The 230686-nt window shown below is 41.3% G+C and carries 196 protein-coding genes, 1 other RNA gene, 5 pseudogenes and 1 riboswitch (1 of these 203 cut by a window edge); of the genes and pseudogenes, 119 read left to right on the top strand and 83 right to left on the bottom strand.

Annotated features, from left to right (window positions below; all coding sequences use genetic code 11):
- The 5 genes in view from E0H77_RS08660 to E0H77_RS08640 are tightly spaced (at most 22 nt apart) and all read left to right on the top strand, a layout consistent with a single transcriptional unit that may run on beyond the window.
- Positions 1-716 carry the 3' portion of an ABC transporter ATP-binding protein gene (locus tag E0H77_RS08660; RefSeq protein WP_131314864.1) on the top strand. The gene continues 103 nt to the left of window position 1, outside the view, so 716 of the gene's 819 nt are visible here — the last part of the coding sequence; the start codon falls outside the window, past its left edge; its stop codon occupies positions 714-716.
- Positions 713-1489 (top strand): lipid asymmetry maintenance ABC transporter permease subunit MlaE, encoded by a 777-nt coding sequence (gene mlaE / locus E0H77_RS08655; RefSeq protein ID WP_131314863.1) that lies wholly within the window; start codon positions 713-715, stop codon positions 1487-1489. The genes E0H77_RS08660 and mlaE overlap by 4 nt, the downstream gene beginning before the upstream one ends.
- The gene (mlaD, locus tag E0H77_RS08650; protein ID WP_131376998.1) at positions 1489-2169 is read left to right on the top strand and encodes an outer membrane lipid asymmetry maintenance protein MlaD; all 681 of its coding nucleotides are present in this window, start codon (positions 1489-1491) and stop codon (positions 2167-2169) included. The genes mlaE and mlaD overlap by 1 nt, the downstream gene beginning before the upstream one ends.
- A 22-nt stretch (positions 2170-2191) precedes the next feature.
- A complete protein-coding gene (locus tag E0H77_RS08645; RefSeq protein ID WP_131376995.1) occupies positions 2192-2821 on the top strand; it encodes an MlaC/ttg2D family ABC transporter substrate-binding protein in 630 nt (209 codons plus the stop codon).
- Between the two features lie 12 nt (positions 2822-2833).
- Complete coding sequence (locus tag E0H77_RS08640) at positions 2834-3124, top strand: STAS domain-containing protein (protein WP_131314860.1); 291 nt, start codon at positions 2834-2836, stop codon at positions 3122-3124.
- Positions 3125-3164: 40 nt separating this feature from the next.
- Here the strand turns inward: E0H77_RS08640 and E0H77_RS08635 are convergent, their stop codons facing one another.
- On the bottom strand, positions 3165-4178 hold the full coding sequence (locus tag E0H77_RS08635; RefSeq protein WP_131376992.1) for a CorA family divalent cation transporter: 1014 nt from the start codon (positions 4176-4178) through the stop codon (positions 3165-3167).
- Positions 4179-4332: 154 nt separating this feature from the next.
- Between E0H77_RS08635 and E0H77_RS08630 the strand changes: the two genes are divergently transcribed.
- On the top strand, positions 4333-4914 hold the full coding sequence (locus E0H77_RS08630) for an LOG family protein (protein ID WP_131376989.1): 582 nt from the start codon (positions 4333-4335) through the stop codon (positions 4912-4914).
- A gap of 103 nt (positions 4915-5017) precedes the next feature.
- On the opposite strand, the gene E0H77_RS08625 is transcribed toward E0H77_RS08630, so the two are convergent.
- Entirely contained in the window at positions 5018-5641 is a 624-nt protein-coding gene (locus tag E0H77_RS08625) for a ComF family protein (protein WP_131376986.1), read from the bottom strand.
- Positions 5628-7673 (bottom strand): ATP-dependent DNA helicase RecG, encoded by a 2046-nt coding sequence (gene recG / locus E0H77_RS08620; RefSeq protein ID WP_131376983.1) that lies wholly within the window; start codon positions 7671-7673, stop codon positions 5628-5630. The genes E0H77_RS08625 and recG overlap by 14 nt, the downstream gene beginning before the upstream one ends.
- A 23-nt stretch (positions 7674-7696) precedes the next feature.
- On the opposite strand from recG, the gene E0H77_RS08615 reads away from it, so the two are divergent.
- Positions 7697-8512: an NAD-dependent epimerase/dehydratase family protein gene (locus tag E0H77_RS08615; RefSeq protein ID WP_131376979.1), complete on the top strand. Its 816-nt coding sequence runs from the start codon at positions 7697-7699 to the stop codon at positions 8510-8512.
- Positions 8513-8906: 394 nt separating this feature from the next.
- Here the strand turns inward: E0H77_RS08615 and plsB are convergent, their stop codons facing one another.
- Positions 8907-11483, bottom strand: a complete 2577-nt coding sequence (gene plsB, locus E0H77_RS08610; protein WP_131376977.1) for a glycerol-3-phosphate 1-O-acyltransferase PlsB — start codon at positions 11481-11483, stop codon at positions 8907-8909.
- Between the two features lie 304 nt (positions 11484-11787).
- Here plsB and E0H77_RS08605 point away from each other — a divergent pair, with 304 nt between their 5' ends.
- From E0H77_RS08605 to E0H77_RS08595, 3 genes are all read left to right on the top strand, one after another.
- Positions 11788-12663 (top strand): acyl-CoA thioesterase, encoded by an 876-nt coding sequence (locus E0H77_RS08605; protein ID WP_131376974.1) that lies wholly within the window; start codon positions 11788-11790, stop codon positions 12661-12663.
- A 132-nt stretch (positions 12664-12795) separates the two neighbouring features.
- Positions 12796-14037 carry a dicarboxylate/amino acid:cation symporter gene (locus tag E0H77_RS08600; protein WP_131376972.1) on the top strand — a complete coding sequence of 414 codons (1242 nt, stop codon included), beginning with the start codon at positions 12796-12798 and terminating at the stop codon, positions 14035-14037.
- A 347-nt stretch (positions 14038-14384) separates the two neighbouring features.
- A complete protein-coding gene (locus tag E0H77_RS08595; RefSeq protein WP_131376970.1) occupies positions 14385-14807 on the top strand; it encodes an NUDIX hydrolase in 423 nt (140 codons plus the stop codon).
- A 12-nt stretch (positions 14808-14819) separates the two neighbouring features.
- Here the strand turns inward: E0H77_RS08595 and add are convergent, their stop codons facing one another.
- Positions 14820-15842 carry an adenosine deaminase gene (add, locus tag E0H77_RS08590; protein WP_131376967.1) on the bottom strand — a complete coding sequence of 341 codons (1023 nt, stop codon included), beginning with the start codon at positions 15840-15842 and terminating at the stop codon, positions 14820-14822.
- Positions 15843-15943: 101 nt separating this feature from the next.
- Entirely contained in the window at positions 15944-17275 is a 1332-nt protein-coding gene (gene aptA / locus E0H77_RS08585; RefSeq protein ID WP_131376964.1) for an omega-aminotransferase AptA, read from the bottom strand.
- A 102-nt stretch (positions 17276-17377) separates the two neighbouring features.
- Here aptA and E0H77_RS08580 point away from each other — a divergent pair, with 102 nt between their 5' ends.
- Complete coding sequence (locus tag E0H77_RS08580) at positions 17378-18289, top strand: LysR family transcriptional regulator (RefSeq protein WP_131376960.1); 912 nt, start codon at positions 17378-17380, stop codon at positions 18287-18289.
- Between the two features lie 251 nt (positions 18290-18540).
- Here E0H77_RS08580 and E0H77_RS08575 read toward each other — a convergent pair whose 3' ends face one another.
- From E0H77_RS08575 to E0H77_RS08545, 8 genes are all read right to left on the bottom strand, one after another.
- Positions 18541-19335, bottom strand: a complete 795-nt coding sequence (locus E0H77_RS08575) for a substrate-binding domain-containing protein (RefSeq protein ID WP_131376957.1) — start codon at positions 19333-19335, stop codon at positions 18541-18543.
- Positions 19336-19419: 84 nt separating this feature from the next.
- A complete protein-coding gene (gene tcuC, locus E0H77_RS08570) occupies positions 19420-20730 on the bottom strand; it encodes an MFS transporter (RefSeq protein ID WP_131376954.1) in 1311 nt (436 codons plus the stop codon).
- 259 nt (positions 20731-20989) lie between these two features.
- The gene (locus E0H77_RS08565; protein ID WP_131376951.1) at positions 20990-21919 is read right to left on the bottom strand and encodes a LysR family transcriptional regulator; all 930 of its coding nucleotides are present in this window, start codon (positions 21917-21919) and stop codon (positions 20990-20992) included.
- A gap of 458 nt (positions 21920-22377) precedes the next feature.
- The gene (locus E0H77_RS08560; protein WP_131376948.1) at positions 22378-24591 is read right to left on the bottom strand and encodes an SLC26A/SulP transporter family protein; all 2214 of its coding nucleotides are present in this window, start codon (positions 24589-24591) and stop codon (positions 22378-22380) included.
- Positions 24592-24992: 401 nt separating this feature from the next.
- On the bottom strand, positions 24993-26276 hold the full coding sequence (locus E0H77_RS08555; protein ID WP_131376946.1) for a ribonucleotide-diphosphate reductase subunit beta: 1284 nt from the start codon (positions 26274-26276) through the stop codon (positions 24993-24995).
- A 309-nt stretch (positions 26277-26585) separates the two neighbouring features.
- On the bottom strand, positions 26586-26822 hold the full coding sequence (locus E0H77_RS08550; protein WP_131376943.1) for a DUF2188 domain-containing protein: 237 nt from the start codon (positions 26820-26822) through the stop codon (positions 26586-26588).
- 228 nt (positions 26823-27050) lie between these two features.
- The gene (locus E0H77_RS13850) at positions 27051-27182 is read right to left on the bottom strand and encodes a preprotein translocase subunit YajC (RefSeq protein ID WP_213073558.1); all 132 of its coding nucleotides are present in this window, start codon (positions 27180-27182) and stop codon (positions 27051-27053) included.
- 63 nt (positions 27183-27245) lie between these two features.
- A complete protein-coding gene (locus tag E0H77_RS08545; protein ID WP_131376940.1) occupies positions 27246-30077 on the bottom strand; it encodes a ribonucleoside-diphosphate reductase subunit alpha in 2832 nt (943 codons plus the stop codon).
- Between the two features lie 555 nt (positions 30078-30632).
- Between E0H77_RS08545 and bfmR the strand changes: the two genes are divergently transcribed.
- The 11 genes from bfmR to E0H77_RS08490 all read left to right on the top strand — a co-directional run bounded on the left by bfmR (position 30633) and on the right by E0H77_RS08490 (position 42407).
- A complete protein-coding gene (gene bfmR / locus E0H77_RS08540; protein WP_034426050.1) occupies positions 30633-31349 on the top strand; it encodes a response regulator transcription factor BfmR in 717 nt (238 codons plus the stop codon).
- 98 nt (positions 31350-31447) lie between these two features.
- Complete coding sequence (gene bfmS, locus E0H77_RS08535; RefSeq protein ID WP_131376937.1) at positions 31448-33073, top strand: sensor histidine kinase BfmS; 1626 nt, start codon at positions 31448-31450, stop codon at positions 33071-33073.
- 192 nt (positions 33074-33265) lie between these two features.
- Positions 33266-35314, top strand: a complete 2049-nt coding sequence (locus E0H77_RS08530; protein ID WP_131376934.1) for a UvrD-helicase domain-containing protein — start codon at positions 33266-33268, stop codon at positions 35312-35314.
- Positions 35315-35338: 24 nt separating this feature from the next.
- The gene (gene dut / locus E0H77_RS08525) at positions 35339-35791 is read left to right on the top strand and encodes a dUTP diphosphatase (RefSeq protein ID WP_131376931.1); all 453 of its coding nucleotides are present in this window, start codon (positions 35339-35341) and stop codon (positions 35789-35791) included.
- Between the two features lie 166 nt (positions 35792-35957).
- A complete protein-coding gene (locus E0H77_RS08520; RefSeq protein WP_131376928.1) occupies positions 35958-37385 on the top strand; it encodes a phosphomannomutase/phosphoglucomutase in 1428 nt (475 codons plus the stop codon).
- A 10-nt stretch (positions 37386-37395) separates the two neighbouring features.
- The gene (gene argB, locus E0H77_RS08515; RefSeq protein WP_131376925.1) at positions 37396-38310 is read left to right on the top strand and encodes an acetylglutamate kinase; all 915 of its coding nucleotides are present in this window, start codon (positions 37396-37398) and stop codon (positions 38308-38310) included.
- A gap of 90 nt (positions 38311-38400) precedes the next feature.
- Positions 38401-38802 carry a hypothetical protein gene (locus E0H77_RS08510; protein ID WP_131376922.1) on the top strand — a complete coding sequence of 134 codons (402 nt, stop codon included), beginning with the start codon at positions 38401-38403 and terminating at the stop codon, positions 38800-38802.
- Positions 38803-38973: 171 nt separating this feature from the next.
- Positions 38974-39822: a class II glutamine amidotransferase gene (locus E0H77_RS08505; RefSeq protein ID WP_131376919.1), complete on the top strand. Its 849-nt coding sequence runs from the start codon at positions 38974-38976 to the stop codon at positions 39820-39822.
- A 582-nt stretch (positions 39823-40404) separates the two neighbouring features.
- Positions 40405-40860 carry a bacteriohemerythrin gene (locus E0H77_RS08500; protein WP_131314834.1) on the top strand — a complete coding sequence of 152 codons (456 nt, stop codon included), beginning with the start codon at positions 40405-40407 and terminating at the stop codon, positions 40858-40860.
- A gap of 150 nt (positions 40861-41010) precedes the next feature.
- Positions 41011-42093: a hypothetical protein gene (locus E0H77_RS08495; protein ID WP_171478328.1), complete on the top strand. Its 1083-nt coding sequence runs from the start codon at positions 41011-41013 to the stop codon at positions 42091-42093.
- Entirely contained in the window at positions 42093-42407 is a 315-nt protein-coding gene (locus tag E0H77_RS08490; protein WP_131376911.1) for an RnfH family protein, read from the top strand. Before E0H77_RS08495 ends, E0H77_RS08490 begins: the two co-directional genes overlap by 1 nt.
- Before the next feature lie 67 nt (positions 42408-42474).
- On the opposite strand, the gene E0H77_RS08485 is transcribed toward E0H77_RS08490, so the two are convergent.
- Complete coding sequence (locus E0H77_RS08485) at positions 42475-42864, bottom strand: outer membrane protein assembly factor BamE (RefSeq protein WP_131314831.1); 390 nt, start codon at positions 42862-42864, stop codon at positions 42475-42477.
- 111 nt (positions 42865-42975) lie between these two features.
- On the opposite strand from E0H77_RS08485, the gene fur reads away from it, so the two are divergent.
- Positions 42976-43413 carry a ferric iron uptake transcriptional regulator gene (fur, locus tag E0H77_RS08480; protein WP_131314830.1) on the top strand — a complete coding sequence of 146 codons (438 nt, stop codon included), beginning with the start codon at positions 42976-42978 and terminating at the stop codon, positions 43411-43413.
- A gap of 62 nt (positions 43414-43475) precedes the next feature.
- On the opposite strand, the gene E0H77_RS08475 is transcribed toward fur, so the two are convergent.
- Together E0H77_RS08475 and E0H77_RS08470 are read right to left on the bottom strand one after the other, a co-directional pair.
- Positions 43476-44597 carry a PilT/PilU family type 4a pilus ATPase gene (locus E0H77_RS08475; RefSeq protein WP_131314894.1) on the bottom strand — a complete coding sequence of 374 codons (1122 nt, stop codon included), beginning with the start codon at positions 44595-44597 and terminating at the stop codon, positions 43476-43478.
- A gap of 26 nt (positions 44598-44623) precedes the next feature.
- Complete coding sequence (locus E0H77_RS08470; protein ID WP_131314829.1) at positions 44624-45661, bottom strand: type IV pilus twitching motility protein PilT; 1038 nt, start codon at positions 45659-45661, stop codon at positions 44624-44626.
- Between the two features lie 109 nt (positions 45662-45770).
- Here E0H77_RS08470 and E0H77_RS08465 point away from each other — a divergent pair, with 109 nt between their 5' ends.
- Positions 45771-46457, top strand: coding sequence for a YggS family pyridoxal phosphate-dependent enzyme (locus E0H77_RS08465; protein WP_131376908.1), 687 nt, complete (start codon positions 45771-45773; stop codon positions 46455-46457).
- Positions 46458-46751: 294 nt separating this feature from the next.
- Here E0H77_RS08465 and E0H77_RS08460 read toward each other — a convergent pair whose 3' ends face one another.
- Positions 46752-50348: an AAA family ATPase gene (locus E0H77_RS08460; RefSeq protein WP_131376905.1), complete on the bottom strand. Its 3597-nt coding sequence runs from the start codon at positions 50346-50348 to the stop codon at positions 46752-46754.
- A gap of 9 nt (positions 50349-50357) precedes the next feature.
- On the bottom strand, positions 50358-51608 hold the full coding sequence (locus E0H77_RS08455) for an exonuclease SbcCD subunit D (protein ID WP_131376902.1): 1251 nt from the start codon (positions 51606-51608) through the stop codon (positions 50358-50360).
- A 555-nt stretch (positions 51609-52163) separates the two neighbouring features.
- Between E0H77_RS08455 and E0H77_RS08450 the strand changes: the two genes are divergently transcribed.
- Complete coding sequence (locus E0H77_RS08450) at positions 52164-53066, top strand: TIGR01777 family oxidoreductase (RefSeq protein ID WP_131376899.1); 903 nt, start codon at positions 52164-52166, stop codon at positions 53064-53066.
- Here the strand turns inward: E0H77_RS08450 and thiO are convergent, their stop codons facing one another.
- Positions 53067-54182 (bottom strand): glycine oxidase ThiO, encoded by a 1116-nt coding sequence (gene thiO / locus E0H77_RS08445; protein WP_131376896.1) that lies wholly within the window; start codon positions 54180-54182, stop codon positions 53067-53069. It lies immediately after the preceding gene.
- A 29-nt stretch (positions 54183-54211) separates the two neighbouring features.
- Positions 54212-55225 carry a porphobilinogen synthase gene (gene hemB / locus E0H77_RS08440; protein ID WP_004903190.1) on the bottom strand — a complete coding sequence of 338 codons (1014 nt, stop codon included), beginning with the start codon at positions 55223-55225 and terminating at the stop codon, positions 54212-54214.
- Positions 55226-55322: 97 nt separating this feature from the next.
- Here hemB and E0H77_RS08435 point away from each other — a divergent pair, with 97 nt between their 5' ends.
- The 3 genes from E0H77_RS08435 to E0H77_RS08425 all read left to right on the top strand — a co-directional run bounded on the left by E0H77_RS08435 (position 55323) and on the right by E0H77_RS08425 (position 58805).
- Complete coding sequence (locus E0H77_RS08435) at positions 55323-55820, top strand: thioesterase family protein (RefSeq protein WP_131376893.1); 498 nt, start codon at positions 55323-55325, stop codon at positions 55818-55820.
- A 300-nt stretch (positions 55821-56120) separates the two neighbouring features.
- Entirely contained in the window at positions 56121-57272 is a 1152-nt protein-coding gene (locus E0H77_RS08430; RefSeq protein WP_131376890.1) for an HlyD family efflux transporter periplasmic adaptor subunit, read from the top strand.
- A gap of 6 nt (positions 57273-57278) precedes the next feature.
- Positions 57279-58805 (top strand): DHA2 family efflux MFS transporter permease subunit, encoded by a 1527-nt coding sequence (locus tag E0H77_RS08425; protein ID WP_131376887.1) that lies wholly within the window; start codon positions 57279-57281, stop codon positions 58803-58805.
- A 544-nt stretch (positions 58806-59349) separates the two neighbouring features.
- Here the strand turns inward: E0H77_RS08425 and glpK are convergent.
- Positions 59350-60837: a glycerol kinase GlpK gene (gene glpK, locus E0H77_RS08420; RefSeq protein ID WP_131376883.1), complete on the bottom strand. Its 1488-nt coding sequence runs from the start codon at positions 60835-60837 to the stop codon at positions 59350-59352.
- 134 nt (positions 60838-60971) lie between these two features.
- Here glpK and E0H77_RS08415 point away from each other — a divergent pair, with 134 nt between their 5' ends.
- The 3 genes and pseudogenes from E0H77_RS08415 to E0H77_RS08400 all read left to right on the top strand — a co-directional run bounded on the left by E0H77_RS08415 (position 60972) and on the right by E0H77_RS08400 (position 63808).
- Complete coding sequence (locus tag E0H77_RS08415) at positions 60972-61841, top strand: D-hexose-6-phosphate mutarotase (protein ID WP_131376880.1); 870 nt, start codon at positions 60972-60974, stop codon at positions 61839-61841.
- Between the two features lie 398 nt (positions 61842-62239).
- Positions 62240-62445 (top strand): annotated as a pseudogene (locus E0H77_RS08410) (EamA family transporter); the annotation flags it as partial.
- 751 nt (positions 62446-63196) lie between these two features.
- On the top strand, positions 63197-63808 hold the full coding sequence (locus tag E0H77_RS08400) for a DUF805 domain-containing protein (RefSeq protein WP_131376874.1): 612 nt from the start codon (positions 63197-63199) through the stop codon (positions 63806-63808).
- Positions 63809-64108: 300 nt separating this feature from the next.
- Here the strand turns inward: E0H77_RS08400 and E0H77_RS08395 are convergent, their stop codons facing one another.
- From E0H77_RS08395 to ssrA, 4 genes are all read right to left on the bottom strand, one after another.
- Positions 64109-65455 carry a hypothetical protein gene (locus tag E0H77_RS08395; RefSeq protein WP_131376872.1) on the bottom strand — a complete coding sequence of 449 codons (1347 nt, stop codon included), beginning with the start codon at positions 65453-65455 and terminating at the stop codon, positions 64109-64111.
- Between the two features lie 341 nt (positions 65456-65796).
- A complete protein-coding gene (locus E0H77_RS08385; protein WP_131376868.1) occupies positions 65797-66729 on the bottom strand; it encodes a phage/plasmid replication protein, II/X family in 933 nt (310 codons plus the stop codon).
- 458 nt (positions 66730-67187) lie between these two features.
- The gene (locus tag E0H77_RS08380; protein ID WP_131376866.1) at positions 67188-68438 is read right to left on the bottom strand and encodes a tyrosine-type recombinase/integrase; all 1251 of its coding nucleotides are present in this window, start codon (positions 68436-68438) and stop codon (positions 67188-67190) included.
- 180 nt (positions 68439-68618) lie between these two features.
- Positions 68619-68977, bottom strand: a transfer-messenger RNA (tmRNA) gene (gene ssrA / locus E0H77_RS08375).
- A 315-nt stretch (positions 68978-69292) separates the two neighbouring features.
- Between ssrA and E0H77_RS08370 the strand changes: the two genes are divergently transcribed.
- Genes E0H77_RS08370 through E0H77_RS08360 form a run of 3 tightly spaced genes read left to right on the top strand, consistent with a single transcriptional unit; the run spans position 69293 to position 71165 of the window.
- Positions 69293-70093: a TonB family protein gene (locus E0H77_RS08370; protein ID WP_131376864.1), complete on the top strand. Its 801-nt coding sequence runs from the start codon at positions 69293-69295 to the stop codon at positions 70091-70093.
- 35 nt (positions 70094-70128) lie between these two features.
- Positions 70129-70761 (top strand): MotA/TolQ/ExbB proton channel family protein, encoded by a 633-nt coding sequence (locus E0H77_RS08365; RefSeq protein ID WP_131376862.1) that lies wholly within the window; start codon positions 70129-70131, stop codon positions 70759-70761.
- Positions 70761-71165: an ExbD/TolR family protein gene (locus tag E0H77_RS08360; RefSeq protein WP_045794682.1), complete on the top strand. Its 405-nt coding sequence runs from the start codon at positions 70761-70763 to the stop codon at positions 71163-71165. The genes E0H77_RS08365 and E0H77_RS08360 overlap by 1 nt, the downstream gene beginning before the upstream one ends.
- A gap of 41 nt (positions 71166-71206) precedes the next feature.
- Here the strand turns inward: E0H77_RS08360 and msrA are convergent, their stop codons facing one another.
- Positions 71207-71728 (bottom strand): peptide-methionine (S)-S-oxide reductase MsrA, encoded by a 522-nt coding sequence (msrA, locus tag E0H77_RS08355; protein WP_131376859.1) that lies wholly within the window; start codon positions 71726-71728, stop codon positions 71207-71209.
- 28 nt (positions 71729-71756) lie between these two features.
- On the bottom strand, positions 71757-72212 hold the full coding sequence (locus tag E0H77_RS08350; RefSeq protein ID WP_131376857.1) for an META domain-containing protein: 456 nt from the start codon (positions 72210-72212) through the stop codon (positions 71757-71759).
- Between the two features lie 244 nt (positions 72213-72456).
- Between E0H77_RS08350 and E0H77_RS08345 the strand changes: the two genes are divergently transcribed.
- Positions 72457-73212, top strand: coding sequence for an outer membrane protein (locus tag E0H77_RS08345; RefSeq protein WP_131376854.1), 756 nt, complete (start codon positions 72457-72459; stop codon positions 73210-73212).
- A gap of 62 nt (positions 73213-73274) precedes the next feature.
- Here E0H77_RS08345 and E0H77_RS08340 read toward each other — a convergent pair whose 3' ends face one another.
- From E0H77_RS08340 to lgt, 5 genes are all read right to left on the bottom strand, one after another.
- On the bottom strand, positions 73275-73787 hold the full coding sequence (locus tag E0H77_RS08340) for a dihydrofolate reductase (protein WP_131376851.1): 513 nt from the start codon (positions 73785-73787) through the stop codon (positions 73275-73277).
- Positions 73784-74626, bottom strand: a complete 843-nt coding sequence (gene thyA, locus E0H77_RS08335) for a thymidylate synthase (RefSeq protein ID WP_131376848.1) — start codon at positions 74624-74626, stop codon at positions 73784-73786. Before thyA ends, E0H77_RS08340 begins: the two co-directional genes overlap by 4 nt.
- Positions 74627-74800: 174 nt before the next feature.
- Positions 74801-75148: a hypothetical protein gene (locus tag E0H77_RS08330; RefSeq protein ID WP_131376845.1), complete on the bottom strand. Its 348-nt coding sequence runs from the start codon at positions 75146-75148 to the stop codon at positions 74801-74803.
- Between the two features lie 2 nt (positions 75149-75150).
- On the bottom strand, positions 75151-75528 hold the full coding sequence (locus tag E0H77_RS08325) for a hypothetical protein (RefSeq protein ID WP_131376842.1): 378 nt from the start codon (positions 75526-75528) through the stop codon (positions 75151-75153).
- Between the two features lie 88 nt (positions 75529-75616).
- Positions 75617-76429 carry a prolipoprotein diacylglyceryl transferase gene (gene lgt, locus E0H77_RS08320; RefSeq protein WP_131376839.1) on the bottom strand — a complete coding sequence of 271 codons (813 nt, stop codon included), beginning with the start codon at positions 76427-76429 and terminating at the stop codon, positions 75617-75619.
- Positions 76430-76525: 96 nt separating this feature from the next.
- On the opposite strand from lgt, the gene E0H77_RS08315 reads away from it, so the two are divergent.
- The 3 genes from E0H77_RS08315 to E0H77_RS08305 all read left to right on the top strand — a co-directional run bounded on the left by E0H77_RS08315 (position 76526) and on the right by E0H77_RS08305 (position 79440).
- On the top strand, positions 76526-77308 hold the full coding sequence (locus tag E0H77_RS08315) for an NRDE family protein (protein ID WP_131376836.1): 783 nt from the start codon (positions 76526-76528) through the stop codon (positions 77306-77308).
- A 349-nt stretch (positions 77309-77657) separates the two neighbouring features.
- Positions 77658-78419 carry a DMT family transporter gene (locus E0H77_RS08310; protein ID WP_323052938.1) on the top strand — a complete coding sequence of 254 codons (762 nt, stop codon included), beginning with the start codon at positions 77658-77660 and terminating at the stop codon, positions 78417-78419.
- A 139-nt stretch (positions 78420-78558) separates the two neighbouring features.
- Positions 78559-79440, top strand: a complete 882-nt coding sequence (locus tag E0H77_RS08305; RefSeq protein ID WP_131376833.1) for an AEC family transporter — start codon at positions 78559-78561, stop codon at positions 79438-79440.
- Positions 79441-79472: 32 nt separating this feature from the next.
- Here E0H77_RS08305 and rdgB read toward each other — a convergent pair whose 3' ends face one another.
- The 8 genes from rdgB to E0H77_RS08265 all read right to left on the bottom strand — a co-directional run bounded on the left by rdgB (position 79473) and on the right by E0H77_RS08265 (position 88379).
- Positions 79473-80102, bottom strand: a complete 630-nt coding sequence (gene rdgB / locus E0H77_RS08300; RefSeq protein WP_131376830.1) for an RdgB/HAM1 family non-canonical purine NTP pyrophosphatase — start codon at positions 80100-80102, stop codon at positions 79473-79475.
- Between the two features lie 159 nt (positions 80103-80261).
- Positions 80262-80849 (bottom strand): tetratricopeptide repeat protein, encoded by a 588-nt coding sequence (locus tag E0H77_RS08295; RefSeq protein WP_131376827.1) that lies wholly within the window; start codon positions 80847-80849, stop codon positions 80262-80264.
- On the bottom strand, positions 80846-81439 hold the full coding sequence (gene metW / locus E0H77_RS08290; RefSeq protein ID WP_045794671.1) for a methionine biosynthesis protein MetW: 594 nt from the start codon (positions 81437-81439) through the stop codon (positions 80846-80848). Before metW ends, E0H77_RS08295 begins: the two co-directional genes overlap by 4 nt.
- Positions 81439-82599 carry a homoserine O-succinyltransferase MetX gene (metX, locus tag E0H77_RS08285; protein WP_131376824.1) on the bottom strand — a complete coding sequence of 387 codons (1161 nt, stop codon included), beginning with the start codon at positions 82597-82599 and terminating at the stop codon, positions 81439-81441. The genes metW and metX overlap by 1 nt, the downstream gene beginning before the upstream one ends.
- Before the next feature lie 85 nt (positions 82600-82684).
- A complete protein-coding gene (gene leuA, locus E0H77_RS08280) occupies positions 82685-84382 on the bottom strand; it encodes a 2-isopropylmalate synthase (protein WP_131315100.1) in 1698 nt (565 codons plus the stop codon).
- A gap of 372 nt (positions 84383-84754) precedes the next feature.
- On the bottom strand, positions 84755-85438 hold the full coding sequence (locus E0H77_RS08275) for a Fe2+-dependent dioxygenase (RefSeq protein ID WP_131315101.1): 684 nt from the start codon (positions 85436-85438) through the stop codon (positions 84755-84757).
- 80 nt (positions 85439-85518) lie between these two features.
- The gene (locus tag E0H77_RS08270; RefSeq protein ID WP_131376821.1) at positions 85519-87738 is read right to left on the bottom strand and encodes a TonB-dependent receptor; all 2220 of its coding nucleotides are present in this window, start codon (positions 87736-87738) and stop codon (positions 85519-85521) included.
- 446 nt (positions 87739-88184) lie between these two features.
- On the bottom strand, positions 88185-88379 hold the full coding sequence (locus tag E0H77_RS08265) for a hypothetical protein (protein WP_131315103.1): 195 nt from the start codon (positions 88377-88379) through the stop codon (positions 88185-88187).
- Between the two features lie 319 nt (positions 88380-88698).
- On the opposite strand from E0H77_RS08265, the gene tig reads away from it, so the two are divergent.
- The 3 genes from tig (at position 88699) to clpX (ending at position 92168) form a co-directional block, all read left to right on the top strand.
- Positions 88699-90033, top strand: a complete 1335-nt coding sequence (gene tig / locus E0H77_RS08260) for a trigger factor (RefSeq protein WP_131315104.1) — start codon at positions 88699-88701, stop codon at positions 90031-90033.
- Between the two features lie 194 nt (positions 90034-90227).
- Positions 90228-90833: an ATP-dependent Clp endopeptidase proteolytic subunit ClpP gene (gene clpP / locus E0H77_RS08255; RefSeq protein ID WP_004753838.1), complete on the top strand. Its 606-nt coding sequence runs from the start codon at positions 90228-90230 to the stop codon at positions 90831-90833.
- Between the two features lie 27 nt (positions 90834-90860).
- Positions 90861-92168, top strand: a complete 1308-nt coding sequence (gene clpX, locus E0H77_RS08250) for an ATP-dependent protease ATP-binding subunit ClpX (protein ID WP_131376817.1) — start codon at positions 90861-90863, stop codon at positions 92166-92168.
- 48 nt (positions 92169-92216) lie between these two features.
- On the opposite strand, the gene E0H77_RS08245 is transcribed toward clpX, so the two are convergent.
- From E0H77_RS08245 to E0H77_RS08235, 3 genes are all read right to left on the bottom strand, one after another.
- Positions 92217-92771 carry a DUF2059 domain-containing protein gene (locus E0H77_RS08245; RefSeq protein ID WP_131376816.1) on the bottom strand — a complete coding sequence of 185 codons (555 nt, stop codon included), beginning with the start codon at positions 92769-92771 and terminating at the stop codon, positions 92217-92219.
- Between the two features lie 153 nt (positions 92772-92924).
- Positions 92925-93341: a DUF2059 domain-containing protein gene (locus E0H77_RS08240; protein ID WP_131376813.1), complete on the bottom strand. Its 417-nt coding sequence runs from the start codon at positions 93339-93341 to the stop codon at positions 92925-92927.
- A 127-nt stretch (positions 93342-93468) separates the two neighbouring features.
- Entirely contained in the window at positions 93469-94995 is a 1527-nt protein-coding gene (locus E0H77_RS08235; RefSeq protein ID WP_131376810.1) for a fumarate hydratase, read from the bottom strand.
- 156 nt (positions 94996-95151) lie between these two features.
- Here E0H77_RS08235 and E0H77_RS08230 point away from each other — a divergent pair, with 156 nt between their 5' ends.
- Positions 95152-95766, top strand: coding sequence for a class I SAM-dependent methyltransferase (locus tag E0H77_RS08230; protein ID WP_131376807.1), 615 nt, complete (start codon positions 95152-95154; stop codon positions 95764-95766).
- 49 nt (positions 95767-95815) lie between these two features.
- Here E0H77_RS08230 and pta read toward each other — a convergent pair whose 3' ends face one another.
- The 4 genes from pta to nagZ all read right to left on the bottom strand — a co-directional run bounded on the left by pta (position 95816) and on the right by nagZ (position 101903).
- A complete protein-coding gene (gene pta, locus E0H77_RS08225; RefSeq protein WP_131376804.1) occupies positions 95816-97978 on the bottom strand; it encodes a phosphate acetyltransferase in 2163 nt (720 codons plus the stop codon).
- Positions 97979-98005: 27 nt separating this feature from the next.
- Positions 98006-99208, bottom strand: a complete 1203-nt coding sequence (locus E0H77_RS08220) for an acetate/propionate family kinase (protein WP_131315111.1) — start codon at positions 99206-99208, stop codon at positions 98006-98008.
- A 310-nt stretch (positions 99209-99518) separates the two neighbouring features.
- Entirely contained in the window at positions 99519-100784 is a 1266-nt protein-coding gene (locus tag E0H77_RS08215) for a glutamate-5-semialdehyde dehydrogenase (protein WP_131376801.1), read from the bottom strand.
- Between the two features lie 90 nt (positions 100785-100874).
- On the bottom strand, positions 100875-101903 hold the full coding sequence (nagZ, locus tag E0H77_RS08210; protein WP_131376798.1) for a beta-N-acetylhexosaminidase: 1029 nt from the start codon (positions 101901-101903) through the stop codon (positions 100875-100877).
- A 195-nt stretch (positions 101904-102098) separates the two neighbouring features.
- Here nagZ and E0H77_RS08205 point away from each other — a divergent pair, with 195 nt between their 5' ends.
- Positions 102099-104291, top strand: coding sequence for a carboxy terminal-processing peptidase (locus E0H77_RS08205; protein ID WP_131376796.1), 2193 nt, complete (start codon positions 102099-102101; stop codon positions 104289-104291).
- 629 nt (positions 104292-104920) lie between these two features.
- Entirely contained in the window at positions 104921-106984 is a 2064-nt protein-coding gene (locus tag E0H77_RS08200) for a bifunctional diguanylate cyclase/phosphodiesterase (RefSeq protein WP_131376793.1), read from the top strand.
- Positions 106985-107276: 292 nt separating this feature from the next.
- Here E0H77_RS08200 and E0H77_RS08195 read toward each other — a convergent pair whose 3' ends face one another.
- The 5 genes from E0H77_RS08195 to E0H77_RS08175 all read right to left on the bottom strand — a co-directional run bounded on the left by E0H77_RS08195 (position 107277) and on the right by E0H77_RS08175 (position 110839).
- Positions 107277-108410 (bottom strand): DegT/DnrJ/EryC1/StrS family aminotransferase, encoded by a 1134-nt coding sequence (locus E0H77_RS08195; RefSeq protein ID WP_228258308.1) that lies wholly within the window; start codon positions 108408-108410, stop codon positions 107277-107279.
- Positions 108411-108490: 80 nt separating this feature from the next.
- Positions 108491-108895 (bottom strand): DMT family transporter, encoded by a 405-nt coding sequence (locus E0H77_RS08190; protein ID WP_131376786.1) that lies wholly within the window; start codon positions 108893-108895, stop codon positions 108491-108493.
- Positions 108892-109251, bottom strand: a complete 360-nt coding sequence (locus E0H77_RS08185) for an EamA family transporter (protein ID WP_131376783.1) — start codon at positions 109249-109251, stop codon at positions 108892-108894. The genes E0H77_RS08190 and E0H77_RS08185 overlap by 4 nt, the downstream gene beginning before the upstream one ends.
- Positions 109248-110129, bottom strand: coding sequence for an alpha/beta hydrolase (locus E0H77_RS08180; protein WP_131376780.1), 882 nt, complete (start codon positions 110127-110129; stop codon positions 109248-109250). The genes E0H77_RS08185 and E0H77_RS08180 overlap by 4 nt, the downstream gene beginning before the upstream one ends.
- Positions 110126-110839, bottom strand: a complete 714-nt coding sequence (locus E0H77_RS08175) for an MtnX-like HAD-IB family phosphatase (protein WP_131376777.1) — start codon at positions 110837-110839, stop codon at positions 110126-110128. Before E0H77_RS08175 ends, E0H77_RS08180 begins: the two co-directional genes overlap by 4 nt.
- Before the next feature lie 319 nt (positions 110840-111158).
- On the opposite strand from E0H77_RS08175, the gene E0H77_RS08170 reads away from it, so the two are divergent.
- The 7 genes and pseudogenes from E0H77_RS08170 to E0H77_RS08145 all read left to right on the top strand — a co-directional run bounded on the left by E0H77_RS08170 (position 111159) and on the right by E0H77_RS08145 (position 119815).
- Positions 111159-111917 carry a MipA/OmpV family protein gene (locus tag E0H77_RS08170; protein ID WP_131376773.1) on the top strand — a complete coding sequence of 253 codons (759 nt, stop codon included), beginning with the start codon at positions 111159-111161 and terminating at the stop codon, positions 111915-111917.
- Between the two features lie 142 nt (positions 111918-112059).
- Positions 112060-113439, top strand: a complete 1380-nt coding sequence (locus E0H77_RS08165) for an aspartate aminotransferase family protein (protein ID WP_131314654.1) — start codon at positions 112060-112062, stop codon at positions 113437-113439.
- Positions 113440-113762: 323 nt separating this feature from the next.
- On the top strand, positions 113763-114839 hold the full coding sequence (locus E0H77_RS08160; protein ID WP_131376770.1) for a GNAT family N-acetyltransferase: 1077 nt from the start codon (positions 113763-113765) through the stop codon (positions 114837-114839).
- On the top strand, positions 114836-115735 hold the full coding sequence (locus E0H77_RS08155; protein WP_131376767.1) for a hypothetical protein: 900 nt from the start codon (positions 114836-114838) through the stop codon (positions 115733-115735). The genes E0H77_RS08160 and E0H77_RS08155 overlap by 4 nt, the downstream gene beginning before the upstream one ends.
- A 194-nt stretch (positions 115736-115929) precedes the next feature.
- Positions 115930-117780, top strand: coding sequence for a potassium transporter Kup (locus E0H77_RS08150; RefSeq protein ID WP_131376764.1), 1851 nt, complete (start codon positions 115930-115932; stop codon positions 117778-117780).
- Between the two features lie 547 nt (positions 117781-118327).
- A pseudogene (locus E0H77_RS14050) lies at positions 118328-118396 on the top strand (hypothetical protein); the annotation flags it as partial.
- A 219-nt stretch (positions 118397-118615) separates the two neighbouring features.
- A complete protein-coding gene (locus tag E0H77_RS08145; protein WP_131376761.1) occupies positions 118616-119815 on the top strand; it encodes a tyrosine-type recombinase/integrase in 1200 nt (399 codons plus the stop codon).
- Here E0H77_RS08145 and E0H77_RS08140 read toward each other — a convergent pair.
- Complete coding sequence (locus E0H77_RS08140; protein ID WP_131376758.1) at positions 119808-120029, bottom strand: hypothetical protein; 222 nt, start codon at positions 120027-120029, stop codon at positions 119808-119810. The two genes, E0H77_RS08145 and E0H77_RS08140, sit on opposite strands and share 8 nt — an antisense overlap.
- A gap of 209 nt (positions 120030-120238) precedes the next feature.
- Here E0H77_RS08140 and E0H77_RS08135 point away from each other — a divergent pair, with 209 nt between their 5' ends.
- On the top strand, positions 120239-121135 hold the full coding sequence (locus E0H77_RS08135; RefSeq protein ID WP_131376755.1) for a hypothetical protein: 897 nt from the start codon (positions 120239-120241) through the stop codon (positions 121133-121135).
- A 66-nt stretch (positions 121136-121201) separates the two neighbouring features.
- Here E0H77_RS08135 and E0H77_RS08130 read toward each other — a convergent pair whose 3' ends face one another.
- Positions 121202-122110 carry a hypothetical protein gene (locus E0H77_RS08130; RefSeq protein WP_131377076.1) on the bottom strand — a complete coding sequence of 303 codons (909 nt, stop codon included), beginning with the start codon at positions 122108-122110 and terminating at the stop codon, positions 121202-121204.
- 196 nt (positions 122111-122306) lie between these two features.
- The gene (locus tag E0H77_RS08125) at positions 122307-123353 is read right to left on the bottom strand and encodes a YagK/YfjJ domain-containing protein (RefSeq protein WP_131376752.1); all 1047 of its coding nucleotides are present in this window, start codon (positions 123351-123353) and stop codon (positions 122307-122309) included.
- 412 nt (positions 123354-123765) lie between these two features.
- On the opposite strand from E0H77_RS08125, the gene E0H77_RS08120 reads away from it, so the two are divergent.
- A complete protein-coding gene (locus tag E0H77_RS08120; protein ID WP_131376749.1) occupies positions 123766-124698 on the top strand; it encodes a YagK/YfjJ domain-containing protein in 933 nt (310 codons plus the stop codon).
- Positions 124699-124754: 56 nt separating this feature from the next.
- Here the strand turns inward: E0H77_RS08120 and E0H77_RS08115 are convergent.
- Positions 124755-125180, bottom strand: a pseudogene (locus E0H77_RS08115) (hypothetical protein); the annotation flags it as partial.
- A gap of 333 nt (positions 125181-125513) precedes the next feature.
- Between E0H77_RS08115 and E0H77_RS08110 the strand changes: the two are divergent.
- Complete coding sequence (locus E0H77_RS08110) at positions 125514-126725, top strand: hypothetical protein (protein ID WP_131376746.1); 1212 nt, start codon at positions 125514-125516, stop codon at positions 126723-126725.
- A 111-nt stretch (positions 126726-126836) separates the two neighbouring features.
- Here E0H77_RS08110 and E0H77_RS08105 read toward each other — a convergent pair whose 3' ends face one another.
- Entirely contained in the window at positions 126837-127160 is a 324-nt protein-coding gene (locus tag E0H77_RS08105) for a type IV toxin-antitoxin system AbiEi family antitoxin domain-containing protein (protein ID WP_131376743.1), read from the bottom strand.
- A 203-nt stretch (positions 127161-127363) separates the two neighbouring features.
- Here E0H77_RS08105 and E0H77_RS08100 point away from each other — a divergent pair, with 203 nt between their 5' ends.
- The 10 genes from E0H77_RS08100 (at position 127364) to E0H77_RS08055 (ending at position 139720) form a co-directional block, all read left to right on the top strand.
- Complete coding sequence (locus tag E0H77_RS08100) at positions 127364-127651, top strand: hypothetical protein (RefSeq protein WP_131376740.1); 288 nt, start codon at positions 127364-127366, stop codon at positions 127649-127651.
- Positions 127652-127695: 44 nt separating this feature from the next.
- The gene (locus E0H77_RS08095) at positions 127696-128739 is read left to right on the top strand and encodes a DUF932 domain-containing protein (RefSeq protein ID WP_131376737.1); all 1044 of its coding nucleotides are present in this window, start codon (positions 127696-127698) and stop codon (positions 128737-128739) included.
- 156 nt (positions 128740-128895) lie between these two features.
- The gene (locus E0H77_RS08090; RefSeq protein WP_131376734.1) at positions 128896-129936 is read left to right on the top strand and encodes a YqaJ viral recombinase family nuclease; all 1041 of its coding nucleotides are present in this window, start codon (positions 128896-128898) and stop codon (positions 129934-129936) included.
- 182 nt (positions 129937-130118) lie between these two features.
- Entirely contained in the window at positions 130119-131021 is a 903-nt protein-coding gene (locus E0H77_RS08085) for a recombination directionality factor (RefSeq protein ID WP_005206892.1), read from the top strand.
- Positions 131022-131207: 186 nt separating this feature from the next.
- Positions 131208-132761, top strand: a complete 1554-nt coding sequence (locus tag E0H77_RS08080) for a type I restriction-modification system subunit M (RefSeq protein ID WP_131376731.1) — start codon at positions 131208-131210, stop codon at positions 132759-132761.
- Complete coding sequence (locus E0H77_RS08075; RefSeq protein WP_131376728.1) at positions 132758-134131, top strand: restriction endonuclease subunit S; 1374 nt, start codon at positions 132758-132760, stop codon at positions 134129-134131. Before E0H77_RS08080 ends, E0H77_RS08075 begins: the two co-directional genes overlap by 4 nt.
- 18 nt (positions 134132-134149) lie before the next feature.
- Positions 134150-134710: a nucleotidyltransferase family protein gene (locus E0H77_RS08070; RefSeq protein WP_131376726.1), complete on the top strand. Its 561-nt coding sequence runs from the start codon at positions 134150-134152 to the stop codon at positions 134708-134710.
- Positions 134711-134770: 60 nt separating this feature from the next.
- On the top strand, positions 134771-137869 hold the full coding sequence (locus tag E0H77_RS08065; RefSeq protein ID WP_131376723.1) for an HsdR family type I site-specific deoxyribonuclease: 3099 nt from the start codon (positions 134771-134773) through the stop codon (positions 137867-137869).
- 1 nt (position 137870) lies between these two features.
- Positions 137871-138902, top strand: coding sequence for a Fic family protein (locus tag E0H77_RS08060; RefSeq protein ID WP_131376720.1), 1032 nt, complete (start codon positions 137871-137873; stop codon positions 138900-138902).
- Positions 138903-139102: 200 nt separating this feature from the next.
- Positions 139103-139720, top strand: a complete 618-nt coding sequence (locus E0H77_RS08055) for a Fic/DOC family protein (protein ID WP_131376717.1) — start codon at positions 139103-139105, stop codon at positions 139718-139720.
- Here the strand turns inward: E0H77_RS08055 and E0H77_RS13745 are convergent.
- On the bottom strand, positions 139714-139872 hold the full coding sequence (locus E0H77_RS13745; RefSeq protein WP_165491506.1) for a hypothetical protein: 159 nt from the start codon (positions 139870-139872) through the stop codon (positions 139714-139716). The two genes, E0H77_RS08055 and E0H77_RS13745, sit on opposite strands and share 7 nt — an antisense overlap.
- A gap of 159 nt (positions 139873-140031) precedes the next feature.
- On the bottom strand, positions 140032-140793 hold the full coding sequence (locus E0H77_RS08050) for a hypothetical protein (RefSeq protein WP_131376714.1): 762 nt from the start codon (positions 140791-140793) through the stop codon (positions 140032-140034).
- A gap of 280 nt (positions 140794-141073) precedes the next feature.
- On the opposite strand from E0H77_RS08050, the gene E0H77_RS08045 reads away from it, so the two are divergent.
- From E0H77_RS08045 to E0H77_RS08020, 6 genes are all read left to right on the top strand, one after another.
- On the top strand, positions 141074-142663 hold the full coding sequence (locus E0H77_RS08045; protein WP_131376712.1) for a peptide chain release factor 3: 1590 nt from the start codon (positions 141074-141076) through the stop codon (positions 142661-142663).
- Between the two features lie 70 nt (positions 142664-142733).
- Positions 142734-143546, top strand: coding sequence for a hypothetical protein (locus E0H77_RS08040; RefSeq protein ID WP_131376709.1), 813 nt, complete (start codon positions 142734-142736; stop codon positions 143544-143546).
- A 68-nt stretch (positions 143547-143614) separates the two neighbouring features.
- Positions 143615-144544, top strand: coding sequence for a DUF3298 and DUF4163 domain-containing protein (locus tag E0H77_RS08035; RefSeq protein WP_131376706.1), 930 nt, complete (start codon positions 143615-143617; stop codon positions 144542-144544).
- Between the two features lie 2 nt (positions 144545-144546).
- Positions 144547-145374: a TatD family hydrolase gene (locus tag E0H77_RS08030; RefSeq protein ID WP_228258311.1), complete on the top strand. Its 828-nt coding sequence runs from the start codon at positions 144547-144549 to the stop codon at positions 145372-145374.
- A gap of 89 nt (positions 145375-145463) precedes the next feature.
- Entirely contained in the window at positions 145464-148229 is a 2766-nt protein-coding gene (gene acnA, locus E0H77_RS08025) for an aconitate hydratase AcnA (protein WP_131376700.1), read from the top strand.
- Positions 148230-148428: 199 nt separating this feature from the next.
- Complete coding sequence (locus E0H77_RS08020) at positions 148429-149199, top strand: tRNA threonylcarbamoyladenosine dehydratase (protein WP_131376697.1); 771 nt, start codon at positions 148429-148431, stop codon at positions 149197-149199.
- A 154-nt stretch (positions 149200-149353) separates the two neighbouring features.
- Here E0H77_RS08020 and dusA read toward each other — a convergent pair whose 3' ends face one another.
- Positions 149354-150370: a tRNA dihydrouridine(20/20a) synthase DusA gene (gene dusA / locus E0H77_RS08015; RefSeq protein WP_131376693.1), complete on the bottom strand. Its 1017-nt coding sequence runs from the start codon at positions 150368-150370 to the stop codon at positions 149354-149356.
- A gap of 584 nt (positions 150371-150954) precedes the next feature.
- The gene (locus E0H77_RS08010) at positions 150955-152520 is read right to left on the bottom strand and encodes a mechanosensitive ion channel (protein ID WP_131376690.1); all 1566 of its coding nucleotides are present in this window, start codon (positions 152518-152520) and stop codon (positions 150955-150957) included.
- 703 nt (positions 152521-153223) lie between these two features.
- A riboswitch (glycine riboswitch) is annotated at positions 153224-153312 on the top strand.
- A 373-nt stretch (positions 153313-153685) separates the two neighbouring features.
- Between E0H77_RS08010 and gcvH the strand changes: the two genes are divergently transcribed.
- The 4 genes from gcvH (at position 153686) to E0H77_RS07990 (ending at position 158890) form a co-directional block, all read left to right on the top strand.
- Positions 153686-154060: a glycine cleavage system protein GcvH gene (gcvH, locus tag E0H77_RS08005; protein WP_004753749.1), complete on the top strand. Its 375-nt coding sequence runs from the start codon at positions 153686-153688 to the stop codon at positions 154058-154060.
- Positions 154061-154069: 9 nt separating this feature from the next.
- Positions 154070-156922, top strand: coding sequence for an aminomethyl-transferring glycine dehydrogenase (gcvP, locus tag E0H77_RS08000; protein ID WP_131376687.1), 2853 nt, complete (start codon positions 154070-154072; stop codon positions 156920-156922).
- 2 nt (positions 156923-156924) lie between these two features.
- The gene (gene gcvT / locus E0H77_RS07995) at positions 156925-158043 is read left to right on the top strand and encodes a glycine cleavage system aminomethyltransferase GcvT (protein WP_131376684.1); all 1119 of its coding nucleotides are present in this window, start codon (positions 156925-156927) and stop codon (positions 158041-158043) included.
- Positions 158044-158305: 262 nt separating this feature from the next.
- On the top strand, positions 158306-158890 hold the full coding sequence (locus E0H77_RS07990) for a hypothetical protein (protein ID WP_323052937.1): 585 nt from the start codon (positions 158306-158308) through the stop codon (positions 158888-158890).
- Here E0H77_RS07990 and E0H77_RS07985 read toward each other — a convergent pair.
- Together E0H77_RS07985 and E0H77_RS07980 are read right to left on the bottom strand one after the other, a co-directional pair.
- Positions 158878-160080, bottom strand: a complete 1203-nt coding sequence (locus E0H77_RS07985; RefSeq protein ID WP_131376678.1) for an MFS transporter — start codon at positions 160078-160080, stop codon at positions 158878-158880. The two genes, E0H77_RS07990 and E0H77_RS07985, sit on opposite strands and share 13 nt — an antisense overlap.
- 16 nt (positions 160081-160096) lie before the next feature.
- Entirely contained in the window at positions 160097-160525 is a 429-nt protein-coding gene (locus tag E0H77_RS07980; RefSeq protein WP_131376675.1) for a RidA family protein, read from the bottom strand.
- Between the two features lie 68 nt (positions 160526-160593).
- On the opposite strand from E0H77_RS07980, the gene soxR reads away from it, so the two are divergent.
- Complete coding sequence (gene soxR / locus E0H77_RS07975) at positions 160594-161088, top strand: redox-sensitive transcriptional activator SoxR (RefSeq protein ID WP_131376672.1); 495 nt, start codon at positions 160594-160596, stop codon at positions 161086-161088.
- On the opposite strand, the gene E0H77_RS07970 is transcribed toward soxR, so the two are convergent.
- Positions 161057-161983 (bottom strand): DMT family transporter, encoded by a 927-nt coding sequence (locus E0H77_RS07970; RefSeq protein WP_131376670.1) that lies wholly within the window; start codon positions 161981-161983, stop codon positions 161057-161059. The two genes, soxR and E0H77_RS07970, sit on opposite strands and share 32 nt — an antisense overlap.
- A gap of 231 nt (positions 161984-162214) precedes the next feature.
- Here E0H77_RS07970 and E0H77_RS07965 point away from each other — a divergent pair, with 231 nt between their 5' ends.
- From E0H77_RS07965 to E0H77_RS07925, 9 genes and pseudogenes are all read left to right on the top strand, one after another.
- Positions 162215-163342 (top strand): Re/Si-specific NAD(P)(+) transhydrogenase subunit alpha, encoded by a 1128-nt coding sequence (locus tag E0H77_RS07965; protein ID WP_131376667.1) that lies wholly within the window; start codon positions 162215-162217, stop codon positions 163340-163342.
- Between the two features lie 11 nt (positions 163343-163353).
- Positions 163354-163680, top strand: a complete 327-nt coding sequence (locus tag E0H77_RS07960; RefSeq protein WP_004753732.1) for a proton-translocating transhydrogenase family protein — start codon at positions 163354-163356, stop codon at positions 163678-163680.
- The gene (locus E0H77_RS07955; RefSeq protein ID WP_131376664.1) at positions 163681-165138 is read left to right on the top strand and encodes an NAD(P)(+) transhydrogenase (Re/Si-specific) subunit beta; all 1458 of its coding nucleotides are present in this window, start codon (positions 163681-163683) and stop codon (positions 165136-165138) included.
- Between the two features lie 317 nt (positions 165139-165455).
- Positions 165456-166385, top strand: coding sequence for a LysR family transcriptional regulator (locus E0H77_RS07950; protein ID WP_131376661.1), 930 nt, complete (start codon positions 165456-165458; stop codon positions 166383-166385).
- Positions 166386-166704: 319 nt separating this feature from the next.
- On the top strand, positions 166705-168117 hold the full coding sequence (gene tcuA, locus E0H77_RS07945; RefSeq protein WP_131376658.1) for an FAD-dependent tricarballylate dehydrogenase TcuA: 1413 nt from the start codon (positions 166705-166707) through the stop codon (positions 168115-168117).
- A complete protein-coding gene (gene tcuB, locus E0H77_RS07940; RefSeq protein ID WP_131376655.1) occupies positions 168117-169253 on the top strand; it encodes a tricarballylate utilization 4Fe-4S protein TcuB in 1137 nt (378 codons plus the stop codon). The genes tcuA and tcuB overlap by 1 nt, the downstream gene beginning before the upstream one ends.
- Positions 169254-169342: 89 nt before the next feature.
- Positions 169343-170637, top strand: a pseudogene (tcuC, locus tag E0H77_RS07935) (tricarballylate/proton symporter TcuC).
- 312 nt (positions 170638-170949) lie between these two features.
- A complete protein-coding gene (locus tag E0H77_RS07930) occupies positions 170950-173046 on the top strand; it encodes a TonB-dependent siderophore receptor (protein WP_228258310.1) in 2097 nt (698 codons plus the stop codon).
- 104 nt (positions 173047-173150) lie between these two features.
- Positions 173151-173795, top strand: coding sequence for a hypothetical protein (locus E0H77_RS07925; protein ID WP_228258307.1), 645 nt, complete (start codon positions 173151-173153; stop codon positions 173793-173795).
- A 101-nt stretch (positions 173796-173896) separates the two neighbouring features.
- Here the strand turns inward: E0H77_RS07925 and rsfS are convergent, their stop codons facing one another.
- The 5 genes from rsfS to E0H77_RS07900 form a co-directional block, all read right to left on the bottom strand.
- Positions 173897-174301 (bottom strand): ribosome silencing factor, encoded by a 405-nt coding sequence (rsfS, locus tag E0H77_RS07920; RefSeq protein ID WP_131376649.1) that lies wholly within the window; start codon positions 174299-174301, stop codon positions 173897-173899.
- Between the two features lie 82 nt (positions 174302-174383).
- The gene (locus tag E0H77_RS07915; RefSeq protein ID WP_131376645.1) at positions 174384-175172 is read right to left on the bottom strand and encodes a hydroxypyruvate isomerase family protein; all 789 of its coding nucleotides are present in this window, start codon (positions 175170-175172) and stop codon (positions 174384-174386) included.
- A gap of 3 nt (positions 175173-175175) precedes the next feature.
- Positions 175176-176057 (bottom strand): NAD(P)-dependent oxidoreductase, encoded by an 882-nt coding sequence (locus E0H77_RS07910; protein WP_131376642.1) that lies wholly within the window; start codon positions 176055-176057, stop codon positions 175176-175178.
- A 16-nt stretch (positions 176058-176073) separates the two neighbouring features.
- Positions 176074-176868 (bottom strand): crotonase/enoyl-CoA hydratase family protein, encoded by a 795-nt coding sequence (locus E0H77_RS07905; protein WP_131376639.1) that lies wholly within the window; start codon positions 176866-176868, stop codon positions 176074-176076.
- Between the two features lie 72 nt (positions 176869-176940).
- Complete coding sequence (locus E0H77_RS07900) at positions 176941-179739, bottom strand: GacS-like sensor histidine kinase (protein ID WP_131376636.1); 2799 nt, start codon at positions 179737-179739, stop codon at positions 176941-176943.
- A gap of 150 nt (positions 179740-179889) precedes the next feature.
- Between E0H77_RS07900 and cysM the strand changes: the two genes are divergently transcribed.
- From cysM to yjgA, 13 genes are all read left to right on the top strand, one after another.
- Complete coding sequence (cysM, locus tag E0H77_RS07895; RefSeq protein WP_131376634.1) at positions 179890-180819, top strand: cysteine synthase CysM; 930 nt, start codon at positions 179890-179892, stop codon at positions 180817-180819.
- Positions 180820-180828: 9 nt separating this feature from the next.
- A complete protein-coding gene (locus E0H77_RS07890; protein WP_131376631.1) occupies positions 180829-181647 on the top strand; it encodes a 3'-5' exonuclease in 819 nt (272 codons plus the stop codon).
- Positions 181648-181657: 10 nt separating this feature from the next.
- Positions 181658-183055 carry a 23S rRNA (uracil(1939)-C(5))-methyltransferase RlmD gene (gene rlmD, locus E0H77_RS07885; protein WP_131376629.1) on the top strand — a complete coding sequence of 466 codons (1398 nt, stop codon included), beginning with the start codon at positions 181658-181660 and terminating at the stop codon, positions 183053-183055.
- A gap of 20 nt (positions 183056-183075) precedes the next feature.
- On the top strand, positions 183076-185376 hold the full coding sequence (locus tag E0H77_RS07880; protein ID WP_131376626.1) for a RelA/SpoT family protein: 2301 nt from the start codon (positions 183076-183078) through the stop codon (positions 185374-185376).
- Positions 185377-185459: 83 nt separating this feature from the next.
- Positions 185460-186224, top strand: a complete 765-nt coding sequence (gene mazG / locus E0H77_RS07875; protein ID WP_171478329.1) for a nucleoside triphosphate pyrophosphohydrolase — start codon at positions 185460-185462, stop codon at positions 186222-186224.
- Positions 186225-186232: 8 nt separating this feature from the next.
- Positions 186233-186583: a ComEA family DNA-binding protein gene (locus E0H77_RS07870; RefSeq protein ID WP_131376620.1), complete on the top strand. Its 351-nt coding sequence runs from the start codon at positions 186233-186235 to the stop codon at positions 186581-186583.
- A gap of 136 nt (positions 186584-186719) precedes the next feature.
- Positions 186720-188171: a polynucleotide adenylyltransferase PcnB gene (gene pcnB / locus E0H77_RS07865; RefSeq protein ID WP_131376617.1), complete on the top strand. Its 1452-nt coding sequence runs from the start codon at positions 186720-186722 to the stop codon at positions 188169-188171.
- Positions 188168-188698 (top strand): 2-amino-4-hydroxy-6-hydroxymethyldihydropteridine diphosphokinase, encoded by a 531-nt coding sequence (folK, locus tag E0H77_RS07860; RefSeq protein ID WP_131376613.1) that lies wholly within the window; start codon positions 188168-188170, stop codon positions 188696-188698. The genes pcnB and folK overlap by 4 nt, the downstream gene beginning before the upstream one ends.
- Positions 188695-189504 carry a 3-methyl-2-oxobutanoate hydroxymethyltransferase gene (gene panB / locus E0H77_RS07855; protein WP_131376610.1) on the top strand — a complete coding sequence of 270 codons (810 nt, stop codon included), beginning with the start codon at positions 188695-188697 and terminating at the stop codon, positions 189502-189504. The genes folK and panB overlap by 4 nt, the downstream gene beginning before the upstream one ends.
- Positions 189505-189506: 2 nt before the next feature.
- Positions 189507-190352, top strand: a complete 846-nt coding sequence (panC, locus tag E0H77_RS07850) for a pantoate--beta-alanine ligase (protein ID WP_131376606.1) — start codon at positions 189507-189509, stop codon at positions 190350-190352.
- Positions 190353-190384: 32 nt separating this feature from the next.
- A complete protein-coding gene (rapZ, locus tag E0H77_RS07845) occupies positions 190385-191236 on the top strand; it encodes an RNase adapter RapZ (RefSeq protein WP_131376603.1) in 852 nt (283 codons plus the stop codon).
- Entirely contained in the window at positions 191233-191502 is a 270-nt protein-coding gene (locus E0H77_RS07840; RefSeq protein ID WP_004753685.1) for an HPr family phosphocarrier protein, read from the top strand. Before rapZ ends, E0H77_RS07840 begins: the two co-directional genes overlap by 4 nt.
- 2 nt (positions 191503-191504) lie before the next feature.
- Positions 191505-192059: a ribosome biogenesis factor YjgA gene (yjgA, locus tag E0H77_RS07835; RefSeq protein WP_131314613.1), complete on the top strand. Its 555-nt coding sequence runs from the start codon at positions 191505-191507 to the stop codon at positions 192057-192059.
- A 39-nt stretch (positions 192060-192098) separates the two neighbouring features.
- On the opposite strand, the gene E0H77_RS07830 is transcribed toward yjgA, so the two are convergent.
- A complete protein-coding gene (locus E0H77_RS07830) occupies positions 192099-193742 on the bottom strand; it encodes an acyl-CoA synthetase (RefSeq protein WP_131376600.1) in 1644 nt (547 codons plus the stop codon).
- A 312-nt stretch (positions 193743-194054) separates the two neighbouring features.
- Between E0H77_RS07830 and thrS the strand changes: the two genes are divergently transcribed.
- The 4 genes from thrS (at position 194055) to E0H77_RS07810 (ending at position 197906) form a co-directional block, all read left to right on the top strand.
- A complete protein-coding gene (gene thrS / locus E0H77_RS07825; protein WP_131376597.1) occupies positions 194055-195977 on the top strand; it encodes a threonine--tRNA ligase in 1923 nt (640 codons plus the stop codon).
- A gap of 5 nt (positions 195978-195982) precedes the next feature.
- Positions 195983-196534: a translation initiation factor IF-3 gene (gene infC / locus E0H77_RS07820; RefSeq protein ID WP_081399815.1), complete on the top strand. Its 552-nt coding sequence runs from the start codon at positions 195983-195985 to the stop codon at positions 196532-196534.
- 299 nt (positions 196535-196833) lie between these two features.
- Complete coding sequence (locus E0H77_RS07815) at positions 196834-197451, top strand: glutathione S-transferase N-terminal domain-containing protein (RefSeq protein WP_131376594.1); 618 nt, start codon at positions 196834-196836, stop codon at positions 197449-197451.
- Between the two features lie 26 nt (positions 197452-197477).
- Complete coding sequence (locus tag E0H77_RS07810) at positions 197478-197906, top strand: YqaA family protein (protein ID WP_131376591.1); 429 nt, start codon at positions 197478-197480, stop codon at positions 197904-197906.
- 34 nt (positions 197907-197940) lie between these two features.
- Here the strand turns inward: E0H77_RS07810 and E0H77_RS07805 are convergent, their stop codons facing one another.
- Positions 197941-199194 (bottom strand): MFS transporter, encoded by a 1254-nt coding sequence (locus E0H77_RS07805; protein ID WP_131376588.1) that lies wholly within the window; start codon positions 199192-199194, stop codon positions 197941-197943.
- A 509-nt stretch (positions 199195-199703) separates the two neighbouring features.
- Between E0H77_RS07805 and rpmI the strand changes: the two genes are divergently transcribed.
- Positions 199704-199898, top strand: coding sequence for a 50S ribosomal protein L35 (rpmI, locus tag E0H77_RS07800; protein WP_001096359.1), 195 nt, complete (start codon positions 199704-199706; stop codon positions 199896-199898).
- 12 nt (positions 199899-199910) lie between these two features.
- Positions 199911-200270 carry a 50S ribosomal protein L20 gene (gene rplT, locus E0H77_RS07795; RefSeq protein ID WP_045794202.1) on the top strand — a complete coding sequence of 120 codons (360 nt, stop codon included), beginning with the start codon at positions 199911-199913 and terminating at the stop codon, positions 200268-200270.
- A 367-nt stretch (positions 200271-200637) separates the two neighbouring features.
- Here the strand turns inward: rplT and E0H77_RS07790 are convergent, their stop codons facing one another.
- Positions 200638-201117 carry a hypothetical protein gene (locus tag E0H77_RS07790; protein WP_131376585.1) on the bottom strand — a complete coding sequence of 160 codons (480 nt, stop codon included), beginning with the start codon at positions 201115-201117 and terminating at the stop codon, positions 200638-200640.
- 131 nt (positions 201118-201248) lie between these two features.
- Positions 201249-202301 (bottom strand): hypothetical protein, encoded by a 1053-nt coding sequence (locus E0H77_RS07785; RefSeq protein ID WP_131376582.1) that lies wholly within the window; start codon positions 202299-202301, stop codon positions 201249-201251.
- Between the two features lie 156 nt (positions 202302-202457).
- Between E0H77_RS07785 and pheS the strand changes: the two genes are divergently transcribed.
- The 3 genes from pheS to E0H77_RS07770 all read left to right on the top strand — a co-directional run bounded on the left by pheS (position 202458) and on the right by E0H77_RS07770 (position 206257).
- On the top strand, positions 202458-203438 hold the full coding sequence (gene pheS, locus E0H77_RS07780) for a phenylalanine--tRNA ligase subunit alpha (RefSeq protein ID WP_004903459.1): 981 nt from the start codon (positions 202458-202460) through the stop codon (positions 203436-203438).
- Between the two features lie 141 nt (positions 203439-203579).
- A complete protein-coding gene (pheT, locus tag E0H77_RS07775; RefSeq protein WP_131376579.1) occupies positions 203580-205961 on the top strand; it encodes a phenylalanine--tRNA ligase subunit beta in 2382 nt (793 codons plus the stop codon).
- A complete protein-coding gene (locus E0H77_RS07770) occupies positions 205958-206257 on the top strand; it encodes an integration host factor subunit alpha (RefSeq protein WP_004753656.1) in 300 nt (99 codons plus the stop codon). Before pheT ends, E0H77_RS07770 begins: the two co-directional genes overlap by 4 nt.
- A 45-nt stretch (positions 206258-206302) precedes the next feature.
- Here E0H77_RS07770 and E0H77_RS07765 read toward each other — a convergent pair whose 3' ends face one another.
- Positions 206303-207352 carry an SDR family oxidoreductase gene (locus tag E0H77_RS07765; protein ID WP_131376576.1) on the bottom strand — a complete coding sequence of 350 codons (1050 nt, stop codon included), beginning with the start codon at positions 207350-207352 and terminating at the stop codon, positions 206303-206305.
- Positions 207353-207425: 73 nt separating this feature from the next.
- Between E0H77_RS07765 and E0H77_RS07760 the strand changes: the two genes are divergently transcribed.
- Entirely contained in the window at positions 207426-207803 is a 378-nt protein-coding gene (locus E0H77_RS07760; RefSeq protein ID WP_228258306.1) for a MerR family transcriptional regulator, read from the top strand.
- A gap of 48 nt (positions 207804-207851) precedes the next feature.
- Here E0H77_RS07760 and E0H77_RS07755 read toward each other — a convergent pair whose 3' ends face one another.
- From E0H77_RS07755 to trxA, 3 genes are all read right to left on the bottom strand, one after another.
- Positions 207852-208088 carry a hypothetical protein gene (locus E0H77_RS07755; RefSeq protein ID WP_131376573.1) on the bottom strand — a complete coding sequence of 79 codons (237 nt, stop codon included), beginning with the start codon at positions 208086-208088 and terminating at the stop codon, positions 207852-207854.
- A gap of 406 nt (positions 208089-208494) precedes the next feature.
- Positions 208495-209757: a transcription termination factor Rho gene (rho, locus tag E0H77_RS07750; protein WP_004753649.1), complete on the bottom strand. Its 1263-nt coding sequence runs from the start codon at positions 209755-209757 to the stop codon at positions 208495-208497.
- A gap of 300 nt (positions 209758-210057) precedes the next feature.
- Positions 210058-210381: a thioredoxin gene (gene trxA, locus E0H77_RS07745; protein WP_004903471.1), complete on the bottom strand. Its 324-nt coding sequence runs from the start codon at positions 210379-210381 to the stop codon at positions 210058-210060.
- Positions 210382-210657: 276 nt separating this feature from the next.
- Between trxA and ppx the strand changes: the two genes are divergently transcribed.
- Genes ppx through E0H77_RS07720 form a run of 5 tightly spaced genes read left to right on the top strand, consistent with a single transcriptional unit; the run spans position 210658 to position 215772 of the window.
- A complete protein-coding gene (gene ppx, locus E0H77_RS07740; protein ID WP_131314601.1) occupies positions 210658-212178 on the top strand; it encodes an exopolyphosphatase in 1521 nt (506 codons plus the stop codon).
- Positions 212179-212213: 35 nt separating this feature from the next.
- Positions 212214-213038 carry an acetyl-CoA carboxylase carboxyltransferase subunit alpha gene (locus E0H77_RS07735; RefSeq protein WP_131314600.1) on the top strand — a complete coding sequence of 275 codons (825 nt, stop codon included), beginning with the start codon at positions 212214-212216 and terminating at the stop codon, positions 213036-213038.
- Entirely contained in the window at positions 212975-214327 is a 1353-nt protein-coding gene (gene tilS / locus E0H77_RS07730; protein WP_131376570.1) for a tRNA lysidine(34) synthetase TilS, read from the top strand. The genes E0H77_RS07735 and tilS overlap by 64 nt, the downstream gene beginning before the upstream one ends.
- A 17-nt stretch (positions 214328-214344) precedes the next feature.
- A complete protein-coding gene (gene proC, locus E0H77_RS07725) occupies positions 214345-215181 on the top strand; it encodes a pyrroline-5-carboxylate reductase (protein WP_171478327.1) in 837 nt (278 codons plus the stop codon).
- 24 nt (positions 215182-215205) lie between these two features.
- A complete protein-coding gene (locus E0H77_RS07720) occupies positions 215206-215772 on the top strand; it encodes a YggT family protein (protein WP_131376564.1) in 567 nt (188 codons plus the stop codon).
- Positions 215773-215829: 57 nt separating this feature from the next.
- Here E0H77_RS07720 and E0H77_RS07715 read toward each other — a convergent pair whose 3' ends face one another.
- Positions 215830-217146 carry an MFS transporter gene (locus tag E0H77_RS07715; RefSeq protein ID WP_131376561.1) on the bottom strand — a complete coding sequence of 439 codons (1317 nt, stop codon included), beginning with the start codon at positions 217144-217146 and terminating at the stop codon, positions 215830-215832.
- A 129-nt stretch (positions 217147-217275) separates the two neighbouring features.
- The gene (gene trhA / locus E0H77_RS07710; protein WP_131376558.1) at positions 217276-217914 is read right to left on the bottom strand and encodes a PAQR family membrane homeostasis protein TrhA; all 639 of its coding nucleotides are present in this window, start codon (positions 217912-217914) and stop codon (positions 217276-217278) included.
- A gap of 106 nt (positions 217915-218020) precedes the next feature.
- Here trhA and E0H77_RS07705 point away from each other — a divergent pair, with 106 nt between their 5' ends.
- Complete coding sequence (locus E0H77_RS07705; protein ID WP_131376555.1) at positions 218021-219235, top strand: class I SAM-dependent methyltransferase; 1215 nt, start codon at positions 218021-218023, stop codon at positions 219233-219235.
- Here E0H77_RS07705 and E0H77_RS07700 read toward each other — a convergent pair.
- Positions 219232-220092 carry a patatin-like phospholipase family protein gene (locus E0H77_RS07700; protein ID WP_131376552.1) on the bottom strand — a complete coding sequence of 287 codons (861 nt, stop codon included), beginning with the start codon at positions 220090-220092 and terminating at the stop codon, positions 219232-219234. The two genes, E0H77_RS07705 and E0H77_RS07700, sit on opposite strands and share 4 nt — an antisense overlap.
- A 136-nt stretch (positions 220093-220228) precedes the next feature.
- A complete protein-coding gene (locus E0H77_RS07695) occupies positions 220229-221245 on the bottom strand; it encodes an AraC family transcriptional regulator (RefSeq protein WP_413773083.1) in 1017 nt (338 codons plus the stop codon).
- A 485-nt stretch (positions 221246-221730) separates the two neighbouring features.
- On the opposite strand from E0H77_RS07695, the gene E0H77_RS07690 reads away from it, so the two are divergent.
- From E0H77_RS07690 to E0H77_RS07670, 5 genes are all read left to right on the top strand, one after another.
- Complete coding sequence (locus E0H77_RS07690) at positions 221731-222978, top strand: carbohydrate porin (RefSeq protein ID WP_131376549.1); 1248 nt, start codon at positions 221731-221733, stop codon at positions 222976-222978.
- A 186-nt stretch (positions 222979-223164) separates the two neighbouring features.
- Positions 223165-225573, top strand: coding sequence for a glucose/quinate/shikimate family membrane-bound PQQ-dependent dehydrogenase (locus E0H77_RS07685; RefSeq protein WP_131376546.1), 2409 nt, complete (start codon positions 223165-223167; stop codon positions 225571-225573).
- Positions 225574-225825: 252 nt separating this feature from the next.
- Positions 225826-227214, top strand: a complete 1389-nt coding sequence (locus tag E0H77_RS07680; protein WP_131376543.1) for an NAD-dependent succinate-semialdehyde dehydrogenase — start codon at positions 225826-225828, stop codon at positions 227212-227214.
- A gap of 174 nt (positions 227215-227388) precedes the next feature.
- Complete coding sequence (locus tag E0H77_RS07675) at positions 227389-229032, top strand: nitrite/sulfite reductase (RefSeq protein WP_131376540.1); 1644 nt, start codon at positions 227389-227391, stop codon at positions 229030-229032.
- Complete coding sequence (locus E0H77_RS07670; RefSeq protein WP_131376537.1) at positions 229025-229510, top strand: DUF934 domain-containing protein; 486 nt, start codon at positions 229025-229027, stop codon at positions 229508-229510. Before E0H77_RS07675 ends, E0H77_RS07670 begins: the two co-directional genes overlap by 8 nt.
- 107 nt (positions 229511-229617) lie before the next feature.
- Here the strand turns inward: E0H77_RS07670 and E0H77_RS07665 are convergent, their stop codons facing one another.
- Positions 229618-230136, bottom strand: coding sequence for a GspH/FimT family pseudopilin (locus E0H77_RS07665; protein ID WP_131376534.1), 519 nt, complete (start codon positions 230134-230136; stop codon positions 229618-229620).
- Between the two features lie 311 nt (positions 230137-230447).
- On the opposite strand from E0H77_RS07665, the pseudogene E0H77_RS07660 reads away from it, so the two are divergent.
- Positions 230448-230686, top strand: a pseudogene (locus E0H77_RS07660) (OmpA family protein); the annotation flags it as partial.

The following is a 230686-nucleotide window of genomic DNA, read 5'->3' as shown; positions in this document are numbered from 1 at the left end:
TTCGCCGTGGGCAAATTACTGCCATTATGGGACCTTCAGGTACAGGTAAGACAACTTTATTACGTTTGATTGGTGGGCAGTTGACCCCCGATCAAGGTTGTGTCCTGCTCGATGGCAAAGATTTGTCGGAAATGTCGCGTCATGAGTTGTTTGCTGCACGTGCGCGTATGGGAATGCTATTTCAAAGTGGCGCATTATTTACCGACATGACTGTGTATGAAAATGTTGCTTTTCCACTTCGTGCACATACTAAACTGCCAGAAAATCTGATTGCTGAGCTGGTAGCGCTGAAATTGGAGTCTGTTGGTTTACGCGGTGCGGAACAATTGATGCCTTCTGAGCTATCGGGTGGGATGAACCGCCGTGTCGCATTAGCTCGCGCCATTGCACTTGACCCTGAGCTCATCATGTACGATGAGCCTTTTGCTGGACAAGATCCAATTGTAAAGGGCGTCTTGACCCGTTTAATTCGTTCATTACGTGAAGCATTAGACCTGACAACGATTATTGTCTCGCATGATGTAGATGAAACCATGTCGATTGCAGACTATATCTATATTGTTGCTGAAGGCAAAATTCAGGGAGAGGGTACACCAGATGAGCTACGCCAACATCCTTCTGCATTTGTGCAACAATTTTTAAATGGGCAGGCTGAAGGCCCTGTCGATTTCCAATTTAGCCATCAGGCATATTTAAGCCAAGAGGTAAGTTCATGAATGCTATAGCCTTATTGGGTCGACGCGTGATTGAACGTGTACATGGTATTGGTGTGGCAACATTGATGTTGTTGCAGATTATCTGTTCAATGCCAACCCGACTCGGGGTACGCTTATTTGTTTATCAAATGTACCGTGTTGGGGTGATGTCCTTATTGATTATTTCTGTATCTGGCCTGTTTATCGGTTTGGTATTGGGCCTCCAAGGCTACAATATTCTGGTGAATGTCGGTAGCGAAACCATGCTCGGAACGATGGTAGCGTTGACCTTGCTGCGCGAGCTTGCGCCTGTGGTTGCGGCCTTGTTATTTGCAGGGCGAGCAGGTTCTGCATTGACTGCTGAAATTGGCTTGATGAAAGCTACTGAGCAGTTGTCGAGCATGGAAATGATCGGGGTGGATCCACTCAAACGTATTGTATCACCACGTCTGTGGGCGGGGATTGCCAGTTTACCTATGCTGACCGTGATTTTTGCCGCAATTGGGATTTTTGGCGGCAAAATGGTGGGCGTGGATTTTCTGGGTGTAGATGAAGGCTCTTTCTGGAGTGGCATGCAAAACTCGGTAGAATTTCAACATGATATTGTCAACGGCATCATTAAAAGTGTGGTATTTGCCGTGATCTGTACATGGATTGCTGTGTATCAGGGATATTTTTGTGAGCCAACATCAGAAGGTATTTCCACCGCAACAACTCGTACAGTGGTGTATTCATCTTTGTGTATTTTAGGTTGTGACTTTGTGTTGACTGCGGTCATGTTTGGAGGAGTGTAATGAAGTCCCGTTCAAGTGAGCTGGCCGTAGGTGTACTTGTTATTCTATTCGGCTTGGCATTGTTTTTCTTGGCGATGAAAGTGAGCGGCTTGTCAGGAAGTACCTTAAGTAAAAGTTATGAAATGACAGCAACATTTGACAATGTCAATGGTCTAAAAGAGCGAGCTAAAGTCACGATGAGTGGTGTGACCGTTGGGCGTGTCGAGTACATTGATCTTGACCCTGTAACTCGTCTTGCCAAGGTAACTTTCGAGCTGGATGGTAATAAAACTACTTTTAATCCGACTCAGTTACAGACTGTAGAAAAAAATGCTGTGGAAGAACTGCACTATAGTGATAGCTATCAACAGGCAAATGCTGCAAAACAAAAAGTAATGGAACAGCAACTGTTGAGTAACATGAAGTCCATCACTAACATTGATCAAGATGCTTACATTATGGTAGCAACCAATGGTCTGCTTGGGGAAAAATACCTCAAGATTGTACCAGGTGGTGGTTTGAATTATATCAAACGTGGCGGTGTGATTAGTAATACTCAAGGGACGATGGATCTTGAAGACTTGATTGGCAAGTTCATTACAGGCATGTCTGGCAAGTCATCTTCAGGTACAGCTGCAGAGACGAAAACTGCCTCTGAACCAACCCAAACAGCTGATCCACAGACATCATTTACCCAATAGCAGAATTTAGAGGAGTAAGACGTTGAATACTTTATTTAAACAAACACTTACAGCAAGCATCTTATCTAGCGTGATTGCAGGAACTGCATTTGCAGCGCCTGCTGAAGCACCGCCAGTGTTTGTAAAACGCGTTGCAGATGCTTTGATTAGCCGTTTAAAAGCGGATCATGCCAAATTGCAAAGTAATCCAACGACTGTTAATGCGATTGTGAAACAAAACCTTGACCCATATGTCGATGCACAATCATTCACTCGTATTGTGATGGGAACATATGCCGCACCACAAAACAGTACGGCACAGCAACGTGCAGCGTTTGAACATAATTTACGTCAAAGCCTGGTTCAAAACTATGGTTCGGCTTTAGCAAAATACAGCAACCAAAGTTATAGTCTTCGCCCTTACAAAGCGACAGGTGGTGCATTCCCTGTAGTAACAATTGATTTTGTTAACCAAGGGCAAAAAACCCCTGTATCATTCCAGTTGACTGACAACAATAGCCAATGGAAAATCCGCAATATTAATGTGGCAGGGATCGACTTGGGCTTGCAATTTCGCAACCAGTTTGCAGCAACTGTAAAACGTAATGGTGGCAACATCGATAAAGCGATTGCGACCTTTAAACCAGATGCTGATGCTGCGGTGAAAAAATAAGATAGGTGCATTGTGATTGAACTTAAACATCAGCAATTATGTCTGTCAGGTACGATTAATTTTGAGAATGCAGCGCAAATTTACCAGAAAGGCTTGGCGTTAATTCGTCAGCAGGCACATTTTCCTGTGGTGGTAAATTTGGAAGGATTGCAGCTTGGTAATACGTTAGCGTTGGCGGTGCTGGTACAGTGGTTACGTCAGACGCCAGAACAGAAGGGACTACATTTTCAGGCAGTTCCAGTCAAAATGCTCAAGATTATTGAAGCCTGCCATTTACAGGATGATCTGATTTTGTTGAGTTAAATCATGCGGTATAAAAAAGCATCCATATAGGATGCTTTTTTTATATCCATTTTTTCCAGCGGAAATAAGCAGTTGGAAGAACAAATGATGCAACGATAATGATAGAGACAGCAGTAAAGCTGAAATCTCCATGGGCAAACGGTAGAACAGTCGTATTCATCCCATAGAGACTGGTGACCAGCATCGGTGCTGTGAGTAAACTAGGTAAAATCGAGAAACGACGAATCGTATCGCTTTGTTCTGAGTTAATGAAACCAGATGTGGTATCGAGTAAGAAACGTACTTTTTGGAATAAGAAAGCTGTATGTTCAACCAATGAACGTACATCTTCACTCATCTCCCGAATTTCACCATCATAAATATGGCTACCTAAAGCGCGTGGGCGTGACAAAAAACTGAGAATACGGCGTAAATCGATCAGACACAGCTGAGCTTTTCCGAGCATGTCTTCTTGTTGTGCCAAACGAGTCACCATGTCATCAAGGTCAAGCACTTGTTCACGGTGGTGGTTATTGAGAACTTCGGTTGAATATTTTTCTAGATCTTTATGAATATCTTCCAAGATATCAGCAAGCTCATCAAGCTTGGCTTCGAACAATCCCAGTAAAATCCAGACAGGGTCTTTATAGTCTACATCGTAATCATTGCGGCGCGCGCGGGCACGAAATGCACGAAACGACACCAGTTTCTCACCACGAAGTGTAAGCAGGCGCTGTTTATTTAAGATAAATGCAACGGTTTGTACCGTTGCCAGCATATGATCCTGCTCATCACTTTCATTATCGACCTGATAGTTTTTATTTTTCGTTAAAAAATAAGTACTGATATGTAAAATGCCATCATCATCGCGATAGAATCGAGCTGATGATGAAATATCTTCAAGCGATTTGAGTGTAGGCAGATTCTGTTCATAGGCATCAATAACCCATTGTTGCTCCTCTTGTGAAGGTGCAATCAGATCAATCCATACTAATTCTGGGTGTAAGTCGAATCCACCATTAATGGTCGCATCTTCGAGACTCCCACGCTCTGTTGCGTAAAAAGCTTCAAGCATCGGTGTCTTTCTCCCTTGGATAGGTCGGGGGTAAAACGGTGGGTGTATTTTAGACAAGGAATTGCAGAAAAACACTGATCACTTCGTTATTTTGCTAAAAAAAATCGCTTTAGTTTATTTTTAATGCACGACAGATCAATAATAGGTCAATTTTATGAATTCAATTGCAATTTTCTGTGGCTCTAAAGCAGGTAATGACTCAATTTTTGTACAAACAGCTCAAGATGTTGGGCAAAAAATTGCTCAACAAGGTAAAACATTGGTTTATGGTGGTGGGCGCTCTGGGTTAATGGGTGTGGTGGCCGACAGCGCATTACAGGCGGGTGGGAAAGTTATTGGAGTGATTCCTGAGACACTGGTGAATCGGGAGTTGGCGCATTCCCATTTAACTGAGCTACATGTGGTGAAAAACATGCATGAACGCAAAACCAAAATGTCTGAGCTTGCCGATGGTTTTATTGCCCTGCCAGGAGGTGCGGGTACACTGGAAGAAATTTTTGAACAATGGACATGGGCACAGTTGGGGATTCACTTAAAACCCTGTGCTTTTTTAAATGTGATGGGTTTTTATGATCCATTGCTATCCATGATCCAAGCGACGGTCAGACAAGGGTTTACCCACTCGCGTTTTGCCGATACTTTGTTGGTGTCAGATCAGATAGAAACTTTGCTGACCCAGTTTGAACAGTATCAGCCGCCGCAACCGAAATGGAGCGCCAATGAAATTGTGGCATAGCTGATTGAAACTGTTTTCAGAAAATGACTGGGTAAATCTTGAGATGGTTTTATCCAGTTCATGTGGCGCAAATGCTGGTTATTTTTGAGTTTCCAATCCATCATTAGGCTTTCGGACTTGCCAGACAAACCGCATGAATCTGCTGGCAACCGAGTTGCTGTAATTTTGTATGCAATGCCTGAATTGAGCTACCCGTCGTGATGACATCATCCACAATCAGTACGCGTCGATAACGTACTTTACTGGGGGCTTGTACCACGAACTGCTGTTCAATATTGCTGAGTCGTTCCAGTCGGTTCAAACCTTTTTGATGCTGCTGATCCTGCCGTAGAATGGGTTGCCAGATTGGGACATTGAGTTGCTTGGCTAAATGCTCTGCCAAAAGTAAGGCCTGATTATAACCCCGTTCAATCAACCGCTGCTGTGAAATGGGCATGGGAACAATGGCTTGAACTTTGGGGAATTTAAGCTGACTCAACATATGATTAAATAACGGCAGATAATGCAGTTGTTGCTCGTATTTGAACTGTTGAATCATTCGATCAAGCGGATACTGATAATAGGCAGCCACCTGAATCTGAATTTCTTGGCGACTAATGTTTTGCTTGAGCCACGGCAACTGTAGCCAGCAATCCTGACATACAGATGCTTGGGTCACTCGATCACTTTGGCACAGGCTACAGTTCAATAAAGGTCGCAACAGCCGAGAAAATTTAGACATAAGCATAGCGCGGTGCCTCAGGTAGCCAACGCTTCAGCAATGGCTGTACCAGTTCTGGATGCTTTTGCATAATTTGCTGTGCCACATAATGCGCTTGATTGAGCAAATGATCATCGCGCTCCAGTTTGGCCACCCGAAAGCCTAGATCGCCTGTTTGTTTGGTTCCAAGCATTTCACCAGGCCCGCGCAGCTCCAGATCTTTTTCAGCAATGACAAAACCATCATTACTTTCTCTTAAAATCGACAGACGTTCATGTCCGTTTTTTGACAGTGGGGTTTTATACAGCAACACACAAAAACTGGCTAAAGCGCCACGTCCAACCCGCCCGCGTAACTGATGTAACTGCGATAAACCCAGCCGTTCTGCATTTTCAATAATCATCAGGCTGGCATTGGGGACATCGACCCCGACTTCAATCACTGTCGTGGCAATCAACAATTGCAATTGATTGTTCTTAAACTGTTGCATCACGCGCTGCTTGTCATCGGCTTTCATTTTGCCATGTACCAAGCCAATTTTCAGTTCAGGAAAACGTTGCTGAATTTCCTGATAGGTCGCTTCCGCGGCTTGAGCATCGAGAGTTTCGGACTGCTCGACCAGTGTACAGACCCAGTAGGCTTGTTTGCCTTCAGTACAGTTATTGGCAATACGCTGCAGCACTTCTTCACGGCGGTCGATCGGAATGGCAACCGTTTGAATCGGGGTACGTCCAGGCGGTAGCTCATCAATAATTGACGTGTCTAAATCACCATAAGCGCTCATCGCCAGTGTGCGAGGAATTGGGGTTGCAGTCATCACCAGTTGATGCGGTGTGTATTGTGCATCACCTTTGTTACGCAGTGCCAAACGCTGATCAACCCCGAAACGATGCTGTTCATCAATGATCACCAAACCGAGTTTGGCAAATTTGACATTGTCCTGAAACAGGGCATGCGTTCCGATGGCCAGTTGTGCCGTACCTGTGGCAATTTGTTCTTCGGCTGCTACACGTGCTTTACCTTTCTGTTTACCCGAGAGCCATGCCACGTTTAAACCTAAAGGCTCAAACCAGCGTTTAAAATTAAGATAATGCTGCTCTGCCAAAATCTCAGTCGGTGCCATCAGTGCCACTTGCCAGTCGGCTTCGAGAGCATGACATGCTGCTATGCCTGCAACCAGTGTTTTTCCTGCACCGACATCGCCCTGTACCAAACGTAGCATCGGTTTATTTTGTTTGAGGTCATCGGCGATTTCTTTAGATACCCGTTTTTGCGCATTGGTCATTTTAAAGGGTAGCCCAGCCAAAAGCTGTTTGGCGAGGACTTTACTGCTTGGCAGAGCAGGTGCTTGGATTTGCTGAATATAGGCGCGACGAGTCAACAGACTGAGTTGATGTGCCACCAGTTCTTCAAAAATCAGGCGTTGCTGTGCTGGATGTGAGCCCTGTGCTAGTTGTTGCATGTTGGCACTCAGCGGTGGCTCATGGATATAAAACAACGCATCTTTAAGCGCGTAGCCATTGCAAAACTGGCTGGGAATCAGCTCAGGCAAATCATCACTGTGCTGTTGTAAGGCTTGTTTGACATATTCGCGCAGCTTGGTTTGGGTTAAACCATCGGTACTAGGATAAATCGCAGTCAGTTGGGTTTTGGGTAATGGGGTATGGGCATGAATTGCTTGAATTTCAGGGTGATACAATTCCAAACCGCGCGCACCGACACGGATTTCACCAAACACCCGAACCCGTTGCCCGATCTGTAGGGTCGTGGTCAGGTTTTTATAGATATGATAAAAACGCAAGGTGACTTTGCCAAAATCATCTTGCAGTGCTACCGCCATAGATTTGCGTTTGCCCGCAGGAAAATCAACCGACTGCACGATACCTTCGAGCAAATAGCTACGCCCAACTTGCAGTTGGTTCATGGCAATAATGCTGCTACGATCTTCATAGTCACGTGGTAAGTGAAATAGCAAATCATCAGTGGTGAAAAGATTCAGTTTTTCTAAGAGCGTTGCGGTTGCCTGCCCCACGCCTTGTAATTGATGAATTAAAGCCATGTCCCTCCAGCTTAGGTCATGTCATGCATATTGTATTTATTGGTTATGGTAAAACATCTCAACGCGTTGCAAAACAGCTATTTGCACAAGGACACCAGATTAGCACAATTAGCCGTAGCCCGAAAACCGATCCGTTTGCCCAGCATTATGTTCAAGATGTTCATCGTTTAGATTTATCAACCTTCGCCCCGATTGACTGGGTGTATGTGTTGCTTAGCCCTGAACAGAGCAGTGTGGAGGGTTATCAGCATACCTATGTTGATTCGGTTGCACCAATTGTCGCTGCGCTGCGCTCACATTCTGTCAAAAAAGTGGTGGTGGTGTCTTCCACTCGCGTTTATGGTGAAGATGCAGGGCAGGTGATTGATGATGATAGCCTAATCCAACCGAGTGATGCGCAGGGGAGTTTGCTGCGAGAGATGGAACTACGCTGGCAGCAAGCGTACCCTGAACAAAGTGTCGTGATTCGTCCAAGCGGAATTTATGGAGACAGTGTAGCGAGGATGTGCAAGCTGGCACAGAACACCACGGTATATCCAAATACGCACTGGAGCAACCGTATTCATGCGGATGACTTGGCAGGTTTTTTGACGTACTTGACACAATTACAGCAGCATCAGCCGAGTTATATTGTGAGTAATCATCAGCCTCTGCCGCTGCATGAAGTGCTGGTATGGTTTCAGCAACAATTGGAATTACCTCGTTTAAGTGTGCAATATCCTGAACAGGTTTCGGGTAAGCGCCTGTATGCGACACGTTTGCAGCAAAGCGGTTTTCAGTTACAGCACACTGATTGCTTTCAAGATTATGCGGCGTTGTTGGCACAGCAGCCACGATGAATTAATTGATTTGAAAAGATGTAAAAATGAACTCAAAGATTTGATATTTGGCAGTTACAGCGGTGAAGAATAAATGCTTTAGTTGGTTCTTATAAAATTAAAATGGCATCTTATCGTTTTAAGTCCAATTCTTGGAGCTCATCACTACTTTTGTTTCGGCAAAATGAGAAGCAAAGCTTCGCAAGGAAACCATTTGTCATCCACAAAACTCGTTAACTATAAGCAATAATAAAATAAATCGCAGAAACAACGATTTATTAATCTAGTCCGGCCTCAAACAATTGTGGATGACGTATCCGTGTATCAAATAATGTGATGAATTTAAAATGGAAAGTGCCAGTCAATTAACTGACTGGCACTAATTCAAAGATGCGGTTTTTTAAAGCCTGATAACTTATTTTTTCTTACGTTTTGAACGGCGTTTGGCATTGTGCTCTGCCATCGCTGCCAATGCTTGCTGTAACTCTTCATCACTAAAGGTAGTGATGTGGCGCAGCATTTGACGAGTGGCGTCGTCCAAGACCAAGTTGGCATACTGAGCAACACGACTAAAGTTTTCGTCGTATTCCAAGAAGCCTTGTTCATTGGTTTTAATATAGTTTTGCTGAGTCAACACTTTGAGGAAGCTTTGGAATAATGCCTTATCAAAGAACTCTGGTGAATTGAATTCAAACAGCACGGACAAACGCTGCCCGAGTAAGTGACTCAAATCTTCAACCTGTTTTGCTGAAATATTGCCTGAGCCACGTTGCGTGATGAGCGCCAAAGTCATGTAGTAACGTTCCAGACTTTGTTTGACAGGTGCCATCATCAGCACCAACTGATTATGCGCTTCCGAATTTGGTGTCGGGCTATGCAAGTCGCCTTGAGCATCGGCCGAGATCAGACCCGCTTCAATCATGGCATCGGTATAAGCTTGGATTGGTTGATTTAGCTCCGACACATCCCATTTCATAAACAGTTCAGCTTTTAAGAATGGGTACAGAGTGCAAATCACATTGCCTAAATCTTCACGGCTAATTTTACCGTTGAGTTCCACCAAAGATGCAATCAGTGATGGCAAGACAAAGGCATGTAAAACGTTATTGCGGAAGTACGTCAACAATACTGCTTGGTTGTCTTCTACAGTAATAATGTCGCCAAGTGCATGTTGAACACGTTTGAGCAATTTGAGTTTTAGACCATAACTGATCATCTCTTTGCCTGACAACGAAGTCACTTCACTGCGTGCATCATAAGGCAATAGAGTTGCCAGATGACGATAGGTATCAAGCTGTTTAATAAACAGCTCTTCATCGAGTGTGTGTTTATCATTTGCCAGTAAAATCAGTGACAATAACGAAACAGGATTGATCACCACCGCATTGTTAATTTTTTCCAAGATCGCATGGGCAGAACTGGTGACTGCATCCGACACTACAGCAGGAATTGGATCATCATTCTTTTCAATACGAATCTGGTCAGCATTGTGCGCTTTGAGCAGATCATTTAAAAATACAGGTTCGCCAAAGTTGACGTGTACCTTACCGAAAATGCGCTCGATTTTACGCAAGGTTTTGGCAATCCCAATCAGTGATTCGGCTTCTTTCGGTTTGCCCTGCATTTCGCCAATATAGGTTGAACCTTCCATGAGGCGTTCATAACCAATATACGTCGGAATAAACACAATTGGTTTGTTGCTGGTACTGCGCAAATGACTGTGTACTGTCATCGCAAGCATGCCTGTTTTTGGCGGTAGCAAACGTCCTGTACGCGAACGTCCACCTTCAATGAAGTATTCGAGAGGTGTATTGCGTGACACAATGCTATATAAATATTCTTTAAATACAGTTGTATATAGACCATTTCCGCGGAAAGAACGGCGAATAAAGAACGCACCGCCACCACGTAATAATTGACCGACAAAAGGCAGGTTCAGGTTATCGCCTGCCGCAATGTACGGTACCATCAAGCCACGACGGTGAATAATATAAGACAGCAATAAATAGTCGATGTGGCTGCGGTGACATGGGGTATAAACGACTTCATAGTCTTTTGCCAGTTCACGCACCGTGTTGAAGTTATGCACTTCAACGCCGTCATACAACTGTGTCCACAAGCGGGTCAGTGCCATATCGGCAAAGCGTACGGTTGAATAAGAATAATCCGATACGATTTCATTGACATAGCCGATGGCACGGCGCTCAGCTTCAAACAGGCTGATTTTGCCGCGGATACTTTCACGGCGAATGGCCTCTTGAACATCGGGTGCCTTGACCAAAGACTGCATCACGTTACGGCGATCTGATAAGTCAGGGCCAAGTACGGCTTCACGTTGACGATCAAGATATTGATTCAGTTGATTGATAATATATGTCGCAGGTGACAGGTTCGGGCGTTGCTCTTTGGCAAAGTTGACCAAGTCGCGCAGCGACTGTTCAGGATGGAATTCAATAAAGGACTGACGGCCATGCATCCCGATATTAATCAACTGCTTGAGTGTGCTTGGTGTGGCCCACGTGTCAGTAAACAGCAGTTTAAATAAAGAATCTTCTTTGTCTGGTGAACGTCCCCACAAAATGGTCACAGGCACTAACTGAATGTCCAGTTCAGGCTGTTGCTCAAGCATTTCAATCATGCGTAATAGGCGTGGGGGTAAGGTTGGCGCACTGGCATTGAGCAAATAGTTATGGTCTGGTTGCTGTAAAAAGAACACCGAGCTTTTTTCTGTCGTATTGCCCACTTGTAAGGGTTCTAATGCAGGCGGTAATTTGAGTTTGCGGGTTTCACTATCGACTACCAATGCATTACTGCGTGAGTAATTTTGCAAGACATAGCAAACAATCTTTTGCGGTTGAGCCGCAACTTCGCCATTTTCTGTTGATACAGCAGAAGTCGGTGGAACATCGCCAAGAACATGTGGAGTCACCACAAGATCAAGAATTTTGCTTGATAGTCTACGGTACATTTGACCAAAACTATTCTTGGACATAAAAACTCCTACTTCAACACAAAGGCAAAGTGATAAAAACAAACAGGATAAAGGGTGATGAGATGGAACAAATCGAACCTTTCGCCAATTTTAACCAAAATGTAGGGCTTTGCGCACAAATTACGTTGAAAAAACGTAGTTTCATGTCATTGAAATCAGAAAAATATTGATCTTATGGGTTTTTCTTGTGGTTTGGTTGCATAAAACTCACTAAATTACATCTGCACCTGCGCCATTGCTTGGGATTATGGCAAAATAATCAGTAGATTTTTATGGTCTTAAAAACCACTTAGTTAGGTAATTGATGATGACACTCACCCAAGAATTAATCGATTTGCTCAGTTTGGAAAAGCTTGAAGAAGATATTTATCGTGGGCAGAGCCGTAATTTAGTGGGCAAACGCGTTTTTGGTGGTCAGGTGTTGGGGCAAGCATTGCGTGCAGCATCTTATACTACAGATCGCCCCGCACATTCGTTGCATGCTTACTTTCTGTTTGGTGGAGATGTTGACGCCCCAATTATTTACCAAGTGGATCGTTTACGTGATGGAAAGAGCTTTGTTAGCCGTCAGGTACGTGCGATTCAGCATGGACGTACTATTTTTACCGCTATGGTGTCGTTTGCCACGCCAGAAGAAGGTTTAAACTATCAGCGTCATGCGCCAGATGTACCTGCGCCTGAAACCCTGCAGAATGAAAAGCAGATTAAACAGGATTTACTGGAATTTGTGCCTGAAAATGTGCGTAACAGTTTTATGCGTGACCGTCATGTCGAGCTGCGCCCCGTAGAAGACATTCAAAATCCATTTCGCCCGCAGCCACAGCTTCCACATTATTCACATTATGTGCGTACTCATGAGCAAATTAAGGCAGAACAAGACAGCGTTGCCTTGCACCAATCCATTGTGGCGTTTTATTCCGACTTTACCCTCATGACTACTGCATTACGCCCACACGGCTTAAATTATTTATCGCCGAGTTTGCAGTGCGCCAGTATTGACCATGCGATTTATTTCCATAAACCACTGCGTGCCGATAACTGGATGTTGTATGACATGGAAACGACTGTGAGTGCCAGTTCACGTGGTCTGAACTTTGGGCGTATGTGGCAAAATGGCGAGTTGGTGTGTAGCACGGTACAAGAAGGCTTGATGCGATTACGCGAAATCGAAACACAATAAAATCAAAAGGCTAAGGTGAAATGTTGCTTTAGCCTTTGTCATAAACCTGATTGACATATTCAAAATAGCACTCGATTCCATATCTTTGCCATGCCATAGTATTCAATAGCTTAAAATAAGAACTGAGGCAAGATGAGTTTAAATACCAAGATTTTTATTGCAGCCTTGATTGGCATTGCCTATGGTTTGTTGCTGCGGTTTTATCCAGATACGGCGTTCTTTAATGGCAGCTTATATGTACTGGGTATTGTCAGTGGTATTTTTATTGGATTCCTGAAAATGTTGCTTGTCCCACTGGTATTTTCTTCGATTGTGATCGGGGTTGCCAGTCTGGAGTCTGGGCATCAACTGGGTAAGGTCTGGAAAATTACCTTGCTATGTAGTTTGACGACCATGAGTCTGTCGTTATTTCTCGGCTTGCTAGGCGCACATCTATTTGAAGTAGGCAAGGGGTTAAATGTTACTCTGTTCCAAACTGCGATGCAGCAACATCCACCCACAGCACAAAATTTGGATGCTTCCTCATTTTTGGTGAACTTTGTCCAAAATACCCTGATTAACCCATTTAAAGCCTTTAGTGATGGTAATGTGTTGTCAGTGGTGATTTTTTCCATGCTGATTGGTCTGGCACTGGTGTATGGGGGAGAGCGCTTTACAGGGATTCGCCGTTTAAGTCAGGAATTTTTTGAACTGGTGATGATGCTGGTGGGCTGGCTGATGAAGCTTGCTCCGATTGGTATTTTAGCGTTGCTGGCTAAACTGATTGCCAAAGAAGATTTGTCGGTATTGAGCCGCTTGGCCGAGTTTGCAGCAGTGGTGACAGGTACAACTTTATTTCATGGCATTGTGGTGTTGCCGCTGTTACTCTGGATTTTTGGCAAAATGTCGCCGTGGACATTTTTCAAAGGTGCACGTTTGGCATTGGTCACGGCATTTGCCACCAGTTCCAGTTCAGCGACTATGCCACTGAGCATGAAGTGTGCACAGGAAAATCTGGGTGTACGACCACAGATAGCAGGTTTTGTGATTCCGCTCGGTTCACATCTCAACATGGATGGTACGGCACTTTACGAAGCAGCAGCAGCGCTGTTTGTTGCTAATTTGATCGGACTGGATTTGCATTTGGGACAGCAGATTATTGTCTGTTTAACTGCTATGATTGCCTCTTTGGGGGCACCTGGTATTCCAAGTGCGGGCATGGTTACCATGATTATGGTATTACAGTCTGTCGGTTTACCTGCCGAAGCCATTGCGATTTTACTGCCGATAGACCGTATTTTGGATACCGTTCGTACCGTGGTCAATGTGCAGGGCGATATGATGGTGAGTGTGGTGGTGGATCGTTATACCCGTATTCCACAAGACCCAAGTTAAGCCCAATCAATCCTGAAAAACAATTCAGAAGATTGTCTGATTCAGTCAATCTTCTTTAAAAACTTTATCTGAAATCGGGTTCTTTTTATCACTATGCAGTTCGTGGCATAGCATCGCTCAAGAGCTAAATTGTTCAGTATGATGCAGTAAGTAGAAGAATCTTGAGCGTAATAAAAAAACAGATTTTTGAGTGAAGAGCTGGAATTTATTTTAGCTTTAAAATACTGATTTTATAGAGATATATTGTCATGATTTGGGTAGATATATACAGCAAGCATGAGATCTTCAGCATAAGCGAATCAGATAGACTACACTAAACCGATTTACACTCCCGCATTATCAGAACTATGACTCAATCTCAACGACCTGTGATTACCGTTGCCGCCGCGATTATTTTTAATGCTCAAGGGCAGGCACTACTGGCACGTAAACGTAATACCGAATTTTTTATGCAGGTTGGTGGTAAGCTCGAAGCCAACGAATCGGCACAGCAAGGTTTATTGCGCGAGATTCAGGAAGAAATTAGCGTGGCTGCGCGGATTGTCAAAGATTTAGGCATCGTTGAAACGGTCGCTGCCAATGAAGCCAATCATCGCTTATTGGCGCATTTATTTCATGTCGAGTTGTTGGGTGATGCACAAGCGTCTGCTGAGTTGGCAGAAATTCAATGGGTGAATGTGTTTGCACCGATTGACTTGGCATTAGCCCCATTAACCGAACGCTATGTCCTGCCTTATATTCGACAGCAGTGTGCTGAGTCTCAAAACTAGCGGAGCAAGTGGTTAATTGATTCCTGAAATTGAGTTACGCTGTGTCACTTTCTCTTGAAGCTGCTGTTTTTCCTGAGCGGATAAAAAAGCAATGTTTAAGCCGTTTTGCTGCGCTTGCTGAATTTGTGCTTCGGACAAGCCTGCCTGTGGTGCTGCCTGTAAATATTCATGTTTAATATCAATACCTTCAACCGCAGGGTCATCGCTGTTAATGGTGGCTAAAATGCCATGTTCCAAAAAAATCTTGAGTGGATGCTGACGAATATCGGCAACGGTGCTGGTTTGCAGATTTGAAGTAATGCAGGACTCAATCCCGATCTGATGCTCAGCTAAATAATCCAGTAACTTTGCATCTTCCATAGCTTTTACGCCATGCCCGATACGGGTTGCACCGAGGGTTTGAATGGCTTGCCAAATACTGCTTGCGCCTGCGGCTTCGCCTGCATGGATGCTGATGTGCCAACCTGCATCGCGGGCTTGCTTGAAATGATCAATAAACAGTTCCCCTGGAAAGCCCAGTTCATCGCCTGCCAAATCCAGTGCGGTAATCTGGTCACGATGCGTCAGTAAGGCATCCAGTTCTTGTTGGCAACGTGCCTGTCCAAAAGTACGGCTCATAATGCCGATCAGTTTGGCAGGAATGTCAAAGTCACGGCTGCCTTGCTGAACGCCATCAATTACGGCTTCGACTACGCCCGCCAGTGGAAGTTGATGGCTCATCGCCATATAAAAGGGTGAAAAACGCAGTTCGACATAGTCCAAACCTTGCTGCGCTGCATCTTGCATATTTTCCCATGCGACACGGCGGCAGGCTTCCAAATCACCCAAGACTTTTACGCCCCAGTCCAGTTTGCTTAAGAAACTCAGCAGGTCGGGCTGATTGTCCATGACCTGAACATGGGGCAGGAGTTCAGGCAGGGTATTGGCAGGCAGTTGAATTTGAAATTGTTGCCCGAGTTCTAAAATGGTTTGAGGGCGAATGTTGCCATCGAGGTGACGGTGTAAATCGGTGAGCGGGATATTTTTATCAATCATTATTATTCGCCTAAGGGTTTATCCAATCAAAAAAAAAAGCGTGATGTCCTCACAGCATAATCGCAAGTGGATTCATCACGCTAGTTCAAAGGCAACAGGCTTTAGTCAATTTTCTGTAAATGATCACCAATCGCTGCAAATAAACGACTGAGGTCTTCAGGTTTGCTGTTGAACATCGGCCCAAACTGCAAGCAGTCACCGCCAAAACGCACATAAAAACCTGCTTTCCAAAGCGCTGTACCGACTTCAAACGGACGAATACTTGGATCGCCATCACGTGCTGCCAGTTGGATTGCCCCGATCAACCCGCAGTTACGAATATCGACCACGTGTTTTGCAGTTTTCAGGTCATGAATCACGCTTTGGAAATGTGGTGCAAGCGCAGCAGATTGCTCAATCAGTTGCTCTTGCTTTAATAGTTCTAGTGTTGCCAAACCTGCGGCACAGGCGACTGGATGACCCGAATAGGTATAACCATGTGCAAATTCGACAAAATGCTCAGGTGTGCCTTGTTGCATAAAGGTGTTAAAAATTTCATCTGAAGCAATCACGCCCCCCAAAGGCACAGCGCCGTTGGTGACCTGTTTGGCAAAGTTGAGAATGTCTGGGGTGACACCAAAGTATTCAGCCGCAGTCCATTTGCCCATACGACCAAAACCTGTAATGACTTCATCAAAAATCAACAGGATATTGTGCTGGTCACAGATTTCACGCAGGCGTTGTAAATAACCTTGTGGTGGAATAATCGCACCTGCTGAACCCGATACAGGCTCCACAATCACCGCTGCAATGTTGGAAGCATCATGCAGTTCAATCAGTTTCAGCATTTCATTGGCAAGCGCAACACCGCCTGTTTCTGCCATGCCTTGGGTAAATGGCAGGTCGGTTTGTAATGTATGCGGTAAATGATCGACATCCATAAACTGCCCGAACATTTTGCGGTTACCACCGATACCACCCAGGCTTGTCCCTGCGATGTTCACGCCATGATAGCCTTTGGCACGACCAATAAATTTGGTTTTGGCAGGCTGACCTTTTATGCGCCAGTAGGCTTTGGCCATTTTGACCGCAGTATCGGCTGACTCAGAACCTGAACCTGTAAAAAATACGTGATTGAGTGGATCTGGGGTCAGTGCGGTAATTTGTTCAGCCAACTGAAATGAAAGTGGATGTGCAAACTGGAATGCAGGGGCGTAGTCGAGTGTGCCAAGTTGTTTGGCTACAGCATCCTGAATCTGGCTGCGTGTATGCCCAGCACCACATGTCCATAAGCCAGATAATGAGTCGTAAATATGGCGACCCTGATCATCAATCAGGTAATTACCTTCGGCTGCCACCACAAAACGCGGGTCTTGTTTAAAATTACGGTTGGCGCTAAATGGCATCCAGTGCGCATCGGAATATTGAGCTTGAGTGTGGCGAGCATCAGACATGTGGGCATCCTTGAAAAATCCTGAGAAATACAGCTTACATTGAGTAAATAGATGAGATAAATTTAAGCTAACTCACGTTTAGATTTAGAAATACTCACCTAAATGAAAAGCAAAACCCTGAACCAAGTCACCGACTCTGATATCAAGCTATTGAAGGTTTTTCGGGCCGTTGCAGAAAATGGCAGTTTTTCAGCAGCCGAGAGTGCTTTGGGCATTACCCGTTCGGCGATTAGCTTGCATATGAGCACACTGGAAAACCGTTTGGGCATGCGTTTGTGCCAGCGTGGGCGTTCGGGTTTTGCCTTGACCGATGAAGGTAAACATATCTTGAGTTATAGCGAGGCATTGCTGACCTCGATTGAGGATTTTCGCCAGCATGTCAATCGTTTGCATCACGAAATCAAAGGTGAACTGAAAATCGGCATCATTAATAATTTGGTGACTTTGCCACAGATGCAGATTACCCATGCGTTATCGCGTTTGTATCAGAAAGGGCCAAATATTCAGATCCATCTGAGTATGAGTACCCCGATTGAAATTGAAAAAGGTCTCATGGACGGGCAATTGCATGTCGGGGCATTGCCAATGATCAGTCCTCTTTCAGGTCTGGAATATAGCGATTTATACGAAGAAGCCAGCTATTTGTATTGTAGTCATGCTCATGCATTGTTTCATCATGTTGGGCAGGTAAGCAGTGCCGAGCAACTAAAAAACTGGGATGCGGTAGTACCGAATTATCGGCTATCACAAAATGCGATTGAGATGCAGCAAGCCTTAAATGCCAAAGCCAATGCCAGTGATCGCGAAGGCATTGCCTTTCTGATTTTAACAGGAAAATTTATCGGGTTTCTGCCTGAGCACTATGCCAAGCACTGGGTTGAACGTGGCATGATGCGTGCAGTTTTTCCTGAAGAAATGCATTATTTTTCGAAGATTTGTATCGCAACGCGTAAGGGGCGGCGCGCCAATTTTATTTTGGATCTGTTTTTGCAAGAACTGAAAGTTCAAGCTTAAGTTTTTAACTTTAGATGAAAATTTAAAATTTTGAGCAAGAACAGTGAATGTCATAAAGGTTTTTATGATGTCGTTACATGACCTACTCAAGGTCATTTCCAAGGATTGCGATTTAAAAACTGAAAAGTTTTAAGATGCTGAATGATAAATAATATGTTCCTGCCTCAGACCGATCAGTTATTTAGCATTCAGGTCAAATCATCGAGATGTGATAGGAGGTGGTAACATCATTTTTTGATGTTACCTTAAAATTATGGTTTGATTTGTTCTAAACCCTGATCTTCAATAATCTGAGTCGCTTGTGGTGATTTCACGAATTGAATCAGTTCTTTGGCTAGCTTCTCATGTTTAGAATTTTTGCCTATACCTGCTGAGAAGACAGTTACTTTTTGATACGGTGCAGGAATAGGCCCAACCAATTCAACCTGTCCATATTTACCAGTAAAAGGCTTAATTTCACTGATCTGCTGGAATCCAATATCAAATTGCCCTTCTGCAATACGCTTGGCAACCCGATCACCGACAACTTTTTCAGCCTTACTGCGAATGACTTTATATTCCACTGGGGGAAAGCTTGGGAAAACATCTTTTTCAAGATGCGTACCGCTTGCACTGGCAGAGTAACCAATATGTTTCGCATTTAACAAAACTTTTTCGAAATTTGCCGCAGAACTAATATCAGGTTTTTTAGCGCCCTTCGGAATGACCATGCCAATGCTGGAATTGACCAAATCACGTTGTGTATTTGGTTCAATATAGCCTTTATTTTCTAACTTACTGAGTTCTGGAGCAGCCAGTACCACCATATCAAAATGTTCACCACGATCGAGTCGGTTGGGAATTGCCGTTGGTGATGCGCCCATAGACGAACCAGAAGATAGATGAACCGTATGCCCCGTTTGTTTTTCAAATATTGGAATGAGTTTTTGCATAGAGGAATAAAATCCACCTGAGCTAATCACTTCAAGTGTCTCTGCATGAGCAAGGGTTGATCCTAAGCCTAAACCAGCGAAGCAAACTATCGTGAAGATAGGAGACTTTTTCATAAGACCTCACGTGAATTGAAAGAGAGTCCAGCAGGTAGACCTGAGATCTACCTGACTGTGAATCGGATTGAAAAATAAACGGTCTTAAGTTCTGACTTTTACAGGTTCAGCTATAGCATCAGGGTGGTTCTGTTTAGAGCTACGACATAAATATAAGCTTGATATGAGGCTACATACCGCTGCGAACATCAGCCAGAAAGCTGGTGTGCTGGCATTTCCTGTATGTTCGACAAGGAACGTACATGCGATGGGTGTCATGCCCCCAAAAATAGCGGCTGCTAGACTAAAAGCGAGAGAAAAACCGACTGTCCGTACCCGTTTCGGCATGACTTCTGCCAGTGTTGCAACCATCGTGCCGTTGTACATACCAAAGAAAAATGAAAAGTAAGCAAGCGTAATCAGTAAATTAGAGAAACTGACATCATTTACTAACCAACTTAAAACGGGATAACTTGTAAAGATGGAAAGTATGGTAATTCCGACAAGAACTGGACGACGCCCAATTTTATCTGAGAGTAACCCACCCATAGGCAACCAGAAGAAATTAGACAAACCTACAAATACGGTGGCTAAAAGACTATCTGTCACAGACATCTCTAAAGTGCGTTTTGCATAAACTGTAGTGTAGACCGTTATAAAATAAAAAGTTGTTGTGGTCATGGCACTCATCATCATGCCTGCAAGGACAATGCGCCAGTTGCTCAGAATAGTTTTGAAAATTTCCTTTGAAGTCAGATGGATTTTTTGAGCCTTAAAGTCCTCTGTTTCTTCTAAAGTACGGCGGAATATAAAGATCAATGGAATAATCAAGCAACCGATAAAGAAAGGAATGCGCCAGCCCCATTCGCCCACTTGTGCATGAGTTAAAACAGTATTTAGCCAATAGCCGAGTAAGGATGCAAACACAACGGCAATTTGTTGGCTGCCAGACTGCCAACTGGTAATGAATCCACGATTTTTATCTGTTGCAATTTCAGCCAGATAAATCGACACACCACCAGATTCAACACCCGCCGAGAAACCTTGTAATAAACGTCCAATCACCACTAAAATTGGAGCAAGAATTCCGATGGTTTCATAACCAGGCACAAAGGTAATGAATATTGTTCCAATCGCCATGAGACTCAATGTGACGATTAGCCCTTTGCGTCGACCCACTTTATCGACATAAGCACCAAGAAAAATAGCTCCTAAAGGACGCATCAGAAAACCAGCAGCGAATACTGTAAAGGTCATCATTAAAGAAACATATTCATTTTCAGAGTGGAAAAATTTTGCTGCAATATAAGTTGCATAAAAACCAAAAAGAAAAAAATCGTACTGTTCTAAAAAATTACCACTCGTGACATTCAATATTTTTTTAAAAGTAGCCCAGTGTTTACTATTGCTATCCATTGGAGACCTCCTTGGTCTGACAAAATGGAAACACTCACAACAATCTGAATCTGAGACCGTTTATTCCCTCACATAGATGAGATGAGGTTCAAGAAAGCCTTTGCTGAATCATTGTGACGCCTTGTTTCCCGTTCAAACTACACATTTATATTCTGTTAAACAGAAATACATTTACCATTCAAAGGAAAATGTAATCGCAAATGGTCGAGGGGAGTGAGAGTGCAAAGTTAATTGGGTATTTAATAAAACTAATGGGTCTTTAGAAAATTATTTCAGAGCAGGGCCAGTTTTGATTTTGTATCAGCTCTTTAATACAGGCTTTTATTGCTGATTTTGCAGCTAAAGCGGCAGGAGATAACTCATTTTCAGCAAGGCTGACTAGATAGTTGATTCGTTCAATTTCAGGATCAATAACTTTAAGTAGCTGCAATTTATGTTTGTATTCTTGTAAACAGGCACTACCAGGGCGGATGCTGGCAAGTTCTAGATGAATAAGGCTGTCCATAAGTAAATGCAAGCCATCAATTTCATATACGATATTTAATTGCCCAATTGAATGATCTAATAATTTCCTTAAACTATGTCGTTGACGAGGTAGCACTAAGGGAATATCACCGATCTGTTGCGCTTGGATTACTCCACTGGCGAGACATTCATGCAGCCCATATTTTTCTAGAAATTCCCGTCTTCCCATCAAATACATTTGTTCTTTGACTAACGGTTGTATGGCCCATTGTTTGTCGATTTCATTGGTAAAGATAATCGCCAGATCAAGCTGGCGCGAATTAATGGCTTGAATCAGATTTCCCGATAGTGTTTCAACAATTTCAAGGCGGATATCAGGGTAGCGTTCAGACATTAATTTCATTAAAGGTATGCCTAACAAAGCAGTAATGGTCGGTGGAAAACCAATGCTGACATGACCTGAGAGCCTTGCGGAATGTGCAGCATCAACTGCAAAGTTGATTTGTCTTAGAATTAACTGGGAATGTTTTAAAAATGCGATGCCAGCGGGTGTAGGTGTTACGCCAAAAGCATTGCGTTGCAATAAACGGATACTTAATTCTTGCTCCAGTTTGCTGATTTGTTGGCTAATCGCGGAAGCACCAACATCTAGCTTCTGAGCAGCTTTTCCGATACTTCCAGCTTCAACGACAGTTGAAAAATATTTTATTTGCTTGATTTCCATAATGAATATTTCACTAATTATTCATAAATTATATGCGTATTATGAGGCTAATCCTGTAACGAATATTCATATTAACAGTGCTGGAGAAAGTTATCTTAAAATTATTCAATATGAGGTTGAAGCATTTACGTGCCGTAAATTCCAATGGTATTCGCCCTCGTAAAAACAGCTAATGAACACATGCATTTTAGTGACAGAAGCTTCCGAGTAGATTTTATTTTTCATCCATTATGTGGATGATTGTAATCATTCATCTATACTGGCAAGGCGTTAAGCATGGTTTTAGTGTCTGACAGATTCTGCAAATAAACGTAGCCTGTTTAGACGCCTTTACACATGCTTCCATCATCTAGTTACGCTGTGGGTTTCTTATTAGCTGAATTCAGCTATAAATCCCTTTATAGCCATCAAGTTGATGTAATGATTATAAATTTTAATTTATTCGTCAGTTGGCAAATCTAAGCCTCAAGTTCCAGTTCCAAAGCCAAATGCGTCATACGGTTTAGTCTGGAAGATAAATCAATATTCATTCTTTTTAGCAGCTTCAAACCAACAACTGGAGATTCCTGACAAAGCTTGTCAAAAGCACTGCAAGATAATTTTAACAGTGTAATTTCAGTGTCAGCATATACATCACAGACATGTGGATTTAACTGCTTGCTAAACAAGGCTCCTACACCAGCACTATAACTGGCTAAACGTATCATTTGTGCATGATCGTCAATAATGACACTAACGCGGCCACGGGTAATAAAATACAGTCCACCTTCATCACAACAGTCTTTACGCAAAATAAATTGATGTGCAGGAAATACCAACCTTTCCATACGTTGAGTTAAATTGGCAATTTGCTCTGGCGAGAGACTTGCGACAATATCAAACTCAGCCAGTGGTTTTTCAATCTGTTCTAGATTGGGCAATCCCAAAGTGTGTAAAAGTTCATCTTCGGCAAAGGCCAGTGCAGAATCATTATCCTCAAAAACACGACCAGAATTTTCAATTTCGCCAATACCGATATTACGTAGGTATTTACGGCGCTGCCCGCCAAAAGGTAAATGTGACAACAGCAGTTTCTTGCCCATTTTGCTCATGCTTTTGTCTAGACGTTTTAAGGTCATGGCGCCTGTGGTATCAATCATGCCGCAATGTTTGAAACTGAGAATAATCCAGTCAGCTGTGAGCATTTCCTTTTCAATTTTTTGAAAGACAGTCTCAACATTGCCAAAAAACAGCGGCCCGTGTAGATCAATATAGGCAATGCGCTGAGACTCTTTGATCAGGGCATTTACCGCTTCCATGCTACGGTCGGTACGGGAACGCATCTGATCGGGATGCACAACACGGCGGATGACGGTTTTGTTGGCATTGTGCAGGAAAATCAGTAGGGTAATGGCCATACCTACGCCAAGTGCAGCTAGAACTCCCTCAAAAACCACCAAAAAGGTCACAAATACCACAATTGCCAGATTGCCCAGTACATCGGTCTGGTTGGATATGGTGCTACTGATACCCACTTTGCGCAGCAGTTGCTGAGTCCAGCTGTCCATAGACGATACAGTCGTTGCGATGACCACACCCGCCATGACTGACAATGGGATGACTGCAATCAGGTCATTTAGACCATAAGACATACCAATCAGTGCAACGCCCATCATGATATTAGCAAAACGTGTACGGCCGCCATTGTTATAAACAGCGCGGGTCAGGTTTGGCGAACCACCACTTGGTGTACCACCAAACATGGCCGATGCTGCGTTGGCACAACCTTGTACCAGCAACTCCTTGTTGCTGTTATGTCGAGTGGAAAACAATTCGTCAGCATTGGAAATACTTAGTAATGACTGAATAGAGGAGACCAGTGCCAATGTTGCCGCTGTAGCAAAGATCGCAAACAGATGATGCTGAAAGCTGTAACTTTGCATTACATCTAGAGCATTACTCAATTGCGGCACAAAGTGGATGCCTGAAGGCAATTGACCAACGACTGGAACCAGATTACTGATACCCGTGAATTTTGTTGCAGCGATATAGGTGAGCGTTCCACCAACCAGACCGACCAAGGCAGAGGGTATTTTCTTAATCAATTTACTGCTGAACGCAACCAGTAATGCAGACAGAAGCATCAGGCCTAAAGACCAGCCATGCACAGGGACTTTCCCCGTTATTTCTTGCCAAACCTGACTTAAATTTTGTACGCCAAGCCCATTTGGAATTTGTCCGATCATGATCTGTAAGGCAAAACCGTTAATGATGCCAGCCAAAACAGGATAGGGGACAAACTTGACAAACGATCCCATATGGAAAAAACCAAGTAAAGCCTGCATGATTCCCGAAAGAAACAAGGTAATAATACAAATAACAACCAAGGCTACAGCAGCAGAATTGCCAGAGAAATAATCGGAAAAGGAATGGTGGCTGGCAATCGAGGCAATCAGAGCCGATAAAATGACAGCATGGCTGGTTTTGGGAGAGCTGATATGTAACGGTGGCCCACCAAATAAACCAGAAACAATTGCCGAGCAGACTGCTGCCACAAAGGCCGCCATAATGCCGACCGAAATAAAGTTTGCTCCCAGACTTTGATACGAGACTACGCCACAACTGAGAATGATGGGCACAATCATAATTGCCCCGACCACGCCTCCCATCATATCGCCTAAAAATTTCTGCATTTTCAAAAAAGGTTACTTAACGGAATGTGCGCAATACTAAGAGTTGTATTTGAACAATAGATTACAAAATATTGCACTTTTCAATTAATTACAAAAAGCAAGAAACTTGATTGTTGAGTTCTGATAAACCGTTCACAAGAAGTCTGTTTAAAGGCGTATTTCCGCAATTTTTATTGTGAGTTTTTTGCTGTTGTGTTACGTAAAATAACAATGGGGCTTTTGAGTTGAATTATGGCGGTTTACAGTGATTTTTCAGTTGGTTGATTTAATGTTGTCTAGAATCATAATTTTCAGAAAAAAATAGAGCCATTTGGCTCTATTTTTATTCGGTGTAAACTTTTGGATCAGCTGTCATTCTGTTTTCTGAAAACCGCTATGTTATTTAACGTATTTTCAAAAATTTACCAGTTTAATGCACCACCTGTTTGGTAGTCAGTCACACGTGTTTCAAAGAAATTCTTCTCTTTACGCAAGTCCATCATCTCAGACATCCACTGGAATGGGTTATTTACACCAGGGAATTGTTCAGATAAACCAAGCTGAGTCAGGCGGCGGTTACAGATGAATTTTAGATATTCTTCCATCATCGCTGCGTTCATACCCAATACGCCACGCGGCATGGTGTCACGCGCATATTCGATTTCGAGCATGGTGCCTTCTAGCAGCATTTGAGTAACTTCTTGCTGGAACTCGGTTGTCCATAACTGTGGGTTTTCGATTTTGATCTGGTTAATCATGTCGATACCGAAGTTCACATGCATCGACTCATCACGCAAAATGTACTGGAATTGCTCAGCAACACCATTCATTTTGTTACGGCGACCCATACTTAAAATTTGCGTAAAGCCACAGTAGAAGAAGATGCCTTCAAGCACACAGTAGAATGCAATCAAATTACGAAGTAATTGTTGATCTGTTTCAGAGGTACCTGTTTTAAAGGTTGGATCGCTCAAAGACTGCGTATATTTTAATCCCCATGCAGCTTTGCGAGCCACACTTGGAATCTCATGATACATATTGAAGATTTCACCTTCATCCATACCTAAAGATTCAATACAGTATTGATAGGCGTGGGTGTGAATTGCTTCTTCAAATGCCTGACGCAAAATATACTGGCGACATTCAGGGTTGGTAATCAGACGGTAAATCGCCAACACAAGGTTATTTGCAACGAGGGAATCTGCTGTAGAGAAGAAACCAAGATTACGCTTAACAATAATACGCTCGTCTTCAGTTAAGCCGTTTTCAGACTTCCAAAGCGCGATGTCATGGTTCATGTTGACTTCTTGCGGCATCCAGTGGTTTGCACAACCATCCAGATATTTTTGCCAAGCCCACTCGTATTTGAATGGAACAAGTTGGTTCAAGTCAGCGCGGCAGTTGATCATGGCTTTATCATCAACTTGGACACGACTTGCGCCTGTTTCCAGTTCTTCTAAACCTGAGACAACATCAAGATTTTTTAGGGATTCAGATGCTCGAGCCAGCGAATCGGCTGAATCTGCTGTTGCACTGGTATGGGTTGTAGTGGGTTGAGCATTTGCCACATTCTGCGACGATGGCTGCGAATCAAATACCACTTGCGAATCAGGCGCTTCTTGCGGTTGGACGGGCGCAGACTTGGGTTCTGGTGTAACCGGTTTTTGCGAATCATCTTCAAAATCGTCCCAACTAAGGATAGACATAATCATTCTCTCAAAACGTGTACGCCCAATAAAAAGATGTCTGTAGAACATATACTTTTAAATACTGTTCAGAAACTTGGTGGGCGAATTTAATTATTAAATTGGCAACTATTGTAATTATCAAAGACAAATTTTAATAGTTATTTTGAAGTGAATTGCTGAATTTTGAGCTAAATGTTAGATATATGATTGTTTTTTAGAATAATAAAAAATGTAAAAAAAACATATATTTGAATATTTTTTTAATAACAATCATTACCCCGAGCAAATCGAGGTAATGAAAAGGAATTTTAGTAATTTTTTAGAGAGTTAGCCCTTGATATTCCTTGGGTCATTTCCATGAGGAATAGTATTTTTTTCTCTAATTTGTTGATTAACCCCTTTGATGGTTAGTTCTCCACCACCTGAGTTTTGTAGCATTGATCTTGCTGAATTGATTGCTTCACGTTGTGTTGGGTGAGTTGAAGAAACGCAGGTGTTCCCATTTGCTTTATTCACCCATTCATCACCACGCTTATAAACCATTCGATCATTAGCTTTGCTCATAAAATACTCCTAAAGTTTGAGCTGTTTGCAAAGGTTAATTTGACGATGGCTCTAAACTAGTTCAGAATATTCACCAGCTTTTTCTAAGAAAGTCATCGCCCAAAAGATAACCTAAAGTCTTTTGGGAAAGGGGAGCATCGTTGGCGCGATGTTTCCCTTTTTCAATTTTGGCTATAGATAAAATCTCTATACATAACCAAAAAAAGTAAGACATTAAAAAGAGATGCACTACTTGTTTTGATTACGCTGCTCTTTACGTACCTTGTAAATGACATAAGTAATTGGTATACAAAACACCACATAGGTAAAGATGTATGCGAGCAAACCTAATTCATAGTTTTTAGATAAATGTTCAAACATCATCTCTACCTTTGCTGAAATATGATCAAGCCACTCAAACTGTGAGTGGCTTGAAACAAGACATTATTGACAAGCTTCGCAATCTGGATTGTCGATTGAGCAGGCTTGTGGCACTGGCGCTGCTTGAGCGAAACCATCTTCTTCAGCAACGACTTCTGCTTTTTTCTCAGCGACAACAGGTGTAGTCGCGGCAGTAGCAACAGTCGTTGTTTTTACTGCGTTCAATGCACCTGTATTAATCGTTGATTTTTCAGCCGAAGTTGCACCTAAAGCACGAAGGTAATACGTTGTTTTCAAGCCACGTAACCAAGCCATTTTATAAGTGATATCCAATTTCTTACCATTTGCGCCTGCAATATACAGGTTCAATGATTGAGCTTGGTCAATCCACTTCTGACGGCGTGATGCCGCATCCACAATCCAGCGTGGCTCAACTTCAAATGCTGTTGAGAACATCGCTTTCAAGTCTTCAGGAATACGTGAAATCTTTTGTACTGAACCTTCGAAATGTTTCAGATCGTTCACCATCACGCTATCCCACAAACCACGCACTTTTAAGGCACGAACAAGGTAAGGGTTAATCACGGTGAACTCGCCAGACAAGTTCGATTTCACATACAAGTTTTGGAAGGTCGGTTCAATTGACTGCGACACACCACAAATGTTTGAGATGGTTGCTGTTGGAGCAATCGCCATCACATTTGAGTTACGCATGCCGTCTTTTTGAACTTTGGCACGTAAGCTGTTCCAGTCCAGACGCTGAGTACGATCGACTTCAAACATGCGTTCAGGACGTGATTTTGCCACGATCTCTAAAGAGTCGATTGGCAAAATACCTTGATCCCAAAGTGAACCTTTGAACGTTGAATATACACCACGTTCAACTGCAAGATCGCTTGATGTTTGAATCGCGTAGTAACTGATCACTTCCATTGATTCATCTGCAAAATCAACGGCTTCTTGTGAACCGTAAGCCATGCCCATTTCATACAGTGCATCTTGGAAGCCCATGATACCCATACCCACTGGGCGGTGTTTCATGTTGGAATTTTTTGCTTGTGGCACAGCGTAGTAGTTAATGTCGATCACGTTATCGAGCATGCGAACTGCTGTTTTAATGGTACGCGCCAATTTTTCACGATTGAGTACACCACCTTGAACGTGTTGCACAAGGTTGACTGAGCCCAAGTTACAAACCGCGATTTCATCTTCACTGGTGTTGAGGGTAATTTCAGTACACAAGTTTGATGAATGCACGACACCAACGTGTTGTTGTGGTGAACGTAAGTTACAGACGTCTTTGAAAGTAATCCACGGATGACCTGTTTCAAACAACATAGATAACATTTTACGCCACAAATCTTTGGCACGAACTTTCTTGTGTAACAAGTTGAGTTCTTTGGCGATGTTTTCGTAGTGCGTATAACGCTCAACAAACGCATTACCTGTCAAATCATGCAGGTCTGGCACGTCAGAAGGAGTGAACAAAGTCCATTCTGCATCTTCAATCACACGTTGCATAAACAGGTCAGGAACCCAGTTTGCAGTGTTCATGTCGTGGGTACGGCGACGGTCATCACCTGTGTTTTTACGAAGCTCTAGGAATTCTTCAATGTCCAAGTGCCAAGTTTCAAGGTAAGCACACACAGCGCCTTTACGTTTACCACCTTGGTTCACCGCAACCGCAGTATCATTCGCCACTTTCAGGAACGGTACAACACCTTGTGATTTACCGTTAGTGCCTTTGATATATGAGTTCAATGCACGTACAGGTGTCCAGTCATTGCCTAGACCGCCAGCCCATTTAGACAACATGGCATTGTCACGGATTGCACCGTAAATGCTGTATAAGTCATCAGAAATCGTAGTCAAGTAGCAGCTAGACAACTGTGGGCGTAAAGTCCCAGCGTTAAATAGTGTTGGTGTTGATGCCATGTAGTCAAAGCTAGACAACAGGTTATAGAACTCAATTGCACGATCTTCACGGTTATCTTCATTTAAAGACAGACCCATTGCCACACGCATGAAGAACAATTGTGGAAGTTCGTAACGTACGTCGTCAGAGTGAATGAAGTAGCGGTCGTATAAAGTTTGTAGACCTAAATAAGTAAACTGGTTTGAACGCTCAGGCTGAATTGCCGCAGCAAGTTTTGCCAAGTCAAAGTTCAACAGTTCAGGGTCAAGTAACTCAAGCTCAATGCCTTTCTTTAAGAAGGTTTCAAGCGCATCGCTTTCAGGTGTATCGGTTGGTAGACCTAAAAATTCTAAACCTTTAGCCACCAATTCGTTACACAACAAGCGAGCTGTAACATAGGTATAGTTTGGTTCTTGTTCGATACGGGTACGCGTTGCCATCATCATGGTGGTGGCGATATCGCTGGCTTTTACACCGTTATAAAGGTTTTTTACGGTTTCATCGACAATTGCCTGAACATCAATCCCTTCAAGATCTTCTGCTGCTTTTGTAATCGTTGCCGTCAATTCGGTCAAATCTAGAGGCTGTAACTGACCTTGAGCATCTAGGATTTGTAAGGTTGGGTGATGATTGGCATTGGTTTGTTGACGTGCAGTTGCACGTTGCTCACGGTAAATGACATAAGCTCGAGCAACTTTTTGTTCGCCAGTACGCATTAACGCGAGTTCAACCTGATCCTGAATTTCTTCAATATGAATGGTGCCACCTGACGGTAAACGGCGGTGGAAAGTATTCATCACCATTTCTGTTAACTGTGCAATACGGTCATGAATACGGCTTGAATCTGCGCTTTGCTGACCTTCTACGGCTAAAAAGGCTTTTCCAATGGCAACAGAAATTTTTTCTGCATCAAAATGGGCAACATCGCCAGTGCGTTTAATCACTTGCAGTTGACCTGGTGTTGATGAGATTACGCTCATGTCAGTTTAGCTCCATTTCTCATTCGTTGTTATGTCTATGGACCATTTGAATCGGGTAAATGAACCTCGATATTTGCGGGATAAACACAAGATTTAGTGGTTTAAAAAGAATTAAGGCACAAGATACGGGAAATTTTTTTGAAGATCAATATTGACATTTTTTAATTTTTTTAAAATTTTTGCGATCAAATTTGAGCTGTTTTAGATACAAAGACATAGCGTATTTTGCTCAGGTTGCATAGCATAACAAAGTCCATTCCAAATTGCTTATACAGAACGCAGCAAAGCAATTAATTGATCATAAAATAGCGCCACCAAGGTTAGGGAAACCTGTAACACGCGTTACTTTAGCTACACGATATTGGTAATCATGGAAATAAAAACATTAAATTTTTCAATAATTAACCAATTTATTACAATTTACCCTGTAGATGTATCAGTTTGGTGAACGGCATCTTGTTTACAATGTAAACATGTGTATATTGCAGAATATGAATTAGCGTATCTGTTTGCATAACTAATAGCTAATATTGACAGAATTCAAGGGGCAAAATGATGAGCCAAGAAGAAAAGTTACCGAAAATCTTGATTGTAGAAGATGATGAACGCCTAGCACGCCTGACTCAGGAATATCTCATCCGTAACGGACTGGAAGTGGGTGTTGAGCCTGATGGTAACCGTGCGATTCGCCGTATTATTAGTGAACAGCCTGACCTTGTGGTTTTGGATGTAATGTTGCCTGGTGCAGATGGTTTAACTGTATGTCGCGAAGTGCGTCCACACTATCATCAGCCGATTCTTATGTTAACAGCACGCACAGAAGATATGGATCAGGTTCTCGGTCTGGAAATGGGTGCTGATGACTATGTCGCAAAACCTGTACAGCCACGAGTCTTGTTGGCGCGTATTCGTGCCTTGCTGCGCCGTACCGATAAAACCGTTGAAGATGAAGTTGCTCAGCGCATCGAATTTGATGACTTGGTGATTGATAACGGTGGTCGTTCAGTGACGTTAAATGGCGAATTGGTTGACTTTACCAGCGCTGAATATGACTTGTTGTGGTTACTGGCTTCAAATGCGGGTCGTATCTTGTCGCGTGAAGACATCTTTGAGCGTTTACGTGGGATTGAATACGATGGTCAAGATCGTTCAATCGACGTGCGTATTTCACGAATTCGTCCAAAAATTGGCGATGATCCAGAAAACCCAAAACGTATCAAAACAGTACGCAGTAAAGGGTATCTCTTTGTTAAAGAAACTAATGGTCTCTAACGGAGATTGTTGTCGTTGACGCATTACAACCTCTTTTATCCGAGATGAGAGAGGTTATTTGTTTGATTTAGACATCCTGAACAAAGGACGCTTCATTCGTGTTTAAGCACAGTATATTTTTGCGAATTTACGCAGGTGTCATCATCCTCGTGGCATTGGTGGCTGTATTTTGCTATTTGCTGGTACAAATTATTAACTATCAACGTGCGCAAGAATATCGTGAATCTTTAACTGATGGCATTTCCTATGTGATTAGTCAGGGTGTGGAGCGTCAGCTGACTTTACAACAAAAGAAAGACTGGATTTCTGATGCTGCCGATTTACTTGAACTTCCGATTTCTTTGGTTGATCGTTCTAAAGTCGAGTTGTCACGCTCGGAAACCAAACGGATTGAAAATGAACAGGCTGTAGTGCGTTACGATGCACAAAGTATGGTTGCGACTTTATTTTTAGCATTGCCACATGACCAAAAACATTATTTGTACATTAAGGTCAATAAAATTGGCGAGCGACAAATGAAAGCGCTCCCGATTTTTATTTTGGATTATTTAATTTATTACCCTGGTCAGGAAAAAGAATACCTCGAAAAAATCCATTCCCATTTTTCATATCCAATTGAAATTAGTTCGATTCTGGATTTAGGGCTCGACTCTGAACAGATTGGACGGTTGCGTCAGGATCAGAGCATTTTGTTATATCGTGACAGTGCCACGATTCGTGGAACGACGATCTCGATTGTTTCGCCGATGCCCAATAACCCTGCTGAAGTGTTGGTGATTGGCCCTGTACCCATGTTTAACTGGATGCCATTTCAACTTGCGGCAGGCATTACGCTGTTGAGTTTATTCTTGTTGAGTTTGGGCGTGTATGGGTTGATTTTGCCACTACAGCGTAAGACCAAGCAAACCATTAAAGCCTTGAACCAAATGAAATCGGGGGATTTGTCGACTCGACTCAATGTTGAAGGTACAGATGAAATGGCCAGTTTGGCATCGAGCTATAACGATATGGCAAGTCATATTCAGCGTTTGATTGAGGCACAGCGTGAACTGATGCGTGCAGTATCGCATGAACTGCGTACTCCTGTAGCACGGATTCGTTTTGGTATGGAAATGCTTGCTGAAGATGATGACTATGATTCACGTTTAAGTCAGGTCGATATGATTGATAAAGATATTGAAGCGCTCAATACCTTGATTGATGAAATTATGACGTATGCCAAACTTGAGCAGGGCACGCCATCTTTGGATATTCAAAGTATTCCGATTGCGGATGTGTTGGCACAAGTGGCGAAAGAAACGGAAGCCTTAAAAACCCAAAAGATTATTGAACTGCAAGCACCAGAACTCAGTGTTGTTGCAGATGCTGAACGGCGTTATTTGCACCGTGTCGTGCAAAACCTGGTGGGTAATGCCGTGCGTTATTGTAATGAGCGAGTGCGCATTAGTGGCGGGATCCGTCCTGATGGTCAGGCTTATGTTTGTGTTGAGGATGATGGGCAGGGTATTCCTGAACAAGATCGAGAGCGGGTATTTGAAGCTTTTGCCCGTTTAGATGATAGCCGAACCCGTGCTTCGGGTGGTTATGGTCTAGGATTATCTATTGTCAGCCGTATTGCCTTTTGGTTTAGAGGAAAGATTGAAGTTGACCGCAGTCCTGAGCTTGGAGGCGCGCGTTTTATTATGACGTGGCCAGCCAAGCAGAAACTACAACCCAAAAATTAAAGTGCCGCAGCAGAGAGCGGAGCATTTCGGCTTTGCTCTTCTGCGATAAGTTTATCAGCCATTTCTTTGGTTTTCTTTTGGCGACACAATTTGTCGCCCAACCACACAAAATTCTAGCGTTCAGTGTAAGTTCTATTGGGAATCTAAAACGCAGACGACTATAATCATGCTCCAAGCGTAGGAGGTTCACATATGTCATCAGCAAGTCAACTCAATGACAAGCAACTTGAAGCCATGAAATACACTCAAGGACCCTTGTTAGTACTTGCAGGTGCAGGCTCGGGCAAAACTTCAGTGATTACCCGAAAAATTGCCTACTTGGTACAGCAATGCCGTATTCCCGCGCATCGGATTACCGCGATGACTTTTACCAACAAAGCCGCTCGTGAAATGAAAGAACGTGTGAGCAAGTTGCTCAACCGTGAAGAAGCCAAGGGCTTATCGGTCTCGACTTTCCATACCTTCGGTTTAAATCTGCTACGACTCGAATTAAAACATTTACCTCTGAAAGCCAATTTCTCGATTTTAGATGCAGATGACTGCAAACGCATTCTGGTCGACTTGATGCATCAGGACAATTTGTCAGGTGCAGAAAGTAAAGAACTGGTTGCCAAGGCAATGAAGAAAATTTCCGATTGGAAAAATGATCTGATCTTGCCAGAACAAGCACCGAGTCTTTGTGAAACTGAAGACGATGTACGTTTTGCCTATTTATATCAACTGTATGAGCGCAACTTGCGTGCCTACAATGCAGTTGATTTTGATGACCTGATTGTGCTGCCAACGCGCTTATTACAAGAAAATGCCGAAGTGCGTGACAAATGGCAAAACCGTGTGCGTTATTTGCTAGTCGATGAGTATCAAGACACCAACACCGCGCAATATATTTTGGTGAAATTACTGGTCGGTGTAATGGGGCAGTTTACAGCCGTAGGGGATGATGACCAGTCAATTTATGCATGGCGTGGGGCAAAGCCTGAAAATATGGCATTGCTAAAAGAGGATTTCCCCAATTTAAAAGTAATTAAACTGGAACAAAATTACCGTTCCACCAGCCGTATCTTAAAAGCTGCCAATGCCGTGATTGAAAACAACCCGCATATTTTTGACAAAAAATTGTGGAGTGACAAAGGGCATGGTGAAGCCATTCGTATTATTACTTGCCGTAATGATGATGATGAAGCCGAGCGCGTGGTCAAAGATATCATGACGCATAAACTCATGAACGGCAAAAACTGGAAAGATTACGCGGTGTTGTATCGTGGCAATTTTCAGGCACGGGTACTGGAAACCCAGCTTCGCCAAATGCAGATTCCGTATAAATTGTCGGGTGGAACTTCATTTTTTGCGCGCAGTGAAATCAAAGACATCATGAGTTATTTGCGCCTGATCATTAACCCTGAAGATGACAGTGCATTCTTACGCATCATTAATACCCCAAAACGCGCAATTGGCCCTGTGACTTTGGAAAAGCTCGGTCTGTTTGCCCAAGAAAATCATTTATCGTTGTTGATGGCGGCAGCTGATCAGCGTTTAGGGATGGTACTGAGTAAAAAAGTCTGTTCACAATTACATGAGTTTGCGCAGTTTATGGCAGATTACACCCGTGAATTACTTGATGATGATCAACCTGTGCCGATTGTTCGTCAAATGATTACCGAAACAGGTTATATCGACTATGTTCGCGAGCAAGCGGCAACTCCTGCACAGGAAAAAACCAAGCTGGATAACATTGAAACTTTATATACCAGTATTCAAAGCCTGATTAATCGTGCTGAAGATGTTGACGAAAAAAATATCGAAAGTGTCATTCGCAAAATGGTGCTGCTGGATATGCTGGAGCAACAGCAGGAGGAAGAAGACACCGACAAGGTCAACTTGTTGACCCTGCATGCGGCAAAAGGTCTGGAGTTTCCATTTGTATATATGATGGGGCTGGAAGAAGAATTGTTACCGCACAAAAACTCGATTGCTGCGGAAACTGTAGAAGAAGAACGCCGCTTAATGTACGTGGGCATTACCCGAGCGCGCCAAGGTCTGACATTGACTTTGGCTGAGCAGCGTAAGGCAGGCGGGCAAATGAAACAGATGACCCCAAGTCGCTTCTTGGATGAATTACCACAAGATGAACTGGATTGGCTTGGTCGTAAGAAAAAAACGCAACAATTGCATGTCGACCCGAAAGAGCAGGCGAAGGTTTATTTGGAAAATTTACGTGCCATGCTCAAGCATAAGCACTGATGTTTTGATTGTTTAGGAAAGTATATGAAAGTTCAGGTTAAAGTTTTAGACAAACGTTTAGGTCAACAGTGGGCGATGCCAAGCTATGCCACTATAGGTTCAGCAGGTCTTGATTTACGTGCGTGTCTAGATGAAGCCATTCAGATTGAGCCAGGTCAAACGGTATTGGTCAAAACGGGGCTAGCGATTTATATTGAAGATACGAACTTTGCGGGTCTGATTTTGCCACGTTCAGGTTTAGGTCATAAACATGGCATTGTTTTGGGTAACTTGGTCGGTTTAATTGACTCAGATTACCAAGGCGAATTGATGATTTCAGTGTGGAATCGTGGACAGCAAACTTTTACCCTTGAACCAGGCGAGCGTTTGGCTCAGTATGTGCTAGTCCCTGTGATTCAAGCTGAATTTGAACAGGTCGATGAGTTTGCTGCGACTGAACGTGGAGCAGGTGGCTTTGGACATACAGGTCAACATTAAAATCAACTGATTTATGGTGGCGAAAAAACTCCACATTGTTGGAGTTTTTTAACTTTATAGTAGCGAACTTGGCGATTTCTTACAAAATAGCCTGAGTGTCGTATTTACAAAGCACAAGGTTGTCCTACACAATTTATTCATGATTGATCTGAAAAAAAAGTATTTTATGCAGTTAAACAAAAATGATTTTCCTGCGCATATCTTCCGTGCCTATGATATTCGGGGCAAGTTGAATGTTCTGACACCAACCGTGATTTACGCGATTGCAGAAGCACTTTCTCAACAATTTTTACAACGTCAGGTTTCTACAGTGGTATTGGGCTATGATGCCCGTTTGACCAGCCCAAGTTACGCCGAAATTTTGCAGCAAATTTTTAAAAAAAATGGCTTAAATGTGATCGAATTGGGCTGCTGTTCCACGCCATGCTTATATTTTTTCGCCATGCAGCACGGGGGTAATGGCGTAATGGTCACAGCGAGCCACAACCCGAAAAGTGACAATGGCGTTAAATGGATGTGTCAGGGAGATCCTTCGTCTCCTGAGCAAATTCAGCAGGTTGCATTGTTAGCCCAGCAATATTATCAACAGCAGCAAGTTGCGATTTCATTTGCTGAGCAGCCACATCAATTTATTGAGTCTTATAAAGCTGAGTATTTGCAGCATTTACAACAAGATATTCATTTGACTCGACCACTGAAAGTGGTTGTTGATGGCTTGTATGGCTCTGCTGGACAGTATGCCGTAGCAATTTTACAACGTCTGGGTTGTCAGGTTATCGCGCTACGCTGTGAAGCCAATGGCGAATTTCCTGAGCATGCGCCTGATCCATCCACGGCCAAGCATTTGGAAAAACTCTGTCATACGGTACGCGAGCAGCAGGCTGATTTGGGTTTTGCTCTCGATGGTGATGGCGACCGTGTGGTGATGGTCGATGAAACGGGAGCAATTTTGCGCGCTGACCGTTTATTGTGCCTATTTGCCAGAATATGCTTAGAACATCAACCGCAACGTGAAGTGGTATTTGATGTGAAATGCTCCAGTTTAGTGATTCAACAAATTAAGCACTATGGCGGTATTCCTCATATGTTGCGTACAGGCAGTACTTTCTTGCGTAAATATATTGCACATTCACAAGGACAGGCAATTTTTGGTGGGGAATACGCAGGGCATTATGTGTTTAATGACGGACGTGGTAAAGGTTATGACGATGGCTTGTATGCAGCACTGCGTGCGATGGAATATTTGACACAAAGTTCCGCTCAGAAATTTTCAGCATTGTTTGTACAAATTCCTGAGCGTTATGCGACAGAAGATACTTATATCCGTACTTATCAGCATCATCCTGTCGATGTATTACAAGATATTGAGCAGCAAAGTTATAAAATTCCAGCACATTTAACGAAAATTGATGGGGTTAGGCTTGATTTTGATGATGGTTTTGGCATTATTCGAGCATCTAATACTGGCGAATATTTAACAGTACGCTTCGATGCCAGTAGTGCATCGCGTTTACAGGAAATTCGCCAAAACTTTGCATATCTGCTCAGCGAAAAATATCCAGAAATCGCGCACGATATTTGTAACGCGCAATAAGGAGAGGCACATGCCACACCAACACACTGGCCTCGACAAAGCACAGGTTTTAACAGAAGCTTTGCCGTACATTCAACGTTTCTCAGGAAAAACCCTCGTGGTGAAATATGGTGGCAATGCCATGACGGATCCTGAGCTTGAAAGCTCTTTTGCGCGAGACATTGTGTTGCTTAAAACTGTTGGCTTAAACCCAATTGTTGTACACGGTGGCGGGCCACAAGTGGATTCATTGCTCAAGCGCTTAGGACAAGAGTCAGATCGTATTGATGGTATGCGCGTGACCGATGCGGCCACCATGGAAGTGGTGGAAATGGTGCTTGGCGGTAGCGTCAACAAATCCATTGTGAACCTGATTAACCAGCATGGCGGGCGTGCCATTGGTTTGACAGGTAAAGACGGTAATTTACTCCGTGCCCGCAAGTTATTGATGAAAAAGCAGAATGAAGATGGTTCTGTGAAAGAGATTGATTTGGGCATGGTCGGTGAAGTCGTGGGTGTGAAAACTGACGTTTTACAGATGTTTACCCAAAGTGACTTTATTCCTGTCATTGCACCCTTAGGTGTTGACGAACAAGGCAATACCTACAACATCAATGCAGATTTGGTTGCAGGTAAAGTGGCTGAAGCATTGGGTGCAGAAAAACTGATTCTGTTGACCAATATCAGTGGCGTGCTCGATGAAAATAAAAACTTGCTGACTGGTTTAAGCACACATGAAGTCGATCAACTGATTGAAACAGGTGTGATTTATGGTGGCATGATTCCGAAAGTGAGTTGTGCACTGGATGCAGTTAAAGGTGGTGTAGTGAGTGCACATATCGTTGATGGGCGTGTACCACATGCGACTTTACTTGAGATCTTTACCGATCACGGGGTTGGAACACTGATTACCAACCGTGCTAAAGCTGCACATCCATACGCTTAAGTTGAAGAAGCCGCCTGATGGCGGTTTTTTTGACTCAAAAAATTATTATTTGGTCTATTTCATCCATCAAAAAATCAATAGGAACTAAATATGTATGGTGGTGGTGCCGCTGGTGGGATTGTCATTTTATTATTGTTACTTTTCCCCTTTAATTATTGGGTGAGTAAAAAGATAATAAAAGAGAAAATTTTAATATTTAATTTAATCCTATTTTTAAACCTATTTTTTTATTTGTATTGTTTGTTTTTATCAGGTCTAGTTGTTGATTTTTTATTAGTGAGTCTTTTTAATGCAAAATATCCTGTTTCTTATGAGTTTCCGAAAGCTTCAATGATGATCGCAGGACTTTTTGAAGCATTTATAACCACAACAATCATTCATTTTATTTGGAAAAAACTTAACTTTTATAAGCTGATCTATGTATTTTTAATCGCTTTTTTCCCAGCGATGATTTTTATAATAGTTCGTTGGGTATGCACAAGAGATCTTTGATATTTAGGAAAAATCAAAAAATTACTCGAACATGCTTATCCAATGTATTTATGAAAGGAGACTAGTGTTTAGCATTATTTTTCATAAAGACAGTAAGAAAACACATTTGCAGAACCTGATCGCATCCGCTACATTGCCTATAGATGTATTTGATTGTAAGAAGATTTGAGCATGTGCCAGCTACTCGGAATGAATTGTGCGACACCAACGGATATTACCTTCTCGTTCCGAGGCTTTTCACAACGTGCGGGGATTACCTCTGACCACTGTGATGGTTTTGGTATCGCTTTTTTTGAAGATAAAGCTTGCCGTTTGTTTGTCGATAACCAGTCAGCGGTTGAGTCACCGATTGCTGATTTGATTCGCAATTACCCCATTAAATCCCGCAATGTGATTGCACATATTCGTAAAGCGACACAAGGCAAAATCACCCTTGAAAATTCGCATCCATTTTTGCGTGAGTTGTGGGGACGTCACTGGATTTTCGCGCACAATGGCGATCTACATGGTTTTCAGCCTCAGCTCAGTGGGCATTTTACCCCTGTCGGCAATACTGATAGCGAATACGCATTTTGTTTCCTGCTGGATCAGTTAGTTGAACGTTTTGGTTATCAAGAACCTTCTATTCAAGATGTTTTTCGCGTTTTACAAGAGATTGCTCCACAAATTGCAGAGCATGGTACATTTAATTTTTGTTTGTCCAATGGTCAGGCTTTGTGGAGTTACGCCACCACCAAGTTACATTGGATTGTGCGTGAATATCCATTCCAGCATGCACAGCTCATTGATTTAGACGTCGAAGTTGATTTTAGTGAAGTGACGACCCCAGAAGATCGAGTGGCTGTCATTACCACTGAGCCACTGACACAAAATGAACAGTGGACGGCTTTTAGAGCAGGGGAAATGATTTTATTTCAGGATGGTCACCCGATTTTACATGCAATGACGACAGTAGAACGCTTGAGTCGTGAAGCGCAAGATCCTTCTTTGCGACGTATCAGTAAAGCTGATTTGTATTAACCTGAGCCCAATATAAAATCTGTAAAAATAATGGGATATGCAAGAACCTCAGTTGTATGTTTGAGGTCGGGTTAAATTTACAAGGTATTGTATTTTCAATACATTAAAAAGATGATGGTCTCTGATCGAGTTTGCAATGAACCTCCCCAAAATATATTTTGAGTGCGCAATGGAATTGCTCTTGCACAGTGATGCTTTTCAAGTCAAACCTGACCGAGATTGAAATATATTTCAATCACAGTGCAAGATGCTATGGGACATTTTGACATACGAGTCAAAACTGTAAGGCTTTATCATCATGATTCATTTATTTTCAATATGTTGAGTAAAAACTGCCATTGAACTCAGGTGAATTAGGTTTTTTCGAATTATTTTTATATTTGGTAAAAAATGAATGTATAAGCGATTGAATTGATTAAAAAATACTTGATTCTTTTAATAGGGTATATTCAATATTATTAATCTAATCAGATAATTAGTAAAATTTGCTGTAATTCTGAGGATATTACTTGGTTTTTCATTGATCATTTTTTGTATATCATGCCTCGAAAATGAAATATGAATGCGTTAGGTGACCTCACTATGAAGATGAATTGGCGCTCTGAATACAATACTGGTATTGAAGTGATTGATGATCAGCATAAACGTATTCTCGATTATATTAATCAAATCGAAGATGTGCGTTTTACTCACGATCGCAATAAAATCAAGGAAGTATTAGATAATATTATTGACTATACCCAGTCTCATTTTACCTTTGAAGAAAGTCTGCAAGATGAAGCAGCCTATAAGTATCGTGTGCCACATAAACGCGTACATGACTTATTTATTAAAAAAATTGAAACCTATCGTGATCGTTTTATGATGGGGCAAGCCATCGAAGATGAGTTGCATCAAATTCTGACAAAATGGTTGATTAATCATATTCAACACGACGATGCCGATTATGTCGGTGCAGTCAAAGAAAACATGCAAGGCATTATTCGTGAGCATGAAAAGAAAAAAGGCAAGAACTGGTTCGCACGGTTCTTCTCATAAATAACAAAAACAATAAACCAGAATAATCATAAAAAACTACAGCTTGCTTTTTGCGCCACAAATCATTGCTTCGGCAATGATTTCTTTTTTCTACAAACTTTGATTTTCAGCCATGACAAAGGCAAAATAGCTCATTATTTTTAACTTCGGATGCAGGACAGACCTATGTCACGATGGTTATCGCCACTGATGGCGTTTTGTTTATCATTTATGTTGATTACCACGCTTGCGCCAGTGGTGGGGATTCAATTGGATCGGCAACTGGATTTCTGGTTGTTATGGCTGGTCATGATGGTCGTATTGGCATTGCCTTTCGCCTATATGGAAGTCGCACTGGTTAGACGCGCCAAGACAACAGCCTTGCAAGCGTTGATGGCATTGACGCGTGAAGCGGATGCTTCAGCATATTGGCGTATCGCAGGTTGGTTGGCTGTGGTGTTTATGCCATTTTTAGCAGGGGCACTGATTGCTAATGCCAGTCACTCCTTAACTCATTATGTTCAGTTACCTGTTGCAGAAAATATTGTATTTGCAATTTTGGCGGTAGTTGCTGTTGCTGCATCATTTTTGCCACGCTTGATTTTGGTTGGTATGAGTGCGGTTATGGTGCTTGTTTCACTGGTTTTGAGTCATATCTTCCCGTTGAACTTAACCGCATGGCATATCACCGCAATTCACTTCTCTGAATGGGGCTATGCAGTGGTTCTCGCACTGGTTGCCACAGGTTTAGGGTTAGGTGTGTACGCACAGACCAGTTTGGCACAGATTAAAGATGCGGAGCAATCCACTCCAAATGCTTTACCTGTTTGGATCGCACAATTGCTTGCCGTGGTACTTTTTGGTTTTTTTGCGGTACAAGCAGAACTTCCAGCGATCACCATTTTAGTGAGTGCGGTGGCTGTCGCTGCAGGCTTTGTACAATTGGCGCGTGAACAATTACAGCAACGTCAAATCACAATGATTGTGCAATGGGCAATTGTTTTAATTGCAGTATTGACATGGGCATGTCTTGCAATTGTTCCAGTACTCAATACTGTACTTATGCTTTGGGGATTATTGATTTGTCTAATTTACGCTATTTTTGCTGGTTGGATCATGAAAATCAGCCATTTGCGTAAATCGCTGAATTTCAGTCAGGAAGTGACTTATAACCTATGGCGTATTGCAGTGCGTATTGTTGCACCTTTGGCAATTGTATTGGCAATGGTAGCGATTGTGCTGGGGGCAGTGTAATGCCGCAGCAGGTTTGGGTTGCCTATGCAACAATGCAGCAGCAATACTATGTGGCGGTTCAATTTCAGCAGGGGATGACTGTACAGGATGCGATTGAGCAGAGTGGTCTTTCCATGCAAACTGACCTGCCACAGCCGTTACAGGTGGGGATTTTTGGGGTTAAGGTTGACCTTGAGCATGTGTTACAGGTGGGGGATCGAGTTGAAATATATCGCCAATTGATCATTAATCCTCAAGATATTCGCCGTAATCGTGCTGCAAATCACCCCGTTGGACGCTATCAGAAAGGAAATCGGTTTAAACGATCTTCTTAATTAAAGAAAACCCCAATCAGATTTGATTGGGGTTTTCTTTCACCACATTGATACATGAATGTATCAATTAGAGTGGTTGTGCAGACAAAATTGCATCTTTTGATGGTGGTAAACCAGGCTGTGCATCTGGAAGCGTGTCTAAGCCTTCAATTTGGGTGACAACACCTGATTTGTCAAAGTAAATACGCAGATGCTGACCGTGAGCTGCTGGAATCTTGGCTTTTTTCGCATAAGTTCCTGGGATATAATTGTAAACGTAATCCCAACGTTCAGGATTAAGTGGATCGGTAATGGTTGGGCTACCAAGTAAGAAGCGAACTTGTTGATAATTCATGCCAACATGTATTTGAGAAGCTTGGGCTTTTGTTAAAGGTGTCCCTTGAGGAATATCTATTTTATAGACACAGCCGGCAAGCAATGAACTGACGAGTAAGGTCGTCAACATAATTTTTTGCATTTTTGCTACACTATCCAAATCAATTGTGATGCATTTAATCTAGTGATAGATCATACTGCATCTAAACTCTGTTGCATATTCCAACTTAACAAATTGTTGAGAGACTTTTTCATGCCCATTTCGAATCAAGATTTGCGTAAAGCAGGACTTAAAGTAACCCTTCCAAGAATTAAGATATTGGAATTACTTGAAAGCTCAAAACAACATCATTTGAGCGCTGAAGACATTTATAAAACATTACTAGATCAAGGTGAAGATGTCGGTTTGGCAACCGTATATCGCGTGTTAACGCAATTTGAAGCTGCCGGCATCATTCAACGTCATCATTTTGAAAATAATCACTCGGTTTTTGAAATTATGCAAGAAGATCATCATGATCATCTTGTATGTCAAAATTGTAATAAAGTTCTTGAATTTACAAACGATGTTATCGAACATGAACAGCATGAAGTTGCAAAAGAGTATGGTTTCACGCTTACAGGGCATTCTTTGAATTTATATGGTTATTGCGATGCAGCTGAATGTCAGGATGTATTACGCAAAAAATAATCCCTACATAAATATAACAAATAAAAAGGCATTTCTTTAAGAAATGCCTTTTTATTGATAGCTTACTGACCGTCGAAGGTTATTTTGCTGCTGGCGTTCAAGAGTTGGTTTGCACCACCATCCTCTGAAAGCTTGATTTGTAAGCGCAGATCATTTGGCGAATCGGCATGACGAAGTGCATCTTTATAACTAATTTCACCTGCTTTATATAAATCAAACAAGGCTTGGTCAAAAGTCTGCATTCCCAGCTCGCGAGAACGAGTCATGAGAGCTTTAAGCTCATGTATTTCGCCTTTACGAATATAATCCGCCATCAATGGGCTATTGATCATGACCTCAATCGCTGCGCGGCGGGATTTACCATCAACTGTTGGTACGAGTTGCTGCGCTATCACAGCACGTAAGTTGAGTGATAAATCCAGATAAATCTGCTCGTGGCGTTCTGTTTCAAAGAAGTGAATGATCCGCTCAAGGGCTTGGTTGGCATTGTTGGCATGCAGTGTAGCAAGTACCAAGTGACCTGTTTCAGCAAATGCAACCGCGTAGTCCATGACTTCCTTAGTACGAATCTCACCAATCAAGATCACATCAGGGGCCTGTCGTAAGGTGTTTTTGAGTGCAACTTCAAAAGAGTTAGTGTCAATCCCAACTTCGCGCTGGGTGATAATACAGCCAGCATGTTGGTGTATAAACTCGATGGGATCTTCAATGGTAATGATATGCCCTTTGGAGTTGTGGTTACGGTGACCTAACAATGCAGCCAAAGAAGTTGATTTACCTGTACCTGTAGCCCCTACAAAAATAATAATACCACGCTTGGCCATGACCAGTTCTTTAAGAACGGGTGGTAACTTTAATTCATCTACACTTGGAATTTTGTGTTCAATGCGGCGCAGAACCATACCAGGTAAATCCCGTTGGTAAAAGGCACTAACACGGTAACGTCGGGTTTGTTCACGGTTCGTAATGGCGAAGTTGCATTCCCGAGTTTCGCTAAATTCTTTGCGTTGCTTTTCACTCATGATGGAATGAATCAGCTGGTCAGCTATTTCACCAGTCAGTTTGGTCGATGAAATTGGGGTAAGTTGCCCATTGATTTTCATTGACGGTTCAGCATCTGCAGTAATGAATAAATCCGATGCTTTTTTCTCACTCATCAGGTTGAGCAAGTCATTAAAATCCATAGCCATGGCAGGTTCCCTTCGCTGAATTACATAAAGCTGTCTGGTTGTTTGGCAGCGGTACGCGCTACATCCTTGGTAATGACGCCTTTAGTCACAAGCGTTTTTAAGCTTTGATCTAATGTGACCATGCCTTGGTTAGCACCTGTTTGAATCGCTGAATACATTTGTGCCACTTTGTTTTCACGAATCAGGTTACGAATAGACGGTACACCCAGCATGATTTCATGTGCTGCAACACGACCACCACCCGTTTTTTTCAGTAGGGTTTGTGAAATCACGGCCTGTAAAGATTCGGATAGCATCGCACGGATCATATCTTTTTCTTCAGCAGGGAATACGTCAATCACACGGTCAATGGTTTTAGCCGCAGAAGTGGTATGTAGTGTTCCAAATACCAAGTGACCAGTTTCAGCGGCGGTTAGTGCCAAACGAATCGTTTCTAAGTCACGCATCTCACCGACCAAAATAATGTCAGGGTCTTCACGCAGTGCTGAGCGTAGTGCTTCATTAAAGCCATGCGTGTCGCGATGTACTTCACGCTGGTTGATCAGGCACTTTTTAGACTGGTGTACAAATTCGATCGGGTCTTCGATGGTTAAAACATGATCATAACGGTTTTCGTTAATATAGTCGATCATTGCCGCGAGGGTGGTCGATTTACCAGAACCTGTCGGCCCTGTGACCAGTACAATACCACGAGGAAACTCACAGATTTCCTTAAAGGTATTGCCTAGACCCAGATCTTCCATGGTCAGGATTTTTGAGGGAATGGTACGAAATACTGCACCTGCACCACGGTTCTGGTTAAATGCATTGACACGGAAACGCGCCACGCCAGGAACTTCAAAAGAAAAGTCAGTTTCTAGAAGTTCTTCATAATCGTGACGTTGTTTATCATTCATGATGTCGTAAATGAGGCGATGGACATCTTTGTGCTCTAATGCTGGAAGATTGATGCGGCGTACTTCACCATCAATACGAATCATCGGCGGTAAACCTGCAGAAAGGTGTAAATCCGATGCCCCATTTTTTGCAGAAAAAGCCAGTAATTCTGTAATATCCATTCTTGCCCCAAAGGTTTCGTTATTTTTGTAAAATAATAACGGCTTTCAAAACATCTAACCAACACTTTCCACCGCAAAACATGAAAAAAACCTTGAGAGATGCCTGTTTATGAATCATTACCAAGAATCTCGTGATGCTGTATGGCAACAAATACAACATGCATGTGCACAATCCCACCGTTCAGTTGATAGTGTTCAATTGCTTGCAGTGTCGAAAACCCATCCGAGCGATGCTTTACGTGCCATGTATGCAACAGGGCAGCGGGCTTTTGGGGAAAATTATTTGCAAGAAGCACTGGATAAAATTGAGGCACTGAAGGATTTAGCGATTGAATGGCATTTTATCGGGCATGTGCAGCGTAATAAAACCAAACATCTGGCTGAAAAATTTGCATGGGTGCATGGAGTTGATCGTTTAATTATTGCTGAACGATTGTCGAGTCAGCGTTTAGACTCCGATGAACCATTAAATATTTGTTTACAGGTCAATATTGATGGTCAAGACACCAAAGATGGCTGTGCTCCTGAGGAGGTTGCAACATTGGTTGAGCAGATTAGCCTGCTTCCGCATTTGCGTTTACGCGGTTTGATGGTGATTCCTGCACCCAATAATCTAAAGGCATTTGCTGATGCACAGACTCTATTTGAACAAGTCAAAGAGCACCACGCTCACCCTGACGACTGGGATACTTTGAGTATGGGCATGTCGGGTGATCTTGAAGCAGCAGTTGCCGCGGGCTCAACCATGGTTCGGGTCGGAACAGCGTTGTTTGGTGCGCGAGATTATCAAAAATAACAATAGAAATCAGAGGCTATGAGTCAGGCCAAAATTAAATGTACAGTGCCATGAGTTGTATCATTTAGGAAAACCTAAGTCAAAATGACGTGTGGTATTGACCAGACTGACTCAGGGCTTTTAGCTCGTTTCAGTGGGTTAGGGTGAATGCACACGAATGGGTTTGTTCACACAATTGGAATTTTCCAGTCGTTGAAAACACGTTGTTTGGAGGGCGCACGATTTTGACGATAGCCTTTGCGGAGGAGGGTTACTGTTGCATCGTGCGGTTCCCATTAACATCGAATCTATTGTCTAGCCCACAATTTCAATCTGACTTGCTCCTGAACCGAGTGGCTGCACTTGAATCTGTACAGGAATGCGCTCATGCATGTCCTGAATATGAGAGATCAGCACGACTTTACGCCCCTGATTTTGCAATTGATCGAGTGCATTCATCACCATGTGTAGCGATGAAGCATCTAAAGTGCCAAAGCCTTCATCAATAAACAGCGATTCGATTTTCATAGAACCCGATGCCATATTGGCAATTGCCAGTGACAGGGCAAGGGCAGTGAGGAAAGATTCACCACCAGACAGTGAGGCAACCGAACGTACTTCGCCATCCATATCATGGTCAATGATGGCGAGGCTAAGCGAGTGTTCTAGGCGCTTGAGCGTATAACGCTGTGACAGCATCGCCAGTTGTTGATTGGCATATTCAAGTAAAATATCCAGATTGTATTGCTGAGCTAAATCACGGAATTTTTTTCCGTTAGCATCTCCCATTAAACCTGAAATTTTACCCCAACGATGTTCCTGCTGCTGAATTTGCTGAATCTGTTCGAAAAATTCTTGTTGTTTCTCTAGATTACGCTGATGTAGTTCCAGTTTAAGTTTGAAGTTATCGCGCATGTCTTGTGTTTGTTGCAGGGATTCAAGCAACGCAGTGAATTCGGTTTGTAGTTGAGCCAGTCCAATTTCAGGCTGATGGTTCAAATGTTGTTGTAATTGCTCTTGAATGGCTTTCAGTGCCGCCTGAGCATCTGCCAATGCGCGCTCGGCATCTTGAACGTGTCGGCGGATCTGCTGAGTTTCTTCAAGCGAAATGTGTTGTAGCTGAGAAAGTAATGGCTGATCAAACTCTGCATGTTGTTTTAGCCATTGTTCGATTTCAAGGGTCGCGGTCTGATGTTGCGCCGTCACTTGAAGCAACTGAATGTTGAGCTGATCGAGTTGCCGTTGCTGTTGATCAAATTTTTCACGGGTTTGCTCGAAGCTTTGGCGAATTTGGTTAAATTGAAGCTGTAGATTTTGCCGTTGCTCATCATATTGAATCAACCATTCATGTGGTTTTTCAATCTGAATGTGCGTCATTTCAAAAATCAATTGGGTTGCGAGTTCTTTATTTTCTTGTCCCTTACGCTCACATTCAGCTTTATCTTTTTCGGCATGTTGAATTTGCTCATGCTTCGTATGAATTTCATGTGTTTTTTGCTGTAGAAGCTGAGATTTATCATTCAACTGCTGATTCAGCATTTCAATATGGCGCAAAAGCTGGCTACGTTGGTTGAGCTGCTGCACGATTTGGTTGGCAACACGCATTGTTTGCTTTTGCCATGCATCACGTTGTTCAGTCGTGAGTAGATCGAGTAGATATTGGATCGTCTGTTCGGACTGTTGCACGATAGCGAGCTGTTGTGAAGTCTGCTGAATTTGCTGGGTCAACGTGCGTTGCTGTTTTTGAACATCGTCTAGTTGTTGTATGGATTGCTCAATGTTTTGCTTGTCTTGTTGAAGTGTTTTAATGATTTGTAAAAGTTTCTGCTGGGTTAGATCAGGCGATTGACTGAAATCAATGTCAATTTGAGCTTGTGTGCAGGCGTCACTCATGGAGTGCTGAGTTTTTTCAAGATCAGCAGTTAAAGCATTTAGGCGGCTTTGATTTTGCGTGAGCGCCATATTGTGCTGTGCATGAATCTGCTGAGCCTGTTGCCAAGCATGCAACTGTTGTTGTTCCAGTTGAATGGCTTGTTGTTCTTGCTGTTCTTGTAGTTTGAGCAGCTCATTGGAAAGAGAGGTATGTTCTGCTTTAAATGGATGATGGGTACTGCCACAGACCAAGCAGGCTTCACCTTCAATCAATTGCTCGCGTAGCTTTTCAATGTTTTCAGTGTGCAACAGGCGTTGCTGCTGCAAGATGCGTTGTAACTGTTCTCGTTCCAGTTTCTTGGTTTGATATTGCTGTTCGGTAAGCTGAACCTGTTGAGTACTTTGTACGATGTCTTGCGTCAGTTCATCACATTTAGTTTGAACCGCATTCTGTTCTAAATGAAGCTGGCTAAACTGTTGAAATTGGGTTGTTATGAAAGCCAATTGATGGCTTTGTGCTAATATTTTCTCATGATTGCTACGGAACTCTCGCAATTGTGCATCAACATTTTGCTCATGACCAAATTGCTGTTGTTGTGATGCAAGCTGTTGTTGTTTTTGACTTAAATCTGTTTGTGCAGTCGCTAGTTCACCATATTGCTGTTCGAAGTTTTGAAAATGTTGAATAAAGCGTTGTAGTGGCGCGATATGCGCAGACAGCCCTTGATCCAAACTTGAAAATTGTGCAGTTTGCTTTAATTGTTGTGATTGTTGCTTAAGCTGCGTGCTGAACTGATCGCAATCCGTTTGTAATTGGATTTGCTGCTGTAATAATGGCTGTAAATTTTGTTGCAAACTTTCTAGCGTGGATTTGGCTTTAACAAATTGTTTGCCAATAAATTCACGTTCTTGAATATAGACTCGGACTTGCTCAAGGCTTGACTGATATGTTTGCTCAAACGTGTGTTGAGCTTTGAATTGTTTGTCCACATTTTCAAACACAGTTTTTTCTTGTTCAAAACCGTGTTTGATGGCGTTGAAGTGGAGTTGGCTGCTTTGAATTTTTGGTTGTAACTGATGGAGTTCCGCCTGAGTTTTTTGCTGTTGAATCACACTGGGGCGAATACTAGCAAAGGTTTCCAATTGTTTAAGCTGCGTGCGTTTTGAGCCCAACGCATCAAATTTTTGTTGTTGCTCAGTTAGATGCTGCTGGCGTTGTTGTACATCATGTTCGAGTTTTTGCTGCTGGGTAAACCAACGCTGATGTTGCTCTAATTTTATCTTTTCAGCATTGAGTTTTTCATATTGCATATTGCTTTGTCGCAATTGCTCGGTCAGTTCAGTCACAGCTTCATCTGACAAGATTTCAATATGCCCTAAAACATTTTCCAGTTCTTTACGTTGCTTGGCAATGTCACGGGTTTTTTCAAATGCCAATTGTCCGATTTTGGCAAAAATTGAAGAATTGGTCAGGTATTCGAGCAGTTCACCGCGTTCACTGTCACGAGCTTTTAAAAATGCGGTGACTTCGGATTGGGCTAACAGCACCGCGCGGGTAAATTGTTCAAACGATAACTGGGTAATATTTTTGATACTGTCATCGACGGCTTTGGTTTTGTCGGCAATCACCACACCATCGCTCAGGCAAGTCAGCGAACGCTGTACGCTTTGCAATTTTCCAGTAGGGTTTTCACGGGCGCGCTTGAGTTCCCAACGCGCCAAATAACGCTTCTGATCGGGTGCAATAAAGCTCACTTCAGCAAAACCATGCCCAGCGCCACGCCGTAACACGGTTAAAGGTGAATTAGATAATAATTCTGAACCGTCGACATCGCGGAGTTTGCCATCGCTTTCTTTGAGGCGCGGAATTTTATTAAATAGGGCAAGGCACATCGCATCCAAAATGGTTGATTTTCCTGCGCCTGTTTTGCCTGTAATTGCGATCAGCCCTGCGTTTGCCAATGGCTGACTTTCAAAATCAATCCACTGTTCACCTGCCAGCGATGCCAGATTTTTTATGCGAATAGATAAAATTTTCATGGCAAATCCTTAAGCAGAGGTTTCATCATCAAGATCATGTTGGGCTTGTTCAACCAAACTCATGAAGTCTTTGAGTACGCTATCATCGGTATCGTAACCGTGTTTTTGCCACAGGCTGCTAAATAGCTTTTCGGGAGTCGGCGGTTCTAAACTTATGCCTGAAGCTTGATCTTGTTGCTGTTCATTTGGCAAATACTGGCGGGAAATCTTGACCAGTCGATAACGGTTTTTCGGCAGAGCATCTTCAAACTGTTGCCGTAAATTTAGAGCAGGCGGTTGGGTGGTACTGTATTCAATATCCACATATTCACGTTGCTCAATCTCCTCAATTTCGCCGTGTGGCAAAGCCTGTAACTGGGCAAAGACTTCATCTAGGCTGCCTCGAATCGCAATCAGGTTAATGCTGCGAGGAATGGCTATTGCGTCAAAAGTATACGGCTGTTCAGGATTTTTGGGGTCAATCCTGACATCAACCACCTGATGTTTATAATGAATTTCGCTAAAAGACAAAGGGATCGGCGAGCCGCTATAACGAATATGTGCTTGTCCGACTTTTTGCGGTTTATGTAAATGTCCGAGTGCCACATAATCAATTGCACCATCAAATAATGCAGTAGAAAGCGCTTCTTCATTGCCAATGATAATTGGGCGTTCCGAGTCTGACGTTTCTGCACCTTGCATGTGCGCATGCGACATGACAATCAACGCCTGTTCAGGTGTTTTTCTTTTTTGTGCTTCGCTAATCAAGGTGCGATGTAGATATTCAATCGCAGATTGGCTGGTACTGGTCTGGTCATTCAGACCTGTAATTTCGGCAGAACGTAGAAAAGGCAACACCACACACCACGCCACAATATTTTTTTGTGCATCGTAAATCGGTAAAATCAGGCGCTCAGTATTTAAGCTTTTGTCATCGTTCCAGCGAATCACCCCGACTGCTTTGGCGTGGTATTTTTCGAGGAGCGGTTCGACCTGTTCAATTCTATAACCTGAGTCATGATTGCCTGCAATCATCAGGGTTTGCATCTGTGGTGCAGCCTCATGCGCATCGGCAAGGAATTGATAGAGTTGTTTTTGTGCCTGTGAACTTGGATTGATGACATCGAAAATATCGCCTGCAATCAGCAGGGCATGTGGTTGTTTTTCTTTGATTTGTTGAATGAGCCATGCCAGAAATTGTTCATGTTCATAGTGGCGCGAATGGTTATAAAAGAATTGCCCCAAATGCCAGTCTGACGTATGAAGAAAATGCACGCTCATAAAGTTGGAAGTCCTGCGGATGAATGTCCATAAGGTAGCATAAAGCTGTATGCAAGGTGCAGAATACACACCAAGATTGAAAGCGACTTTTTTTGCGGTGACGGAATTGGACTGATTGAATCTATTTTATTTTTATTGATTTTTTTCTGTATATATTGTGTTTCGATGTTGCCATCTCCATATTAATCTATAGATAAGGCATTTTGTAGATCAGACAAAACTAGTGGGAAACATCTTCTGAAAAAGAAAAGACCAACGATTCGAGTGATATAAATCGTTGGTCTAAGAGACTTCGTACAACGGGTTATTTTTATGAAGTTACCCGAGGCAAAGATTGTTGATGAAGGCTGCTGAAGTGTCGTTTTCGCTGATGCCGTGCAAAAACGTCAACAACAGACCTTATACCCTATATAACGTCAGTGTTTTGGTAATGGTTGACAAGAAAGCCTAAAAAACTTTAAAAAATTTAAAGCGGTCTAATTTGTAATCAAATATTGGCAGGCGTGCTATATTTTTAGATCATCTCATCTAATAAAAATGAACAAAGGAAATGCTATGTCTGCTGCAACCATTCTCATTACAGGTGCTTCGGGCTTTATTGGCGGGCATTTGTTACCATATTTGTTAGAGCGTGACTATCGGGTGATTGCCCTGAGTCGTAAAAATCGAACGTCAGACCACCATAACCTGCGCTGGGTTCAGAAACTGAGTCAGGTCAATAATGAAATGATTGACTATGTGATTAATCTGGCGGGAGAAAATATTGGTCAGCAGCGCTGGAGTACAGAGCGCAAAGAGCAACTGATTTATAGTCGGGTTGAGACCACAACACAATTGTTTCAGTGGCTCAATCACCAGAAGCATCGGCCAAAACTGGTGATCTCAGGTTCAGCAGTGGGTTATTACGGGATTGATGAACAGCAACAGTGGCAAAAGATTTGTGATGAAAATACTGAACCCCAGGCCATTTTTATGTCAGAACTTTGTCAGCAGTGGGAACAGGCTGCTTTAGCATATCAAGCGCAGTACACGATTAAAATTATCCGTTTAGGCGTGGTCTTTGCCGCAGATGGTGGAATTTTGCCGCAGATGCTACAACCGATAAAAATGAAACTGGCTGGGAAAATCGGGCATGGTCGTCAGCCTGTGACATGGGTGCATATTGCCGATGTGCTGGGCGCGATTGAATTTCTGATGAATCATCAACCACAGGCACAAATTTTTAATGTGGTTGCTCCTGAACACTCAACACAACAGCAGTTTGCCGAGTGCGCTGCCCAATATTTACAGGTTCGTCCATTACTTACAGCCCCAGGCTTTGCTTTAAAATTAGCACTGGGAGAACAATCCCAACTGATTTTAAATGGACAGTTTGTCCAACCCAAAGCTTTGCTTGAAGCAGGCTATCATTTTCATTATCCAACTCTGGATTTGGCATTGCAGCAATTATTGGCGTGATTAGGCGAGGGCATTTTGTATGAGGCGCTGTGGAGAATACGCTGCTGGGTCAACCAAAGTGCTTTGTTGTAACATGAGTTGACGCAGTAGGCGCGCAGAAGCAGGCCCCATACACAAACCATTACGGAAATGTCCGAAGTTGGCCCACAGGTTGTCGACCTCTGGCATTTGCCCGATGTAAGGCACGCCGTCTGGGGAGCTTGGACGTAAGCCTGCCCATTGATCGACCAGTGGAAACTGTGCCAATTCTGGCACCATTTCAAATACAGCATCGACAATATTTTGCTGAATATGGGCTTTCGGTGTGTTGTCAAAACCAAAATCATTCATGCTTGAACCACACACAATATGTCCGTCACGCCGTGGAATCAGGTACATGACCTTGTTCATACACATGGTCGGCAACCAGTTTTCTGGTGTTTTAAACAGCGCCATTTGTCCATGTACAGGTTTGACTGGAATGCTTAAATTGAGTGGTTCAGCCCACGCTTGGCTCCAAGCACCTGTGGCAAGTACCACCTGATCGGCAGTAAATTTTTCACCTTTTTCAGTATGAATTGCGGTGACTTTTTGGTTTTGAATCTGTAATTTTTGTATCGCACAATCTTCAATAAATTTAACTTGAGGATGTTGCGCCAAGTAAGCAATTAAAGATTGTAATAAGCGCGGATTACGTACATTGGACAGGTGCGGAAAATACAAAGCCTGCTGAAACTGCTCGGACACATGTGGGTTAATCTGATGTAAGTGTTGACCCTGTAGCAGTTCAGCATATTGCATCGGTTCCTGATGACGCTGCGCATAGCTTTGCCCAATGGCAAAATCTTCAGGATCAAAAATCAGCATGCCTGTATGCTGAATCTGAAAATCAATGTGGGTGATAGGATACAACTGTTCATTGTATTCCTGATAGAGCGCCTTGCCGTATTGAGCCAGATGGTTAACCGCAGCAGGGTAGCGCCATGGATACATCGGCGACAAAATCCCGCCACCTGCCCATGATGCAGCTTTGCCTGCTTGCTGTTGATCAAAAATTGTGATGGAACAGCCGTGTTGAATCAGTTCAAAGGCTGAGAGTAAACCACTTACACCCGCCCCAATGATGGCAATCTGCATCGTGCGCTCGATCTATCTAGGAAAACGAATTATTGCATTTCTTTGAGTTTTTGCGCAGCGACATCGGCAAAGTATGTCCAGATCCCGTCTGCACCTGCACGGCGGCAGCAGAGTAATGACTCTAGAATGACATTATCACTGAGCCAGCCATTTTGAATCGCGCCTGCAAGCATGGCATATTCACCACTGACCTGATACACGAAGGTCGGGACACCAAAGGTATCTTTAACTTCACGCACTACATCGAGATATGGCAAACCTGGTTTGACAATCACCATGTCAGCACCTTCTTGCAAGTCTAGAGCAATTTCATGCAAGGCTTCAGCGCGGTTGCCGACATCCATTTGGTAGGTGTATTTGTTACCACCTTTTAAGTTGCTGGATGAACCTACGGCATCACGGAATGGGCCATAAAAACTTGAAGCGTATTTGGCAGAGTACGCCATAATATTGGTATAAATGAAGTTATTTTGTTCGAGTGCCTGACGAATCGCGCCAATTCGCCCATCCATCATGTCACTTGGTGCAATCACATCTGCACCTGCTTCGGCATGACTGAGTGCTTGTTTAATTAAGCAATCTACGGTTTCGTCATTTAACACATAACCGTTTTCATCAATAATGCCGTCCTGACCATGTGTGGTGTAGGGGTCGAGTGCGCCGTCAGTAATCAGTACCATTTCTGGTAATTCTTTTTTGAGTAAACGGCAGGTGTTTTGAACTACACCATCTTCACGCCATGCGGCTTCAGCAGTCAGACTTTTGTCTTCTTGTGGTGTAACAGGGAACAGTGCCAGTTTGGAAACCCCAAGCTCCAAGAGGCTTTCCGCTTTTTTCAACAGCAAATCAGCCGACAAGCGCTGAATGTTCGGCATACTTGGAATATCTTCACGCTGGTTTTGCCCTGGCAGTACAAATACAGGATAAATCAGGTGGTGCGGGGTAATTTGAGTCTCACTGACCATCGCTCGAAGTTGATCATTCTTACGGATACGGCGCATACGGGTGGCAGGAAATGCAGGGCGATTGAACGTATAAGTCATAACAATCTCGATGTTCAGTATTAAACTTGGGGGCTATTGTAGCCCTATAATGAGGCGTTTGTACAAGAACATATCATCATTCAAGGAATAACTCAGCATGGGTCAAACAAAAAAAACATGGACAGGGCAACTGGATATTTCATCTGAAAATCAGCTCTCTGCAATCTTGCAGCAATTGTGTGATGCCTTTAACCATTCGCCTTTTTTACAACATAATGGGATTTGCATGCGGGTGGTGGATGAGCAGATTCAAGGGCATTTGAATATGCAGCCGAATCTGATTGGTAATGTCGCTTATGAAATCTTGCATGGCGGTGTAGCAGCGACCTTGCTCGATAGCCTTGGGGGTGTGGTGGCAATGGCAGAATTATATAAGCGTGCCGATATTCAGCATCGAGAACAAGTACTTAAACAAATCGAACGTCTGGCAACACTGGATTTGAGGGTGGATTATCTGGCGCCTGGTCGTGGACAATCTTTTATTGCTCATGCAGAAGTCTTAAGAATGGGCAAAAAAAGTTGTACAATGAGAATGTCTATGCAAAATGACTGCTCAGTCACCATCGCGGTGGCAATTGCTTCTTATGCTTATTAAATAGATGAATATTGATAAATATTGATTAATATTAAAGTTTTAGATTGTATTTTTATGTGCTAGAAGCCTATTGAAATAGGGGGTTCCGCTGCACTTTGTACACGTTTTTACGAAAAAAACAATCTTGTATTTTTATAATCAAAATGTGATTTTTACCCAATATAACGAAGTAAACGATTCAAAAAATCAAGACTGGGTATAGTTCAAATACATTTCATGAGTTGTTTGGCATCGCCTGTGCGCAGCTGAAATGTATTTGAGGTGTTCTGATCACAGTTTGAGTTAATTTAGGAATATGTGATGACAGATGTCTCCAATAATACACCCGAGACCCAACCGCCAGAGTCAAATGCTGAACCAGCCATGAAAGCCAAACGCAAAAAAATGCTTGGCTTTTTGGCACTCATATTGATTATTGCAGCAGTACTTTATGCGATTTGGGCAATTTTTTTCAATAACACGGTCAATACCGACAACGCCTATGTAGGTGCGGATACGGCTGAAATCACTTCAATGGTGACAGGACAAGTCGCGCAAGTTTCGGTACAAGATACGCAACAAGTGCATAAAGGCGATATTTTAGTACAAGTCGATCAACGTGATGCCAAGATTGCACTCGCGCAGGCAGAAGCGGCGTTGGCAAAAGCCAAACGTCAATATCACCAGACTCAAGCGAACAGCAGTTCTTTAAATTCACAGATTTTTGTCAGCAGTGACAGCATTAGTAGTGCACAGGCACAGGTTGTCAAAGCGCAGGCAGATTATGACAATGCACGTCAAGAGTTAGCTCGTCGTCAGGCACTTGAGCAAACCGGTGCGATTTCTAAAGAAGAACTGACATCGTCACAAAGTGCGGCAAAAACTGCATTGGCGGCATTAAATGTGGCCAAAGCAGCCGTGTCCCAAGCCGAATCCAGCCGTAAAGCGGCGCAAAGTAACTTGGCTGCCAATGAAGCCTTGATTACAGGGGCTAGTGAAAATACCGCGCCCGATATTTTAACCGCACAAGCCCAAGTTCAACAGGCCTTGCTTGATTTGGAACGTACAGTGATTCGTGCACCTGTTGATGGTGTGGTGACGAGTCGTAATATTCAGGTAGGGCAGCGGGTTGCACCTGGCACTGTGCTCATGAGTGTCGTTCCTATTTCACAACTCTATGTTGATGCTAACTTTAAAGAAAGCCAGCTTGCCAAAGTTCGTATCGGGCAAACTGCAACACTTACGTCTGACCTATATGGGAAAGATGTGGTCTATCACGGCAAAGTCATGGGCTTTTCGGGCGGAACAGGTTCGGCATTTGCTTTGATTCCTGCGCAGAATGCGACAGGCAACTGGATTAAGGTGGTACAGCGTTTACCTGTACGTATTGCACTTGATCCGAAAGAACTGGCAGCGCATCCGTTACGTGTCGGGTTGTCGATGAATGCTGATGTCGATCTCAGTGCGAAGTAATTGCTTATGAAAAATGCCACTCCTTTTGCAGAGTTGACAGGAGGGCGATTACTGCTGGCAGCATTTGTAATCGCGCTGTCCAACTTTATGGTGGTGCTTGATACCACCATTGCCAATGTGTCAGTCACCCATATTAGCGGTGACTTGGCAATTTCAAATTCGCAAGGCACATGGGTCATTACTTCTTATGCGGTTGCTGAAGCCATCTGTGTGCCGTTAACGGGCTGGCTGGCTGGGCGTTTTGGTTCAGTACGGGTTTTTGTTGCCTGCCTGATCGGTTTTACCGTGTTTTCCTTGCTGTGTGGTTTATCCAACAGCCTTGAAATGCTGGTGTTTTGCCGAATCGGGCAGGGGCTGTTTGGTGGTCCGCTCATGCCAATTAGCCAAGCCTTACTGATGCGGATTTTCCCACCCGAAAAACATTCCCAAGCCATGGGTTTATGGGCAATGACCACCGTAGTAGGGCCGATTTTAGGGCCGATTTTAGGTGGCTGGATTAGTGACAACCTGACCTGGCACTGGATTTTCTTTATTAACCTACCTGTCGGGATTATTTGTGCGCTGGCTGCGCTTCGCGTACTCAAGCCTGCTGAAACCCCAACGACCCAATTAAAAATTGATGGCATGGGCTTGGGTCTACTGATTCTATGGATTGCCGCCTTGCAACTCATGCTCGATTTGGGGCATGACCGTGACTGGTTCAATAACGACATGATTGTAGTGCTTGGACTGGTCGCAGCGGTTGGCTTTGTGGTGTTCCTGATCTGGGAATATACTGAGCAGCACCCCGTGGTGGATATTCGGATTTTCAGGCATCGCGGTTTTTCCATCGCCGTGCTGACTTTGGCGTTTGGCTTTGCCGCGTTCTTTGGCAGTATTGTGATTATTCCACAGTGGTTGCAAACCAACATGGGCTATAACGCCACATGGGCAGGCTATCTGACTGCGATGATGGGTTTTGGTAGTTTGACTATGTCACCAATTGTGGCAAAACTTGCTAGCAAGTTTGATGAACGGCTTTTGGCATCGTTTGGTTTTGTGCTGATGAGTGGTGTGACTTTACTGCGGGCTTTTTGGAACAACGAAGCCGATTTTATGTCGCTGGCATTGCCGCAGATTATTCAGGGTTTTGCTGTACCATTCTTCTTTATTCCACTGTCCAATCTGGCATTGGGTTCAGTACAGCCTCAAGAAATTGCTTCTGCTGCGGGTTTAATGAACTTTGTGCGAACTATGGCAGGCGCACTGGGAACTTCACTGGCAGTGAGCATTTGGGATGATCATAGCAAGATTGCACGTAGTGAAATGGTATCTAATTTACATACGGAAGAAACCGTGCGATTGCTTGAAGCCAATGGCATGAACCATTCAACCATTGTGGGTACAATTGCGAATCTGGTAGAAAAAGAAGCCTTAACCATTTCGGTTAATCATGTATTTTTGATTTTTACTTTGATTTTTTTGGTTGGGGCAATTCTGATCTGGTTTAGTCCACGCGCCAAAGGGCCAGTTGGTGGTGGGCACGCGCACTAATAAAAACCAAGTTAGAGGACGTAATGCCAGTCAGTGAATAAATTGACTGGCATTTTTTAATCTTAAATGTTCTGTAATTCGTGGAAAGATCATTTGCAATGGCTTGCTGCAAAAAATTTTAAAAGCAGGGTTTTCGCAATAATTTAGTTTATTATTTTATTTAATGTGAGTTCGCTAGAAGCTTTTATTTAAGATTTTAAAAATAAATGAATTATTATAAGAGAGTCTTACCATTTTGAACCATATTTCAGGATTAACTCACCGAACCTTGCATTTCGATTGAAATATATTTCAACCTCGTTCATGTTCGACCTGAGAAGCACTGCATCGCAAGGCTTTCAGGGTGAGCAGCATCGCTGCACAAGGCAATCCATTTACATCTTCAAAATAGAGTTTGATGACGTTTATTGCAAACTCGATCAGAGATCATGATCTATTTAATATATTGAAAAACAATATTTTAAAAACTGAATCTTGACTTTAAATATGTAACTGGCATTTCTGCATATCTGATTTTTTCTACATATTTTATATCGAACTCAGGCTAATTTAAATTTGAACGCGCGCGTTGCAAGGCTCGATGCCATTGTTGTAGTTGGCTTTGGCGTTGATCTACTGAGATTTTTGGCTCAAAGCAACGATCGAGTTGCCACGACTGAGCAATTTCCCCGACATGGGAAAACACGCCAATTTTCATGCCTGCCATTGCAGCAGCGCCCCATGCAGTGGCTTCGCGCATTTTTGGACGCATGACGGGGACATTTAAAATATCTGCCTGAAATTGCATCAGCATGTCGTTTTGACAGGCACCGCCATCAACCCGTAATTCTTTTAAAGGTTGGGACAAATCAGATTGCATTGCTGTGAGGACATCGGCAACTTGAAAGGCAATCGCTTCGAGTGCTGCACGAGCAATATGGGCTTTGGTGGTGCCGCGCGACATGCCACAGAGCAGGGCACGTGCATCGCTATCCCAATACGGCGCACCCAGACCTGTAAAGGCAGGCACCAGTACCACGCCATCAGTATCTGTGACCTGACACGCCAGTTTTTCTATCTCTTGACTACTTTTAATAATGCCTAGGCCATCGCGCAGCCATTGTACAATTGCACCTGCCATAAACACGCTGCCTTCGAGTGCATAGTCGGTGTGATTGTGGCAGTTCCATGCCAGTGTAGTGAGTAGTTGGTTGTGGCTGTACTGCAATTTGTCACCTGTATTGAACAGCATAAAGCAGCCTGTGCCATAGGTGTTTTTGGCCATGCCTGCTTCAAAACAGGACTGTCCAAACAGAGCCGCCTGCTGATCTCCTAAAATCCCTGCAATCGGAATATTGCTACCGAGTAAACCTTGTGCGGTATTTGCAATATAAGCATCGGATTGGATAATTTTCGGCAAAACACTGACAGGAATGTCAAACAGTTCGAGCAGTTCTTCATCCCATGTTTGCAGGCTCAAGTTCATGAGCATGGTACGTGAAGCGTTGGTCGCTTCAATGACATGTTCTGCGCCTTGGGTCAGATTCCACACCAGCCAACTGTCAATGGTGCCAAAAGCAACATGTCCTTGCTCTGCCAGTTGGCGTAAACCATCGACATTTTCCAGTAACCACACCAGTTTTCCTGCACTAAAATACGGGTCAATCCGAAGCCCAGTCTTTTGATGGATTTTTTCGAGTAACTGTTGTTGAATTAATTGGTTACACCACGCGGCAGCACGACGGTCTTGCCAAACCAGCGCGGGTGCGAGTGGTTTACCTGTACGTTTGTCCCAAACTACGGTAGTTTCACGCTGATTGGTTACGCCTAGCGCTCGAATATCTTTGGCAAGAATCCGTGCCGAAGCCAAAGCCTGTTGTACCACGGCAATTTGAGTTGACCAGATTTCATTGGCATTTTGTTCGACCCAACCTGAGTGTGGGGTCTGAATGGAAATTTCACGTTGTGCGATGGCATGAATTTGCCCGAGTTCATCAAAAATAATCGCACGACTTGAGGTTGTTCCCTGATCGAGTGCAAGTAAGTAGCTCATTAACAAAACCATCGTACCGTATGAGGATAACAAAAATACTAGCCCAATCGTACAGGGAAAGATATGGACTTGATGTTTGCAAATCGAGACAGATCGATTAAGCTCAAAATCGCTTTCAAACCAATTGCTAGAAGATGCATACAATAAAAAAACTTGAGTTGAATCAGCAGCTCACTGATTTAGATATTCTCGAAATTGACAGCCCATCCTGTAGTGCTTGCATTGCCTTGCAGGGAGCGCAAATTTTGCAGTATCAGCCTAAACATCGGGCTACACCATTACTGTGGTTGTCCCAAGTCAATACAGGGCAGTTGGGTAAAGCGTTGCGTGGCGGAATTCCGCTATGTTTCCCATGGTTTGGCGCGCATCCGCAAGGACTACAGCCTGCGCACGGTTTTGCACGTAACCAGATTTGGGAATTGCAAAACGTGAGTTATGACGAAGCTCAAGCCATTCATCATGTTGATTTTATTTTACAGGACTCACCTGAAACTCGGAAAATTTGGTCGCATGCCTTTCGTTTGAAATTGCGAATTTCCTGCGGAAGATCTTTAAATCTGGACTTGCACGTTGAAAATATCGGGTCGCAAGCCTTTGAGTTTAGTTTTGCATGGCATAGTTATTTTCAGATCAATCAGATTCGGCAGACTGAAATTCATGGTTTGCAAAATGCTGAATTTATAGATCAATTACAAAATAATCACCACTTTTTGGAAACAGATGCGGTGACTTTTCAACAGGAAATGGATCGGATTTACCCGAAAGCATCAGGTTATTATCAAATTGTACAAGCACATGCTGAACCAATTCAGATTGCGGCACCCAGCTGTGCCAGTGTGGTGATCTGGAATCCGTGGCAAGACAAAGCTGAACGCCTGGGTGATATTGCCGAGGGAGATTGGCAGCATTTTGTCTGCGTAGAATGTGGGCAGATTGCCAGTGAAACCGTACGGTTGGCAGCAGGTTCAGAAGTGCATTACCAGCTAAAAATTACAGATCTATAAATAGAGAAAAGCTCACCGGTAAAAGTGAGCTTTGGCATGAATTTTTTGCGCTGAATTCATGTGAGACGAGGTGTTAAAAAACACTCAAGTGGCGCGATTATAAAAGTCTCTTTCAATGAAGAAAACTCTATTTGTATGACACACTATCCTATTTTTTGATCTATTTTGGGTATTTTTTAGACAAAAAACTTTGGGTTCGAGTTTTTAAAATATCAATAATTTATATTTTATTGAAAAATAAAATAATAGTGTTTGCTTCATGCGATGAGAGAAAGAAATACCAAAGCAATTCTTCTTTACCTGAGAATAACGGCATAGTGCTTAAATAAATTTATGAACTATACAATCAAGCATTCTATCTGACGTTGATACAAGCTGGTCGTATTCATACGGCGGATATGACCCTGATTCCAATGTTTCTGGGTTATTTGCGGTTTGGTTATGGTTTAAAAACTGTCCCAGCCAGTCAGGCAGTGGCATTGACCTTATTTGAGTCATTTGAGGCGGCAATTTTTTCCATGGCTTTGGTTGGGGAGCATTTAGTTAGTTGCAATTGGTTGGGTTAAAGCTGATTTTTAGCTGTCTTATAGTTGGAAAATGTTGATCTATAAGTGGATAGTTCTCTCATAGGTCAACATCCTGATGAAAGTTAAAATGATCCAAGGGGATCGCTTTCATAAATTTTGTTGGCAATTGTAGTCACACATTTCATATAGAGAAATGGAAAAATCATTAGAACTAAAAAAGCGATAAAGCTGTGTTCATAGTGATCTTTTAAAAATAAAACTGTACTGATGTTTAAGACAATCATACTGACCAAGCCTATTTTCAAAAAAGTATCTTGGGTTTTCGGGAAAATTTTTTTCATAGCAGATGACCATCTAGAAAACGTTGGCGATAATTAAAGCAAATTTCTAAGAACTTTTAATCAAGAAAATGTAACCTAATGCAAACAAAAAAAGAAAAATTTGAAAAAAATAGTAATTTTAAATGCTGATTTTTTACCATAGATAAACAATATTTTAAGATTATTTATTTGTTTTATATGAGATATTTTTCTAACTTTATCATTATTCTAAAAGCTGATAAGCATTGTCTAAACTGATTTATATAAAATCGAATATTTTTACGTTTGCTGCGTGATTGGTTGAAAAGTCATACATTGATACAGTAAATTGATGAAATTCGTTTGTGATCAGAGAACATTCAAACCCAACCAAAAAGAAAAAGGCTGACAATCTTGTAACATACTGTTTTAAATGGATTGGATAGAAAAACTATATATTTTATATATTTGTTTGTGTACATACTCACTTAACTAACTATAACTATTTGAATAGACAGAGAGCATAAATATGAAGGGTACGTTGCTAGATTTTAGCATTCAATATAATGAAGGCATAATTAACGGTGAGGATAACAAACGCTACAGTTTTATTGGTGCAGAATGGAAAGAACAGATTGCCCCTATTCGTGGGCAGCAGGTTGATTTTTTGGTCAATGAACTTGGTCAGGCAGTCGGTGTTTATTTGGCAGCCCTTGGAACGCCATTTCAACAGCCACCTGTATTTCAGGAAAGTAATGCACAGTTACAAGAAGAACAAAATTATGGTTTTTTTGATTGGGCAATGAAATGTCTAAAAAATTATACCAATTTTTCAGGTCGTGCTCGACGTAAGGAATATTGGTATTTTTATCTGTTCCAGATTTTATCGGGTTTTATTTTAGCTCTGATTTTGGCGAGTATTGGGCTTAGTGAAGGCCAAGTGAATATTTTTACAGGACTTTTAAACTTATTTTTCTTTTTGCCAGCGCTTGCCGTTGGGGTGCGCCGTTTGCACGATGTTCACCGTTCTGGCTGGTGGATGTTGATCGCTTTTACCATTATTGGTTTGATTCCACTGTTTATCTGGATGGTAAGTGAAACCAAACCTGAGCGCAATCAATGGGGAAGTCCTGCGAAATAAAGATTCTTTAGAAATAGAAATTTATAAGCTGAAAACTTACAGATACACGCTGGGATACACGGCGATGTACATTATATAAAGTTATATTCAGTTATACGCAGGCAAAAAAAAGGCTTAAACCCTTTAGATTTAAGCCTTTCTAACTTATACATCGTCATATTACGGCATATAAATTTAAGTATATGGGATGGCGTCAATTGAATTGAAATTTCAAATTATTGAAATAAATCAATTTATTTTTATTTAAAAAATCTACCATACAAAATACCATACAGATCCTATATTGCCTATTCACTCAATCTACTTATTTTCCAACTCTAAAACCATTGTTGATTCTTCCCAACCTAATTTGGCTAAATCTTGATACTTACCACTATAGCCAATTTTTAATAACAGTAATAAATTAAAAAGGTTTTGGACTTTATAGAAATCATCTAAATATTTTTGAATTTCTAGCATATCATCGTTTAAGTTATCTGCATGAGCTGCCTTATTCCGTAGGGAAACCCAAGCCTCTATCAACTCTTTATCAATTTTTCCTAATTTGAAAAGCTCATATAATGCATTTTTTGTGTTAGATGAATTAATTTGCCCAAGAGTTGACATAATCCTATTTTTTATTCGTTCTTTTAAATCAAGTTTTTTAATCAAATCTCTGGCTTCTTTTGCTTGAAGAATGATTTCATCATCTGGTAAACCAAATTCTTTATAATAATTTTTTACTACTCCTTCTATTGCTACACAAAGAGCAAGAGCTGTATTTTCTAAACTACCTTGCCATGCTCGATTAACCTTATGCCAATACCCAAAGAATATGTCATACTCTTTATGAAATGAAATTAAATACTTATATAAGAAATCTTGAAAATTTGGTAAATCCCATGGAGATTGATGCTTTAGTAGAGAAACGAGAGGTTTATTAGATAAACTGTTAGGAATACTATTAATATTTAAAATCTTATGATTGTTGCTATGTAATATTGAAAGTAATACAGGACATAATTTACCAGTTATGATACTCAATGCTTCTAAGAATCTCTCTTGGTAACTAAAGTCAATTTCTCCCAACGGATCTTCAATATTAATAAACAAACAATTTTTATTGTCTTTTATTTCAATATTTTTACCATCAATACTGAACTGGCATGTATTTAGTGCTTTTCCACCACCAATTGTGTCTTCCCATTTGTTCAAAGGAATTTTAAAATTTCCAGAAATAACAAAAAACAGGAAACTAGCTTTTTGATCAATTGTACTTGTTATATCAGTTACACATTTCAAATTCTTTATATAACTATTAACAACCTTTCCTGTAGCTGGAATTGAAAAATTATTCGACACTTGAATATCTGTTGCTGTCCAAATATTCCCAGAAATATCTAACGCTTCCATACTAAAAAAAGCATCTTTCCCAATTATTTTACCTGATATACTGTTACCAAAAGTAGGCATAATCTCTTTAGAGATATCATTAAATGCATGGTAAAGCTTTACATAAAAGTTACCGTCAGACTTTTGAGTTAATGAACCAGCACCCTTATATATGATAGGATTACTCTCAGTTTGCTGTGTAAGCTCAATCATTATACAATCAATTTCAAATTCATTTGAAAGCAGAGCATCTAACTTTTTATTATCAATATTCATATACCCACCAATTAAATCTATTTTCATCTATTATATTTAAAAGTAAAATAAAAAAACCAAGGCAACTTACGCTACCTTGGTCTCTATAAAACATCAACTATACCGAGCTTGTTTCTTCTCTTCCCACCACTCCACTAACTCCCTATGATCAAAGTAAACGGCTGCCTGTCTGGTTGTACCTTCCTTGATTGGTCGTGGAAATGTTGGATCATCACTAACCATCTTGTGTAGCTTATCTCGTTGAACTGACAGTAGGTGACAGGTTTCTTTAAGTGTTAGTCGTAATTTTTGCATAGCGTTTTATCCTCCTTAATATTGTTTATTAGTTTTTACGATGTCGATTAATTCAAATGAACGCCGTACTTCCTGACCAAATCAGCTTTCATTTTGCTGATGGTATTGGGGCTGTAACAATCCACTACAGTGCCAGCTTCTACACATGATAGAAACTTCACATACCGACTAGGCATATCAGGTAAAGCCACTGGTTCAGGCAATCGTAATTTCTTGTGAGCATCATCAATCAATTTAATTACTGTTGCTGCATCCCATTTGTCACCAGTCAGCAAATCCCATTCGCTTAACTGTCTCCACTTCAAACGCATCTCACATCGAATCATTAAATCGGCTAAAGCTTGTAACTCCACTGTGATATGTTTCTGATGCTTGCGATTGACGATAACTTCCGTGCCTTTATGGTAATACTTGAGTAGCCATCTTTTACTGGTTTTACCAAAGTAAACGCCGTTATTCTCAATATCTTTTTTACGGTACGGATAGCTGCTATTGTGCTTCAATCGCTCAAGATACCTAAGTGCTTCCTGCTTATCTTGGAACAATAATGCCTTATTAATGTCAACTATACTGACTTTAAAAAGCCCCTGTTTAATAGCTTCTAATTGCTCTTGTGTTGGCGTTACAGTCGTATGTTGAGCTGCTAAAGCCACTACCACATCAAACACCAAACCAACTAAATCTGTGCTTCCTGTGACGTTCTGACCGTACAACCATTTATAAAAATTGCCTTCGATCTGTAATGCACTTTCAGATAATGATTTAATTTTTAGCTGGCTGCTGTAGCTACCTCTAACCCAAATAGGTCGAAATGACTGCATTTGATCTTCTGTATCGTAGCCACCTTCTGAGCGTCGAATATCAACTCGAATACCATCATTAAGTGAGTGTTGATCATGGTCGATATATACCACAACTTTTAACCAATCTACTGAGTATAAAGTTCCTTCTGTTGCTAATGTTGTTGAAACTAAAGTCATATTTTTACATTTTCTCCTTTTAAAAAGACAAAAAATCCCATGCAAAAACCATTATTGATTTTTGAGGATTAGTTGAAGTTAAGTTTTGGGGTGATTAAAGCGGATTTTGGTTTTGTTCGGATTCTTCTTGTCGAATCAATTTATTCCAAAATGTGATGTTAATATATTACACAATGTTCGCTTCGAAAGTATTGCTGAGTCTATATGAACTGCAACTCGATTGCAATACAAATGATAATTGTTTTCAATATATTGTTAAAAGAGGTGTTCTTGCTGTTATTTTGATCATAATTTGAACTGTATCAACCTTGATACATAAGGATTTCTTATCCAAAAAATTAACGGCGTTATTATAGTGAAGGGGAATAGGTATGCTTAGCATTTCCCCTGATTGATGTAAGTAATGCTTAACAACGCAGGCTGTACCGTAACGGCGCAGTCACGATAATTTTAAAATATCAGGCACTTTGAAATTGAATAACGGTTTCATCTGCTAGCTTATCAAGATGATCTGCATACCACTGCATCATAATTCTACGCTCATCAAAATGAGTCGCTTTATCATATACCGCCTTAACACCTTTTTTGCTGTGTGCTAAACAGGCTTCAACAACTTGAGGTTTATCACTAAACTTGTCATTTAATATTGTGCTAGCAATATGACGAAAGCCATGAGGATTTTGTTTATCTCCATAGCCAATTCTTCTCAATGCCATGATAAAGACTGTGTTTGATCTAGCCTTGGTTTTATCGTTTCTGTTTGGAAGTAAGAAGGATGAATAACCTGTAAGCTGCTTTAACTCCTGTAACAGTTCTACTGCTTGTTTAGGTAATGGGACTTTATGTTCCTTCTTGGTTTTCATTCGAATTGCAGGGATTAACCATACCTCAGCGTTTAGATCAAACTCATCCCATGCTGCTTCACGTAATTCACTTGGTCTACAAAACAGCATAGTCAGTAATTTGAGGGCAATTCTTGTATCTGTAGTTGGGTAGTGATTGATTGCTCTCAGTAACGATGGTAATTCATCACTATCGACATGTTTCATACTGTTGCCAACGTGTTTATCTAGGATTTTATGTAAGTTTGAAATAGGGTTAGACTCGATCTTTCCCAGCACTTCAGCATAGTCATAAATTTCTCTAACCAAAGCCCTGACTCGTTGCCCCATCTCTATAATCGGTTTACCAGTGCGAGGGTTAAGCTTGCCCTGTATTTCCTTAAATAAGCTAAGCCATTCCTGCTTTGTAATTTTACGATAATCACGTTTACCCATGACTGGGAATACATGGTTATTCAATGCACCAATATTTCTAGCTCTGGTCTCAGCTGTCCATTTCTTGATCGTATAGTAGTCTTCAGCAAGCTGGTTAAAGGTGAACGAGCCTTTTTCTACCTCAGCTTGTTTTGCTTCAGCTTTATGTACACGTGGGTCAATGCCCTGAGAAATTAACTTTCTTGCTTCATCAGCTTTTTGTCTTGCCCATTTCCCACCGACATTAGGATATTTGCCTAGCCCAAACCATGATGGTATCCCATTTGGCTTCCTATATCTGAGCTCCCATCGTTTATTGCCTGTGGGATTCACAACAAAATGAAGGTTTTCGCCATCATTGATTCTATATTCTTTTGATTCAGGTTCTAAGGACGAAAGAATTGTATCTTTCATTTTTAACTTATCTTTCTCTTTTAATTCCGTTCTTTTCATATTGATTCTTGTATGGTGGATTTTCTCTAACTCACACCATACACGCTACCATACAAAACTACAAGCTATAAGAAACTGCATATAACGTGATATATAGACGTAAAAAAAAGCCTAAATCATTGAGATTTAAGCTTAATTTACTTATATAACGTCATGTTGCGGTATACAAATTTAAGTATTTGGTGGAGATGGCGGGAGTTGAACCCGCGTCCGCCAGCATTACGCTCGAGAATACTACATGCTTAGATATCGTCTATTGTTTTAGCATTAAGTGACCCGACGAACAGGGTACAAAACGCGATCCTCTTAGTTTGGTATAAAGCCCCAAGGCTTGGCTTTATACGGACTTGTGTGCGTGCGCTTCAGTCGGACTCTCTAACCACAAGTATTCGGAGAGGCGGACAAGCTGCCCTTAGGCAGCTAGAGCGTATGATTCGTCGTTTGCGACTAAAAAATGCAAATTTGATTTACGAGAGAAAATGCGCTCTCGGCATGCATCTATGAGTTTCATCACCAGCGTCGAAGCCAAGAACATCCCCATGATGGTCTGTGAATTATAACATAACAATCGAAGAACTGATAATTTTTATTATATTCAGCCATCCTTGCATGATGATCAAGAATCGATTTATTACATAAATCGATTGGAAAAATAATAATTACGTTATAATATAACAAATATTAAGGCGTTTTTATTGCCAAATTTTTATGATTTATTTAGAGGCGAATAAATTGTGAAAAGAGGTTGAAAATGAAAACACTTCTCATTTATTATATTGAGACTTAATCGTTCAACTCGATAGTTGTGATTTATCTATCACGATAAGTCATACGCCACAGGTTATAGTTGTGTTATGAGTCATTCTCCTGCATTGAATTTAGATCCTCATCCTAGTGATCGTATGAAAAAGAAAATACTTGCGACATTTATTGCCGTTGTGGTTGGACATATCGGCGTATTTTGGGCGTTGGGTCAAATGAAAATTCAGGATTTAAAGCCAGTTCATAAACCACCACTACAAGTACGTTTTGTTAAAATTCAACAACCTTCCAAGCCGTTGCCTCCAAAACCAAAAGAAAAACCGAAGCCACAGGAAAAACCAAAAGAGGTCAAGGAAGTTAAAATTGTTGAAAAACAGCTGCCTCCACCACCTAAAAAAGTTGAAAAAATTCAACAGGTCAAGACACAAGCACCAAAGCATGCTGTAGAGCAACCTGTTGTGAAAGCTTCACCTGCACCTGTAGTCACCACGACAAAATCCACCATTACTAAAGTTGCACCACAGTCTGCTCCTCAACCAGTTGCACCTCAGCCCAGCGCTCCTGCTGCTGATCCATCGCCAAAAACGGTGAGTATTGGGGGAGGTTCTGGTGTCGAATGGAAATATGGGCCAGATAGGATTACACGTGGATTAAATGAAGTTGTAGAAGATTTTTTAAATAGTAATACTGACGATAGCCTAAAAGGTACTTTTGTCATAAAGCTAAGAATACATGCAACGGCAAAAGGTACGATCACTGATGTTGAAATTATTAAGTCATCAGGAAATAGTAAGTTGGATCAAATGGTGAAACGTTATATTTCAAGACAGAGCTTTAAACCTTATGCGCATGATTTTATTGCACCTCAACCTTTTGCATTAAATCTGAATTAAATTTACGGCTAATTTATGAAATCAGGAGTTCGAGCATGAACTTTTCAATCTACTGGCAAAATGCTGATGCAGTAAGTAAAACGCTGTATTTTGTACTCATTGTAATGTCGATTACAACGTGGACGGTTTTTGCCTTGCGTTTAATGGGTACACGTCACCTTAAACAACAAGCATATGCTCAACTCGAACAAGCGTTGACCAAGCTTAAAGCTAAACTTGCACCTTTGGCATTTGATCAGCGTAAAGCAGTTGCCGAACAAGCTTTACTGCGTCAAATTTCTGAAGAAAAAACTTCAGCAGAAAAAGGTGTTGCTGTTCTGGGAACGATTGCTTCAATCGCACCATTTGTAGGGCTATTTGGTACGGTTTGGGGGATTTTTCACGCGTTAGCGGCTGTTGGTCGTAGTGGGCAAGCTGGTTTGGCGCAGGTTGCAACGCCAGTGGGCGAAGCACTGATCATGACAGGGTTAGGGCTGGGGGTTGCGATTCCTGCGGTACTTGCATATAACATTTGTGTTCGTGCTAACCGCTCTTTAGCCCATGCGCTACAAGATAAAGCACATACTTTGCTGATTGACACCATGTTGCAACAAGATTCTGCGACACAAAGCAATACTGCAAATGCTGCCAAAACAGCTCAACAAAATTATGCTGGAGGTCAGGCATAATGGCTTTTCAATTGGGTGAAGATCACGATACTGGCATGAATGAGATGAACCTCATTCCGCTAATCGATATTATGCTGGTGTTGATGATTATTTTCTTGGTGACAGCAACCGTTGCGAATCCATCGATTCCTTTGACTTTACCCAAGACCACAGCGCAAATTACCACACCTCCACCTCAGGCAATTACCATCAGTATTAATGCTAAAGGTGAAGTGGCATGGAATGATCAAATGATCAGTTTAGATGATTTGTCTCAGCGTTTTCATGCTGCAGGTCAACAAGCACAAAAACCAACTGTACAATTACGTGCTGATAAACAATCACGCTACGATACAGTGGCACAAGTCATGTCACGTGCCAGCGAAGCTGGGTTGAGTGATATTGCTTTCGTCAGTGAAAACTAAATCATGCTGAGATAAAAAAAGCGACATTGAAGTCGCTTTTTTTATGCTTTGAGCAAACTTTGAAACTTACTACGTAATTTATTTAACTTTGGGGGAATGGCAAAATTGCAGTAGCCTTGGCTTGGATTTTTAGCATAGTAATTTTGATGATAATCTTCGGCAGCATAGAAAATTGGTGCAGCCGTTAATTCGGTTACCACTTGAACACCTTCTGCTTTGAGCTCATCAATAAACTGTTTAGCCTGCTGTTTTTGCTCATTATTATAGTAGTAAATCACTGAACGATATTGTGTACCAATATCATTGCCCTGACGGTTTAAGGTCGTTGGATCATGTGTTGCAAAAAATACAGTCAATAAATCAGTGTAACGGACTTGTTCTTCATCAAAATCAATTTTTACAACTTCTGCATGTCCAGTATTGCCACTGCATACCGCTTCATAGCTCGGTTCAACGAGATGACCACCTGCATAACCACTGGTTACCTGTATAACACCGCGTAACTGTAAAAAAACGGCTTCAACACACCAAAAACAGCCACCACCAAATAACGCCTGTTGCATATCTAGATCCTTAAATGAACTTAAAACATTAGTGATTTTGAGAATGTAATTCCATAATTACATGGTTAGATTGATCTTTTAATTTTAAGATTTGTTTTTCTACACTAAAGCTTGTCACTTTTACTAATGCTAAATGAAATTGATCACTGATTTGCATATTGCCTACACACATCATTTTGGTTGATGCTAGAGGGCTGAAGTGCAAATGATTGCCTTGCAACTGATAACTCCCAAAAAAACGGTTACAGCCATCGCTACCTTTGACCTGTTGGCTATTCGCATCAAAACTTAAAGAAGGTTGATGAGCGAGTTCATCAGCAGAAAGAGTATGCCCTTGAATATGTGTGACTTGCCAAATTACCTGCTTTGCTTGAAGCTCCTGCTGTTGTTGCAAAATACTTGCTGAAGGTTGGTAAGGTAAGCTTGAACATGCTGAAATGACACCCAAGCTGGTAAAAAGAGTCAATAAAATAAGTTTTTTCATTACAGTAGTTTAATCCTATTTAAGCTATTTTTTTAAGTATATTTTTTAAAAATGCGACTAAAAAGTATTATATGAGATGAATTATGTTTATAAAAAGTAAAATGTGACACAGGTCTTATAATTTAAATTTCACGTGAATTTTTTGCAAAACCTTTAAAAAGTGTGATTTATGTGTTGATTTGTATCGTTTTGTTATAATAGACTGAATTATATTCAAAACAAAGATCTTAAAAAGGAATGATTTATGAAAAAAAGTACAATTTTGATTGGGGCATTAGCAACTGCAATTACTGTTCCTGCTTTAGCAGCGGATGGCGTGTTAAAAGATGCATATGTATCTGCAAAAATTGGGGCAAATATTACTGATTTAGATCCTAATCATTTAAATTATAATAGTGATGCCAATTATTTTTCATATCCAACTAGCGGCTCTGTTTTTGGTATGTCAAATAGTCAAAAAACATTAGTTTCTGGTGCTGTGGCCTTTGGTTGGAACTTAGAACCAAGCTTGCATGTACCTGTACGTACAGAACTAGAATATTCAGCACAAGAAGATCATAAATTTGTTAGTAAAACAGCTATTTATTTTAATCCATTTTATTTAAAAGATTCTGTGAAGTTGCAGCAACAGTCAATGATGTGGAATACATACTTTGATTGGAAAAACTCAAGTAAGTTTACGCCATATTTTGCAGTGGGTGTTGGCGCGACCCGTATTCATGCAAATGGCAAACTTTCTGATAATTCTGTATCAGGTACATTTTCTGAAGATTTTGCAGCAACTTCCAAAACTGATTTTAACTTTATTTGGTCTGTTGGTGTAGGTACTTCTTACGCAATTACTCCAAATTTAGCAGCCGATCTTTCTTACAAATATATAGATTCAGGAAAATTAAAGCTTAATTATAGTTCTTCTAATGGACCTTATACGGGAACTCAAGAATCAAGTTATGATCTACGTGCACATAATTTTGCATTGGGTCTACGTTACTCATTCTAATTTGAGTTTGTAGCATCTAGAAGTAAAAGAGGAACAAATTGATTTGTTCCTCTTTTTTTGACTTATTTTGTATAAGTTGCAAACTCAAAAGCAACGCCCGATTGTTCATCGATATGCTTTTCACTACGAACCTTATGAAATTCATGTGGAATTTCAGGGTAGTAGGCATCGCCTTGTACATCAAGCTCAACATGAGTTAATTCTAAACGATCTGCAATTTGCATGGTTTGAGTAAAAATTTCCCCACCACCAATCACAAAAATACTTTCAGGTTTTTCACTTGCAGCCACATCTGTCAGCGCTTGAGCCAATGCATCTTCAATGCTATGTGCTACTTTAACCTTGTCAAAAGACCATGATGTATCGCGAGTAATCACCCAGTTCACACGTTTAGGTAATGCGCGTCCCATGGACTCGAGGGTTTTACGCCCCATCACGACCACACCACCTTGAGTAATGGCTTTAAAGTGCTTTAAATCTGCGGAAATATGCCAAGGCAGGGCATTGCCTTTACCAATACAGCGTTGTTGATCCATCGCTACGACATGGACGACCTCGATTCCTTGAAAACTCATACAGCCACCGGTGCTTTAATTGCAGAATGTGATTGATAATTAACAATTTCGATATCTTCAAATTTGAACTCAAAAATATCTTGAATTTCAGGGTTGAGCTTAAGCTGGCACAGTGGTAATGGTTCACGTGTTAACTGTAGACGAGCTTGTTCAAAGTGGTTGGCATATAAATGCGTATCGCCACCAGTCCAGACAAAGTCACCAACACCTAGACCACAGACTTGAGCCACCATATGGGTCAGTAGGGCATAGCTAGCAATATTAAATGGCACGCCCAAGAACACATCGGCACTACGCTGATATAACTGACAAGACAGTTTGCTATCTTGTACAAAGAACTGGAACAAGGTGTGACATGGCGGTAAAGCCACTTGTCCAGCTTCTTGCGGATTCCAGCCTGAAACAATCAGGCGACGTGAATTTGGGTTGGTTTTGATTTCATTAATCAACCACTGAATTTGGTCAAAGCCATCTTTTTGATAACTGCCATCGGTATTTTTAGTTGCGCCAAAGTTACGCCATTGATGTCCGTACACAGGGCCGAGTTCACCTTCAGGGCGACCAAAACGTGCGGTTTGTTCTGCTGTTGCCCATTCATCCCAAATGGTGACTTTGTTGTCTTGTAAGTACTGGACGTTGGTATCGCCTTTTAAAAACCACAACAATTCAATGGCAATCGAGCGGAAATGAACTTTTTTGGTGGTCAGTAAGGGAAACCCTTGATTGAGGTCAAAACGCATTTGATGACCAAATACAGAACGTGTCCCTGTCCCTGTACGGTCGCCTTTGTCGCCACCGTTGTCCAGAATGTGCTGTAGTAGATCAAGATACGCTTTCATAAAATTCCTATAGAGCTGAAATGTTACGACCTGATGTGTCGTACTGTGGCAGGTTGAGGATTTTACCCTAATATAGAACCTTGAATAATGTTTTTTAGCAAAAATGCCGATGGCTCTATCATTCTGATCATATCAAAAACCTATGCCGATTACATTGGGTCATTCTTGGTTTAATCAGTCAAAGCGTTTAGCTCGATTTTGATAAATTGACATAATAAATAGACCCAAAATCATAAAGCCCAATCCTTGACCACCCCATGCCCAAAGCGCATTGCTCGGTTGTAAACCAAGTGCAGTCAAGCAGCCGACAGGTAAAATCCAGACCAGTAATTTGGTATACGTGCGGCGCGCACCAAATTGATAAATCAAATGCATAAAAACCCCAACAGCAACACAGATTCCGACCCAAATAGAAGGTAGGGCCGACACTTTAGACAGTAAAATAGTCATCACACAAATAGCGATGGTGATGGTGAGTTTAACGTTGCGGGTACAGCGCTCAGAATACCAAAATTGCAGCATAATTAAGATTCAGTTGAAGTAGGTTTTGACAAACGTGCCAGTGGTGAAAAAATAAAAACGCTCAGTGCCATAAAAGCCAGCCCTTGAACGCCTAAAATCAGTAAATCATCCATGGTTTTCATAAACAACACTGCCAAAATCAGTGCGAGTGGAATCCATGTAAACACCCGAAATAAAAAACGGCTTGGGTCATTTTTTGCAATTTGCAAACGCGCATAACGACAAATCAAAAACACCAATCCTGTACCTGTAAACATCAGAATCACCGCAGAGGGTAGTGGTTTATACAGATATAGACCCACAGCGATTGCAATCGTAAGCAATAAAATCAGAATTTTACGTGCAAGTGTGGTGGTGGGTTCAAACCAAAATTCGAGCATATTGTGTTGAAAAAATGACGAAGGAGATGCCGCACTTTAGCATAAAAAAAGGGACTTTCGTCCCTGATTGCATGAGGTGACTCTGCTTTTATTTATTGAGTGTCCAGTCATAAATTTTACGCTGATAAGCAAATGCTAAGAGCAGTAAGCCCGCAATAATCATTGGGAAAGACAGCATTTGTCCTTTGGTCACCCAACCGAGCAAAATAAAGCCCTGATCTGCATCGGGTTCGCGGAAAAATTCCATAAAGAAACGTGACAAGCCATAACCTATAAGAAACAGGGCAGATACCGCCATACGTGGGCGTGGCTTGCTGCTAAACCACCATAAAATAATAAATAACAATAGACCTTCACACAGTGCTTGGTAAATTTGCGAAGGATGGCGCACCAAATGCAATGGGTCGGTTGGGAAGATCATGCCAAAAGGATAATTGGGGTCAGTTACAGGGCGACCATATAATTCACCGCCAATAAAATTACCAATCCGTCCAAACATTAAGCCTGTTGGGACACATGGCGCAATAAAGTCCATGGTTTGAAACCAGGTTTTTTGGTATTTTTTACACCACAGCAGCATGGCGACCATCACACCAATAAAACCGCCGTGGAAGCTCATACCACCCGTCCAGACCTGAAACAACCAAGTTGGGTTGGCGAGAAATTTATCAAATTCATAGAACAACACATAACCGACCCGACCACCGAGCACGACACCTAAAGCACCATAAAAAACCAGATCAGATACCATCTCGGCTGTCCAGTCGGTACGTTGTTTTGCCCGATAGTTGGCAAGTCCCCATGCACATAAAAATGCCAAGAGGTACATTAATCCATACCAGTGTACTTTGAGCGGGCCAAGCTCAATCGCAATTGGATTGATGTTGGGATAGGTCAGCATGACTATTCCTTTCATTTCTGTATGTTTGGCAAGATTCTAGCCGATAAACCTTAAAAATGTTGTACATTCAATGTGTAAAGATACAAAGGATCTGTTATGTGTATTGTGGCGCTGGCATGGCAAGTGGTGGAAGGTTTACCTATATGTTTATTGTCCAATCGGGATGAGTTCTATATCCGCCCAACCCAGTCCTTACGACACTGGCAATATAGTCCGATTATCGCAGGGCAGGACTTGCAGTCGGGTGGAACATGGATGGGCATCACCGAAACGGGGCGCTGGGCAGTAATCACCAATTATCGGGATGCTTCAGATCAGCGAACTTATCCGACTTCACGCGGTGAAATTGTGGCAGATTATTTGGCATTAGATTTACCACCGATTCGTTTTGCCCAGCAATTGGAGCAACGACAGCAAGATTACGCAGGGTTTAACCTGATTGTGGGTGATCGGCAACAAGCCGTATATATGAGTAATCGAGGCGAAGCACCACAGGTATTGGCGCATGGTGTGTATGTGATGTCCAATGGCCTCATGTCGGAGCATTGGGCGAAAAACCAGCATTTGCGTCAGCGTTTTGTACAAGAATTTTTGCCACTCTTGGCTTTGCCTGATGTATCCGAATCAGACTTGCAACAGGTGGCTTGGGACATATTAGAAGATCAGCGTCAGCGCTTGCCTGAACAGTTGCCGCAGACAGGCATTGCTCAGGAGCTGGAACAGCTACTGTCATCGACTTTTATTACCAGTCCCGACTATGGCACACGCTGTTCCAATTTTTTGCGCTGTTTTCAGCAGCATGCTGTCTGGTTGGAAAAAACTCAGCAAGGGTCACAGCAAGGAAATATTCAACGTATCGAGTTTAGGTACTCTGGTTGATTCAGCTTGATGAAATGCAGAGAGGTGATTCAAATGTGCCCGTGATTTATGTCTGTAAATATATATTTTCAGAATGATTCCGATCTGATTTTTTGTAATGTATAAGTTAAAACAAAAGTTAAAAATGAAAATTCATAGAATACATTGAGCAGTTAGATCAATTTGTTTTAAAGATCATCAATGATTTTATTGGAAATAAATGCTGTTATTTCTGGGTGGAAATTTTTATATATATACTCAAATAGCTGTCATCAATAAGGATATTGACGATGATGTGGGGAAAAATCGCACTTGCGATGAGTGCATTTGCAGCCAATTCAATTTTTGTCGTTTGGCATTAGCAGGCCGAATGATTGACCCATACAGTTTTAGCATCATCCGGATCGTCAGTGCGGCAGTGGTACTGGCATTGCTGCTTGGTTCAGTAGAAAAACTCAAACCCCAACGAGAAAATTGGAAAGGCGGATTGTGCTTAACAGGCTACATCTTGGCATTTTCAGTCGCTTATATGCAACTTGATGCAGGTTTAGGCGCACTGCTGCTGTTTGGTACAGTGCAAATTTCTATGGCGTTGTATGCGGTATATAAAGGTGAAAAAGTCACGTGGTTCAGAGGGATAGGCTTGTCGGTTGCTTTTTTCGGTATTTTACTGCTCTTTTTACCTGCGACACATGCACCATCTTTATTTTATGCGGCCATGATGATATTGGCGGGGTTAAGCTGGGCGGCATATAGCCTGATTGGAATGTCAACAGATCAACCTATAGTGATGACTTATAACAACTTTATTTGGGCAATCCCGATCTGTTTGCTATTGAGTTTAGCCCAAATGCCAAATCTATATATGCATTGGAATGGTCTGGTTTTAGCCATAATTTCGGGTGCATTCACCTCGGGTCTGGCTTATGTACTCTGGTATGATTTACTGAAACATCTTGATCGGATGACGGCAAGCACCTTGCAGTTGAGTGTCCCGTGTTTGGCATTGCTGGCAGGCGTGATTTTTCTCAATGAAACTTTGAGTTTACGCATGCTGTTTGCCACAATTATGGTCTTGAGTGGTATTGGTCTGCTGATTTTTTCGGGGCATAAAATCGCTAAAAATGACTAAGTTTATCGAGTGTTTATGGTCGAGTAGATATTTATTCTAATCAGGATGCTAGATTTGCTTTTATTGGAACTTTCTAGTAATTTCAGAAAGTGCTTTTATCGACACCGAGGCATAAAACACACAGAATAAGGAGATCAGGGTGAGTCTAGTTTTACCAACATTGGCATTTATATTTGGTTGGCTCACCGCATCATGGAAATCTGCTGAAGCGCTGAAAGTATTTTGTTCTCGTATTCTGGCACGATTTTTTATCCCTTTTGTGATTATTTACAACATGGTTTACTACCAGACAGGTAGTTTAAGCCTGATGCTATTTAGCTTTAGCTCAGCCTTATTGGTGTACCTGGGGTTTGTTTATTTCTTTAAAGATCGGCTGATTTCACTCTGTGCCAGTTATGTCAATTTAGCATGGCTGGGTTTTCCATTTGCCTTGGCGATTTTTGGGCATCAGATCAGTTCTGCCATGATTGCACTTTATGTTGGCGGCTCATTGTTTGGCAATATTTGGGCTGTCTCTGCGGTCAGTTCAGCACCGCAAAATACAGCCAGTTTAATGAAAAAAGTGTCGTTGTCACCGCCAGTGATTGCCTTAATCATTTCAGCGATTTTGCGGTTATTACACGTACAAAACTTTCCAGAACCAAGTTGGGTGCTGCATTTGTATCAGTTTGCCAAAGTGGGCATGGTCTTCACTGGCATGTGTGTACTGGGGATGTGGCTTAGGCATACTCAAGTGGCAAAAGCTGATCTGTGGCATAGTCTTCGCGTGATGTTACCGAAGTTGGTATTTGGGGCAATCATTTGTAGCGTGAGTTATTTCTACATTCCCGTTGAAACCTTTAAAGAATATATCGGGTTAATGTTCTTTTTATTTTGTTTACCTCCTGCAGCGAATATTGTGGCACTTGAAACCCATTATCAGGGCACTGGGTATTCGGCACGTTATATTGCGGCAGGAACGATTGTCAGTATTGGTATAATTTTACTTTACGGACTCATATGGCGGCTACTCAAGGGCTGAAGCTGAGCTTAACCCTTGAATTGATTGGTGATTTAAACTTGAGTCAGGCTTTGGCGGAACAGTTGCATGGCTTGACCACGGTGACTGATCTGGTTTTTCTCGGCTTTAGTCAGTTCAGCACTACTTTTTCCAAGTTCTGGTAGCCAGAACAATGGGTCGTAACCAAAGCCATTTTCACCCCGTACAGCATCTAAAATTTCACCTGTCCAGATGCCTTGGAAAATTTTGGGTAAAGGATCTTCGGCATGTTCAACCAAAGCTAGTACACAGACAAACATGCCTTCAATTGCTTGACCTTCTTGACGAAAAGCGTGTAAGTCACTCAGTAATTTTTGGTTATTGGCAGCATCATTGCCATGTTCACCTGCATAGCGTGCCGAATAAATACCAGGCGCACCGCCAAGTATAGGTACACAAATGCCTGAATCATCCGCCAAGGCTGGTTTACCTGAAATTTTTGCAGCATGACGCGCTTTAATAATGGCATTTTCAACAAAACTTAAGCCATCTTCGACCGCATCTTCAATATTTAGGCGACCTTGAGGAATAATTTCAATGGGTAAATTAAGCTGCTGGAATAGCGTTTCAAATTCGGCAACTTTGCCTTTATTGTTACTTGCAAGTACCAATTGACCCGCATTGAGCCATGAAGGAGTAGACATAATCAATCATCAAAATTTAGCAAAACATGGGCAGAATTATGCCGAGTTTGCCGATGAAAAACAAAAGATAATATGACAGGACAAAGATAAGACAAAGCGTAGGAGAGTCTGCGTAGAATCACAGGGCATTTGGGTTGTCCCTGTGATTCGTTTCAAGCATTATTGTGCTTGAATCCATTTGTCAGCGCGGTCAACTGCCTGACGAATTTGTTCAGGCGTTAAGTTGGCTGCCAAAGCAGTTTTCTTGGTTTGTGACATATCAATCACTCTATTGTCTAACATACCATCACGGGTTGAAAGTTCGTACCATTGGTATGCATTAACATAGTTTTTATTGTGTTCTTCAATGAGCGCCAAGTTGAAGCTGGCACGGTTATCGCCGTGGCTGGCTGCTTTTTCAAGGTATTGACGTCCCAATTTTTCATTTTGACTTGTACCAATGCCTTCAACCAACATACGACCCACATTGAGCTGAGCCGCAGAAACACCCTGGTCGGCTGCTTTTTTATACCAAGTAAATGCCTGTTTTGGGTCTTTAGAAACTTCACGACCATATTGATAACGGGTTGCAACATAAAATTGTGCTGCAGCTTGACCGGCTTTCGCTTCATTCAGCAATTCATTAAAGCTCATGGCCGAATAACGTGCGGCCAAAGCCGATGTTGATTGCTGTGATGGTAGGTAATCAGCATGAACCTGAGTACTTAAAATACCAAACAAAATGGTGCTAAAGAATACTTTTTTCATAGGGCGCTTACTCGATAAATTGCGACTTCACCAAACAAATTTGGAATGTGTTTACTGAGTAAACTATCTTGTTGATTCCCATTTACGGCGAGTCGATTAATAATCCTAATCTGATTTTCAGCACATAGGGCTTCAAAATCACGGAAAGTACATAAATGAATATTTGGCGTGTTGTACCACATGTAAGGTAATGTTTCAGAAACAGGCATCATTCCTTTAAGTGCAAGAAAAGAACGAGTCTTCCAATGCGCGAAGTTTGGAAAAGTAATAATCGCCTGTTTGCCCACACGCACCATATCTCTTAAAAGAACATCAGGTGCATCAACCGCTTGCAACGCTTGTGCCATAACAACATAGTCAAAAGACTGGTCGGCAAAGCGGTGTAAACCTAGGTTGAGGTCTTGTTGTATAATATTTAACCCTCGACTGATCGCAATTGCAATCTTTTCTTGGTCAATTTCTAGTCCGTATGCACGAATTTGATGTTTTTTACTCATGTGAGCCAAAAGCTCACCATCACCACAGCCCAGATCAAGCACACTTGAACCTGGTTTGATCCATTTTTCTGCGAGTTGCTGATCTAAACGCATTACACGGTCTCCTGTGGAGTACTTGCCAGATGTTCTTCGCCACCTAAAAAGGCTCGGAGGGTTTTAACATATAGTGGAATCGGGAACAAGAATGAGTCATGACCTTGTTCAGCCTCAATATCGAGGTAGCTGACAGGTTTGTGATTGGTGATGAGAGCATTGACAATTTCCTGAGAACGCTCAGGACTAAAACGCCAGTCAGTAGTAAAGGACACCACCAAGAAACGGCACTGGGTATTTGCCATGGCTTTGGTCAATGAAGATTCATATTCACGTGAAGGATCAAAATAATCTAACGCTTTGGTCATAATCAGGTATGTGTTGGCATCGAAGTTGCGGCTAAACTGCTCGCCCTGATAACGCAAATAACTTTCGACCTGAAATTCGACATCGAAACCATACATGAATTTGCCTGACTTCAAGTCACGACCAAATTTCTGTTTCATGGCTTCTTCAGACAAATAGGTAATATGTCCGACCATACGCGCCAAAATCAGACCACGTTTTGGGTAGCTATCATGCTCTAAATAACGTCCGTTATGGAAATCTGGGTCAGATAAAATTGACTGACGTGCAACTTCGTTAAAGGCAATATTTTGCGCTGAAAGTTTTGGAGCGCTGGCAATAATGACACAGTTTTTTAAACGATCTGGATAATCCACTGACCATTGTAAGGCTTGCATACCGCCTAAAGAGCCGCCAATAATGGCATACCAAACCGAAATACCTAAACGGTCAGAAAGCATGACCTGAGTTTTGACCCAGTCCCGAACCGTGACTAATGGAAAATCTGGGCCATACGGTAGATTGTCATTTTCTGGGTTAGGAGAAATAGGGCCTGTTGAGCCATTGCAACCTCCAATATTGTTGAGTGCAATAACACAAAACTTGTTAGTATCAATCGCTTTGCCTGGCCCAATACAAGCATCCCACCAGCCCGCTTTTTTATCATCTTCATGATGATAACCAGCAGCATGATGATGGCCAGAGAGTGCATGGCAAATCAAGATTGCATTGGATTTTTCCGCATTTAACGTACCATAAGTTTCAACCATAAGATCAAAACGAGGTAAGATTCGACCACATTCCAGTTGGAGTGGTTGTTCGAATTGGTACTTTTGCGGGACGACCAAACCTACAGAGTCAGCTGAAAAAGACACGAGTGCAAATCGCCTTATATTTTGGAATTATGAAAAAATAAAAGGATACCAACTTGGGTATCCTTTTAAAATGTTTTTTTTAAGATTAAACAGCTTCAGAAATAATATCGCTGGTGCTAAGCAAGCCTTGTTCAATCAAGCTATTGGTACAAGCAAAGATGGCTTCAATTGATGATGTGACTGTGTTGTCATGAATACCTGCGCCAAATGCACTTTTACCTGTGCCTTTAACTTGTAATTCAACTAAAGTAAGCGCTTTAGCATGTGCGCCTGAACCGATACTGCGTTCTTCATAGTTCAAGACATCAATCGGCAATTGAAGTGCATTGACAATTGCAGAAATTGGGCCATTACCTTCACCACGTAAATGCTGAGTTTCGCCGTCTATATCAATTTCAACATCAATAATCTGATTGCCATTTTCATCAGACAATTTGTAGTTTTTAGCGACGTAATTCTTATCTTTAATGCTTACATAAGTTGTTTTGAACAAGCTCCAGATTTCATCTGCTGAAATTTCTTTGGCAGTTGCATCCGTATGCTGTTGAACTACTTGGCTAAATTCAATTTGCAAGCGACGCGGTAACACCACGTTGTAGTTCGATTCAAGCAAGTAAGCAATACCGCCTTTACCTGACTGGCTATTGACACGAATCACAGCATCATAGTCACGTCCCAAGTCTTTTGGATCGATTGGCAAGTAAGGCATATCCCAGATTTCTTCGTTTTTCTGGAATTCAAAGCCTTTTTTGATCGCATCTTGGTGAGAACCTGAGAATGCTGTAAATACCAAGTCACCTGCATAAGGGTGACGTGGATGAACTGGCAAACCTGTACATTCTTCAACAGTTGCAATAATTTCATTAATGTTGGAGAAGTCCAAGTGTGGTGAAACGCCTTGCGAGTACATATTTAATGCCATTGCTGCAACGTCAACGTTACCTGTACGTTCACCATTGCCAAATACACAGCCTTCTACGCGGTCAGCGCCTGCCATAATTGCAAGTTCAGATGCTGCAATTCCACAGCCACGGTCATTGTGACAGTGAACTGAAATCAACACGCCGTCACGACGCGCAATATTGCGGTGCATCCATTCGATCTGGTCGGCATAGACATTTGGTGTCGACACTTCAACGGTTGCAGGTAAGTTTAAAATCACTTTATTGTCTGGGCGTGCATCCCAAATTTCAGTGACCGCATCACAAACATCTTTGGCAACTTCTAACTCGGTTGCAGAGAAGCATTCTGGGCTATATTGGAAAACCCACTCAGTTTCTGGTTGTTTTGCTGCATATTCTTTGACTTTTTCCGCAGCATTTATTGCAAGCTGTTTTGCTTTTGCAATATCGACATTTAATACCTTGTTACGGAAGGTTGGTGAATTGGCATTATAAATATGCACAATCGCACGTTTTGCACCTTCAAGCGCTTCAAAAGTACGTGAAATTAAATGATCACGTGCCTGAACCAAAACTTCGATGTAGACATCATCTGGGATATGGTTTTCTTCAATCAACTTACGTGTGAAATCAAAGTCAATCTGCGATGCAGAAGGAAAGCCAATTTCAATATGCTTAAAGCCAATTTTCACCAACATTTCAAACATTTTGAATTTTTGTTCAAGGTTCATTGGTTCAAAAATTGCTTGGTTACCATCACGAAGGTCAGTACTCATCCAAATAGGGGCTTGGGTAATTTCCTTATTTGGCCATTGGCGATCAGGTAAATCGACGCGCTGGTACATACGACGGTATTTTTTGCTTGGGTCAGCCAACATCATGGGGATAGCTCCTTGCATAGCAGCATATGCCGAGGGGTAATTGGGCAATCTACTATATTATTTTGTGTCTAAACGAAGTGAATTCAACTATATTTCAGTTTTTTGCACTGAATGAGCAAATAAAATTTATATGCGCGCGTAGCGCAGTTCAAACCACAGGGCAGATGCTATCGCAAACAACATTGGCATAATACCTCGGGTACAATTACTCAATATCTTCATTATAATCCTGCTGTATAAAAAATATTTTTCGTTTTTTGCGAAATCTCAGCATATGCTGGAATTTTTTTTCATATACAAGATGAAAAATGCAAAATAAATCTAATTCTAAATAAATCCATGCTGATATTTTCGAGCCTTTGTACTGGAAAACTAGAGTTCTGCCCACATGCGAATCAGGTTGTGATAAATGTTGGTGAGCTTCATCACTTCAGCATGAGCATCGCCATGTACAGCACGTAGTGTACGAATACTCTCATCCAGATTAAATAGCAAATGCCGTTTGCTGTCTTCACGAATTAAGCTTTGCACCCAAAAGAATGAGGCAAAACGTGTGCCACGGCTAATGGTACTGACTTCATGCAAGCTGGTCGATGGATACAACACCACGTCGCCCGCAGGCAATTTCACTTCATGATAACCGTAAGTGTCTTCAATCACCAAGTCACCACCATCATATTCATCTGGCTCACTTAAAAACAGCGTACAAGATAAATCGGTGCGGATCTGGTGACTCGTTCCACGAATCAGGCGAATCGAGTTGTCAACGTGAAAACCGAAAGTTTCGCTTTCATCATAACGGTTAAATAGAGGCGGAATAATATGATGGGGGAGTGCAGCTGCTTGGAAAATCGGGTTTTTCCAAATCGCTTGAATCACTCGCTCACTTAATGCATGAGTCAGTGGATCTTGTTCGGAGAGCTGCTGATTGCGCTTGACTGAGGCAGACAATGTACCTGCTGTCACTTTACCACCGACCCAGTTGGCAGTTTGCATCAGGCGACGAAATTCTGCGACTTCTTCTTTTGATAATACGTTTGGAATATGATGAATCATAATAACTCGATACGTTGTTCAAAAATAAAAAAGACCATTTCCAGTGTACACAAGAAATGGTCATAGATTACAGGGCTAAATTAGTATTTAAAGTTGATTGCAAGTACAGCATTACGTCCATCACCTTCAAAGGCTTGGTGAGTGTGACCACTTACAAAGTAACGTTTGTTACCAATGTTGTTGACATTTAACTGGATGTTCACATTATGGTTCACATCATATTTTGCCATAGCATTGTAGATGGTATATGCAGGCAAGTATTTGTTACTTGAAGTGTTGACATAAACCTGATCTTTATATTGAGCACCTGCACCAATGGTCAGCTTTGGTAACACTTTATAGGTTGTCCAAAGTGTTGCGCTGTTTTTCGCAACAAATGGTAGTGGTTTGCCAGCCGTTGCAGTCGCGTTGTACGCGGCTTTTGTCAGCTTGCTGTCCAAATAACTATATCCAGCAGACATGTCCCATTTATCGGTAATCTGACCTTTTAGATCGATTTCAAAACCATTTACACGGCTGCTACCCACGTTGGAGTAAGTGTTGGCATCGGTCAAGACACGGGTATTTTGCTTTTCAGTACGGAACACCGCAGCCGTTAGGTTGGCTCGATTGTTAAACAAATCCCATTTGGTCCCAAGTTCAACAGTACGTGCTTCTTCTGGTTTTAGATCGTCATAACTTGCTGAAACTGAATCTGCACCATCACCTTGGTCAACACCTACAGGGTTTGCAGAGGTTGCAAAACTTGCATAGATACTGCCATTTTCTGCTGGTTTAAAGACTAGACCCACTTGGTAAGAAAAGTAATTTGAATCACTTTGGAGAACTGTGCCCGCAGGAGTCGTGGTGCTTCCACTGGTCGTATTTTTATAATATTTACGCTCTGTATCGAACTGATCCCAACGCATGCCAAGGTTGAGTAGCCATTGTGGAGTAAATTCAATGCTGTCCAGCGCATAGACCGCCGCAGTTGTACTGCGTGTGGTGTACTGGTTTTTGATGCTTCCGAGAGTATCGGTATATAGCCCATTAGTTGGGTTATTCACAGAGGTACACCAGCCACCGATATTAGTCGTTGTTGGTGAACAGTCAGTGCTGTGTACGGTTGAGGTTGTCCCTAAGCTGTTGGTAAAGGTATGTACGCCTTGTTCGGATGATTGATAACTCCACTCTGTACCGATGTTAAACGAGTGTTTGAGGCTACCTGTATTGAACTTACCTGTTAATGCCAATTGATCGCTCAGTGCATCGGTATCGACAATACGGCTGAGTGCACGACGGGAAATCGTACCGTATGCTGCAACGTTACCTTTTGAGTCATCCGCATTAGTATAGACGTAGTCAGATTTTGATTTGGTGTATGAGGCTGTATTGGATAACGTCAAATTGTCATCGAAATCATGTTCAAGTTTGAAGGTTCCAATATGGTTTTCACGCTTGTCAAAATCACGATTTTTCCAGCCGTAATATGTACCTTGCTTCACATAAATTGGCTTGCCACCTGTAGTTAAAAATGGAATACCTGCATCGGGTTCATCGTAGCTTTGCAGGTAATAATAACTTAAAGTTCCACGCGTTGCTGTACCCAATCCCCATGCAAGGCTTGGGGCAATCCCGACACGGTTATATTCAGCACCATCGATTGCACCAGGTTTATCATTTTGATGACCCATGACCACAACACGACCTGCAACGCCGTTGCCAAAGTCTTTGTTGGCATCCAGCATAATATGACGATAGTTGTCTGTACCACCTTGAATCGAACCTTGGTATTTATCACCCTGATGAGCCACTTTGCTAATCAAGTTAATGCTGCCACCAACACCGCCACCACCAGAAATTGCAGAGCTTGAACCTTTCGTGACTTCAACTTGTTCAATCGCAAACATGTCACGGTTTTGTGAAGTCGTGTTACGCACGCCATCGACATAAATTGAACTTTGGCTGCTGTAACCACGGATATAAGGCATATCGGTAAATGGCGTACCGCCTTCACCTGCACCTAAAGTAATTCCTGGCTCATTGGCAAGCGCTTGGAGAAGAGTATTGGAATTGGTGTCTTTTAATAGTTTTTGTGAAATAACTGCAACAGATTTTGGGGTGTCGAGTAAAGGCGCAACATATTTTTTATTTGCAGATTGCTTGACTTTTAAACCATCTTTTGTAGCCACCGCATGACTATAAATAGTTGGTAATTCTGCTGTTTCATCTGCTGCAATGGCTGTCGTAGTTGCCATAAGTGAAAGTGATGAGACAATTGCAGAAGAAACAATCTTCTTACGGGTTCGGATAAACGACATAATTAAAGGCTCTATAATTTTAGATGTTAACAATTCGCTAAATGTTAATAATTCTTGTTTAGAATAACACTACTTTACAATAGAAAAAAACGATTAAAAATATGAATCAATCGTGTATTTTTAAGGTAAAAATTTACATATTTGATCTAAGTATTTGAATTTATTTGTAAATTGAAAATATGAATTGGAATATTAAAATTAAGTGTTAATAATAATGATTGTCATTTATTTTAATCTAAATGTTGTATTGGAATGAATCAAGACCTGCTCATTACATAGAGTTATTTGTGGATAAGCCATAGTAATCTTGTCAAATCGTGATTTTAGCGTTTCATGATGGGGGAGTTGATTGCCTTTTATTAAAGATCAATCAACTCTAAAGTTAAAAACTGAACTGATGGCAAATATTCTAAGAAATTTGATTAAAAATAGTAGCTAATAAAAAATCAAGATTGATCATCTGAAGTTTGCTGTTCATCCTCAGGATTTTCTAATTTGTTCTCGGCAATTTTCGCAGCTTCATAACCAGCAATTGCGCTTGCAGCCTTTTCAAGAAGGTTTGCATCTGGGTCAAGCTTATCAACACCTTGTTCCGCGATGATTGCACCCGCAATTTTCCCCACTTCATCTAAAATACTCATAGCCTTTCTTCTCCAGAAGGATTGCTCAAGATTGTAGTCTAATCAGATGAATTGTAAGTTGTGCTGTAGAAGTGTTGCACTTTAAAAGATTTATATGATGCATAAGAAGAAAATTGCTACTTTTTTATGAGTTTTAAGTTCAGGTTAATTTTTCTCATCATGAGATTTTCTGATACTCGTCATCAAATAGGCATAAAAAAGCCAAAAATAGAAGATGACGCTAAAATAATCTCGAACCAAATTTTGTATATCGTGTCGTGATGGCTTATAATAGGCGACTTTAAAAATTTGCTACTACTAACTAGATATTGAGGAAGCCATGCAAGTAACGACTGAAGCGGTTTCGGGCGTTGCCCGTCGTTTAAATGTATCTGTACCGACGAGCCGTGTTAACGAGCAATTCGAAGCTCGCTTACAACGCACTGCCAAAACTGCGAAAATCAACGGCTTCCGTCCAGGTAAAGTACCTGTAAATGTTGTGCGCCGTGAATATGGTGCAGGCATTTATCAAGAAGTTGTAAATGACATTATTCGCGATACAGTATTTGAAGCAATTCAACAAGAAAAAATCAATGCTGTTGGTATGCCAAACATTGAAAAAGTTGAAAACAAAGATGATGCTTTAGTTTTTGAAGCGACTGTTGAAGTTTACCCAGAAATTCAAGTCAATGCATTTGATGCTTTGGAAGTTGAACGTAAACAGACTGAAATCAACGACAAAGACGTTGATGCTATGATCGAAAACTTGCAAAAGCAACGTCAAACTTGGGCTGTGACCAAAGGTATGTCTAAAAAAGACATGCAAGTGACTTTTGATTTTGAAGGTTCAATCGATGGTGAAACTTTCGAAGGCGGTTCTGCACAAGACTTTAAACTTGTTTTAGGTTCTGGTCGCATGATTCCTGGTTTCGAAGATGGCATCGTGGGTATGAAAGCTGGCGAAGAGAAAGTGATCGATGTTACTTTCCCTGAAGATTATCAAGCTGAAAATCTTGCGGGCAAACAAGCTCAGTTCAAAATCACTGTTAAGCAAGTTGAAAAACCAAAGCTTCCAGAAATTGATGCTGAATTCTTGAAAATCTTCGGTCTTACTGAAGAAGAAGGCGTTGAAAAATTAAAAGCTGACGTTCGCAAAAACATGGAACGTGAAGTGAAAAATGGTCTTCGTAACCAAGTTAAAGCTGCTGCATTTGATGCATTGGTTGCTGCAAACGAAATCGAAGTTCCAAATGCAATGGTTGCTCAAGAAATTGACCGTCAACGTCAACAAATGATCCAGCAATTCACTCAGCAATTTGGTGCAGAAGGTGCGAAAGCATTTGATTCTAGCTTGCTTCCAGATGATTTGTTCAAAGAACAAGCTGAAAAATCAGTTAAACTTGGCGTGTTAGTGAGCAAAGTATTGGCTGATGCTCAACTTGAAGTTGACCAAACACGTGTTGATGCTTACATCGAAGATATGGCTTCTTCTTATGAAGATCCAACTGAAGTGATCGAATACTTCAAAACCGATGCAAAACAACGTCAGCAAATCGAAGCTGTTGTGTTGGAAGACCAAGTTGTCGATTTCATTTTGGCTTCTGCTAAAGTAACTGACAAAGCTGTAAGCTATGAAGAGTTATTGAAAGAGCAACAAGCTCGTCAACAAGGTTAATCCTTTGACATAAAAAAAGGCGCGCTTGTTGCGCCTTTTTTTATGCTGTAGAAAAATTGTTAATACAGTGGATAATACGTGTAATCCGATTATTTATCTGTTATTTAGATAAGGAATAGTTTTGCAATTTTGGCTTTTATCGCGCATATTGTTGTCATGGTTTAAGTCATAAGAATTTAGGAATAAATAAACGTATGTATGTTCCAAACATAGAAAATGCTTTAGTTCCAGTTGTTGTTGAACAATCCTCACGCGGTGAACGCTCATTTGATATTTTTTCACGTTTGTTACGTGAACGTGTGATTTTCCTAACGGGTGAAGTTGAAGACAACATGGCAAATTTAATTGTTGCGCAGATGTTGTTTTTAGAAGCAGAGAACCCAGATAAAGATATACACCTTTATATTAATTCACCAGGTGGTTCGGTGACTGCAGGTATGGCAATTTACGATACCATGCAGTTTATTAAACCTGATGTTTCAACGATCTGTATGGGGCAGGCGGCATCTATGGGTGCTTTCTTGCTAAATGCGGGTGCGAAGGGTAAACGTTACTGTTTGGAAAATGCGCGTGTCATGATTCACCAGCCACTTGGTGGTTTCCGTGGGCAGGCATCTGACATTGAGATCCATGCACGTGAAATCCTGTTTATTAAAGAGCGATTAAACCGCTTGATGGCAGAACACAGCGGTCAAGACTATGAAACAGTTGCACGAGATACAGATCGTGATAACTTCATGACCGCGCAAGCTGCAAAAGAGTATGGCTTAGTTGATGCTGTATTAACTAAACGCCCATAATGTAAAAGATTATTTATTGGAGAAAATATGTCCAACCATCCTCAAGGACAAAAACATTGTTCATTTTGCGGTAAAACGCAGTCTGAAGTCGGGAAACTGATTGCAGGCGAGGACGCATACATTTGTAACGAATGTGTGGACGTATGTCTTGACTTGGTACAAACCAGTCAACAAGTTGACTCAGGTGACTGGGCAAGCCGTCCTTTGCCAAAGCCACATGAAATTCGTGCAGCGCTTGATCAGTATGTGATTGGTCAAGATATTGCGAAAAAAACCTTATCGGTGGCAGTTTATAATCACTATAAACGCTTAAAAGTGTCGCAAACAGGGCATAAGCACGACGATATTGAGATTGCAAAAAGCAATATTTTACTCGTTGGCCCAACAGGTTCTGGTAAAACTTTACTGGCTCAAACCTTGGCTCGCTTGCTGGATGTGCCATTTGCCATGGCAGATGCAACGACACTGACCGAAGCAGGTTATGTGGGCGAAGATGTTGAAAACATTGTACAAAAGCTACTGCAAAAAGCTGATTATGATGTTGAAAAAGCACAAAAAGGGATTATCTATATTGACGAAATCGACAAGATTACGCGCAAATCAGAAAATCCTTCTATCACTCGAGATGTATCGGGTGAAGGTGTGCAGCAAGCCTTGCTGAAAATGATTGAAGGTACTGTGGCATCAATTCCACCACAAGGTGGGCGTAAACATCCGCAGCAAGAATTTATTCAGATTGATACCTCAAATATCTTGTTTATTTGTGGTGGTGCATTCTCTGGATTGGAAAAAATTGTTCAGCAACGTCAGGAAAAAGGTGGGATTGGTTTTAACGCTGAAGTGAAGAATAAAGATGACAATAAAAAAGTCTCTGAATTGTTCCGTCAGGTTGAAGCGACAGACTTGGTTAAATTCGGTTTAATTCCTGAGTTTATTGGTCGTTTGCCCGTTATTGCAACACTGGATGAGCTTGATGAACAGGCTTTGATTCAGATTTTAACTGAACCGAAAAATGCTCTGACTCGCCAATATCAACATTTGTTTGATATGGAAAATGTAGATTTGGTGTTTGAAGAGTCTGCATTACGTGCTGTTGCGAAAAAAGCCCTAGAACGTAATACAGGTGCACGTGGTTTGCGTTCAATTCTGGAAAATGTTTTGCTTGACACCATGTATGACTTACCAAGCCGTACAGATGTGGGTACGATCATTGTCAATGACGCAGTCATTAATGATAAAGCTGAACCAGAAGTCAAAGCTGAGCGTGTACATAATGCTCAACAGCCTTTGGCTGAGAAAACTGATTTAAAGATTATTGATTCAAAATCAGCTTAATTTTTCTGCATAAAAAAACGCGCATCCTGCGCGTTTTTTTATGCTCAGTTATTTTACACTGGCTTTTTTAGGTAGTGGTTTAAGCACATTGGCAATTTGCTGGGTAATTTGTTGTTGAAACTTTTTATCTTGAGTTAAATTTTCTGTGGCTTGGTTAATTTTTTGAGCAGTTTGTTGCAAAATAATCGGCATTTTCTGGTTAATTGATTGCCCTTCAGGAGATTTTAAAAAGCGAATATAAGCTTGTACTTCTTCTTCAGATAGCTGCTGGGTATAAATATTCTTAATAATTTCGATGGGTTTAGCTTGCTGTAAGAATGTTTCTACCGTGTTTAGAAAAATCTTGGAAAGCTTTTGTGCAGCCACTTGATCCTGCTCGGTCAGAGTTTCATGTCCCGTATATTCTTTTATCACTTGCTCTGAATGTTTTTGGAAATAGGGGGTATAGCTTTTAACCGCTTCTTTGACTAACTGTTCAGCATTGGAAACGCGTATTAACTCTTGAACAGATGCAGGCTGTGCAGGGGCTGCAAGCGTAGTTTGACTGATGCCATAGTAGCAAAGACAAGCCAGTATAAATTGAGTAATAGGTGTTTTTGACATTGTGCTTGTCCTAAAATGATTTGAGAATAATTCTTAGAATTAATGGTTTGTCATAATCAAATAATATACAAGTTTAAACGATTATTATTGAAATTTTGGCTCTATGAGAGGCGCAAGTATGTAAGTTGCGCCTAAGTTTTAACTTGATGGAAATTATGTGTTATCAATACCTAAGACCTTAAATAGAACATGATTTACAGTGCTATTGTTCATCATGTTGTGAACCACGACGTTGTAGGTTTCTTGGCTTAGGGTTGGCATTTTAGCTGCCAAAGATTGTCCTTCTGGAGTGCGGTAAAAACGGTTCAGTGCCTGAACTTCTTCTTCGGACAGGTTTTTTTGATAAAGCTGTTTCAATTGTGGTTCAACATCTTGCCAAAACTGTTCTTTATTTAGACCGAGCATTTGAAGTTGTTGTGGCTTGACCATCGACTGAGTGTTTTGTTTAATTTGTAAGATATCAAAAAGTTGATCAATCGAATTGGGTGATGCGGGCTGTGCATGGCTCAAGTCAAAGAAAAACAGTCCTCCAAGTAAAGTTAAAATCTGACTAATACTTTTGAGTTGCATGAGAAAAGACCTTATGGCATTCGGTGTAAATAGGGCTTGTGCAACATTACATGTGTGAGTGTTGAACAAGCCCTAATAATCTAAATAAAAAAACACGCCATGCGGCGTGTTTTTTGATGTATTTCGGTTAACCCGCAGTTGCATCAACCACTGGAATTTTACCGATTTTCTCTTGCCAGATTCTTGGTGCAATCGCATGGATTGATGTACCGTTAACATCGACAGCAACTGATACAGGCATGTCTTCAACTACAAATTTGTAGATTGCTTCCATACCCAAGTCAGCAAATGCAACCACTTCAGCTTGGCGAACAGCTTTAGAAACAAGATAAGCTGCACCACCAACCGCCATGAGATAGGTTGCTTTGTTATCTTTAATGGCTTCAACAGCAGCAGGACCGCGGTCTGCCTTACCAATCATACCAAACATGCCAGTTGCTTCTAGAACTTGACGAGTGAATTTGTCCATACGTGTTGCAGTTGTAGGGCCAGCAGGACCAACGACTTCATCACCTACAGGATCGACAGGACCTACGTAGTAAATGAATTTACCTTTAAGATCTACAGGAAGTTCTTCACCGTTATTTAACATGTCAACCATACGTTTGTGCGCAGCGTCACGACCCGTATAGATTGTACCGTTAAGAAGAAGCGTATCACCTGGTTTCCAAGAGTTCATTTCTTCTTGAGTAATGGTGTCTAGGTTGACACGTTTAGATTTGGAAGCATCCCAAGCGACTTGTGGATAGTCATCAAGTTTAGGCGCTTGAATATGCGCAGGACCTGAACCATCAAGCTGGAAGTGAGCATGGCGGGTTGCTGCACAGTTTGGAATCATACCGACTGGTTTACCTGCAGCATGGCAAGGGTAGTCTTTGATTTTAATATCAAGGACGGTCGTTAAACCACCAAGACCTTGTGCACCAATACCCAAAGCGTTTACTTTTTCGAAGATTTCAATACGAAGCTCTTCCATTTTGCTTTGAGGGCCACGGCGAAGCAATTCGTCCATGTTGATTTCTTCCATGAGTGCTTCTTTTGCAAGCATCATGGCTTTTTCAGCAGTACCACCAATCCCGATGCCGAGCATACCTGGTGGACACCAACCTGCACCCATAGTCGGAACAGTTTTGAGTACCCAGTCAACAATCGAGTCAGATGGGTTTAGCATCGCAAGTTTAGATTTGTTTTCTGAACCGCCACCTTTGGCTGCAACAGTAATATCAACTTTGTTGCCTGGTACGAGTTTGTAGTGAATTACTGCTGGGGTATTGTCTTTGGTATTTTTACGACCAAAGGCTGGATCTGCTAAAACAGATGCACGAAGTACGTTGGTGTTTTCTAAGTAACCTTGGCGTACACCTTCGTTGATTGCATCATCAAGACTCATGGTTAAATCAAATTTAACGTCTAAGCCCACATCAACAAACACGTTGACAATCCCGGTATCTTGGCAGATAGGGCGATGACCTTCTGCACACATACGCGAGTTAATTAAAATTTGTGCGATTGCATCCTTAGCGGCTTGGTTTTCTTCACGATCATACGCACGGCTCATTGCCTGAATGAAATCTTGTGGATGATAGTATGAAATAAACTGTAAGGCATCCTTGACCGAAGTGATCAAGTCATCTTGTTTGATAATGGTTGTCATATCAAAAGTCTCTTGAGCGGGCTGTTAGCTAGCGGGCTAAATTATATGACAAAATGAGCAGTCTGTGGGCAGTTTTGCCGAGATTTTGATCCAAGATCGAATATGAGTAAAAATATAAAAAATGAGCTGAAGCTCTAACAATAGGAATGCAGCTGCATGACCCAAGAACATCTCGCTGAAAATATTATTGGGATTTATCGTAAATATGGACAGCAATGGACCAATCTGCGCGGAACAGATTTGTATGAAAAAGTATGGCTAGACCGCTTCTTGGCGTTGCTTTGTGTACCTTCTCATATTTTGGATTTAGGTTGTGGTTCAGCAAAACCAATCGCTGCATACTTGATTGCACAGGGATGCGAGGTCACGGGTGTAGATAGCGCTGAGGTCATGATTGAGATGGCTCAAAAGCATTTTCCTACGCAGCATTGGATTCAGGCAGACATGCGCACTTTTGCCTCTACACAGAAATTTCAGGGCATTGTGGCTTGGGACAGTTTTTTTCATCTCAGTAAACCTGATCAACGCAAAATGTTTGCTCAGTTTGAGAGTTTTGCAGACATAGGAGCTGTATTGATGTTTACCAGTGGCCCTGCCGACGGTGAAGCGATTGGCGAGCTGTTCGGAGAAGCCCTTTATCATGCCAGTTTGGCGGCTGAAGAATATCAGTCCTTATTGGAACAGCATGGCTTTCAGCTTATTCAAATGATTGCTGATGATGCTGAATGTGCGGAACATACCGTTTGGCTGGCACAAAAGCAGCCACAATAAAAAAAGCCACTCAAGATGTTTGAATGGCTTTTCTGATTTTGATGGCGAATTAAGAGGCTTTTGCTGCTGCTTTGGCTTCAGCTTGTTGCTCTGACTGAATGGCAGTGAGGGCAATAGTAAACACAATATCATCGACCAACGCACCACGAGACAAGTCATTAACTGGTTTGTTTAAGCCTTGCAGCATTGGACCCACACTCACGACATTGGCAGAGCGTTGTACTGCTTTATACGTGGTGTTACCTGTGTTGAGGTCTGGGAAAATAAACACATTGGCACGACCTGCAACTTGTGAATTTGGTGCTTTAGAGCGCCCCACACTTTCAACCGAAGCAGCATCGTACTGTAATGGACCATCAATCAACAAGTCTGGGCGACGTTGCTGAGCAATCGCAGTTGCTTGAGCGACTTTTTCAACCTCAACACCTGCTCCTGAAGTGCCTGTAGAATAGCTGATCATGGCAATACGTGGTTCAATCCCAAAGGCTTTAGCCGAATCGGCAGATTGAATGGCGATTTCAGCCAACTGTTCAGCGGTTGGGTCTGGGTTAATCGCACAGTCACCATACACATAGACTTCGTCAGGCAACAGCATGAAGAACACTGAAGAAACCAATGAATATTCAGGTGCAGTTTTAATCAGTTGGAAAGCTGGGCGAACGGTATTGGCAGTGGTATGTACTGCACCAGATACCAAACCATCAACCTGATCGAGTGCCAGCATCATAGTGCCAAGAACAACGGTATCTTGCAGTTGTTCTTCGGCTTGTGCAGCATTTAGTTTGCCTTTACGCAACTGCACCATCGACTCGACATATTGCGCACGAATACTGTCAGGGTCAATAATTTCAAGATCACTTGGCAGTTCAATATTGCGTGCTTTTGCCACTTCCAAAACCTGTTCTGGTTTTGCGAGCAAAATACAGTGTGCCAAACCACGTGACTGACAAATTACCGCGGCTTCAACGGTGCGTGGTTCATCACCTTCAGGGAGCACAATACGTTTTTTCGCTGCAATGGATTTTTGTACCAATTCGTAGCGAAAAGCCGAAGGGGATAAGCGTGGCTGGGTTGCCACTTCGCTATGTTGGCTCAACCATTTTGGATCAAGATGGCTGGAAACAAAACGAGTCACTTGCTCTGCACGCTCTAAGTCATTTGTAGGGACTTCGTTGCTCAGGGTTGCAAGTCGCTGCGCTGTTTCTAGTGTATTGAGTGAGGTATGTAAAATCGGTAAGCCATGTTGAGTTGCTGATTTACAAAACTCTAAAACCTGTGCGTTTGGCGCTTCGCGTTCAGTGAGAATTAAACCTGCTAACGGCACTCCATTTTCTGTAGCAAGGCTAGCTGCCAAAATTACATCAATGCGTTCCGATGCGCTAATAATCAGCTCACCTGCGACAAATTTATTCAGGTCATGTTCAATGCTTGATGCAATTAGACTGGTGTGAAGAACGCGGCGCTGAGCAGCATCTCCCTGATTGATCCATGTCGCATCAATACTGCTTGCAATATCAAGGGTGCGTGGCACGCTGAGCGTATTGCTAAATGGAACTAGACCCACTACAGGTAGCGCTGCTGTTCCAATATAACGATTGAATTTTTGTAATTGACTGGTGAACTCGGCAATTTCTTTTTCAAGGCGTAGTGAAGTGTCGAGTGCCACAGGAATTTGTGCTGCGCTTTCCGCCAAACCTTTGGTACGCATAAATAGCACGCCTGCAGCGCGTTTGCTTTCTACACCACCAAAATGACGTAGGCTTGCTTCAATTTTTTCTGCGGTTTGACGTGGCTGCTTTAAATCAGCTTTGCTGACCAAAACGACTTTGGCATCAAGGGCTTTGGCGAGCTGTGCATTGAGTTCATTGGCAAAATAATCTTCGGCTGTTGCCAATAAACCTTCGACAATAATCACTTTATGCTGTTTTGCCACTTCACGGTGCAATCGAACTGCATCTTCAAGTAATTCGTCCACTTCACCTGAGTTCATCGCATCTAAGATTTGCTGATGCGTAATTGACGGTGTGGCTTGTGTTTGAAAAAGCTGTGCATATAAAGCGGCTGTACGGTTATGGTGCTGGTCTTGCTCCTGACAAAAAGGTTTGACAAAACCTGCTTTAATGCCGTTACAGTCCAGTGCATAAATCATGCCGAGGCAAGCGGAGGTTAAACCCACGCTTTCCTCGGTTGGAATAAGAAGAAGGGTATTCATAAAAACACCTGATTGTAATTTTATTGATTAAGCAATCGCTGCGTTTGCCTCACGGCTAAGCTGTTCTACGACGTGCTCGGTTTCTTTTGCGATACGGCCTTCCTCATCCGTTGGAATGACCCAGATTTGAGGACCTGCACCTGCATCGATACGGCCTTCAGTACCACGTTTTAGAGTATTGTTTTTCTCTTTGTCGAGATTGAAACCAAAGTGCGGCAAATATGCCATGGTTTTTTCACGAATATAAGCTGAATTTTCACCAATACCACCTGTGAAGAATAAACCATCAATACGTGGTAGACCACAGCTTAGTGCTGCTAAAGATTTTGCCAAGCGGTAGCAGAACACTTCAATGGCTAAAGTGGCATCTTCATTGCCTTGTTCAGAAGCTTCAATCAAGGTACGCATGTCATTTGACAGATTGTTGGACAAACCAAGTAAGCCACTTTCTTTGTTGAGCATTTTGTCAATTTTGAAAATGTCCCAACCGAGGTTGCTTGCCAAGAAGCTATGAATACTTGGGTCAACATCGCCACTACGTGTACCCATAACCACACCTTCAAGTGGAGTGAGTCCCATAGAAGTATCGACGCTTTGACCATTCCAGATTGCGCAGGTTGAGCTACCATTGCCTAGATGTGCAGTTAACCAACCACCTTGTTTTAGGCTGCCTGCAAGTTCAGAACCACGTTCTGAAACATAGGCATGGCTAGTACCGTGGAAACCATATCGACGCACGTTATGGTCAGTAAATAGGAATTTTGGTACAGCATAGCGATAGGCATGTGCTGGCATGGTTTGGTGGAATGCAGTATCAAACACGGCAACCTGAGGTAGTTCAGGGAACAGACGCATGGTTGCTTCAATCCCCACCAAGTGAGCAGGGTTATGTAACGGTGCAAGCGGTGTTGCTTCACGAATACGTTGAATAATTTCTGGTGTTAATAAGTGTGCTTTGGTCAATGTACCGCCATGTACGACGCGGTGACCAATCGCTTGTGGATTATAATGAGAAAGACGTTCTAGCAAGGTTTCTAGCGCTTGTTCATGGTTGGCATTCGGAATAGCCAACTCAAGAGGTTGACCACCCGCTGTAATTCCTTTGATGCGCGCATTTTCTGAGCCAAGATTCTCTGCTAGCCCGTAGATACGATCTTCACGGCGTTCTGATACCAATGCATATTTAATGGAAGAAGAACCGCAATTAATCACTAAAACAGATGTAGACACGTCATTATTCCCAATTTTAATTGAAATCATATTCCTGTTCATGATCCGTGCTAGGAAAGAACCTGACTGATCGAATACATTATTTTTAACATGGGTTATTTTTTAGTCCAAGCTAGACTTTAGCCGATACGACTTTAGAATTATGATGCTGGTTTTGTTGATTAAAACCAATTTTATCAATTGCTTAGATTAAAAATCTGCAAAATTATTAATATTCTTTTTAAAAATTATCAATATTTTGTTTAAAAATATTTAATTCTCAAAGCAAGTTTCCTCACTTTGAGAATCTATCACTGTCTATTTCGAGTATTTATTGACGAATTTGACCATCCCCAAGCACAATCCATTTTTGAGAAGTCAGGCCTTCTAGACCGACAGGACCTCGAGTATGGATTTTGTCGGTGGAAATGCCAATTTCTGCACCTAAGCCATATTCAAAACCATCGGCAAAGCGGGTTGAGGCATTAATCATCACTGAGCTTGAGTCAACCCGAGCAAGGAATTGGCGAGCCAAAGTATAGTTTTCGGTGACAATTGCATCGGTATGATGTGAACCATATTTGTTGATATGGGCAATCGCATCATCCATATTGGCAATCACTTTCACCGCAAGAATCGGTGCGAGGTATTCGGTGTACCAGTCTTCTTCGGTTGCAGCAATCACTTGCTGACCCAAAATTTTCTGAGTCTGTTCACAGCCGCGAAGCTCAACTTGTTTTTCAGCATATTTTGCGGCAATCGCAGGTAAGAACTGCTCGGCAACGGTTTGGTGTACTAGCAGGCTTTCCATGGCATTACACACGCCATAACGGTGAGTTTTGGCATTGAAGGCAATTGCAAGTGCTTTGTCGAGATCGGCTTGTGAGTCAACATAAACATGGCAGTTGCCATCTAAATGCTTAATCACAGGAATGCGCGCTTCACGGCTAATACGTTCAATCAGCCCTTTACCGCCACGTGGCACGATCACATCGACAAATTCAGTCATGGTAATGAGGTGACCCACTGCTGCGCGGTCTGCAGTTTCAACGACTTGTACCGATGTTTCAGGTAAACCTGATTGTTGTAAACCAAGCTGAATGGCATGTGCGATGGCTTTGTTGGACTGGAGTGCTTCAGAACCACCCCGTAAAATAATGGCATTGCCTGATTTGAGTGCCAAAGATGCGGCCTCTAAGGTCACGTTCGGGCGAGATTCGTAAATCATGCCGACCACGCCCAAAGGCACGCGCATTTTACCAATCTGAATCCCAGAAGGGCGATAGGCTAAATCTGTAATCTCACCGATCGGGTCGGTGAGCTGAGCGACATCTTTTAGACCTTGTAACATTGCTGCAAAGCGTGCGGGGTTAAGCTCTAGACGGTCAAGTAAAGCGCTGTCAAGTTGATTGGCACGACCATTTTGCATATCAATTTGGTTGGCTGCCAAAACTTCAGCTTGTTGTTGTACCAAAGCATCATGGATGGCCATAAGTGCTTGGTTTTTGGTTTTCGTCGAAGCGCTCGCTAATGTTTGCGAGGCTTGACGAGCCTGTTGACCGACGGTCTGCATGTACTCCGCAATAGACTGTTGCATAATATTAAGATCACTTAAAAAATCATCACTGATAGTAACAGTGTTATTTAAAAAATAAAACGCCTGATGATGCAGGCGTTTTGACTGAATTTAGGCACGAGTCGTACTGTTTTTAAATTCTTCAATGCTGTGTTTCACTTGTAGCCATTTTTCACCAAGTGCCAAATGTTCGCTAATACAATGAGATGGAATCTTGCCACGCATATGTTCTAGGCGTTGTTGATTTGGTAATGCAAAGTCTTGGATGCTTTCAAGAGCGACAATCGCTGCTGCACGGTCATTACAAACCAGTCCCATATCGCAGCCTGCATTTAATGCTGCTTGAATGCGCGCGTCTGCACCACCTGCAATACAGGCAGCTTGCATACTTAAGTCATCTGAGAACAAGACTCCGTCAAAGTGAAGTTGTTGGCGTAACACTGTTTGAATCCAGTATTGAGAAAAGCCCGCAGGATTGGCGTCGACTTTCGGGTAAATCACATGGGCAGGCATGAGTGCATTGAGGTCAGGCATGAGTTGAATAAAGCTTTGCATGTCATGTGCATAAATTTCGTCATAACTGCGCGAGTCAATCGCGGCAGCAACATGCGAGTCGGCTTTGACTGAGCCATGTCCAGGAAAATGCTTGCCTGTGGTTGCCATACCTGCTGCGTGCATACCCTGCATAAAAGCACGAGCAAGCGGCACAATATCTGCCATATTTTTAGCGAAAGCGCGGTCGCCAATCACATCGCTAATGTCATTTAAGTCCAGTACGGGGGCAAAACTAAAGTCAATACCTACTGCCAAAACTTCAGTTGCCATGAGCCAGCCACATTCTTGCGCTAAAATGAGTGCTTGCTCGGGTTGCTCAAGGTACAGCTCACCAAAGCGTCCCATTGCAGGTAATAATGTAAAACCTTGTTTCAGGCGTTGAACGCGTCCACCTTCCTGATCGACAGCAATTAAAATCTCAGGACGAACATTGCGAATATGATCGGTCAAGGCACGAACTTGTTGTGGTGACTCAATATTACGTGCAAACAGGATTAAACCGCCCACTTGAGGGTTCTTCAGTAATTCAATATCTTCTGGGGTCAGGGTGGTTCCTGCGATATCGAGCATCAACGCGCCAATCATAAGAGCTTCCGTTACTGGGTGAATTGCAAATAGAGATTGAATTTTGCAATGATTTGCTACATTTTGTCAGCACAGAATATGATAAAACTACACGACATGGTACAAAGACTTTGATTAATATCCTGAATATTCAAGTCTAATTAAATATTATTACTATGTAATTTTTGGTGAAACCCAAGGAAGTCCGATTAATATATGAAACTTCAAACAATCGCTTGCGCAGTTGCATTCGCAACGGGTGGTCTATTCTTTACTCATGTTATTAATGAGGCAACAGCCGCGACCAATGCAGAGTCTGTTGTACAGTCAGTGCAACCAACACAAGCGCAAAAATTGGTGACACGTCAACTTGCGACCTTGGTAGACCGCCAACATTATTTGAATATGCGTTTGGATGCCAATACGTCCAACCGTATTTTAGGCATGTATCTGGATAGCCTGGACCCAGATCATACGATTTTCTTGGCGTCTGATGTCGCATCGTATAAACAAAAATATGGTGCAACCTTGGGAGCAGCACTCAAAGCTGGTGATTTAACCGCGCCTTATGCGATTCATGCTCAGTATCGTCAGCGTTTAAAAGATTTTTATAGCTATATGCTGGCTGAACTGAAAAAGCCACAAAACTTAGAACAGAAAAATAACTATATCGACACCGATCGCGAAAAAGCACCGTATTTTAAAACTGAAATCGAGCAGCGTGATTACTGGCATAAAATGCTGCTGTCGCAGCTAATTAATCTGACGATTAGCAAGCAGGAAGATCTGGCGAAACAAAAAGTTCTTAAAGCAGACCCTGCTTTGGCGCAGGGACAGGATTTAAGTTCAGAAGATTTAACACCTGAGCAAACGCTAACCAAACGTTATACTCGCCAGTTAGAACGAATTGGTCGTATTAAGAGCGATGATGTTTTGGATAAAATCCTGAACTCCATGACACTGACTTACGATCCGCACAGTAATTATTTCCCACCTATTGATGCAATGGAGTTGAATCGTCAAACTACCTTGCAGCTAGAAGGGATTGGGGTCTCGATTCGCCCTGAACGCGGCAATGAAGACTATACCAAAATTGAAACTATTGTAGATGGTGGCCCCGCAAGTAAGTCTGGTCAGGTCAAAGCGGGCGATCGTATTATTGGTGTTGCCCAAGGCGGTGACAAAATGGTCGATGTGGTTGGCTGGTCGAGTCAGGAAATCGTGGGATTGATTCGTGGTAAACGGGGCACCAATGTCACGTTAAAACTATTGGGTGCAGGCTCACCAATGAGTCAGGCACGTACAGTGACTTTGTCGCGTGATGTGATTAAAGAAGATGATCAGGGCGTACAATCACGTGTTGTGAAAGTTAACCGTGATGGTCAGCAACATACTTTTGGTATCATTGAAATTCCATCATTTTATCTGAACTATCGTGCCCGCCGTGATGGCGCTGACTATCGTTCCGTATCCAAAGATACCAATGATGCTCTGAAAGCACTTTCAGCACAGAATGTTGAAGGGATTATTATTGATTTGCGTAATAACCCAGGTGGCTCACTCGAGGAAGTGTCACGTATGATTGGTCAAGTGATTAAATCAGGCCCAGTCGTACAAATCCGCGATGGCAATGGTAACGTCAATGTCTTTGAAGACAATGATGCGGGTCAACAGACCTATGCAGGACCTTTGGCCGTGTTGGTGAACTTAGCGTCGGCTTCGGCAAGTGAAATTTATTCTGCTGCGATTCAGGATTATGGTCGTGGCATTATTATTGGCAGTACGACCACAGGTAAAGGGACAGCGCAAGTTCAGCTAGACTCTTTAGCTTATGGTCAGGCCACCTTGACTCAGCGTAAATTTTATCGAATTACTGGCGGTAGCACGCAAAACAAAGGTGTGATTCCAGACATTAAACTGGTTGATATCTGGAATGATGAATTTGGTGAACGTAAAGCTAAAAATGCCTTGAAATGGGATACCATTCCGACTGCACCATTTAAGCGTGAAGGTGTAATCAAGCCGTATTTACCTGAACTGGAAAAACTTTCAACACAGCGTGTCAATCAAGATCCTCAGTTTGGTTATTTGGAAGCACGTCGTGCGCTTGCCAAAAAAACTGATGATGAAAAGCGCCTGCCTTTAAATCTAAATCAACGTAAAGTTGAGCTTGATACTTTAGAAAAGCAGACCTTGGATGCTGAGAACCTACGCCGTCAGAAAACAGGGCTTAAACCGTATAAAGACTGGAGTAGTTATCAAGCATCGCTTGATGCACTCAGTGAAACACGTGCTAAATTGAAAGCCAATGTACGCCCAGCGCTGCCAGAGGAAGAAGCTTTTGTGACAGAAGCAGCAAATGTATTGCTTGATTACGCAAAATTGCAGCAACAAAAATCAGGCAATTAATTGATCAAGAATTATGAATATAAAAAGCTCGGGAATTAACCGGGCTTTTTTATAAATACAATCGGGGCGTTTGCACAAATATGATGAGTTAATTTAAAAAAAATTCAAAATAAAAGATAATTTTTAGTTTTTCTAAAAAAAACTCAAAAACAAGTCAGTTAATACTTTAAATAAAAATAACGTGTATGTTAGTTGATAATAAAAAAATATAGGTGAATTTATCGAATTCTTTCACAAGTCGATTTTATTTCGCTTGCACATCATTGAGATACATTTATTTTACCGAGTAATCAAAATAAAGAGTGTGTAAATAAAATCATTATGAATGAAGTCTGATGTAATGATCATTTTTAAAAGCTGATTTTTTATCTTATAAAAAATTTGGTTTTTGATATTGCTGGAAATATGAAACGAAGTGAATTTTTAAATAAACTAGCTTAGGAGTATTTTTTTAAACTAAAACAGATTAATATTAAATAAGAATTAAATTTTGAAATAACCGTGATATCTACTTTGAATTTGCGCTAAAAATGATTCTGTTAACATCTAATCATGTTTTTTCTGGTTTTTATGAATAGGCTTTTGAAAAAAAAGCAGGCCAATTACAAAAACAAATTTGGGTATATGAAATGACAGCACTCAATGATGACGTCAGTTTGGTTATGGGCGCTATGGTTGTAACAATATTGATCTGCTATGCCATGATTACATTACAGAGCTTATTGTTTAAATTTTTCTTATATCAGCAACATAAGAAAACTATCATTTCAATAAATGTTATTTTTTCTGCATTAGTTCTGTGGTCTTTACAGTTTTTCGGTATGTGGGTGATACAATTATCAAATAGCTTTTTTCTGCATAAATGGCTGTTACTCCCGTCATATTTAAGTATGCTAGCCGCTGCGCTCTGCGCCACTTGGTTACTGATGCAGCCTAAACTTGAGCGTTATGCTCTAGGTTTGGGGGCTATAGGTATTGGAAGTGGTGTTTTTTTGACCCATTATTTTACCATGATGACATTCATTCCTCCAAAACAGACAGTTCAATATGATGTCTTGTTAACTGGAATTTTAGTCATGATTGCGATTTTTGGGTCTGGAGCGAGCTTATGGTTAGCTTTTAGATTAAAAAATGTGCAAAAAAATGCTTTTATCTTAAAAATATCTGTCGCTTTTACGATGGCTTTTAGTATTGTAGCAATGCACTACGTGGGCATAAGAGCGGCGCATTTTAATATAAAAAGTAGCCATTTACTCCAAACAACAACATCTGGTCATATTGTGATACTCGGTATAGTAATTGTTGCCTGCCTAATTCTGATTGCTGCATTTTTTGTGGCATTACTAGAATTACGGTTAGAAGAACGAAATCGTCAACTGACAGAAGTTCATAAAGAGTTAACGCACTTAACAACGCATGACACTTTAACCCAGCTGCCGAACCGTTTGTATTTAAATGATTATGTCAAAATGATTTTGGCTGAGCACCGTTTGCATCGTCAGCAAATTGCGGTGATCTACATTGACTTAGATCGTTTTAAATCCATTAATGACGCATTTGGTCATCATGTGGGGGATCAGTTGTTGGTGCAATTTGCCAATCGCATCAGTGATCAAATTGCAGAACGCCAGACATTGTTACGTATTAGCGGAGATGAGTTTTTGCTGATTGCCGAGCATTCTTCTGTTGCTCAGGCGGAACAATTAGCACAGACAATTCTGTCAGATATTCAGCATGGTTTTAGTATTTCAGGGCGTAATATTAATATTACCGCAAGTATTGGTATCGCAATGTATCCTGAACATGGTGAGCAGCTGCAAGAATTATTAATGCATGCAGATATTGCGATGCTGGCATCTAAAGAGCAGGGACGTAATACTTATAGTGTCTTTAGTTATAATATTGAACAATATGAAGAACGCCATCAATCCAAACTGATTAATGATCTCTTTAAGGCTATTGAAGAAGATCAGTTTGTTTTATTTTATCAGCCGAAATTTAATAAATACCGTAAAATTTGTGGTGTTGAAGCATTAATTCGCTGGCAGCATCCTAAAATGGGACTGCTTGGTCCAAATATGTTTATCCCCTTGGCAGAAAAAACAGGATTAATCATCCCTTTGGGGTATTGGGTCATGGAACAAGCCTGTAAACAAATTCAATTGTGGGAACAACAAGAGCAAAACTTTTATCCAATTTCGATTAACTTGTCGGCAGTTCAAGTTGAACATAAATCACTGATACAAACTTTAAAGCAGTATATTGAAGAATATCAGATTGATACAAACCATTTGATTATCGAAATTACTGAAAGCACTGCCATGCATCATATTGACTCAAGTATCGAGATTTTTCAGAAAATCCGTAAGTTAGGTGTAAAACTCTCCATTGATGACTTTGGTACAGGTCACTCAAGTTTCTTATATTTGAAAGATTTGCCAGTCAATGAATTGAAGATTGATCGAGCTTTTATTAAAGACTTACATCGTGGTTCAAAAGACGAGTTGATTTTAGCCAGCTTGATTCAGCTCACTCGAAATTTGGGTTTAACTATTACGGCTGAAGGCATTGAAACTGAAGAACAACTGGAAATTCTCAACCGTTTAGGCTGCCAGCAATTTCAGGGCTTTTTATTGGGAAAACCATTTCCTAAAGAAGTGTTAGAACACAAATTTGCTATATATACCAGTTAAGAAATATCAAAAGAGCAGACCTTATTTCTGGAACAGGCTTTGCATCGTTAAAAGCGAGTCGAGCCAAGATGGGCATCGTAGGGAATACATGAGATTGATGATGTGTACCCTAAAATATTCATGAATCCATTTAAGGGCAGTTCAGTAAGTATTTTGCGCTATTTAATCGGCCGAATAAAAATGGTGGATGAAATTTTTTCATGAGCCAGTTTTATTCTTCTTGCGCTTTTAAAGTATCTTTCTCTGTTGCCTAGAGAGAAAAATAAAGCATAGACGCTATGATGCAATAGGTCTATTTTTTATAAGAATGAATCGTATTTTCAATGACGCTGTAAATCTTCTCAAATTCACCATCATTTAACCAAGCCGAATTAGAAATACTAAAACACCTTTGCGCAAAACTTTCTGCTTGTGGCAAAGATGTATTTAAATGCGCGAGATTGGGGTATTGATGTATCGCTCGTACAAATAATTTGGTTACACCCAAGCCTTGAGTCCATAGCTTGGCCAAAATAGCTTGTGCTAACTCAGGTCGGTCTGTAAGTAATAAAATAAATGGAAAGTTAGAGCGACTATCGGTTTGTTCTTCAAAAACCTGAATGTGAGGTAGTTGTTTGAGTCTTTCAATTCTAGATCTTGCCTGATGCTGTGCTTTTTGCCAATGCTCAGGTAATCGGGATATCGCAGAAGCCGCAACCTGACTTCTCCATTGACCTAAGCGATGAACTGGAATGTCATTCTGATCGAAATCATCTCCTACAGCCGTAATTTCATCATTATTTTTTAAAGCACGACGTAAACTATTTCCATAAATCAGGCTAAGTGTTGAAGGTCGATACAAAAAAGTATAACCGACTAACTCGATCATCCTTTTCAATTCCCAGTCTTTGAGCACAGGCAAATCTTGACATGCGGCATGTAATTTTTGCTGCAATTCTGGATTTTTACTAAACAAGATCCCACCTTCGGCACTGGTGAGTCCTTTACCGAAAGCGAGGCTAAAAAAGCCGATGTCTCCAAATAATCCAACACTTTGATGATGATACTGAGCGCCCATGGCTTGTGCCGCATCTTCAATCACATAAGTTTGATGTTGATCTGCGATGTGTTGGATACCCGCTAAATCACAGACTAGGCCCGCTATATGAGTTGCAATAATTGCGAGTGTGTTAGCGTTTGTTTTTAATTCGAGTTCGTTCAGATCATAATCAAAATGATCTTTTTTCAGATCGCATAAAATAGGCGTTAAGCCCATCTTTTCTATAGCTAATGGAACTAATGGGCATGTCCACGCGGGAATGATGACTTGGTTTTTTTTAGGATGTATAGATTGTAGCGTCTTTAAGGCAACCATCAAGGCAACGGTTCCCGAGCAAGTCAGCGCTGGAGTCGGTATCTGTAAAAGGTTGGCGATTGAACTCGCCAAATCATATTTATGTCCAAAAGAAAGAAGATCCCTAAATAAAATAGGCAAACCATTTGTAGGGGGGATCTCTGTATTCATAGTTAAGAATGGATGTTATAAGGGATGTTTTCTACATCGGTTTTAGATTCATCTCTAGCTAAAAAGAAGACACCAGCAATAATAAATAGTGCGCCAATGATTTTGATGAATGTTAGAGGTTCGTTAAATAACCATATAGACAGTAGAGTGACACTAATCAGCTCAAGGTGCGATGCTGCAAAAGCAGGGCCGACTGGTGCATATTTTAATAGCGTCATCCAGGTAAAAAATGCCCCGATATACCCGACAAATGCCCCATAAATCCATGGATGAGTAAATACTCGAATCAGCCAAGGAAAATCAAATGAAAGTGGCATGGCATGTACAGATGCAAATTTGAAACTGATCTGTGCTAGGGTGTCAAACATCATGAGCACTAAAAAGCCAATAATATAAAAAGATTTCATGCGCCTAACCCCACAATTGTGACGCCAATCGAAATTAGAACGACACCTATTAATCTATTTCTGGATAGTTTTTCATTAAAAAATAGTCGTCCAGCAAGCATAATGACCACAATATTGATGCTGCCTAGCATGATGCCATCAGATAATGGCACAAGAGATAAAAAGGCAAGCCAAGCCACAAATTCAAAAACGTAACAAAAAATTCCAATCCAAAGCCATGGTCGCTTTAGCATTGATTTCCAGTGTTCAATACCTGAGTGTTCCGCGCTTTCTGAAGCAGCAGCTTTAAAAGCGAGCTGTCCAACGGTATCAATCAGAATGGTGATAATCCATGCACCGATCACAAGTGGAGTCATGCAATATGACCTAACTTTTGCTCAAGCTCTAGTGACTGAGTGAATGATTTGGTGTTGCTATTCGTCAATTTTTTATCAATTTTTTGTATGAAGCTTAATGATTCTTCAACCACTTGTTTGCGATCGTTATCAATCGTGATCATATGGTAACTATTTTTAAGCCAAATGACTTGTTTCAATCCCGATACCTGATTATAAACAATCTGGCTATTACGACGATGTGAAATATCATCATTATAGGCATGCAAGCAAAGAGAGGGTGCTGTAATTTTATGCAAGTTTTTTCTGACATTGCGCGATAAACGCTGCAGTTGATATAAGGAATGCCAAGGATTACCTGGTAATCCAGCTTCACTACTATCACCACTGTTCATTGCATTTACAATACGCGCACGTAGAGACTCATTACAAATGCCGTAAGGTTCAGCTTCATCAAATGTATTATGGCGACCAATATTTAAATGATAAACAATTGGAAGTGCAATTGGTGCAAGAATTTTTGACCAAAGTGGAACACTCCAGCCATCATACTGAAATGTCGGGCTGTAAGAAATCACACCATTTACAGGATGTTCAGAGGCATATTTTAAAGCCAGTAGTGCGCCCATAGACAAACCACTGACATAAATTTGGTCAACGTGCTGTTTAAGTTTCTTTGCACCCTCACATACGCTGGCATACCAGTCCTCCCAACGGGTTTGAACCAGATCTTCGATATCACCACAGTGACCTGCCAGTTGAACACCGTAAACACTGTAACCCGCCTGATGAAATGAACGGGCAATCCCACGCATTTCATTGGGTGTCCCTGTTAAACCATGAATCAGTAAAATACCAGTACGATTACCAGAAAGAAAAAATGAATTATCTGAAATCATACAGTCACCACAGCTAAACGACCATGCTCTTCATCGCTATGAATCAGTTGCACCAATTGCTCCTGAATTTCAATAAACGATTTAAATGCAGTATGCTCAATGTTTTTTTCAATACAATGATTAATCATGGATTTTTTTGCAAAAACATAATCTGCTGTTTCCGCAAGGCAAAAGTCTGAACGACCATCACCAATCAAAATAATCTGTTCCTGAAAATGTTGTTCAGCCACTTTGCATTTACATGTTCCGCTTTGACTAATACAGCGCTGATTTGTATTTGGAAATTCAAGTTTCCAGTTGCGTTCGCTTACTTGAACCAAATGATTTGCAATAATAGGTAAATCTGCAAGATCATACTTTTTTAAAATATATTTAATCACGACATCCATGCCATCACTCACAATGGTTAATGGAATCTTGTGTGCGGTTGTCATGTGTACAAAATCAATAAAATCTGTATCAATTTCAATATGATCTAAGCATTGATAGAGTTCATTTTTAGACATGTCGAGTAATTCAATCTGACGCTGCATACAGATCTTGGAGCCAATCTTTCCTTGTTCCCACTCTTGTTCTATTTCTACCCAGCCAGGTTTTGCAAAAGTTTCTAATAATGTGTCTGTTGTATCATTTAAACTAATCGTCCCGTCAAAATCACATAGAATATGCCATTGAGCCGAAGAAGGGAGATTGTGACGGATAAGCAACATATATGCCTCACAGCGTTTAATTATTTTTTTCTTCAGCACATTGAAGAAAATTTGATTTGCAACATATCGCTTAAACCTTAAATATTCCTTATTATCTCGGACCTAAGCCTAAAAACTCTGGGTGGAATTTATTTTGGTAACCAATGTACTAGAAGCTAAATATTTGAAAAATTAATATATATTTTGAAATTATGCTAAATAATAAAATATATAGAATATTTGAATGAATTTTTTACTTTTGTATCTGATTTGTGTTAAATGATTGATAAAAAGAATAATCGATATATTTTGAGCGTCAATCAAAATTTGATCTAATTTTATGATTCATTTATTTTCTAGAAACAATAAGATATATTTTTTTATCTTAATAGCACTCAATTCTTGGTGTAATTATAGCTATGCAGAAGAGCCTGTTGCCCTGAGTGTAGGACTGAATACTTCTCTGGATTTTCAGGCCTATAAAGGAAAAACGGTTTGGATGAGTGTTTTACCTACTATTTTCTATGACAATAAAAAAATTTACGTGGAAGGTGATGAGCTCGGGGTCTATCTTTTAAATAATGATCAGAACCAATTTAGATTAAATGCTTATTATGATGACAGTTATTTTAGTCCTTCTGGAAAATTAAACGCTTTAAAAACAAAAAAATGGTCTGTCATGTCTGGTGCAAGTTATATGCGAATTACGCCATTTGGCGGGTTTAAAGCACAAATTGGTACAGATGTTTTATCTCGAAGCAAGGGAACCGTAGCGACACTTTCTTATTTAGCTGAATTAAATACTGGGAAATGGTCTTTTTACCCAGAGCTCGGTTATCAATGGAGTAATAGTCAATATAATGATTATTATTATGGCGTAAGTGCAGTTGAAGCGCGTAATAGTGGGGTAACTGAATATCACCCTAAAGATAGTCTTCAGCCCTATATGGATTTGAACTTTAATTATAATTTAAATAAGAAATGGAATATTTATGGTGGTATGAATATAAATTATCTATCAAATCAACAATATAGCAGCCCTGTAATTAAAAAACGTGTAGATTTTTCACCTTCTTTAGGGGTGGTTTTTAAATTTTAAGCTGAATTTCAGGAAACTGCTTTTAAATTTTATGCCGTAGAAATGAACAAATGTGCTTCTATTTCGTTTGAAAAGACCAGTGGAATGCATCGAATAATTGAACAGTAAACATACGGTATAACTACCAAAAAGGATAGGTCTCATGACAATTAATGAAGCTCAACTATTAGCAGATGAAGCAAAATATTGCTCTCATGGAGATACTGTTCATTATGTAAACCCCCCGAAAATTTTTACAGATTGCCAAGGTAGTTATGTCTTTGATGATCATGGTACACCTTACCTTGATCTACAAATGTGGTATTCAGCAGTAAATTTTGGTTATAAAAACCCACGCTTAGATCAAGCATTAATTAATCAAATTAATACCTTACCGCAAATTGCAAGCCAGTATTTGCACCCTACAAAAATTGAACTCAGTAAAGTACTTGCTGAAGATATCTTGAAAAAAACAGGGGTGCAGGGGCGTATCCATTATAACGTTGGTGGTTCTCAGTCAATCGAAGATTCGCTTAAGTTAGTCCGTAATTTCTGCAAAGGCAAAAGCAGAATGTTTGCGTTTGAAGGTGGTTATCATGGACGTACATTAGGTGCTTCATCAATTACTTCTAGCTATCGTTATCGCCGTCGTTATGGTCATTTTGGTGAACGTGCTCAATTTATTCCTTTCCCATACCCGTTCCGCCGTCCAAAAGGCATGACACCAGAAGAATATGCAGTAAAACTTGTTGCAGAATTCCGTCGCTTATTTGAAAACGAATATCATGGTGTTTGGGATCCGAAAGTTCGTGAAAGTGAATTTGCAGCTTTCTACATTGAAACGATTCAGGGGACTGGCGGTTATGTCATTCCACCAATGAATTTCTATCCAGAACTGAAAAAAGTGCTGGATGATCATGGTATTTTACTTGTGGTTGATGAAATTCAAATGGGCTTCTACCGTACTGGTAAACTATGGTCATTTGAACATTTTGATATCACACCTGACGTCGTTGTCTTTGGTAAAGCACTGACAAATGGTTTAAACCCATTGGCAGGTGTTTGGGCAAAAGAAGAAATGATTAACCCTGTCACTTTCCCAGTAGGATCTACGCATTCAACATTTGCGTCAAACCCACTAGGTACAGCTGTTGGTCTTGAAGTCATGAAAATGCTTGCTGAAAAAGACTATGAGAAACAGATCATGGAAAGTGGTGCTTACTTCTTGGAAGGCCTGAAAGATCTTCAAACACGTCACTGTGAAATTGGTGATGTCGATGGTCTAGGTTTAGCGCTTCGTGCTGAAATTTGTCAGACTGATGGCTTTACACCAAATAAAGAACTTCTCGACAAAATGGTGGACATTGGATTATCTGGTACGCTTGAGTATGAAGGTCAAAAATGTGGCCTAGTGCTTGATGTTGGCGGATACTATAAAAACGTAATTACGTTTGCACCAAACCTTGAAATTTCTAGAGCTGAAATTGATCAAGCAATGGTATTGCTAGAACAGTTATTAGTTCGCGCAAAAAAAGAGCTTTAATCTACAACAGTAGACCTCTTTCATTGTGATTTATCCCTCTCGTTGTATTTCTCTCATAGCGGAAATACAACAGATGAATGAAAGGCGCCTCATGAGTCATTGGTGTGAAGAAAGCGCTTTCTTCGTACTGATGAATTTTTAGGTTTAAAAAGAATAGTTGAATAATCATTCAGCTATTCTTTTTAATATGACGAATGTACTTTATCCGCTAAATAGCGATGATGAATTGTAGTACATTTCAAAACTGATATTTTTTACACTTATTAGAGTAAAATAAATAAGTTAAAAGTCATATCAACTTCTGGTTAAAACTTATTTAATATATGAGTGTAAAAATTAATCTTAATCAGTTAGAGCCTCAATCTTTAATTGATACCTTTTTAAAATACCCACCAGAAACTTTTGAAGCACAAGATTCAAAAGAGGGTTTACCGTATTTTACGACACAGTTTAATTTGTTAACCACGTTAGATATACCTGTTCGAAAAAAAGTTGAAGCTATATTTGGATATAAATTTTGGGGGAAACTACTTTATCTTTCAACGTGTTTTATTGGGACAACAGTCACTGAGTACACGCTTTTACCAAAAGATTATCAGATTGATGAAATTGTAGAAAATCTGAAAAAAAATTCAAAAAACAATACGTTAAAGATTATTAAAGATTTGCCATTAAACTCACCATTATTAACAGAATTTGAAAACCAATATAGTCTAAATTTAATTAGTGCTGCTGAAAAACGAGGATTTTTATCTTTAGAAGGGCAGGCTTTAGCTTATGTTGCAATTGATTTTGAAGATCGTGAAGATTATTTATCTCGATTTTCTAAAAGTCGGCGAAAAAATTTAAAAAGAAAATTAAAAAATTTGGATGAATTAAGATTAGAAATTGTAGATACAGGATCTGATGTTTTTAAAAATCACGATTTTCGTACTCATTTATATGAACTTTATTTGGCTGTTTATAATCAGAGTGAAATTCATTTTGATTTATTGCGTTCAGAATTTTTTGATAATATTTTGCAAGATCCGAACAGTGGCGGAAAAGTTTTTCTCTATTGGAAAGATGATATTTTAGTGGGTTATAATATTTGCTATGAATATAATAATAATTTAATCGACAAATATATTGGCCTAAACTATGCACTAGCGATTGATTATAATTTGTATTTTGTTAGTTGGTTTGTCAATTTAGACTATGCGAAGCAGCGTCATCTAAAATTTTATGTTGCAGGTTGGACTGACCCAGAGGTGAAATCAAAACTTGGAGCAAGTTTTACTTTTACACGGCACTTGGTTTGGATTCGTCGACCGATACTCCGCTTTATTTTAAGAAAGATGCGTCATTTATTTGAATCTGATACACATTGGTATGAGCAATCGCAGGAGTCAAAATCATGAGCAGCCAGCAGATACGCCAGTCCGTTGTTCTAAATTTTGATGATTCGACAGGAATTCCTGAAAATGCATTGAACCTCGATTTGGGTTCTTGGCAAGAGATGATTCGCTTTGGTTGTAAATGGACTCAGTTTAATCAATTGTCTAGCTATTTGACGGATCAGTTGCCTCAAAATACAGCGCTCGGTTGCACATTAATTGGGAGCGGGGATTATCATCATATCACTCAATATTTGCTCAATAGATTAAAAGATGCTGAGCCATTTCATTTAATTGTTTGTGATAATCATCCAGATAATATGCGTTATCCATTCGGTATCCACTGTGGGTCTTGGGTGTATTGGGCGAGCTTATTACCTCAGATTGCGCGTATTGATGTCATTGGTATCGGTTCAAGTGATATTGGTTGGAAACATGCTTGGGAAAATCATTGGTCGCCACTTCGTCATGGCAAGCTGCATTATTGGAGCATTCAGCAAAATGCCAGCTGGACTCGATGGATTGGGGCTTCAGATGCTTGGTTTAATTTTCAAAACCCAGATGATTTAATGCAAGAATTTTTAACAGAAATATCATCGTTAAATCTAAAAACTTATCTTTCAATTGATAAAGATGTTTTATCAAAAGATGCGGTAATGACCAATTGGGATCAGGGGTATTTTTTAGAGCAGCATTTAAAAGACTTAATTATACAGCTTAAAGGAAAACTGATTGGGGCAGATATTACAGGTGATATCTCAGAATATCGTTATCAAAGTTTTTTTAAACGCTTTTTAAGTGCATCTGATGGTCAAAGCGAAGAATTATTAGAAGAAAATATTAAATTGTTTCAAATTAATCAGAAGAAATTAAATAAAACTTTAATTGAAATGATTAATCAAAGTTGGGTGAATGATTGATTTCGTTAAAATATAAATTGGAGTAAAAATAACTCGATATCAGAAATATGAAGGATATTTAATTTTACTTATTTAATTTACTTATTGAATTGTGAAATATATAAAAACATTGATATTGATCGAATCTGTCAAGTCTTTAGCTATTAGAAAAATAAGAATATAATCTCGAATAATCCAATTTGGATAGTAAGAGTATGTCAAATAAAAAAATAAGTGGCCTTGCACTGGCTGCTCTGGGGGTCGTGTATGGAGACATTGGTACTAGCCCGCTCTACTCATTTAAAGAAGCCTTTTTACACGGTCTTGCTTTAAATGAAATGAACATATTATCAGTTTTATCGGCATTCATTTGGTCGGTTCTTCTGATTGTTACGGTTAAGTATATTAGCGTGGTGATGCAATATAATAATAATGGTGAGGGAGGGGTTTTATCACTGTTAGCATTAGTTCTGAAAAAAATAAAACCAGGCTCGAAACAAGCCCGTGTTGTCTTATTGCTCGGGTTATTTGCAGCTGGGTTGTTTTATGCTGATGCTTTTATTACGCCTGCAATCTCTGTGCTTTCAGCAATAGAAGGGACGGAGCTGATTACCATACAGTTCAAATCATGGATTATTCCTATCACCATTAGCGTGCTGATTATGCTTTTTTTGTTTCAGCGTTATGGAACTCAAAAGATTGGGGGATTATTATTTGGGCCAATTATGATTATTTGGTTTTTAACGCTTGGTATATTAGGTTTAAAAGAAATATTTATAAACCCTAGTGTACTATATGCATTTAATCCATTTTATGCAGTACAGTTCTTTTTTAATCAGCCCAAAGAAGGTATATTTTTACTATCAGCAGTATTTTTAGCATTAACGGGTGGCGAAGCTCTATATGCCGATATGGGGCATTTTGGTGCACGTGCGATTCGTGTTGCATGGTATGGTTTAGTTTGGCCAAGTCTAACTTTAAACTATTTGGGGCAAGGTGCTTTATTAATGCATAAGCCCGATGCAATTAATAATCCATTTTTCCTGCTTATGCCTTCATCAGGTTTAATCTTTTTAGTTATTCTTGCAACTTTTGCAACGGTTATCGCATCGCAAGCGACTATCTCGGGAACATTTTCACTGACATTAGAGGCATCTCGCTTAAGCCTTTTGCCCCGAATTAATTTTTTACACACATCTGATCAAGAAAAAGGTCAGGTTTATATTCCCTTTATTAACTGGTTAATGTTACTCGGGGTTATTTTCCTTGTTGTTACATTTAAATCATCAGGGGCTTTAGCATCAGCTTATGGTCTTGCTGTATCAGGAACGATGTTAATTACAACGATTCTGTTGATTTATATGCAGCTCCTTTATAAAGCATCTTATTTTAAATTATGTTTACTCGGATTGTTCCTGATCATTGAAATGGGTTTTGTTATTTCAAACTTGACCAAAATTGCAACTGGAGCTTGGTTACCAATTTTAATTGGATGTTTGGTATTTTCGATTCTCTTTATTTGGCAAAAGGGGATGCACTATTTAAAAGAAGAGCGTCGAAACCAAAGTTTGAATTTGGATATATTGCCTAATATATTAAATCAGGGGATTCATAAAGTTAGTGGAACTGCTATTTATTTAACTTCAGATAAGGATCTTATTCCAAATGCTTTACTGCATAATTTAAAGCATTATCAAGTTATTCATGAATATAATATTTCTTTAACCGTTGAAACTTTAAATTCCCCTTATGTACCGAATGAAGATAAAGTTAAAGTGAATGAAGTATTTGATAATTTCTATCAAGTCACCGTTTATTTTGGTTTTAGAGAATACCCTTATTTAGTTCCATTGATTGAAGGGTTAAAGTTACATGATTGGGAATTTGATTTAATGTCAACAACCTTTTTTGTTTCAGATACCATTATTATTAATAATGGTAACTTTTTAAATCATGTTGAATTTAATGTGTTTAATATATTGTTTAGACAAGCTGGTGAAATTCATCAATATTTTGGATTGCCACCAAATAGGACGGTTCAACTGGGTACGCAGGTCGTTTTGTAAGATTAGACTTCTTTTATGCACCTCTTTTATTTATCTTGCGCGGCATTGAAATAGATTTCATTTTGCTCAGGGAGAAAACAAAGAGGTTATGGTCATGATGAAAGAAGTTTATTAACGATCAGTGTTTAATCGGACAGAGATAGAGGTGCTTCTGAGATTGGAGCACCTTTTATTATTTAGAGTGAACTTCTTTCATTAATCCATGCAGTGATTTTGTGTGTTCCGTTTAATCTTTCTCAGACTCAACTCAGCTTAAGTTGAAATAATAGCAGTTCTCGTATTTTAGATGATGTGCTGATTTTAATGACAAAATTTACATCTGTTTAATTTTTAGATTATTTTGAAGTGCTTAGGCGAGTGAATATCACCAAACAGGCAATATGCTTTCAAAATTTGATTCAATATGAACAATTTAGGTAAATCAACAATCCATCAACAGAAATTCTTAAATCTGCTACAATGACGCCAATTTTGAATCCCTATATTTTCTGTTTTGTACTCATGTTTAAATAGGTACAAAACTGCGTACATATTGAAGATTGCTCTCATGTTTAAAGATGAATTGGTGGCTCAGGTCGCCCAACGCCGTACATTTGCTATCATTTCCCACCCAAATACCTGATACCTATTCAAGCTCATTCAATTCATTTCAAATGCAATAATAAAAATAATCTAAGTGCTGTAAAAATATAAAAATATTGTTATTCTTAATTTAAAGTATCATTCAACCCCATTCAATAGATTTCAAGTCTAGTCAGTATGTTTGTGTACATATATGTGTACATGTTTTCTAAGATTAGCCTTTTTAAAAAAATATGTACACAGGTGGAGTAAAATGCCTCTAACAGATACGTGGCTTAAGAAGAATTTGGATCGTGAACGTTCGGCAATACATACGGAGCCTGATCAAGCTGGTCTAAGTGTTCGTGTATCGCAAAAAGGAAAGCTCACTTTTCAGATGCGTTTTCGATACAACGATAAACAAGCTCGTTTAGACTTAGGAACATATCCAAATATGAGTCTTAAAGAGGCTCGTACTGAATTGCAAAAAATGAAAGCAATATTAGAAAAAGGACATGACCCACGTATTCACAAAAAGGTAGAGCTTCACAAGATCACAGAGGCTATTACATTTGAAGCTTTATTTAGAGAGTGGCACACTAAATATAGTATTCCTAATAAAAAGAATGCAGATCAATATCTGAGGTCATTTGAACTATATGTTTTTCCTAAATTAGGAAGCATTCCTGCTGAGCAAATTACGTTGCACATGTGGCTGGATTTGCTGGAAGAGCAATTTAAACAGTCACCATCAATAACCGATCGCATCCTAACTAATACAAAGCAGTGTTTGGATTGGGGGATTAATCGAAAATTAATTGAGCAAAATCCTATACGACATATCACTGGTAAACGTGACTTAAATATTAAGAAAAATAAAACAGTTCGAGTGTTAAGGGATGATGAATTATCTTTAATTTTTAAAATTTGTGATGAGTCTAGAACATCATTACGGAATGTTTTATTTCTAAAGTTATGCTTGTTTTATGGTAATCGGTATAGTGAGTTGAGGCTTGCACGTAAATCAGAATTTGATTTTAGTAAGAATGTATGGACAGTACCGTATGAAAATCATAAGACAGGAGAAAGTAAGGGAAATATTGTTCGACCAATTATTGAAGAGATTAAGCCGTGGCTTCAGTCAGCAATTGATTTAAGCAATTCTGAATACATTTTTCCACATGAAAATAGTAAAGAACCAATGGGGCGCAGTGGTCCAACAGATACCCCTTATAATTTCATGCAATTTGCACGTAAGAACTATAAAGTTGAAATGGATCATTGGTCTATGCATGATTTACGGCGTACAGCTAGGACAAATTTTAGTGCATTTACGAGTAGGGATGTTGCTGAATTAATGGTTGGTCATGTAATGCCTGGGGAGCAGGGGACATATGACTATTATGATTATCAAAAGGAAATGTCAAAAGCATATAAGAAATGGTGGAAAAAACTAAGCAATCTATCTAGTTAGATAGATTGCCAATTTGATTATTATTGAAATATTTGAGTAGCCATTCGTTAAATGTTTCTTCATCCCAAAGGCTAGTAGAGCCTGCACATTTTTTGATAGGTTGTGGCATAGGTTGCTTGAACATTTTTTGATTTGCTTGTTGGTAACGCCATAATGTAGAAGCGGAACAGTTTTTAAGCTTGTGCCTGATTTCTTTTGATGTGAGATAACCCATACCTTTTTCCTTGAAAGTGTTAATCAGTAGAAGAAAAAATAAATCGCTAATCTGGCTCGTTTTGAGGTGACTCGATTAGTATTAAAAATTCAATTTTTTCTGTTGATAGATTCAGTTTAGTCACAAAGAAAAAGGGGGGAAAGAGCAGTACGTGCATCTAAAAATATAGTAGTATTATTCTACTTTAATCATCTGTATTTAAATAAATTATGATTAATAAAAAAATATCAGACCTCAGTCTGCTTGAGCAGGATATATGGTTAAATTTTTGCTACTACTATCAGTGTGAACTGGATGATGAGTCAATAGCAAATGAGGATCAAACATATATTGATAAAAAAGAAAAAAACATAAGAAGAATGCAGCAGAATGATTTTCTATTGAGTGAGCTCATGGCTTTTCGTCAAGAAATGATGGGAGAAACTATTCCCTTTAAACCATTTCAAATCGCTGAGCTCTTAATGCTGATTTATACATTGAAGGTTGAGGTGAGCAACTTGCCTGCCAAAATGTTTCAAAGACAATATTCAGACATTTTAATTGCCTATGTGCAATTGCTGGGTGGATTGGAATTTATTCAGAATCATAAACTTGCCAGAAGTGCAAAAGCAACGCTTGCAGTCAAAGCCCGCTATGACAAGCATTTATACCCAAGACGGGAAATTATTTATCGCATATTAAGGGAACAGGTCGTACAGCGGGGTAAATGGGATAACCCGAATCAGGCGGTGAATTTTATTATTGATGATCTTATTAAGGCTTTTGAGGATTACGATGTTGACTGGCTTCAGTCTGAACTTGTGCTTAAGCAAAAAAAACTAAAGGAATTAGAGCAGCAGAGTAAACTGTCAACGAAGCAAACCAATGCGGATTTTGTGGGTATACGGAGAAAACCAAGAACAGCTTCAACTTCTAAACAAATAGAAGAATTAAAGAAAGAAATTAATAATCTGAAGCAAATACTCAAGTCAAAATATCCGTCTAAAGAGATGGAAAAATCCAAGTATAAAATGCCTTACAGTGGTGGCTACATAGCCGAAACCATTATTCATGAGTTGAGGAGCCAACCTGAAATATTGAAGGAAATTTTATTAAATGCAAATTGAATGTAAATATATGTTTTATTGATTTATTTGTAAAATTAACAAAATAGTGTGTCCAATCTTTCACAATTAATAGTTAGTGCTACAATCTTTGTAAATGAATTTGGGCGATACATATTCAGATTCATAATAGACATAGTGGTATTTTGCAAGTAGTTCGCTGAAGATCGCTTTCCATCTTTTTTCATTTGTGCCCTCAACATCCTGAATATCCATCGGATAATCGACTTCATGAGCGCTTAATGTAATATTGGAGTGAGGGGTGATGATGAGAGAATTGCCATTTCGTAGAGGAATGAAATCTTTCATTGAAAGCGGTTCACATTCACGTTCTGTTGCACTATATACAGTCAGTACATAATTATTTGATAAATCACGTTGAACTCGAAAAAATAATTCTAAAATTTCTGATTTGTAATTTTCATGAAATTGATCAATCATTTTTGAAATTTGTTGTGTAAGCCCTTGCTCAATAAACGGTTTATCACGTGATTCACATTTATCCATATGGAATATATATGTAAAAATATTAAGGTTAAATCGCTGCTGGGTTTTAAAAAGCTTTTTCATTACACGCGCGTTTGCTTTTTTTATCTCATTAATTAGTTCTAAGCGTTGGTGTCTGTCAGTCATTGCCATTCGACTCGTTGAGTCTCTTTTTAATTCATTTACGAATCCATTTACAATAGGCAAAATAGCGTTGACGTATTGCTCATGAGGCAACAGCAAAGGATTAATTGGTTGATCCAATTCATATCCTAAGTTTGAATAAGCTTTTTGTAATGCCCTAACACTTCGACTGAGCTTGAATAATGGATGTTCGAGTAACACAGAACTTATGCCAGGAAAATTTTGTAAAAGTTCAAATATGTGATCTGTATGAGGACTATTACTGACATAGTACTTACCCTTTTTGGTCGTTTTTAATTTGAAGGGGCTGTAACTTGGGTTTGTGATGATTTCTGAAATTTTTTGCATGGTGAGTAGGTTGTGTTCATTAACACAGAAATATATTTGATCGTGAGTGAATTTCAAATCTATTGGGTCTATTTGCATGCTCATAAAAACTCTATTATTCAAGTTGATAGTGTTCCTATCTTGATGAAAGTAGATTCTAAAATATTTTGAACTACTCTTCTGCAAAATTTAGGTAAATCATTATAGGGTACTTGATTTACCTTGTTGCGTACTTACGAGTGCTATAACCAAAAGTTCGTTGATTAATTTGCCCTTTTTCTATGATGAATTGCTCTGTTTTGGTAATGTGATCAATCATCACATGTAATGCATCAATTTTTTCTTGATCATCGTAAGTGAGCATACCAATAGCAAGATTTTTATCAACTCGCTTGTCATGATTGAAGCTTTGATAAATCCCTTTTTTTAAGGTTATGTTTTGCCATAATTCACCAAGTTTATCGGCAAAGTTTTTATCTTCTATAAAAGTATTCGCATCCATGAAAAATAGAAAATGATAGTGATATCTTTTCAATACTGAGTATTCTAATTTCCAAACAAAACCAACAATGGGCGGAACTATATCATTCGGTGCATGAAGTTTTTTGATGAACATCCGCAGGTAAGTTTTTAATAATTCAAGCGTGACTGTATGATCAGTATGTATGGAAAAATCCATTTTAATGATAAGTAATCTTCTGAATGTATTTAATAATTTTTTAACCAGTCGTTTGATCTTCTTGTTCTGATTGATGCTTTTTTCTTGGCGTAACTGGAGTGCTTTTCGATAGCTTGTATCGCTTGCAATTGAACAGGCAATCTGATGGCAAAAGTCATTTAAAATTTCAGCTTTTAAAATAAATTGATTGGGTGCTAGGGCGATAGCATCATTATGACTTCTAATCCAAAAATCACTCTGACTAACTGTTAAATGATGAAGCGTTATATTTTCTTTCAATACCTTGCGAAATAAGTCCACTTCAGGACTTGTGCAAGTTTCATCTTCAAAGTAGTGAGGATCAATTCTTCGGAGTGAGTCATGTATATTTTTATCAGCAATCGAATAAATATTTTGCTTTTTTTGATGTGGTAAGTAGATAGGTTTTTTTTCAAATTTTCTTATATGTAAAATGAGCTGAATGATTTCAAGTTGACGATATGCTTCATTTTCATTAAATACTTTAAGCTCATAAGTTCCCTGAGAACCTACGCTTTTTGTTAAATTTTCATCTTGAGTAGTAGAGGGGGGGTTAAGGTTATTCATCATAGCTCTAAAATAAAAAGTGGCGTAACTTTAGCCTAAGCAAAATCCGATACATCGGCGATTAGCGTTATGTAGATGAACGAACTTATCGAAACAACAGATTAAGATACTTAACAGGTAATATATATTATTAACTATAAGTAATATATATTAATAATATAAACAATATCTTATCTAGTTAATTCAATACAGTGAGTTGCTTAGCACAGTATAGCCCATACTCAAATGGGCTATAGATCATGTACCAATGACACAGTGTAAAACATTTAGAACTAACCCTATAGTATGTTCCAAAGTCTATGAGCTTATTCAGCTCAGCAGGATGACTACAACATCCTGCTGAGAAACATGATCAGTAAAATTTTATATCTCTCCCTTACATATGAACCTTATGTTTCAAGAGAGAATCCAAATGTCCCAGAATAGTCCATTAGAAAATGAATCATCTATTCTTATTTCCATAGAAGATTTTATGGTCAGTACATGCCATGAGCAATTTGTTGATGATCATGAAGAATTCAAACGAGAGTTGCTGGAAGCAATAGTATGGTTTAAGCAGATTTACAGAGAAGATTTTACTTATTCTAGAATCATACGAGTTTTTAAAAGAGTCATCGTTCTTGTTGATTACATCATGGAAAAACTCGATTTCCAAATGTATACAGATATTCTTAAGTTTGAACTGAATCATATTTTTTATATTCAGGGCATGATTCAGTATGAGATGAAAAATGCGTTACGAGAAAAATTAGATTTTCAATATCAAGAACAAAGTAATCGTTTTAAGCTTGAATACTACCTCAAGCAACTGCTTACACACTATGCTAGATTGCTGTTTGTACGGGTAGATATTGGTATTCTTAAAGCAAAACAAGTTTATTGGGACATAGAAGATTTTTATGAGGCATTGAGAATACTACGCAATCGAATGTCAAATAAGGATACCTGTTTTAGTGGTTTACAAGGTTTTGCTTGGGCATTAGAGCAGGGTGCTAAAAAAGGCTATCATTGTCATCTATTACTCATCTACGATGGGAATAGACATCATGAAGATTCAGGTTTAGCAAAACAGGTGGCTGAGTATTGGGTGCAAATCACCAATCAACAGGGTACTTACTACAATTGTAATACCAAAGAAAACAAAGAAAAATTTGATAAAAATAGTTTGCTTGGGATTGGAATGATCCATCGCGATCAACCAATACAATTTACAAATGCTATTCGTGCAGCGATGTATTTGGTTAATCCTGAAAAAGAAGACCAACATTTACGTGTAAAAACATCTCCACAAATGAGGACTTTTGGCACAGGTCAGTATGAGGTGGAATGGCGTAGAGGTCTTTAATTATTAATTTTAAGTGGAGAACACTGCAAACAGAAGTGTTCTCTTCTATCTTGCTATTAGAACGACGGATTTACATTACCTTGATCTGTAATCATTTCAGCTTCAAGTACCTGATTACCAAGATATTTCAGCAGATAAGATACACTAGAGCTATAGTTCATTTGCACCGGAATTTTGCTATAGAAATCTCCTGTATAAAAACCACAGCGACCACGATTAATATTTAATCCCTGTAAAGAGAAGGGTTGTTCAGTGATGGACTGAATTTCCAAAATATACTCAATTGCCCCAGACACGTTAAACGCTGATTGAGATTCCCGACTATTAATTCTGGCACGAACTGATACCTCTGGTTGCTCCATCTCCATCGGAATATTATTACTATATTCAGGATTGTTGGGATCAATATCGGATTCCATCATGGCAGTGAGTACTTCAGGATGTTTATCCCAATTATCGAGAAATGACTGTGCTTGCTTAATTTTGAGTGTGCTTTGAGTAAATGGTCTGTCAAAATCGACTGACGATGTAGATCAGCATTTGAATGATAAAATCATGGCTGGTTTTAGCCAAACAAGCTTATAAAGTTCGGCACTAAAAAGAAAAAATCAAATGATGTAGATTCGAGTTGACATCAAAATAAGCATAGTAAATAATCTGCTACAGGTGATATTGACCCTACTAGCACAGCAATTAGTAAAAAAAACAGTTAAAACTTCTTTTTATAAACATTTATTCATAACTGTGATCTTTTGATCCCGATATGAGGTTTAAAGCTGTGCACCTTATATTGAGTGAATCTTAAAGGATCAGTCATGCCAATCGCAAAGCATACGAAATCTCTCGTTGAGCGTCTTAATTCAGAAATCGCTTTTTATAATTGTGAATTTGAGCCATTAAAATCTTCACATGGCTATGATTTGCTTGCTTGTCTATGTGGTTTAGATAAATATCATTTTCAGCAAGTTGGCTTCGTTTCTACTCGTCTTTTTTTGAATGTTCCGACTTATCAGCCTGTAGGCTGGAATCATCACATTGGACTTGATCAAGCACTTGAACAGCTCATCTGTAAGAAAACAGGTTTAAACAGTAAAGAGCATTTCTATATTTTAGGTGGACTTGTTGCCCAGCTGACAATGCATGGTTTTAAGGGGGAGGGAGAGTGTATTCGACATCCTGACCAATTGATCGCTATGCTTCGGGAACTCTATAACACAGATGAATCTGTATTAGCTCATTTAGACAGCATCATTGAGTTGATTGATAGCCTTGAGTATGTAGAAAATAACAAAAAGAAAAGCTTAGCCTTAGCACTATACTGGGTTTTACACTGGTGTTATGCAGTGCTTGCTAAACACGAAATAGTGATCAAAAAAGAGATTCAAGCAAACAATAAAATCCGTGCCAAACAGCAAGCATTGCTTATGGTATACCAGTCTTATTTTGAACGTGCGCAAGCTGCTTTAGAAAAATACTATACTTTATGTTTGGAGCAAAAATTTGATCAGGCAATGAGTTTTAATGAGCAGTTTAAAGCAGTTTTGTTTACCAGTAGTTATGATCAGACTCATGCCTTTGCTATGCCACCTCAAGGTCATGAATTGCCATTAATCACGTCGAGAAAGACCAGCAATTTATTTTATCGAATTGATGATGTCCATCAGGGGGAATATGAAACATGGAATTCATTTTACCATCTGATGAATGAGGCGGAGCGTGAAGCTGAAACAGATGAAGAAAGTATCATCCTGATTCTTTTGCAAAGATTGTTTAGACAAGACGCTCTTGGCCGAGATGATACAGGCATGGATTTTGTTGTTATAAATAAATACCAATATTTATTTTCTGATGAGTTTGAGGATGAATTGAAGCAGCGTTTTTTTGTGCTAAATGAAAGAGGGAAGCAGCATCAACTTGAGCAGAAAGCTTTATCTATTTTTAGTCAAATGTACCGCCATTACTTAAAGCATAAGAATTTTGATGATTATCAACTGCCAGACTTGGTTGAGGTTAAAGCAATTGAATGATTTATTGAAAGTGTCAGGAGATGGCACAAAGGTAAATATTATATTTAGCTGAATATCTGAAAGTACAAAGGGGGGTACACCCCCTTTGTAATCAAATGTACTTTACGCAAATCATTCATCAGGAGGGAAAACACGCCCCCCTTCTTTTACAGATCCCATCTTTGACTTAAACCATTCCAAAGATAAAAATTCAGGTCTTTCTGAAGTTGGGTTTGATAATGCAAGGTGATCTGGTTGACCGACAGTATCAGTTGCAGTCTTTGTCTGTTTTTTTGCCTTTAACGGTTTGGCGTAAGACATCGCTTTAAGCGCATGTTGTTCGTCCACGATTCCTTTAGTAACTCTTTCTAATTTACCTGTACGAGTGGCATGTCTGATTTGATGCTCCGTGTATCCATGCTTTGCACAAAAATCTGAAATTCGAATGTGTGTCATAATTTTAAAGCTATTTTTGTATTTTTTTATCGTACTGATTTTATATAACAAATCAACGAATAAGTTGAATCACATTCTAAATTATTTCAAGTACATAACATCCTAATGAGAATCATGAAGCTCTTTCGAGTACACATGAAAATATGGAATCAAAGCCTGTCATCGTACAGGCTTTTTTATGCCCTGAATTTAGGAGTCGAGTCATGAGCTTGAATTGTCCCTTTTGTCGTTCAACCGACATCATGATTGTTGAAGCAAACATACAACAAGCAAATTCAACATTATCAAATCTTGCATCACCCGCAGCATTAGGTGCCTTAGGCACAACTGTTGCGAAGTCTTTGAACCTGCCTCCCATCGTTGGAGGAATTGCAGGAACTGTACTTGGTGGTTTGTTTAATTCATTTACAGAGCAAAGTACACCTCCGCAGCAAAGCTTGTGCTTCTGTCATAACTGCTACCAAAAGTTCCCCATCCAATATCTGAATTAAGAACAGATCCAATTTTTAACATTATTTTAAAAAGGAATAAAACTATGGCACATCAACTTGAACAAATGGCTTATGTCGGTGAAACCCCTTGGCATGGACTAGGGAATCAACTGAGTCAAAACCAACCGATTGAAGTTTGGGCACAACAGGCAGGCATGGACTGGCGTATCGAGTCATCCAATGTCAGTTATATGGCACAGAATGAACGTGGGCAAAGCATCATCATGCCGTATGAAGAACAGCGCGTACTGTACCGTTCTGATACCCATGCACCGTTGTCAGTCGTTAGCCAACGTTTTCAGGAAGTCCAACCTCGCGAGATCTTAGAGTTCTATCGTGATTTAACTGAACAATCAGGCTTTGAGCTGGAAACCGCAGGTGTGCTTAAAGGCGGCAAGAAATTTTGGGCATTGGCACGTACTGGACAAAGTGCAGCACTAAAAGGAAAGGATGTCAGCAATGGCTATATTCTTCTTGCAACTGCATGTGACGGTACGCTTGCCACAACAGCACAATTCACTTCCATCCGTGTCGTCTGCAACAACACCTTGGCGATTGCTTTACGTGGTCAGAACAGTAGTGCAGGTGTAGTGAAAGTTCCGCATAGCACCAAGTTTGATGCAGATAAGGTCAAACAGCAATTGGGTATTTCAGTTCGTGCATGGGATGAACACATGTATGAGATGAAGCAGCTCAGTCAGCGTAAAGTCACCCAAGGTGAAGCAGCTGCTTATTTCGATGCAGTGTTTAACAACACCACGATGAGCATTGTTGATCAAGAGGACAACATCATCCAGTTCTACCGTGATTTTGCGACTCAGGCAGCGCAGGCAAATGCCAAGGAAAAAGCTGAGCCAAATGCCAAGGCGATGACTAAAGCAATGGACATGTTTAATGGTCAGGGACGAGGTGCAACACTTTCATCGTCTAAGGACACGGCTTACGGATTACTCTGTTCAATCACGGAATTTATCGATCACGAGCGTCGTGCCATGAGTACAGATCATCGATTGGATTCAGCTTGGTTTGGTGCAGGAGCAGCGATCAAACAACGTGGACTGGAGCAGGCTTTACGCATGGTGTCATAGCGTAGAAAGTTAAGTTTTTTGCAATGGAAAGTTAGACCTATATTAGCGATTTTAAAGCTAAATTTACATTTTAAAAATAATTAAACCACATCTTCGGGTGTGGTTTTTTTATGCCCTTTATTTGCCATCACCCATATAAAAATGAGGAAGCAAGATATGAATACAGCAATATTAAACCCATCCCTTCAACAAGCCAGTAAACCCTTTATTGCCCCAAAATTGTTTACAGCAAAACGCTTGGTCAATACCAAAAATATGACTCAATCTGACTGGCTTGAAGTCAGACGACAAGGCATTGGCAGTAGTGATTGTGCAGCAGCCTGTGGATTGAATCCCTATATGTCGATGCTCGAACTTTGGATGATCAAGACAGGGCGAGTCAAACAATCGATTGAAGATGAAAGTTCAGGTGTAGCTCCTCTATATTGGGGTAAGCAGCTAGAGCCATTGGTAGCTGAGTACTACAGCATGCATACCAATAACAAGGTACGCAGAATCAATGCAGTGCTTCAGCATCCAGATCCTGATAAGCATTTTATGCTTGCCAATCTGGACTACTCCGTTGTGGGTAGCAATGAAGTCCAAATTCTGGAATGCAAAACAGCAGGTGAGTACGGCGCAAAACTTTGGCGAGATGGCGTGCCTTTATATGTATTGTGTCAGGTACAACATCAATTGGCAGTGACAGGTAAACAGGCGGCACATGTTTGTGTGCTGATCTGTGGACATGAAACTAAAATTTTCAAAGTGACTCGTTCCGAATCCGTGATCCAGCATATCATCAATGCAGAAAGTTACTTCTGGGAGTGTGTGGAAAAAGACACACCGCCTGATGTGGATGCCAGTGAATCGGCAGCTAAAGCAATACAGCAGCTTTATCCACAACATATTCCGTTGACTGTTGAAGACTTGAGTCATAACGAACAAGCCAATCAGTTGTTTACTCAACTGACCCAAGAAAAACTTCAGATTGAAAAACATCAAAATAACTTTGATGAAACTAAGCATCAAATCCAGATGTTGATCGGGGATGCTGAACGAGCAACCTTTGCCAATGGTTCAGTGACGTGGAAGAAATCCAAAGATTCAATCAGCTTAGACAGTAAAGCCTTACTCAAACTTCATCCTGAAATGCTTGAGCAGTTTCCGCAAAACAAAGCAGGTACACGACGTTTTCAGATCTATAGCGATGACTGAATCCATAACGTTGATATTTCCAATCTTCCCAAAAGCGCAAAAAACCACCCCAATCCACCGACTCCCGAAGGAGCGGTGGACTAATAATGGCGGTCTTTGCATTTCATCTGATCTTTAAATGGTTTTGTATTTGTTTACATAACAAAAGGTCAGCAGTAAAAAAATATTAGGAGTTACAAACCATGATTAAAGGTTTAGCGATTACACCACCGGCTCTGGGACGTATCAGTATTGGCCGTATGGTAGAAAAGAATGGCAAACGTCTACCTGAAAAAGATGATCAGTTCACCATTACTTCCCAGATTCAAAGTAAAGAGAGTGGCTGGATAAAACATCCATTAGATGAACAACTTCGGGCGCAGGCACCCAATCAAAAACTTAGAACCATTCCAGTTAGAATGATCTTTAATGATCCTGATTTAAACTTACGTGCGGAGTACAGCCTATTCGATCGGCAGACCGGTCGACCTGTTTGTGTAGGTAATGGTGAAACCTGCCAACGTTTAACCAATCAAGGGGTCGAGCAACATCCCTGTCCATCACCTGATTTATGTCCATTGGCTCAAGGAGGGAATTGCAAGCCTTATGGACGTTTGCATGTGAATTTGGATGACTCGGATGAGTTTGGAACATTTATCTTTAGAACCACAGGCTTTAACAGTATTCGGACTTTGGCAGCACGGTTGAGTTACTACAGTGCAGCTTCAGGAGGCTTACTGTCGTGCCTACCATTGCAACTCACTTTAAGAGGGAAAAGTACCACACAAAGCTATCGCCAGCCGGTGTACTACGTGGATCTAACTTTACGAGAGGGTATTAGCCTGAATGATGCCATTACTCAAGCCAAGCAAATTGATGAACAGAGCAAGCAGGCAGGGTTTTATCAGGAGGCACTGGATCATATCGCCAGACGAGGTTTTGCCAATGCACGGTTTGAGATGGATATACAAGAAGGGTTAGACGTGCTGGAGGAGTACTTTCCTGAACAAGAGCAGAACCTGACGGTAGAGCAACAAGGTTCACCTGAAGGGTTTGTGCAGGATATTCAGCAGGGGTTGCAGCAGAGTGTGAGGGTGGTGAATTAAGATGGTTGAATTACAGAATTGATAAACTTGGGAGCTTCGGCTCCCTTTATTTTTTATATCTGCCTGATGCTAAATGAATGAGTGGGTAATCAGGTCTAATTGTTGATTTATCTTGTATTTGAATATTAACTTATAGGTTAATATTCGTTTTAACTTTGATTCTTATTTTTTTTACAGGATTTGTAAATGACCAGTACCCAACAACGCGCAGCACTGCAACGCCAAATCTGGCAGATAGCCAACGATGTCCGTGGCGCAGTTGATGGCTGGGACTTCAAGCAATATGTTTTAGGTACGCTATTTTATCGTTTTATTAGTGAAAATTTTGCCAGTTATATCGAAGGCGGTGACGACAGCATTAAATATGCTGAACTTTCTGACCAAGTTATTACTACAGATATCAAAGACGATGCGATTAAAACCAAGGGTTACTTCATCTACCCAAGTCAATTGTTCGGCAATATTGCTAAAAATGCGAATAATAACGAGAGTTTGAATACTGACTTAGCTGCTATCTTTGCTGCTATAGAAAGTTCTGCCAATGGCTACCCGTCGGAGCAGGACATTAAAGGCCTATTTGCTGACTTTGACACAACCAGTAACCGTTTGGGTAATACTGTCAAAGATAAAAATATCCGCTTGGCTGCTGTGCTCAAGGGCGTAGCAGGGTTAGATTTTGGGGATTTTCAAGGCAGTCATATCGACCTGTTTGGTGATGCTTACGAGTTTCTGATTTCTAACTATGCAGCCAATGCAGGAAAATCAGGAGGAGAATTTTTTACTCCGCAGCATGTGTCAAAGTTGATTGCCCAGCTTGCCATGCACAAACAAACCAGCGTCAATAAAATTTATGATCCTGCTTGTGGTTCGGGTTCTTTACTTTTACAAGCCAAAAAACATTTTGATGCTCACATTATAGAAGACGGTTTTTTTGGACAAGAGCTCAATCATACGACCTATAACCTTGCGCGTATGAATATGTTTTTACACAATATCAATTACGATAAGTTTAATATCCAGTTGGGCGACACCTTAAGAGAACCTCACTTTGGCGATGATAAACCTTTTGATGCGATTGTGTCTAACCCACCGTATTCGGTGAAGTGGATTGGCTCGGACGACCCAACCTTAATCAATGATGAACGCTTTGCCCCAGCAGGCGTACTTGCTCCCAAATCTAAAGCCGATTTTGCCTTTGTGCTTCATACCTTAAGTTATTTATCTGCTAAGGGTCGAGCGGCCATTGTGTGCTTCCCTGGTATTTTTTACCGAGGTGGTGCTGAGCAGAAAATTCGCCAATATTTGGTAGATAATAACTATGTAGAAACGGTCATTTCGCTTGCATCGAACTTGTTTTATGGCACCACCATTGCTGTCACCATTCTGGTTCTATCCAAACATAAAACAGACACTACAACCCAGTTTATAGATGCTGGTGGGTTATTCAAAAAAGAAACCAATACCAATACTCTGACAAATGAACACATTGAACAGATCATGCAGGTGTTTGACAGCAAGGCCAATTTAGACCATTTTGCCCAGTCTGTACCTTTAGAGGCGATTCAATCCAACGATTATAATCTGTCCGTGAGTAGCTATGTTGAAGCCAAAGACACGCGTGAAAAGGTGGATATTTTTCAGCTTAATGCCGAGTTAAAAACCACTGTGACTAAAATTGATCAACTTCGTAAAGAGATTGATGCGATAGTGGCAGAGATTGAAGGGGAAGACGTGGTATGAGTAATACAGATTTTATGCAAAAGCTACTTGATGGCGCACAGGTTGAATGGAAAGCAGTTTCAGAAATATTTCATTTAAAAAATGGCTATACACCATCGACATCAAAAAAAGAATTTTGGGAAAATGGTTCTGTTCCGTGGTTTAGGATGGATGACATCCGCGAGAATGGTCAAATCCTTGGAGACTCATTACAAAAAATCTCGGAAAGTGCTGTAAAAGGGGGGAAATTATTTCCTGCCAATTCCATCATAATTTCAACATCGGCCACGATTGGTGAACATGCATTAATTACTGTTCCATATTTGGCAAATCAAAGGTTTACCAATTTAAGTTTGAAAGATAGCTATGTAAAAGTTTTTGATATGAAGTTTATTTTTTATTATTGTTTTTTATTGGCAGATTGGTGTAAAAAAAATACAACGATGTCAAGTTTTGCCTCTGTAGATATGGATGGTTTTAGAAAATTTCAAATCCCCATTCCAAGCCCAGAGAATCCTAAAAAATCCCTTGAAATTCAAGCCGAAATTGTACGAATTTTGGATGCATTTACTGCTATGACTGCGGAGCTGACTGCGGAGCTGACTGCGGAGCTTAAACTGAGAAATCAACAATATCAATATTTTAGAGATAAATTATTGACATTTGATATGAGCGAAGCACAATCGCCTTCGGACGAGAGCGGACGAGAGCGGACGAGAGCGGACGAGAGCGGACGAGAGCGGACGAGAGCGGACGAGAGCGGACGGCGGATAGAGGCTAAATGGATGACGTTGAGAGATGTTGGTACTTGGTACGGTGGGGGAACTCCATCTAAAAGCCATAGTGATTATTGGGAAAATGGAACTATCCCATGGGTTTCGCCTAAAGATATGGGGCGACCAATTGTTGATTCAGCTCAGGACTATATTACCGAAGATGCGATTGAAAACTCTTCGACAAAGTTAGTACCAGCAAACTCAATTGCAATAGTTGTTCGCTCAAGTATTTTAGATAAATTACTGCCAAGTGCACTAATTCCTGTACCTGTTGCACTTAATCAAGACATGAAAGCTGTAATACCACACAACCATATTATGCCTAGTTACCTTGCACATATGATTAGATCAAGAGGGGAGGATATTTTGCGGGCAGCTAGGAAAACAGGCGGATCTGTAGCATCTATTGAAAGTAGTAAACTCTTTTCTTTTTATGTTCCAATTCCTCACCTTGATGAGCAAAAGCGAATTGTCACTATTTTAGATAAATTCGATACTTTAACCAGTTCAATTACTGAAGGTTTACCGCGTGAAATTGAGCTACGCCAAAAACAGTACGAGTATTATCGTGATTTGCTGTTAAGTTTTCCTCAATCCTCTATCCAATCACATTGACATTTGTGGAGCACCAACATGGAAAAAATTGGTCAAGTTAAACAACTCATTCGCGAAGTCAATCGTTTGCACCGTGATTTTTCCAAGGATTATTTTGAACATGGCAAAATTGAGAAAATTAACCTCTCTAAAACCATTAGGCACGTGCCTGCTGCGCATATTTATAAATACCGTTTAACCTTACACGAAAGCATTAATGACTACCTGATGACCGCAGATATAGACATCAAATATTTTTACCGAGTAAAAACCCGTGAAAGTATTGATGACAAAATACAGCGCTATTCTGCTCGTGAAGACCAATATCCTGTAAACAATTGGCTTAATGATATTTTTGGTGCACGTATTATTTTAACGACTGAAGAAATTGACAGCGTGATGGATTTGCTAGATGACTGGCAAGATGAACTTAACCTTAAAAACTGGTATTTGCGGGATAAAGAAGGCTATCGTGGTTTGCATATCTACTTTAAAAACAGAAGTAATTTTTATTTCCCTTGGGAATTGCAAATTTGGAATCATGAAGATATTCAAAGCAATATTGAAAATCACGAAAAATTTAAACGCAATTTTATCTAAAAAATTCTAAAAATCACTTTGGACCTATCTTCTCGGTCAAAAATCAATGGAATCAAAACCATGACTAATTATAAGCCTATTGCCGAAACTAACAATTTTATTGTCTTAGATAAATATTGCAAAGAATGGCAAGCGGTTGACAGCTACCAAAGTGAAGGGGATTTAGAGCGCGAATTCATTCAGGACTTGGTCAATCAAGGCTATGAATATTTGCCCATTTTAAACAATGCTAAAGCTTTGTTGGCAAATGTACGTGAGCAACTTCAAGCATTGAATAACGTACAGTTTTCTGATGGCGAATGGTTACGCTTTGTTGAAATCTATTTGGATAGACCGAGTGACAGTATTGTTGATAAAACCCGCAAGATTCATGACGACTATATTCATGATTTTGTCTTTGATGATGGGCATATTCAAAACATCTACCTTTTAGATAAGAAGAATGTTGCTCGTAATAAAGTGCAGGTGATTAAGCAGTTTGAGCAAAAAGGCAGCCATGCAAACCGTTACGATGTCACCATTTTAGTAAATGGCTTGCCTTTGGTGCAGGTCGAACTAAAAAAACGTGGCATCGCCATCCGTGAAGCTTTTAATCAGGTACACCGTTACAGCAAAGAAAGTTTTAATAGCGAAAATTCCCTCTATAAATATTTACAGCTGTTTGTGATTTCTAATGGGACTGATAGTCGTTATTTTGCCAATACGACGACACGTAATAAAAATAGTTTCGACTTCACTATGAACTGGGCCAAGGCCGATAATAGCCTAATCAAAGATCTGAAGGACTTCACGGCTACTTTTTTCCAAAAAAATACTTTGCTGAATGTGCTGCTGCATTACTCTGTTTTTGATATCAGCGATACCTTGTTGGTGATGCGTCCTTACCAGATTGCGGCTACCGAGCGCATTTTGTGGAAAGTCCAAAGTTCGTATCAAGCCAAAAACTGGAACAATACCGAAAGTGGCGGTTTTATTTGGCACACTACAGGTTCTGGCAAAACCTTGACCAGTTTTAAAGCAGCACGTTTAGCAACTGAGCTGGATTTTATTGACAAGGTTTTTTTTGTGGTAGATCGCAAAGACCTTGATTATCAGACCATGAAAGAATACCAGCGCTTTTCGCCCGATAGCGTCAATGGTTCAGACAGTACCGCAGGTTTAAAACGGAACTTGGATAAAGATGATAATAAAATTATTGTCACCACCATCCAAAAACTCAATAACCTGATTAAAAGTGAAGGTGACTTGCCCATTTATAACAAGCAAGTAGTATTTATTTTTGATGAATGTCATCGCAGCCAGTTTGGTGAAGCTCAGAAAAACCTGAAGAAGAAGTTTAAAAAGTACTATCAGTTTGGCTTTACGGGTACGCCTATTTTTCCACAAAACGCCCTTAGTGCTGAAACTACAGCCAGCGTATTTGGCCGTGAGTTGCATTCTTATGTCATCACCGATGCGATTCGTGATGAGAAAGTGCTGAAATTTAAAGTGGACTACAATGATGTACGTCCACAGTTTAAAATCATCGAAACCGAACAGGATGAGAAAAAACTCAGTGCAGCGGAAAACAAACAAGCCTTATTGCATCCCGACCGCATCCGTGAAATTAGCCAGTACATCCTGAAGAATTTCCGCCAGAAAACGCACCGCTTACAAGCGGGTAGCAAGGGCTTTAATGCCATGTTTGCCGTCAGTAGTGTAGAAGCTGCCAAGCTGTATTATGAGTCACTCAACAACCTGCAAAAAAACAGTGACAAGCCTTTAAAGATTGCCACTATTTTTTCCTTTGCAGCCAATGAGGAGCAAGATGCCGTAGGTGATATTCAGGATGAAAGTTTTGATATTTCAGCCATGAACAGTAGTGCAAAAGAGTTTTTAAACGCCGCAATTGCGGACTACAATAAATTGTTTAAAACCAATTTTAGTGTTGATAGTAAGGGTTTTCAAAATTATTACCGTGATCTTGCCAAGCAAGTCAAAGCCAAAGAAATAGATTTGCTGATTGTGGTAGGGATGTTCCTGACAGGATTCGATGCCCCTACGCTTAACACTTTATTTGTAGATAAAAATCTACGTTATCATGGGTTGATGCAGGCCTATTCGCGTACCAATCGTATTTATGATGCCACCAAAACGTTCGGCAATATTGTTACTTTTCGAGACCTAGAGCAAGCGACCATTGATGCGATTACTTTATTTGGTGATAAAAACACTAAGAATGTGGTGCTAGAAAAAAGTTATAAGGAATACATGGAAGGCTTTACCGATGTGGTGACTGGTGATGCACGGCGCGGTTTTGTGGATATTGTGAAAGAATTAGAACAACGCTTTCCTAACCCCGATGAAATTTTTAAAGAATCAGATAAAAAAGCCTTTACGAAATTATTTGGCGAATACTTGCGTGTAGAAAATGTGTTGCAAAACTACGATGAATACGCCAGCCTAAAGGCTTTGCAGAATGTTGATGCGAATGACCTTGTGGCAGTTGAAGTATTCAAGACCCAACATTACTTAAGCGATGAGGATCTGTCAGCCTTGCAAACCATTCAGATGCCAGCTGAACGAAAAATCCAAGATTACCGTTCCACTTATAATGATATTCGTGATTGGTTACGTCGGGAAAAATTGGCTGAACAAAAAGAAAAATCGACCATTGATTGGGATGATGTAGTTTTTGAAGTAGACTTGCTGAAATCACAAGAAATCAATCTGGATTACATTCTAGAGCTGATTTTTGAGAACAATAAAAAGGTGAAAGATAAGGCAACGTTAGTTGAGGATGTGCGCCGAGTGATCCGTGCTAACCTAGGCAACCGTGCCAAAGAAAGTCTACTGGTCGATTTTATTAATCAAACAGACTTAGATCAGATTGGTGATAAGGCTAGCGTGATTGATACTTTCTTCACCTTTGCTCAAGCAGAACAACAGCGTGAAGTACAAGAACTGATTGGCGCCGAGAACCTGAATGAGGATGCAGCGAGACGTTATATTGCGACCTCGCTGAAACGGGAATTTGCCAGTGATAATGGCACTGAGCTCAATGCTATTCTGCCTAAAATGAGTCCATTAAACCCACAATACTTAACCAAAAAGCAGAGCATTTTTCAAAAAATTGCAGCGTTCGTTGAAAAGTTTAAAGGGGTAGGGGGAAAAATTTAGTATGAAATACCAACCGCCTTATACCATCACCTCAAAAATCATTCATCTGATTGCTCAGATCAGTGAGAATATAGGGCGTTTGACTGTTTTAGAGGAAATTCAGGACAGCTTAAAACTCAGAAAAGCCAATCGTATCCGTACTATTCAAGGTTCACTTGCGATAGAAGGGAATACGTTAAGTACAGAACAAATCACGGCGATTCTAAATGGTAAGACTGTGATTGCACCTCCGAAAGAAGTTCAGGAAGTGCGCAATGCCATTAAAGCCTATGAAGCATTTCAACAATGGCAGCCAAGCCAAGAAGTAGACTTATTACAAGCACATCAAATTTTAATGACAGGCTTGATTGATGAAATCGGTCAATATCGTCATGGTGGTGTGGGCGTAATGTCAGGTGATCGAGTGGTACATATGGCTCCACCTGCCAATCAAGTTCCACGTTTAATGGCTGATTTACTAGAATGGTTAAATGATAGAGAAATACATCCACTAATCCAAAGTTCAGTATTTCATTATGAGTTTGAATTTATCCATCCATTTGCAGATGGTAATGGCCGAATGGGTAGACTATGGCAAACATTGATCCTGAGTGGGTGGAATTCAATCTTTGCCAATATCCCAGTTGAAAGTCTGATCTATCAAAATCAAAAAGCTTATTACGAAGCATTGCAAGCAAGTACAGATCGTACTGATTCAGCACCATTTATTGAATTCATTTTGCAGATGATTTTAGATGCAATCCTTGACTCTACACAAAACGATCAAGACACCGCTCAAGCTAGCGATCATGTTACCGCTCAAGCTGGCATACATGTCCATAAAGAACTCAGTGATCAAGTACAGCGTTTAATTTCAGCATTAGGGCAAGATGATTATACCTTGGCTGAGTTGATGCAATTTGTGGGTTTAACTCACAGAGCAACTTTCCAAAAGAATTACCTGAATCCTGCAATAGAAGCAGGTTTAATTGAACGTATGATTCCAGATAAACCAAAAAGCCCGAAGCAAAAGTATAGGAAGACGAGTAAATAAAAATCTCAAGTGACGTTTAAGTAGATTAAGCTTAGATGGGAAAATAAACTTCTTGAATGACATGCAACTATCCATAAAGTTTTTTCTTCAAGATGAAGAGATGCCCTATAATTTAAATCTAATCATGATTCTAATATGGGTATTCACTATTATCCTGACGTATGCTAACTAAAAAAGTTGTTTAAGAAGGAAAAGCACATTTGAAATATTCAATTTGTACAACTGAAGGTGATTATGAACTAGGTTCAAATGGGCGAGTGCTGAAGAACAAACTCGGTATCACTTCTGAAACAGAAATGCAGGAAGCTGAAGAGCATTTATTACTTCAATTGTATAACTACATTTTTGCCAATGAATTTTCTATAGAACAGTTGTCTTTTCAGGACATTATGGACTGGCACCGAAAGTGGCTAAAACCCATATATTCTTGGGCTGGTAATCTAAGAACAGTCGATATGTCTAAAGGTGATTTTCGCTTTGCCGCGGCCCAATTTTTATCGAAACAAATCAAGCCCTTTGAAAGTGAGTTTTTGGATTCGTATGGCCAATTAAATGCTATGGATACTGAAACTTTAATTAGTTTTTTAGCAAAAAGCCATGTGGAGTTTATTTTGATTCATCCCTTCCGGGAAGGGAATGGTCGTATTTCCCGTTTGGTCATGGATGTCATGGCGACACAAGCAGGATATGAGCCCTTGGATTACTCACTTTGGGATAAACATAAGAATTTTTATTTTGGCTCAATACAAGCAGGTGTCGCAGGAGACTACCAACACATAGAGAGGTTAGTCAGAGATATTTTAATCAGTAATTATTGAGCTAGAGTTAAGTGACTATATTTGCTAATATTATTTTTTAGGCGAGCTTCAATTGATTGAATTGAATGACCTGTTTCAATAGCACTAGAACTGGCTACTGCACGGTAAATACGTGTTTTACTAATTTTTTTGGTGGTTTTTCTAGTATTCATAGAAATATCCTCACTAACTCGTCTAATTATAGCAGGTATGCTATTAGATTAAAAAAATTCTAATGACATATGATGGCAGGAATCCACAAAAAAAGGTGGATTTCCCTGTACTAAAAGTCCTATAGGCTTAATATTTTGAAGAATATCAACTCATGTTTTTTATTTTAGTTGAGAGTATATTAAATTCATTGTTTCATAAGCAGCTGAAAATCCATATAAAGAAATGGTTTCCTCGTAAAAGTCGCTCCATTCATAAAAACGAGTATAGAGAGTCTGACCATTTTTCATTTGATTAATAATTGGATTAACGGATGTGCCATTAAAGATCAATTTTGTCTTGAATGGTGTATTTTTATCTACTCTTAAATAATGATAGCGATACGTATTGAGTCGTTCAATTTCTTTACTGACTGTCAAAGACCATCCTGTTTTTGAAGAGCGCATCAACATAAATTCGTATTTCAGTACAGCGCATATTTTTTCATCAGTAATTTGATCTATCTGACAATTGACTGACCAGGCGCTTTTATATGGATCGTCCATATCAAGATCTAAGAATAAAGCAAAATTTTCATCTGTACTTTTGTACATGTGTATGTTATTTGGGAATTTTTTTATTTCATAATACTCTCGACTTTTTGGAAAGTACTTGACTACAGAATTTTTATATAAAGGTTTAATATTTAGATGCTTATAGTCTTCTTGTAAAACTACCTGAGGAGATTCACTAATTTCAGTATTAAATTGAGTGGTTTTTGAAGAATCGTCTGAATCTGCATATGTCCCATTTGCTAATGTGCTTGTAAGCATCTCAATCCTATCTGTAGTTGTTGAATTTAATTCAACCAAATCAGCATGAGTATAAGAAATGCTACCTCCGAATAAAAAAGTTAAAGGGAGTATTTTTTTTATTACTGACATCAGAATGCTCATTTGAAAGATTTAAATGTATTAACTTTCACGAATCTTAACAAATTTTCAATTTACTTTTCATTTCTTATTTTACTAGTTTTGGTTGCGAAAATATTTTAAAACTAATTTGATATTGACTCTGAATGACTAACTCTTCTTGAATAAGTAATGCTCGAATACAACATCTAGAAATCTGCTACAATTGCGCCAATTTTAAGTTATCACTTCACTGGCTTGATACACATTTATAAGTGTGTACAAAACTGTGTACATATTGAAGATTTACCTTATGTTTAAAGACGAATTAGTCAAGCAAGTAAAGGCTCGTAGGACTTTTGCTATTATTTCCCACCCCGATGCGGGTAAAACCACGATGACAGAAAAATTGCTGTTATGGGGGAAAGCCATTCAGGTTGCAGGAATGGTGAAAAGCCGTAAGTCCGACCGTGCAGCAACTTCTGACTGGATGGAAATGGAAAAAGAACGCGGGATTTCCATTACCACCTCCGTGATGCAGTTTCCTTATAAAAATCATGTTATTAATTTGCTTGACACTCCGGGGCATGAAGACTTCTCAGAAGATACTTACCGTACTTTGACAGCGGTTGACTCTGCATTGATGGTGATTGATGGTGCAAAAGGGGTCGAGGATCGAACCATCAAATTGATGGAAGTCTGTCGTATGCGTGATACGCCGATTATTTCTTTCGTCAACAAAATGGACCGCGAAATTCGTGAACCTTTAGAGTTGCTTGATGAAATTGAAAACGTGCTAAAAATTCAATGTGTGCCGATTACTTGGCCATTGGGGATGGGGCGTGATTTCGCAGGTGTATATAATTTATTAGAAAATAAACTCTACGTTTATAAAGCAGGTTTTGGTTCAACCATTACTGATATTGAAGTACGTGATGGTTATGATTATCCCGATATTCGTGAAAAAGTAGGAGAATTGGCATTTGCTGCATTTGAGGAATCGCTCGAATTGGTGCAAATGGCGAATGAACCGTTAGATCGTGAGCTGTTCTTGCAAGGCAAACAAACACCCGTCCTGTTTGGTACAGCTTTGGGTAACTTTGCAGTGGATCATGTTCTGGATGCTTTTCTTCAATGGGCACCCGAACCTAAAGCACACCCAACGCAAGAGCGTCCTGTTGAAGCAAGTGAAGAAGGTTTCTCTGGGTTTGTCTTTAAAATTCAAGCCAATATGGATCCGAAACACCGTGACCGTATTGCCTTTATGCGTATTTGCTCAGGGAAATACGAAAAAGGCTTGAAAATGAATCATGTACGTCTTGGTAAAGATGTGCGTATTTCAGATGCTTTAACCTTTTTGGCAGGTGAGCGTGAGCATTTAGAAGAAGCATGGCCTGGCGACATTATTGGTTTACATAACCACGGTACGATTCAGATTGGGGATACTTTTACCAGTGGCGAAAACCTGCATTTCACGGGGATTCCACACTTTGCGCCAGAAATGTTCCGCCGCGTACGTTTGAGAGACCCATTGAAGTCGAAACAACTGCAAAAAGGTCTCAAAGAGTTGTCTGAAGAAGGCGCAACACAAGTGTTTATGCCACAAAACAGCAATGACCTGATTGTGGGCGCAGTCGGTGTACTTCAGTTTGACGTGGTTGCTTACCGCTTGAAAGAAGAATACAAAGTGGACTGTATTTATGAGCCAGTCAACATCAACACGGTGCGTTGGGTCTCTTGTGATGATGAAAAGAAATTCAATGAATTTAAGAAAAAAGCGCACGACCAGTTGTCTGTCGATGGCGGTGGGCATTTGACTTATCTTGCACCGAGCCGTGTAAATTTACAGATCATGCAAGAACGCTATCCTGATATTCAGTTCCGTAATACTCGCGAACACTAAGTTGAGTAATATTAAAAACAGCTTCTTTTGAGAGGCTGTTTTTTCCAAAATGGATCAATGGACTAAACACATGAAACAACAGCAAACACTCATCATGGCAATATTGTCGAGCGTATTGTTACTGAGTGCATGTCATAAAGAACCTGCCAAACAACAAGAACAAGCAGCCAGCAGCACACAAAATAGCAATCCCGATGTGTTGCCTTATCTCGATATTCAGACTAAACGTGCTGAATATGCGTTGCCATTTTGTGAAAAGAAAAACTGTATTGATATTGATATTCAAGGCTTAGTCACCAAAGATACATGGCTTAACCACTGGATCATGACAAATCAGAGCAAGGTGGTACAAACCCAGATTGGCTTAAAACAAAACTTAAGCTTGCAACAAGCCATTAATGCTTATGTGAAAAAGTCAGATGACTGGCAACATGAATTTTCAGCCAATCAGCCGTATCGGTTACATATACAAACCCGTGTAGCTTCCCAGCGCAACCAGTATGTTTTGCTTCAGATGCAAGTGAGTAGTCGGCAGGCAGATGTCGAAATCAAAGAACGGCAGTACTTTTTTGTTGCCGACCGTAAGCTGCAAAAAGATCTGAAAATTTTAGATGTGATTGAGCCCAAGCAACAGGTGGCATTTGATGGAGTTGTTCAAAGTGCCTACCAGCAATGGCTCAAAAAACAAAGCAAGAATGTACAGCTCGCTGCTCCGAAAAAATTGCACTGGGGACAAGCCGACTGGTTTTTTGATGGTGAAGGGGTGGGGTTACATTACCGTGCCAATGAAATTGTGAAAGATGCCAAGCAGTTAGAAATTTTCCTGAACAAGCAGCAAACCCAGCAAATGCTCAAAGCCGATGTTTTTCACAAAATGTTTTAAAAAACAATACAACACTGTGAACTAAATGGCGTTATTTTAATTAAAAGCATGACAATAAGGCGGCATTGATGTTGCATAAAAATCTCTCGATCCTATTCTCTATATCGGTGCTTAGTGCGAGTTTATGCTTGAGTGCCTGTCAGAAAAAAAATGATGATGCAGAGCAGCCTGTGTCATCCCCACAGCTGACACATGTTAAAAATAAACCTGCGCCTTTTGAGTTTACTGCCAATTTAGACAATATTCCTGTGCAGCTTCCTGCCTGTGAAGGTAAAAATTGTCCTGAGTTTCAAGTGCAGCGTTTAAAAACCAATTATGCCTTTATTGATCAACAGGTGGATGCGGCGATTATTGCGACCTTACGGAATAATCTGGATTTAACTACGATCAACCCAGCAGCTTCAGATCTTGTGGCATCAGAACCTCAAACTGCCGATTTGCATCAGCAAGTGCAGCAATATGCCAAAGCATTTTTGGCACTGGATCAGGAACTGAAAAAGATCAATGCCAATCCGCAAATCAGTTTTCATGTTCAGCCCAAAATTTTGCGGAAACAGGAGAATTTGGTCACCGTACAACTCAATTCAGATAGTTTTCTGGGTGGGGCGCATGGGGCTGCCGCCCAGCAATATTTAACATTTGATTTAAAACACAAACAGCAGCTTTATTTGAATGATATTTTATTGCCAGATCATAGAAATGCCTTGTTAAAACAGTTACATCAGCAGTTTTCACAATGGGTGGAGACACAAAAACTGGCAGACAATCTCAAAGACTATGAAGATGCTTGGCCATTTAAACTCAGTAATAATTTTTATCTCAGTTCGCAAGGTTTGGTGCTGCAATATGCTGAGTATGAAATTGGGCCTTATGTGGTTGGGATGCCAAGTTTTACCATTCCATACTCACAGTTAAAAGGTATTTTGAAACCTGAATATTTACCAAAACCAGATACCACGCAGGCTAAAACTGCCAGCCCAGCCCAGCGTTCAACATGAGTTTGGCTTTATTTGATACCCATACCCATTTTGATGTTCCTGAGTTTGATTCAGATCGGGAACCGTTGGCACGTGCTGCGAAACAGGCTGGGGTAAAAGCTTTGGTGTTGATTGGGTTTGTACAGTCACGTTTTGATGATTTATTGGCAACATATCAACAACTTCAGCAGTGGAGTAATGTGCCGCAAAGTTATCTGGCACCTGGGTTACATCCATTTTATATTGAGCAGCATCAGCCAGAACATTTACAGCATTTAGAGCATATGCTGAGACAGCAAACCTGTGTGGCTGTGGGGGAAATAGGTTTAGATACGTTTTTAAAACAGCATAAGCAGCCTGAATTATTACAAAAACAAAAACAGTATTTTGCTGCGCAACTAGAACTGGCACAGCAGTTTGGTTTACCTGTCTTGTTACATATTCGCAAAAGTCATGCAGATGTTTTGGCCCTGTTAAAAAAACAGCGTTTTCAGCAAGGTGGGATTGCCCATGCTTTTAGCGGTGGCATTGAAGAAGCCAAAGCTTTTATTCAGATGGGTTTTAAACTGGGTGTTACAGGACAGATTACCAACCCGAATGCCAAGAAATTGCATCAGGTGGTACAGGCTGTGGGAGTGGAACATCTAGTTTTAGAAACTGACTGTCCTGATATGACCCCCTTATGTTGTCAGACTTTAACTGAGCAGCGCACGCGCAATACGCCTGTGAATTTGCCTTTTGTACTCGAAGGTCTGGCACAGAGCCTGAATCTGCCTATTGAGCCTTTAGCTGAAAAAATTTGGCAAAATACCTTAGATGTTTTGCCACTTGCAAAGACCAACATGCTCTAACCAAAACAGAACACTTCTCAAGTTAAATCGGCATACAGTAAAGAAGAAAGGACGCCTAAAAATAAAATGCCGAATCGGAGGATTCCCGTATGGCTCATGCTAAATCTAAATACAGTCACATTAACAGTTTTCATGCGTTGCAAACCTTGCAGGTGGGTACACACAGCTATCAGTATTTTAGTTTGCCCAAAGCCGCTGAACGGCTTGGTGATTTAAGCAAACTGCCAAAATCATTGAAGGTGTTACTGGAAAACCTCCTGAGATTTGAAGATAACCATACTGTTACCAGTGCTCATATTCATGCGATTGTGGATTGGTTAAAACAAAAAACCAGTGAACAGGAAATTCAGTATCGCCCTGCACGGGTGTTGATGCAGGATTTTACGGGTGTACCTGCGGTAGTCGATTTGGCTGCAATGCGTGCGGCAGTTGCCAAAGCAGGTCAGAACCCTGACAAGATTAATCCGCTGTCGCCAGTGGATCTGGTGATTGACCATTCGGTCATGGTCGATCATTTTGCCAGTAGTCATGCTTTTAAAGATAATGTCGAAATCGAAATGCAGCGCAATGCCGAACGTTACCAGTTTTTACGCTGGGGGCAGTCGGCATTTAACAATTTTAGTGTGGTGCCGCCAGGCACAGGGATTTGCCATCAGGTCAATCTGGAATATTTGGCGCAAGCAGTTTGGACAGCCGACGATGACGGGCAAACTTTTGCCTTCCCTGATACTTTGGTGGGGACAGACTCACATACCACCATGATCAATGGCTTGGGTGTGTTGGGCTGGGGTGTCGGTGGAATTGAAGCCGAAGCAGCAATGCTCGGACAACCGATTTCGATGCTGATTCCCGAAGTGATTGGTTTTAAACTCACAGGAAAATTACCTGAAGGGATTACCGCGACGGATTTGGTGCTGACCATTACCCAGATGCTGCGTAAAAAAGGCGTGGTAGGTAAATTTGTAGAATTTTATGGTGATGGATTGGCAGATTTGCCACTGGCTGACCGCGCGACGATTGCCAATATGGCACCTGAATATGGCGCAACTTGCGGCTTTTTCCCGATTGATGAAGTGACCTTGGAATATTTACGTTTAACAGGTCGCCAGCCTGAACGGATTGCACTGGTTGAAGCCTATAGTCAGGCGCAAGGTTTATGGCGTAACGCAGGCGATGAACCTGAATTTACTGACAGCTTAAGTCTGGATATGTCCAGTGTTCAAGCCTGTTTGGCAGGGCCGAAACGCCCGCAAGATCGAGTGCTACTGTCGAATGTTGCTAAAACTTTTGATGAAGTCTTAGAACTCAATATGAAGCCCGCCAAACAGGATAAAGAAAAACTGGAAAATGAAGGTGGTGGTACAGCCGTGGCTGCACAAACTGCCAGTGTGCAAAATGATGCGCCAAGCTGTACGCTCAATGGTGAACACTTTGAACTCAAACATGGCGATGTAGTTATTTCTGCAATTACGTCATGTACCAATACGTCCAACCCAAGCGTTATGCTGGCAGCAGGGCTGCTTGCGAAAAAAGCTATCGAAAAAGGCTTGCAGCGTAAACCGTGGGTAAAAAGTTCTTTAGCCCCTGGTTCTAAAGTGGTGACAGACTACCTTGACGCAGCAGGATTAACGCCGTATTTAAATCAGTTAGGTTATCAGTTGGTGGGATATGGCTGTACCACCTGTATTGGTAACTCTGGGCCTTTACCTGAAGTGATTGAAGAAGCGATTCAATGTCATGACTTAAATGTCGCTTCGGTACTTTCAGGCAACCGAAATTTTGAAGGCCGAGTGCATCCACTGGTCAAAACCAACTGGTTGGCATCGCCACCGCTGGTGATTGCTTTTGGTTTGGCAGGTACGATTCGTATCGATTTAACCACTGAGCCTCTAGCCACCAACGATCAGGGGGAAGCAATTTACCTGAAAGATATTTGGCCGACTACAGAGGAAATTACAACAGCATTACGACAAGTCAATACGGCAATGTTTCACCGCGAATATGCACAGGTGTTTGAGGGAAATGTCAGTTGGAAATCCATTCAGATTCCTGAAAGCCAAACTTATGCGTGGAAGGATGACTCGACTTATATTCAGCATCCGCCATTTTTTGCTGACATTGATCAGCCACCTGTACCGATTGACAATATTGTTGATGCTCGAATTTTGGCAGTCCTCGGTGATTCGGTCACCACTGACCATATTTCACCTGCGGGAAATATCAAAAAAGACAGCCCTGCGGGACGTTACTTGCAAGCTCATGGGGTTGAGCCGAAAGACTTTAACTCCTATGGTTCACGCCGTGGTAATCATGAAGTGATGATGCGTGGTACATTTGCCAATATTCGCATTAAAAATGAAATGCTCGGTGGTGAAGAAGGCGGTAATACTATTTATATCCCGAGTGGCGAGAAACTGGCAATTTATGATGCAGCGATGCGTTATCAACAAGAACATACACCACTGCTGATTATTGCAGGTAAAGAATACGGTACAGGTTCATCGCGTGACTGGGCCGCTAAAGGTACTAATTTACTCGGTGTAAAAGCTGTGATTGCAGAAAGTTTTGAACGGATTCACCGCTCGAACTTGGTGGGTATGGGGGTGTTACCGCTACAGTTTGTTGATGGTCAAACCCGTCAAAGTCTAAACTTGACAGGGCAAGAGATCATTTCGATTTCAGGGTTGGGTGATGATCTGCAACCGCATCAAACTTTACAAGTACATGTCAAACGTGTCGATGGTTCACGTGATCAGTTTGAAGTCCTGTGTCGCATCGATACCCTGAATGAAGTGGAATACTTTAAAGCAGGCGGGATATTGCATTATGTGCTGCGTCATCTGATCGCGTCCTAATATTGGACTTCCTTCAGCATGATTTATAACCTCTTTATTTTTCTCCTATAAGGAGAAACACAAGGGATTGGTGAAAGCAGTCTATTGATGTTCTAGAGAAAAAGCGTCGAGTCATTCTGGGCGCTTTTTTCATTCCCCCTAAGTTGCAAAAAGCAGTAAAATAGCCGCCCTGTCTTTCAATTCCTAAAATGTTAGCGCTATGACCGATCTTGCTCATGATGAATATGACCGCCGTTTTGCAGGTGTTGCCAAAATTTATGGTGAGCCGAATTTCAACCATTTTGAACAAAGCCATGTCATGGTGATCGGCATTGGCGGTGTGGGGAGTTGGGCTGTAGAAGCCTTGGCGCGTACAGGTATTGGGCGTTTAACACTGGTCGATATGGACGTGATTGCATCATCCAATATTAACCGCCAGTTACCTGCCATCAGTTCGACACTGGGGCATGATAAAGTTGCGGTGATGGCAGAGCGTTGTCGTCAGATTAACCCACGGATGCAGGTCGACGTCATTGATGATTATCTTAGCCCTGAAAATGTCAAAGAACTTTTGCTTGATGTGCCTGATGTGATTCTGGACTGTATTGATGATGTCAAAGCCAAACTTGCCTTGATGTTGCACTGCCGTTTTAACAAGATTCCGTTGATTGTGTCAGGTGGTGCAGGCGGCAAACTTGATCCACTGAAAATCCGTGTGGCGGATTTGTCCAAAACAGAACAAGACCCGATGCTGGCAAAACTGCGTGCCCAGTTACGCAGTAAAGGCATTTGTAAAAAGCCCAAAGACAAGTTTGGGATTACCTGTGTTTACTCGATTGATAATCCATTTTCCAGCGCTGATGTTTGCCCAAGTGCGGGCTTGCGCTGTGGTGGCTATGGCTCGGCGGTGGTGGTGACATCAAGTTTTGCCATGATCGCGGTGGCTGAAGTGCTGAAAAAGCTTGAAGCACTTCGTAAAAAATCAGTTTGATGTCTGATTTGTGCATACCTTCACTGTAGAGCTGTATGCATATCTTTTGATCACATTGAAACGCGTCTTTTTAAATGTAAAGAACACCATACTTATAAAAATGGAAACAAATGCTCAGCAGTATCAACATACTCGATACTGCTGAGAAAAATATTTAAAGCTGTGCTTCTCGTAGATAATCTTCTGTACGTTTCATCGCTGCCTGAATGTTATCAATCGCCTGTTCAACATCGGCAAAGGTTTTGGCATTGCCACCGCTGAGCGCCTGACGCCATTTGCGTGCGCCTGGCAGGTTTTGAAATAAACCTAAAATATGACGGGTAATAATCGACAATGGTGCACCTTCGGCAAGACGTTGCTGAATATAGGGCAACATTTGCTGCATGATCTCAAAACGGTCAGGCATGTCGAGATTCCACAGCTCGCCCAGTTCTGCCAGCAAATATGGATTGTGATAGGCTTCGCGCCCGATCATGACTCCATCAACATGTTCCAGATGCGCTTTGGTTTCAGCAACGGTTTTTATCCCGCCATTAATTTCAATAAACAGGTGTGGACGGTCTTGTTTTAAGCGGTAAACATCTTCATAGCGTAAAGGGGGAACTTCACGGTTTTCTTTTGGCGATAAGCCTTTGAGTAATGCAATACGGGCATGTACCACAAAATGCGTACAGCCTATTTGAGCAACCGTATCGACAAAATGTAGCATTTCCTCATAAGACTGCATGTCATCAATCCCGATGCGGTGTTTGACATGTACAGGAATTTGCACGGCATGTTGCATGGTGGCAATACATTCAGCCACCAGTTCAGGTTCTGCCATGAGACATGCGCCGATTTTATTGTTTTGTACGCGGTCGCTTGGGCAGCCAACATTCAGGTTAATTTCATCGTAACCCCAGTCTTGTGCCATTTTGCTACAGGTGGCAAGCTCTTTGGGATCTGAGCCGCCCAGTTGCAGCACAATCGGGTGTTCTTGCTGATTGAAGTTTAAATGACGTGGCGCATCACCATAAATAATTGCGCCCGTGGTCACCATTTCAGTATAAAGCACGACATTTGGGTTAAACAGGCGAGCAAAATATCGATAGTCTTTGGTTGTCCAGTCCATCATCGGCGCAACACTGATGCGGGGGTGTTGCTTGATTTCAGTGCTTTGCGAGATATTCATTTAAAACCAACCTGTTGAATCAATGTTACATAGAGAATATGAACGAACCACTATTTTAGCCTATTTTATGTTTGAAAAATGTGTGCGACCTATCACGCCCTACAGTTTTCCAAATGAACTCATGGTTATCTTCTAAAAAATAATCAATCACAACGGTCGATATAAAAACCGAGTTTGAAATGTAAAAAGATAAAAAATGAAGTTGCAAACCACAGCTTAAAATAGTGAGAAATCCTGAAAAATGAATAGAAAAATACCATTACTCAATCTTCAGAAAAGTGGCTGATGTCCAAAGCGACACTCTGCGGATTTAAGCGTATTCAGGGCTTTTCAATTGCGCGGCATAGTATCACAAAAATTAAATCGACTCATATTTTGGAATATGCTGCATTGAGGAAAATGGAATTTACGCATCTTCTTATTTTGAGTGAATTTTAGATGTTCTTATGGAAAGCTTGCATTTGGGTTGTATCAGACATTCTAAATTCAACCCTGAATGTTACTGGCGACTTCGTAACAGGGCTGGTGAGCATAAAACAATGACCACAGTGTGTGGTCATTGTTTTTAGCGGATTTCAGCCCGATTAAAGATCATCTTTTTTGTCGGGTGGCTGAGAGATGTTGGTCTCTTTTTCTGTCGGGTTGGTTGAGTCGCAAGGTTTATTTGCTTGTTGTTTGGCTTTATCTAACAAGTCGGTTAACAACCGTTCTGCAGGTTGGCGACCACCCAGACCGAAAGCTAAAGCAAAGGCAACAGCCACTGAACCCAAGGTTAAACCAAAGGCCAAATTCACAATCGAATCGGCAATCCCCATCGCACGTAGGCCCATTGCGATAACTAACCCTAAAATGAGGATGCGGACTAAACTGCCTAACCAACGGGAACAGTTATGCTCTCCACGTTGCAGCGTATTGGCAACGAGATTGGCTAACCAGAAGCCGATCACCAAAATCACTGCACCCAATAGAATATTGCTACCAAAATGGATAAACATCGAGATCAAACCGCTGACCTGCTCCAAGCCTAAACGGTGCGCTGCCTCAGAGATTGCAAACAACATGGTGAAAAATATAATCAGTGTACCCACCGCACTTGAAACTTTAGTTGCACCTAAAAAGCGTTGTAGATCCAGTTTGGCAGGAATCTCATCTACACCAGTCCCAGCGACCAGTTCACTGACCAACTGTGCGACAAAACGTGACACGACATAGGCAATCACCAAAATCAAGCCAGCAGCAATGATCTGTGGAATAGCATTCATAATTTCAGACAGCATCGCGGTTGCTGGTCGTGAAATGGCTTGAATACCTAAAGCCTCAAAAGCAATAATCAGTGCGGTAATAATAATCAGGGTGAAGACAAAAGAACCGAGTAAATGGGGCAGATTCCCTGTTTTGAACAGCCCAATTTTTTGCGCCTGGGTTTGAATATCTAAACTGCGTAGCAAACCTTCAACCATGCCACGCACAATGTTTGCCAGAATATAACCAACAAAGACAATCACACCTGCGATAAACATATTTGGCAGGAACAATACGACTTCGTTCACCATATTTTCTACTGGTATGAGTAAACCAGTCAGACCGAGAAGCGATAAGACTACTGGAAGGAACAGTAACAACACCAGCCAGTAAATAATATCCGCAATATTTTGGCTGATTGGGCGAACACCCACTTCTGCACTTAGCTTTTCATCAAGTTGTGTATGACTCAAAATACGCTGTAAGCCCATCCGAATCAGCTGAGCTAAAATCCATGCAATAAAACCGACTGCAATTGCAGCAAGTAGGCTCGGAATAAAAGCCAACACTTGGGCAAGCATATTACTAAATGGCCCACTGACACTGTTGAGATTAAGCACATTCAATGCAGCAATCACGGCGATGATCATGATAAACCAGAACACGATCTTGGAAATAATCTGTTCAATATCAGGAAAATTGGCTGTATTTTGGGTGGTTGCTGAAGAAAGTCGATGATTGGTGTTGAGCTGATGCAGAAGTTTTTTTACCCCAGCGGCGATGAGTAAAGCGATCACCCAGCCGACAAGTAAAATGACCACAACTGCTAAGATGGGTTGGAACTGATTCCAATAATATATGGCGTCAGGATGCGATCCCTGAGGGCCTCCAGCAAAAAAATTATTCATGTTATTCAATCCTCTTATGTCATCATTTATTGCTTACTTCCTATTTGTAGAAATATCGTTTTTACTTTTTTGTCAGAATGGAGTACTAACTAACTTTCACCTTAAAATCTGTTGTTTTTTTAAGCAATGTCATTGGTTAAAAATGCAACAAAAGCGCTGTAAAAGGATACAAAAGCCATGCTTGTTGACCTGATTTTTGATTGTTGAAAATAAGGGTTTTATGAGAGGTTTTTTTGGGTTTTCTGTGTAAAAAAATAGGGAGATAGCTCAAAAAATCATTTAGCCGTTGCTGCCCATGGTCATCCTGTTCAATTTTTTATTGGCAATCGCACAACTGATGATGTCAAATTTGTACCCGAATTAGTCCAGTATGAATCTCAAAGAACCACAATCTCTTGCTGATAAAAGGTTATGACCGCGCAGCGCTGAGAGAGTAGATAAGAAGGACAGGTGTGCAAGCCAATATTTTGAAGAAATCAAATACACTATCGATGCATCATGATGTGGGGTGGGATTTATATAAAATCAGACATTGAGTAGAAAATATATTGGCGAGAATGAATCTGGTTTTGAATTTTTCTACCTAAAAATAAGATGGCTTTGGAATATTGACCTATCGTTTAATTTGCGGTGTGCTGACTGTAAATAATCGGAAATATAACTTAGGTCTATATAGAAATTTTGGCATTGTTTATGCTTAAATACGCGCATTACAGGAGAGAAGTCACCCATAGGCTCGCCGAAGGAGCAACGACCCCGGAAACTCTCAGGCAAAAGGACTGTAATCTATCTCAAAAATCTGGAGAGAAATCACCTGCATAGCGTGATTCACCGAAGGAGGAAAATTTGTAGCCATACTTTTTTGCTACAAGTTGAAGCTCTCAGGTACATATACAGATGGGGCATATTTACTCACTTATGGAATTGGGTGGTCATATGTCGCATCTCGCAACTGACATGTTTAGCGTTCTTAGTTGTTACAACTTCCGTACTTTCCCATTAGGTTTTCAATTACTCCCTTGAATATCAAGGTGGTCTGGTCGCATGCTGCCTTTTATTTTTAGCTATGCCCGGGCTGTAAAGCATTGTGCTTTTATGTATTTGAAAAATGAGTAAATTTTCTGCAATTAATTGCCTTTTAGGGTGAAGGACTGAGGAATTTGTCATGGCGTCAACAATTCGTTTTACCACTGAGCATGAATGGTTACGTTTAGAAGAAGACGGTAGCATTACCGTAGGTATTACTGAGCATGCACAAGATGCTTTGGGTGATGTGGTTTATATTGAACTGCCTGAACTTCAAGCGTACAGCAAAGGTGAAGAAGTTGCTGTGATTGAGTCAGTGAAAGCTGCCAGTAACATTGATATGCCATTATCTGGCGAAGTGTTAGAAATCAATGAAGCATTGGTCAATGCACCAGAAACCGTAAATGAAGATGCCATGGGCGCAGGCTGGTTTTTCCGTATGAAAGCCGACGACAGCGCAGCATTTGCTGAATTGCTAGATGCAGATGCTTATGACGCATTTATTCATTCTTAAGGGGTTGGCATGAGCATTAATTTTAACAATACCAACAGTTTCGTTAGCCGTCATATCGGGCCAACGGCAACTGAACAGCAGCACATGCTGAATGCATTGGGTTATAGTGACCTTGAAGCATTAATTGCAGCAGTGATTCCAGATTCAATTAAAAACACTAACGTGCTTGAAAGCACCGATGGTGTGAGTGAAGAACAGGCTTTGGCAGAACTCAAAGCCATCGCTCAGAAAAACCAGATTTTCCGTAGCCATATTGGTCAGGGTTATTACCCAACTCATACGCCTGCGCCAATTTTGCGTAACTTGCTGGAAAATCCAGCATGGTATACGGCATATACACCGTACCAACCTGAAATTTCTCAAGGTCGTCTTGAAGCATTGTTAAACTTCCAGACCATGATCTCGGATTTGACAGGTTTGTCGATTTCAAATGCGTCTTTGCTAGATGAAGCAACCGCTTGTGCAGAAGCCATGACTTTCTGTAAGCGTGTATCTAAAAACAAAAAAGCCAACAAATTCTTTGCATCATTGCACTGCCATCCACAAACTTTAGATGTTTTACGTACCCGTGCTGAGCCACTCGGTATCGAAGTTGTGGTAGGTGACGAGCAACAAGTTGCTGACTTTGCTGAATTCTTCGGTGTGTTATTACAATACCCTGCAAGCACAGGTGAAGTGTATGACTACGCAGCTTTGGTTGAGCAAGTGCATAGTGTAAATGCCTTGGTTGCTGTGTCTGCTGACTTGTTGGCACTGACTGTATTGAAAGCACCAGGTGAGTGGGGTGCTGATGTTGCGATTGGTACAGCGCAGCGTTTTGGTGTACCAATGGGCTTTGGTGGCCCACACGCAGCTTACTTTGCAACGAAAGATGCTTACAAACGTGATATGCCTGGTCGTGTTGTGGGGATGTCGATTGACCGTTTGGGTAAGCCTGCACTACGTTTGGCATTACAAACGCGTGAACAGCATATCCGCCGTGAAAAAGCGACCAGTAACATCTGTACTGCTCAAGTGTTGCTTGCCAACATTGCCAGCATGTACGCAGTTTATCATGGGCCACAAGGCTTAAAAGAGATTGCTGAACGTACACACGCTTTAACTGCGATCTTGGCACAAGGCTTGAAACAGTTGGGTGTCAATGTTAGCAATAACGCATTCTTTGATACATTGACCTTGACTCAAGTCGATGCGGCAGCCGTGCTTGAAGCTGCACGTGCACAAGAAATCAACTTGCGTGAAATTGATGCAACTCAAGTGGGTATTTCACTTGATGAAACCACGACCCCTGAACACGTTGCTGCACTTTGGGCACTGTTTGCACAAGGTCAAACTGCACCTGAATTTGAAGCTGTTGCGGCAGCTTACACATCTGCATTGCCAACGGCATTACTTCGCGAAAGCGCGATTTTGCAACATGCAATTTTCAATACGCATCACAGCGAAACTGAGCTAATGCGCTATTTGCGTCGTTTGGCAGATAAAGATTTGGCACTTGACCGCAGCATGATTCCACTAGGTTCATGTACCATGAAGTTGAATGCAGCCAGCGAAATGCTGCCAATTACATGGCCAGAATTTGGTAACCTGCATCCATTTGCACCACTTGCACAGGCGCAAGGCTATGTAGAAATGGTCAATCAGCTTGAGCAAATGCTATGTGCGGCAACAGGTTATGATGCGATTTCGCTTCAGCCAAATGCAGGTTCACAAGGTGAATATTCAGGCTTGCTTGCAATCCGTGGTTATCATGCTAGCCGTGGTGAAGGTCAGCGTAACATCTGCTTGATTCCACAGTCTGCGCACGGTACTAACCCTGCAACTGCGAGCATGGCGGGCATGAAAGTTGTGGTTGTCGCATGTGATGACAACGGTAACGTCGATGTTGAAGACTTGCGTAGCAAAGCTGAACAACACAGCCAAGACCTTGCAGCCTTAATGATCACTTACCCGTCAACACACGGTGTATTTGAACATGCGGTACGTGAAATCTGTGACATCGTGCATGAGCATGGCGGTCAGGTGTATATCGATGGCGCAAACATGAACGCAATGGTGGGCTTGTGTGCACCAGGTCAGTTTGGTGGTGATGTATCACACTTGAACTTGCACAAAACTTTCTGTATTCCACATGGTGGTGGTGGACCAGGTGTTGGCCCGATTGGTGTGAAAGAGCACTTGAAGCCATTTATGCCAGGTCATAGCTATCATTTAAGCCGTAAAACCAATGCAGTAAGTGCTGCGCCGTTTGGTAGTGCGAGCATTTTACCAATCACATGGATGTATATCCGTATGATGGGTGGTAAAGGTTTGCGTCAAGCATCGGCAATGGCAATTTTAAATGCTAACTACGTGGCAAAACGTCTAAACGCAGCTTACCCTGTGTTGTACACAGGTAGCCATGATCTGGTTGCACACGAATGTATTTTGGACTTGCGTGGTCTGAAAGAAACCAGCGGTATTACCGTAGATGACGTTGCAAAACGTCTGATCGACTTTGGTTTCCATGCACCGACTATGTCATTCCCGGTTGCGGGTACGCTCATGGTTGAGCCGACTGAAAGTGAAAGCTTGTATGAGCTTGAGCGCTTCATCAATGCCATGAACAAAATTGCTGAAGAAATTCAGCAAGTGACGACAGGCGAGTTGGACGCACAAGACAACCCGTTAAAAAATGCGCCACATACGGCACAAGAATTGACTGGCGAATGGGCACATCCATATTCACGTGAACAAGCGGTATATCCATTACCTGAATTGGTGGAAAGCAAATACTGGTCACCTGTTGGACGTGTCGATAACGTGTATGGCGACCGTAACTTAATCTGTGCTTGCCCAAGCATCAGCAATTATGAGGACTAAGCATGTCTGAATTAAAAAATACGCCATTGGCGGCGTTGCATATTGAGCATGGCGCAAAAATGGTGCCGTTTGCAGGTTACAACATGCCTGTACAATATGCAGCTGGTGTGCTTAAAGAACATTTACATACCCGTGAACATGCAGGTCTGTTTGATGTATCGCACATGGGACAAGTATTTCTACGTGGTGAAAATGCAGCCCGTGCTTTAGAAAGCCTTGTACCAGTTGATATTGAGGATTTGCCTGAAGGTATGCAACGTTATGCACTGTTTACCAATCCGCAAGGTGGCATCTTGGATGACTTGATGGTGGCACGTCTGTCTCAAGACGAGTTGTATCTGGTGGTCAACGCTGCATGTAAAGAGCAAGACTTGGCACATATGCGCGCGCACTTGACAGGTCAATGTGAAATCGTTGAGCAATTTGCCGAGCGTGCTTTACTTGCATTGCAAGGTCCTGAAGCGGCAACTGTTTTGGCACGTTTTAACCCTGAAGTTGCAGAAATGCGTTTTATGCAAATCAAGCGTGTACAGCTAAACGGTGTTGAATGCATCGTGAGCCGTACAGGTTATACAGGTGAAGATGGCTACGAAATTTCAGTGGCGAGCGGTGATGTAGAAGCCTTGGCAAAAGCCTTGATTGCAGAGCCTGAAGTGGCACTGATCGGTTTGGGTGCACGTGACTCACTACGTTTGGAAGCAGGTTTGTGCTTGTATGGTCATGATATGGACCAAACCAAAACTCCTGTTGAAGCAAACCTACTTTGGGCGATCTCTAAAGTTCGCCGCGCGGGTGGTGAGCGTGAAGGTGGTTATGCAGGTGCTGCGACTATTCAAGCGCAAATGCAGCAAGGTGTTGCTCAAAAACGTGTTGGTTTCCAAATTTTAGATCGTATGCCAGTACGTGAAGGTGCGGAAATTGTCGATCAGGACGGACAAGTGCTTGGACAAGTGACCAGTGGTGGTTTTGCCCCAAGTTTGGCAAGCCCGATTGCGATGGGTTATGTTGACATTGCCCATGCCAAAGAAGGTACAGAGCTGTTTGCTAAAGTGCGTAATAAACTCGTAGCAATGAAGGTGGTGAAAATGCCATTTGTTGCACAGCGCTATTACCGTGGTTAATTAAGTGTTAAGAAAAAAGCCCGATACTTGTATCGGGCTTTTTTTTGGCAGTTATTCTAAACGCATGGATTTTCTGCCAAAAACCTGCTGAAAAGTAAGCCCGATTGATAAATGGTGCGACCAGTCATAGTGACGAATTGATGTGAAAAACAGATTGGCGTATGCTTAAATAAAATGCTTAGCCAAGGTTAAAGCGATGTATTTATTAGAAGAAATTTTTAAAAAACATAAGCATCTCTATTCAGTAAATTTTAATTTGAGAATGCAACGGGGATTAAGTTGGTTAAGAAAAGCCAAAGAGCTGGATGATGATGCAGATTTGCGTTTTGTCAGTTTATGGATTGCTTTCAATGCCATTTATATAGAAAACCTGCATGAGGTTTTTGATGAAGATCAACAGCACCTCAAGCAGTTTTTGCTCAGATTGTACCAGCTGGATCAAGAGCAGCGTATTGAACATTGTGTTTGGGAACGTTGTAGTCAGGCGATGGCGGATTGGTCAAATAATCCGTATGTCTATCAAAAACTTTGGGACTTTCAAAATCAGAATATTGATGAGCAAAGCTGGAAAGTGCATTTTCATGCAGATCAACAGCGCGTACAACATGCCTTTGCCCAGAAAAACACGATGGAACTGTTGCTGATTATCTTTGATCGTTTATCTACTTTGCATAATCAAATCATGCATGGCGGCTCGACTTGCAATAGCGTGATCATGCGGAAACATCTAAATACCGCCAGCCAAATTTTAATGACCTTGCTCAGTCAGTTTATGCTGGTCTTGCTGGAACATGGGCAGGCACTAGACTGGAAAAAACCCTTTTATCCCGTGATTCAGGTGTGTTGAGAAGCTTGGACACGTTTGCCATAACAGACAAAATCAATCAGGGCAAAGCTGCTACAAAATACGGCTAGCCCTAAACCAACCCAACAGGTATAGACCCAACCGCCGTGATTCCATGCATAAGTACCCAGTGCTGAACCTGTGGCTGCGCCTGAAAAATACAGCGTCATATAAATCGAGTTCAGGCGAGATTTGGCAGTAGGGCGGATGCGGAAAATAATGTTTTGATTGCAAGAATGTACAAAGGCAAGCCCTAAGTTCGTCGTTGCAAAGCCGAGAATATAGAGCCAAATACTGTGGCTTGAATAATAAAACATAACCCAGCTAGAGAGCAGTAAGATACAGCCCAAACCTGTAAACAGATTGCCATACCCCCGATCAGCATATTTCCCGACATAGCGCGCTGAAAGTGCCCCAAACACACCGACCAGACTGACCATGCCAATCAGCGAGTCTGCCAAATGAAACGGTGCGGAAGACAAATACATAGCAATGGTGGAATAAATCACACTCATGGAGGCAAATGCCCCTGCGCCAACGTAGGCACGAAAGTTCAGGCGACGTTCTTCTACGATCAGCACGGCCATAGACTTAAAAATTTCTAGATAAGACATTTTCTGGCGCATGACATAAGGCAATTCGCGTTGTAACAGATACGCCAAAATAAAAATTAAAATCGCGCTTAAAATGTAAATCAGTTTCCAGTGAACCAAATTCGAGAGTAGCCCAGACAAACTGGTGGACAGTAAAATTCCCACCAGTAACCCGCTCATTAGGAAGCCCACTACTTCACCGATTTTTTCAGGTTTGACAGCCATCGTTGCAAAGGGAATTAGCACCTGTGCTGCAACTGAAAACAACCCTGTCATCATGGTGCCAAGCCAAAGCATGGGGAGGTTGACCGCACAGGCACACAAACATAATCCGATACCTGCCAGACACATCAGTCCAGGAATGAATTTGCGTTTATTGGCAATATCCCCCAGTGGAACAATCAAGAGCAAACCTAAAGCATAAGAGAGTTGTGCCAGTGTCACAGTCAACTGGGCTTGTGCAGCATCGACTTGAAAGGATTGCTGAATAGAATGAATGAGTGGCTGGCTGAAATAATTGGCACCCGCAGTCAAACCGCAAGCCAGTGCCATCAGCCAGAGCAATTTCTTGTTTTGACTAATATCGAGAGTGTCATGCATAAACTGCCTCGGAGCGTTAAAGGGTATACGCGGTTGCTTCAACTTCAAACAACATAGCGGTTAATGCGAGCCCTGAAACAGGAATTAAGGTACACGCAGGAAAAGCCTGATTACGCCATAGTTGCTGCATAATCTCAATCAAAACAGTATGTTTTTTGACCGAGTGTTCCACAATCAAGACGCGCAGCACCGCAATATCTTGCAGTGTGGCATCAACAGCATGTAAGGCCGATTCAAGGTTGTGAAAAGCCTGCCAGACTTGCTCGGCAAAAATGGGGGATAACTCTCCGTCACTGGTTTCTCCACCTTGCCCAGCAATATGTAAGATACGTCGAAAATTCTGCACTTCAACTACATGGCTATAAGCAAAGGGCTGAGGATTGTAGAGCGTTTCTGGATTTAAAATGTTTAAACAAGATGTTGTGGGTGCTGATGTTGTCTTCATGTGCGTGATCGTGTGCAAGATTGAGTCATGCTAGTATCAAAGCTCAAGTTAACTTGAGGTCAATAAAAATGTCGGAAAATTCAGAGCAATCATTGATCAGCATTGGTGAACTGGCAAAACGTAGCGGGGTCAGTGTCGCGAGCCTACGCTTTTATGAAGAAAAACAACTCATTTGGAGCACCCGCACCAATGGGAATCAGCGCCGTTATTTACGTGCCATGCTACGTCGGGTGGCGATTATTAAGGTCGCACAGTCAGTCGGTATTTCTTTAGATGAGGTCAAACAGGCGTTTGCAGTCTTGCCAGATCATCAAGTTGCTTCCAAACAGGACTGGCAGCACATGTCGATTTTGTGGAAAGCGCAACTCGATGAAAAAATTCAAACCTTGTTACAGTTGAGGCAGCAATTGGATTGGTGTATTGGTTGTGGTTGTCTATCTTTAGATCAATGCCCACTGCGTAACCCTGATGACTGTTTGGCAGAAAAATCTGCTGGCGCACATTTTCAGCAGATTTTGGCACTGCTGGATGCTAGTGTTTCAAGCGATGCTTGCTCAGACTAATCAGCATAATTCCAATAATATTCAGCGCACAGCCAAGCCATTGCCAAAGATTGAGATGTTCATTTAAGAATAATACTGCGAGCAAGATAGTCAGAATTGGGCCAATCGCGGCAATCATTGCGGACTGTGATGCACCAATACGGGCAATGCTTTGCATCAATAAAACTGTAGGTAATACCGTAACGAATAAACCCAACCCAATTCCATAAGCCCAAACTCCTACGGGAAGCTGTGCCAAAAGATGTAAAGGTTGTGGTGTTGCGATTAAAAAATGTACTAATGTGCCAATGCAAGCTATGCTTAGTGCAAGACCTGTAAAATTCGAGGCACCAAATTTCTCAATCAGGCGAGGTGTCAGGAGTAAATAACATGCGAAGGCAATTGCGCTCGCAAAGACCAAACTTGCTCCTAGCCAGAAATTGCTCTGCATTGGTGCATGATTTTGCTCTTGCAGCATCACAATCACTGTACCTCCATAACTTAGCAAAATGGCAACATACGCTTTTAGTCGTAAAGGTTGTTTGTAAATTAGGCTCGATGCCAGCACAGTGAGCGTTGGATACAAAAACAAGATAATCCGCTCTAAAGAGGCACTGATGTACATCAGACCGATAAAATCCAGCCAACTTGCAAAGTAATACCCTAACAAGCCTGCAATGACTAAAAGTCCCCAGTCTTTGCTCTGAAGAGCCTGTCTTTGCTGGCGAAAATACCATGCCATAAGTAGAAAAAAAGGCAAAGCACTGCCCATGCGAAGTGCCATCAAGACCGTAGCATCAACCTGAGATGACAAGGCATAAGCTTGTTTAATAAAAATGGCTTTTGAGCTAAATAAAAAAGCAGCACATAGCGCAAAAACTGAACCGATTTGGTTACGTGAAAATGAAATAGGCATGGAATAAGATGAAGAATTAATCTTCATTGAAATGAAGCAAAACTTTCCTATTTTATACTCTTGAGTCATGCTTAATAAGCATTAAATGGAAATATCGTCATTTATTAAATAAATAATGGGTGGTATTTTCAAAAAGTTTGATTAGAATCCAAACAATATGCAGAAAAAATGGGAGAAACATTGCAGTTTGCGATGTTTTTAACACACAAACTAGCCTGAGGAAAACGCTCAATGCAAATCGGAATTCCTATGGAAACAGTTGCTGGAGAAAGTCGAGTCGCAGCGACCCCAGAAACTGTAAAGAAGTTGGTTGGCGCTGGTCATAGCGTTGTCATTCAAAGAGGGGCAGGACATAAAGCAGCCTATCTTGATGATGCTTATACGCAGGTTGGCGCGACAATAGCTGAAGATGCCTATCAAGGCAGTCAGATTATTTTGAAAGTTCGCGCACCCCAAGGTGATGAAATCCAGAAGATTTCAGCAAACACAACGCTCATTGCGATGTTTGACCCGTATCGCAATACTGAACTTGAGCAGTTTGCCACCCAACATATTTCAGCATTTGCATTGGAGTTATTGCCTCGAACTTTATCTCGTGCACAAAACATGGACGTGTTGTCATCTCAGGCGAACTTGTCGGGCTATAAATCGGTACTGCTCGCTGCAAATGAATACCAGCGTATGTTCCCGATGCTGATGACTGCTGCGGGTACAGTGAAACCTGCACGCGTTGTGGTGATGGGGGTGGGTGTCGCAGGTTTGCAGGCGATTGCAACGGCCAAGCGTTTGGGTGCTGTGGTTGAAGCCACCGATTTGCGTCCAACGGCTAAAGATCAGGTTGAGTCTTTGGGGGGTAAGTGGCTCGATGTTCCAATGTCTGAAGAAGAACAACAGCGTGCTGCCGATGCGGCAAAGAATGGTTATGGCTGGATGCCAGGCGAGCAGTACATCAAGGATCAGGCCGCGATTGTCGATAAAGCAGTTGCCAATGCCGATATCGTGATTACCACAGCACTGTTGCCAGGGCGCAATGCACCACGTCTGATCAAGGCGGAAACTGTTGCCAAAATGAAAGCAGGTTCTGTGATTTTGGACATGGCAGTGGAAACGGGCGGTAACGTGGAAGGTTCAAAAGTCGGTGAAACCGTGACCACTGAAAATGGCGTGAAAATTCTGGGTGTTCCAAATATTCCAGCCACGGTGGCAACAGAAGCTTCGGCTCTATATGCCCGTAACGTTTTTAATTTCCTTGAAACACTTTTTGATAAAGACAAGAACTTCTTGATCAATCAAGAAGATGAAATTCAAAAAGCCTTATTGGTTACTCATGGCGGCACACTGCTGTTCAAGCGCGGTTAAGGGGAATTCTCATGGTTGAAACCATTACGATTTTTGTGTTGGCGATTTTTGTCGGTTACTACGTGGTTTGGGGGGTAACGCCTGCTTTGCATACGCCGTTGATGGCGGTGACCAATGCCTTGTCGTCGATTATTGTAGTCGGCGCAATGCTGCAAACCGTGGGTATGCCTGCGCTTGGTATTGATGCCAATGTACAGTTCCAAAGCATTAATGTGGTGAGTGTGTTGGGTGCAATTGCGGTGTTTCTTGCCAGTATTAATATTTTTGGTGGCTTTGCGGTCACTGCACGTATGCTGGAAATGTTCAAACCAAAGCAAAAAAATAAAGAGGGTGGCTAAATGGAATTTATTCGAGCGAATGCGGATTGGTTCTACCTGATTGGTGCTGTCCTGTTTATTTTAACTTTGCGTGGTTTATCAAGCCCGAAAACGGCGATTAAAGGTAACCGTTACGGCATGATCGCAATGGCGATTGCTGTATTGAGCACCTTCTTTGTAGCAGACCATCCTGTGGTCTGGATGATTGGCGGTGCGATGGTATTGGGTGCGGTGGTTGGTATTGCACGTGCGCGTACTGTACCTATGACGCAAATGCCTGAAACTGTGGCATTAATGCACTCTTTAGTCGGTTTGTCTGCAGTACTAATTGCGGTTGCGGCTATCTTGCACAACAACCAACTTTCAGTTTTATTTGCACAAAATGAAGCAGCATTAACCGCAGCAGGCGTACAGCCTGCACACATGAGCAAAGTTCACTTGTTTGAATTGTTTGTGGGCTGTTTCGTGGGCGCGATTACCTTCACGGCATCCGTGTTTGCTTATGGCAAACTGGCTGCGAAAAAATGGGCAAAAACCATTGCGGGTGCTTGGGTAAAACCTGTACAGGCAACCTTGTTTATTGCGATGTTGGTGTGCGGATTTTTATTCTTTAGCACAGGCAGTATGTCGGCATTTTGGGCAATGACAGCATTGGCACTGGCGTTGGGGTGGGTTTGGATTGCCCCAGTTGGCGGTGGTGATATGCCCGTGGTGGTCTCGCTTCTCAACTCCTTCTCGGGTTGGGCAGCAGCAGGGATTGGTTTTACCCTTGAAAATAACATGCTGATTGTGGCAGGTTCATTGGTTGGTTCTTCGGGGGCAATTCTGTCTTACATTATGTGTAGAGCCATGAACCGTAACATTTTCAATGTCTTGTTTGGTGGGGCAATGGGTGGTGCAGCAGTTGCTGGGGCGAAAGCAACAGGCGAGCAAGCACAGCGTAACTACCGCTCAGGTTCAGCCGACGATGCAGGCTTCCTGATGTCAAATGCCGATAGCGTCGTGATTGTACCGGGTTATGGTATGGCACAAGGTCGCGCACAAAATGCGGTGAAAGAACTGGCAAACTTGCTGAAAGAAGAAGGGGTTAAAGTCCGCTTCGCGATTCACCCTGTAGCAGGTCGTATGCCAGGTCACATGAACGTCTTGTTGGCAGAAGCAGACGTTCCGTATGAAGACATCTTGGAAATGGACGAGATTAACTCTGACTTTCCTGCAACAGACGTGGTGTTGGTCATCGGTGCAAATGATGTCGTAAACCCAGCAGCAAAAGATGATCCAGGTTCACCAATCTACGGTATGCCAATTCTGGAAGCACATAAAGCACGTACCATTATGGTGATCAAGCGCTCTATGGCAACAGGTTATGCAGGCCTAGACAATGACTTGTTCTATAACGAAAAAACCATGATGGTGTTTGGTGATGCCAAAAAAGTTGTTGAAGATATGGCAAAAGCCATTAATGGTACAGGTCACTAATTGAATCTGACGTTATAAAACCACCTTCGGGTGGTTTTTTTATGCTGTGGAGTCTGAAAAAGATGCGCTGATAAGGTTTCTTTTATTGGTCATTTTTTGCCTGTTGGGGAAATATAAAGAGCATATCAGCATGGCAAAAGCGTTTATTGATGCGATGAGGCACGATTCAAACCATAAAATTTAGTGGCTATTAATATTATTTAAAAGCTGGTTTTGGCATGTAAATTCTAGGTTTGATTCCACACATTGATTTGCATTTGTTTTAACATCAACATCTATAGCATTTCCTCGCAAATTCATAACGGAATGAAGAGTCAATGGAACTTAGACAACTACAATCATTCGTTACGATTGTTGAACAGGGTAGTATCGGAAAAGCTGCCCAAAAACTCGATGTTGGTACTTCAGCTTTAAGTCAGCAAATTTCAAAATTAGAGTCTGAGTTATCGACACGTTTGTTACAGCGTTCGGCATTGGGTGTCACCCCAACGCCTGCAGGACTAGCGTTTTTAAAACAGGCACAGTTGGTTTTACGTCATGCCAATCAAGCTGTCGAAGCTGCACAGTCTTCACGTTTGGTTGGTTATGTCAGTGTCGGTTTTCCACCAAGTACAGCATCAATTCTTGCTGTTCCTTTTATTAAAATAATGGCTGAACGCTATCCCGATATCAAAGTACATTTGGTTGAAAGTTTATCGGGTAATCTGGTGCAATTAATTAACTCCCGACAGCTCGATATCGCCATTATTTTTAGTCAGGATATTGATAAAAACTGGTTTTTACAGCCGTTGGTTTCAGAGTCGATGTTTTTGAGTGCCAATGATGATTTTTTTAAAATTTATCATTTAGAAGATTATTTAAAATTGGGCAGCATTCCCTTAAAAGCTTTAGCGAAACTACCGTTGGTTTTGCCGAGTACCAATCATGGTTTAAGAAAATTGGTTGAACAGCAACAGATAGAGTTGAATGTAACCTATGAAATTGATGGTTTAAGCCTGCTGATGAATACAGTTTCCAATTTATGCGTGGGAACAATTCAACCAGGCAGCGCTTTTATCAATCATCGCCATCAGCATTTAAATTTTTTAAAAGTGGTTGACCCGTCGATAGACCGAACCAATTATTTGATTAGCTTTCCTGAAGATGAATTATCGCCTGCAAGTTTGGCAGCCAAAGCAGTGATTCGTTCATGTATTCATGATTTGATTGAACAACAGGCTTGGCCAAGTGCGAAAAAAGTTGAATGACTTGGCTTATATGGGGGCTGTTGATGTTTCACAGATGTTTGCGAGTACTTTGCGGTGCAAGGTGTTTAAGTATTTTGAACTAAGAATGATGAAATTGAGAGCTGCTAAATGAGTCGTTTGACCAATAATGCTGCGCATGCATAAAACCTCACAAGCTCTAAATATCTGCGGGCTCAATTTGATGCAATAAAAAAGGTATTTTATTTTTAAATATAAATAATTTGGTGTTTAAAAATATTAAACCCCCCATCGCTTTTGCCTCCTTACTGCATGGTGCATTTTCGCTTAAATTTGTCCCAAATATAAAGGGATAAATCACATGTATGATGTGCTTGTAATTGGTGGTGGCAATGCCGCTTTATGTGCAGCAATAACTGCACGTGAAGAGGGTGCATCAGTATTATTGCTTGAAGCCGCGCCTAAGGAATGGCGTGGTGGTAATTCACAACATACCCGTAATTTACGCTGTATGCATAATGCGCCGCAAGATGTGTTGATCGACGCTTACCCAGAAGAAGAATATTGGCAAGATTTGCTCAAAGTCACAGGAGGTAAAACCAATGAAGAATTGGCACGCCTCGTCATCCGCAGTACAGAAACTTGCCGCGAATGGATGAAAAAACAAGGGGTTAATTTCCAGCCGCCACTCTCTGGTGCACTGCATGTAGCACGTACCAATGCCTTTTTTATGGGCGGCGGTAAGGCTTTGGTCAATGCGTATTTTCGAAGCGCGGAAAATCTGGGTGTTGACGTTCGGTACAATACCAAAATTAAAGAATTAGAGTTGGATGGTATTCGGTTTATTGCAGCAATCGCTGAGGATGGAACACGGTATGAAGCAAAATCTTGTGTACTTGCCGCTGGTGGCTTTGAATCAAATTTAGAATGGCTGCGTGAAGCTTGGGGACAAAATGAAGCGGGTGAATGGCCTGCCGATAATTTTATTATTCGCGGAACACGTTTTAATCAGGGTACTTTACTCAAATTTATGATTGAGCAAGGTGCAGATGTGATTGGTGATCCATCTCAATCACACTGTGTTGCTGTGGATGCCCGCGCGCCACTTTATGATGGCGGAATTTGTACGCGTATTGACTGTGTATCTCTAGGGATTGTGGTCAATCAAAATGCAGTGCGCTTCTATGATGAAGGTGAGGATTTTTGGCCTAAACGTTATGCCATTTGGGGGCGCTTAGTCGCGAAACAACCGCATCAAATTGGCTTCTCCATTATCGACTCAAAATCAGTTGGGCGCTTTATGCCGCCTGTATTTGAAGGTCGTAAAGCCAATACCATCCGTGAACTTGCAGCACTGATCCATCTCGATCCAGACACGCTGGAAAAAACTATCAACGATTTTAATCAAGCTTGTGTCGTGGGTGAGTTTAATCACACCATTTTAGACGACTGCCATACTGAAAATTTAAGCCCAGCCAAAACGCATTGGGCAGTGCCTTTAGATTCTCCACCCTATTACGCTTATGCCTTGAAACCAGGGATTACATTTACCTACTTGGGAATGAAAGTCGAAAAAGATGCGGCTGTGCGTTTTAACCAAGTCCCGAGTCCGAATTTATATGTGGCAGGAGAAATGATGGCTGGAAATGTACTAGGGCAAGGCTATACCGCAGGTGTAGGTATGTCGATCGGTACGACATTTGGGCGTATTGCAGGAAAAAATGCAGCACTTTCTGCTTTGAAAAAACCTGCTTTCAATAAGGAGGTTGTTTAATGAATGCTCAATCAAAATCTTTAATTCCTGTTGTACAGCTCACGGTCAATGAAGAACAGGTGAAACAGGCTTTGCAAATTTGTAATGCTTGCCGTTATTGCGAATCATTTTGTGCTGTATTTCCAGCAATGACAAAACGTTTAGAGTTTAATCAGGCTGATATTCACTATATGGCAAATCTTTGTCATAACTGTGGGGCGTGTCTGCATGCTTGCCAATACGCTCCGCCGCATGAGTTCGGGGTGAATATTCCTCAGGCAATGGCGCAAGTTCGTTTAGAAACATATCAAAAATTTGCCACACCCCATGCCTTTGGTAAATTGTATCAAAAAGCAGGAATCACGATTGTCAGCCTTTTGGTTGTCGCGTTTATCGCCTTTATGTTGCTTGCTTCTACACTACAGGGCAACGATTTATTTGGTCATAATCAAGGTAATTTTTACGCGATATTTCCACATAATTTCTTGACGGTAATTTTCGGTTCAGTATTTGTGGTGGCGTTTATTTTACTGTACTTTGGCATACGAAAATTTTGGAATCAAACCTCAGAAGTGGTTGCAGGGGGTGTCAAACAACCTGATATTTTACAAGCCACTAAAAATATCTTAACGCTAAAATATCTAGATGGTGGGCATGGTAAAGGCTGTAACGAAGAAGATGATCGTTACACACTTGCTCGTCGTCGATTTCACCATTTTACCATGTATGGTTTCCTGCTGTGTTTTGCCGCCACACTGGTCGCAACAGCCTATCACTTTTTATTGAATATTCACGCGCCTTATCCATTTTTCAGTGTGCCCGTCATTTTAGGGACTTTGGGTGGGCTTGGTTTAATTATTGGCCCTGCGGGATTGTTATCGCTGAATTTAAAACGTGATCCAAAGCATGGCGATCCAAAACAGAAACCAATGGATCGTGGATTTATTTTTCTTTTACTTCTGATCAGTACCACGGGTTTAGCACTACTTGGATTACGCGATAGTTCATGGATGGCACTTTTATTGGTTGTGCATTTGGCAACCGTCATGACCCTGTTTTTAACCATTCCTTTTGGCAAGTTCGCACATGGTTTTTATCGTAGTGCAGCCTTACTTAAATTCGCAGTTGAAGAGCGTAAAAGTAAGAAAGCCAAATAAGCACACATCGGTTCACTGAAATTCATTCATAAAAATTCAGTGAACCATCAAATAATTTTACAGATAAATAAAAATCAGGGAGGTTTGCTATGTCCGTGTGGACTACAAAACAAGGGACATTAAAGAAAATCTTAAATGTCACCAGTGGTAACTTCCTAGAACAATATGACTGTTTCTTGTTTTGGTTTTACGCAAAATATATCGCTGCAAAATTTTTCCATTCTCATAATGAATATGTCTCTTTAATTATGACATTTACCGTTTTTGCTGCTGGGTTTTTAATGCGATCTTTTTAGGTTCTTATGTTGACCGAATTGGTCGTCGTAAAGGGTTAATTTTAACCTTGGGGCTGATGGCTTTAGGAACGATTTTAATTACTTTTGTCCCTGGTTATGATCAAATTGGAATCATTGCACCGCTTTTGGTGGTGATTGGCCGTCTGCTGCAAGGTTTTTCTGCAGGTGTGGAAATGGGTGGGGTTTCTGTGTATTTGTCGGAAATTGCAACTGACAAAAACCGTGGTTTTATTACCAGTTAGCAGTCTGGCAGCCAACAAGTTGCGGTTGTTTTTGCTGCAATTTTAGGTTTTGCAACCAATAAAATGCTTGGTGCAGAATAGGTCAGTGATTGGGGATGGTGTATTCCATTTTTCATCGGTTGTTTGATTATCCCCCTGATTTTCTTTTTGCGTCGTAATTTGGAAGAAACAGAAGCCTTTAAAGCACAAAAAATACATCCTACCAAAAAAGAAATTTGGGATACGATGCTGAGTCATTGGAATGTTGTCGTTTGCGGGAATGATGCTGAGTGCAATGACGACCACGATTTTTTATTTTATTACGGTATATACACCAATTTATGCAAAACGTGCGTTATAAATATGTCCACAACGGACAGTTTTGCTTGCTGCGGTGATCGTGGGTTTATCTAACTTTATTTGGTTGCCAGTCGGAGGCTATGTTTCAGATAAACTTGGACGTAAACCAGAGCCTGGTCTTTATCACTGTACTGGCTATCTGTAAGGCTTATTCCGCGTTAAATTGGCTGATACACCATACTACTTTTAGTCATTTAATCATCACTTTGCTGTATTTGTCATTTTTCTTTGGAATGTACAAATGGCAGTATGGTGGCAACATTGGTCGAAGTGATGCCTGCACGCGTACGTACAGTGGGCTTTTCACTTGCATTTAGTTTGGCAACAGCATTATTTGGTGGAATAACCCCAATGATGAGTACGTATTTAATTGAAAAGACAGACGATGCGAGTATGCCTGCGTTATTGTTGATGCTTGCTGCGTTATGTAGTCTATTGGCGAGTTTTTACTTATGTAGACGCTTGCCAAATCAAAAAGAAAAAAGGGTTTATACCGAAGAGGTTTAAAGTAAAGCATCTTTGAGAGTTATTTCTAAAAAAATTGAAAAGTTTGATTAAACTGGTTTAAAGGGCTGGATTCTGTATTTTACGAGCTTAGCCCTTTTGGTTTCAGCTTGATGTATTGATCAACGCTACTTTCTTTATTCATCTGTTTTTTGTCTTGATACGGTTGAAATAGATGTAACGAGATTTTTTTAGTTTCTTATTGAGAATAATTATTAATAAGTCTAATATTTACAAATATTTTTATGTTCATGCTTTGCAGATTTTATGAAAAAAATCCCTTTGTTTATGCCAAGTAGTTTGGCTTTGGCACTTATGGCTGTGATGCAGCCTGTTTTTGCAGATGAAAATGTTCTCCCAACTATTACGGTGACTGCAAATAAGGCGGTAAAAGACAATTATGTGGCAAAAAGTGATTCTTCGACCTTAAGAATGAATCAAAAAAACCTAGATGTACCCCAGACAGTCAATGTTGTATCGAATCAGTATCTTAAAGATTTCAAGCCTGCTAACTTGGATGATGCTTTGACGCAAGTCAGCGGCATTACGCAAGGGAATACCTTGGGTGGTACACAAGATACAGTGATGAAAAGAGGATTTGGCAATAACCGTGATGGTTCGATCATGGTCAATGGTATGCCAATTGTCCAAGGGCGCGTTATGAATGAAAATGTTGATACGGTGAATGTACTGAAAGGCCCATCCTCTTTGCTCTACGGTATCATGGATCCAGGTGGTGTTGTGAATGCAGTCACCAAGCAACCTCACAAAGAACAATCTACTTCTTTGTCCCTATATGGTTCAACTTATCAGCAAGGACGCAATGGTGCAGGCGCATCTGTTGATACAACTGGTCAAATTGGAACCAGTAACTTTTCTTATCGTTTAGTTGTGGATCATTCAGATGCAAATTATTGGAGAAACTTTGGTCAAAATCAACAAACGCTCATTGCTCCATCTCTAAAATGGGATAATGGTAGTACACAGGTTAATTTTAGCTATCAATATCATAAATTTAATGTGCCCTTTGATCGTACAACAGTATTTGACCCATCAACAGGAAAAGCACTCCCTATTTCCAAATATACACGTCTAGATGAAAAATCCAACCAAATGTGGGGAGATGATCATTTAGCTCAACTCACTGTGGATCATCAAATCAATGATAACTGGAAAGCACATGCAGGCTATAGCTATAACTATGAGTCGTATGATGCAAACCAGTTGCGTATCACCAAACTAGATACAAGCACTCATACTGTAACTCGTCGTGCGGATGGGACACGTGGTGCACAAAGTATTGATAGCTTTGGGCAGTTTTATCTGGATGGGCGAGAAACCATTTTTGGCTTACAGCATGATATACAGATCGGTACAGATATTGAGTATCGCAAATATTACCGTAAGGACATGATTCGTGGGGCAACCTCGACCTTGGATTATCTGAATCCAACTTATGGCAATGGGGCCTCATCTATGTCAGGCACAGCTTCGGCATCGGACTCAGATCAAACAGATAAATTGCATACCTATGGAGCATATTTCCAAGACTCAATTCACTTAACCAGTAAGTGGATTGGAGTTGTTGGTGCGCGATATACTCATTGGGATCAATTGGCAGGAAAAGGTCGCCCCTTCAAAATTAATACCAATACAGATGATGGCAAATGGCTTCCTCGGGCGGGTTTGGTCTATAAATGGAATGATGATCTTTCCTTCTATGGTAGTTATACCCAGTCTTTAAAACCATCATCTTCAATCGCTGCTTTGGATGGGGGAACAGTTACCTCAGATGTCCAGCCAGAAGAAAGCCAGTCATATGAACTTGGAATGAAGTATGAGCTGAGTAATCGGTTAAGTACTAATCTAGCAATCTATGATATCAAAAAGAAAAATGTCTTAGAGTCAGTGGTGAATACGAGTACGGGCGATACAGAGTTGCATACAGCAGGGCGGGTGCGCTCTAAAGGTGTAGAGTTGGATGTAACAGGACGTATTACCCATAAACTGGATGCAATTCTGACCTATGCATATACTGATGCAAAAGTGACTGAAGATGATGATGCAACTTTAGTTGGTAAGAGCTTACAGAACGTCGCTAAAAATACAGGATCTTTATCTCTTGCTTATAATTATGGTGATTTTTATCAAGGGAAATTACGCTTTGGTATGGGGGTAAACTATGTGGGTAACCGCGCTGGTGATGCAACGAATAGCTTTAAATTGCCTGATTATACAATCGTAAATGCATTTGTGAGTTACGACACCAAAATTGAAAATAAAGATGTGAATGTGCAATTGAACATTAATAATTTGCTGGATCAAACTTATTACACCTCATCTGTAAGCAACTTGGCAGTTTCACAAGGAGCATCACGCCAAGCTGTATTGCGTGTGACGATGAAGTTTTAAAATGCAAAACAGAGAGCAGTGAGGTCAAGAGCATTGCTCTCTTTTTTATGGTAAACCATGTGATAAATAGACTCTTTTGTTTGATTTTAATGATGGGGGCACTGATGACAAGCTCCCATATTTTTGCCCGATCTGCAAAAATTTTACTGATTTCTCAGACACAGGGGCTATCTGTACAAACGGATATCAAGATACAGCATCATCTGCAACAAAAAGGATATCGGGTTGAAATTGCTAATCAGGATATTGATCCTCAAATGATCAAGCCTTCTCGTACAGATCTGGTTATTCTTTCCTCAACAGTAGCTTCAAAAAATCTAAAAGCAGGTTGGAGAACGTTAGCTATTCCATTAATGACTTGGGAAAATGATTATCTTGATGATCTGGCAATGACAGGTAAGCGGATCAACACCGATTTTGGTGAGATTGAAAAAGAACGTTATCTTTGGTTGGTCAATGCACCACATCCTTTATCCGCCCACTTGTCTGCTGGTGTGGCAAATGTCTATCAGAAACAGGCTGCAATGAGCTGGGGAAAGCCTGGGCTGGGTGCAACAATTATTGCAACAGTGTATGGTCAGCCAGAGAAAGTTGCGATCTGGGGATATGAAAAAGGGGCAACAATGGATTATGAAAGCCTTGCGCCTGCCAAGCGACTTATGTTCTTTTTAGAAAATGACACTTTTGATAATCTGTCTGAATCAGGATTGCAGCTATTCGATGCTTCGGTAGCGTGGATGCTAAATTAATAGCATCGAGTCCAGAAGCAATAATGGGGAATCATCACTGATTCCCCATTTATTTTTACAGTATCTGTCTACAAGAAGAATCTTGAGAAAGTCTGAATTTTTTATGCTACTGACGCATCGGGCACGCGCCATAAGCTTTCTAAATCATAGAATTTACGTGCTGTTGGAAGCATGACATGTACCACAACATAGCCGAGATCAATTAAGATCCATTCAGCATCGCGTTCGCCTTCGATTCCGATTGGGCGGAAGCCTGCTTTGCGGGCTTCTTCTGCGACATTGTCGGCAAGTGCTTTTACATGGCGAGTTGATGTGCCGCTAGCAATTACAATCGCGTCTGCGACATTGCTGATGCGACTGACATCAAGTTCAATAATATCTTTGGCTTTAACATCTTGAAGGGCATTTTGGATGACCTTCAGGCAAGCGCTCACAGTTTGAGTTTGTGTATCTACCACAGAGTGGTTGTGAGAATTAGAAGCGCCGGGCGATGGTTCTAAATTCATAAGAGGTATATTTGTCCTGACAATTACTCACTGTGAACTATAGCCTTTTTACGCGAAAAATTCAAATTTTGTAGCGAAATGCTCAGGATATATTTGCAAAAAATTGTGTTTTCCATGCAAAGCTTTGTTCAGAATGATTGCTCGGTTTATATTCAGCGGCGATATAACCCTGATACGAACTGTGTTTCAGCCAGTAAAAGATTTTGTCATAGGCAATTGAGCCTGTATTGGGCTCATGACGGTTTGGGCAGTCCGCAAACTGAATATGTCCGATTTGGGCAATATTTTCCTGTAAGCCCTCAAGCACATCTTCGCCCATCATAGCCATGTGATAGCAGTCATATTGCATTTTCAGTGCTGGGTTATTCACGGCTTCCAGCATGTCCTGTGCCTGAGCGATATTTTGAATCAGAAAGCGCGGTATATCTGTACCATTGACCATTTCAAACACAGGTTGTACGTGGTAGTCCGTCAAAATGTGACAAGCCAGTTTGAGATTTTTCGATAAAACTTCAAGACAAGGTAACAGGTCAGCATCGTAAGGTTGTTTGCCTGAGAGAATATTGACGCTTGGCACATTAAGCAAGGTGGCATAGCGTGCAGCTTGCTGTATCCCATGAAAAAATTCACGTTCACGCCCTGGAATTCCTGCCAGCCCAAGTCCGCCTTGCATTAGGTCGCCAGCAGGAGCATTGATCAGGCATAAAGACAGTTGGTGTTGTTCGAGTTGTGTGCGAATTTGCTCGACACTGAGTTCATAGGGGAATTGAATTTCCACATGATCAAAGCCATGTTTTCGAGCCAGTGCGAAACGCTCAATCAGAGGGACTTCGGTAAAAATCATGGACAAATTAACAGCCAGTTTACTCATGTTTTAGCCCTCCGTAGTGGCAGGATGTCGCACCTGCTCAATGATAGTTGATAAATCCTGTTCGGCATAACCCTGTTGTTGATGGTTTTTGAGTTGCTCTAGGGCGCGCTGTGCAACAGGAATATCTAACTGGTACTGATTCGCTAAAGATACGGCATTTTGCAGATCTTTGCTTAATGTTTGTACTTTCCATTGTACAGGTTGATACTGTGTTGTTGCCATACGTGGCGCCAAAATTTGAAAAGGTTTGGAGTCGGCAAATCCATTGGCAAGTGCAGGAGCGAGTAAGCGGGTATCGACCCCAGCTTGAGCTGCCAGTGCGACAGCTTCAGCAATCAAGGTACTATTGGCTGCAACAATAAGCTGGTTACAGATTTTGGTGGCTTGCCCTGTTCCTGTGCCGCCCATACGTGTCACTCGCTGCGAAAGTGCTGCATAAACTGGCTGTAAGTGTTGAATCAGCTCTGCATCACCGCCTGCAAAAATGACCAAACTACCTTGTTCTGCACCTAACGTACCACCAGAAACTGGGGAATCAATCCAGCTGATTTTTTGCTGTGCGGCAAGTTGTGCCAGTTCAATGGTTTTGTTGACCGACAGGCTGGAGAAATCCACAATAATTTGACCTGCTTGCAAATATGGCTGCATTTGCTCAAATACATGCTCGACCGCAGTATCATCGGCAAGGCAGAGTAAAATGACAGGGTATTCGGCAATTTGCTTGAGGTTGAGCAAGCTTGCACCTTGTTCAAGTAGTTCTGTACAGGCAGCAGGGCTACGATTCCAAACCGCGACCTGAAAATTGGCGGACAATAATCGGCTTACCATGCGGCTACCCATCAGTCCTATACCTAGAAATGCAATTTTTTGTGGACATCCAGTCATTGTTTGTTCTCTATATTTAGTCTTGATATTGGCGTTTGAGATACTTGATCTCGGGTGTTTTATCTTTCAGTCTTGCCAGTCGACTATTTTTACCAAGAATGAGCTTGAGTTGCCAAATTTTTTCAAGGCGTAAAGCTGTTTTTACAGGCTGATGCAGCATGCTGTTTAGTACGGCTTTGGCTGCCATGACTGCATCTGGAGAGCGCAAGGCAATTTCTTGTGCCAACATCTGTGCGCGCTGCAAGGGTAATTCATCGATATGCGTGACTAGACCAATTTGTTTGGCATAACTCCCGTCAAACATCCGTGCTGTAAAGGTCAGTTCTTTGGCGAGGTCAATGCCAATCAAGCCTTTGAGAGATTGGCTCAGCCCCATATCAGGCACTAGCCCCCAGCGGCTTTCCATAATTGAAAATTGAGTGTTGGGATGGCTAATTCGGATATCCGCAGCCAGTGCCAGTTGCATACCAGCGCCAAAACAGTAACCCTCAAGTGCAGCAATGACAGGCACAGGCAACTGTTGCCACACCAAAAAAGCTTTTTGAAACAAACTTTGCTGGGGTTTAATCAGCTCCCACAAAGCAAAAGCACGCTGCTGGGGTGAGTTTAAATCGCTCAGGTCAATGCCAGCACTAAAGACTTGTGCTTCACCTGTCAAAATCACTGCCCGTAGGTTGCGATCTTGACGCAGACGTTGCCCAGTTTGGTAAAGCTCTTTGAGTAAGGCAAAACTCATCGCATTGCGTTTTTCAGGGCGGTTCAAATACACCGTGACAATATTATTGTTGTTTTCTATACGTAGTAGCGACATGGTTGGCTTCATCCTGAGGTCAATTTACTCTGAGTGTAGCAGAGCTGGACACTCGGTAAATTGACAGCCGAGTCATTTATGCAGAATGCTCAGTGCTGCATGTTCAGTCTGACTAATAATGAGGGTCAGCTCATCAAAGTGTTTGATGGTCTCTTGAATAAATGCCTCATCAGCAACTCGTCGTTCTTTGCGTAAAATTGAAACAAACTGTTCAAATTCGCCTGAAACCTGCTGAAGTTTCGGGACACCCACATAGCGGGTCGCACCATACAAACGATGTAGCACATGCTCTAATTGTGGAAAATCTTCCATTTCAATCAGTTGTTGCATTTCATTTAGCTCGGTTTTAAAACTGTCCACCAGCATTTGCAGTAAATCCAGTGCCAAATCTTCTTTGTTGGCAGCCAGTTGTACGCTTTGCTGCCAGTCAAGAATCTCAGGGTTCACATGATCGAGTGCCTTATTGTGCGCAGGTTTATTGTTGCCTTCTGCGAAATGCTGACTGGTGTGCTGAGTTAAAATCTGGATGAGTTGTTCGATCTGGATTGGTTTCGACACATAGTCATCCATGCCGACAGCTAACAGTTTTTGTTTTTCATCGGCAAGGGCATGTGCAGTCAGAGCAATGATTGGGAAACGCACATTTTCAAGGGTGGATTCCAGTGAGCGAATCGCGCGCGTGGTATCAATCCCTGACATGACAGGCATTTGAATATCCATGAAAATTAGGTCAAATGGCTTTTGTTTTTTATCCAAGCGTTGCTGAATCAGATTCAGTGCATCTTGCCCGCTAAGTGCTTTGGTGGTGGTGACATTAAGTTCACCCAGTAAAGCTTCAAGCACAATCAGGTTAGGCAAGTGATCATCTACAGCCAAGACATGCAAGCCCTGACCATCGAAAGATTCTTTATCTTCTTCTTCAAAATTGATCTGGTTGTTTAAAAGCTGAAGCAATGCGCTACGGCTGAGTGGTTGATACAGTGGCGTAGCACGGAATTCACTCAGAATGTTTGGCTCTAGCGACATCTGATAGCCATATACAGCCAAATGCCCCTGATAACGGGTACGAATTTCTTTCAGTAAAGCATGAGTATCGCCGCCATGATCGACCACCACCCACGTGTATTCATCGGCAGGTAAATGATGCAGACGGCTAAACAGATCTAGCAGTGAAAAGGCTTCGCTGTGGTTGGCGTGATAATTTTCTAAGTAATGACGGAAAATATTGGCAGTGGCTGGGTGCGACAAAAACGACACCACATGCACATGGCTAAAGTCGATATGAGGTGCTTCTTGTTCATCATCTACTTTAAATTTGGCAGTAAACCAGAAGGTCGAACCTTTCTCAGTGGGGGCGCGCTCTTGGTTGTCTTCAAAGCCAATTTGACCGTGCATCAAGTGCACCAGTTGTTTGGAAATGGCTAAGCCTAAGCCTGTACCACCAAATTGGCGGGTCACAGATGCATCGCCTTGCGAGAATGATTCAAACAGTTTTTTACGGTCATTGCCACTGACCCCAATACCGCTGTCTTGCACACTAAAATGAATGATGCATTCGCCGAAGTCATCATGTTCCATCCGCGCACGCACAATAATTTCGCCTTCAGGGGTGAATTTAATTGCATTCGAAATCAGGTTGGTCAGAATCTGTTTAAAGCGTAGTACATCGCCAATCACTTCGTTCGGTAAGTCATTGCCAAAATAAAAAGCAATATTAATATTCTTTTGTGATGCTAGCGGTGAAAGCATGTCCATCACATCGAACATGGCATTTTCAAGCTCAAAAGGCGCAGTTTCTAACTCAAGCTTTCCAGCATCAATTTTAGAAAAATCCAGAACATCGTTAATGAGTGCCAGTAAGTGCGCAGAAGATTTTCGGATGGTTTGCAGATATAGGTTTTGTTCATTGCTGAGGTTATTTTGACGTAACATCAAATGAATAAAGCCATCAATACTGTTCAGCGGCGTGCGCAATTCATGACTGATATTGGCTAAAAAAACCGATTTGGACTGGTTGGCGGAAACGGCTTGGTCACGCGCTTGGCGATAAGTAATGTTTTGTACTTCGAGCGTGTCGAGTGTGCGACGTAAGTCATCTTCAGTTTGTTCGGTGTGTTCACGTAACTCTAAAAAGCTGTAGTGCAGACGCTTGAGCATGTTGGCAAGGTCTTTTTGCAGTGAACGCAATTCACCGCTACTGTTAATGGCAACAGGTTGATCGAGATTGTCCGCATTTAAGCGCTGTAGTTGCATCCGTATTTCATACAGCGGTGCAATCCAGCGGCGCGAATAGAAATTCAGACACATCATTAATAATAATAATGTGATAAATACCGTAATGAGTAAAACTGTAATAACCCGATAATGTGCGATTTCTAAGGGTTTGTTGTCCAGCTCAATCACCAGCCATGCGGGCTGTGCGCCTGTTGGAGAAACTTTGGCAGCATAGATGCTATTGTGATGGAAATGCACAGGGCCAATAAAGCCGCTATTGGTAGTAATTTTGGGCCAAGTCAACTGAGGTTGATAGCCTATGCTGAGTAGTGTTTTTCCATCTGCCTGTAACAGGGCTGCACGTTGCAAGTAAGGCTCATTGAGCATGCGCATTAAAATATTGCGCGCTTGTGGTTGTATTTCTGGTTTTTTTTCAACGGCATATGTGAGTAGTTCGGCAGTTTTTTGGTAGCGTGACAAGATGGCAATCGCAACATGACGCTGTTGACTACGTGCCGATGCAGATGTTTCTTGAATGACTAAAATACTGCCAACTGCAGCAATAATGGCAATTGGAATAAAAATAAGCGCAACTAACTGCCCGTAAGCATGATTAAGTTGTAGCCGTTGTAATAAAGATTTTTTCAGTTTTGCCATAACCAATGCAATTTATTCCCCAACCTCGGCATATTAGCATGCTTTGCCTAAGCTGTTATGGCTTTCATGATTTTCAGAAAAAATAGCGAAATGAGTGCAGTAAGGAGTATTTTTTCATACAATATGTCCACCTCGATCTAGGTACATATTATGAGTAATTACAATCCAGACTTTTTCGCAGATGAATTCTTGTTAGATCATTACGTTGGCAAAACCCCATTGGTTCGTTTACAGCGTTTAGCCTGTCATACCAACGCCACGGTACTTGCGAAACTGGAAGGTAATAATCCCGCTGGTTCAGTGAAGGATCGCCCTGCTTACAATATGATTATGCAGGCAGAAAAACGTGGGCAAATCAAAGCAGGCGATATTTTAATTGAAGCGACCAGTGGCAACACAGGTATTGCGCTTGCTATGGTTGCTGCCATGCGCGGCTATAAAATGAAGCTGATCATGCCGAACAGCATGAGCCAAGAGCGTAAAGATGCGATGTTGGCGTATGGTGCTGAGCTGATTGAAGTGACTCAGCAACAAGGCATGGAAGGCGCGCGTGATCTGGCAATGCAGATGCAGGAACAGGGTCAAGGTCTGGTGTTGAACCAGTTTGGTAACCTTGATAACCCAGAAGCCCATTACCTCACGACTGGCCCTGAAATCTGGCAACAAACTGCTGGAAAAATCACGCATTTTGTTAGTGCAATGGGCACGACAGGCACGATCATGGGTGTGTCAAAATATTTAAAAGAGCAAAACCCTGATATTCAGATTGTGGGTTTGCAGCCTGAAGAAGGTTCAAGCATCGCAGGGATTCGCCGTTGGCCTAAAGAATATTTACCCACCATTTTTGATCCTTCACGCATTGACCGTATTATTGATATTCCACAAATTGAAGCTGAAAAAACCATGCGTCAACTTGCGCGTGTTGAAGGCATTAGTGCAGGAACATCATCGGGTGGTGCAGTGTGGGCATCATTAAAAATAGCAGCAGAACAACCTGATGCAGTGATTGTGTGTATTATCTGTGATCGCGGCGACCGTTACCTGTCTACAGGGTTGTTTTCTGTACAAGATCAAGAATAGAGAGTTTGCATGCGCTTACCCGTTTTAGTATTCGATATTGAAACCATTACCGATTTAAATGCGGGAGCGCATTTGTATCAGTTGCATGATTTGTCGCAAGACGATCTGCAACAGGCTTTAAACAAATTGCGCCGTCAAGAGCATGGCAGTGATTTTCAGCGGATTCCATTGCATGAAATCGTGTGTATTTCAGGGTTATGGTTCGATGAAAAAGGTTTAAGGTTGTTTTCGTTTAATCGAGAGCATGATTCTGAAGCCAGTATGTTGCATAAATTTCTGTCGATTTTTGAAAAACGTCATCCTGTTCTGGTGAGCTGGAATGGTTCACAGTTTGATTTGCCTGTGATTCTGTTTCGCACCATGTATCATGGCTTGTCGGCACCTGCCTTGTTTGATCAAGGTGAAATCGACAGTCAAAAGCGCTTTAACAATTACCAAAACCGTTATCACCATCAACATGTCGATTTGATGGATGTGATGGCCATGTTTAATGGTCGTAACTTCCAGAAACTCGATGATATTGCCCAATTGCTGGGTTTTCCTGGTAAACGTCAAGGCGCGGGTTATTTGGTGCCTGAACAAGTTCGCCAGCAGGCATGGACAGAGTTGACCCAGTATTGCGAAGGTGATGTACTAAACACATGGCTGATTTATTTGCGCTGGATTCTGCTTAAAGGGCAGTTATTGGCAGAAGATCATCGCCAGTTAGTGGACGCGACGATTCAGTATTTGGCAACCCAACCCCAACAGCAGGAATTCTTGGCGCAATGGCAGAAAACTGCCCAGCGTACGCCATTTACTTCTGATTTTTTCCCAGTTCAAAATTAGGTTTTTGTTTTTGAAACAGCACACCCAGACTCGCAGCGCTTCTTCGGAAGTCTACACTTTTCAAGTGGAATCTTTATCGCACGAGGGACGAGGGATTGCCCATTATGATGTGCAGCTTGGACATCCAGCGCACAAGCATGGCAAGAAAGTATTTATTCAGTTTGCTTTGCCCAATGAACAGGTCAAGGCGAAAATTACCCATCAAGCCAAACGCTTAGAAGAAGCGGATGCGATTGAGTTGGTATCTGAACCTTCTGAACAGCGTATCACACCTATTTGTCAGCATTTTCAGCATTGTGGCGGCTGTAATTTGCAGCATATGCATCCCGATGAACAGATTCGCTTTAAGCAACAAGTGCTGGCGTCACATTTACAGCATTTTGCAGGCATTGAACCTGAGTTTTGGCTTGACCCAATCCGCTCACAACGTAGTGACTATCGCCGTCGTGCGCGTATTGGCGTGCGTTATATTCCGAAAAAGCAGCAACTGGTGATGGGTTTTCGTGAGCGTCAGAGCAATCGTTTAATTGATATACAGCATTGCCCGATACTTGATCAAAAACTCGACCAATCGTTACCTGAGCTGAAAAAACTACTCCAAAGTCTAAAAGGCAAAGCGGATATTGGTCATATAGAATTGGCAATGGGAGATGATGAAGTTGCATTATTGTTACGTCATACCAAAGCTTTAATTCAACCAGATGTTCAAAAACTTCTAGATTTTGTCCAGAAGAAAAACTGGCAATTGTATTTGCAGCCCGAAGGTATTGACAGTATTCATCGAGTCGATGCGGCACAGCCAATGCGTTTGCACTATCGTTTAGACGCTTTTGATGTCGATTTTGCGTTTGCTCCGTCAGATTTTACGCAAGTAAATGCTACAGTGAACGCGAAAATGGTAGAATTGGCATGTGAATTGCTTAAGTTGCAGCAAGGCGAGCATGTGCTGGATTTATTCTGTGGCTTGGGGAATTTCTCTCTGCCACTGGCACGTTGTGTGGGCCAAACTGGACAGGTGGTCGCTGTGGAAGGCAGTGAGGACATGGTTCAGCGTGGTACAGAAAACGCATTGCATAATGGATTGATGCAGTTACGTTTTTATTCACATGATTTAACAAAAGATTTTTCACAGCAAGCTTGGGCGAAACAAGGATTTGATGCATTATTGATTGATCCTCCACGTTCAGGGGCAGAGCAAGTCATGCATTATATTTCCAATTTTAATGCAAAACGAATTGTTTATGTCTCTTGTAATCCTGCCACGCTTGCCCGTGATGCTGGTATTCTTATGCAACAGGGATATCAACTAAAAAAAGCAGGCGTCATGGATATGTTTACTCATACAGGTCATGTCGAGTCGATTACCTTGTTTGAGAAAGTAGAATTGATGAACGACGATAATGAATGACACAATAAAAGGAGATAGGTATGGTCACAGTACGTGAGCAGTTACCTGAACGACTCACTCAGTTGTCAGAAGAAACGACTGTCGAACATGCCCAGCAAGCGCAAAATGATTTAGCGGATTGGCTAGAGCGCGTACGCCACCATTTGGATGGGGCAAAATTGACCCAATTGGAGCAGGTCGCAAGGCTAACTTTACAAAAAGAATTAGAAACGACGATTCATCACCGTAGTAATACCTTTGCTACAGGTATTGGTATGGCAAATATTTTGGCGCATTTACATGTTGATGAAAATACGCTGATTGCTGCTGTGCTTTATCGAAGTGTACGTGAAGGCGTGACCACGCTTGATGAAGTGCAACAACGTTATGGTGAAGGTGTGCTCAGTTTGGTCAAGGGCGCTTTGTCCATGGGAAAACTTTCTGAGCTGATTGAAAAAAACAAACGCTTAGAAGACCATTTTAATAATAATCAGCGCGAGCATTTGACAGGCATTTATAAAATGCTGATTTCGGTCACCGAAGATGTGCGCGTGGTACTGATTAAACTTGCTGAACGAACCTATGAGCTGCGTGAGCTGGGGAAATCACCCAAAGAGCGTCAGGAACGGGTAGCTCGTGAGATTTTAACTATTTATGCACCACTGGCACACCGCCTTGGGATTGCACAGTTAAAATGGGAACTCGAAGATTTGGCATTTCGCTTTTTAGCGCCAGATCGTTATAAAGAAATTGCCACATTGCTCAATGAAAAGCGTTTAGAGCGTGAGCATTATATTCAGTTTGTGATTGATAAACTGAAAACTGAGTTGTCAAGCCACAACATTGAGGCGGAAATTACAGGTCGAGTTAAACATATTTACTCGATTTACCGCAAAATGAAGAGTAAAAACCTTAGCTTCGATCAGCTTTATGATATTCGCGCATTGCGAGTGTTGGTCAAGGATGTGCCTGAATGTTATCACGTTCTGGGGATTGTTCATCAAATTTGGCGGCATATTCCGCATCAGTTTGATGACTATATTACCAACCCTAAAGCCAATGGTTACCGCTCTTTGCATACTGCAGTGATTGCAGAAAACAAATCACTCGAAGTACAAATTCGCACTTTAGACATGCATAACGAAGCGGAGCTTGGGGTTTGTTCGCACTTCAATTATAAGGAAGGCGCGAAAAATACCGATTTCTCGTTTAATCATCGTTTGCATTCATTACGTGCTGTACTTGAGCATTATCAGGAGCGTAACGAAACCAGCGCGCATCCGAAAGATGAAGATGATTTTGATAAGTTACAAGATTTTGAAGACTTTGAGAAAATCTATGTCTTTAGCCGTGATGGTGACATTAAAGAGTTGCCGCGTGGTTCAACCGTATTGGATTTTGCTTATCATGTGCATACACAGGTCGGTAATCACTGCTATGCAGCGAGAGTCAATCAGCGCTATGTTCCGTTAACTTATACCCTTAAAACAGGGGAGCAAGTTGAGATTCTGACTAAAAAAGACCGTGATCCAAATCGCGACTGGTTGGTCAGCTCTTTAGGGTATATCAAGACTGCACGTGCACGAGATAAGTTACGCCACTGGTTTAGACAGCAAGACCGCAGTAAAAACTTGGAAGTGGGGCGTGAGCTGCTCACCAAAGAATTGCAGCGTTTGGCAATTCATCCAAAAAGCATTGATTTAAATGAATATTGCGGTCATTTTAATGTCAAAACAGGTGACGATATTCTGATTGGTTTGGTCAGTGGTGATATTAGCCTGCATGCTTTGATGAATCAGGTCAATCGTCACATGAAATTGGATCAGGATGAGCCTGAACTGGTTTTAAAACCTGCCCTGAATCCACGTGCCAGTCATACTTTATCGGCACATGGTATATTGATTGATGGTCTCGATAATGTTGAACTGCATATTGCCCAATGTTGTCAGCCTGTACATGGTGAGCCGATTGGTGGTTATATTACCCTGAATCGTGGTGTCAGTATTCACAAACTGCAATGTTTCGACTATGTTCGTATGATTGCTCAAGAACCAGAACGTGCAGTTGATGCCGATTGGGAATTGCAGCCAACACGTGGTCAGAGCGTTCAGATTGTGATTGAAGCTTATGACCGCCGTGGTCTATTGCGTGATTTGACTCAGGTGATTTTTGCCGACCAGATTAACATTCGTCAGGTGAATACCATTTCCGAAGCAGACGGTATTGCCAACATGAAGTTGTTGATTGAAGTGAAAGGCTTGTCACAGTTGTCACGCCTGTTGGCACGTTTAGAGCAACAGCCAGGTATTATTAGCGCACGCCGTTTGGTACAGGGTAACTAAGACTCAATCCATACAAAAAAAGCCAACAATCATGTTGGCTTTTTTCTTGGGAAATTTTTTATTTTGAGGGGGATAACATGCCAATTGAACAGTTATTGAAGATTATGCAGCAACTACGCGAGCAGTGTCCGTGGGATCGCGCGCAGACGCCGCAAAGCCTGACACGTTATGCAATTGAAGAAGCCTATGAAGTTGAAGATGCAATTCGTCAGGGTTCAATTGATGAGATTCGTAATGAGTTGGGAGATTTGCTGTTGCAAGTGGTATTTCAGTCACAAATGTATGCCGAACAACAAGCATTTAACTTTGATGATGTGGTGCAGGCGATCATCGATAAGCTGATTCGTCGCCATCCGCATGTGTTTCAGGCAGAGCAGTATGCCAATTTAAGCCCTGAGCAAGTCTCGGAACTTTGGCAACAGATTAAACAGCAAGAAAAACAAGGACAGCCGCGTTCGTATCTCAGTGAGATTAAGCATGGGCCTGCAATTTCACAGGCTGAGCAGATCCAGAAACAAGCTGCAAAAATTGGTTTTGATTTTGCGACGACGCAAGATGCACTGGGTAAAGTCCATGAAGAAATTGCTGAGCTAGAACATGCCATTCAGAAAAAAAATCCTGATGAAATACAGGCAGAATTTGGTGATTGTTTATTTTCTTTGATTAATGTTGGTCGTAAACTAGAGCTCTCGGGAGAAATCGCTTTACTCTCAACGATTCATAAATTTAGAACACGATTTGCTTTTATAGAAGATCAGGCACGTCAGCAAGGTCGTTCTGTACACGACATGAGCCTTGATGAAATGGATCAACTTTGGGAGCAAGCAAAACAACAAACATCATCATGAGTTAAAATATGATAAAAACCTTAAGTACGCTGATATTAAGTTTAGGTCTAGCATGCTCGGCATGGGCAAATAACAATACACAAAGCTATGACCAGCGTTATATGCAATGGAAACAACAGCAACAGATACAACATGGTCGGACTTCGCAGACCACACGTGGAACTCATCAGGTGAGTCTCAACCAAGCCTCGGCAGTTGAGTTACAGAACAAACTCACAGGTGTTGGTGTAAAAAAAGCACAGGCAATTGTTGAATACCGCCAGAAAAATGGCAAGTTCAAAACCATTGATGAACTGAAAAATGTCAAAGGAATCGGGGAGAAACTATTTGAGAAAAACCGTGCATTTTTGGCGCTATAGCTGCTGAAAAAATCTACAGATTCAACAGCAAATTCATGTTTGTCTGAATGAAGAATCAAATTGCCCTTTATTGGTCTATGCTCTATGATTAGCAACGATTGAAAATTTTAACTCCAGACGTAGGAGAAAGCGTCTTTTGCATACCTTACGCGCGTCAAAATATGGTTTATCCATCAAACAATTACCTCCTTCTATATTAGAAGTTATTGATGCTCTCACCAAAGCAGGTTATCAGGCATATATCGTCGGTGGTGGTGTTCGGGACTTGATGCTCGGGCTACATCCGAAAGATTTTGATGCGGTAACCAACGCTACACCAGCGCAGGTCAAAGAAGTGTTTGGGCGTCGTTGCCGAATTATTGGGCGACGTTTTGAGTTGGCACATGTCTATGTTGGGCGAGACCTTATAGAAGTTGCAACTTTTCGCGCACCACCGAAAAAAGCAGTGACCAGTGCGCTCGGCATGATTTTACGAGACAACAATTGGGGAACCATCGAACAAGATTTTGTTCGTCGGGATTTCTCCATTAATGCCATGTACTATCAGCCACGTCAGGGTGTGATTTTAGATTTTTGCCATGCCATTGAAGATGTAAAAAGTAAAACTTTACGTTTATTGGGTGAACCAAAGCTACGCTTTGAAGAAGACCCAGTGCGGATGTTGCGTACATTACGCTTTGCAGCCAAACTCAATTTTAGTATTGCACCTGAAATTTTAGACGTGTTTACCCCTGAAATGACGCAGTTATTACGCGACATTTCTCCGCACCGTTTATATGATGAATCACAGAAACTCTTTACCATGGGGCATTTGCAACGTGTTTTACCATTACTGATTGAATTCGGTTTATGGAAACAGCTATTTGCTGAAGTCAGCCCTGATGTAACACAGTTTATTTCCTTAGCTGCAAAAAATACCGATCAGCGTATTCAGGTTGGCAAAACCATTAACCCTGCATTTTTCTATGCAGTGTTGCTTTGGAGAAACTTCCAAGAACGTACTGAGTATTATTTGGCAAAAGGTGTGGTTGCAGCCGAGGCACGAGCGCAAGCAGGCTTAGATGTACTCAAGCGCCAGTCGACGCGTACCATTATTCCACGTTTTGCTGAAACTTTTATTCGTGAAGTTTGGGAAATGCAAACGCGTTTGTTGAGCCCAAAACCACAACAAATTGAAAGTTTAGCAGGGCATGCGCGTTTTCGTGCAGGCTTTGACTTCTTGTTGTTGCGTGAGAAATCGGGTGATGACACTACGCAAGGTATGGGACAGTGGTGGGAAGCCTATCAGGATATGACCATAGACCAAAAAGAAGTGGCTATTTCCCAGTACAATCGTCAACGTGCCAAGACCCGTCGTAAACCACGTACAGAAGATGTTGAGGTTGATACAGTAATCGCACCGTTGGTTGCAGAAGCAGCACCAACCCGCAGTCGCCGTTCGCGCAACAAATCTGCACAAGCACCAGTTCGTTCAACGGCAAACACAGCTGTAAGTAATGCTGATGGTGTTGATGCGAATCATCCGATTTTAAAACGCAAACGGGTACAGCGTGATTTAAGCCAAGTGATTTTTGGGCCAACACAATGACAGTGACCAGTTATATCGGTTTAGGAAGCAACTTGGGTGATTCACTACATATTCTGCAAGAAGCCATCGAAAAACTGCGAACTTTAGGGTGTGTCCGAGTCTCGCAGTTGTATAGCACTCCGCCGATGGGGCCGCAAGACCAACCTGACTATTTGAATGCAGTCGCCGAGTTAAAAACCGATTTGCCACCACTTGCGTTATTGGATCAATTACAGCAATTTGAACAGGATGCAGGTCGAGTCCGCTTACGTCGTTGGGGTGAGCGTACTTTAGATTTGGATTTACTGTTATATGGTCAAGAGAAAATTCAACACGAACGTCTCACAGTACCGCATGTGGGATTGTTATTGCGCGATTTTGTGGTGATCCCACTATTAGACTTAGATGTAGAGTTAACCGTTGATTCTCAGTCACTGAAACAGCTCGATATTGTTCAGACATCCATCTTAACCCCGATGCTGAACCGCAATTGGGCTGATGTGTCACAGCAGAATCAACCTCAGGATGAACAAGAGGACGCTGAATGATTAGTCTCCATGATTTAAGACAATTGAAAGCACAAGGTAAAAAGTTTTCTTGCTTGACTTGCTATGACGCTAGTATGGCAAAAGCAATGCAAGTTGCAGAAATTGATAGCATTTTGATTGGAGATTCCTTGGGGATGACCATTCAGGGGCACGATTCGACTTTACCTGTGACAGTTGCAGATATGGCATATCATACAGCAGCAGTGCGTCGTGCTAACCAGCACGCTTTTCTCATGACAGACTTGCCATTTATGAGTTATGCCACACTGAATGATGCGCTGCAAAATTCCCGAATGGTGATGCAGGCAGGTGCACAGATGGTCAAAATTGAAGGCGGTGCATGGCTTGCAGATACGGTCAAAAACTTAACCCGTAATGGTATTCCTGTCTGTATGCATCTGGGGCTCACGCCGCAGTCAGTGCATGTCTTTGGTGGTTATAAACTACAAGCGAAAACTCGTGATGCTGCCGATCAGTTGATTGAAGACTGTCGGGCTTTAGTTGAAGCGGGCGCTGCGATGTTGCTCTTAGAGTGTGTGCCTGCACAGTTAGGCAAAGAAGTCACTGAACTGTTTCCACATATTCCTGTGATTGGAATTGGTGCTGGAAAAGACACCGATGGACAAGTGCTTGTTGTGCAAGACATGTTAGGATTAACTTTTGGGAAAGTTGCCAAATTTGTACGTAACTTTATGGCAGAGCAGTCAGGTGAACATGCTATTGTCAATGCTCTGAAAGCCTATCATCATGCTGTGCTTGAGCAAAGTTTCCCAAATATTGAACATACTTTCCAAGTTGAGTTGTAATCATGAAAACTGAAACGACCATTCAGGGGCTAAACGCAGCGCTTAGTCCAGCACGTACTGCAAAAAAACGCATTGGTTTTGTCCCGACTATGGGGAATTTGCATGAAGGACATCTCAATTTAGTTCGCGAAGCGAAAAAATTGTGTGATGTTGTTGTGGTCAGCGTTTTTGTGAATCCAATTCAGTTTGGACCAAACGAAGATTATGAAAACTACCCACGGACTTTAGACAAAGACAGTCAGTTACTTGCCGATGTCGGTTGTGATATTGTTTTTGCACCGAGTGTTGAACAAATGTATGGCAAGCAGCCATTTTTAACCAATATTAGTGTCTCAGGTATTACTGCTGATTTGTGTGGTACATCACGCCCAGGACACTTTGATGGTGTTGCAGTTGTGGTCAGCAAGTTATTTAATATTGTTCAACCCAACTTGGCATTTTTTGGGCAAAAAGACTTCCAGCAGTTGGCTGTTATTCGTCAGTTGGTGCAAGATTTAAGCTTCCCAATTGAAGTGATTGGTGTGCCTATTACACGTGCTGCAGATGGTTTGGCGCTCAGCTCACGTAATGGTTATTTAACCCATGAACAACGCGCGATAGCACCAACGATTTATCAAAGTTTGAAACAGGCTGAAAAAGCTTTGCTAGAAGGCGTGAGTTTGGATGCTGTGCTGGCGGGCATAACAACACAGCTTACTCATGCAGGTTTTGTTGTAGATTATGTTGAAGCGCGTAGCCCAGCGTTGCAAATGGTCACAGACTTTAAACAAGATACTGTGATCTTTGTGGCAGCAAAATTAGGCACAACTCGTTTAATCGATAATTTGATTGTCAAATTTGTTGGATAACATTGCCTAAATGCAATGAGGAAAGCAGTGTCATGAAACGTATTTTAATTGTCACAGGTCAATCAGGTTCAGGAAAATCCTCTGCGCTACAGGTGCTTGAAGATTTGGGCTATTACTGTATTGATAATTTGCCGTTGGCATTGCTTCCCGAAATTGTCGCCAAACTAGATCATGAAAATAATCTGGAGCAATTGGCGCTTGGGGTCGATGTGCGTAGCACACAAGCGGATTTTCAGGAATTTGACCATGTTTTTGAACAATTACAAAAACATGGTATGGTCGATGTGATTTATTTAACTACGCAGGATCAAGGGTTGATTTCGCGTTTTAGTGCGTCACGCCGTCCTCATCCACTTGCATCACGTTATAAAACTTTGCTTGAATGTATTTCAATAGAAAAAAGTCTGTTGTTGCCGATGCAGTTTCGTGCAACAGTCAATATTGATACTACAGACAAAAGTGTGCATGATTTAAAGCATACATTATTGTCCAAACTTGGACAGTCGGAAGATATGATTGTGATTTTGCAATCATTTGGTTATAAACATGGCATTCCACTCGATGCTGACTATGTTTTTGATGTAAGACACTTGCCAAATCCGCATTGGGATTTAGAATTACGCAAATTCTCTGGTCTAGATACACCGATTCAGGAATTTTTGGGTGCAAATGATCAAACCAATGCCATGTTTGGTGATATTTATCAATTTTTAGAAAAATGGCTTCCTGCCTTTGCAGAAGGGCATAGACATTACATTACCGTCTCCATTGGATGTACGGGTGGGCAGCACCGCTCAGTTTATATGGTGGATAGACTCAGAAAAGCACTGAAGGCGAACTGGTCTATTCAGGTTTTACATAGAGAAATGAAGCATTGGTCATGATCGACACGACAGTAGATGTAATTAACAAACTTGGTTTACATGCACGTGCCTCTGGCAAATTAATTGAAGTGACCACCAAATTCCGCTCTTCGATTCAAGTGGGTAAGGGCGATAAGTTGATTGATGCAAAAAACATTATGGCATTGCTAATGCTTGGTGCTGGAAAGGGAACAACGTTACGGATTGTTGTAGACGGACCAGATGAAGAGAAAGCCTTGGACGAAGTTCTGGCACTTTTCGCAGCAAAATTTTATGAGGCAGATTAAACGTGGCACGACGACCGCAACCGCAACAACGCTATACCGAAGAAGATTTTGAATCTTTAGATGGTCGTGCGAGCAAAACTGAACAAAAGAAAGCTGTACAGCGTATGGCAGCTTTGGGTGAACAATTGGCCTCGCTATCCATTAAGCAAATTCAACAGCTCCCTGTTGAAGAACGTTTAATTGAAGCACTGCTTGATGTACAAACCATTAGCTCATTTGAAGCACGCCGCCGCCAATTTCAGCGGATTGGCAAACTGCTTCGCAATGAAGATGAAAGCCTGATTTTATCGTATCTAACTCCGCAGCAAGGCGTAAAAAAACAGGTGCAGTTACAACGCTGGGTCGATCGTATGATTGAGCAAGGTGATAGCGCGATTCATGAATTTAGCAAGCAGTTCAATGCAACGGATAAACACACTTTGCGTCAGCATGTCTTGCGTATTTATCGCGACAAGCAACTCGAAGCAACTGAAGAAGAACTTGAGGTTTCACGTCAAAAGCTGTTGAACTATGTACAACAAGTTGGTCTGTTATCTGATCAAGGTAAATCAAGATAAATAAGCGACCTTTAAGGTCGCTTATTTTTTGTGTTGAATTTAGCCTGTTTGCTGTTCGGCACGTTGTTTCGCCCATTCTCGCAAAATAAATTTCTGTAACTTACCTGTCGAGGTTTTGGGAATCGCAGTCATCACAATATCCTTTGGCAGTTTATAGCGCGCAAGATATTGTTTGCAGTGCTCAATCAGTTGTTCAGCACTGAGTTCATAGCCCGTTTTGAGTTCAATAAACGCACAAGGCACTTCTTGCCAATAAGGGTCGGGTTTGGCGACCACTGCCGCAGTTAAAACAGCAGGATGCTGATAGAGCACTTCCTCAATTTCAAGCGATGAAATATTTTCCCCACCTGAAATAATCAGATCTTTAGAACGATCCATAATTTTGGCATAGCCATCGGGCTGACAAACCGCGAGATCGCCCGTGTGAAACCAACCTCCTGCAAAGGCTTCTTCGGTGGCTTGAGGATTTTTTAGATAACCTTTCATGACAATATTGCCACGGAACATGATTTCACCCATGGTGTGCCCATCATGCGGTACAGGCTGCATGGTTTCAGAGTCAATCACTTTCATGCCATCTTGCAATGGATATGGTACGCCTTGACGCGAATGTAATTGAGCTTGTTCCTGAATGGATAACTCACTCCAACCTGCTTGCGAGGCACAGAGCGCAGAAGGACCATAAGTTTCAGTCAGACCATAGACGTGCGTGACATTAATGCCAATATTGCGCATTCCTTCAATGATCGCTGCGGGTGGTGCTGCACCTGCGACCATGACTTCCACTCGATGGCTAAACGTGATCTGTTTGTCTTTGGGAGTATTAATCAGCATAGACAGCACAATCGGTGCACCACAGAAATAATCGACCTTATGTTGGGCAATCAGCTGAAAAACCTGTTCAGTATCGACTTTACGCAGGCAAATATTGGTGCCGCCATTGGCCGCCATTGTCCATGCAAAACACCAACCATTGCAATGAAAGAGTGGCAGTGTCCATAGATATTTAGCGCGCGGAATCATGCCACTGGCAATGATGTTACTGGCAGCATTAATGTATGCTCCCCGATGATGATAAACTACACCTTTGGGATTACCTGTTGTGCCTGACGTGTAGTTGAGACTGATTGCATCCCATTCATCGTTAGGTAAATGCCATTCAAAATCGGCATCTCCCTGTGCAAGCCAAGTTTCATACTCAATAAAACCAATATCCTTTACAGCACCCTCATATTCGGCATCATGCACATCAATCACGAGGATCTGATGTTTAACCAAAGCCAGTGCTTCTTGTGCCAATGTCGAAAATTCACTATCAACCAGCAATAGTTTGCTTTCTGCATGGTCTAGCATGAATGCCAGTGTTTTGGCATCGAGGCGGGTATTGAGTGTATTGAGTACGGCACCTGCCATCGGAACTGCAAAGTGCGCTTCAAGCATGGCAGGAATATTGGGCAATAACACCGAAACAGTATCATTTTTCCCGATTCCGAGCTGATTGAGCTGATGAGCAAACTGGCGACAGCGCGTATATTTTTCGCGCCAAGTAATCTGCCGTGTACCATGAATCATAGCGGCTTGATGCGGGTAAATATGGGCTGCCCGTTCCAGATAGCGCAGTGGTGATAATGCAACAAAATTCGCTGCATTTTTCGGTAATTCATCGTATGCACTGACTGCCATGTCAATTGCTCCTGTCGTGTTGTTGTTATATCGTTTTGACTATTTTGCATACACATTAGATGAGTTTTGCGGTAAAAATTAGCCCTGCTTTAGTCTTAAGTGTGCGGGCGGGCGGGTTTTGTTTTGAGCCTGATGATTGATATGGTTTAAAAAAATTATAGATTGAAATACAGAGGTTTCTTAAATAGCGCAAGACGTGTAGAATCATAGGGGACTTTTTTAGCCACCGTTTTTATTTTGAGGTTTTCCTCGATTTTAATCTCGCGGTGACATGCTCTATTGTGCGGGGCATCACTCCTTAAGGATTTATCTATGCCAATTATCACATTGCCAAATGGCGATCAAAAAGCTTTTGATCAAGCTGTATCCGTTATGGATGTCGCTCTAAGTATTGGACCTGGACTTGCGAAAAACACCGTTGCAGGTCGTGTAAATGGTCGCTTGGTCGATGCGTGTGACTTAATTACCGAAGATGCAACGCTGCAAATTATCACGCCTAAAGATGAAGAAGGCGTTGAAATCATTCGTCACTCATGTGCGCACTTGGTTGGTCATGCAGTTAAGCAGCTTTTCCCAGAAGCAAAGATGGTGATTGGTCCTGTCATTGAAGAAGGTTTCTACTATGACATCTGGATGCCACGTCCATTTACATTAGATGATATGGCTGCCATCGAAGAGCGTATGAAAAAGCTCATCGACCAAGACTATGATGTCATCAAAAAAATGACCCCGCGTGATGAAGTGATCGCAGAATTTACTGCACGTGGTGAAGAATACAAATTACGCTTGATTGCGGACATGCCAAATGAAACACAAATGGGCTTGTACTACCATCAAGACTATTTGGACATGTGCCGTGGTCCACACGTACCAAATACCAAATTCCTAAAATCATTCAAACTGACTAAAATCTCTGGTGCTTACTGGCGCGGTGATGCAAAGAATGAACAGTTGCAGCGTATCTACGGTACGGCTTGGGCGGACAAGAAACAGCTTGCTGCTTATATCAAGCGTATTGAAGAAGCAGAAAAACGTGACCACCGTAAAATCGGTAAAGCACTTGATTTGTTCCACATGCAAGAAGAAGCGCCTGGTATGGTGTTCTGGCATCCAAATGGCTGGACCATTTATCAAGTGCTTGAACAATACATGCGTAAAGTTCAGCAGGACAATGGCTACCTTGAGATTAAAACACCACAAATCGTAGATTTCACTTTGTGGGAAAAATCAGGCCATGCGGCAAACTATGCGGATAACATGTTTACGACTCATTCAGAAAGTCGTAACTATGCTGTAAAGCCAATGAACTGCCCATGTCACGTCCAAGTGTTTAATCAAGGTTTGAAATCTTACCGTGATTTACCAATTCGCTTGGCTGAGTTTGGTTCATGTCACCGCAACGAACCATCGGGTTCATTGCACGGTATTATGCGTGTGCGTGGCTTTACTCAAGATGATGCGCATATTTTCTGTACCAAAGAGCAAATCGGTCAAGAAGTTGCTGACTTCATTAAACTGACTTTAGATGTATATAAAGACTTTGGCTTTGAAGAAGTGCAAATGAAATTGTCTACTCGCCCAGAAAAGCGTGTGGGTGATGATGCACTTTGGGATATGGCAGAGAAATCTTTGGCAGATGCGTTGGATGCAGCAGGTCTTGATTGGGACTTGCAACCAGGTGAAGGTGCATTCTATGGTCCAAAAATTGAATTCTCATTGAAAGACTGCTTAGGTCGTGTATGGCAGTGCGGTACAATCCAGTGTGACTTTAACTTGCCAGAGCGTTTAGATGCTTCTTTTGTCACTGAAGAAAATGAACGTGATCAACCAGTAATGTTGCATCGTGCAATTCTTGGTAGTTTTGAGCGTTTTATTGGTATACTTATTGAACACTATGCTGGTTTCATGCCGCCTTGGTTAACACCTGTGCAGGCTTGTGTCATGAATATTACTGATGCTCAAGCTGAAGCATGTCAGCAAGTCGTGGCGAAACTCAAAGAAAATGGTTTACGTGCCATTTCAGACTTGAGAAATGAGAAAATCGGCTTTAAGATTCGTGAACGTACACTGGAGCGTATTCCGTACCTTTTAGTTCTTGGTGACCGAGAAGTTGAAGAGGGTACTGTCAATGTCCGTACGCGCTCAGGAAAAAATTTAGGTACTATGTCAATTGATGCTTTCATTGACTTGGTGAAATCTGCCGTAGCCGAACGTGGCCGGTACATTGTGGAGTAAGAAAGATTAAACAGCCTGATCGTAACCAACAACAAGGTGGTAAAAGCAATCGTCCAGCATTGAACACTGAGATTCGTGCCAAAGAGGTACGGCTCATTGATGCTGAAGGTGAACAAAAAGGGATTGTTTCATTAAATGAAGCATTGCGAGCTGCAGAAGATGCTGATCTTGACCTTGTTGAGATCGTTGCAAATGCAGAGCCACCTGTTTGTAAAATCATGGATTTTAACAAGCACTTGTTTGATCTTAAGCAAAAGCAAAAAGATGCAAAGAAAAAACAGCACCAAGTGCAAGTTAAAGAAATCAAGTTGCGCCCTGGAACTGATATTGGGGATTACAACGTTAAACTACGTGCAATCCTCCGTTTCTTGGAAGAAGGTAACAAGGTTAAAATTACCTTGCGTTTCCGTGGTCGTGAAATGGCACACCAACAACTGGGTCTAGCTCAATTACAAAAAATTGAAACAGACGTGGCTGAATGGGGTGTTGTTGAACAGGCACCAAAAATGGAAGGTCGCCAAATGGGCATGTTACTTGGACCTAAAAAGAAAAAGTAACAGCTTGCTTTGACGTGAAAAAGCACTGCTAGTTTTGGCGGTGCTTTTTTTATTGGAGTTACTCGAGGTTCAACTGAGCTGAATGGTCTGTTCCGATGTAATTGCGTATTATAAATGTAATATGAGTAGCAATATTTATCTTTAAATGATTTTTAAATTCTCATAATACGATTTTAAATTAATTTTTTATCTCAATAAATTGATTATTTTTATCAGTTTTATAGTTTTAGCCCTTTTATAAAAACATGATATAACAGGCGAACGAAAACTGATTGACTCAAATAGACAAAGGACTTCGAATGATTGATGTATATTATTGGGGTACACCCAATGGTCATAAAGTAACGATCGCACTTGAAGAAATGGGACTTGAATATCAAATTTTCCCAATCAATATTTCGGAAAATGATCAATTCCAACCAGACTTTCTAAAAATCTCTCCAAATAATAAAATCCCCGCGATTGTTGATCAGAATGGCCCGTGCGGTGAACCTATCTCTGTGTTCGAATCAGGTGCTATTTTGCAATATCTTGGACGAAAAACGGGATTGTTTTACCCAACGGATGAACAGCAGCGCGTTGAGGTGGAACAATGGCTGATGTGGCAAATGGGTGGCTTGGGGCCAATGCTCGGGCAAAACCATCATTTTAACCGGTTTGCCAAAGAAAAAATTCCCTATGCAATTGATCGTTATATCAATGAAAGTAAACGCTTATATGGCGTACTTGAAAAGCAACTGATTGGTCTAGACTATGTGGCAGGGGAGTACTCAATTGCAGATATGGCAATTTTCCCGTGGCTATGCCGTTATGAATGGCAAAGTATTGAGTTAGATGATTTTCCAAATGTAAAAGCCTATATGCAACGTATGAACGCCCGTCCAGCGGTTCAAAAAGCATTGTCGATACACGTATAGTTTTTTACTTGTTCTCCTTGGGTCTCATGAGTTATTGGTTGCTGTTTATCTCTGCTTTTGGGGCTGCAACGTTACTTCCTTTACAGTCAGAAGCGGTGCTGATGACTTTACTGGTGCAAGGTCATCACAATCCTCTATTTTTGTTGTTCGCGGCCACTGTTGGTAATGTTTTAGGCTCATGTGTGAATTGGTGGTTAGGGCTAAGAATTGAGCATTTTAAGCATAAAAAATGGTTTCCAGTGTCTGAGCCTCGGCTAGAACAAGCTCAAAAAATGTATCATCAATATGGTTTTTATTCATTATTATTGAGCTGGACACCAATTATTGGTGATCCGATTACCCTGATTGCAGGCCTAATGCAGGAAAATTTTTGGCGATTATTGGGAATAGTGACAATTGCCAAAGCTGGGCGATATATATGTCTGTATATTTTATATTTAGGTATGTTTGGATGATTTGAGGGAAAAGATATTCCTTTCCCTCATGAAATCAATGCTGAGAGCTTTTATTGACATCTACATCAAACAGTTCAGATGTTTTAATCCAGCTTAAAATGACGACAGCTAGAGTCATACATCCCCCGAAAATGGTTGCAGTGATGGTGCCCATGTATTTGGCAGCCAAACCTGATTCAAACGCGCCGAGCTCATTACTACTAGAGACAAACATGCCGTTGACTGCGGCTACACGACCTCGCATATTTTCTGGTGGGTAGAGTTGTAAAATTGTCTGGCGAATGACAACCGAAATGCTGTCACAAGCACCCGTCATGAGCAGTGCAAACAGTGAGAGCCACATTTGGTTTGAAAAAGCAAACATGAGTGTAAATATGCCAAACCCTGCCACAGCCAAAAGCATATTGCGCCATGCATGTTGAGTGGGTGGAAAACGGGTCAGCAACAGCATGGTGATGAGTGCTCCAATCGAAGGTGCAGCACGTAATAACCCCAAGCCTTCAGGCCCTGTCTTTAGAATATCTGAAGCGAAAATGGGGAGTAATGCAATGACGCCACCAAACAATACTGAAACCAAATCTAGCGAGATTGCCCATAGTACAATTTTGGTATTCCAGATAAAACGGAAGCCTTCTTGCATGCTTGACCAAAGGGCGGCTTTCTCCATCGCAGGAAATTGGCGTTTTTGTAGTAAATTCACCAAACAAAAGCAGGTAAACATCAGTGCTGCAACGGTGAGTAAACTAGTTTCACATCCTAAACCTGCTAACATGAAGCCACCAAGCATTGGCCCTAAAATCACGCCACTTTGCCAGCCAATCGTGGTCCATGTTGCACCATTGGTATAGAGTTCACGTGGAATCAGAAAAGGTTTGAGTGAGGTTGCAGCGGGTGAATAAAACCCACGAATAATCCCAAAACCAAAAATAACGCCATAAATTCCCCATTTGAGCATTTCAACTGAAATGAGCTGGGTATCATAACGATGAAAGAGTGCCCAAAGTATGAGAGGCAATGGAAAAGAGAAAAATAAACAGATTTTCATGATGGTCTGTTTATTGAATTTATCCGCAAAATAACCGCCCCATAAAGACAGGGTAATAAAGGGAATAGCTTCTGCCAGGCCAATCATACCGAGGGTTAGCGGGTCTTTGGTAATCTGATAAAGACTGTATCCGACAATCACTTCCTGAATGAGAATCCCGAGAGTTAAGCAGAGTTGGTTAATCGTAATAATGGAAAAATCGCGATAGCGAAGTGCAGCAAAAGCATCCTGTTTTGTGTGCATGATATTAGAATATAAGCGAGGTAAAGAAGTCGATTATAGCGATAATGAGCTAATATTACTCTCATGATTTGAGATTTTAACTATTAAATATAGTGGAAATTGATATAAATTTTTAAGATAAATTCATTCATCATATTCACAAAAAATAATGTGGCAGGGGTGGCTCAAGCTTTATGCTGGCTTTGTAGGATTTGATGCGTGTAACAGCCTAATGAGTTGTTTTAATCAGGATTGAATAACACCGTGTCCATCACTTAGCTTGTTTTGCTCTGTAATATAAATTCGTCTGTAGCATTGGTTGAGCATGCTTTGGCAACATGAAAGATTTAAAAAAATAGCCACTCAAATTGATGACAAATTTTGTTTGAAGAATTGCAAGATCGTGCAAAAAATTAACAGGAGAAATGCTTTCGTTTTGAGCAAACTTACTATAAAATACTGCCTTCCTTACCTGCAGGTCGTTATTGCAATGGTGCAAACGAGCCGAACAGGTGCTTAAAGAGGTTGTTATGGCTAAGTTAAAAACTCGCCGTGGTGCAGCTAAACGTTTCAAAGCGACTGCTAACGGTTTCAAGCGTAAACAAGCGTTCAAACGCCACATTTTGACCAAAAAATCTGCTAAGCGTATTCGTCAGTTGCGCGGCTGTGTAATGGTTCACGTGAGTGACGTTGCTTCAGTTCGTCGTATGTGCCCATACATCTAAGGAGATTTATAAATGGCTCGTGTAAAACGTGGTGTAGTGGCTCATCGTCGTCACAAAAAAATTCTTGCTCGTGCTAAAGGTTACTATGGTGCTCGTTCACGCGTTTATCGCGTAGCGTTCCAAGCGGTAATCAAAGCTGGTCAATACGCTTACCGTGACCGTCGTCAGAAAAAACGTCAATTCCGTGCTCTATGGATTGCGCGTATCAACGCTGGTGCTCGTCAAAACGGTTTGTCTTACAGCCGCATGATCGATGGCTTGAAAAAAGCTCAAGTGATCATCGACCGTCGCGTATTAGCTGACATCGCTATGCATGATGCAGTTGCTTTCGCTGCTTTAGCTGAAAAAGCTAAAACTGCTTTAGCTGCATAAGCTTAGAGATTCAAAAAAAGACCGCATTTTGCGGTCTTTTTTATTGGGTAAAAATAATAAAAACCAAGCATTGTGCAAAGCCTGTTGAATAATCAGAACAATCATCAATACACATGATCGGCACTAGATAAGTAATTTAGTGCTTGCCTAGCAACAAGGGTAAAATTAAATGGTCTGTTTTTGAGTGATATATGCTACAAGATATTGATATTATAGGTAAAAGTTATTTTGTCTAGTGATACCCGAGTGCATTTATTATAAAAGCATTTGGATTGTACAGCATTTTTAGATCGTAATGCAGGGCGATATTGTTAAATTTAGTCAACATTTTGCTTTAAAAGATTGCATGAGATTGACTCATCTGGGTTTATTTGTTGATGGTAATCACTTTAATTTCAACTTTCTTGCAGTCTTTATCGAGACAAAAACCTGAGAACCAAATTTCACCACTTTCCCCAATCATGACGCCATGTGTGTTTGCAAACAAATTTTCATATTTTTGTTCCTGAATGGTTTTGACCAGCATTGGATCAAAGATTTCATCGTAACGTTTGAGTAAGTCTTGACGTGATTTAAACGTGATTTTCTTGCCATTTAAATTGATTTTTATGGGGTAGTTGATCATCGCAACCACTTGGTTTTTATGATGTTCATAGGTTGCAGTTTGAAAGTCTTTCAAAAACTTTTGATAAGGCTGATGCTTACCATATAGAAAATCGAGGCGTTGATTGACTTCATGGGTGTTATCTTCAGATGAAGAAGTCGGTTGTGCCCAACTGGTAATAGGTAAACTTAATACAGTAGCAACTAGAGCAAAATGGCTTAAACGAGCGAAGTTTATCTGCATGGTTTTATCCTTTAAATAGCCACTAAGAAGAATATAATCGATATGGTTTTTTATAATTGTTGTAGATTAAAACAAGGTTAAGTCAATCAAAAGATTGGTACATCTTCAAGATATACCAATCCGTTATCTCATTAAAAACCAAAATAATATGCCAAAGCGCAGATCAACACTGTAATGACCACTAAAGCAATCACATTTTTGTTTGAAATCTGAGGCTTATGCTGTTCGCTGGTTGCTGCTTTATGCAGATGTAAACCTGAATAGGATGTTGTTTGAGCTTGTGGTGCTGGCGCGTCAAATGGCGTTTCAGGTTCTACGACTTTACGCTGTGCCGTTTGGTAGTGGTTGGCAGTTTTAACAATAAATTTACTGAATAAATCATCAAGCTTTACCGAAAAATGCTTAAATGCACGCTGTTCATCGACGGATGAAAAGACCTGATTTTCTTCCTTATGAACTTTCGCTTGCTCAGCAAGATCAAGCTCTAAGGCTTCAAGTTTGATCAGTAATTCATTGCTTAAATTCGCCCGATATTGTGCAGGTAACAGTGCTGACTTTTCTTCTAGGTCAATCGCAATCTTTTGTGGCTGGGTCAGATTAAAGCCTGTGTAGTGCTGTTCAATAAAGCGTTGTTGCTGAACAGTCTGAGCATAAGTGGTATTGAATAGCTCTTGGGTAAGATATTGCTGAATCCGTTCCCAATCAGGGGCTTGTAGGTCGATCTGGATTTTTTTGTAGAGTTTGCTATTTAAGTCAAAATTCCACAGTGTTTCTTGGCGAATAGGGCTTTGTTGAGCACTTGGAATGAGAAACTCCTGTTCGGCATTAAACCATTCTGCCAGTTCATTACCAAACACCCATGCCATTTTTTTCTTGTCATGATGACTAACAATAAAATGCGAATAGGGAAGTAACTCAATGTTTGGATTTGGATTTTTTTCATCGTTGAGCATGCTTGAAGCATGTAAACTCAGGCGAGTTGCTCCTTGTTTTTTTAGATTTTCTAACCAAATTTGAAAGTGCTGTGCCAGCAAATGCTGTGACATCAGGTCACGAAACGCAAAGGCATGCTCCTCAAAAATGGGAAGCTCTCGCCATTGTTGTACACTCAGACCATGGGACAGATATTCATTGCCATAGGTCACTAAAGTAAGTTGTTGTTTCCAAATCGGGTCGAGTGCCATAGTGTTTCTCAGGATTACTATCACAATATTTTATACTTTTTACAAATCAGGATGGTATTAGAATTTTCATCGTGTACAAAGCTCATCAATATGCTGAAAAGCTGTTAGAATGACAAGTTTAATTTATTTTTTAACATTGATGCTTTGAGAGAAATTATGTCACTGGAAGCCCTGACCACTGAAGCGCTGGATGCAATTGCTGCAGCTCAAGATCTTGCTACACTTGACCAAGTACGAGTGCAGTTTACAGGTAAGAAGAGTCAGCTTGCAGAGCAGTCAAAAGCCTTAGGAAAAATGGATCCTGAACAACGTAAAGTTGAAGGTGCAAAAATTCATGCTGTTCGTGAAGCAATCAATAACGCTTTGACTGAGCGCCAAACTGCATTACAACAACAAGCATTAACTGCCAAACTGGCGAGTGAAACCATCGACATTACCTTACCAGGTCGTGGTCAGAGTATGGGCAGTATTCACCCTGTGACGCAAGTACAAGAGCGTATTTGCCAGTTCTTTACCAAGGCGGGTTTTACCGTTGCAACAGGGCCTGAAGTTGAAGACGATTATCATAACTTTGAAGCGCTCAACATTCCAGGACATCACCCTGCACGTGCCATGCACGACACTTTCTATTTTGATGCATCGCATTTGCTACGTACCCATACTTCTGGTGTGCAAATCCGTACCATGGAAACCACACAACCGCCGATTCGTATTGTCTGCCCAGGTCGTGTTTACCGTTGTGACTCTGACCAAACGCATTCACCGATGTTCCATCAAATTGAAGGGTTGTATGTGGCAGAAAACACGAGCTTTGCTGAATTGAAAGGCTTGTTGGTTAACTTGCTGAATGAATTCTTTGAAAAAGATTTGAAAGTGCGTTTCCGTCCATCGTATTTCCCATTTACTGAGCCAAGCGCAGAAGTGGATATTATGGATGAGCGTGGTCGCTGGTTGGAAGTTTTAGGTTGTGGCATGGTGCATCCAAATGTTCTTCGCTCAGCAGGAATTGACCCTGAAAAATATAAAGGTTTTGCCTTTGGTCTTGGTGTAGAGCGTTTTGCAATGTTGCGTTATGGTATCAATGACTTGCGTATGTTCTACCAAAATGATGTGCGTTTCTTGCGCCAATTTGCTTAAACAGATTTTTTTTAAATCCTCTCCTAATCTCTCCTTTAAAAAATAGAGGGGCTCCGCATTAAAGAATGGGTTTTTCGACAAAATGTGGAAGTTGGACTAGAGAGAGGATTAAAGATTTTAGATATATAGGTTCTTTACGAAATGAAAATTAGCGAAAACTGGCTGCGCACATGGGTCAACCCAGCAATCGATAGTAATACATTATCAGAACAACTGACCATGCTCGGCTTGGAAGTCGATGAGCTTGCACCTGTAGCCAAAGCATTTACAGGCGTTGTGGTGGGTGAGGTGTTGACGGTAGAGCAACATCCAGATGCAGACCGCTTACGTGTAACCACAGTGAACATTGGTTCAGGTGAGCCGTTGCAAATCGTATGCGGTGCGCCAAACGTGCGTGTAGGCATGAAAGCACCTGTTGCAACCATTGGTGCGGTGTTGCCAGGCGATTTCAAAATCAAAAAAGGCAAGCTTCGTGGTATTGAATCACACGGTATGTTGTGCGGTGCTTCAGAGATTGACCTTGAAGATAAAATCGATGGTTTGCTTGAGTTGCCTGAAGATGCGCCAATTGGTGTCAACATTCGTGAATACTTGAAACTTGATGACAACGTCATTGATATTTCAATTACACCAAACCGTGGTGACTGCTTTAGTATCCGTGGGATTGCGCGTGAAATTGGGGTAATTAACCAATTGCCAGTGACTCAACCTGAGATTCAACCTGTTGCAGCTACTATTGCCGATGAAAAAGCAGTCGTTGTGACGACTCAAGGCGCACCACGTTATTTGGGTCGTGTGATTAAAAATGTCAACGTGAAAGCAGCGACACCAGAATGGATGGAGCAAGCTTTAACTCGTTCAGGTGTACGCACGCATAGTATTTTGGTGGATATCACTAACTACGTCTTGCTTGAACTCGGTCAGCCAATGCATGCATTTGACTTGGCAAAACTTGAAGGTGCGATACAGGTTCGTCAAGCGACAGCACAAGAAAAGTTGCAATTGCTCAATGAGCAAGAAGTTGAGTTGAATGAAGATGTCATGGTGATTGCAGATGATGCAAAAGCTTTGGCAATCGCAGGGATCATGGGTGGTCTGGCATCAAGCGTGACCGATGACACCCAAGATATTTTCCTTGAAAGCGCATTCTTCAATCCGCTTGCAATTGCAGGACGTGCGCGCCGTTTTGGTTTGCACACTGATTCATCTCAGCGTTTTGAACGTGGCGTAGACTTTGAATTACCAATCTTGGCAATGAATCGTGCATCACAGTTGATTCAACAGCTTGCAGGTGGTGAATTTGGTCCTGTAACTGTAGCTGAACAAACAGACCTATTGCCAAAACGTGAAGCGATTGAATTGAATCAGGCTCAGGTCGATCAATTGCTAGGTTATACCGTAGCAAGTGACTTTATTACTGATGCTTTAACCCGTTTAGGTTGTGCAGTAACAGTCAAAGCACAAGGTGAGTGGTTGGTTGTGCCGCCATCACACCGTTATGACATGGCAATCTACCAAGACTTGATTGAAGAAGTAGCACGTATTCACGGCTATGACAACATTCAAATCAGCTTGCCAAAAATTGACGTGCAATTGGCGACATATCAAGACCGTTTTGAATTGGCTCAATTACGTCAAACTATCGCAACTTTGGGTTATCAGGAAGCGATCAGTTTTAGTTTTGCTGATTTGAAATTGGAAAAACAGCTCAATCCAAATGTACAACCATTGGCATTGGCAAATCCAATTTCGAGTGATTTGGCGGTAATGCGCAGCACTTTGCTGTCAAGTTTGATTCCTTGTGTCCAATACAATTTGAATCGTCAGCAAAACCGTGTGCGCTTCTTTGAGCTAGGTTTGCGCTTTGATTATCAAAATGCAACCAATATCGATGAGCTTCAACAAATCCCGACGCTGGCGTTAATTGCAGTAGGTTCGTCTGCACCAGAGCAGTGGCATGTGAAAACTCAGCCAATGGACTTCTTTGACCTGAAAGGTGAAGTTGAGCAAATTCTTGCGGCTGGACGCGTCAAAGTTCAGTATCAGCGTTCGACCCGTGAATGGCTACATCCTGGTCAGTCGGCTGAAATTGTGGTCGATGGTCAGTCAATTGGTTACTTGGGTCGTTTGCATCCATCATTGGAAAATGAATTGGATTTGGGTACAACTTGGGTGGCTGAACTCGATCAAACGGCTGTTTTGCAATCTTATGTATCTAATTTTACAGAATTATCACGTTTTCCGTCGGTTAGACGTGATATTGCGCTTTTAATTGATGATAAGATTGAGGTAAAAGAGATTCAGCAGTTAATTCAACAAACTGGTGGAGAGCTTCTCGATTCAACGTGGTTGTTCGATGTATACACTGGACAAGGGGTTGAGGCTGGTAAGCGATCGTTGGCATTTGCTTTGTTGTGGCAACATGCTTCGAGAACACTAGAAGATGCTGAAATTAAGTCAGGTATGGATCACATCATTGAAGTGTTGCAAAACACTTATCAAGCAACATTGAGGGCGTCATGACAGCATTAACAAAAGCAGAAATGGCAGATCATTTAAGCGAGCTTACGAATTTAAACCGTCGTGAAGCCAAACAAATGGTTGAGCTATTCTTTGATGAAATTAGCCAAGCATTAATCGCTGGCGAACAGGTCAAACTTTCAGGGTTTGGGAACTTTGAACTACGTGACAAACGTCAGCGCCCTGGTCGCAACCCGAAAACTGGCGAAGAAATTCCAATTTCTGCACGCCGCGTAGTCACTTTCCGCGCAGGTCAGAAGTTTAGACAGCGTGTGGGTAATGAAATCGAACAAGACTAATCGAGTCTTGGAAAGAAAAGGGGTGATTGATTCACCCCTTATTTTTTATAAATAATGCTGCTTAACCCAAGCAACACTTTGAATCAGCTGTTCTTCTAATGATTCTTGAGATGCATGACATACCGTATATGATTTATTTAGTGGTTCAGTGCATAAAAACTCGAGCATTTCCCGAGAGAGATTGAGGCGCTGTGCAAGTGGTTGCCATCTGAGTAGTGTTGCCAGTATTGGAAGAGGAACACAAAAGTGAGGAGGCTGGATTTTGAGCTGCTTCGCAATCAATCTGACAGCATAATGAAAAGATAAACTTTGTGGATGTACAAGCAGAATTTCCTGTTGATAACTTGATGTATCCTTTAAGCACTGAGTAATACCTTGAGCTACATAATCAACACTCACCCACGGTAAGGTGTGCTGAGCTGAGCCAGGGAGAGCGAGCATTTGACCTTGAGCAATCTGCTTTACAATTTGTGTAAACACCTGATGCTCTGGAATTTCACCTGTGTTTTCAGTACCAATTAAAGTAGCAGGGTGAATCACTGTCCAGTCCAGTTTAAGCTGTTGAACAAGTGCTAAGCTACGAAAATGTGCTTCAATTTTTGAAGCTTCATAGCCCCCTAGTTTGCTGTAAAGCTGTTGCCAGTTACTTTGCAGTGGTTGTGTTAGATCAATACCATATTGCTGCAAATATGCTTTTAACGTCAGCATATAGCCTGAAATCAATATCACTCTCTGTAGTTTTGTTCGTTCTTTTAAAAATTGAATGAGGGATAAACTGCCATCAACATTGGTGGTTTGGGCCTGTACTTTACTTAGATTCCATGCAAATAAAACACCTGTGTGGATCAATGTATCTACTTGAGCTAAACGCTGCCAATCTGAAGTGGATATAGCTAAATCACTTTGCGCTAAATCCCCTTGAATACATTCTAAATGTTCAGTGTGACAACCTTTTTCCTCTAGCCATTTACATAAGCTAGGCATTTGCTGTTCTGGGTTGCGAAGTAAGGCAACCACATCTTGTTTTTGCTGTAATAATTCTAAAAGTACGAAACGTCCTAAGAAGCCAGTTGCACCTGTGACTAAAATCGCCATTATTTTTCCTGTAGGGTTGTGTTGCGATTTAGCTTAAACTGTGGAGCATACTCTATAGTCAAGTAAAATAAAGATGCTAATTCATGAACTGGTAAAGCAAACGGGGTTGACTCGAGATACCTTAAGATTTTATGAAAAAATTGGACTCATCAAGGCACAGCGAGCTGAAAATGGTTATCGGCATTATAGTGAGCAGATAGTGTTGCGATTGGAGTTGATTAAGCTTGCCAAGTCTTTGGGGTTTCAGTTGAGTGAAATCGCAGAGTTAGTGCAGTTGTTGGATGAACAGCAACAATTGTCTGCTGAGCACTTACAGGGCTGTTTAGAAGGAAAGTTGGTGGAAATTGAAGAAAAGTTACAGCAACTGCAGGCATTGAAAGGTTTGCTACAAGGAGTGCTAAGTCAACAGATTTGTCCAATCCATGATGATTGTACAAAAATTAAGGCATAAAAAAAGAGAGTCGTTAGACTCTCTCTTTTTTCACTAAATTCGGATGAATTAGTGAGCAGCTGGAGCAGAAGCTGGAGCAGAAGCTGGAGCAGCATCAGATGCAGCAGCAGTAGCTTCAGAAGCAGCAGTAGTAGCTTCAGATGCAGCAGTAGTCGCTTCAGAAGCAGCGGCAGCAGCAGAAGCTGGAGCAGAAGCTGGAGCAGCTTCTTGAGTTTTCTTAGCACAACCAACGAAAGCTAAAGTTGTAACAACAGCAGCTGCGATAGCAATTTTCTTGAATAACATGGCATCACTCTCATAAATTAGAGACAAAAAAAACCTAAGCAAACTTGTTTGTGCTTTAATTATCCCTATACGTTCGATAGGTAACAACGCATGGAGCAAGTTTGCTGGCATGACAATATGCTATCACTGCCTATATTGAATTACTACTACTGAATGAAAAAAAAACGCAAAAAAATGGGTTTTTTAGGGGGTGTTTTAACAGAAAATAACAATAAAAAATCAAATTACATTTGGATAAATGATGGACTAACTATTGAAAAAAGCACAAACTTTTCTTTGAGGCGAAATGAATGAAAAAATGAGTAAAAATAAATTTTAACAAATAAGTAAAAAGATTGTGAAGATATGTAATGATTGTCAACTTCAAGCCACTAAAAGCGTTAGTGGCTTGAAAATAACAGACTAATTATTGTTTACGTTTCATTTGTTCAAAGAAATCGTCATTGGTTTTGGTTTCTTTCATGCGATCTAGTAAAAACTCCATCGCTGTCAACTCATCCATTGGATGAAGTAGTTTACGTAGAATCCAGACTTTGCGCAGATTATCTTCACTCATGAGGCGTTCTTCGCGACGAGTACCTGATTTTTTCAGGTTCATGGCAGGGAAGACACGTTTTTCAGCAATACGGCGGTCAAGTGTAATTTCTTGGTTACCCGTACCTTTGAACTCTTCGTAAATCACATCATCCATTTTACTGCCTGTTTCAATCAATGCAGTTGAGATGATGGTCAATGATCCACCTTCTTCAATGTTACGTGCTGCACCAAAGAAGCGTTTTGGACGTTCAAGCGCATGAGCATCTACACCACCAGTTAAAACTTTACCTGAAGATGGAATAACCGTGTTGTAGGCACGTGCTAAACGAGTAATCGAATCAAGTAAGATGACGACATCTTTTTTGTGTTCAACTAAGCGTTTGGCTTTTTCGATGACCATTTCGGCAACTTGTACATGGCGCGCTGGTGATTCATCAAAAGTTGATGCCACAACTTCACCGCGAACTGTGCGTTCCATTTCGGTGACTTCTTCTGGACGTTCGTCAATGAGTAGAACGATCAAGAAAACTTCTGGGTTATTGCGCACAATCGACTGAGCGATATTTTGCAACAACATGGTTTTACCCGCTTTTGGTGGAGCAACAATAATTGAACGTTGTCCTTTACCAATTGGCGCGATTAAGTCGACGACACGGGCGGTTAAATCTTCAGTTGAACCGTTTCCGAGTTCCATGATCAGTTGTTCTGTCGGGAAAAGTGGAGTCAAGTTTTCAAACAGAATTTTGTTGCGTGAATTTTCAGGTGTATCGTAGTTAATTTGGTTAACTTTTAATAATGCAAAATAGCGCTCGCCTTCTTTTGGAGGGCGAATGGTTCCTGCAATAGTGTCACCTGTGCGCAGGTTAAAACGTCGAATTTGAGACGGGCTAACATAAATATCATCAGGTCCAGCAAGGTAAGAACCCGCTGCTGTACGTAAGAAACCGAAACCATCAGACAAAATTTCTAAAACACCATCGCCAAAGATTTCTTCACCGTTCATGGCATGACGTTTTAAAATCGCGAAAATAATATCTTGTTTACGGTTACGCGCCATCCCCTCAAGGCCCATAAACTCAGCAATTTTAATGAGTTCGCCAATCGGTTTTTTCTTGAGTTCAGTTAAATTCATAGGTGGTCAGTGTGTGTCGATGTAAGAACATCTAGAGTAACGATTTGGAAGTAAATGCAAGAGTCAGCCGCATGCAATGAAAGTTGCACAATAAACGCAGAATCTGTTTAGTTCATTGTTTGAATATCAAAATAAACAATTGCAGTGCCGAGCGGCGATCTTTTGTTGTGTTGCAAGAAAGGACTTGCTTAAGGCTTTGCCTTCCTTGAGCAATAAGAATATAAGTGACATCTGGGGAATTGTCAATTTACACCAAACAAAATACGCAAAAAATGGCGTATTTTGTCGGATTTTTTAGATTTAGATATTTTCGTCGATAAATGCAACAAGGCGTGAACGAGGCACTGCACCGACTTGTTGAGCAACAACTTCACCATTTTTGAACAACAATAATGCAGGAATATTACGAATATTGTAATTCACTGCAGTTGCTTCACAGCTAGTGACGTCAACTTTAACAACTTTCACTTTACCTTCGTACTCGCGAGATAAATCTTCTAGAACAGGAGCAATCGCTTTACAAGGACCACACCAACCAGCCCAAAAATCTACAAGCACAGGTGTTTCAGAATCCAGAACGTCAGCTTTGAAATCTGCGTCTGTGGTATTAACTAGGTTAGACATATAAATGCTCCAATATGATCAGTCGTCAATAACAGTCTTTATTTATATTGATATATAAGTATTACACAGCTATTTTCAACATCATAGTCTGATGAATAGTTGCATTCTCAGGCGCTACTGGTTTTTTGTCTAATGGATCATCACGATTGATTTAATCGACAGTAGCAATAATCATGAAAATCTAGTGAAAAACTGGCAGTTCAGCCCGTAAACTGCTTTTCAATTTGCAGTGAGTGAATTACTCTAAGCAGCAATTAAGTTGATTTGTTATGCACAATGTCTGATTTTCTGATTGATGAAGAATTGCTCGCTGCAATTGATATGGGGTCAAACAGCTTTCACTTGGCGATTGCCCGTGTAGATCACGGAGAAGTTAAGAAAGTTGTTTCAATGTCGGAAAAGGTACAGCTTGCTGCTGGATTGGATGAAAATAAAAATTTAACCGAGGCGGCCCAACAGCGTGGTTTAGCTTGTTTGGCACGTTTTGTCGGACGTTTAAGTTCAGTACAAGCGAATCGTTTGCGTATTGTAGCGACCAATGCTTTACGCCAAGCTAAAAATGGGCATGAATTTATTCAGCAAGCTGCTGAAATTTTACCAAAACCAATTGAAATTATTGCCGGGCGCGAAGAAGCACGCCTGATTTATTTAGGTGTCTCGCATACCATGGCAAATGGTGGGCGTCGCTTGGTCATTGATATTGGCGGGGGATCAACCGAGTTTATTATCGGCGAACAATTCGAGCCTTTATATACCGAATCTTTGCAAATGGGTTGTGTGGCTTTTACCAAAAAATATTTTGAAGATGGTGAAATTAATTATAAAAACTTTAATAAAGCATTTGTTGCAGCCTGTAAGGAACTTTCCGCGATTGCCAATTATTATAAAGCAGAAGGTTGGGATACGGTTGTAGGTTCAAGCGGAACAATTAAAGCGTGCCGCCAGATTATGATCAACATGGGCTGGAGTGATGAACAAGAAAGTGTCACACGTGAAGGCTTAGAAAAACTTAAAGATAAATTGCTTAAATATAAGCATGTTTCAGAAATGGAATTTGATGGTTTAAAAGAAGATCGTCGAGCAGTTTTGCCAGCTGGGGTTGCCATTTTATATGCAGCATTTGAAGTTTTAGACATCGACCGCCTGATGTACTCCGACGGTGCATTGCGTGAAGGTGTGATGTATGACCTGCTGGGTCGCTTTAAGCATGAAGACATCCGAGATCGTAGCGTACAGGCACTGATTGGTCGTTATAGTGCTGATCCGAAACAAGCGGAACGTGTCGTAAAAACTGCTCAATTCTTATTTGATTCGGTTGCAAGTAAACTAAAATTAACCAATGAAGACAGTGACTTAATACGTCGTGCAGCTTATTTGCATGAAATTGGTTTAGCGATTAGTCATGGTGGATATCATCGTCATGGTGCATATTTGTTGCAGCATTCGGACATTCCTGGCTTCTCGCAAATTGATCAAAATCATCTATCACATTTGGTTGCGCATCACCGCCGTAAATTGCGTAGTGAAAGCAAAATGGATGTTTTAAAGGTTGGGGGACAGTCATTAGTTTATCTTTGCTTGCTGCTCAGACTGGCTGTTTTACTCAATCACAGTCGTAGTGATCAGATGCTTCCTGCCATTGAATTAGAGGTCTTGGATGCGCAACAATGGCAATTAACTGTTTCTGGCGATGCGAAACAATGGCCATTACTGGTTGCAGATTTGCACGATGAGCAAGAGCAATTTAAGCATTGGGACATTGATTTGATCATTCAGTCGGAAAAATTTATTGATTAACTCGATTCGGTTAATTTAAGGATAATATTCGACCTATGAAAAATAAATCTGCTCAATCTAAAGCATGGAAAACTGTACAAATCGCACGTCATCCTGACCGCCCGCAGTTTTTAGACTATGCAAGTGAATTATTTGATGAGTTTGATACCTTGCACGGTGACCGCGTTTTCGGTGACGATGGTGCAATGATTGGTGGTTTAGCGCGTTTTAATGGTCAGCCTGTTATGGTGGTTGGTCAGCATCGTGGTCGTACCACTCGCGAGCGTTTAAAACACAATTTTGGTATGTGTAACCCAGAAGGCTATCGTAAATCACAGCGTTTACTTGACCTCGCTGAGCGTTTTAACTTGCCTGTATTTACCTTTATCGACACCATGGGTGCTTATCCTGGTGTTGGTGCAGAAGAACGTGGTCAAGCAGAAGCGATTGCAACGAGCCTTGCCCAGCTTTCTCGCCTAAAAGTGCCAGTGATTGCGACTGTGCTTGGTGAAGGTGGTTCAGGTGGTGCTTTGGGAATTGGTGTTGCTGACCGTGTGATTATGTTGTCACATAGTATTTATTCAGTGATTTCACCTGAAGGGTGTGCATCTATTTTGTGGAAAACTGCCGAGAAAGCTGAACAAGCTAGTGAAGCGTTGGCATTGACTGCTGACAAATTGCAAAAAATTGGCATTGTGGAACACATTGTTGATGAAGGTGAAGGTGCGCATTTAAATCCTGACCAAGTCATGGAAAACTTACGTGAAGTGCTCACTCAGGCCTTGGCAGAATTACAACCGATGGATGCTGAAGCACGATGCGAAGCACGTTATCAACGTTTAATGAAATTTGGAAGCAGCAACTTAGGTCTAGCATCTTAAGTGATGCTGACCAGTATTTTTCTCAGCAGAGCTTTCTAATTGGATGTAGCGGCGGCATGGATTCCATGCTGTTGCTATATTTGATGCACTCACTTTTTCCTCAGCGTGTCCGCGCCATTTATATTGATCATCAATTACAAGCACCGAGTAAAACTTGGGGTGTAATGGTCGAAGATTTCTGTCATAAGTTTCATATTCCTTGTCTTGTTCAGGCTGTCGAAGTTGCTTCTGGTAACCTTGAACAGCAAGCACGTCATGCCCGTTATGCTGCCTTTTTGCAGCATAAGCAGACGGATGAAGTATTGGTTCTGGCACATCATCAGCAAGATCAGGCAGAAACAGTGCTTTTGCGGTTATTGTCAGGAGCGGGTGTGGGCGGTCTAGCAGCCATGTGTGCTGTGGATGTGCGTGAAGATTTTACTATTTGGCGGCCTTTACTGGATATTTCCCGTGAACAGATTGTACAGTGGGTCAGCCAGCTACAACTTCCTTATATTGATGATCCCACCAATGCCGATCCGCATTACGATCGGGCATGGTGTCGTACTCAATTATGGGGTATGTTGCAACAGCGTTTTCCGAAAATGCAATCGGCTTTGGCTCGTAATGCGCAGCTCATGCAGGACGCAGATGATATTTTACAAGAGGTTGTACGGCAAGACTGGCAGCAATGTGGAGATCATACACATTTAAAGCTGGATGCTTTGCAACAATTGACGCCTGCACGGCAACGACAATTGCTGTCCGTATGGATGAAAGGTGAACTGACTTATCGCCCGAGTTTAGATGCTGTGCTGCGTTTACAGCAAGAAGTGATTCAGTCGAGAGCCGATGCGCAAGCCTGTCTGTTTATAAAGCCATATTACTATGTGCGGTTTCAAACGATGGTGTACCGTTTAAAGGCACAGCAGTATTTATGTAAACAGACAGATGTGATTCCAGCACAGCAACCAATTCGCTGGACAAAGCAACAGCCCATTACACTGCTCTCAGGTGAGTATGGCTGTGCTGAGTTGGAGTATGGTTTATCGCCTGAATTATTAGATAATCCGCTTATGCTGTATCCCCGTGTAGGAGGGGAAAAGGTTCATTTGTATGGCCGAGTGGGTGCATGGCCACTGAAAAAAGCCTTGCAGGATGCACAAATTTTTCCTTGGTTACGTCATCGGGTGCAAATTTTAGCAAAAGATGATGTTATTCTAGGAGTCTTTACCCCTCAAGGGTTTTGGCTTGCACAGTCTTGCTACTGTCAGTATGGCGGGTGGCAACCGAAACTTATTCATGAGTAATAAAAACATTGTCGAGTATGAGCATGAACAGCGCTTTAAATTGCAATATCAGTTTTATCGGTGGCGGAAATATGGCTCAAGCCTTAATTGGCGGGTTAATTTCACGTGGTCTTTCTGAAAATCAGATCCAAGTTGCAGATCCAGTTGAGCAAATTCGTTCAATTTTGCAAGAAAAAAATATTGCAGTATTTACTGATAATGCTAAAGCAATTGAAAATGCAGATGTGGTCGTACTGGCAGTGAAACCACAGGTTTTAGTCGATGTTTTAAAACCATTGCAGGGTTTGTTTGAAGGTAAGTTAATTATTTCTATTGTTGCAGGCGTAACGATTGAGATCATTGCAGCTTTGACTGGAACGCAGCGTATTGTGCGAGTCATGCCAAATACTCCGGCACTGGTACAAACAGGTGCGCATGGCATGTATGCTGATGCTTCGGTGAGTCAAGAAGATCGTAATTTGACAGGTAAAATTTTAGCAGCAACAGGACTAGGGCTTTGGGTAAATACTGAAGCACAAATTGATGCTGTGACCGCAGTATCTGGCTCAGGGCCTGCATATTTTTTCTATTTGATGGAAAGTATGATTCGCGCTGGCAAGAATATGGGGCTAGATGAAAAAGTCGCTGCTGCGTTGACTTTGCAAACTGCTTTGGGTGCTGCACAAATGGCGATTAGCAGTGATAAGACACCTGCTGAACTGCGTAAAAATGTGACATCACCAAATGGTACAACCCAAGCTGCTCTTGAAGTGTTTGATCGTGCACAGGTTTCACAAAGTATACAGACAGCATTGGCTGCTGCTCAAAAACGTAGTCAGGAATTGGCTCAAGAATTAAGTGACAGTATCAAATAAATTGAAAGGTAGGAAAAGTAGCCGATGGGAATGACTTCGACGCTATTTGGTATTTTGATGAATGTCGCAATTTTGCTGGTGTTCTTAAGATTCTTAATGCAATTAGCGATGGTAAATCCATATAACCCTGTAGTTTTATCTACCATTAAAGCCACTAAAATTGTAGATATTTTTAGCTCGATTTTTCCGACATTGGCAAAAGGGCGGGTCAATCTCGCTGCTTTGGTTTTGTTGGTGGTAATTTATTTGTTAAAAATTATGGGTGTAGCATATTTGTCGGGTGTTATGCCGCATGGCGCAGTTCATCTGATTATTTTAACTTTTGTGACAATGATTCAGGACTTAATTACGTTTTGTCGTTATCTGATTTTTGCCACGATTATACTGGGGTGGGTGGTATTATTTACTCAGTCAAACTCTCCGTATATTGAAGTTGTGCAAGAATTGGCAGAACCTTTGCTTGCGCCATTTCGCCGTATTTTGCCCAATATGGGTATGATTGACTTATCCCCAATTCTAGCATTTTTAGCATTGTATATCGCTGAAGCACTTATGGGTGAAGTCGCAAGAGTATTGCTTGTCGGGCTATAAGCAAAATAGACAATAAAAAACCAGCATTATTTGCTGGTTTTTTTATTTTGAAACGTATCAAACTTGATCGTTGACATTGAGATCTTTGGTTTCACGAATACATAAAAATGCCAGTAGAGAGAGGATAGCCGCCGCAGATAAGTAATAGCCTACAGTGGCTAAACCATAATTTTTTGCTAGTTCGGTGGCAATGAGCGGAGCAAAAGAAGCACCTAAAATACCAGCCAAATTAAAGGTGAGGGCTGAGCCTGTATACCGTACTGAAATTGGAAATTGTTCAGACAACACTGTCCCAATTGGGCCGTAGGTCAGCCCCATAATACTTAAGCCAATACATAAGAATATAAACACAGCAAACAGACTGCCAGAAGCAAGAAGTGGCGCAAAGAAAATCCCAAACACCGCGGCGATTGCACAAACCAAAATAGACGTGGTTTTACGTCCAAATTTTTCAGCAAGTACCGCAGACAGAGGAATTGTTCCTGCAAAACATAGAGTCGCAACCAACTGGATTTCAAGGAACTGATTACGAGTATAACCTAGTTCGGTAGTTCCCCATTGCAGCGCAAAAACTGTAGTGAGATAAAACACCACAAAGGTACAGATTGCAGCAATTGTACCTAAGCAAAGTGACTTGAAATGTTTGGTGAAAACATCTTTTACAGGAATGTTGACTTCTTTTTGCTTGTCCAATACCTTCTGGAAAGCAGGCGTTTCTTGTAGTTTGAGTCGAATATATAAACCCACAATCACGAGAACAGCACTAGAAATAAAGGGAATACGCCAGCCCCATTGCATGAATTCCGCATTCGACATGCAGGCGCTGAGTAGTAAAAATGAACCAGTTGCTAAAATGAACCCGACAGGTGCGCCAAGTTGAGGGAACATGCCATACCAGGCACGTTTGCCTTCAGGCGCATTTTCAGTCGCAAGTAAAACCGCACCGCTCCATTCACCACCTAACCCTAAGCCTTGTCCTAAACGGCACAGTGCCAGTAACAATGGTGCAACTACGCCAATTTGTGTATAAGTGGGTAATAACCCAATGCTGATGGTGGATATGCCCATGGTGAGTAAGGCTGCAACCAGTGTGGCTTTACGCCCGATACGATCACCCAAATGCCCAAATAATGCTGCACCAATCGGGCGAGCAATAAAGGCAATTGCAAAGGTTGCTAGAGACTGAATGCGGGCAACGCTTTCATCGCCACTCGGGAAGAAAAGGTGCGGAAAAATAATCACCGCGGCGGTTGCGTAAATATAGAAATCAAAGAACTCAATGGTTGTACCCACTAAACTCGCTAACAATACATGCGCTTTTGAGTTTATGGGTACAGCCTGCACTTCTGCTGTTGTAGATGTCGATGATGCCATAATTCAACCTTTACTTAAAAAAACAGGGATGGTTAACAGCGTAATCTTTTTAAAAAAATACCTAATTTTTTAAAAAATACGAAATTCACCACACTTTTAAGCAGGGTTACTACAACTAAAAGATGGGTGTTAAGAAAAAGCGTATAGATAGACTGCCAAGAAATGTGATCCTGCGCCAATCAGTACAAAAATATGCCAAATTGCATGGGTATATCTTACCTTTTTTAGGGCATAAAACAATGCACCGACCGTATACGCCAATCCACCAGTAATGAGCAGCATTAAGCAGCCATGTGGTAAATAATGCTGCATATCATCCATCATCAACACGGCAAACCAACCCATGAGTAAATATGCGATCAATGACAGTTTATTGAAACGGTGCGCCAGACAAAGCTTGAACACTGTACCGATGGCCGCAATTCCCCATAAGGCAATCAGTAAATAGTGTGCTTTGGCAGTTGGAATACTTAAATATAAAAAAGGTGTGTATGTCCCTGCGATGAGATAATAAATCGCGGTATGATCCAGTTTTTTGTACCAGTGACGTTTAGCTTCGGTTTTTGCCCAGTGGTACAGCGTTGAACATGTCAACATTAAAATCAGACTGAATGCATAAATCCATAAACTGAACCATTTATCCATACTGAGAAAAGCGCTTTTATACAGTAATAATACACTGGCGATGAGAGCAATCACTGCACCAATTCCATGAGTTAAGACATTGAAATGCTCTTCTGAGGAGTCGTAATTGGTGACATTTGACATTATTTTAATAATAACCTGATTAAAAATACACTTGTATATTAATTCAGTTTTGCATTTAAGGTAAGAACAATTAGAATGGATTTGTAAATTTCTTTAGGTTGTGATTATGTCCACACTGACTCAGCGTTCTGAACAGGAACAACAATGGCTTACCCAGTTGCAGGCGGCTTTAACCGATCATCATTTTCAGCGTTTAGTATTGAGTCAGTACCAAGGTGAGATTGCGGAGCTTGAGAAGGTTAGTTTTCGCATCATCGAAATTCAACAGCAGCCTAAACTCTGTGCGGTTTATCAATATAAAACCCAAGACGTTACTAAAAATTATGATTTTACCGAGGCTTATAATTGCATCTCCGAATTGCTTGCCGACTGTAAGCAAGCCAACCTGTTTGTTGAGGGTGAAGAATTACAGCTCAAACGTACCAAGAAAAAGGTAATCCTGACGCGTAGCCAAAAGCAAAATACTATAATGACCCAGCAAGCGCATAATCGTGAGAAACAACGTTATATTTTGCAGGAACAGGCTTATCTGCAAGATTTGGGGATTACTGATCATAAAGCCCAACTTGTGCCAAGTATGGCAAGAAAGTGGAAGCAAATTAATAAGTTTATTGAAATTTTTTCCAATGCGATTGAGCAGATTACCCCAGAAGATCGGGCATTGCATGTGGTGGATTTTGGTTCGGGGAAAGGTTATCTGACCTTTGCCATGTATGATTATTTGCAGCAGCAAGGTTTACAACCCAAAATTACAGGCGTGGAACTGCGCGATAACTTGGTCGAGTTTTGTCAAAAAGTTGCAGATAAAAATCAATTTAGCCAACTGGAATTTTTTCAGGGTGATGTCCGCAGTTATCAACCTGAGCATTTAGATGTGATGATTGCATTGCATGCTTGTGATATTGCCACGGATTTTGCCATTCACTGCGGCATTCGTCTGAACGCTTCGGTGATCATGTGTGCGCCGTGCTGCCATAAAGAGTTGCGCCCGCAACTGAAAAGCCCTGAAGTGCTGAAACCAATGTTGCATTATGGTATTCATCAGGCACAGCAGGCGGAAATGCTCACCGATACCATTCGGGCATTATTGCTTGAAGCCTATGGTTATGAAACAAAGGTATTTGAGTTTGTGTCTTTAGAACATACCAGTAAAAATAAAATGATTTTGGCTGTGCGACGTCAACAGGTTACTGAACCTGATAGCAAAATCATGGCGCAGATTGAAGCTTTGAAGCAAATGTATGGGATTGGGCAGCATAGCTTGCAAAGATTACTTGAAAATGAATCGGTCGATCAGGATCGGGCAGGTTGTCGCTGCTAACTTTGCAGCAGCAGTTGCCAGTCCTGCATTGCGCGATAACCTGCTTCAATACCAACCTGATAACTATAACGCAGACGTTTCGGGTCTTGGCACAGACGATTTGCCATGTATTTGTGTTCGGGCGGGTTAATCTCCAGAATTTTTAGCGGTTGTGGTTTGCGTAAAAATTCGACGGACTGATTGTAACGTGTGCCCCGTTGTTTCAGGCTTTGGGCAAAACCATGATGCCGCACGAAACGAGAAAGTAAAGCATCCGTTTTTTGACCTTGTTTAGCATAGTGTCGAGGTCGGGTGCGGATCACCATCAAGGCATTGATTTGGGGGGGTTGTGCTGCCCACTGCACAGGTAGGGCATCGGCAACACCACCATCAAAAAATGGCTGTTGTTGTACCCAAATGGGTTGTCGTGTAATAAATGGAATGGAACTCGAAGCCCTTAAACTTTCCAGTACTGTCTCGGGTTGGGCGCGCTGATAATGTGCCTGACCTGTGTGAGCATGTGTCAGTACAATATAAAATTCAGGATGATTTTTAAATAATGTGGCAAGGTCTAAAGGGTTTTCCTGTTCCAGTACATCCCACATCCATTTGACATCCATCAGGTCACCACCTTTTAAAAAGCGTTTGAACTGAATAAATTCGGGGCGTAAGGTCTGATCCAAAAAAATGTCTAGATTACGTCCTTTTTGTTGGGCAAGATAACTTGCTAAAGTGGTCGAGCCTGATGAAACGCCGACATATAAGTGAAAAGGGTTAAATTGTTCAGTCAGAAAGGCATCCATTACACCTGTGCTGAAGGCTGCTCGCATTCCGCCACCTTCGATGACTAAGGCGCTCGATTGAATAGCATGATTCATATCGTTTTGATCTGTTTGGTCAAAACGATATTATGCAATAGATTGGATTTTGATGGTTTTATGTCGTGTGATACGCAGAGTCATTTTGCGAGAGCTAAAAAAATCTCAGGCATTTAACCTGAGATAAATCAAAATTTTATAATGAACCGTGTAATTGACGGTATAGACCTGGGGTTACGCCAGTCCATTTTTTGAAAGCGCGGTGGAATGTACTGGTTTCACTGAAACCGACTTGTTGTGCGACATCTTCCAAGGTTAGATTGGGTTGTAACAGTAAATGAATCGCGGCATCGCGTCGTAAAGCATCTTTAACACCCTGATAGCTTTTGCCCTCAGAAGCCAAGCGGCGGCGTAAGGTTTGCGGAGAAAGGTAAAGCATTGAAGCCACATCATTCAGTGTTGGCATTTCTTCGCCAATATGACTTTTCAGCACATCACGAATACGGGAAGTCAACGAGTTAATATTTTTAAATTTCACTAAAAGCTGTGCAGGTGCAACTTTTAAGAATTCTTCCAACGTTTCTTCATTTTGACGAATCGGTAAATCGAGATAATCTGCAGCAAAAGTAATTTCAGTCCGAGGAGCATCAAACTGCATCAGTGGTGCAAAGAATAACGCATCATATTCATCCGCTTGTTCTGGGCGCGGGTATTCGAAATTCACCCGTTCCAACGAAATGCGACGGTCAATTAGCCAAGATGCCAAACCATGCCAAATCATCAGCATGCTTTCAGTCATGAAGTGGTCTGGGTCGAGCTCTCTTGGAATTAGCGGGACTAGACGTGCTTCGTGTTTATCGCGCTCAATCGCAATAAACCAGTCATCACGAAATAAACGATAAAACTGTTCTGATAATTCAAGCGCTTGGCCTAAGGTTTTGGCATGAATGATAAGTTGGCACATCATGGCAAATGTACCTAAACGACGTGGTTCTGTAGAAAAACCTGCGTGTTCGTCTTGGGTCACCATCCACAGCATTTGAATAAAACGCGTGTATTGTTCAGGTGAAACACGAGCTTTAGGTTGTTTGAGTAATTCAGCTTCGATGCCGACATGTGAAAGGAGAGTTTCGACATCCATGCCCAGTCTTTTCACACCAGTCAAAGCTGCATTCACGAAATGGATACTAATCGTGTCGCGGCTGACATTGATTCCTTCAATCGCTTTGATATTCACAAATAATTGACCTAAATGAAGATAAAAAATTATTAAGGCAATTTGCATTGTCTGTAAAGGGAAATTTATTTTAATTGCTGCAAATTGGCGCTGAAATGGCGGAACATGACATTGTTTTTACCCAAAGTTGTAAATTGCCCGAATTATAGGTGAAGATTTGACTCAGGGTTTAAATGTTGAAAACCTAATCAAAAGAAATGGTATTTTTTTTGAAAATGGTTTTTTACTAAATTGGCATTTAATTTTTATTGATTATTTTTTAAAAAAATTAAAAAAGTACTTAGTTAAAAAATAAACATTTGATTTTTATTGTTCTTTAAAAATAATTAGTTTTTTTAGGCATTTAAAAATAAAATATTGTTTTGTCATTATTGCAATGCTGGAGCAGTAACAAAACCTGTAACATTTTTTACAAAAATAATAGTATGCTACTTGTTTCGATCAACAACATAGAGTTTTCAATGTTGCGTAGATTTGCTTTTATCTCTCAAGTATCCATGTGTTCTGTCATGGTCTCCCTTGCTGCTCAGTCACATGCGGCTGATGCATTTAGCACCGAAAGCCCATATATGTTGGGTGATTGGAATGGGCAACGGGCAGCCTTAAAGGAACAAGGATACGACTTCTCTCTTGGTTATACAGGAGAGTTGGCTAATGTGCTTGATTCAAAAAATACATCAAGCCATGGCACAGAATATTCAGGTCAGGTGAGCTTGGGTGCTCATCTAGATTTGAACAAGATCTTGGGTTGGCAAGATACAGAAGCTCAAATGACTGTGACTGAACGTCATGGGCGTAATTTGAGCAATACCTCGGATGCTTTGAATGGACAACTCAGTTCAGTTCAGGAAGTTTGGGGGCGTGGACAAACTTGGCGTTTAACCGATTTTTGGATCAAACGAAAATTCCTTGATCAAAAACTCGATGTCAAAGTTGGACGTTTTGGTGAAGCTGAGGAATTTAACAGTTTTAACTGTGATTTTCAGAACCTTGCACTCTGTGGCTCGCAAATGGGCAACTGGGCAGGTGACCAGTGGTATAACTGGCCAGTTAGCCAGTGGGCTGTCCGTGTGAAATATCAATTGCAACCTAACCTGTTTGCACAAGTAGGGGCATTTGAAGTAAACCCTGAAAACCTTGAACGGGGTAAAGGCTTTAACCTCAGTACGGATGGTTCAAAAGGGGCTTTAATTCCTGTAGAGCTTGTGTGGCAGCCAAAACTGACTGCTGCGCAGTTACCGGGTGAATACCGTTTGGGCTATTTCTATAGCACAGCAGATGCCAGCAAATTGAATGCACAAGCACAAGACATTGCCAACACTTCAGCACATAAACAAGGTGGTTGGGTATCCGTCAAACAACAGTTAACCACGCATCAGGGTGATGTAAACCGTGGTTTGACTGCTTGGGCGAACTTTACTTTCTTTGATGATGCAACCAATGCTGTCACCAACATGCAAAACTTGGCGATCAGTTATAATGGTTTATTTGATGCTCGTCCGCAAGATGAAATTGCAGTGGGTGTTGGACGTATTCATAAGAGTGCGCAGGGTTATAACAGTGAATATGATGCCGAATTGTACTATGGCATTCATGCAACCAACTGGCTAACTGTGCGACCAAACATCCAATATGTTCGCCATGTGGGTGCTCTGAAAGACGGTAACAATGCTTGGGTCGGTGGTATCAAATTCGTCACAGCCTTCTAATCTGACAGAACGTTCAAATCCTTATTGCACTGCATGTGCCTAGTTTTGTGCAAAATATAAACAAAATTAGGCTTTTCTCTCACAACGCAGTGTGTTCTTGTTAAATGAAAATCATTATTTCATATCAAGTAAAAGCTTAGGGCTTTTGCTTTTGTATTGATTTAACCAAAATATCGAGGTGTGTTTATGACTCAACCCTCACAACGCTCAGGTTTTCAAACTTTGATGGCAATTGCGATTGCGCTGATCGGTTTGATTTTACTGGCTGGCGGTGCGTATGCCGCGTTCTTAGGTGCTTCTTTTTATTATGTGATTGCGGGAACTTTGTTACTCATTTCGGCAATTTTACTGTTACGTAATTCTGCGGTTTCGTTACTGGTGTATGCAGTGCTTATGCTTGCCACCATTATTTGGGGGCTTTGGGAAGTCGGTTCGGACTTCTGGGCATTGGTTCCTCGTTATGACATCTTGGGTGTAATCGGGATTTTACTGTTGTTACCTGTGGCAACGCGTGGTATTCAACAACCTGTAAAACCGAGTCGTATTGCCTTGGGTTCGACCCTTGTGATTGCCATTTTAGTGATGGTGTATTCGATCTTTAATGACCCACAAGAAATCAACGGTACGATTACCAACCAACAGCCTGCAAAAGCACAGGCAGTCTCAGGCGTTGCTGAAAGTGACTGGCCTGCGTATGGTCGTACTCAAGGTGGTGTGCGTTATTCTCCACTGACTCAAATCAATGATAAAACGGTCAAAGATTTAAAAGTAGCATGGACATTCCGTACTGGTGATTTGAAAACGGGCAATGACTCGGGTGAAACCACCAATCAGGTGACGCCAATCAAGATTGGCGACAACATGTACATGTGTACTACGCACCAGTTCCTGATTGCACTTGATCCAGCAACAGGCAAGCAAAAATGGCGCTTCGATCCGAAACTGCAAACGAATCCAAGTTTCCAGCATTTGACTTGTCGTGGCGTGTCTTATTTTGATGCCAACAATACTCAAGGCTTTGCAGCGAGTTTGCAGCATAAAACTTCAAGTTCAGCGCAATGCCCACGTAAAGTCTTCTTACCCGTCAACGATGGTCGTTTGATTGCGATCAATGCTGACAATGGTCAACGCTGTACTGACTTTGGCAACAATGGCGAAGTAAATCTGCAAGCCAATATGCCATATGCTTATGCAGGTGGCTATAACCCAACTTCGCCACCAGTCGTGACAGGTACAACCGTGATTATTGCGGGTTCTGTAACGGACAACTACTCCAACAAAGAGCCTTCTGGTGTGATTCGTGGTTACGATGTCAACACAGGTAAATTGTTGTGGGCATTCGATACTGGCGCGCAAGATCCAAATGCTTTACCAGGTCAGAACACAAACTTTGTCAACAACTCACCAAATGCGTGGGCACCACTGGCATATGATGCCAAACTAGATATTGTCTATATTCCAACAGGTGTAGGTACACCTGATATTTGGGGTGGTGACCGTAATGAGTTGAAAGAGCGTTATGCCAACTCCATGTTGGCAGTGAACGCAACCACCGGTAAACTGATCTGGCATTTCCAAACCACACACCATGATTTGTGGGATATGGACGTACCTTCTCAGCCATCACTTGCCGATGTCAAAACCAAAGATGGTCAAACGGTTCCTGCAATTTATGTCTTGACCAAAACAGGTAATGTATTTGTTTTGGATCGCCGTACAGGTCAGGCAATTGTACCGATTCATGAGCGTGCTGTACCGCAAAAGGTTGAGCATGGCCCACAAACAGCAGGTGAGCGTTATTCTGCAACCCAACCATTCTCTGATCTGGATCTAGCGCCACAAGGCAAATTGACCGATAAAGACATGTGGGGTGCGACCATGTTTGACCAGTTGATGTGTCGTATTGAGTTCAAGAAACTGAACTACAATGGTATTTATACGCCACCATCTGTCAACGGTACGCTGGTATTCCCAGGTAACTTGGGTGTGTTTGAATGGGGCGGCATGTCCGTCAACCAAGACCGTCAGGTTGCAGTCATGAACCCGATTGGATTGCCATTTATCAGCCGTCTGATTCCTGAAAATCCAAACCGTAAAGAAACTGCCAAAGGTGCAGGCACTGAGCAAGGCATCCAGCCAATGTACGGAGTGCCGTATGGTGTTGAAATTAAACCATTCCTGTCACCAGTGGGTTTGCCATGTAAACAGCCTTCATGGGGTTATGTTGCGGGTGTGGATTTAAATACCCATCAAGTGGTTTGGAAAAAACGGATTGGTACGGTTCGTGACAGCTTGCCGAAATTGTTCCAGTTACCAGCACTCAAAATTGGCGTGCCTGGTTTAGGTGGCTCGATTTCAACTGCAGGCAATGTCATGTTTGTTGCTGCAACCCAAGACAACTATATTCGTGCTTACAATGTCAGCAACGGGGATAAACTTTGGGAAGCGCGTTTGCCAGCGGGTGGACAGGCAACGCCAATGACTTATGAAATCAATGGTAAACAATATCTTGTGATTATGGCGGGTGGTCATGGTTCATTTGGTACCAAGATGGGTGATTACCTAGTTGCTTATGCATTACCAGATGCCAAATAACCTATAGGCTTTGATCAAAATGCTCACTTCGGTGGGCATTTTTTATATCTATAGCACTATTTTTTAGAAAAGTAGGGGAAAAGTAGGCGAAGTATTTGGGCTAAATTTGTTAAAAAATAGATGAGCTTTTAGTAATTATATTTTTATATTTATCAAAGTTTTATTTAAATTTGATCTTGGTGATCAGATCAAGAGCACTAATTTTACTCCTTTGGAGTATTAGTGCTGGGTCATAACAGAAGGACGTAACAAATGGCTTATGCTACAGTCAATCCATATACGGGTGAAACCTTAAAAACTTTTGCAACTGCAAGCAAGGAAGAAGTGCTTGAAGCAATTGGTCAAGCGTATAACACCTTTCTTACTTGGAAAGAAACCAGTTTTGAACAACGTGCTGCAATCTTAAATAAAGCAGCCAGTATTTTGCGCAATGAAACAGATAAATATGCAAAATATTTAACTCTGGAAATGGGTAAACTTTTTACTGAAGCAAAACTTGAAACCATTTTGTCGGCTGAAATCTTAGAATATTATGCCAAGCATGCCGAAAAGCTGTTAGCGCCAGAAAAACTCCCAACAGATGCACAAGGTGTTGAAGCCACACTTTATCATGAACCGCAAGGTGTATTGTTAGCTGTTGAACCTTGGAATTTCCCGTTCTATCAAATCGCACGTATCATTGCACCACAACTATCGGCTGGTAACACTATCCTGTTAAAACATGCGTCAAATGTTCCGCAAAGTGCCAATATCTTTGAAGAACTCATGCTTGAAGCAGGCTTGCCACAAGGTGCATTTAAAAACTTATATCTTGCACATGAACATACTGCTGTGATTCTCAATGACTGCCGTGTGTGTGGTGTGGCATTGACAGGTTCTGAAGCAGCAGGCGCGATTGTGGCTGCGGAAGCAGGTAAGGCGCTGAAAAAATCAACTTTAGAGTTGGGCGGTGCGGATGCTTTTGTGGTACTTGAAGATGCTGACCTGCAAAAAACTGTGGACTGGGCAGTAATGGGTCGTCACTGGAATGCAGGTCAGGTCTGTGTTTCGTCTAAACGCCTGATTGTGGTTGATGCAATTTATGACCAATTCTTGGCATTGTACAAAGAAGGTGTGGCAAAACTCAAAGCAGGCGATCCGATGGACCCTGAAACCACGCTTGCGCCATTGTCTTCGCAAAAAGCCGCTGACGATTTGAAAAAACAGGTCGAAAAAGCGATTGAAGCAGGTGCTGAGGTTGAAGTGATTGGTGCGCCAGTGCCAGAGCAGGGTGCATTCTTCCAGCCACTTCTGATGACCAACTTGCATGAAAATAACGAAGCGCGCCATTGGGAATTTTTTGGCCCAGTGACTCAACTTTACCGTGCTAAAGATGAAGCCGATGCGATTCGTATCGCGAATGATACGCCATTTGGTTTGGGGGGTTCGGTATTTACCCAAGATCATGCACGTGGCGTTGAAGTTGCAAAACAAATTTATACAGGCATGGTGTTCATTAACCATCCAACCATGGTGAAAGCTGATTTGCCATTTGGTGGGGTTGCACACTCGGGTTATGGTCGTGAACTGATCGGTTTAGGTATTAAAGAGTTTGTGAATCATAAACTTGTTGGTGTAGCAGATATTGATGCACCATTCTAAACAGCACTGAAATACAAGTTTTAAAAAAAGCTGATCTCGATTGAGGTCAGTTTTTTTATTGCAGAAAACTCTTTATCAGTAAAACCGTTATTAAATATGTAAAAAAAGCATTTTGTTGATGAATTAAAGCCCTTTATGCTATGGCAGTTAAATTGAACTTACTAGCTGAACGCCATGTATTTATACACTGATTTCGATCAGCAACTGGTGAATGAACGAGTTGCACAATTCCGCGATCAAACAGAACGTTATCTCGCGGGAAAATTGACCGAAGACGAATACCGCCCATTACGTCTACAAAATGGTTTATATGTACAGCGTTATGCGCCGATGTTACGTATTGCCGTGCCGTATGGCTTAATGAATTCAAAGCAATTGCGTAAAATTGCAGATATTTCTAAAGAATATGACCGTGGTTATGCTCACGTATCGACACGTCAAAATATTCAGTTGAACTGGCCAGCGCTTGAAGATGTGCCAGATATTTTAACTGAATTGGCAACGGTACAAATGCATGCTATTCAAACTTCAGGAAACTGTATTCGTAACACAACAACTGACCAATATGCAGGTGTTGTAGCAGGGGAAATTGCTGACCCACGCCCAACCTGTGAATTGATTCGTCAGTGGAGCACATTCCACCCTGAATTTGCATTCTTGCCACGTAAGTTCAAAATTGCAGTGTCTGCACTTGAAGAAAAAGACCGTGCTGCAACTTCATTTCACGATATTGGTGTATATATCGTAAAAAATAAAGCAGGTGAAATCGGCTATAAAATTAAAGTTGGTGGTGGTTTAGGCCGTACGCCAGTGATTGGTAGTGTGATTCGTGAATTCTTGCCACGTGAAGATTTGATTGCTTATTTGGATGCGGTGTTACGCGTTTATAACTTGCATGGTCGCCGTGATAACAAATACAAAGCGCGTATCAAAATCTTGGTGAAAGCTATGACGCCTCAAGTGTTTGCCGAGAAAGTTGAAGCAGAATTTGCCCATACGCGTGAGCCACTGAAAATTCAGCCTGAGTTTTTGGCGAAAATGGATGCGGTCTTTACACCATTTGCTTATCAGGATTTGCCTGACGAAGATTTTACTGAATTGTTTGCGCAATATCCAAAATTCAAGCAATGGTTTAATGTCAACACCAATGCACATAAAGTCAAAGGCTATCGCATTGTGACGATTAGCTTAAAACGTGCAGGTATTGCACCAGGGGATATGACCACTGAAGAAATGCACTTTATTGCAGATCTTGCAGACAAATACACCTTTGGTGAGTTGCGTACTACGCATGAGCAAAATATTTCTCTAGCCGATGTACCGCAAAAAGATGTATTTGCATTATGGCAAGCACTGGAAAATGCCAACATGGCACGCGCACATATTGGTTTTATTACCGATATTATCTGCTGTCCAGGCGGTGATTTCTGCTCATTGGCAAATGCAAAATCAATTCCAATTTCTGAAGCGATTACTCGTCGTTTCGAAGACTTGGATACCGTTTATAACTTGGGTCATTTAGACTTAAATATCTCAGGTTGTATGAATGCCTGCGGTCATCACCATGTCGGTAATATTGGTATTTTAGGTGTTGATAAAAAAGGTGCAGAGTTCTACCAAATCACTTTAGGTGGTAACTCAGACCATGATGCTTCAATTGGTGACATCTTAGGGCCATCGTTTGCAGCAGATGCTGTGCCAGATGTTGTTGAAGAAATTTTGAATACTTACCTTGATTTACGTCAAGAAGGCGAAGAGTTTATCGAAACTTACCGCCGTGTGGGGATTCAACCGTTTAAGGAGCGTGCATATGCTTAATTTAGCCTTACCTGTGCTATTTAAAGATGGCACGATTCAAGACAATACTTATCAGGTTGTTGCTGAAGATGGCACAATGCCACAAGGTGATGTGGTTTTGACGACAGCTCAGCTTGAGCAATTGAGCCAAGTACAAGGCAAAAAAGCTTTGTATATTACAGTCAACGATTCGCCTGAAACACATCACTATCCATTAGAGCAGCTTGATAGCATTTTTATTGAGTTTGCAGGCTTTAACGATGGTCGTGGCTATTCATTTGCGGCATTGCTACGCCGTCAAGGTTATCAGGGTGAATTACGTGCTGTAGGTGATATCTTCAAAGACGTTTTAAACTATTTAAAACGCTCTGGTTTTGACAGCTTTGTGGTCAAAGAAGGTAAAGATGTTCAAGAAGCTGCAGCAGGTCTGAAAGACTTTACCAACCCGTACCAAATTTCAACAGCAGTTCCACAAGCGGGTTATCAAACTGGCGCTTAACTGCTGAAGTAAAAAGCTGGATTCGTTCCAGCTTTTTTTATGTCTAAATTTTTAGATGAAAAAAGTGAAGTGCTGATTATAAGAAAACAATTCGTTTGCAACTCAATCTAGCAATTCAAAGGTGTTTCATGCCGAACACTTCCCATCATATTGAGAATAATTTTACGGTGAGGTGCATCATACTGGCTACAATAATAAAAGCTGCCCATGGAGCCTCTAGGTAAGCCTGTATTTCCTTGAAAGACTAAATTAGGTGAACCTAAACTACCTTGCCAGCGAAGATTGCCATAGCGAAGCTGCATCGGATAAGTATTTAGCAATTTTTCATGAGTTTCTCTGCTGCGATTTTGATTTAAATCGAGAAAGGAGATTGATCCTGTTGCCCAAGCGTTATGGCTGCAATTTATAAAATCTTCACTGGCACAAACCACAACATTATTGTGATATAAAACGGCATGTTGTTTGGCTTGTTGCAAATGTAGACGTAATTGAATAGGAATAAGTTGGGATTCTTGTTTTGCTTTGGTATGATGATAAAAAGGCATTATCATCATGGATAGAAGAACTAAAATAATGATTGCAATCATCAGTTCTAATATGCTAAATCCGCCTTTTATCACATTCATTTGATGGCTTCCGTTGTAGTTTTTAATAGTAAAAAATATGTTTTTTATACATTTGTTTTTATTCTTTAATCTAATGTGTAAAAAATTTATGCGCCAATGTGAATTAAATTTGATAAAATTTTACCGAATTACAACGGAAATTGTAAGGAATTTTGTCAATAATTCAGTCTTAGATTTGGGCGGTTGGCTGATAATCAGTCAATGAAAGTAAAAGATTGGCTTAAATAATAATCGAGATATTTAAAATCTTGATCAGTGAATAAAAATTTTAGGCTGAGCTTAAAATAATTGTTTTTCTCTGGAGGATATCCATGAAATTAAGTCGTATTGCTGTTGCTACATTGCTTGCAGCGTCTCCACTAGTTGCAGCAAATGCTGGTGTAACAGTTACTCCATTGTTACTTGGTTACACATTCCAAGGTACCGAACATAATAACGGAAATGATCACCTTCTTGATTCAAAAGCGGGTCAAGGTGAAGCACAAGACGATTTAGCCGTTGGTGCAGCGCTTGGTGTTGAATTAACACCATGGTTAAGCTTTGAAGCTGA

Origin of the sequence: Acinetobacter brisouioides, from assembly GCF_004331075.1 — a bacterium.
Taxonomy (GTDB): Bacteria; Pseudomonadota; Gammaproteobacteria; order Pseudomonadales; family Moraxellaceae; genus Acinetobacter.
The sequence above is the reverse complement of the archived record's forward strand: the minus strand, read 5'-3'. Positions and strand labels throughout refer to the sequence as shown.

Bases quoted from the DNA above. Each gene is read 5' to 3' on its own strand.
- fur (WP_131314830.1), top strand. From the start codon at position 42,976: ATGCCCATTTCGAATCAAGATTTGCGTAAAGCAGGACTTAAAGTAACC.
- E0H77_RS08145 (WP_131376761.1), top strand. From the start codon at position 118,616: ATGCCTCTAACAGATACGTGGCTTAAGAAGAATTTGGATCGTGAACGT.
- E0H77_RS08090 (WP_131376734.1), top strand. From the start codon at position 128,896: ATGAATACAGCAATATTAAACCCATCCCTTCAACAAGCCAGTAAACCC.
- E0H77_RS08605 (WP_131376974.1), top strand. From the start codon at position 11,788: ATGATGACACTCACCCAAGAATTAATCGATTTGCTCAGTTTGGAAAAG.
- E0H77_RS08430 (WP_131376890.1), top strand. From the start codon at position 56,121: ATGACAGATGTCTCCAATAATACACCCGAGACCCAACCGCCAGAGTCA.
- tilS (WP_131376570.1), top strand. From the start codon at position 212,975: ATGCGAAGCACGTTATCAACGTTTAATGAAATTTGGAAGCAGCAACTT.
- E0H77_RS08395 (WP_131376872.1), bottom strand. From the start codon at position 65,455: ATGAATATTGATAATAAAAAGTTAGATGCTCTGCTTTCAAATGAATTT.
- E0H77_RS08170 (WP_131376773.1), top strand. From the start codon at position 111,159: ATGATTCATTTATTTTCTAGAAACAATAAGATATATTTTTTTATCTTA.
- E0H77_RS08560 (WP_131376948.1), bottom strand. From the start codon at position 24,591: ATGCAGAAATTTTTAGGCGATATGATGGGAGGCGTGGTCGGGGCAATT.
- trhA (WP_131376558.1), bottom strand. From the start codon at position 217,914: ATGTCAAATGTCACCAATTACGACTCCTCAGAAGAGCATTTCAATGTC.
- E0H77_RS07925 (WP_228258307.1), top strand. From the start codon at position 173,151: ATGACAAGCTCCCATATTTTTGCCCGATCTGCAAAAATTTTACTGATT.
- E0H77_RS08185 (WP_131376783.1), bottom strand. From the start codon at position 109,251: ATGACTCCACTTGTGATCGGTGCATGGATTATCACCATTCTGATTGAT.
- E0H77_RS08075 (WP_131376728.1), top strand. From the start codon at position 132,758: ATGAGTAATACAGATTTTATGCAAAAGCTACTTGATGGCGCACAGGTT.
- E0H77_RS08470 (WP_131314829.1), bottom strand. From the start codon at position 45,661: ATGGATATTACAGAATTACTGGCTTTTTCTGCAAAAAATGGGGCATCG.
- E0H77_RS07985 (WP_131376678.1), bottom strand. From the start codon at position 160,080: ATGCATGACACTCTCGATATTAGTCAAAACAAGAAATTGCTCTGGCTG.
- E0H77_RS08615 (WP_131376979.1), top strand. From the start codon at position 7,697: ATGCATATTGTATTTATTGGTTATGGTAAAACATCTCAACGCGTTGCA.
- pheT (WP_131376579.1), top strand. From the start codon at position 203,580: ATGAAAATTAGCGAAAACTGGCTGCGCACATGGGTCAACCCAGCAATC.
- E0H77_RS08040 (WP_131376709.1), top strand. From the start codon at position 142,734: ATGAAACAACAGCAAACACTCATCATGGCAATATTGTCGAGCGTATTG.
- E0H77_RS08190 (WP_131376786.1), bottom strand. From the start codon at position 108,895: ATGAAATCTTTTTATATTATTGGCTTTTTAGTGCTCATGATGTTTGAC.
- E0H77_RS08360 (WP_045794682.1), top strand. From the start codon at position 70,761: ATGGCTTTTCAATTGGGTGAAGATCACGATACTGGCATGAATGAGATG.
- rho (WP_004753649.1), bottom strand. From the start codon at position 209,757: ATGAATTTAACTGAACTCAAGAAAAAACCGATTGGCGAACTCATTAAA.
- E0H77_RS08635 (WP_131376992.1), bottom strand. From the start codon at position 4,178: ATGCTTGAAGCTTTTTACGCAACAGAGCGTGGGAGTCTCGAAGATGCG.
- E0H77_RS08215 (WP_131376801.1), bottom strand. From the start codon at position 100,784: ATGCAACAGTCTATTGCGGAGTACATGCAGACCGTCGGTCAACAGGCT.
- E0H77_RS08160 (WP_131376770.1), top strand. From the start codon at position 113,763: ATGAGTGTAAAAATTAATCTTAATCAGTTAGAGCCTCAATCTTTAATT.
- E0H77_RS07905 (WP_131376639.1), bottom strand. From the start codon at position 176,868: ATGTCGCTACTACGTATAGAAAACAACAATAATATTGTCACGGTGTAT.
- E0H77_RS07705 (WP_131376555.1), top strand. From the start codon at position 218,021: ATGTCCACACTGACTCAGCGTTCTGAACAGGAACAACAATGGCTTACC.
- E0H77_RS08130 (WP_131377076.1), bottom strand. From the start codon at position 122,110: ATGCAAAAAATTTCAGAAATCATCACAAACCCAAGTTACAGCCCCTTC.
- rapZ (WP_131376603.1), top strand. From the start codon at position 190,385: ATGAAACGTATTTTAATTGTCACAGGTCAATCAGGTTCAGGAAAATCC.
- E0H77_RS13745 (WP_165491506.1), bottom strand. From the start codon at position 139,872: ATGAATACTAGAAAAACCACCAAAAAAATTAGTAAAACACGTATTTAC.
- E0H77_RS08400 (WP_131376874.1), top strand. From the start codon at position 63,197: ATGAAGGGTACGTTGCTAGATTTTAGCATTCAATATAATGAAGGCATA.
- plsB (WP_131376977.1), bottom strand. From the start codon at position 11,483: ATGTCCAAGAATAGTTTTGGTCAAATGTACCGTAGACTATCAAGCAAA.
- clpP (WP_004753838.1), top strand. From the start codon at position 90,228: ATGTATGTTCCAAACATAGAAAATGCTTTAGTTCCAGTTGTTGTTGAA.
- E0H77_RS08565 (WP_131376951.1), bottom strand. From the start codon at position 21,919: ATGGAAATCAAGCAAATAAAATATTTTTCAACTGTCGTTGAAGCTGGA.
- E0H77_RS08230 (WP_131376807.1), top strand. From the start codon at position 95,152: ATGACCCAAGAACATCTCGCTGAAAATATTATTGGGATTTATCGTAAA.
- E0H77_RS07880 (WP_131376626.1), top strand. From the start codon at position 183,076: ATGGTCACAGTACGTGAGCAGTTACCTGAACGACTCACTCAGTTGTCA.
- rsfS (WP_131376649.1), bottom strand. From the start codon at position 174,301: ATGAATTTAGAACCATCGCCCGGCGCTTCTAATTCTCACAACCACTCT.
- E0H77_RS07840 (WP_004753685.1), top strand. From the start codon at position 191,233: ATGATCGACACGACAGTAGATGTAATTAACAAACTTGGTTTACATGCA.
- proC (WP_171478327.1), top strand. From the start codon at position 214,345: ATGAGCATGAACAGCGCTTTAAATTGCAATATCAGTTTTATCGGTGGC.
- E0H77_RS07735 (WP_131314600.1), top strand. From the start codon at position 212,214: ATGAAAAATAAATCTGCTCAATCTAAAGCATGGAAAACTGTACAAATC.
- E0H77_RS08555 (WP_131376946.1), bottom strand. From the start codon at position 26,276: ATGTCTATCCTTAGTTGGGACGATTTTGAAGATGATTCGCAAAAACCG.
- E0H77_RS07980 (WP_131376675.1), bottom strand. From the start codon at position 160,525: ATGAAGACAACATCAGCACCCACAACATCTTGTTTAAACATTTTAAAT.
- hemB (WP_004903190.1), bottom strand. From the start codon at position 55,225: ATGACTTATACGTTCAATCGCCCTGCATTTCCTGCCACCCGTATGCGC.
- cysM (WP_131376634.1), top strand. From the start codon at position 179,890: ATGAGTAATTACAATCCAGACTTTTTCGCAGATGAATTCTTGTTAGAT.
- E0H77_RS08450 (WP_131376899.1), top strand. From the start codon at position 52,164: ATGTCTGCTGCAACCATTCTCATTACAGGTGCTTCGGGCTTTATTGGC.
- glpK (WP_131376883.1), bottom strand. From the start codon at position 60,837: ATGAGCTACTTACTTGCACTCGATCAGGGAACAACCTCAAGTCGTGCG.
- E0H77_RS07830 (WP_131376600.1), bottom strand. From the start codon at position 193,742: ATGGCAGTCAGTGCATACGATGAATTACCGAAAAATGCAGCGAATTTT.
- E0H77_RS07665 (WP_131376534.1), bottom strand. From the start codon at position 230,136: ATGAATGTGATAAAAGGCGGATTTAGCATATTAGAACTGATGATTGCA.
- metW (WP_045794671.1), bottom strand. From the start codon at position 81,439: ATGCGTTTAGATCAGCAACTCGCAGAAAAATGGATCAAACCAGGTTCA.
- E0H77_RS07930 (WP_228258310.1), top strand. From the start codon at position 170,950: ATGGCTGTGATGCAGCCTGTTTTTGCAGATGAAAATGTTCTCCCAACT.
- tcuB (WP_131376655.1), top strand. From the start codon at position 168,117: ATGAATGCTCAATCAAAATCTTTAATTCCTGTTGTACAGCTCACGGTC.
- tcuA (WP_131376658.1), top strand. From the start codon at position 166,705: ATGTATGATGTGCTTGTAATTGGTGGTGGCAATGCCGCTTTATGTGCA.
- aptA (WP_131376964.1), bottom strand. From the start codon at position 17,275: ATGTCTGATGCTCGCCACACTCAAGCTCAATATTCCGATGCGCACTGG.
- E0H77_RS08350 (WP_131376857.1), bottom strand. From the start codon at position 72,212: ATGAAAAAACTTATTTTATTGACTCTTTTTACCAGCTTGGGTGTCATT.
- E0H77_RS08365 (WP_131376862.1), top strand. From the start codon at position 70,129: ATGAACTTTTCAATCTACTGGCAAAATGCTGATGCAGTAAGTAAAACG.
- clpX (WP_131376817.1), top strand. From the start codon at position 90,861: ATGTCCAACCATCCTCAAGGACAAAAACATTGTTCATTTTGCGGTAAA.
- E0H77_RS08625 (WP_131376986.1), bottom strand. From the start codon at position 5,641: ATGCTTATGTCTAAATTTTCTCGGCTGTTGCGACCTTTATTGAACTGT.
- rplT (WP_045794202.1), top strand. From the start codon at position 199,911: ATGGCTCGTGTAAAACGTGGTGTAGTGGCTCATCGTCGTCACAAAAAA.
- E0H77_RS07890 (WP_131376631.1), top strand. From the start codon at position 180,829: ATGCGCTTACCCGTTTTAGTATTCGATATTGAAACCATTACCGATTTA.
- E0H77_RS08010 (WP_131376690.1), bottom strand. From the start codon at position 152,520: ATGAATAATTTTTTTGCTGGAGGCCCTCAGGGATCGCATCCTGACGCC.
- E0H77_RS08295 (WP_131376827.1), bottom strand. From the start codon at position 80,849: ATGAAAAAAGTATTCTTTAGCACCATTTTGTTTGGTATTTTAAGTACT.
- E0H77_RS08070 (WP_131376726.1), top strand. From the start codon at position 134,150: ATGGAAAAAATTGGTCAAGTTAAACAACTCATTCGCGAAGTCAATCGT.
- E0H77_RS08435 (WP_131376893.1), top strand. From the start codon at position 55,323: ATGGGTCAAACAAAAAAAACATGGACAGGGCAACTGGATATTTCATCT.
- add (WP_131376967.1), bottom strand. From the start codon at position 15,842: ATGATTGATAAAAATATCCCGCTCACCGATTTACACCGTCACCTCGAT.
- E0H77_RS08510 (WP_131376922.1), top strand. From the start codon at position 38,401: ATGTATGGTGGTGGTGCCGCTGGTGGGATTGTCATTTTATTATTGTTA.
- E0H77_RS07805 (WP_131376588.1), bottom strand. From the start codon at position 199,194: ATGCACACAAAACAGGATGCTTTTGCTGCACTTCGCTATCGCGATTTT.
- gcvT (WP_131376684.1), top strand. From the start codon at position 156,925: ATGTCTGAATTAAAAAATACGCCATTGGCGGCGTTGCATATTGAGCAT.
- E0H77_RS07770 (WP_004753656.1), top strand. From the start codon at position 205,958: ATGACAGCATTAACAAAAGCAGAAATGGCAGATCATTTAAGCGAGCTT.
- E0H77_RS08330 (WP_131376845.1), bottom strand. From the start codon at position 75,148: ATGCTGCAATTTTGGTATTCTGAGCGCTGTACCCGCAACGTTAAACTC.
- E0H77_RS07785 (WP_131376582.1), bottom strand. From the start codon at position 202,301: ATGGCACTCGACCCGATTTGGAAACAACAACTTACTTTAGTGACCTAT.
- thyA (WP_131376848.1), bottom strand. From the start codon at position 74,626: ATGAAAGCGTATCTTGATCTACTACAGCACATTCTGGACAACGGTGGC.
- E0H77_RS08270 (WP_131376821.1), bottom strand. From the start codon at position 87,738: ATGTCGTTTATCCGAACCCGTAAGAAGATTGTTTCTTCTGCAATTGTC.
- E0H77_RS07960 (WP_004753732.1), top strand. From the start codon at position 163,354: ATGGTTGAAACCATTACGATTTTTGTGTTGGCGATTTTTGTCGGTTAC.
- E0H77_RS08205 (WP_131376796.1), top strand. From the start codon at position 102,099: ATGAAACTTCAAACAATCGCTTGCGCAGTTGCATTCGCAACGGGTGGT.
- E0H77_RS07765 (WP_131376576.1), bottom strand. From the start codon at position 207,352: ATGGCGATTTTAGTCACAGGTGCAACTGGCTTCTTAGGACGTTTCGTA.
- E0H77_RS08315 (WP_131376836.1), top strand. From the start codon at position 76,526: ATGTGTATTGTGGCGCTGGCATGGCAAGTGGTGGAAGGTTTACCTATA.
- E0H77_RS07690 (WP_131376549.1), top strand. From the start codon at position 221,731: ATGTTGCGTAGATTTGCTTTTATCTCTCAAGTATCCATGTGTTCTGTC.
- E0H77_RS08310 (WP_323052938.1), top strand. From the start codon at position 77,658: ATGATTGACCCATACAGTTTTAGCATCATCCGGATCGTCAGTGCGGCA.
- ppx (WP_131314601.1), top strand. From the start codon at position 210,658: ATGTCTGATTTTCTGATTGATGAAGAATTGCTCGCTGCAATTGATATG.
- E0H77_RS07915 (WP_131376645.1), bottom strand. From the start codon at position 175,172: ATGAGTAAACTGGCTGTTAATTTGTCCATGATTTTTACCGAAGTCCCT.
- E0H77_RS08500 (WP_131314834.1), top strand. From the start codon at position 40,405: ATGAAGATGAATTGGCGCTCTGAATACAATACTGGTATTGAAGTGATT.
- E0H77_RS08050 (WP_131376714.1), bottom strand. From the start codon at position 140,793: ATGTCAGTAATAAAAAAAATACTCCCTTTAACTTTTTTATTCGGAGGT.
- E0H77_RS08530 (WP_131376934.1), top strand. From the start codon at position 33,266: ATGTCATCAGCAAGTCAACTCAATGACAAGCAACTTGAAGCCATGAAA.
- E0H77_RS08460 (WP_131376905.1), bottom strand. From the start codon at position 50,348: ATGAAAATTTTATCTATTCGCATAAAAAATCTGGCATCGCTGGCAGGT.
- E0H77_RS08135 (WP_131376755.1), top strand. From the start codon at position 120,239: ATGATTAATAAAAAAATATCAGACCTCAGTCTGCTTGAGCAGGATATA.
- E0H77_RS08485 (WP_131314831.1), bottom strand. From the start codon at position 42,864: ATGCAAAAAATTATGTTGACGACCTTACTCGTCAGTTCATTGCTTGCC.
- E0H77_RS08105 (WP_131376743.1), bottom strand. From the start codon at position 127,160: ATGACACACATTCGAATTTCAGATTTTTGTGCAAAGCATGGATACACG.
- bfmR (WP_034426050.1), top strand. From the start codon at position 30,633: ATGAGCCAAGAAGAAAAGTTACCGAAAATCTTGATTGTAGAAGATGAT.
- E0H77_RS08155 (WP_131376767.1), top strand. From the start codon at position 114,836: ATGAGCAGCCAGCAGATACGCCAGTCCGTTGTTCTAAATTTTGATGAT.
- E0H77_RS08495 (WP_171478328.1), top strand. From the start codon at position 41,011: ATGCAGGACAGACCTATGTCACGATGGTTATCGCCACTGATGGCGTTT.
- E0H77_RS07810 (WP_131376591.1), top strand. From the start codon at position 197,478: ATGAGTTATTGGTTGCTGTTTATCTCTGCTTTTGGGGCTGCAACGTTA.
- E0H77_RS08580 (WP_131376960.1), top strand. From the start codon at position 17,378: ATGAAAAGCAAAACCCTGAACCAAGTCACCGACTCTGATATCAAGCTA.
- panB (WP_131376610.1), top strand. From the start codon at position 188,695: ATGATTAGTCTCCATGATTTAAGACAATTGAAAGCACAAGGTAAAAAG.
- E0H77_RS08120 (WP_131376749.1), top strand. From the start codon at position 123,766: ATGTCCCAGAATAGTCCATTAGAAAATGAATCATCTATTCTTATTTCC.
- msrA (WP_131376859.1), bottom strand. From the start codon at position 71,728: ATGCAACAGGCGTTATTTGGTGGTGGCTGTTTTTGGTGTGTTGAAGCC.
- E0H77_RS08340 (WP_131376851.1), bottom strand. From the start codon at position 73,787: ATGAGTTTTCAAGGAATCGAGGTCGTCCATGTCGTAGCGATGGATCAA.
- E0H77_RS08060 (WP_131376720.1), top strand. From the start codon at position 137,871: ATGAAATACCAACCGCCTTATACCATCACCTCAAAAATCATTCATCTG.
- E0H77_RS08380 (WP_131376866.1), bottom strand. From the start codon at position 68,438: ATGAAAAGAACGGAATTAAAAGAGAAAGATAAGTTAAAAATGAAAGAT.
- E0H77_RS08630 (WP_131376989.1), top strand. From the start codon at position 4,333: ATGAATTCAATTGCAATTTTCTGTGGCTCTAAAGCAGGTAATGACTCA.
- E0H77_RS07755 (WP_131376573.1), bottom strand. From the start codon at position 208,088: ATGTTATTCAAGAAAATTGCTATCGCAGCTGCTGTTGTTACAACTTTA.
- panC (WP_131376606.1), top strand. From the start codon at position 189,507: ATGAAAACTGAAACGACCATTCAGGGGCTAAACGCAGCGCTTAGTCCA.
- E0H77_RS07965 (WP_131376667.1), top strand. From the start codon at position 162,215: ATGCAAATCGGAATTCCTATGGAAACAGTTGCTGGAGAAAGTCGAGTC.
- E0H77_RS08275 (WP_131315101.1), bottom strand. From the start codon at position 85,438: ATGATTCATCATATTCCAAACGTATTATCAAAAGAAGAAGTCGCAGAA.
- E0H77_RS08575 (WP_131376957.1), bottom strand. From the start codon at position 19,335: ATGAAAAAGTCTCCTATCTTCACGATAGTTTGCTTCGCTGGTTTAGGC.
- E0H77_RS08065 (WP_131376723.1), top strand. From the start codon at position 134,771: ATGACTAATTATAAGCCTATTGCCGAAACTAACAATTTTATTGTCTTA.
- E0H77_RS08385 (WP_131376868.1), bottom strand. From the start codon at position 66,729: ATGACTTTAGTTTCAACAACATTAGCAACAGAAGGAACTTTATACTCA.
- E0H77_RS08175 (WP_131376777.1), bottom strand. From the start codon at position 110,839: ATGTTGCTTATCCGTCACAATCTCCCTTCTTCGGCTCAATGGCATATT.
- E0H77_RS07700 (WP_131376552.1), bottom strand. From the start codon at position 220,092: ATGAATCATGCTATTCAATCGAGCGCCTTAGTCATCGAAGGTGGCGGA.
- argB (WP_131376925.1), top strand. From the start codon at position 37,396: ATGCCACACCAACACACTGGCCTCGACAAAGCACAGGTTTTAACAGAA.
- E0H77_RS07990 (WP_323052937.1), top strand. From the start codon at position 158,306: ATGCAACGGGGATTAAGTTGGTTAAGAAAAGCCAAAGAGCTGGATGAT.
- E0H77_RS08150 (WP_131376764.1), top strand. From the start codon at position 115,930: ATGTCAAATAAAAAAATAAGTGGCCTTGCACTGGCTGCTCTGGGGGTC.
- tcuC (WP_131376954.1), bottom strand. From the start codon at position 20,730: ATGGATAGCAATAGTAAACACTGGGCTACTTTTAAAAAAATATTGAAT.
- gcvP (WP_131376687.1), top strand. From the start codon at position 154,070: ATGAGCATTAATTTTAACAATACCAACAGTTTCGTTAGCCGTCATATC.
- gcvH (WP_004753749.1), top strand. From the start codon at position 153,686: ATGGCGTCAACAATTCGTTTTACCACTGAGCATGAATGGTTACGTTTA.
- E0H77_RS08345 (WP_131376854.1), top strand. From the start codon at position 72,457: ATGAAAAAAAGTACAATTTTGATTGGGGCATTAGCAACTGCAATTACT.
- E0H77_RS08465 (WP_131376908.1), top strand. From the start codon at position 45,771: ATGAATCATTACCAAGAATCTCGTGATGCTGTATGGCAACAAATACAA.
- E0H77_RS07670 (WP_131376537.1), top strand. From the start codon at position 229,025: ATGCTTAATTTAGCCTTACCTGTGCTATTTAAAGATGGCACGATTCAA.
- E0H77_RS08550 (WP_131376943.1), bottom strand. From the start codon at position 26,822: ATGAGCAAAGCTAATGATCGAATGGTTTATAAGCGTGGTGATGAATGG.
- E0H77_RS08080 (WP_131376731.1), top strand. From the start codon at position 131,208: ATGACCAGTACCCAACAACGCGCAGCACTGCAACGCCAAATCTGGCAG.
- tig (WP_131315104.1), top strand. From the start codon at position 88,699: ATGCAAGTAACGACTGAAGCGGTTTCGGGCGTTGCCCGTCGTTTAAAT.
- E0H77_RS07675 (WP_131376540.1), top strand. From the start codon at position 227,389: ATGTATTTATACACTGATTTCGATCAGCAACTGGTGAATGAACGAGTT.
- E0H77_RS08180 (WP_131376780.1), bottom strand. From the start codon at position 110,129: ATGATTTCAGATAATTCATTTTTTCTTTCTGGTAATCGTACTGGTATT.
- E0H77_RS07715 (WP_131376561.1), bottom strand. From the start codon at position 217,146: ATGGCATCATCGACATCTACAACAGCAGAAGTGCAGGCTGTACCCATA.
- rdgB (WP_131376830.1), bottom strand. From the start codon at position 80,102: ATGTCTACTCCTTCATGGCTCAATGCGGGTCAATTGGTACTTGCAAGT.
- E0H77_RS08475 (WP_131314894.1), bottom strand. From the start codon at position 44,597: ATGGATTTTAATGACTTGCTCAACCTGATGAGTGAGAAAAAAGCATCG.
- mlaD (WP_131376998.1), top strand. From the start codon at position 1,489: ATGAAGTCCCGTTCAAGTGAGCTGGCCGTAGGTGTACTTGTTATTCTA.
- E0H77_RS08165 (WP_131314654.1), top strand. From the start codon at position 112,060: ATGACAATTAATGAAGCTCAACTATTAGCAGATGAAGCAAAATATTGC.
- E0H77_RS07955 (WP_131376664.1), top strand. From the start codon at position 163,681: ATGGAATTTATTCGAGCGAATGCGGATTGGTTCTACCTGATTGGTGCT.
- E0H77_RS07685 (WP_131376546.1), top strand. From the start codon at position 223,165: ATGACTCAACCCTCACAACGCTCAGGTTTTCAAACTTTGATGGCAATT.
- E0H77_RS08600 (WP_131376972.1), top strand. From the start codon at position 12,796: ATGAGTTTAAATACCAAGATTTTTATTGCAGCCTTGATTGGCATTGCC.
- E0H77_RS08265 (WP_131315103.1), bottom strand. From the start codon at position 88,379: ATGAGTATTTTAGATGAAGTGGGGAAAATTGCGGGTGCAATCATCGCG.
- E0H77_RS07970 (WP_131376670.1), bottom strand. From the start codon at position 161,983: ATGCCTATTTCATTTTCACGTAACCAAATCGGTTCAGTTTTTGCGCTA.
- dusA (WP_131376693.1), bottom strand. From the start codon at position 150,370: ATGAATATCTCGCAAAGCACTGAAATCAAGCAACACCCCCGCATCAGT.
- E0H77_RS08240 (WP_131376813.1), bottom strand. From the start codon at position 93,341: ATGCAACTCAAAAGTATTAGTCAGATTTTAACTTTACTTGGAGGACTG.
- E0H77_RS08035 (WP_131376706.1), top strand. From the start codon at position 143,615: ATGTTGCATAAAAATCTCTCGATCCTATTCTCTATATCGGTGCTTAGT.
- pta (WP_131376804.1), bottom strand. From the start codon at position 97,978: ATGAATACCCTTCTTCTTATTCCAACCGAGGAAAGCGTGGGTTTAACC.
- E0H77_RS08505 (WP_131376919.1), top strand. From the start codon at position 38,974: ATGTGCCAGCTACTCGGAATGAATTGTGCGACACCAACGGATATTACC.
- E0H77_RS08110 (WP_131376746.1), top strand. From the start codon at position 125,514: ATGCCAATCGCAAAGCATACGAAATCTCTCGTTGAGCGTCTTAATTCA.
- nagZ (WP_131376798.1), bottom strand. From the start codon at position 101,903: ATGATTGGCGCGTTGATGCTCGATATCGCAGGAACCACCCTGACCCCA.
- E0H77_RS07910 (WP_131376642.1), bottom strand. From the start codon at position 176,057: ATGACTGGATGTCCACAAAAAATTGCATTTCTAGGTATAGGACTGATG.
- E0H77_RS08545 (WP_131376940.1), bottom strand. From the start codon at position 30,077: ATGAGCGTAATCTCATCAACACCAGGTCAACTGCAAGTGATTAAACGC.
- E0H77_RS07760 (WP_228258306.1), top strand. From the start codon at position 207,426: ATGCTAATTCATGAACTGGTAAAGCAAACGGGGTTGACTCGAGATACC.
- E0H77_RS07790 (WP_131376585.1), bottom strand. From the start codon at position 201,117: ATGCAGATAAACTTCGCTCGTTTAAGCCATTTTGCTCTAGTTGCTACT.
- E0H77_RS07870 (WP_131376620.1), top strand. From the start codon at position 186,233: ATGATAAAAACCTTAAGTACGCTGATATTAAGTTTAGGTCTAGCATGC.
- E0H77_RS08235 (WP_131376810.1), bottom strand. From the start codon at position 94,995: ATGACAACCATTATCAAACAAGATGACTTGATCACTTCGGTCAAGGAT.
- E0H77_RS08520 (WP_131376928.1), top strand. From the start codon at position 35,958: ATGCAGTTAAACAAAAATGATTTTCCTGCGCATATCTTCCGTGCCTAT.
- pheS (WP_004903459.1), top strand. From the start codon at position 202,458: ATGTCACTGGAAGCCCTGACCACTGAAGCGCTGGATGCAATTGCTGCA.
- E0H77_RS08370 (WP_131376864.1), top strand. From the start codon at position 69,293: ATGAGTCATTCTCCTGCATTGAATTTAGATCCTCATCCTAGTGATCGT.
- soxR (WP_131376672.1), top strand. From the start codon at position 160,594: ATGTCGGAAAATTCAGAGCAATCATTGATCAGCATTGGTGAACTGGCA.
- leuA (WP_131315100.1), bottom strand. From the start codon at position 84,382: ATGATGTTGGCTGACCCAAGCAAAAAATACCGTCGTATGTACCAGCGC.
- recG (WP_131376983.1), bottom strand. From the start codon at position 7,673: ATGGCTTTAATTCATCAATTACAAGGCGTGGGGCAGGCAACCGCAACG.
- mlaE (WP_131314863.1), top strand. From the start codon at position 713: ATGAATGCTATAGCCTTATTGGGTCGACGCGTGATTGAACGTGTACAT.
- E0H77_RS08020 (WP_131376697.1), top strand. From the start codon at position 148,429: ATGACCGATCTTGCTCATGATGAATATGACCGCCGTTTTGCAGGTGTT.
- E0H77_RS08490 (WP_131376911.1), top strand. From the start codon at position 42,093: ATGCCGCAGCAGGTTTGGGTTGCCTATGCAACAATGCAGCAGCAATAC.
- E0H77_RS08140 (WP_131376758.1), bottom strand. From the start codon at position 120,029: ATGGGTTATCTCACATCAAAAGAAATCAGGCACAAGCTTAAAAACTGT.
- thiO (WP_131376896.1), bottom strand. From the start codon at position 54,182: ATGCAGATTGCCATCATTGGGGCGGGTGTAAGTGGTTTACTCTCAGCC.
- E0H77_RS08100 (WP_131376740.1), top strand. From the start codon at position 127,364: ATGAGCTTGAATTGTCCCTTTTGTCGTTCAACCGACATCATGATTGTT.
- E0H77_RS08425 (WP_131376887.1), top strand. From the start codon at position 57,279: ATGAAAAATGCCACTCCTTTTGCAGAGTTGACAGGAGGGCGATTACTG.
- E0H77_RS08325 (WP_131376842.1), bottom strand. From the start codon at position 75,528: ATGCTCGAATTTTGGTTTGAACCCACCACCACACTTGCACGTAAAATT.
- E0H77_RS08595 (WP_131376970.1), top strand. From the start codon at position 14,385: ATGACTCAATCTCAACGACCTGTGATTACCGTTGCCGCCGCGATTATT.
- E0H77_RS08200 (WP_131376793.1), top strand. From the start codon at position 104,921: ATGACAGCACTCAATGATGACGTCAGTTTGGTTATGGGCGCTATGGTT.
- E0H77_RS07900 (WP_131376636.1), bottom strand. From the start codon at position 179,739: ATGGCAAAACTGAAAAAATCTTTATTACAACGGCTACAACTTAATCAT.
- dut (WP_131376931.1), top strand. From the start codon at position 35,339: ATGAAAGTTCAGGTTAAAGTTTTAGACAAACGTTTAGGTCAACAGTGG.
- E0H77_RS07680 (WP_131376543.1), top strand. From the start codon at position 225,826: ATGGCTTATGCTACAGTCAATCCATATACGGGTGAAACCTTAAAAACT.
- E0H77_RS07950 (WP_131376661.1), top strand. From the start codon at position 165,456: ATGGAACTTAGACAACTACAATCATTCGTTACGATTGTTGAACAGGGT.
- E0H77_RS07815 (WP_131376594.1), top strand. From the start codon at position 196,834: ATGATTGATGTATATTATTGGGGTACACCCAATGGTCATAAAGTAACG.
- folK (WP_131376613.1), top strand. From the start codon at position 188,168: ATGACAGTGACCAGTTATATCGGTTTAGGAAGCAACTTGGGTGATTCA.
- E0H77_RS08045 (WP_131376712.1), top strand. From the start codon at position 141,074: ATGTTTAAAGACGAATTAGTCAAGCAAGTAAAGGCTCGTAGGACTTTT.
- E0H77_RS08245 (WP_131376816.1), bottom strand. From the start codon at position 92,771: ATGTCAAAAACACCTATTACTCAATTTATACTGGCTTGTCTTTGCTAC.
- trxA (WP_004903471.1), bottom strand. From the start codon at position 210,381: ATGTCTAACCTAGTTAATACCACAGACGCAGATTTCAAAGCTGACGTT.
- rpmI (WP_001096359.1), top strand. From the start codon at position 199,704: ATGGCTAAGTTAAAAACTCGCCGTGGTGCAGCTAAACGTTTCAAAGCG.
- acnA (WP_131376700.1), top strand. From the start codon at position 145,464: ATGGCTCATGCTAAATCTAAATACAGTCACATTAACAGTTTTCATGCG.
- lgt (WP_131376839.1), bottom strand. From the start codon at position 76,429: ATGCTGACCTATCCCAACATCAATCCAATTGCGATTGAGCTTGGCCCG.
- E0H77_RS13850 (WP_213073558.1), bottom strand. From the start codon at position 27,182: ATGTTTGAACATTTATCTAAAAACTATGAATTAGGTTTGCTCGCATAC.
- E0H77_RS08415 (WP_131376880.1), top strand. From the start codon at position 60,972: ATGCATACAATAAAAAAACTTGAGTTGAATCAGCAGCTCACTGATTTA.
- E0H77_RS07720 (WP_131376564.1), top strand. From the start codon at position 215,206: ATGGGAATGACTTCGACGCTATTTGGTATTTTGATGAATGTCGCAATT.
- E0H77_RS08085 (WP_005206892.1), top strand. From the start codon at position 130,119: ATGATTAAAGGTTTAGCGATTACACCACCGGCTCTGGGACGTATCAGT.
- E0H77_RS08455 (WP_131376902.1), bottom strand. From the start codon at position 51,608: ATGAGCGTGCATTTTCTTCATACGTCAGACTGGCATTTGGGGCAATTC.
- thrS (WP_131376597.1), top strand. From the start codon at position 194,055: ATGCCAATTATCACATTGCCAAATGGCGATCAAAAAGCTTTTGATCAA.
- E0H77_RS08095 (WP_131376737.1), top strand. From the start codon at position 127,696: ATGGCACATCAACTTGAACAAATGGCTTATGTCGGTGAAACCCCTTGG.
- E0H77_RS08125 (WP_131376752.1), bottom strand. From the start codon at position 123,353: ATGAATAACCTTAACCCCCCCTCTACTACTCAAGATGAAAATTTAACA.